Below are 185,830 nucleotides of genomic sequence, written 5' to 3'. Positions count from 1 at the left end.
ACATCAGCTGCGAATGCTTCCAACTCGCCACGGATGGCTGCGATTTCTTCCGGCGTCACACACCTTCAACGCATGCAGCGGCCGAAGGACACGCACCGCCAAGATCAACATGACCAAGCCCTACTAGCAGCCCAGCAAGCCGCAAAGGGGGCTGCAGAAACGACACCACCAGCCTCATCAAGCTCACCGTGGCAGAAATCCGGCGACTGCTGGCGCTATGCCTTCCCCACCGAAGACAACACCAGAATCCCACCATCCACGCACTGACCTGGTCCCACTGGCGACGACGCCACCAAGCCACCGCCCAACGCAGCCACTACCGAAGAAGACACAGCTCAGGACACGAACCGCTGCTGGAGTACTAAACGTCCTCTCGAGGCGCCGCCGAAGCGATGTCCGCCGCGATCGCCCCTATCGCTGCCAGCAGCTCCGGTGGCTCAGCTGCCAGTGGAACCGCGTGCTGGATCAGCTCAATGCCAGCGTTGCGGATGACATGCCGAATCGCGGGAGTTTCTCCGGCAGCGTAGACGAGGTGCCCTCGGTCGAGTCCGAGTCCGAGACAGTACGAGCTCATCTGGTACAGGTCGACGTTCGGGTAGCCGCTGACCTTCTCCAGCTTGTACTTGGCGTCGGCGACCCCGGCTGGGCGCCCATCGTTGCGGCACCAGACGACGTCTGGCAGGAGCTGGATCCTGTTCCTCTGGTCGAGGAAGTGGCGCCGGTCTTGGATGTGCGTCGTTCCGCCGAAAGGACGTAGAGCCTCAGTGAGGGCTCCCGCGACGAAGTCCTCGAAGACCTTCTCCATGTTCAGCAGTAGTCCGTCCACACGCATGGGCCCCCTGCTGTCCAGGTCGTAGGAGGCACCACGCAGCACCAGCTCCCCCAGTCGAACAGCACTGTGGAACTGCACATTGTGAACACCGGGAACCCATGGCGGCGGGGTGGCTCCGATGTCTGCCTCTGTCACGTCCGCGAGGGTGGTCACAATCCGGCGCAATCCGCGACGGCAGGCGACGGGCACGTCCGGCAAAGCGAGGAGCCCCCGGGCCGCCGCCAATAGGATCCGGTTCTCGGGGATGTCCTCGGTGAACTCTTCAAAGCTGACCTCGACCGGGAAGGTCTGTCCGAAGTGCCGCCGCACCTGGTCGGATGGCCTGATCCGGCCGCGTATCAGCGGAAGAGTGTCCTCCACCGAGCGGTAGCCCTGCAGTGGGCCATACCGCATGGCGCGCTCCGTCGCTCGGACGAAGGCGTAGGCGACGGCCGCCAGCAGTCCTTCCCTCTCGGCCGCGTCCACAGCCTCGGGCCACCACCGACCCGGGGCGGCAGCGTAGCCCAACAAGAACAGCAGTCGGGAGATAGGGGTCTTCGGCGCGATTCGAACTTCCATACCGTGGATGCGAGCGGCCCCGACCAGGCGTCGTCCGCTGACCCTCCACAGTCCGGCGCGACGTCCCTGCTCGACCCGAACCACCTGCGACGAAGTGAGCGCCGCGGCCTGCTCTGGACTGAGCTCCGCCAGGACCGCGCCCCCGCTCTCTGCTAGATCTAGGCGGGTCACGCGCTGGTCTCATCCACGACAGGCGGTTCCCTGAGCAGCGCCGACTCGTCGAGCCCCAGCTCGGCGAGCAGCGCCGGAAGTCCGAACCGCTCAGCCGCATCGCCCTCGTCCTGGTGCTGGTCCTCCAGGAGGGGGAGGATCGAGGTGCGCCAGGCGCGGGCGAGCGCCCCGGGCTGCTCATAGAGGCCGAGGCGCATGAGGTAGGAGGGACCGAGGCGGAAGTCCCGGTCGAGGATTCGGCTGTTCAGTTCGTCCAGTAGTTCCGCGGCTGCCTCGGGCAGTTGGTGACTGTGCAACCAGGCGCGAAGCATGGAGGCGGTGGGCTCCGCCGAGGGGTGGAGTTCGATGAAGGAGAATCGGCGTCGCATGGCCGCGTCCACACGGGCGACCGAGCGGTCAACCGTGTTCATCGTGCCGAGAATGACGACATTGCGTGGGAGAGTGAAGCCGTTGCCCTCGTCCGTGCCGTACTGAAGGTGCACGGTCTCGCCACGGTACTCCAGCAGAAAGTACAACTCGCCGAAAACTCGGGCCAGGTTGGCACGGTTGATCTCGTCGATGATCAGGACGTACGGGCTGGAGGGGTCCTTGCGGGCGTTCTCCACCGTGCGCCGGAAGGGGCCAGGTACCAGTTCGAAGCCGGGCTGGCCGTCCTTCCCCTGGCGAGGACGGAACCCCTCGAAGAAGTCCTCGTAGGCGTAGGAGGGGTGAAACTGGACGAGCGTCACCCGGTCACGTCGGCCTGCAGTCAAATGCAGCGCCAGTTGCCGGGCCAAATAGGTCTTTCCGGTCCCTGGCGGCCCATAGAAAACGATCTGAGGCCGGTCTCGGAGCAGATGTAGCCAATCATCCAGGTCTTCGAAGCGGACGAAGAGCTCCTCGCTGAGCTTCTGGGTGGCGTCCGGCAGGTGCAGGGTTCGCAGCGGAGGGGGTGGCGGGGCTCCGGCAACTGCGGGCAGCAGCGCCCCGAGGTCCTCCACGAGGTCGGTGAGGTCGACAACCCTGAGCTGAACCCCGAGCTTGCCGCTCAGGCCGTCGGGGGTCTCGTCGTCGAAGGGGTCAACCGGTTGCTCGGTGTTGAGCCAGCGGACGCTCCGGCGCAGGGAGGTGGTGCGGTCCGTCGTGAAGCGGGGAGCGGAGATCACCTCACCGAGGTAGAGCTGGTCGCCCTCCTTGCTCAAGGAGGCGACAAGATCCCCCGGGGATACGCGGTTGAGGAACAAGTGGACTTCGACAGTCTTGTCCTTGATCGCGACCTGCGCGAGGTGACCGTAGTCCTCCCCCACGGCACGACGAACCTCTTCCTCACTGATTCCCGAATCGAGCTGGCGCAGCCGTGCAGCCTCGACTCCGCAGTAGCCGCCGCTGAGCCAGTCATCAAGGAGGTCGGCTGCCTCGGTGTCGGGCGCTCGAATCAACCAGGCTCGACGGGGCGGACTGGCATCACCGGGGCGGATCGGCTGCCGGGAGATCGGTTCACGGGTCCCGGCAGTGGTGCGGTCGGATGCCTGCACATCGTTCCTTTGTATCTGGCGGACGGGGGAGGCGGGCCGCTCGGTGCTACTCGCCCAGCACCTGCCGGAAACGGTCAAAGGCAGTCTTGGCATGGTCGTGCATCGTCTGGGCGTAGACGGTCTGGGCGAAGTCCTTGCGGGCGTCACTGAACGCCTTCGCCCGGTCGTAGTCGCCGGCGTCGCCCTGGGCGGCCCGGCGGCTCAGTACTGGGGACAGCTTGGTGACGTACGGCAGGATTGGCTCCAGTACCCGTTCCCAGTGCCTGACCGTGGTGGCGATCTGTGGCCTCCGCGGGAATTCCAAGGCGAAAGGGTCGGCGACGCTGCGGTCGAGTATGATCTCCATGCAGTCTGCGACCGCGGATATCACCAGCGGGATAGACCCTCTGGTCTGGAAGAAGTCGTGCACGTTCCGGACCGGACCGGAAAGCTTGGGGTCCTTGGCGCATTTGCCTGCGAAGTCCGCCTTGGCGTGCTCGACGGCCCGCTGCAAGCTGTAGCAGAAGAGGATGTGCCTGGCTGTGGTGTGCTCTCCGAAGAGCCGTGCGTAGAGCGGCTGTTCCGAAGACCAGATCCGCCCAGCGTCACTGTGCGCCACGAAAGGCTCGCCGTGGAAAGCCGCCAGCGCCTTGGCGGCGGTGACAGCGAAGACCCGATTGGTAGGCGTCGCCTTGGTTATCTCACTCGGGGCCGTTCGCCGCCCCCCGTCGTAGATCATCCCGCCCAGTTCTTCGCGGAAATCACGGACCAGGCGCAGCTGCGTACGGTCGTTGCTACGGAAGTCGGCTGGCTGGGTGGCCAACTGGCGGTTCGTCGTGCGGATGACTTCCTCAACGAGAGAGGGCTCGTCGCATACCACGAAGCGAATCATGACCTGAGCGGACTCGGTCTGCCCACGCAGGGTCTCGTCACTCACCGCGCCCGTGGTCTGCGCGCCGTTGACGATACAGAGACCCTCCAACTTGATCCGGCGTCGGCCATCGGAGTCGGGCTCCTCGGCCACCTCCACATTGCGGGTGAGCGCGGTGATGCCGTTGTTCAGTACGAAGAGGTTGTCCGGCTGCTCTTGGACCGTCTTCCTGATGGCACTGTTGATCGCACCCTTGCGACCCTTGACGCCGACGAATCCTCGGATATTCGCGGAGAAGAGGCGGTTCTCGCCGTCTTTGTTGTGCTCCCAATAGAGACCCTGAATCCAGGCAGCGTCCACAGCCGTACACAGGGCGTGCCACTTGCCGTTCGATATCTCGAAGTAGTCGTCGACAATAAGGTGGATGTCCTCAGTGATCAGGATCGGGCTACGGGAGCCCTCGTACCAGCGATAGAGGGTATGGACACCGACCTCGACGCCCAGGACCCGCTCGGGCGCGTGATCCTTGTAGGTCTGCCGGAGGCGGTCGGCGGCCATTCGGGCTGTAGCGGCGAGCTCCGCCTGCGCGTGAGCCGACTCGGGGAGGTTGTGGACGTACCAGAACTGCACTTCTTTGACAGTGCCGTCCTCGAATGCTTGGTGCACAGCCCGGCCGACCGGTTGGAGGCGAGCGGGCAGCAACTCCGGCTTTCCGGCGAGCAGCCAGGCGATCGAGGTGTTGAGGTCCCTGACTTTCTGCTCGCCAGCGCTCTTCTCCGACGTGACCGTCCGCTTCGTAGTGTATCCCTGCGCGATGATCATCAGACCCGACTTTAGGTCGATGTGCACCAGGTCAACCGTTTTGTCGTCTCCGCCGTCAGTGAGCGACTCTGCCGCTACCGAGTGGATGTCGTCGATGCCTTGATGAAGCTGAAGGGCGAAGAGCAGACGCTTGTTGTTGCCATACGCCTTCCGATCAAGATCGGGTCGACGACTAAGCACCTCGTCGAGCAGCCGCGCTTCCCCCTCAAGGCCCACCACGCTCACTATCGCGCCCTTCTGACACCACGACACCGCCACCGCCCTTGGAGAGATCATAGGCTCACGGTGCGTCAGGTGTACGCGGGACACCTCAAGCACCATGCCGCATTCCTTGGCCGGGCGGCGGAGTGAGCGGAGAAACGTACGGCTCGCCAGACTTGGCTGCCTTGGCCAGGGCTGCGTAGGCCTCCATGATCAGCCGCTTGGTGCGGTACTCGCCGAAGGCGACGATGTCCTTGCCTCGAACGATGAGGAAGGTGTCCATGACGTAGTCGGCCTCGGCCTCGGTGAGACCGTAGAGATGGAACATGGCGGCGTCGAGCTCCGCGCGGATTTGAGCACGGCGTGGCTCGTCCCAACGGAAGGGCGGGCCGTCGTCTCCGAGGTCGCGGGCGAAGGGGGCGATGTCGTCGGCCGTGTACGTGAGTTCGAGGACACGATCTCTGAACCACGAACGTCCGCGAATGTGCGGAGCCCATGGCAAGGAGTCAAATGACTCTGGCCTCACCAACGCGACCTGCTTCATAACGAAATAAGTGAGCGAGACGCCACTCATTTTCTGGCGCACCAAATAATCCATGGCGAACGAGGACATCGAGGCAACCAGCGCTTCGGTCGGCCCATGCTGAACAAACGCCAGTGGGAACTTGTGATTCACCGCGACGCGCGGGATCACGTCAGCGATCAAGGTGCGCTCATTCGTGGGATTAGTGACGTCACGCCATCCCAGCAGCCAACCCTTCCCCCAACTCCCCTGCAATCGGGTGTCCACGTCGCATTCGGACATCCAGTACCGCGGGATTGGCCCCCGATGCGGGTCATTTTTCTCGTCCACCGTCAGACGCGGCAACTCCGTGTCCTGACTGCCCTCAGCCCGCTTGCTGTAGCAGGACAGCCGATGGTCGTAGTGGTGGATGAACTTTGCCTCGTACAGGGGCAGTAGCCTGTGCACACCGTCGGTGAAGACGTTGCCCTCTAGGTGCATCCCGCCGGCCTCCAGTTCCGGCTGCTCCCAAAACATGTCCGAGTCGTTCGCCATGTGAAACATGGTCACAAAAGACAGTCCCCAGGGGTTCGACTCCCCCTTGCCGTTCTCATCGGGACCCCGCCACAGCACCGGAAGACGCCGGTAGACACCAAGGGTGATGTCCGCATCCTGCTGGGTACGGAACATCGGCATTGTCCCGGTGTTGGGGTTCACGAGCAGCAGGTCTTGCGGGTTCACCTGAATTCGCTGGCCGCGCGGTGGTAGTTCGTCCGGGTGCTTGGCGAGAGTCCAAGACTCGGCCCGTTCGATCTCGATGCCTCGCCCAGTAACAGTCAACAGGGAAAAACGGTATCGGCGGTTGCCGACATCGGTCCAGATCCTCGGGTTGGTGACGAAGTCCAGGAGCGAGTCCAGCCGACGCTGTTTCAGAATGTCACGGAAGAAAGGCGCGGTAGTGGAGTCCACCGCAATGCCGGTCGGGACGATTACGCCCATCCTGCCCGTCTCCGCCGTCAGCTGCCTTGCCGTCTCGGCGAACACCGAATAGGTGTTGACGTCGCCCTGTCCGGTGAGCGGGAATCGGCCGGAGTCCCGCAACAGGTGAAGTTCCCCTTCCGAGCGACGCCGGGCCCTGCGGAACGCTTCGAAATGATGCTGTTGGTCCTTGTCTTTGGCGAGCTTCGCGATCAGGCGATCCCGTGCCGCCTTGCTCGCCGCCGCCGCGATCTCCGGAACGAGGGGAGCGAAGAACTCCTTGTCTTGGAGCTTGACCCGGTCCCACGGCGGGTTGCCGAGCACGCAGGAGAAGCCGCCGCTCCACCCCAGCTTCGGGTCGAACCCGGCTGCCTCATCGTCCGAGGTCTGGAAAATGTGCGGGAACTCCAGGTACCAGTGGAAGAAGCCGTAGTCGGCCGCGATGCTGTCGACGGTGTCGTCGGTTACCGAACCCATGCTTCCGCTTTTAGCGAGCCTGCGCCAGGTGTCAGCGGTCATGCCTTCCGGTCCGCCGACGTACGTGGGCCACACGAAGGCCGCGCACCAGGCATCAGCCGTGCGTCGGTCCTTCACCTTCGGCTTGGAACGCTGCCATTTGCGGTACTGCGACACCTGCCGGTGAACATCGGCGAGGGTGCGACCAGGGCGCTTGTGGATCTCGGCGAGGGCTTGGGCGTGATGGGCATTTCCTGTTGCGATCCCGAAGTCACCTGTGGAGAAGAGAGCATCCTGCCTGGCCTCGCGTTCCATCCGGTTGCGGCTGCGCAGCAGGGTCACCTGCTTCTTGTCATCGAGTTCCAACGCCAGGTACGCGGCATCGGGGATGCCTTGTTTCATCAGCGCCGGCGTTGTTCCCAACAACGCGTTGCCGTGCCTCATGTGTGCGTCCAGGAAGGACATCGGTCGTGGCTTGCCGGGCTCCAGGGCCTGCATCCACAAGGCGAATTTGGCCAGGTCCACGGCCATCGGGTTGAGGTCGACACCATGGATGCAGCGGGCTACCACTTCCGGCAGCCAGCGTTCCACCGCCTCGACTGGCGGTTCTGCCTCCTGTGTGTGAACAACAGCGATGCGCTTGGCGATCCTGCGGGCGGCCGCGACGAGGAAGTGCCCCGATCCGCAGGCCGGATCGCAGACCGTGACCGCAAGCAATGCCTTAACCGGGTCGGCTTGCCGAGCCGCTTCATCGAGCACTGGGTCGAGCGCGGAGTCGAGCAGCATGTCGACGAGGGCGGTCGGGGTGTAATAGGAGCCGGAGGTCTTGCGCGAGTGCCCGGCGGAGTTGCGGAACTGGTAGGTCCTACGGGTGGGATCTGGGTCCGGGTCGAGGGCCAGCAGCCACTCGTATACGCCGCCGAGCTCCTCGGCGCCCAAGTGACGGTAGTCGACTGGCAACCACCGCGCTCCATCCTCGCTGCGTACCCGCGCGAGACTCCGAATCGCCGCCAACAGCCGATCGTTTGGCAGGTCCAGCGACGCCAGGCTTAGTTCCTCTGTCAACTGGTCCTGCTGGCCAACGTCGTACACGCCGCCGAGTCCGGGCAGCGCGAGTCGCGAATCGCCTTCCTCGTCGCCAAGAGCACGCAACACCAAGGTGAAGGACTGCCACAGGTCGTCCCTGCGGTCGCCCTTCATCGTCAGTGAGAGCTGCCGCAGTCGGGCACTGGAGAAGTACTTCTCGTAGCGTTCCCGCGCCGTGGGATCAGCCCCTGGAGCGAACAGTGCCTGCCGATCCTCGGCGACGAACAGGAAGATCATGCGGTAGACAAGCCGCAGCAGGGCGTCGTTGAGGCGCTTCTTCGTGATCGTGCCGTCCCGCAGGCCGCGGCGCAGCCTCTCGTTGGGTGAGACTGGTTGTTCGCCAGCAGGCGTGCCCGGTACGGCAAGTGGGGTTCGTCCGTCATGGCTCAGAAAGCCGGTGCCGAGTTCCTCCACGGCCTGCTGGAGTCCATCACTCAGGCCCCGCAGGAATCGGGAGCCGCTCTCAATGGCCTCGGCACGCCACCGCTCCAGCCAGCAGTCAGCAACGGTGAGCCGCGTCTCGTCCTCGCACGGTAGCAAGTCGATGCGCGAAGCGTGTAGCAGGGCGAACAGCAGGAAGAAGTCGGGGTAGAGGTCGCCGTCGAAGATGGACTCAAGGTCGAACTCAACGTAGGCAGAACCGACCAGCGATGTTGAGTCGCGGACGAGCCGCAGGATCCTGCCGTTGGACAACGCCCCCCACAAGAGGGCGCCTCCGGTGTTGAGGCAGTCCTGGAGCATGGCCTGGGGGACCCGGCCGCCGCCGGCTGGCCGGTGGTCAAGCTGGGTGTGCCACGACACCATGTGCACCGGGAAGTGTTCGCGATGCAGGTGACTGACTGGGAAGGTCCTTCCGCCCGCGGTAAGGCCTCTGCTGGTGGGTAGCTGTCCGTAGCCAAGTTCAGCGAAGAGAGGCAGCAGCCACTTCTTGCGCGTGAGCGTAGTACCGCGGTCGGTGGAAGGCAGGGCCGCCAGCTGGTCCCGGTAGGCACGGTAGACGCCTTGCAGGTAGGCCCAGGAGCGACTGACAGCGTCACCGAGGCGGCCGACCGGTAGCCCATACTCCCCGGAGGTGGTGCCAGGGAGGCTCCGGTCGCCGCCTGCGATCCTGGCGAGGATCTCCGGGGAGAGCACTCCGCCTTCGATCCGGACTGCCGTGAAACCGTCGGTGGCCGGCAGAATCGATGCGGGGGAGCTCACTCGTTGCCTCCGTGGGCGGTCGGAGCCGAGGAACCTGTGACGGCTGGAACGTAGACGTAGACGCCGAGGACGTCAGCCGAGGGCTGGAATTTCACCTTCAACCCTTCACGTGCGGCGGAGGCCGACTTGCGCACCCGCCGGTGGGCGGAGAGCAGCTCATCAGCCGCTTCGACCCCTTGTGCGTCCAGTGCATCCTGGACTCGGTCGAGTGCCCTGATCGCCCTGTGCGAATACTGCTCAACGTGCTCGGGGAGTGCGTTGGCAGTGGGAACTGCAGCCAACACCTCGCGTACCTTTGCTTGGTCCAGCCATCGCGGCTCGCTCGCCGGGCCCTGGTACGCGAGGACACGCGCCTCCTCGGCAACAGTGGGTGTCCGCCCCCGGCCGGGCAGCGTCACGTGGTGACGGAACCGAACGAGCAGCAGCGTGGTGGTGGCAGTGACCGCGTCAGTGCGGATGACGCCGCACCGTCGTGCTGGGCGCCGCGGTCCAGCTAGCGAGCCATCGAGCGAGGTGTCAAGGACCCACTGGGCGAGAGCCAGCACCCTCCGGTCGGAACGGTTCAGCGCTGACTCATCACTACGTCCCCCCGGCTCCTCGCGGAAGGTGACCTCGGTCAGTGCTCTGCCGTCTGAGGATTGGAGCTCGCGGAGCAGTGTCGCGGGAAGGCCCGTCAAATCCGCGGTGAAGTCCGCCGGCCTTCTGTCAGGCAGCTCCCCCAGCAATGTCTGCGCGGGTGAGTCACTACTGACATCGGCCTTCCTGCCCGCCTTCCCCGGCCCTTGCCTTGAGGGAAGAGCTGGCCGCAAGGCAGCCCCGAGCTTCTCCAGGGTGGTTCGTACGAACGCGGACACCTCTTCGCGGCTGCCGATGGCCTCGGTGACCGCGTTGAGTTCCTGCTGCATCTCCTCGGTGTGGATGGTGCGCTGCGCGTAGCGGGTGACGGCCTTGGACTCGCGTTCGGCCGCGTCCCGCCACTTGCGGTCCAGGTCCTTGGCTCGTTCCTCCACGTCCACGTCGAAGGTGAGCTGGCGGTCCTCCCTGCCGCGCAGCAGCAGTCCCTGCACCAGCGCCTGCACCAGGCTCTCACCGGCATCTGGCACGGGGACGGCTACTCCGGTGGCCTTCTGGATCGCTCGGTGCTTGCGAAGCAGAACCTCAAGGACCACGCCGTCGATGCCGTTGTCCTCGCCGTACAGGGTGACGGCGCGGACGTAGGTGGACCGCTGGCCGAAGCGGTCGACTCGGCCCTCCCGCTGTTCCAGGCGCGTCGGATTCCAGGGCAGGTCGTAGTGGACGACGGCCTGGAACCCGTGCTGGAGGTTGATGCCCTCGGACAGGCAGTCGGTGGCGACGAGCACCCGTCGTGCTTCGGCGTTCTGGGTGAACACCCGGATCCGGTCCTCGCGCTCTTTCGGCGGCTGCTTCCCAGTGACGTACTCGACCTCAATCTTGCCTAGTACGGACTTCAGGTGCGTGGCGACATACTCCGCCGTGGGGATGTAGCGGCAGAAGACAATGGGGTTGTAACCCGCGCTGCTGAGCGACCGGACCTGCTTGGCCACCTCGAAGAGCTTGCGGTCCCGCTCGGGTCCGGCCAGCTCACGGGCTCTGTCCGCGAACCGCTTCAGCCGCCGCCGCTCGTCCGCCAGCAGCGCCTTCTCCCGGTCGCTGAGCGGGCGCCCCGCCTCCGCTGCGGCGAGCGCGGCCACCGGGATCAGCGCCTCGGCGGAATCTCCGGCCGGGGCAGCGTCGGCGCCCTCATCGGTGTCGTCCTCGGTGCCGTCGAGCACGGCGGCCCGTCCGAGCTTCTCGATCTCCTCCTCGGAGAGGCCCTCGATCGCGGCCCGGGTCTCCAGCGTGGCGGCAGCTGCCATCGGGGAGGAGGCGAGTGAACGCAGGAGAGCGAGGGCCGACCACCATCGAATGCGGTCCCGGGTGGCGCCGCTCCTGGTGCGTACCGTCTCGCGGGCGTAGGCGAGCACGTCCTGGGTGAGGTCCGCGTAGTCGTCGTGCATCCGGAACGGGACGTCGCGGATCTGCCGTTGGTCCGGGAAGTGGGTCTCCTCCTTGAGGAAGGTCTTGATGTCGCGCCGACGGCGCTGCACAAAGTACTTAGCGAGCCGGGCGCGATCCTCGGACTGGGCAGGATCAAAGGAACCCGTCTCAGGGTCGAACTGCGACTCGAGCAGGCCGATAAGGCAACGGAAGGTCTGCTCCTTGCCACTGTGCGGTGTCGCGGTGACGAGAAGGAGATGGCGCTGCTTCGAGGCCGCGAGCTCCTTCAGAAGTTCGTAGCGCAGCTGACGTTGCCGACCCGCGCGGTCCGCAGCGTCGGGCACGCAGGTGTGCGCCTCGTCGACGATGATCAGATCTGGTGCCGCGCGCAGGAACTGGCTGCGCCTGTCCTCCCGCTTAATGAAATCCGTCGAGACGATCGTGTAGGGGTAGCGCTCGAACAGACTCTGTGTACCCATCAGGTCGCGTTCGAGCTTCTTGACCGTGCTGGGCAGCACCTGGGCCGCCTCGATTCCGAACTTGTCCCGCAGCTCGTCCTGCCACTGCTGGGCAAGCGCCGGCGGGCAGAGCACGGCGAAGCCGTCGACCTGTCCCTGGGCCAGCAGCTCCTTTGCGATGAGGCCGGACTCCACGGTCTTGCCGATGCCGACGTCGTCGGCGATCAGCAACCTGGTCAGGTCCATGCCCAGGGACATGAGCAGCGGGACGAGCTGGTAGCGACGGGGTTCGAAGTTAAGCTGCGCCAGCGACCGGAATGGACCGGCGCTGACCCGAAACCCGATCTGGAGGGCAGTCCGCAGCAGGGCGGCACTGCTGTGGTCGCCGACCTCGCCTGGCAAGCTGCTCGGTCGGGGGAAGCGGGCGTCAGTGACCTCGTCGGCGAACAGGCCGGCGGTGAAGGCAGCGTCGCCGCCGAGAGGTCGGGCGACCACGAAGTCCTTGGTGAACTCCTGGACGACCCAGTCCCGGCCGCGGGCCGCCACCAGACTGCCGATCTTGTAGTCGGTCACCGAGCTCCTCCGGACCCAAACACGTTGGGGTAGCGATCGACGATTCCCTGCCAGTGATCAGTGTGCCCGAAACGGATGACCAGCCAGCCGGAGTCCATCAGTCTGTCCTCCGTATCCTCGTCCCGCTGGTGCTGCGTGGGAATGTCGTGGTGGGAACCGTCGATGAAGACGGCGACTTCCGCACCCGGCAACCGGTAGACGAAGTCGGGCCGCGCACCCAGCTGCGGGAGCGGAACCTGGGCCTCGTCAGGCAACCGGAGTTCACGCTGGGCGAGGAACTCCAGAAAGCTCCGCTCCAACTCGCTACCGCTCTCTTCCCTGAGCGCGTCGAGTCGCTCGGCGGGGGTGGCGGCCAAGCCGATTCCTCTGACAGTGGAAGCAGCTATCTGCTGGAGCAGCCCGATCACCGAGGTCCGGTCGATAAGACGGTGCTCGCTCTGGTTGCTATAGGACAGCAAACAGTCGTAACAGCCAAGTTCGCAGGGCTCCGGCAGGCCGTTTCCAGCAGGGATGTCCTGCCCAGTGTCCGCGTTCACGTGCAGGATCGACAACGCCACAGAGGCGGCCTTTGCCAGGGCCTTCGGCTCCGACTGCAGTCGGCGCAGAACACCCGCTCCGCCTTCCGCGCTCTCCGTAAGGAGCATCCTCGCTCGGTCCTCGTGGTCGGGGAGCGGGAGAGAAGTCAGTTCGGAGTCCTCCAACTGGAAGGCCGCTTCAATACCGCGTTCCAAGGCGTAGCGCAGGGTGGTCGCGGCAGTCTCGCTGACAGGACTGGTCAGGCGGAGCAGCAGGATGTTCCGGCGGTCCTCTACGAAGGGGACCACAGGACGGGAGATGTCGACGTCGCCGTAGTTGGCGTCTCCGTCCCGGCCTTCGGGATCGGCGGTCAGCGGATCGGGGAGCCACTTGCCGGTGGAGGTGTCGATGCGGTACCCGATACGTGCCTTGTCCTTGCGGCGCCGGCGCCCCTTGTTGATAACGCGCAGGCTGGCAGTGTCGCCGTACGAGAGTTCAGCCAAGGTCTCGCCGTTCACCAGTACATGTGCGTCGAGGCTCGCGGGTCGATCTCCATGGGAGTTGAATCGGTAGACGGTCTCCAACTCGAAGCCTGATCTACGGCGTTCCTCCTCGTCGGAGGAGATTCGTTCCCGGCGCTCCGTGAACACGGTGGTGAGACGCATCAGATTAGGGATGTGGCCCGTCAGGACTTCGCCGCAGCCGTCGCAGACGTCGGTACCCGCCTGCTGCTGATGGAAGTAGCCGCAGTTGCGGCATACCCGGGCGGTCTCAGTATCGATCTCGCCCGGCTCGGCCACCGGCAACTGAACACGTTTCACCTCGTAGCGGGCACCCTCGTGGTAGATCAGTGCACCCGGGCCAAACTCACTGATCGCCAGGAATCGGGGCCGCTGAAGGTAGTCCCCTTCCAGGCTAGTCCCACGCGAGTGCCGGGAACCGGGAATGTAGGCGACCAGCGGTAGGCGCGGAAACGAGTAACCTGGCAGGAAGCCCTCGGAGGCGAAGTAGCGGTACGTGTAGAAGTCGCTGAAACTCTGCCCGAGCTTCTTGCTGTCCTCGTTGCGGAGCAACTTGAGTTGGTTCTCCGCCTCGCGCCGACGGCGGGCGGCACGCTCCCGGCTCTGCGGGTTCAGGGACTGGTCCAGGACCCGCCGATTCTGCTCCTCCTGCTCCGCCAGCGCACCCCGGTACAGGTTCCGCCAACGGTCACAAGCCTGGTTGAACCGCTGCGCGGCGCTGCGGACCACGTCCGCCAACCAACGCGGACTCCACCACAGCGACTCGTCCAGGTCGGGCACGGACGCTAGGACATGTCGGGCTCGGTCCTCCGCCCGCCGGGCGGCGGCTGGGGAGAGCATCTGCGTCCAGATCTCCTCCCTGACCGGGTATCCACGCAGGGGGTCGCCCAGGTCGAGTACCTCGGGAAAGCTGGAGTGGAGGTCGGCTCCGGTCTCGGCCAGCCAGATCGCTTGGACGTGGCTGCGCACCAGGTCCTCGTTGGCCAGGTCGAGGCGGGGTGCCGCCACTCGCCCCTGCACCATGAACTGGGAACGGCGGAAGTAGTACTGATCGTGGGCGTTGCCCGTGGCGCAATAGGTCGTGACGAGGGCTGGCTCGCCCGAGCGGCCTGCCCGACCGGACCGCTGCGCGTAGTTCGCCGGGGTCGGTGGAACGTTACGCATGGCCACGGTGTTGAGGCTTTTGATGTCGACGCCCAACTCCATGGTCGGGGAGCAGTAGAGCAGTTGCAATGTCCCGGCGCTGAACTGCGTCTCACGCTCCTCCCGGATGCGAGTGGGCACCTGAGCGGTGTGCTCGGCCGCCTGCAACCCCGCCAGAGTGTGTGCGAGGTCGGTGTAGAGCTCGCGGAAGAAAGCGTTCACTCGGGGGGCCGCCACGTCGTGCCGACGGCGCAGCAGGTCTCGCATGCCCCCGGCTCCATCCGAGGGCAACCAGACGAGCGAGGACGCCTTGACCCGGTAGCCCGGCGTGCCCATCTCCTTACGATTCACTGCTTCCGTGACCAGATCGGCCTCACACAGCACACGGAGGAGATGGCTGATGATCCGCTGCGCATCGTCCACGGAGAGCCGGTCCGGGAGGTGTGGAAATCTGCCGGGGGCACGGAGGTAGCGGCCGAGCATCGAGCGACCGGTGAAGTGGACGTCCGAGCGGTAGCCGCCAGGACGCGCGGGCGCGGGGTAGACGACTGCTGGTCGCGGCTCCGGATGGTTCTCGGCCAGTGCCCAGGGGCCGGCCAGCCATTGGTCCGAGCGGGAGCGCATGCGCTCGAAACCGGTCCGCGAGAGCACCTCCGCATCGACAGCGAGACTGCGGCGCATCTCGTCCAGGATCAGGCGTAGCAGCATCACGCGGTGCGCGGGATCGTCCGACTCCAGGGCGGGGTGTCCGATCTCCCACAAGTCCTCAGCTCGGGCAATCTCGTCCAGGGCCGGGTAGTCGAAGCGGAGTAGCCCGGTCTGTTCAAGGCCTGGCATGGTTACCCGCCAGGAGCCCTGCAGATCCTGGTAGAGAAGTAGTTCGACCACGCCCCGAAGGGCCGCGAGTGCACTCTCCCGCTGGTGGCTGAACCGGACCTCGGCTTTTCCGGTGAAGGTCTCGATGGGGAGTGCCAGGGCGTCAGTGACCTGCTGTGCGAGTTCGTCGTACCGGAGCCCGTGGTCGCCCGCCGCACGCAAGGCGTGGACCAACGCCGCTCTCAGGTGTGCGACCTGGACGAAGTCGTTGAAGTGTCCGGCCTGCAGGCTGGCGTCCTGCCGGTTGTCGACGAAGGTGAGCAGCTTCTGAGCCTCTTCGTCGAGTTCCTCTCCTGGGGGCTGGGTCCTCAGGCTGCGTACGATGCTGGCGCTGACCACGGTCATAGCGGAGCTGCGGCCCTCGACGTCAAGGCTGGCGAGTTTGGCGAAGTCCCTGCCGCGAACCTGCTCGTAGGAGACCCTGCATTCAGGGTTGAGGCAGAACAGGAACGGCGCAGGCACGAAGGCGGCAGCCAGTCCCTCGGCGGCACCGTCCTCCTCCTGATGCTCTGATCCGTCCGAACCGAGCTCCGTGCCGTCAAGCGCCACACGGACGCGGAGTGGCAGATATCGTCGGCGGTTGTCCGCCACGGATACGCCCTCCGCCTCGCTTATCAGCCAGGACTCGGGGAGCCTTCCTGACTGGGCAGGGTTCGTGGGCCAAGGAGAATTGGAATTCACATACAAATAACCGTTAGACGCCTGGTCGTCGTTGGCTTCGTAGTCACGTCGCGGCTCGTAAACAATGTGTCCTGCGCGCTCAGTTCGGTAGACAGCCAGGTACTCCTGTCCACACTCGCGGCAGAACGAGAGAGGCAGTAGGAGTTTGCCCCGCTCTCCCTTCACAACCCGCTGGTAGCGCCGGGTAATGTGGCGTTCGGCTTCCGCTTCCAAGCTGACGTGAACGGTGTCGCCCTTGGAGAGGAACTGGTGGAGGCGGAATGCGAAGAGTGGCCTGCCGGTGTGCGGATCCTTCACCCTCGACCCTGCCCGCAGTACCGTTTCGATCGCGGTCCGGCAGGTCTCCTCGTCAGTGTCAGTGACCCCACCCAACCGTTGTGCTGCCTCCCGGATCGTCGTGGGATGCTGCCGTTCCAGGCTTCCGCCCTCGTCGGTCAGCCCGAAAGTCCGCTCGATCCAAACAGAGAGCGGGTCTGCAGCGAGGTCCTCGTAGGCTCGCCCACTTGTGGACATGGCGATGCGCACGGCCGCCGCGAGGGCTTCCGAGGTCGGGGCCGGACCCAGGGTGGCTCGACGCAGAGTTTCGCCGATGACGAGGTCGGCGTGCACCGGTTCGTCCCCACCGAAGAGGCGAGTCGCCACCTCCGCGACATCAATGCGTCGCTCTTTCTCGCCGCCTTCGTTCGACATGGTCGCCGAGGTGCCGATGCACTGGAGGCTCGTCGCTTCGCAAGCGTCCCGAACCCTGCGGACCAAGAGGGCGACATCCGCCCCTTGGCGGCCTCGGTATGTGTGCAGTTCGTCAAGCACCAAGAAGCGGAGGTCCTGGGTGGCCTTGAGGAAGCTTTCCCGCTCCTTGTCTCTCGTGAGCAGGAGGTCGAGCATGACGTAGTTGGTGAGGATGATGTCTGGCTTATCCCGTAGGATCCGGTGTCGTTCAGCGTCGCTGTCCTGCCCCGTGTAGCGGGCGAACGTGACAGGGGACTCGCCCTCGCCGTAGCCGGCTTGAAGGAACTTCTTGAGTTCCTTCAGCTGACTGTTGGCCAGCGCGTTCATGGGGTACACGATCACCGCACGGGTACGTCGCTCAGTGTCTCCGTGCTCGTGGGCACGAAGAACGTCGTCGACGATTGGCACGATGTACCCGAGGCTCTTGCCCGATCCGGTGCCGGTGGTGAGGACGTAGCTCTTGCCAGTCCTGGCGGCTTTGATCGCTTCCAGCTGGTGTCGGTGCAAGGTGATCAGAGTTCGGGTCCCAGTTTTGGAGTCCTTGTCGCCCCTGAAGATCCGCGCGCACTCGCGGTGAAGGAGGCCGTCCGCGACCAGTTCCTCGATGGTCCCCCCGCGCTCGAACATCGGGTTTATCGACAGCCAGGCATCCGGCCATTGGCCACCACTTGCCAGATCCTGCGCAACCGCCCGTTGGATGTGGGGATCGCGGATGCCAACGAAGGACTCGGTGAACCGCCGGTAGTCATCAATGAGCCGCCGGTGCACCTCGAAGACATCCACAGTCGCCAAACCCCTCTCGCTACTGGACCGGCCTACATCATCGCGTATCCCTGTGACAATCGACGGAGGTCAGGCAAGGCCAAATACTCATCATCCCGCATAGCTTGGCCGCAGGCGCGAGTCCTGGGCGGGAGCCACAAACGTCGGCCACTGCCATCCGGCTCCTGGCTCCCGGCCGACGGGATCGGCCCCCAGCTAGACCGACCCCGGCTGACCTGCGGGTTTGTGAATCGTGGACGCCGATGCTATGGCGGCCGCTACACGTTTGAACCTGAACTCCACCACGACCGCTTACTCCCCTGTCCCGCTCGAAAATACGATTCGCGCCTGTGGCCTGCAGGTTTGCTGATCCTGGCGGCGCGGCCTCGATCGGCCTGCGACGATCTGCGGATGTCGCTGTCGGTCGTCGCCACGCTGGTCCGGAATCTGATCACAGTGCCCGCTGTCGTACTGCGCAGTCGCGCGGCCAAAGATGCTGAAGTGCTGGTGCTACGGCATGAGAATGCGACTGCACCGTCAGATCGCCCGGGTCCGGTACGAGCCGGCTGACCGCGTCTGGCTCGCCGCGCTCTCCCGGCTGATCCCTCGAGAGCGCTGACGCCAGGCCTTCGGGGCCACCCCCACCACTTTGCCGGCCTGGCACCGTCAACCCCTCGCCCGCAAGTGGACGTTCACCCAGCGCCGCCCTGGCCGACCTTGTACCGCACCCATTGTCAAGCAGCTTATCCTGCGCTTGGCCCGGGAGAACAGCACCTGGGGCCACCGGCGGATACAGGGCGAACTCTCCCGCCTGGGCTACCCGATCGCCCCGTCCACGGCCTGGGCGACCCTGCATGCCGCTGGCATCGATCCCGCCCCGCAGCGCTCAGGGCCGACCTGGCGCCAGTTCCTCACCGCACACGCCCACGGCACCATCGCCGCCGACTTCCCGCACCTCGACACGGTCTCGCTCAGACGGCTGTACGTCCTGGTCTTCATCGAACACAGCACCCGGCGCCTGCACCCCGCTGGCGTTACCGCGCACCCCACGGCTCAGTGGACCGTTCACCAGGCCAGGAATCTCGCCATGACACTGGGGTGCCGCATGGACTCACTGCGCTTCCTCATCCGCGACCGGGACAGCAAGTACACATGCTACTTCGACGGCATCTTCGAGGCCGACCGCGTGCAGGTCCTGCTCAGCCCGCCACAGGCACCGAGAGCGAACGCGATCTGCGAGACAGTCGTGGGCACCCTCCGCCGCAAAATCCTGGACCGCATGCTGATCTACAACCAAGCCCATGCCATGGCAGCACTGACCGAATACATCCGCCACTACAACAGGCACCGCCCCCACCAATCCCGGCAACAACTACCCCCGGACAGCGACCAACCGCCCACCCCGGCCGCCGTCACCGACTCCCAGGGCCACCGGATCCGACGACGGCCCGTCCTCGACAGCCTGGCCAACGAGTGCCAACGCGCCGCCTGACCCAACGACATCAGCACAGGTCACAGCACGAATCGTATTTTCGAGCGGCACAAGATACCTTGGATCCTTCCAGCGGGCGACGGTAATTGGACCTCTAGTCTGTGAACTGAGAGCACGCAGCCCTCGTGTCGAAGCGCCGTGACCTTGCTCTTGCCGAATACCTCATCCACACATCGCTCCTGCTGCCACGTCCAGTCTGGGTCGCGACGGTTGAACTCAGTCACGGCCAGCTCGAAGAACTGGCCCGACGGCTTCTTGCTCTGCCCGGCTTCTTGCTCTGCCCGTTGACCACGATGGCCGAGAGCACCGGCCCGTTGTTGTCCTTGCCGCAGACATCCGCCAGCAGGAGCGCCAACATCCCGCCGTGATACTGCACCCGGTGATCTGGCGCCAGGACCTCACTCAGCGCCTTGTAGGTGTCCACGCGCCCCTCCTGGGCCCAGCCCCCGCAGGATCTCCGCCAGCGCGTCTCTGGCCGCCATGTAGGTAGCATCCCCGTACTTCACGAGCCCCTCCCTCAATCTCGCCTGCACGGCAACGCTACCGAGTCGAGCCGTGGCGGTCACTCGTCATGACCGGGCACACTGGCCCCAGGCTCACAGCCGTGCTTCGTCGGCCTCCAGGAATCCGAAACCGTGAACCATCCGTGCCAGGGCCCGGCGCAGCAGTTGGCGTTGGTCAGCCTCTGCTTTCCAGGGCACCGTAGTGATGGTCACGGACATCTCCGGCAACGTGGTCCGGTCGGTCGGCCCCAACGGGGTGAGGTCGATCAGGTCGGGGAGCATCAGATGAGGGCCGGACTGGTCGTATCCGTGCTCGGCTGACAGGCAGAGCTCAACGGTGGGGTTGCCAGACCAGCGGTGGTTGGACGGCCGAGGGGTAGCTGCTTGCGGCAGCAGGTGAGCGGCAGTTGTCCAGGCGGCGAACAGGACCTCCTGAACTTCCTCCAGGGTCAGCTTCGTCGCGTCTGCGGCCACAGCGGCGGCCCCAAGCGCTGCCTGCCAGGCGGTGGTATCCGCGACGCGGACCTCGGCGCAGGTGACCACGCCCCAGCTGGCGAGGGCCATCATCACCTCGCCGACCAGCGCTGGAGAGCCGTCGGGTGCGGTGACGGTGCTGGAGTAGCTGACCTGGTTAAGTGAGTTGGAGTGCGGTCCGGGCATCCACGCGTCCGCCGGCAGGTGCGCCCCGCGGCGCGTGGAGAGCACCGCCACCGCCCTGGCCAATGAGCTGGTGGGCAGGGCGGCCTTGAGCTGTCGGTGCTTGTCGGTGGAGACCTCGAGCGTGCCGGCGTCGGCCCAGAGAAGCCGGACCAAGGCGCGTAGCCGCAGCTGCGGCGGATTCCGGTCGCCGGTCCAGCTTCGGGCCGACGGCGAGAGGTCGAAGCCCATTCGGGGCACCGGTTCCCAGCGCCACTGCCCGTCTGCCCCGCGCACCAGCCGCCCCCTTCCCCAACGGCCCGCCTCCAGCTCCAGGACCGGGGTGTCCGCGTCGAAGATCGCCGGCTCACTCGGGTCGGCGACCGGATAGCCGAGCGCCCCCGTCGGGTCGCCGCCTTGTGCCGCGCCGCCGGCCGCGAGAAGCTCCAGCCACAGCGGCTCGGCCACTGCGACCGGCCGCCGCTGCGGCAAGGCACACAGCACCCAGCCGTGCCCGGAAGGCGTGGCGGGCGCGAAGTGCTGCACGACGCCCACGCCCTCGTACAAGACCTCGCTCGAGGGCGCGCCGATGGGGACCGTGCCGCGCAGTGCCTCGTAGACCTGGGCGAATTCCTGCTCACGCGCCGGCAGACCCTGCCCCGGCCGATAGACGGGACCTGCATTCTGGGTCCGGTCGTGCGCCTCGGAGACCGCCTTCTCAACCACGCTGGCCAGGAACTGCGGGCTTGGGCCACTGCGGGAGGCCCATCCGGCGGCCAGCAGGCGCTGGACCTCGCTCCTCGGCAGCCAGTGCGTGCCATCCGCCTCTCGGAGCGGGACGACCACTGTGTGCTGGTTGACCTGGCCGTGCTTGCCGACGGGTGCTGCCAGAACGTACGGAAGACTGGACGACGGCTGCGGCGGCACGTCGACGGCGACGATCCCGCGGCCCTCGTCGCACGGGATCCAGTCCACGTCCACGCCACGGGGCGGCGGGGTGATGCGCTCCCGGATGAGTTTGCGCACCTGGTCGAGGTTGACCGCATCGCGTTCGAACGGACACAGCTCGCACAGAACTTCACTGTCACCCTCGCGTCGAGTACTGATGCCCAGGAGCAGCAGCCCGCCCGACGGGGCGTTGGCGAACGCTGCGACATCCTTGGTGAGTTCTTCGATCTGCGCCGGGCTGGACAGGTGGTAAGGGTCGCGCTTCGCGTCCAGCCACACACATTCGCGTAGGCCCAGCAGCTTGTCCGGGGCCTGCGCAACTACGGCCTCACGAGCACGGTCCAACAGCAGTTCTGACACCACGCCATTCTCCCAGTCCACACCTCACTGGTCACACGCGAGAACGGAATCAGCAGCTGCGAGGCGCGAACAGCGTGTACGTCACCTCGATCGAGACCAGCGCACCAGAAGATTGCGGTTCGCGCCTGTTCACAAGTCTGTTACGCCCCCTGAGGGCTCGAACCTGCGGCGCGACAGACGAACCCTCCGCCAGCGTTGCTGATGCCCGATCACTTCTCATCCACAGCTGCGACACTCAATCATTGGTAGGCCAACATGCCGGAGGGGTGGGGGCTACTTGCTCATCCCTCGGGCAGTCAAGACCACGGGCAGGTCGAACCGAGCGTGATCCCCGACGAGGGACTTCTCACGAAGTAAACGTGTAGGCCCCTTTGCCACGGACAGAGACCCCATGCCCCTGAGGTGCGTTCCGGAGACGTGTCCAATTAGACGTCCCATGGCCAACCGAAGGACCCCGTACCGCGCGCAGCGGTGCCGTACTGCCCGGTCGCCCTGGGAGTGCCCCGTCTGCGGAGCGGCACCAAGGGGCATTGCCCGGGCTTTACGGGACGGCGAGCGCTGCAACGCACAAAAGCAAGGCGCCCTGACCTGCGGGCATAGAGGACCTCAGCCATTCCGGCTACCCCGCCACCCCCGTCCCATGGGGAGCATCGCACTCCGCTCCCTTGGCCAAAGGTCGGCCAGAACCCGCCAAGGGGCATTTTGGCCTCTCGATGGCCGCTACATCAACATCATCCCGGGTGACCTCGCCACCCAACGGTTGACGACGGCGCGCAACGTCCCCGTACCGAGCCCCACATCGACCCGATCGGATGACGGACAAATCGCCCCCGATTGACACCACTTGAGGCTGGGAGCAAGAGCGCTCCCAGAGGGCTCCCCGTTCGCTCCCACCGCAAACACGACAAAGGCCGCTTCCGTTACTCACGGAAACGGCCTTCGACCTGCGGTTTCGCAAGTCGGGACGACAGGATTTGAACCTGCGACCCCTTGACCCCCAGTCAAGTGCGCTACCAAGCTGCGCCACGTCCCGGTGCTTGGCCCGCGTTGGGGTTTCCCCCGGCTGACCGCGCACGAGAACAATACCGCACTTCGCGCGGTGGCCGCTCACGGCCCGAACGTGAATGCGCCACGTCACGCGGCAAACACTTTACGTAACCGTCGCTCAACGTTGCGGTTTCGGGGCTGGGCCGTCCAGGAGGTAGCGCGCACCGGCGCCCGCGGCGGCGGCGGTGTCGGCGGGGTTGTACAGGCGGCACTTGGTCAGTGACAGGCAGCCGCAGCCGATGCAGCCGGTGAAGCGGCCGCGGAGGCGTTCCAGGGCGGCGATCTGGTCGTCGATGCGGCGTTGCCAGGAGCGGGTGACATGGGCCCATTCGGTGGCGTTGGGGGTGCGGCCGGAGGGGAGTTCCGCCAGGGCGGAGCGGGCCTCGTCGAGGGTGAGGCCGACCTGCTGGGCGGCGCGGACGAAGCCGACACGGCGCAGCGTGGCCCGCTTGTATCGGCGCTGGCCGCCCGCGGTGCGTTCGGAGTGGATCAGGCCGAGTTCCTCGTAGTACCGCAGGGCGGAGGTGGCCAGGCCGATGCGGGCGGCGAGTTCGCCGATGGTGAGGCGGTCGCGTGCGTGGCGACGCCCCCATGGCCTGGACAACCGGTGAACGTCGGGATGGGACACGACGATCGGTTCGGATGCCGTCAGAGCGGGGAGGCTTCACCAGGGGGATGGGATGAACGCAGACACCGTCACCGCGATCTGCGCGGTCGTGATCGCTGTCGCATCGCTGATCGTCTCGGTCTACCAGGCGCACGCCATGCGGCAACACAACCGCCATTCGGTGCGCCCGATACTCCAACTACACCGCGGCTGGCCGACGGGAGGCAGAGCTGGGATCCGGCTCATCAACTCCGGACTTGGGCCGGCGGTCATCGTCGAGAGCACGCTCACCGTCGATGACGAAGTGATTGGCGCCTGGGACAGACGCAGTGCTGATCGTGTCCGAGACCGCCTGTCGGTGCGCCCATCCGCTGTGACCTTCAGCCAAGGAGAGGTCATCGCCATCGACTACGAACAGTACTTGTTGAGTGTCGCGAGCTACGACCCGCAGAACCACGCCGAAGTCAAGGACCTGATCAACCGGCGGCTCACACTCAAGATCCGCTACGAGTCCTTGTACGGCGGAGAGGACTACGCAGCCGTCCTACGCCCTATGCGTTGAACGGGTTACTCCGCGTCATGCCGGCGATCATTCTATTAGGGCTTGTTAACCACACGGCCTTGGCCTTTAGGCGAGTGACTGCGTGGCATCCGGCCACAGCGCCTCCGCAAAAAACCGTTTGGCGGACCACGGCGACCACTGCTACCTTCCTGGAGGCCGTGCGAAAGAACGAGGAGGTGGTACCCGTGAACGCAGTATCGACATGGGTGCTCCCCTCCGGGGTCACGGTCGGGCGATAGGTCGTCCGGGAGCGCCGTTCAAGAGCACTCCCGAAAGGCACGACCATGCACTTCACTTCTGAACAGCGCCTCGACGACGGTGTCCTCGAGCGCGAATTCACCCTCGGCGAGATCCCCGGCACCCTGTGGACGCCTGGATCCGCCACACCGGCCCCGCTGATCCTGATGGCCCACAACAACGGCCTGCCCAAGGGGGAATCCCGGCTGGTGGCCCGGGCCCGGCAATCCGCGGCGTACGGCTACGCGGTGGCCACCATCGACGCCCCCGGGTGCGGTGACCGGCCCCGTTCCGCCGCCGACGAGCAGGCCCGCGCCGACCTCCGCCGGGCGATGCAGGCCGGCGAGCCGGTCGATGAGATCTTCGAGTCCTTCATCGGCCCGCTGGTCGAAAAGGCGGTCCCGGAATGGCGGACCACCCTGGACGCCCTCCTTTCGCTGCCCGAGATCGGCGGCCCGGTCGGGTACTCGGGGTGGACCGCCGTCGGCATTCGGCTGGCGGTGGTCGAGCCGCGCATCGCGGCCGCCGGCTTCTTCGCCGGGGGTTACGTGCCCCGCGCCCAACGCGAGGAGGCCCGGCAGGTCACCATTCCGCTGCTGTTCCTGCTGCAGTGGGACGACGAAGGGAACCCCCGCCAGCGGGCCCTGGACCTGTTCGACGCCTTCGGCACCAAGGAGAAGACGATGCACGCCAATCTGGGCGGGCACACCGGCACCCCGTGGTTCGAGGTGGAAGACGGGGGCCGGTTCTTCGGCCGGCACCTGAAGTGAGGCCGGGCCGCCAGGCCGGCAGCAGCCGGTAGGCACTGTCGGCCAGGGTGCCGCTCATCGAGGACGGGTCCCGGCCCTCCTCGATGAGCGGTGGCCGGCAGATGCACAACCGCCCCGATCGCGGCGGTACCAGCCATCGGCGGTACCAGCCGGTCGGGGCGGCGCGAGGGCGTGGACGCCTAGGTTCGGTGTCAAACGCCTCGATTGAATGACAGGGCGGCTGGCTTCACTGTCCAGGGACAGTTCGCCGGGGGCAGACAGAAGTGCTCCCGAAAGGACTCGCGAGCAGCGGCAGGAGCATGCCAATGTAGGCGTTTCCCGGAACACCCCATGTCAGAGAGGTGATTACCCGTGGGCGTAGAGGCTGCTCGGCCCGGATTCTCCACGACCGTCGAGGCCCTTCGGCTGCGCTCTTGGCGACTCGGTCCGGGCCAACCAAACACGGTCATCGGTCAGTTCGACGCCGAGGACTTCACCTTGATCGTGGACGGCCGAGCAGATGTCCACATAAGTTCCAAGGACTCCCGTTTCTCTCTCGGATGGTTTCCGCTGGGACGCCCCGGAACCGAAGAAGAGGGTTGGAAGCTCGCAGTCACCGGCACCAACACGGTGCCCGGCTACAGCATCTCCTTTGACACCGAGACCCCAGCAGAGATCGTCGCCACCACCGTGGCCAAGGTGCTGGCCACCTCCCAACCCTTGCCGACGAACACCGTGCGTCGCCAATCGCATCACCGGTGATTCGCAATACCGGGAGCTAGCCGTAATTTCTTCCACCTCCTATACGGGGGAAGGGCTTACGTCGGGGCCACACACCACATCTCTTCGGCCTGACCAAAACCCGGACCATCCAGACCATGGCCCCGCACGTTGCGGCGCCAGGCCAGCATCGGCAGCACTGGTGAGTCCGGTGTGGGATGGCCACTTGCCATCGGCGGGGGTTTTCGACCAGGTGCAGCGGGGTGTCGGGGTGCAGGTCGAAGTGGTCCCGCAGCGTGTCCAGGTCGTAGGTCGGGGCTTCGGGGGAGGTGTTGATGGCCACTGCGTGCTGCTGCTCCGCTTCCTCGACGAAGTCCATTACTTCGAAGGACCCTTCCAGGCGGCGGGTGTCGACCATGGCCAGGGCGCCGAGTGCTCCCTGAGCGATGTCCTCCCATAACAGGTGGAACCGTCGCTGTCCCGGGGTTCCGAACAGGTACAGCACGAGATCGTTGGCACGGGTGAGGCGTCTGAAGTGGATGGCCACCGTGGTAGTGGTCTTGTCTTCACTTCGCCGGGTTGTCGACCAAGGCACCGACCTGCGTCATCACTTCCTCGGTGCACAGGGGCGCGATCCGGTCCAGGAAGCGGTGTGCCTGTGCAGGAGTGTCTCGATCGTGCGCTATGGCGTGTTCGGCAGCCTCTACCACGTCCGCCGCGCGTCCACGGACGGGTCAGCCGACAAGCCGTCAGGAAATTCAGCAGGGGGTCAGCATTGGTCCGAGTAAACCCTGCTACAGCCGAGCAGGCCTGAGAATCTCGCTCAGGCTCCGCAGAGCCCTCGCCCAAAAGCTCGACCGACCCTCCCAGTACCAGTCAGCGGCTCCGGCGTCACTTCCTAAGCGATCGGCTGCCGGGTGCGAATAGCCAGGTCAGCGCACACGACCGCGCGGTTTCAGCGGCCCTGGCGGGAGTGTGGGCGCGGTGAGTCGGGGGGCGTCGTAGCCGTGGACCTCGCCGAAGCGAGTGCCTTCCATCCACTCCGAGCGGGCCTGTACGATCTCCTCGCTGGTCCGCCCGATGAAGTTCCACCACATGACGATCTTCTCCTCGAACGGCTCGCCGCCGAGCAGTACGAGATCGGTCGCGGTGTCGGCGCGCAGTGGCAGTCCGGTCCGGCCGCAGCCCAGGTAGAGCAGCGAGCCGGGGGCAAGTGGCACATCGTCGACGATCGCGCCGCCCGACATGGTGAGCGCCGCGTACTCGAAGGACGGATCGAGCGGTAGCGTCACATCGGCGCCCGAGTCGAGCATCACGTCGGCGCCGACCAGCGGGGAGAAGGTCCTGCCCGGCGAGACGGCGCCGTCCAGCCCACCCAGGATGACGGTGGCCCGCAGGCCCGGAGCGGTGACCACCGGCAGTGCGGTGTGGTGGTCGAAGGCGGGAGCTGTGGCGCGGTGGGCGTCGGGGAGCGCGACCCACAGCTGTGCGCCGTGCAGGAGGCGGGCGTGTTCGCACGGGGACTGCTCGGAGTGCGCGATGCCGCGCCCCGACGTCATCAGGCCGAGCTCACCGGGACGTACGGTTTGCAGGCTGCCGAGGCTGTCGCGGTGCAGCACCTCGCCCTCGCGCAGCCAACTGACCGTCTGCAGGCCGATGTGCGGATGCGGTGGCACCTGCATACCGGGTTCTTCCGCGATGTCGTCCGGGCCATAGTGGTCGACGAAGCACCATGCGCCGATCATGCGCCTGCCCATGCTCGGCAGCAGGCGCCGCACTTCGGTGCTCTCGCCCAGCAACACCGGCCGTCCGGTGATGAGTTCGCGCACCGGCTCGGCCGCCACCGCGGCGCGGCCGCCACACGTCGACAGTTGGGGCTTGAGATCGAGATTGCTCATGGTGCCCACCGTAGGGTGATTCACGACGGCTGCTACGGAACGACGGTGACCGGCCAGCGGGCCGCCTTCACCAGGCGGACCGCGAGCGAGCCGATGATGCGGTGCCCCGCCTGCTCCGAGGCGCCGACGATGACGGCGTCGGCACGCAGCTGGTCGGCGGCCTGGGACAGGCCGGTGAACGGTTCCCCCGCGAAGGTGTGGAACTCCCAGCGCAGCGTGGACACCTCCCCCATCCGCTCGATCGCCTCGCGTACCTGGGCGACGATCTCCTCCGCGATCTGCGAGGTTGCCTCGGCCATCGGCACTCCGAGGCCGGCCGAGCCGACCATGGCCATCGGCTGCACGTACACCATGGCGAGCAGCGACCGCTGCCGCCGGGCCAGCCCGGCAGCGTAGGCGGCCGCCCGCCAGGACGAGTCGGAGCCGTCCACCCCGACGACGATCACCTTCGGGCCGTCGGTGCCGAGCTCGAAAACCGACTCGCCCTTGTTGTCAGTCACACCTTGAGCGTAGTCGGGCCAGAACGTTTCTCCCGACCGGGGCGCCAGGTCACGGTGCCGGGACGGGTGCCATCCGAACGCCTGGACCGGCACGGCGCGGGCCGCACAGCGACGCGGGCCCACGCCCCCTCCGCGAATTGGTGAACCCTTGGCCAACGCGCCGCTTGGCAACCCATTGCCGTTCGCCTCACCGTACTCACCAGTCGCTACCGTGCGCCTGCCTTTCCGCGGCCCCACGGACCTGGCGGGGCACGCAACCGTCTCCGGGTCCGTGCCACCGGTCGGGCATCCACCTCACCCAGCAGGAGGCACTTGTGATCGCTCGTCGATCGACTGCGGCGGCCATGGTCGCGGCAACGGCTCTGTTCCTCGGGGGACTGGCGCAGCCCGCCGTGGCGCAGCCGGTACAGAGCGCGGCCGGCGGATCGGGCGGTTCGCTCTCCGTCTTCGCGTGGAACGTCGACCTCGCGACGGCCGCGGTCGACACGCTGGAGAGCGAGAAGGCCGCTCAGCGCACCCCCGTGGTCGAGTCGGTGGTACGCCAGCGCAACGCCGATGTCGTCGTGCTGGACGAACTGTTCAACCATTCCTCGACCGAAGACATCACGGCGAAGCTCTCCGACCTGTACCCCTACCGGACGCCGGTGGTCGGCCAGGCGTGCTCCGGCGGGGGCTGGAACGGCATCAGCGGCAACTGCTCCAACTCCCCCTTCGTGATCAACGGCGGGACGATGATCCTGTCCAAGTACCCGATCACCGCCCAGTACGCGCATGTCTTCACCAACTCCACTTCGGGGACGTGGGACTACAACGCCAACAAGGGCGCCGCGCTCGTCCAGGTCGACAAGAACGGCAGCAAGACCTGGGTGGTGGGCACACATCTGCAGGCCGACCAGTCGAACACCTCAACCGACACCACGCAGGCCACCCGTCTCGCCCAGCTCGGCGAGATCCGCGACTGGGTGGACGGCATCGTCGGTGCCAGCGCCCCGGTGCTCATCGGTGGCGATCTGAACGTCGAGTACTTCAACGGCCAGACGCGCGGCGACTACGCCAACGCCCAAGCCGCGGTGGGCGGTGTACTCGGCACTCCGGCCAGCGACCCGTCGCAGACGCTGACCACCATCGACTGCAAGGTGTCGGCCTGGTGCCAGTACATGGCGGGTGTGGAGAGCTTCCCCACCGACTACGCCGATGATGTGGACTACATCGGCTACCTCGACGCGCCGGGGCGGCCGACGCCGACCGCGCTGCCGAACGTCGCCCTCGACTTCGACCCGCAGAGCGGTTGGACGTCGGGGCAGACCGACACCAACGCGCCCAGCGACCACTACCCGGTCGAGGCCACGTTCCAGCTGGGCTGACGGCCCAACAAGCTGACGGTCAACTCAGCATCCGCCTCGTACGAGTCACGCGTCCTCGTACGAGGCGGCCAGCTGCCGTGGCGCGGCCTGCCGCCAGGAGTCGAGCAGGATGGCCCGCAGCTCGTCGAGGTCCTCCACGGCGGCGAGCCTGACCCGCACCCAGGCGAAGTTGTCATCGTGACCGCGCCGTATGAAGAACTTCTCCGGTTCCGCGGCGATCAGCTCGTCCCGGTCGGACATCGGGCACTTGACGCTGATGGAGGCGTCGTCCTCGGCGAGCCACGCGAAGGACTTCCCGTGCACCCGAAAGGACGGCATGCCCCAGGCCAGCTTCTCCACGGCCTCCGGCAGGCAGAGCGCGATTCTACGGACATCGTCGGCGTCGGCCATCTCGGTCCTCCGTTCCCACCATTCACCACCGTTCACCACCGACGGTAGTGCCCGCCACTGACAACGGCCTCTGACAGCGCTTCCGTGCGCCGTCGACGCGTCCGGAACCACCCCTCGTACTCCCGGCGCAGTACGGCGCGACCACGGCGCGCTCCCGTCGGCTGACGTCCCGACGATCGCGAAGGGGCAAACTGGACCGCGCCCTTGTTCGTTTCCAGACCCCCGCCCGAGACTTCGCACTCCCGAGGACCCCCCGCATGTACCTGGCCCTTCGCCGGCTCTGGCGGTCCGGCCGCCGACTGCTGGCGGGCGCCGCCGCCCTCGCCGTACTGGTCGGGGGCGGTGCCGTGTCCCTCGCCGTCGCCGACGGTCCCACGCCCGTCCACCGCGAGGACCGGATCCTGTCCATGCCCGAGAGGCCGGGCAGCCCGACGGACGTACGGATCGACACCTCGTTCTTCACCTCCGGCGGTGGCGGACGCCGTCCCGCCATCCTGCTCGCGCACGGCTTCGGCGGCAGCAAGGACGATGTACGGGGGCAGGCCGAGCAGCTCGCGCGCTCCGGGTACGCGGTGCTGACCTGGTCCGCGCGTGGTTTCGGCCGGTCGACCGGTGCGATCGGTCTTGACTCACCCGACCGTGAAGTCGCCGACGTACGGCGGCTGATCGACTGGCTGGGGCATCGGCCCGATGTGGAACAGGACGGTCCGGACGACCCGCGTGTCGGTGTCACCGGCGCCTCCTACGGTGGGGCGATCGCCCTGCTCGCCGCCGGGTACGACAAGCGCGTCGACGCCATCGCCCCGCAGATCACCTGGTGGGACCTGGCCGATGCGCTCTTCCCGCAGAACGCCGCCGGGCAGGCCGCGGACTCCGGGGTCTTCAAGAAACTGTGGGCCGGCATCTTCTTCACAACGGGTTCCACCAGTTCCGCGCGGGGATCGGCTGCGCGCAGTGGCCCCGGGCGCTGCCGTTTCACCGCCGATCTGTGCGCGCTGTACGAGCGAGCCGCCGTCTCCGGACGTGCCGACGCCGCGGGCGTGACGCTGCTGCGACGGTCCAGCCCGTCTTCCGTCGGCGACCGGATCAAGGTGCCCACGCTGGTGCTCCAAGGCCAGAACGACTCCCTCTTCCCGCTGGACCAGAGCGATGCGATGGCCCGTACCATCGCCGCCAACGGGGCACCCATCGCGGTGGACTGGACCTCGGGCGGCCACGACGGCGGCAACCAGGAGTCCGACCGCGTCGACACCCGGATCACCGCCTGGTTCGACCGGTACCTCAAGCACGACGCGAAGGCGGGCACCGGCCCGGCGTTCCGGGTCACCCGCTCCGGCGGGATCGACACCACGACCGGGCAGCCGGTCCTGCGCGGCGCGACGGACGGACGGTACCCGGGACTGAACGGCACCACCGACCGCACTCTGCGGTTGACCGGCCACCAGCAGGAGGTCGCCAATCCGGCCGGAGGCTCACCGCCCGCCGTCTCGGCCGTTCCCGGACTCGGCGGGGCGGCCTCCCAACTGGGCAGCCTTGGCCAGGGCCTGGCGCTGGACTTCCCCGGCCAACGCGCGGTGTTCGACTCAGCGGTGCTGACCTCACCGCTGACGGTGACCGGATCGCCTCGGGTACGACTCACCGTGTCGTCGAACGCGGATGCCGGTGACGCGGTGCTCTTCGCCAAGGTGTACGACGTGAGCGCGGGCGGCCAGCAGCTCCTACCGAGCCAACTGGTCGCACCGCTGCGGGTGACCGGCGCGGGCGGTGGACGCACCGTGACGGTCAGCCTGCCCGCCATAGATCACGAGTTCCCGGCCGGGCACCGGTTGCGCCTCGCCCTGGCGTCCACCGATCTCGGCTACGCCTCCCCCGCCGCCCCCGCCGTCTACCGGGTCTCCCTCGCGTCCGGGAGCGGCGGCCCCGGGCTGAGCGTGCCTACGGTGCCGTCGCTCACCACCGGCCAGCCCGGGCTGCCGGTCTGGACCTGGGTGGTGCCCGCCGTCGCGGTCGCCGCGGCCGCCGCGCTGCTGCTCAGCGGACGCCGCGGGCTCGGCCGTAGGACCGGACCGGCCGCTGCGCGCCAGCCCGAACCCGCCCTGCTGGACGTGCCATTGGAGATCTCCGGGCTGTCCAAGCGGTATCACGGCAGCACGGAGCGCTATGCCGTGCGGGAGCTGTCCTTCCGGGTGGAGCGCGGGCAGGTGCTGGGGCTGCTCGGTCCCAACGGCGCGGGCAAGACCACCACCATGCGCATGATGATGGGCCTGATCCGGCCCGACGCAGGAGACATCCGGATCTTCGGGCGATCGGTTCGCGCCGGGGCGTCGGTCCTCTCACGGGTGGGCGCGTTCGTGGAGGGCGCGGGATTCCTGCCGCATCTGACCGGTCGGGCCAACCTCGACCTGTACTGGCGCGCCACCGGCAGGCCCGCGGAAGACGCGCACCTCACCGAGGCGTTGGAGATCGCCGACCTCGGTGACGCCCTTGATCGGCCGGTACGGACGTACTCGCAGGGCATGCGGCAGCGCCTCGCCATCGCGCAGGCCATGCTCGGCCTGCCCGACCTGCTGATCCTGGACGAGCCGACCAACGGACTCGACCCGCCGCAGATCCGCCAGATGCGGTCGGTGATCACCCGCTATGCGGCGACGGGCAGGACGGTCATCGTCTCCAGTCACCTCCTCTCCGAGGTGGAACAAAGCTGTACGCATCTCGTCGTCATGGACAAGGGACAACTCATCGCGGCCGGACCGGTCGCCGAGATCACCGGTGGCGGTGACCTGATGTCCGTCGGGGTGGAGCCGATGGCGGACACCGAGTTGGCGGCGACGGCCGGGAAACTGGCCGGGTTGCCGGGCGTCGGCGCGGTTCAGACCGTGGCGGACGGACTGCTGGTGCGGCTGGACAGGATGACCGTGCCGGAGCTGTTGGCCGAACTGCTGCGGCTGGGCGTGCCGGTGACCCGGGTCGGCCCGCACCGCCGCCTGGAGGACGCGTTCTTGACCCTGATCGGAGGCCCGGCGTGACCAGCACCCGTGGCGCGAGCAGCGCCGCCGGTACGGCCCGTACGCCTGACGAGACCGGCGCCGGCACGGCTGACACGACCGCGAACACCCCACGCACCGGCGGCGCGCCGGGCGCGGCCCCCGGTTACCGGCCCGGCCGCACGCTGCCGCTGCGGGTGGAGGCGGTACGCCAACTGCTGCGCCGTAGAACCCTGGTGGCGTTCGCGGTGGTGCTGCTGCTGCCCGCCGTGGTGTGGGCGGCCTTCGCTATCGGCGGCACCCCGCATGGCCGCGACAACATTCCCTCGCTCATCGATGTGGCCACCTCCTCGGGGCTCAACTTCGCGCTTGCGGTGCTCTTCGTCTCCAGCGGCTTCCTGCTCACCCTGCCGGTGGCGCTGTTCTTCGGTGACACGGTGGCGTCCGAAGCAGGCTGGTCGTCGCTGCGCTATCTGCTGGCGGCGCCGGTCCCCCGCGCACGGCTGCTGACCAGCAAGGCGCTGGTCGCCTTCGGCTTCAGCGCGGCGGCGGTCCTGGCGCTGCCCGCCGTCGCGCTCGCGGTCGGCACGGCCGCGTACGGATGGGGAGATCTCCAACTGCCCGCCGGTGGCACGCTGCCCGCCGGAACGGCCGCGCTGCGCTTCGCGGCGATCGCGGGTTATGTCTTCGTCAGCCAACTCGCCGTGGCAGGGCTCGCGTTCTGGCTGTCGACGGTGACCGATGCTCCGCTGGGCGCCGTCGGCGGAGCCGTGGGCATGGCGATCCTCTCCAACATCCTCGACGCGATCACGGCACTGGGCTCGCTGCGGAACATCCTGCCCACGCACTGGCAGTACGCCTGGGCCGATGCCCTGCAGCCCGACCTGGAGTGGACGGGCATGGTGAAGGGCGCCTCCGTAGCGCTGTCCTATGCCGTGGTCTGCGCCGCCCTCGCGTTCCGCGGCTTCCAGCGCAAGGACATCGTGTCGTGACCGCGCGGCTGGAGCTCCCGCCCGCCGACGCAACGCTCTCGCCGCTGACCGGTTGGACCCGTGCGCACTGGGAGGCGGTGGCCGACCGGCTGCTGGACGGCCTCGTCCCGTACGCGACGCCGGGCTGGGCGCAGTACCGCCTTCCCGGGCGGGCCAGTTGCTCGGGGGACGACTCGGACGGGCTCGAAGGATACGCGCGGTCATTTCTGCTGGCCTCCTTCCGCATCGCGGGCGCCGACGGCCAGGTGGACCAGCGCCTGACAGAACGCTACGCGCGGGGTCTGACAACGGGCACCGACCGCACCAGCGACGAGGCGTGGCCGCAACTCGCCGCCTGCTCACAGCCCATGGTGGAAGCGGCCTCGATCGCCATCGGGCTGCACGAGACCCGCCGCTGGATCTGGGACCGGCTGGAGGCTGCCGTGCAGCAGCGGGCCGTCGACTGGTTCTCCGGCTTCCTGGGAAACCGGACGCATGACAACAACTGGCGGCTCTTCCAGGTGGTGTGCGAGCAGTTCCTGGCTTCGGTCGGCGCTCCGTACCGCCAGGCGGACATCGACGGCGGTCTGGAGCGGATCGAGGACTGGTACGTCGGCGACGGCTGGTACACCGACGGCGACGGCCGCAATTTCGACTACTACAACGGCTGGGCGATGCACCTGTACCCACTGATGTGGGCACGCATCGCCGGGGAGCACGCCGACCCCGCCCGGGTGGCCGCCTACCGCGACCGCCTCCGCCGGTTCCTGGACGGATACCAGCACTTCTTCGGCTCCGACGGCGCCCCCGTGCACCAGGGCCGGTCGCTCACCTACCGCTTCGCGACCGTGGCGCCGGTGTGGCTGGGCGAACTCGCCGACGCCACACCGCTCGCCCCCGGCCGCACCCGCCGCCTCGCCTCCGGTGTGCTGCGGCACTTCACCGAACGGGGGGTGCCCGACGAGCGCGGGTTGCTGAGCCTCGGCTGGTACGCGCCGTTTCTCCCGGTCACCCAGGACTACTCGGGACCCGCGTCGCCGTACTGGGCGAGCAAAGGCTTCCTCGGGCTGCTGCTGCCCGCGCGGCACCCGGTGTGGACCGCGCCCGAACTCCCCTTGCCCGTCGAGGAGTCGGACCAGTACGTGGCGCTGCCCGCGCCCGGCTGGCTGCTGCACGGGACCCGCGGCGACGGGATCGTACGACTGCTCAACCACGGCAGCGACCGTGCCGACCCGGATACCGCGGACCCGTCCGACGACCCGCACTACGCGAAGCTCGGCTACTCCTCGCGCACCGCGCCGGAGACCGCGCCGCACGCCCGGGCCTCCCGGCTCGACGGCCATCTGGCGCTGGTGGCCGCCGACGGCACGGCCTCCCGCCGTACCGCCATCCACCCGCTGACCGTCTCACCCTCCCGCGCCGCGTCCTGGTACGCGGCCCGCCTCCCGGGAGACCAGAGCGAGTACCGCGTCGAGACCACCGCCCTGCCGCACGGCGGTTGGGAGATCCGCGTCCACCGGGTCGAGGCGCCCGCGGGAGCCACGGTCCGCGACGGCGGCTACGCGCTCGCCGGACCGGAACCGCCGGTGGCCGAGGCTGGTGACCACTGGGCGCTGGCGCGTCGCGGTGACGGTCTGACCAGCGCCGTCGTCGGCCTGTACGGCTGGTGTGGTGGGCATGTCGCCCGTCACACCAACGCCAACGCCCTCGGCCGGTGTTCGGCCGTTCCGTACCTCACCTCGGCTCCGCACCCGGGCGGTCGCAGCGTCCATGTGACGCTTGTCGCGCTGACCGGCGCCCCGCTGGACGTGGCCTCGCTGTGCGAGGGCATCACAGCCGAGGTGGTGGACGGTGCGGCCGTCATCCGTTTCGCCGACGGCCCCGAGCTGCGCGCCTGACGAGCTGTCAATTCCATTCATCTCCAAACGCGACATGAACCTGTAGTCCGGCCGTTCCGGTCCCAACAACCAGTCGACGCGGGGTACCTGATGGCTGATGTACCAGCCGTTCCGCTGGCGCTTGACCAGCACTGGTCATGCGGCAGCCGCCCCGTCATGTCTTCACGGTACGCCGACGCGGTCGATCGTGAACGCGCTGCCGATGTGCGAGCGCCGCAGCGGCTCGGCCGGGAAGCGCGGGAGCTCGCGGAGCCGCGGTGCTCGGCGGCGCGACCGGCGGTAACTGCGATCGGGGCCCGGTTTGGGCTGAGCGCTGTGGAGGGCGGGTTCCGCCGTCCACAGCGCTCAGGGAGTCGGCCGGTTCCCGGGTTGCCGAGGCGGACGAGAGCGCCGAGGGTGCATCAAAGCTCCTATATTCAGGCCGACTTGCCGCAGGTCACCCGTAGCGGGGGCCGCCAAACCCCGCTCCGGGTCCTCATCGGTCAGCCGCCAGGTCCAGTTCCGCTTGAGCCGCCGCCGCGGGTGGCCACGCGGGCCAGCCGGCTGCCGGAGGCACGGCCACAGCCCTCCACCATGACTCGGCGGGCGGTTGGCCGCTGGGCTCGAACGGCTGGCCCGGCTTCGGTGCGGCGGCAGCCACACCGGCCCTGTGGGCGGCGTACATGGTCTGTTCGATCGGCTCGGCCCACGGGTGGAAGGCCAGGTTGAACGTGCCCCAGTGGATGGGCAGCAACACGCCCTGTGCCGGGTCGTCCCGCTGCAGATCGAGGTGTGTACGTATCCCCTCACCAGGGGTCATGTGTATGTCCGGCCAGTAGTCGCTGTAGGCGCCGATCTGGATCATCGTGGCATCGAAGGGGCCGTGCTTGGCGCCTATGTCGGCGAAGCCCGGGAAGTATCCGGTGTCGCCGCTGTGGTAGATCCGGTGCTCGGGTCCGCGTACTGCCCAGGAGGCCCACAGCGTGTGCTGGGTGTTGCGGATGCCGCGCCCGCAGAAGTGCCGGGCCGGCGTGGCCGTGAAGGTGAGTCCGGCGATCGTCGAGGACTCCTGCCAGTCGAGCTCGGTCATCTGCCGGGTGGGCACACCCCACCGTTCCAGATGTGAACCGACGCCCAGCGGCACGACGAACTGCGTTCCGGTGCCGACCAGTTGCCGGATCGTCGGCAGATCCAGGTGGTCGTAGTGGTCGTGCGAGATGACCACGGCGTCCAGCGGTCCCAGTTCGGTCAGCGGTACGGGCACGGGATGGACCCGCCGCGGTCCGACGAAGCCGAACGGGGAACAGCGCTCGCCCCACACCGGATCGAACAGCACCCGCCGCCCGTCGATCTCGGCGAGCACACTGGAGTGCCCCATCCACGTCAGGCGCAGTCCCGACGACGGTGGGGTGGCCAGTTCGGCAAGGGTGTACGGATACACCGGCACCGGGGCCGCGGGTCGCCTGGGGATCCGGTCGGCCTTGCGCAGCTGGGACTTGAGCATGCCCCAGGCGGACCCGCGCGGCGGGCCCGACGGACCGGTCGGGTTGACGAACACGCCGTCCTCGAAGTTCGGGGAGCTCTGGATGCGGGCCATCCGCTCCCGGGTCGGGTCGGCGCCGAAGGAGAGGGGACGCCAGCCGCTCATGCGCGCCGTCCCGGCTGCCCGTAGGCGCGCTCCACGCGCAGCCGCATGACCACCCGCCGGTCGGCCACCATCGCCGCCCGGTACTCGTCCCAGTCGGGGTGCTCACCGCGGACCGCGCGGTAGAGGTCGACGAGTTCTTCCACCGCGTCGTCGTGCGGGTCGGCGGCGACCTCGGACAGCTCGGCGGTTCCGTCCGCGACGGTCCAGCTCCAGCGGTCGGCACTGGTGACGTGGTAGCTGGCGCGCGGGTCGCGGCGCAGATTGCGGGTCTTGGCGCGGTCGTCGGTGATGGACACCCGGACGATCCGCTCCTTGGGGTCGTAGTGGTGGTTGACGTTGGACAGCTGGGGCCGTCCGTCACGCTTGAGGGTGACCAGGACCCCGCCGTCCACTTCAGTGAGCAGCTGCAGCAGTGCTTCCTGGTGCTCGTCGCGCCGGTCGACGCCCGAATCGATTCCCGTCATGTCGGCCTCAACGCACGGCCGCGACGTGGTGTTCCACTTGACCACCGCGGTCACCCGTCAAGGCCACTGGCCCGGAGGGTGATGTTCAGCCGACCGGTCAGGCCGAGCGCCATTGGGGACGTGCCGGGGAGCGTGCGGGGCACTCCGTGGTAGGCGAGGCGGGACGCACCGCCGAAGACGAACAGGTCGCCGCTGCGTAGTTCCACATCGGCCCACGGGCGGGTCCTGGTCCGGGTGTTGCCGAAACGGAAGACACAGGTGTCGCCAAGGCTGAGCGAGACGACCGGCGCGTCGCAGCGCTCGTCGCTGTCCCGGTGCAGGCCCATCGAGGCGCCCGCCGTATAGAAGTTGACGAGCGCGGTGTCGTACGGGTCGGTGCACGGATATCCGTACGCCTCGGCGACGGCGGCAGCGGCCAGCTCGCCAAGCCGGTCGGGGAACGGTTTCACCGGCGCGCGATCGCCGTCGACCACGGTCCGCGCGTAGCCGTAGGGGAACCAGTGCCAGCCGAGGCAGACCGTGCGGACCGACATCTGGCCACCGCGCGGCATCGTCACGGTCCGCAGCCCGGCGGGTGGCCGGGCCCACTCGCGGCAGGATGCGAGCAGCCGCCGCTGGGCATCCAGGTCGAGCCAGCCGGGTATATGGACGGCGCCTGGTGCGATATGCGCGCGCGGCCGTGCGAACAGCTCGTCGGTCACGTTCTCACTGTACGTACGGGGTACGAAGGGCCGTCCCGCAACGAGGGCGAGCGGCCGCACGCTGCGGGGCGCGCGAGCCGCAACCCACGGCGCACCGGCTCCGCCGGACAGGCCCTATGCCCGGACCGACCCCACCGGCCTGCGCGATGCGCAGACGTGGGCGGCCGTGACCGCGTCGTGTTCGCGCAGCGGGCCGACCTGAAGGCCCCGCCGCTCGCAGGTGTCGAGGAGGAGGGGCAGGGCGCCGAGCGCGGACCGCCAGGCGCCGGGAGCCGATGTGCAGTCGGAGTCATGGAGCAGGATGGTGCCGCCGCCGCGCAGATCGGCGGTGACGGTGCGGTACACCGAGCGCGGGGTGGCCCGCCGGGTCCAGTCCTCGCCCCAGCAGGTCCACAGCACGGGGGTCAGGCCGAGCCGCCGGACCGCCAGATGCGCGGACGTGGACATCACGCCGTACGGGGGCCGGAACAGCCGGGGTGCCCGCCCGGTGATCTCGGCCACCCGGTCGTGGGCACGGGCGAAGTCGTCGTACGTGGCGCGCGGGCCGCGCAGCAGCAGGGGCCGGTGCTGCCAGCCGTGGATGCCGATCTCGTGTCCGGCCGCGGCCATTTCCTTCAGGAGTTCCGGGGAGCGGTTGGCCATCGAGCCGAGGACGAAGAACGTGGCCCGGATCCGGTACTCGTCGAGCACCCGCAGGAAGAACGGAGTGGACAGCGGATCGGGGCCGTCGTCGAAGGTCAACGCCACGTGGTCGGCCCGCCCCTGGCCGGACAGCCCCGGCATCAGACGGTTGCGCAGCGGCCCGAGGGTGGAGACGACGGGAGCGGCGTGGACGGCGGCGAGTGTCGGCAGCACAACGCATCCGGCCTTGAGGACCGTACGGGCCAGGCCGGGCTTCCGGGAGGCGGGCATCGGCACTCCTTCTTACGGGACTTACGGGGCTTACCAGTGGGGGGACGGTCGGCCCGCGGGCGGTTGGTGCGTTAGACGGCCGGTGGGCCGGATCGGTTCGCGTCCGATCGGCGGTTACGTCAGCGGCCGAGGTCGTGCAGCAGATGGAAGCTGCCGCGGGCCACCGCGGCCTCGGTGGTCTCGGGACTGGCGAGCATCGTGGTGGCCAGGGCGGCGGCGAGCACGATGGCGGTTCTTCGACCGGCCGGACGGCGCCCCCCGGCCGGGGCGGCCACCGCGTCGGGAGCCGGTCCGGCGACGGCGGACCCGGCGGCAGCCAGGATCTCGGCGACCGGTCCGGCGACCGGGTCCTCGCTGAACAGCGCGAGCCCGGCGGCGCGTTGGGCCTGGCCCAGGGGGCCTTCGAGGAGTTCGGTCAGGACCGGCTTGAGCTCGTCCTGGGAGCGGACCCAGACGGCGAGGCCGGCTTCCGCGAGGGCGGCGGCGTTGGTCCGGCCGTGGCCCGGGATGCAGCCGTAGGAGGCGACCGGCAGTCCGCTGGCGAAGGCCTCCAGCGAGGTGAGTCCCCCGGCGTTCTGCACGAGGACGTCGGAAGCGTGCATCAGGCCTGGCATGTCCTCGACCCAGCCGAAGGCGTGCTCGACGCCCGAGGCGCGCAGGCGGTCGGCGAGCGCCTGGTTGCGGCCGCAGACCACGACCGGCACGGCCGCGCCGCTGTCGCGGATCTCGGTGGCGGCCTGCTCCACCGGGCCGACTCCCCAGGAACCCGCGACCAGCAGCGCCAGCGGCGCCCGCTCGGGGAGGCCGAAGCGGGCGCGGGCGGCGTCCCGCTCGGCCGCGGTCGCCGGGGCGAACCGCGGGTTGACGACCGGGCCGCTGGCGGTGACGTTCTCGGCCCCCGCCGCGACGGCCTGCTCGGCCGGTACCGGGTGGGCGGCGAGATGGGTGTCCACTCCGTCGGCCACCCACATCGGGTGAACGGAGAAGTCGGTGAGATAGGTGAGCACCGGGACGTTCAGCCGCCCTGCGCGGCGCAGCGCGCCGAGCACCTGGCTGGCCAGCGGGTAGGTGGAGACCACGGCGCGGGTGTCCGGCGGCAGGATGCGCAGCGTGGCGTGTTCGGCCCGGCGCAGTACCGCACGGGTCAGCCGTCCGCTGTCGCCGCCGCGCTCGGTGGCGGCGTAGATGCGCTGGTAGGCCCAGGGGGCGTAGTTGAGCAGCTGGTGGTAGCTGCCGCAGATCAGCGGTCCGAGCCGGGCGGGCAGCAGATCGAGGAAGTCACAACGGTCGACGGTGGCACCGGCGGCGGTGAGCCGCCGGGCGAGTTCGGCGGCGGCGCCGTCGTGCCCCGCGCCGACGCTCGCGGAGACGACCACGATCCGGCCCGGGCCGCTGACCGCTGGGCTGTGGGGGTACGACACGACCGACCTTGCCTCCGTACGTCGGGGAACGCTCCGCACGGACGACCTGGGGCGCCCCGGAGCCGAACGCCGGTGCGGCGCGGCGCGATGGGGTGCGGGCATGCGGCACTCTACAACGTGTAGTAGTTGACTTCCGACCCACCAGACCCGGGAAAAGCCCAGATCCACGAGCGAGATGCAAGTGGCCGACCCGGCGTCACCGAGGTTTTACGAGAAGTAGTAGATTGCGGGGTTGTATCGCGGGGGTGGATGTCATATGCGAGGAGGCCGGTCAGGTGGCAGGCGTTAAGCGGCGCGGGGCGGCGCACGGCAACGGCCGTAGGGCCGCCGGAGAGCTGGAGGCCGGTGTACTGGCCGCACTCTGGGCCGCGGGCGAGCCCCTGACGGCCGCGCAGGTCAACGAGCAGCTTCCCGGCGATCTCGCGTACACCACCGTGCTGACGATCCTGTCCCGGCTCTACGACAAGGGGGTGCTGACCCGGCACCGCGAGGGGCGCGGCTATGCGTACGCCCCCGTCGAGGACGAGGCCACGCACACCGCGGAGCGGATGCGCTCGCTGCTCGACCGCGGCCCGGACCGGGCCGCGGTGCTCTCCCGGTTCGTCTCCGAACTCTCCGCCCAGGACGAGCGGCTGCTCCACCGGCTCCTCGCCGAGCAGGGTCGCCTGGCGTCCGATCACGCCAGCCCCCTGGCATAGCACGGCAGTTGGGCAGCGGGTTCAGGGCCGGTGGCACGACCGCGCCCCGGCCCGGCCCCGGCCCGAGGTGAACGGCTGCCTAGCGGGGGATGAACAGCTCTCCCTGGCCGACGTCACATTTACGGCCTGTAGTACGTTCTCCACTGCCCGGGGCCTGTCCGGGTTCTGCCCCCTCGACCAAAGGTCGTCGATGTCCGTCCTGACCTACCCCGAAGCCATCGGCGTCGGCCTGTTGCAAGGCGTCACCGAGCTGTTTCCGGTTTCCAGCCTCGGCCACAGCATCCTGCTGCCCGCGCTGCTCGGCGGGCAGTGGAAGCATGACCTCGATGTGTCCGCCGAAGGCTCGCCCTACCTCAATGTGCTGATCGGGCTGCATCTGGCCACCGCGGTCGCGCTCGTCGTCTACTTCCGGCGGGACTGGGCCAAGGTGATGCGCGGGCTGTTCAGCTCGATACGCCAGCGCCGGATCCAGACCGTCGAGCAGCGGCTCGCCTGGCTGCTGATCGTGGCCACGATTCCGGTCGGCGTCGCCGGCCTCGCGCTGGACAAGGTCTTCCGCAGCACCCTCGGCAAACCCATCCCGACCGCCGCCTTCCTCGCACTCAACGGCATCGTGCTGTACGTCACCGAGCAGTTGCGGCGCGGTGGCACCGGACGGCGCCGGGCGGGCTCGTCGCTCGCGCCCGGCGAGGAGCACCTCGACCCCGACGATCTGTCCGATCAGCGGATCACCAAGCTCACCTTCGGCCAGGCCACCTGGATCGGTGCCGCGCAGATCCTCGCGCTGCTCCCCGGTATCAGCCGCTCTGGATCGACCATCAGCGCCGGGATCTTCCGGGGCATGAGCCACGAGGACTCCGCGAGGTTCGCCTTCCTGCTGGCGACACCTGTGATCGGCGCGGCGGCGCTGCTGAAGTTGCCCTCACTGCTCGGTCCAGCGGGTGACAACATCCGGGGCCAGCTGCTGGCGGGCAGCGTGGCGGCCTTCGTCGCGGGGTACGTGGCGGTGCGCTTCCTCACCAAGTACTTCGAAACGCGGACGCTGACGCCGTTCGCCATCTACTGCACGCTGGCCGGCCTCGGCAGCCTCGCCTACTTCACACTCGCCTGAGCATCCGGCCGCCGGATCAGCGGCCTATCTCCTTGCGGGTGACCCTCTTCAGCCTGGCCCGCTGTGAGGGGTCGAGCAGCAGATAGCCGCCGACCGGCACGCCGACGATGATCAGCAGTGCGGCCCACAGCGGCAGCACCCACAGCAGCACAAGCCCTACCGCCGCGCCCCCGACGGCATACGTAGCGCGCTTCGACATCGCTTCCTCGCCCTCCGTCCGCGGTACGGGCCGTGCCACCACGGTCCGTCTTCCGCCCCGTACGGTCAACGCCACCGTCGGCCGTCCGGTTCCCGCTCATCCTTCATACACCCGTACGGGTGTATGGCGGGGTCAGTCGAGCGTCGCCGTGAGGGTGATGGTGGTACCGGCGAGCGCCTGGCTGACCGGGCAGTGCTTCTTGGCGTCCGCGGCCGCCGCCGAGAAGGCGGCCGCGTCCACCCCTGACACCTCGCCGCGCACGGTCAGGTGAATCCCGGTGATGCCCTCAGTCGGCTGGAAGGCCACCTCGGCCCGCGTGTGCAGCGTGGTGGGCGGCGTACCGGCCCTGGTCAGGACGTCCGACAGCGCCATCGAGTAGCAGCTCGAATGGGCCGCCGCGATCAGCTCCTCGGGGCTGGTCCTTTCGTCGGGCTGCTCCGTTCGGGAGTCCCAGGTGAGCTCGGCTTCACCGATCCCCGAGGAGTCGAAGGTGACGGTGCCCCTCCCGTCGAGCAGGTTGCCCTCCCAGACGGTGTGCGCGATGCGCTTCGTGGCCACGGCGGTTCCTCCTGTGGGTAGGGCGCGTGCGGCGACGGCTACGGGATGCGAGTGGCCCGCACTGCCGGTGTTATGGAACCCATGCGGGTGGTACGGGTGAGGTGTACGTGGTGCGGTCTTCCCGATCATCCGTACCGCGGGCACCGTGCGGTCGCACGCCCCGTGGATTCGGGACGGCTCGCCCTTCCGGACCTATTCCGGGCGCCGTGCGGACCGCTCGGGGACATTCACGTGCCGCAGACACTTCACGGGAATCACTCGTCTCTGAGAGCCTTCACATCCGATTCTCATAGTTGTCGTCGATGATCTTCTCGCGAGGGCAACGAACGCCCTCATCGGCCTTTGGCAGAAGGGTCACCGCATGTTCAGGCAGCAGCGGATCCGGCGCAGCGAGTCACGCCGCGCCCTCTCCCGCCGCGTGTGCCGCAATGTGGCACTGGTCCTGGGCTGGCTGATCGTGGTCGCCATAGGGAGCACCGCCAGCGCGGCGGCGCTGTCCGCCTCGGCCACGGCGCAGGGCACCTCACACTCCGTGCACAACACCCAGGCCATCGCCACGGTCGGTGCCATCTTCCACGGCGAGGTGTCGACCGACGGGGACCACTTCTGCACGGCGAGCGTCGTCAAGAGCGCGAGCAAGGATCTACTGATGACCGCCGCGCACTGCGTCAGCAACGGCACCGACGACCTGTACTTCGTACCCGGTTACCACGACGGGAAGGCCCCGTACGGCGTCTGGAGGCTCGACAAGGCGACGCTGGACCCGCGCTGGAGCAATGACGAGGACCAGGATCTCGACGTCGCCTTCGTCAGCGTCCAGCCGCTCGGCGGCCGCCACGTCCAGGACGTGGTCGGCGGCTACACGCTGGGCATCAACAAGAGCTACACCAGCACCGTGCGGCTGACCGGCTACCCGTCCGACGAAGACGCCCCGATCACCTGCGTGAACCGCGTTTCCGCCTACAGCTCCACCCAGTTGCGGATCGCCTGCACCGCCTACAGCGGCGGCACCAGCGGCAGCCCCTGGCTCACCGGCGGCAACACCGTGATGGGCGTCATCGGCGGCTTCCAGCAGGGCGGCAACACCGATGACGTGTCGTACAGCGCCTACTTCGACAACGACATCGCCGCGCTCTACCAGCGGGCCACCGCCACCCCCGCATGACCGAGCGGGCTCACCAGCCCGCCGCGACCGCCGTCAGCTCGCCGTACACGGCCGTGATCTGCGGCAGCGCGACCGCCCCCGTACGCGTGGCCGGGAAGATCGTGTTGATCGGCGCAATCTCCGGCTCCAACGAGGCGACCACAGCGCCCGAGGCCAACTCGCGACGGCACAGACAGCGCGGCAGCACGCTCACCCCGGCGCCCGCCACGACGGCGGCGAGCACGCTGCGCAGGACGGGGACGACGACCGCCGCCGAGCCCTTCGCCCGGGCACCGAACACCGTGCGCCAGTAGCGGCGGACGATCGCCGGCACGCGGCGCACTGGCCGTCATCACCGCCGTCGAACAGGACGACCCGCCGCTGCGGCTGCCGATCGGCGCCGAGCCCTTCGCCCGGATCCGCTCCACCCGGCAGGCTCGCCTGCTGGGTGGGACGCGGTGGAAGCGCTGGGCTCGGACACCGCCTTCGCGTGACGGACACATGAGACGGACACATGACAGGGGTGCCACGGAATCCGCGGCACCCCTGTCGTTTCCGTAGCGCGGACGCCTTTTGCCTCTCAGGCAAAAAATTTGCCTGAGAGGCACGGCCGGTGTGCACTGAACACATGACCGACAGCGTGCCCTCCGGAGCCGAGCCCGGACTGTCCCCGACCCGCGAGATCAGCGGACTCGGGTTGCGGCTGCGTGACCGGCGGCGGCGCAGCGGACTGACGCTGGAAGCGGCGGCCTCGCGGGTCGGCCTGTCCCCCGCGTATCTGTCGCGCCTGGAGTCCGAGCAGCGACAGCCCTCGCTCCCGGTGCTGCTGGGCCTCTCCCGAGTCTACGGGACGACGGTGGCCGAGTTGCTGGGCGAAGAGGCGGCCGCACACGACCCGATCATCCGCGCGGGACGGATGGAACCGGCCCGAGCGGGAGGTTGGAGCTACCGGCGCGCGGGCGGGCCCGACCGGGCCATGCAGGCGCTCAAGGTGCACGTCCCGCCCGCGGTGCAGGACGCCGTCGTCCGGGTGCACCCCGGCGAGGAGTGGCTGTACGTGGCTTCCGGACGGCTGCGGCTGACACTCGGCGATGTCGTCGACGTCCTCGGCCCAGGGGACTCGGCGCACTTCGACTCGCTGACCCCGCACCAGTTGGCCGCCGCGTCGGCCGAAGGGGTCGAGTTGCTCTTCGTCCACACACTGCTGCAGAGCCCGTTGGGCGGGTTGTGTATCGATCAGGGCAACCGCGTCCCCTGATCCGTCCGCGAACCGGCCACGCCGTGAAGGAAGGTGTCTTCGCCATGCCCGAATCCAACCCCGCCCCCATCTCCGCGAACAACAAGATCAAGTCCCTCACACCGAAGTGGCTGAGCCGGGGTCTGGCCATCCGCGTCTTCATCTACCTCGTCGGGGCTCATCTGTTCGCGGCCTTCCTCTATCTCCTGTTCTGGCTCGGCGCCAACGCCTCGCACTCCCACTGATCGCGGGCCGACTCGGCGCCGGGGCCGGGCAGTCACTCCGGTGACGCCCGCCCGGCATGAGCCGACGGCCGTGGAGCACAATCGCTCATATGACCGCCCTTGAGCGCCCCGCTGACCGGCTCTGGAGCATCGCCCCGGAACCGGTGGACGGAACCACCGCCACCGCGCTGCTGCGCGAGTACTACACGGACATCGTGCACCGGTACTACCGGGTCCACCGCGGACGCGACGCAGGCCAGGCCGAGATCGACGTGGCGCTCGCCGACGAGCCGAGTGGTCATCTGGCCCCGCCCACCGGCGAGTTCCTGATCGCCCGGCACGACGGCGAGGTGGCCGGATGCGCCGGAGTGCACCTGCTCGCGCCGGGCACCGCGGAACTCAGCCGGGTGTTCATACGGCCCGGATCCCGCCGCCACGGCGGCGGGATCCTACTGATCACGGCTGCCGAGCGGGTGGCCCGGCAGACCCTGGGCGCCGCGCTGCTACGGCTGGACACCCGGCACGATCTGGTCGAGGCCCGTGCGCTGTACGCGAGGCTGGGCTACGCCGAGATCCCCGCGTACAACAACTCCCCTTACGCGCAGCACTGGTTCGAGAAGCCGCTGGGCTGAGCCAGCGACTCACTCCTTGACGCCGACCCCGCCGTAGAAGGCGATCCGGCGCAGATCCGCGGCGCTCGGCAGCGCACCGTCCGGACGCCACAGCGGCACCTGGACGACGCCGGGATCGAGCAGTTCGAAACCGTCGAAGAGCGGGAGGAACTCGTCGTAGCCGCGGAGCGTCAACTGGGCCGTGGCGTTCTTGTAGACCTCCCGGGCATCGCCGTCGCTGTCCTGGTGGAAATCGGCGGTGCCATGGGTGAGGACAAGATGGCTGCCGTCGGGCAGGTGCCCGGTGAGCGCGGCGAGGATTCCGGCCGGGTCCTCCTCGTCCTTGACGAAGTGCAGTACGGCGACGAGCAGCACGGCCACCGGCTGGTCGAAGTCGATCAGCTCCCGGACCACCGGATGCCCGAGGATCGCCTTCGGCTCACGGACGTCGCCGAGGACGAACCCGGCGTTGCCCGTGTTGGTGAGCTTGGCCCCGGCGTGCGCCGCCACGATGGGGTCGTTGTCGACGTAGGCGACGCGCACATCGGGTGCGATCTCCCCTGCCACCTCATGGGTGTTGGGCGAGGTGGGAATGCCGGTGCCGATGTCGATGATCTGGCGGACGCCGCTGTTGACGACGGTGCGCACCGCCCTGCGCATGAAGGCGCGGTTGGCGCGGGCGCTCGCGGGCGCCTCCGGGGCGATGGCGATGACGCGTTCCGCGGCCTCGCGGTCGACCTCGTAGTTGTCCCGGCCGCCCAGGTAGTAGTCGTACATCCGGGCCGGATGGGGTCTGCTGGTGTCTATCTCTTCTGCGGGGAAGCCTGGCTCGATCACGCCATCCTCCTTTTCTCGGCTGGGTAGCTCGGGTCAGGCGAGGAGGAAGTCGGCTTCGCCGGACTTCGCACCCTGAATGAACGTTTCGATCTCGTGCAGCGTGTAGATCAGCGCCGGTCCGTCCGGATCGGTGGACTGGCGCAGCGCGACACGGCCGTCACGCAACTTCATCGCCTCGACGCAGCTCCCGCCGTTGCCGCCGCTCCACGGCTTGCGCCAGCCGTCGGCGCCCAGGTCCTTGGCGGGCATGCCGTTGTATATGCGTTCCCCGCTTGCACGGTCCCCGTAATGCGTGCGATGCATGTGGTCAGATCTCCTTGCGAATGGCACCAAGGAAGGCCTCGGTGCTCTGTGCCGGCGCGGCTTGCGCGCACAACCGGTCCAGCGCTTCCTGGAAACCCGACACGTCATCGCGTTGGTCGAAGTAGACAGCCCCTATCAGGCTCTCTGCGCAGACGATGTCGGGCAGTTCCGGAACCTGGAACCGGAAGATGTGGAACGGCCCGTACATCGCGGGATGCGGGCCCGCTGCGAACGGGATGACCTGGAGCCGGACGTGGGGCAGCGAACAGGCCTCGATCAGCCGGTCCACCTGCCCCCGCATGACACTCCGGCCGCCGATCGGACGACGCAGAACCGTTTCGTCCACCACCACCCACAGCAGCGGCGGATCATCACGGTTGAGCACCGCCTGGCGCTCCATCCGCAGCGCGAGGAGGCGGTCGATCTCCTCGGTGGCGGCCTGCGGCATTCCGGCGCGGAACACGGCGGTCGCGTACTCCTGGGTCTGCAGCAGTCCCGGCGCGTAGTGCGGTTCGTAGGCGCGGATCAGGCCCGCCTCACCCTCCAGGCTGACGAAGGCGCTGAACCACTCGGGCAGTACGTCGCGGTAACGGTGCCACCAGCCGGGGCGGTTGGCCTCCCGGGCCAGCGCGAGGAAGCCCTCGACCTCCACCGGGTCGGTCACCCCGTAGGTGCGCAGCAGCTTCTCGACGTACGGGATCTTCAGGCCGACCTCGGCCTTCTCCATTCTGCGGACAGTGGCATGCGTGACATCAAGCGTCGCGGCGGCCTGTTCATAGTTGAGCGCCGCCTTCTCCCGGAGGTCCGCGAGCCGCTTGCCGAGGATCACCCGAAGGACCGTCGGCGCGCCTCCGGCGCGAGCATCCGTCACCGCCCACCCCTTCCAACTACCCATGCGGACAAGCAGTGTGTCACGCCGTCAGAGAACCGGAACAGACTGTCATGCTGATTCTGCAAATTACAGAACGCATCTTGCCATCTGTCGCGCGCTACGCGCATAGTGGCCTGGTGGCTTCCTCCCATGACGCTCTTGGACTGGAGCGCCCGGCGGGCTTCACCGCCCAGCGGCAGTTGAGCGCGTCCCGCATGGACGTGTTCCACCTGCCCGCGCTCGGCGCCTGTGTTGCCGAGGCCAGGAGGCGCCTCCGAACGCTGCTGGCGGAGCGCGGTGTCGACGACGACGTCCGCGACGACGCCGGTCTGGTGCTCTCCGAATTGTTCACCAACGCGATCCGCTACAGCGACAGCGAGCGGATAGCTTGCGCCCTGCGGGTCACTTCGAGCTTGTTGCGGCTCGAAGTGGCGGATGAGGGACGCGGGTTGACGCAGCCTCAGCCCCGCGAGGCGGGGGTGGACGAGGAAAGCGGCCGGGGGTTGCTTCTTGTGAACGCTCTCGCTGCGGCGTGGGGGGTTCACCCCTGCGCGGATGGGCGGGGGCGCGTCGTCTGGGCCGTCCTCCGGCGCGACTAGCGTCTTTCGCGGCTTTCCCCTCCCTCCCCCCGTTGCCGCGGTCCGCAGCCTTGCCGTTGCGCACGGCCGCCGGCAGGTCGGGGGCGGGAGGGCAAAAACGCCGAACCCCGAGCTCAGCGGACCGGAAGCAGATCCGGCCGCTTCGCGGAGACCCGGTCCCCGCTGGACTCCCCCCGCAGCCGGCGCCCGATCCACGGCACCAGATGCTCCCGCGCCCAGTGGATGTTGTCCCGCCGAACGTCGGCGGAGGTACGGAACTCCTGCGGAGGCCACGGCTCGTCGGGATCGCCGGAGACGGTAACCCCGAGGACCCGGGCCGCCCGCAGGGCAACCCGCCGATGGCCGTCTGCGGACAGATGCAGACGGTCCTCGCTCCAGGCCCGCCGGTCCTGCACCGACCGCAGCGACCACAGATCAAGCACCGGGCATCCGTACCGGTCGGCCACGGCCCGCAGATGCGCGTTGTACGTGGCGATCTTGCCGCGCAGATGACGCAGCACCGGCACGCCACGGGTGTCGAAACCCGTGGCGACCAGCACCGTCCCGCTGGCGCGGGTCAGCGCGGCGACCGCCGCCTCGAAACGCTGGGCGACATCGTCGGGGTCGGTTCCGGGGCGCAGGATGTCATTGCCGCCAGCGCAGAACGTGACCAGGTCGGGGGCGAGTTCAACGGCGCGCGGCACCTGCTCCGCGACGATCCGGTCGAGCAGTCGCCCGCGTACCGCGAGGTTCGCGTAGCGCAGCTCACCGTCCGGGCGGTGGTCCGCGAGCATGACGGCGAGCCGGTCCGCCCAGCCGACGTATGTACCGTCCGCGCCCGGGTCACCGACGCCTTCGGTGAAACTGTCGCCAATCGCCGCGTATGACGCGATGGCAGCCCCCGGCGTGGACAAGGTGTCAGGATTCTTCACTTCAGCCACTCGCAACATCCTTCACCCGGACACGTGACCTACGCCACCGTAACCAGGGGTTGACGAAACGTGATTCATCCCACTCAACTTTTCCTCCTGGTGCGGAATAGGGCCGGGTGCCGCGGGGTGCATGGCAAGCCAGGGCGCGAGAAGAATCATTGAGCGCCCACATACCACCTGGTACGCCCTAAGTCAGACTGTCGTATGGTCAGCTGTGGCAGTCACGGCGGTGATCCGCACCGTCGGCCCCGTCCAGAAGGAGTCACGGTGACCCAGCAGACGCCGCAGGCCCCGACACCGCAGACGCAAGCCGAGCCCGAGCTGACCGGAGTGCGCAACTTTCGCGATGTCGGCGGACTGGCCACCGGCGACGGCCGCCGGGTCCGGCACGGACGCCTCTTCCGCAGCGGTCACCTCGCCCACGCCACCGACGAGGACGCCACCTACCTCGCCTCCCTCGGCCTGCACACGATCTTCGACTTCCGCAACGCCTCCGACATCAAGCTGGAGGGCCCGGACGTCGCTCTTCCAGGGGTGCGGAACGTGAACATGCCGCTGAGCGACCCGGCCGCCGGTGCGGAGTTCTGGGGCACGGTACGGGAGGGCAACCTCGACGAGCTGCGGGCCGTGCTGGGCGACGGCAGGGGCGCGGCGCGGATGAAGCAGGCGTACCGCTCCCTGATCCTGGAGCGCACCGAGGACCACGCCCGGCTGCTGGACCTCCTCGTCGCGGAGCCGTCCGTACCGGCGCTGCTGCACTGCGCGGCGGGCAAGGACCGGGCGGGCACCTCGATCGCGGTGGTGCTGCTCGCGCTCGGCGTGCGGCGGTCCGAGATCGAGGCGGACTACATGCTCAGCAACGACGCCCACCGCCGCTACCGCATCCAGCGCGGTCGGAACGGCGCCGACATCGCCACCGCTGAGGTGATGGAGCTGCTCAATCCGCTGTTCGACGCCCGTCCCGAGTATCTGGCGACCGCCTTCGAGGCCATCGACGAGCGGTGGGGCTCGACCGACCGCTATCTGTCCGAGGGCCTGGGGCTGACCGACAAGCGCAGGGAGCTGCTGGGTACCCTCCTGCTGGAGGACGACAACCGCTAGGGTCGGCCGGGTGAGTGAGAACCCGTTCCTCGACGGGAGCACCCTCCCGTACCAACTGCCGCCCTTCGCCGAGCTGCGCATCACGCACCATGCCCCGGCCCTCGACCGGGGCATGGCCGAGCAGCTGGCCGAAGTCGCGGCGATCACCGGCTGCGAGCAGCCGCCCACCTTCGAGAACACGGTGGTCGCGCTGGAGCGCGGCGGCGGCCTGCTGCGCCGGGTGGAGAACGTGTTCCACCTCTTGGTGGCGGCGGACACCACCCCCGAACTCGACGCGCTCAACGCCGAGTACAGCCCGAGGCTCGCCGCGCATCGCGACGCCATCCAGCTGGATTCCGCACTGTTCCGGCGGATCGACGCGCTGTACGTCAGGCGCGACCAGCTTGGTCTCGACGCGGAGTCGCTACGGCTGCTGGAGCGGTACCACACCGACTTCGTACGGGCCGGGGCGCGGCTGAGCGCCGCCGACCAGGAGCGGCTGCGGGCGCTCAACACCGAGCTGGCGCGACTGGCCACGGCCTTCCAGCAGAACCTGTCGGCGGACACCACGGCCGCCGCGCTCGTCCTCGACAGCGCGGACCAGCTCGCCGGGCTCTCTCCCGACGCCATCGCCGCGGCCGCGGCGAACGGCACCACCCTCGGCCATGACGGCCGCTATGTGCTCAGCCTCAAGCTGTTCTCCCACCAGAGCGAGCTGGCCTGGCTGCATGATCGTGCGGTACGTGAGCGGCTGCTGACCGCTTCGGTCAACCGCGGCCGGGAGTCCAACCGGCAACTCGTCGTTCGTATGGCGACGTTGCGTGCCGAGCGCGCCGCGCTGCTCGGCCATGCCAGCCACGCCGCCTATGTCGTCGGCGACATGACGGCGGGCACCACCGAAGCCGTGGAGGACATGCTGACCCGGCTGATCCCGCCCGCCGTCGCCAACGCCCGCGCGGAGGCCGAGGCGCTGCGCGCCGCGATGGGCGACGGCGCCCAACTGGAACCGTGGGACTGGACGTACTACGCGGAGCGGGTCCGCAGGTCCGACCATGACATCGACGCCGCCGCGCTGCTTCCGTACTTCGAGCTGGAACGGGTGCTGACCGACGGCGTCTTCCACGCGGCCGGGCTGGTGTACGGGCTGCGCTTCACCGAACGCCCCGATCTCGTCGGGTACCACCCGGACGTCAGGGTCTTCGAGGTGTTCGACGAGAACGGCCCGCTCGGCCTCCTCCTCGCGGACTTCTACGCCCGCGCCTCCAAGCGCGGCGGCGCCTGGATGAACCAACTCGTCGGCCAGTCACGCCTGTTGGGCCAGCGTCCGGTGGTGGTGAACAACCTCAACGTGGCCAAGCCGCCGGCGGGCGAGCCGACGCTGCTCACCTTCGACGAGGTCCGCACGCTGTTCCACGAGTTCGGGCACGCACTGCACGGGCTGTTGTCCGATGTGCGGTATCCGGCCTTCTCCGGCACCACGGTGCCGCGCGACGTTGTCGAATTCCCCTCGCAGGTCAACGAGATGTGGATGCTGTGGCCCGAGGTGCTGGCCAACTACGCCCGGCACCACGAGACCGGCGAGCCGCTGCCGGCGGCCTGGCTGGACCGGCTGTCCGCGGCGCAGCGGTTCGGCGAGGGCTTCCGTACGGTGGAGTACCTGGCCGCGGCGGTGCTCGACTGGAAGTGGCACACCCTGGGCGCCCAGGACGACCCGGGAGACACCGAGGACTTCGAGGCCGCGGCGCTGGAGAGCGCCGGGATCGCCGTACCGCAGATCCCGCCGCGCTACCGCAGCACGTACTTCGCGCATGTCTTCGCCAACGAGTACAGCGCGGGCTACTACTCGTACATCTGGAGCGAGGTGCTGGACGCCGACACCGTCGAGTGGTTCCGGGAGAACGGCAGGACGTTGCGGGAGAGCGGCGAGGCGTTCCGGCGCGGGCTGCTGGCGAAGGGCGGCAGCGCCGACATGATGGACTCGTTCCGCGCCGTGTGCGGCCGGGGGCCGCGGATCGAGCCGTTGCTGGCCCGCCGCGGGCTCGCCCGCGGCGGCTGTTGACCACAGACGTCCCGCTGAGGTGGTCGCATGACCACCGGCCCGCGTCGTCGTGGTTGCTCGCCGTTGCGGCGGATGGTTCTCTTCGCCGCGACGGCGAGCAGATCGCTCGGGCGTCAGCCCACCATCGCCTGCTTGACCAGAGTGCGGCCGAAGTCCCACATCAGGCCGCTGCCCTTGTGCGCGTCGTCCATGACGTCGGTGAAAGCGGCGACGAACCGGTCGACCTCCCGCTCACCGATGATCAACGGCGGGATCAGCTTGATGACTTCGAGGTGGTCGCCGGAGACCTGGGTGAGGATCCGGTGCCGCTGCAGCAGCGGGACCACCACCATCTGCGCGAACAGCCCCTTACGTGCGGCCTGCAGCATCGCCCAACCGCCGCGCAGCTTCAGCGACTTGGGGCGGCCGAACTCGATGCCGATCATCAGGCCCCGGCCGCGCACCCCGTGCAGCAGCTCGTAGCGGTCGACGAGGGCGGCCAGCCGTGAGCGCAGCAGGTCCCCGGTGACCCTGGCATTCTGCACGATCTTCTCGTCGTCCATCACCGCCAGCGTGGCCAGCCCGGCCGCCATGGCCTGGGCGTTGGCGCCGAAGCTGGCCGAGTGGACCAGCACCCGGTCCATGGACGAGAACACCTTCTTGAAGATCCACTCCTTGCCGAGCGTGGCGCCGACCGGCACATAGCCACCGGACAGGGCCTTCGCCACGCACACCAGGTCCGGTTCGACGCCCTGCTCATGCTGGTACGCGAAGAAGTCACCGGTGCGGCCGACACCGGTCTGCACCTCGTCGGCGATCAGCAGTGCCTTGTGCCGGTGCAGCAACTCCTGGGCGGCACGCAGGAATCCGGGCGGAGTCTCGTGGACCCCCTTGCCCTGGATCGGCTCGACCACGAACGCCGCCACGTCACCGCGCCGCAGCTCCCGCTCCAGCACGGCCAGATCACCCATCTCGATCGCGGTGTCAGGCAGCAGCGGGGCGAAGCCGTCCCGGAACCCGCTCTCCCCGTTGACCGACAGCGACCCGGTGGTCAGTCCGTGGAAGGCATGAGTGCAGTACAGGACACGCGGTCTGCCGGTGGCATAGCGGGCGAACTTCAGCGCCGTCTCCACCGCTTCGGTACCGCTGTTGCCGAAGAACACCCGGTCCAGATGGGGTGCGTAGGACAGCAGCCGCTCGGCGAGCAGGCCCGGCAGCGGCGGGCAGTCGAACCGGGTGAGGTCGGCGAGCCCGGCGTCCAGCACGTCGTGCAGCGCCTTGCGGACCACGGGATGGTGCCGTCCCAGGCCCATCACGCCGAATCCGGCGAGCATGTCGAGATAGTCGTCGCCGTCCGCGTCCCAGAAGTAGGCGCCCTCGGCCCGTTCGTACACCTTGTCGAAGCCGATGGTGTGCAGCATGCGCGGCAGTTGGTGGTTCAGATGCCTGGTGTGCAGCTCGTACCGCTCGGCGCCCCGCTCGGCCAGCAGCCTGCCCAGGTCAAAACCCTTTGCCGGGGCGGCGTCAGGCTCGGCCATCGGCTTCCTCCTTCTCGATCACGCCTTGTTCCCCGGCGGCCCGGGTGTCGATACGGGCCAGGGCCGCGCCTATGCGTCCGGCGATCTCGGCCGGGGTGAGCCCCAGATCGGCCAGCACCTCGCCACGCTTGGCGTGGGCCAGGAACTGCGCGGGAATCCCGAAGTCCCGGACCGGAACATCCACATCGGCGTCGCGCAGGGCCTGGGCCACCGCCGAACCGACGCCTGCGGCCCGCCCGTTGTCCTCCACCACGGCGACCAGCCGGTGGTCGGCGGCGAGCGGCGGCAGCGCGGCGTCCACGGGCTTGACCCAGCGCGGGTCGACCACGCTGACGCCGATCCCCCGGTCCCGTAGCAGCGCGGCGGCGGACAGGCAGGTGTCGGCCAGCGCGCCGACCGACACCAGCAGCACATCGGTGCGCTCTCCGCGGTGCAGTACGTCCATGCCGCCGATCCGGTCGAGGGCGGGCATGGGCTCGCCGACCGACGCCTTGGGGAAGCGGATGACGGTAGGCGCGTCGTCGACGTCCGCCGCCTCCCGCAGCTGTGCGCGCAGTTGGTCTGCGTCGCGCGGGGCGGCGATCCGCAGGCCGGGCACGACCTGGAGGATCGACATGTCCCACATGCCGTTGTGCGAGGCGCCGTCGGGGCCGGTCACTCCGGCCCGGTCCAGGACGAAGGTGACCCCGCACCTGTGCAGTGCGACATCCATCAGCACCTGGTCGAACGCCCGGTTGAGGAAGGTGGCGTAGACGGCGACCACCGGATGCAGGCCGCCGGTGGCCAGGCCCGCCGCCGAGGCCGCCGCGTGCTGCTCGGCGATCCCGACGTCGTAGACCCGGTCCGGGAACGCCGCCGCGAACTCCGCCAGGCCGACCGGCTGGAGCATGGCGGCGGTGATGGCGACGATGTCCTCGCGCTCTCGGCCGAGTTCGACCATCGCCGCGCCGAAGACCGAGGTCCAGGACTGCCCGGCGGACGGGGTCAGCGGCGCGCAGGTCAACGGGTCCATGGCGGCGACGGAGTGGAAGCGGTCGGCCTCGTCCTGTTCGGCGGCGGCGTATCCGCGGCCCTTCTCCGTCAGGCAGTGGATGACCACCGGGCCGCGGAAGCGTTTGGCCCGGCGCAGTGCCGACTCCACGGCCGGGATGTCATGCCCGTCGATCGGGCCGACGTACTTCAGTCCGAGGTCCTCGAACATGCCCTGCGGGGCGATGGCGTCCTTGAAGCCCTTCTTCGCGCCGTGCAGCGACCCGTACAGCGCCCGGCCCACCACCGGGGTGGCCTGCAGCAGCTGCTTGCCCAAGTTGAGCGCCCACTCGTACTCGTTGGTGGTGCGCAGCGCGGCGAGGTGGTTGGCGAGGCCGCCGATGGTGGGGGCGTAGGAGCGTTCGTTGTCGTTGACCACGATGACCAGCGGGCGGTCCTTGGCGGCGGCGATGTTGTTGAGTGCCTCCCAGGCCATGCCGCCGGTCAGCGCGCCGTCGCCGATCACCGCGACGACGTGGTCGCTGCAGTGCCGTACCTCGTTGGCCTTGGCCAGGCCGTCGGCCCAGCCGAGCACGGTGGAGGCGTGCGAGTTCTCGATGACGTCGTGCTCGGACTCGGCGCGCGACGGGTAGCCGGACAGTCCGCCCTTGCCGCGGAGCTTGGAGAAGTCCTGCCGTCCGGTCAGCAGCTTGTGGACGTAGGACTGGTGTCCGGTGTCCCACAGGATGCGGTCGGCGGGCGAGTTGAAGACCCGGTGCAGCGCGATGGTCAGCTCCACCACGCCGAGGTTCGGCCCGAGATGTCCCCCGGTCCTGGCCACCGCCTGCACCAGGAACTGCCGGATCTCCTGGGCGAGTTCATCCAATTGATCGGCCTCGAGCGCCTTGAGATCCCGCGGACCTCGGATGCTCTCCAACAGCGACACGACGGGGGCCTCCTTCCCTGGTTCTCCCCTGACCGGGCTGGTGTGCGGGTGTAAGGGGGTCACGCGACGGTGACGGCGGGCTCGCCGGACAGACTGCGCCCATCCTTTTCGGCGTCGGCCTCCATCTGCTCGGCGATCTTCATCGCCTCCTCGATCAGGGTCTCGACGATCTTCGACTCCGGAACCGTCTTGATCACCTCACCCTTCACAAAGATCTGCCCCTTGCCATTACCCGAGGCCACCCCGAGATCCGCCTCACGCGCCTCACCCGGACCATTGACCACACACCCCATCACCGCGACCCGCAACGGCACCTCCATGCCCTCAAGACCCGCCGTGACCTGGTCCGCCAACTTGTACACATCCACCTGCGCCCGACCACACGACGGACACGACACGATCTCCAACCGCCGCTGCCGCAGATTCAACGACTCCAGAATCTGAATGCCGACCTTGACCTCCTCCGCCGGAGGCGCCGACAACGACACCCGGATCGTGTCCCCGATCCCCTCCGCCAGCAACGCACCAAACGCCACCGCCGACTTGATCGTCCCCTGGAACGCCGGACCCGCCTCCGTCACACCCAGATGCAACGGATAGTCACACCTGGCCGCCAGCAACCGGTACGCGTTGACCATCACCACCGGATCGTTGTGCTTCACCGAGATCTTGATGTCCCGGAACCCGTGCTCCTCGAACAACGAGCACTCCCACAACGCCGACTCCACCAACGCCTCCGGAGTCGCCCTGCCGTACTTCTCCAGCAACCGCCGATCCAACGACCCCGCGTTCACCCCGATACGGATCGGCACCCCCGCACCCGACGCCGCCTTCGCGATCTCCTTGACCTTGTCATCGAACTGCCGGATGTTCCCCGGATTCACCCGCACCGCGGCACACCCGGCATCAATCGCCGCGAACACATACTTCGGCTGGAAATGAATATCCGCGATCACCGGAATCTGCGACTTCTTCGCGATCACCGGCAACGCATCCGCGTCATCCTGCGACGGACAGGCCACCCGCACGATCTGACAACCCGCCGCCGTCAACTCGGCGATCTGTCGCAGCGTGGCATTGACGTCCGCCGTCACGGTCGTCGTCATCGATTGCACCGACACCGGCGCGTCGCCACCCACCGCCACCGACCCCACCTGGATCTGGCGGCTCCTGCGCCGTTCGGCGAGCAAAGACGGAACCGACGGCATACCGAGCGAAACCGCGGGCATTGCTCAGCCCCGGTTTCCGGCGACGGTGTCACGCGCGGCGCGCAGCGACTCCTTGAGCGAACCCATGGTGGCGAAGACGGCCGTGGGCTCGTAGCCGCAGTGCGCCATGCAGTTGTCGCACCGCGGATCCTTACCGCGGCCGTACTTGTCCCAGTCGGTCTCCTCGATCAGTTCCTTGTAGGTGGGAACATAGCCGTCGCTCATCAGATAGCAGGGGCGCTGCCAGCCGAACAGCGAGTAGTTGGGAATCGCCCAGGCCGTGCACGGGAAGTCCGCCCTGCCCTCCAGGAAGTCGAGGAACAGCGGGCTGTGGTTGAGCCGCCACCGCTTGCGGTTGCCGTTCGCGAAGGCCTTCCGGAACAGCTCCCGGGTCTGCTCGACGCCGAGGAAGTGGTCCTGGTCGGGCGCCTTCTCATAGGCATAGGCGGGCGAGATCATCATCTCGTCCACCTTCAGGTCGTCGTTGAGGAAATCGAGGACCTCGACGATGGTCTGCGGGGTGTCCGTGTTGAAGAACGTCGAGTTGGTGGTGGTCCGGAAGCCGCGCCGTTTCGCCTCCTTGATCGCCTCCACCGCCTCGTCGAACACCCCCTCCTTTGCCACCGACTCATCGTGCCGCTCACGCAGCCCGTCGATGTGCACGGCGAAGGCGAAGTACCGGGAAGGCGTGAACTGTTCCAACTTCTTACGGAGCAACATCGCATTGGTGCACAAGAAGACATATTTCTTTCTGGCCACCAACTGCCGTACGATCTCGTCGATCTGCGGATGCATCAGCGGCTCGCCACCGGCGATCGACACCATCGGCGCACCGGACTCAAGAACGGCGCCCACCGCCTGGGCGACCGGCATGCGCTGCTTGAGCACACCGGCCGGGTGCTGGATCTTGCCGCAGCCCTCGCACTTGAGGTTGCACGCAAAGAGCGGTTCAAGTTCCACGATCAAGGGGAACTTCTCGCGCCTGCGGAGCATTTTCTGTTCAAAGAGGTACGTCCCGACCCGGACGGTCTGACGGAGCGGCATGGCCATCTGGCTCACCTCCAAGGGAGCTCGGTAGAGCGGTGCCAATCAAGAAAGGCGGGAAGAATAGACCTCAGCACGCGAAACGCGTTGATTCCTGTGCGAAGCGTTGCGACACGCAGGAGTTCGTACTCAGGGGTGTCCACAACGACACGGACGGCGGTCACCGGGCGCGGCCCCACGGCAAGGGCCGCGCGCTGTACGGCGGCCGACTCCATGTCGACCGCCGACGCCCCCGCCGCGCGCAGCGCGGATCGCTCCGCGCCGCGTACGACATGGTCCGATTCGGCGATCCGCCCGGTGTGGACGGCGATCCCGCGACGGGCGATGGCGGCGGCCAGCGGGCCGCCGTCGGCGTTGCGGTCGTCGATGACGACGTCGCCGGGTTCGACGCCGGGGGCCAGCCCGGCACAGAACCCGGTGGCGATCACCGCAGCGCCTCGCAGTACGGGGTCGCCGCACAGCGCCCGGGTGACGGCGCGCTCCGCGGCCTGCCGCCCCATGCCGGTACGCAGCAGGGCGACAGGACCGGCGGCGCGGTCGCGCTTACCGCGGCGCAGTGCGGCCGCCTCGATGCCGAGCGCACATACGATCAGCAGCGGCCCGAGGTCAAGGGCCGTACCGGCCGATCGTTTCTGTACGTCGGGTGGCATCGGTTCGGCCCGGGACCGGAACATCAAGCGGCCTTCCCCAGCGGGGCCGCGGCCTGCAAGGAGGGTTCGCCGTGCAGGTAGCGACCGAGCGCTGTGACCGGGAAGACCATCCGGTACAGGTGGTAGTTGATGGAGAAGTCCCACGGGAAGCCGGTACCGGTGAAGTACGGCTCGTCCCAGGACCCGTCGGGGGCTTGGGTGTCGGCCAGCCAGCGGATGCCCCGCTCGACCGCCTTGCCGTCCCGCTCGCCCGCGGCGAGCAGCGCCAGCAGCGCCCACGCGGTCTGCGACGCGGTCGAGGCGCCGCGCGCGATCCAGCCGGTGTCGGCGTACGAGCGCAGGTCCTCGCCCCAGCCTCCGTCCGCGTTCTGCACGCTCTCCAGCCAGCTTACGGCCCGGCGGACCGCCGTGTGCGAAGCGGGGATTCCGGCGGTGACCAGGGCGGGCACCACCGATCCGGTGCCGTAGACGTAGTTGACGCCCCAGCGGCCGAACCAGGAGCCGTTCGCCTCCTGTTCGGCGAGCAGCCACTCGACGCCGCGCCGGGTGCGCGGGTCGTCCGCCATGCCGACCGCGGCGAGCATCTCCACCACATGCGCCGTGACATCGGCCGACGGCGGGTCGATCACCTCGCCGAAGTCGCAGAACGGCAGCAGGTTGGGCAGTCGGCTGGTGTTGTCCACGTCGAAGGCGCCCCATGCGCCGTTCTTGGACTGCATGCCGAGGATCCAGCGCACCCCGCGGTCGATGGCGGACCTCATCCGGGGCTGCTCGGGGTGGGCGACGCGTTTGAGGGCGAGAACGACCTCGGCGCTGTCGTCGATGTCCGGGTAGTTGTCGTTGTGGAACTCGAACGCCCAGCCGCCGGCGGGCAGTTGGGGGCGGCGCACCGACCAGTCTCCGCGACGGATGATCTGCTCGTCCAGCATCCATCCCGCTGCCTTGACCAGCGCCGGATGGTCGGCGGGCAGCCCGGCGTCGGCGAGCGCGACGGCGGCCAGGCAGGTGTCCCAGACCGGGGACTGGCAGGCCTCGATCATACGGCTGCCGTCTTCGTGCCACACGGCGAAGCGGTCCAGGGACTCAAGGCCCGCCCGCATCACCGGGTGGTCGAGGTCGTAGCCGAGCAGACGCAGGGCGATCAGCGAGTAGACGGCGGGCGGTTGGATACCGCCCCAGCAGCCGTCGTTCTCCTGGCGCTCGATGATCCAGCGGGAACAGGCGCCCAGCGCGGTACGGCGCAGCGTACGGCTGCTGACCTTGCGGTAGACGTGCAGCGCCTTGTCGAGGCGCTGGAAGAGGCCCTCCCAACTGGTGAGCGGGACGCCGGGGCGCGGTGGGTTCGGCCGCGCGGGATCGGTGTGCAGTTCGTCCAGTGGGAAGGGCGCGGGCCGCACCGGGCGGTGGGCGCAGACGACGGTGAGCGGCACGATGGTCTGCCGGGCCCACTGGCCGAAGGAGTAGATGTTGAGCGGGAACCACTTGGGGAGGTAGATGATCTCCGGCGGCATCTCCGGCAGGTCTTCCCACTTCCACCAGCCGAACAGGGCCAGCCAGATACGGGTGAAGACGCGGGAGCTCGCGATTCCGCCCTGTGCGCGCACCCATTCGGCGGCCTTCGCCATGTGCGGTGCGTCGGGCTGGTCACCGGCGAGCCTCAGGGCCGTGTAGGCCTCCACGGTGGTGGACAGTTCGCCGGGGCCGCCGTAGAAGGTGGCCCAGGTGCCGTCGTCACGCTGCTGGGAGCGGATCCAGCGGGCGCCCGCCTGAAGGGTCTTCTCGTCCTGGATGCCGAGGAACTGACGGAGCAGCAGATCCTCGGCGTCCATGGTGACGTTGGTCTCCAGGGCGCCCTTCCACCATCCGTCGGGATGCTGGGCGGCCAGCAGACAGGAGGTGGCGCGCTGCGCGGTGCGGGCTGCCGCCTCCTCCAACTCCTGGACCGGATCGGCTGCGGACGTCGGGGTCGATGTTTTGTTGGCCGAGGTGACACGGGGTGGTAGAGGTCCCGCGCTGCCGTCGGTCGTCGCTGTCATGGCTTCCCCTTCTGCACAGTGCGCTGGTGGGGCTTCCACCGCACGCCGGCGTCGGCGTGCGGTCGGCGACTGGGATAAGTCGTCGGACTTGGATAAGTCGTCGGTTGCCTTGGTCATCTTTCTCGTACCACAACAAAGTCGGCCAGGGCGAAGAGGTTTTGCCGGGTTTCCTCGGGCATGGCGACTCCAGCCAGGGCGTCCAACGCTGTCGCGTGTTGACGGCGGGCTTCCTGCGACGTCCACTCGCGGCCGCCCGCCTCTTCGATCAACGCGGCGCGGTTGGCGAACTCTTCCTCGCTGAAGTCGCCGATTTCCGGGTTCTTGGCGTCGGCGGCCAGGAGTTCGGCGAGCCGTTCGGCCGCGGCGCCCTCGGCGGCCAGTGCGGCGACGACCGGCAGGGACTTCTTGCGCTGCCGCAGGTCGCTCCACGTCTGCTTGCCGGTGACGGCGGGCTCACCCCAGATGCCCAGCAGGTCGTCCACCGCCTGGAAGGCCAGGCCCAGGTGGTAGCCGTAGGCCTCCAGGGCGTCGGCGGTCGCGTCATCGGCACCGCCCAGCACCGCGCCGATGGAGGAGGCACAGGCCAGCAGCGCGCCGGTCTTGTTGCCCTCCATCTCCAGGCACTCCTCGACGGTGACCCGCTCGCGGTGCTCGAAGGAGATGTCCTGCGCCTGACCGTCGATCAGCTTCCGGGTGGCGGTGGTGAGCCGCTTGGTGGCCCGCCTGGCATCGCTGGTGCCGACCTCCAGCAGGATCTCGTTGGCGAGCGCGAACAGCGCGTCGCCGACGAGGATGGCCTGCGCCGGTCCGTGCACCTTCCATACGGTGTCGCGGTGCCGGCGCTGCTCGTCGCCGTCCATCAGGTCGTCGTGCAGCAGCGAGAAGTTGTGCACCAGTTCGACGGCGACCGCTCCGGGGATGCCGACCTCGGGTGCGACGCCTGCGGCCTCCGCGGACATCAGGGCCAGGGCGGGGCGTACCGCCTTGCCGCTGTCGCCGTCGGTGGGACGGCCGGCGGCGTCGATCCATCCGAAGTGGTAGGCGGCGACGGTGTTCATGGGTGGCGCGAGCCGGTCCACCGCCGCGCGCAGCACGGGGGTGGACATCGTCCGCCCGCGCTCCAGCAGCGCGGTGACGCCGTCGTGCGCCTCGGGCGCTGCGACCTGGTCGTGGGCCGGGGTCACGTGTTCTCCTCTGATCCTGTGGATGTCGTGGTGGCTCATGCGGCCGTCAGCTCCCCGTCGGGGGCGGGCCTGCCGAGTTCCGTGAGCGCTTCCCTGGCGGCCCGCAGCCCGCTGCGCACGGCGCCCTCCATGGTCGCGGGCCAGCCGGTGGCCGTCCACGCGCCGGCCAGGTACAGGCCGGGCGCCTGGGTGCGGGCCTGGGGGCGCAGCCTGCCGACGCCGGGGGTGGGGGCGAAGGTGGCGGTGCGCTCCCGGGTGACGAAGAAGTCCCGCACGGTGGCGCCGCGCGCGGCGGGGAGCAGCCGTTCCAGCGCGGGCAGATACCGGTCCCGCAGCTCGCTGACGGGACGGTCGATGTCGTCGTGGGCGGCCGACTGCGACAGCGCCAGATACTGCCAGTGCTCTGTTCCGGGGGAACCCGTCATCCCGGAGGTGCCGCTCCGGTCGAAGACCCACTGGACGGGGCTGTCGAGAGCGGCGAAGAAGGGCTGCCGCGTCACGGTGCGGTCGTACACGACATGGATGTTGAGGATCGGTGCGGTGCCGATGCGCAGCAGCGCGTCCGGGTCCCGCAGCGCGCCGTCCGGCAGCAGGCCGTGGGCCTCCCGCTGCGGTACGGCGAGCACCACGCTGCCTGCGGTCAGCCGCTCGTCGCGTCCGGGTCCGGTGGCCACGTCGACCTGCCAGCCGCCGTCCGGCCCCGGGCGCAGCGCGCTCACCCGGCCGCGCAGCACGGTGCGTACGCCCGCCGCGTCGAGGGCGGCGCGGGCCCGGCCGTGGTGCAGGTCTCCCAGTGGGGCGTTGGCCCAGCCGATGTCGGCGGCGCCGGGGTGGGACAGCAGCCCGGTCTTGAACACCATGGCGGCCAGCGCCAGCGAGGACTGCTCGGCGGTGGCGTTGAGGGTGGCCACGCCGACCAGGTCCCACAGCGCCTGCACGGTGCGCGGCGACTGGCCGCGGTCCCGCAGCCAGCTGCCGAAGTCGGTGTCGTCCAGCGTCGGGTCGTCGAGGTCGAGCCCGCGTAGCGCCATCGCGGCCCGCCCGACCTTGGCCCGCTCGGTGAGCGAGAGATGCGGATACCCGGCGAGCGACGCGGCGAGGTGCAGCGGTACCGGCAGCGATGCCCTGCGCAGCCGCCCGAGCCGGGCGCGTCGCGCGTCCAGCACCGGTACGTCGAGCCGGTCCTGGAGCGTGACCAGGTCCTGGGCGGCGATGCGGTCCAGGAACCACTGGTAGGCCGTGCAGCAGCGCAGGAAGACATGTTGGCCGTTGTCGACGGTCAACTCCCCTGCGGGCGTGTCCCGTTGGAAGGAGAAGGCGAGTCCGCCGAGCCGGGGGCGGCCCTCGACCAGGGTGACCCGCACTCCGGCGTCGGCCAGGGTGAGGGCCGCCGTCGTACCCGCGAGGCCGCCGCCGACGACGACCGCCGCCGCCGGTTCCGGCGCGGCACGGCGTGCCGTGCGCTCACTCATACCTGCCCCCGTTCACCACCGCCGTGCGGCGGCACAGTCAGGGACGCGCGGCGGGTCGGCAGGGTTGAGTCGCCGTGCCGCGGCCGGTCCATGTCGTTCGCTGGTACGACGTCCATCAGGCGCGCCCCCTGCCGACCTGCCGGGCGTCGAGCCCGGCGAGTCCGCGCAGCGCCACGTAGGCCTTCTCGCGGCCCGGCAGTGAGACCCGGCCGCGCAGCACGGCCTCGGGGTCGGCGGCGATCCGCTCCAGCAGCCGACGGTAGATCCCGGCCATGGCAGCCACGCAGGCACCGCTGCGCCGGTCGAGCATGGGCAGCAGTCGGAACCCCTCGTCGAACAGCGCCCGGGCGCGCCGGACTTCGTAGTGCACAAGACCGGTGAAGTCGGAGCCCTCCGGTGGAGCTGATGTGTGGAACCCGGCGGAACAACCGAACTTGGCGAGGTCCTCCGCGGGCAGGTAGCTGCGCCCGTTGCCCGCGTCCTCCCGTACGTCCCGCAGGACGTTGGTGAGTTGCAGTGCGAGACCGAGCGTATTGGCGTACTCCGCGGCGCGCTCGGCGTCCCGCGCGCCGGGCACCGTGCCGAACACGCCGAGCGAGAGCCGACCGATGGCCCCGGCGACGCACCGGCAGTAGTCCTTCAGGTCGTCCCAGGTCTCGTAGGTCTCACCGCGTACGTCCATCAGAACGCCGTCGATGAGCTCGTCCAGGCCGCCGAGCGGCAGCGGGAAGCGGCGTGCGGCGTCGGCGAGCGCGACCGCCACCGGGTCGGTGTCGTCCAGCTCGATCTCGCCGTCCCGGATCCGGGTCAGCAGCGCACGGGTCTCCTCCAGCCGCACCTGCTTCACCGCCGGGTCGAGGTCGCCGTCGCCGATGTCGTCGACCCGGCGCGAGAACGCGTAGAGGGCCGACATGGCCTGGCGTTTGTCCCCGGGCAGGAGCCTGATGCCGTACGCGAAGTTACGGGCCTGCTGCCCCGTCACGGTCTCGCAGTACCGGTACGCAGCGAGCACCGGCGCGGACGTGTGCGCGGTACCGTCCACGGTCCGGCTCACCCCTCTCGTCGCAATGTGGAGCCCACCTCGCGCAGCAGTCCGAGCTTGGTGGCCTTCGGCGGCCCCGGAAGGACGTCGTACCGTGCGGCCGCGACCGCCGCGAGCGCGGCCCGGCCCCCGGCGACAAACCCGGCGAGCAGCAGCTTCAGCCTGCCGTGGACGCTACCCACCAGCGGGGTGCCTTCATTCAACAGATCGTCGGCGCGTTCCGCTTCGAATTTCACCAGCGCACGCACCTTCGCGCCGCCGGTGGGGGCGGCGAGATCGGTCTCGGACACGCCGAACCGCTCCATGTCCTCGGCGGGCAGGTAGACGCGGTCGCGGCGGAGGTCCTCGGCGACGTCCTGAAGGTGCTCGACGATCTGCAGGGCGGTGCACACGGCGTCGGAGCGGCGGATCCGCTCCGGGGTGGCGGTTCCGGTGACGGCGAGGACCAGTCGGCCGACGGGGTTGGCGGACAGCTCGCAGTAGCTCAGCAGGTCCTCGTACCGGGCATAGCGGCTGACCCGCTGGTCCTGGCGGTTGGCCTCGATCAGGCCGAGGAACGGCTCGGGGGTGAGCCGGTGGCGGCGTACGGTCGGTTGGAGCGCCCGCAGGATGGGGTGGCCGGGTGTGGCGTCGAAGACCTTGCGCAGATCGGCCTCGAAGGCGTCGAGCATGGCGAGCCGGTCGCCGGACGCCTCGCGCGGCAGGCCCAGCCACACCGCGTCGTCCCGGCCGGGCGGCAGGTCGCCGTCGCCGATGTCGTCGACCAGCCGGGCATAGCCGTAGATCGCCATCAGGTCAGCGCGCCAGGCGCGCGGCAGGAAGAACGGCGCGACGGGGAAGTTCTCACGGGCGGCCTTGTCCAGCACGGCCTGCGACTGCACTGCCTGGGACCGGACGGCCGCATCGGCCTGCCCGTCACCCACCCGCGCGGTCACCACCGGACACCTCGGGTGCGAGCGGCGGACGCGCCTCGGAGCTGGATGGTTTCCGTCGTCATGGCCGCCACATCCCCCGTTCTACACTGATCCCTAGGATCTTCCCATTTCGGACACGCCGCTCCCAATACCACCCCTCCATTCCGGCTCTCACCGCCCTCTGGATCCGCCCTCCCCCATGAGGGGACGGACCACCGCCAATACGGCGCGGAGCACCGCTCCAGCGTACGCCGTACAGTGGGGCGCCGTACGCGGGGGTGGCCCGGGAGAACCACCCCGCCACAGAACAACACGTTGGGTTGTGAATCTTCCCTTCCACCCCACGAGTTGCCGCTCATCACGCTATCGGCCTCCGCCGATGTTGTCGGCGGAGGCCGGGAAAAAGTCCGTGTGGTATGCCGCGGTGCGGCTATTTGCCGGTGTGCCGCTCGTACGCCTCAAGCACCTGCTCGGTCGGGCCGTCCATCCACAGCTCGCCCTTCTCCAACCACAACACCCGGTCACAGGTGTCCCGGATCGACTTGTTGTTGTGGCTCACCAGGAACACCGTCCCGGCCTCCGCCCGCAACTCCCGGATCCGCTCCTCCGACCGCCTCTGAAACGCCCGGTCACCCGTCGCCAACGCCTCATCGATCATCAACACATCGTGCTGCTTCGCCGCCGCGATCGAAAACCGCAACCGCGCCGCCATACCCGACGAATACGTCCGCATCGGCAACGAGATGAAATCACCCTTCTCATTGATCCCCGAGAAGTCCACAATGTCCTGATACTTCTCCCGGACCTCGCTATTCCCCATCCCCATCGCCAACCCACCCAGGATCACGTTCCGCTCCCCTGTCAGGTCATTCATCAACGCCGCGTTCACCCCCAACAACGACGGCTGACCATCCGTATAGACCCGGCCCCGCTCCGGCGGCAACAACCCCGCGATCGCCCGCAACATCGTCGACTTACCCGAACCATTCGACCCGATAAGCCCCACCGCCTCACCCCGGTACGCGACAAAACTCACCCCGCGCACCGCATGCACCTCACGCACATTCGGCGACGTACGACGCCGCACGATCCGGCTCAACGCCGCCGTCGCGCTCCCCTTGCCACTGCCCGCACCGTGCACCCGGTACACGATGTGCAGATCATCCACGATCACCGTGGGCACACGCTCACCGGACTCGGACACCGCACCGGTTCCACTCTGCTCAGCCACGACCGTACTGCTCCTCAGCCTTCCAGAAGAACACAAAGCCCCCGATACCGGCGACAACCGCCCATGCCACGGCGGCGATCCACACGTGGTGCGGCAGTTGCGCGGAGGTGAAGCTGTCGATCAGCGCGAAGCGGATCAAGTCGATGTACACGGCGGCCGGGTTCAGATCGAGCAACACACCGACCGCGGACGGCAGATGCTTGACGACCTTGTCGATCGCGTAGAACACACCGGAGACGTACATCCAGGTGCGCAGCAGGAAGGGCATGAGCTGGGCGAGGTCGGTGACCTTGCTGCCGAGCCGGGCCACGTACAGCGCGACACCGATGTTGAAGACGGACTGCAGCACCAGCGTCGGAATCAGCAGGAACCACGAGAACTGCGGCACCTCGCCCGTCATCAGCACGATGGCGACCAGCACGATCATCGAGTACAGCAGCTGCTGGAGCTGGATGAGGGTGACCGAGATCGGCAGTGCGGCCCGTGGGAAGTGCAGCGCGCGGATCAGTCCGAGGTTGTCGGAGATGGCGCGGGTGCCGGCGAGCACCGTGGACTGCGTGAAGTTGAAGACGAAGACGCCGGTGACCAGATAGGCGATGAAGTTGTCGATGCCGTGGTTGGTCTGCAGCAGTACGCCGAAGATCAGGTAGTAGACGGCCGCGTTGAGCAGCGGCGTCATCACGTTCCAGATCTGGCCGAGCCGGGCCTTGGTGTACTGGGCGCTCAGCCGGGCGACGGAGTACGCCACGATGAAGTGCCGACGTCCCCACAACTGGCGTACGTACTCAGGCAGGCTCGGCCGGGCGCCGCTCACTGACAGCCCGTACTTGGCCGCCAGCTCGGCCGCGGAGAGGCCGTCGCCGGCAGACGGCGCCGGCGGGGTGCTCACGGCGACCGCGCCCTCGTGCGTGGTATCGCTCACAGTTGACACTTTCGTCCTCATGATGCGCCGACCGGGGCGGGATCCCGGTCGGCACCCGATGCGTTTCCATCCGAGCTTGTCAGATGATGGGTGGTCGTCCCAGTCGGGTCAGCCGCCAAACCGTACGCCACTTCATTGTGTGACGCGCGCCACAGGGGTTGGTCCAGCCCTCCTTGAATCCGCCCAGCCAGGCCCGCAGTGCCTTCCTGGACGGGCGCCGGGCGAGGGTCAGCAGGATCCAGGTTCCCAGATAGAGCGGCACCAGGGGAGCCGGAAGGTTCCGCCGGGCCAGCCACACCCGGTTGCGGGCCACCATCCGGTGGTACACGGCGTGCCTGCTCGGAGCGGTCGCGGGGTGTTCGAGCACCATGTCGGACCGGTAGTCGATCAGCCATCCGGCATCCAGCGCCCGCCAGGCCAGGTCGGTCTCCTCATGGGCGTAGAAGAACTCGTCGGGCAGCCCGCCGACCTGCTGGAAGACGGCGGTCCTGGCCGCGCTGGCGCCGCCGAGGAAGGTGGTGACCCGGGAGGAGCGCATCGGATCCGAAGCGCGCAGCCGCGGTACGTGGCGGCGCTGGGTGGTGCCGGTCTCCGGGTCGGTGATGCGAAAGCTGAGGATGCCGAGCCCCGGGTCGGCGGTGAACGCCTCGCGCACCAGTTCCGCGGTGTCGTCGTTGGGCAGGAAGCCGTCGTCGTCCAGGAAGAGGATCGCGTCGACCTCGCGGCCGCCCGGGCCGAACGCCTCGATGCCCACGTTGCGTCCGGCCGGGATGCCCAGGTTCTCCGGCAGCTCCACGGTCCGTACGCCGTCGGGGAGTTCGGGCAGCGGTGAGCCGTTGCCGACCACCACCACCTCGACGGCGTCGCCGCGCTGCTTGGCGACGGAGTCCAGCAGCGCGCGCAGCTCGGCGGGGCGGTTGCCCATGGTGAGCACCACCGCGCCGAGCTTCGTGACCGCGGCCGTCACCGCAGCCTGCTCGAAGCGAGGATGGACACCAGGTGCAGCAGGGTCTGCAGCACGGCGATCGCGGCCAGCACGGCGACGCCCAGCCGCGAGAAGAACAGGTCGCCCCTGATCGAGTCCGCGATCGCCAGGACCAGGATCACCAGGGACGCCTCGATCCCCAGCACGAGCCGGTGGAACTTCAGGGCCGCAGCGGCCTTACGGGCCAGCGCCATACCGGACGAACGCGGCTCGGACGCCGCCTCCTTGACCGGCGGCAACCCGCCCTGGTGACGGGCGACGGCGACGAGGTCGGTCTCGGCCTTGATCAGGATCGCGCCGAGCGCGGCGAGGGTACCGAGAAAGGCCCACAGCCAGTCGATCCGCCCGGAGCCCCACGGGTCAGCGGCGCGCAGGCCGAAGCCGACCAGGACCGCGGCGTCGCAAAGGTAGGCGCCGACTCGGTCCAGGTACACGCCGCCGAGCGAGAACTGCTTCTTCCAACGGGCGATCTCGCCGTCGACGCAGTCGAGCAGCAGGTAGAGCTGGACCATCAGCACGCCGAGCACGGCGCCCGGAATGCCCGGCACCAGCAGGGCGGGGCAGGCGAGGACGCCGAAGACGGTCATCAGATAGGTCAGCTGGTTGGGCGTGACCCGCGTGTTCACCAGGTGCCGGTCCACCCGCAGGGAGATCTCCCGCATGTAGGCGCGCCCGGCCCAGTGCTCACCGCTGCGCCGGTCCTTCACCCCGGCGGGGTGAACGACCGGCCGCAGTTCAGCTACCGATGGCTTTGACATAGTCCGCGTACGCATCCCTGATCGCGTCGGTGTCGAGGTCCAGGTGTTCCAGGATCGTGTACCGCCCGGGGCGGGTCTGCGGCGCGTACTCCACGGCTGAGACGAACTCGGCGTCGGAGAAGCCGATTTCGCCCGGTAGCACCGGCAGGCTGTGCCGCCGCAGGACGTCGGCGATGTGCTGGGCCTCCGCCGTGGCGCCGCGCAGGTACATCGCGAACGCCGCACCGATGCCCACCTGTTCGCCGTGCGAGGCGGCCCGCTGCGGGTACAGCAGGTCGAAGGCATGGCTGATCTCATGGCAGGCGCCGGACGACGGGCGGGTGTCCCCGCTGATCGCCATGGCGATGCCGGAGAGCACCAAGCCCTCGGCGAGCGTGGTCAGGAAGTCGTCGTCGGCGATGGTGCCGGGGTGCCGGAGCACCGACTCGCCCGCGCTGCGGGCCATCGCGGCGGCCAGGCCGTCGACGGGTTCACCGGTCTCGCGGTGGGACAGCTCCCAGTCCGCGATGGCGGAGAGGTTGGAGACCGCGTCACCGATGCCGGAGCGCACGAAGCGGGCCGGGGTGTCGCGGATCACGTCGAGGTCGATGACCAGCGCGATCGGCTGCGGGACACCGTAGGAACCGCGGCCGTTGTCGTTGTCCAGGGTGGAGACCGGCGAGCAGATGCCGTCGTGCGACAGGTTGGTCGCCACGGCCACCATGGGCAGCCCGACCCGCGCGGCCGCGTACTTGGCCACGTCGATGACCTTGCCGCCGCCGAGCCCGACCACCGCGTCGTACCGCTTGCCGCGCATCGCGTCGGCCAGCTTGACGGCGGAGTCCAGCGAGCCGCCCGCCACCGAGTACCAGTCGGCGCCCGGCAACTCGGGAGCGAGCCGGTCACGCAGCTTCTGGCCGGAGCCTCCGCTGATGGCGACCGCGAGCTTGCCCGAGCTGGAGACCCGCTGGTCGGCGAGGAGGCCGGCCAGGTCGTCCAGCGCACCGCCGTTGATGTCGACGACGACCGGCGAGGGGATCAGCCGGGTCAGTACTGGCACGCGATCTCCCGGGCGCGGTTGAGGTCGTCGTGGTTGTCGATCTCGACCCAGGAGACCTCGCCGATGGCGGCGGTGTCGACCTGGAAGCCGCGGTTGACCAGCTCCTGGTAGCCGTCCTCGTAGTACAGCTGCGGGTCGCGCTCGTAGGTGGCCTTCAGGGCGTCCGCGAGCGCCTCGGCGGCCTCGGACTCGATGAGGGTCACACCGATGTACTCACCGGTGGCGTCGGCGGGGTCCATCAGCTTGGTGATGCGCCGCACGCCCTGGCCGTCGGCGGTGACGACCTTCATCTCCTCGTCGGCGAGCTTCTTCACCGTGTCGAGGGCGAGGATGATCTGCTGCCCGTTGCCCCGGGCGTCGAGCAGGGTGCGCTCGACGGAGACCGGGTGCACGGTGTCGCCGTTGGCGAGGATCACGCCTTCCTTGATGACGTCACGGGCGCACCACAGGGAGTAGGCGTTGTTCCACTCCTCGGCCTTGTCGTTGTGGACCAGGTGCAGCTTGACGCCGTACTTGCGCTCCAGCGCGGCCTGGCGCTCGACGACGGCCTCGCCGCGGTAGCCGATGACGACGGCCGCGTCGGTCAGACCGACCTCGGCGAAGTTGCCCAAGGTCAGGTCGAGGACGGTGGTGGTGCCCTCTCCCGCAGGGTCCACGGGGACCAGGGCCTTCGGCAGGGTGTCGGTGTAGGGGCGAAGACGCCGTCCGGCGCCGGCCGCCAGCACGAGGCCGATCATGTGGGTTCTCCTGTTTCGTCGTGTACCGCGGGTGCTCCGGCCGAGACCCAGAAATGAATGGACTCGGTGAGCACCACGAGCGCCAGATAGCCGGCCAGAGCCGCGAGCGCCGTTGTCAAAGCTGTGCTGTGCGCGAGCAGGGCGGCCGCCACTGTGGCCACCAGCAGCCTGCCCTCATGGCCGCCGGTCGCATGGACCAAGGCCCTGGGAGGCGCACCGGTGCCGCCGCGGATGCGGTACACCGTGTCGTAGTGATGGTAGGCGACGGCCGCGATCAGCCCGAACGCCGCCGGAAGCGCGCCGGACACGCCGGAGCGTGCGGCGAGCGCCAGTACGACCACGTACTCAGTGGCGCGGAAGACCGGCGGAACCAGCCAGTCGAGCGCCCCCTTCAGCCGACCCGTGACCGCCGCCGCCGAGGTCAGGCAGTAGACGCCCGCCCCGAGCACCGGCCACCAGGTGCCGTACGGGGTGAACAGGGCGGTGCCGATCGCGGCGGCGCCGCCGGCCACCGCGACCGCGGGCGCCGCGAAGGACGGCAGCACCCGGGCCGCGAGCTCGGCGAGCGGGCCGGAGTCGGCCAGGTCGGCCAGCGCGTGTGCCGCCCGGTCGGTGCGCCGGGCCTTGCGGGTGATCGAGCGCAGCACCCGGCCCGCGGTGGTGTAGCAGGCCGCGAGCGAGCAGCCGACCAGCAGCGCGTAGAAGACCACCCGCGGGGTGGTGGCCGCGGTCAGTACCGCGATCAGCGCCCAGCGCTCGCCGATCGGCAGCACGATCATCCGGCGCACCCAGACCGTCCAGCCGACGCTGTCCAGCCGGTCGGAGAGGGCGGCGGTGGGGCTGGTGTTGGCGGTGGCCCCGTCTTCGAAGTGGGCGGCCTCGTTGAAGGAGAAGTCCACGACATGGCGGCAGGTCTGCAGCACCATCGCGCCGAGCGCCAGCGCCCAGACGTCGTCGCCCGCCCTGGCCGCGCCGAGCGCGAGGCCCGCGTAGTACGCGTACTCCTTGGCCCGGTCGAAGGTGGCGTCCAGCCAGGCGCCGAGCGTGGAGTACTGCAGGGAGTACCGCGCCAGCTGCCCGTCAGTGCAGTCCAGGAAGAACGAGGCGAGCAGCAGGACGCCCGCCGCGATGAAACCGATCCTGGTCCCGGTGGCCGCGCAACCGGCGGCGATCAGCGCGACCAGCAGCGAGGCGGTGGTCACCTGGTTGGGGGTGAGTCCGCGCCGGGCGCACCAGCGGGCCAGGTAGCGGGAGTACGGGCTGACGCAGAAGGTCGTGAAGAAGCCGTCACGCGCCTTGACGGCGGTACGCAGCCGAACCTGCTCCTCGTCGACGGCCGCGACGGCGCCGCGGACCCGCGCGCGCTCCGCGTCGTCGGTGGGCACGGCGGCGGTCAGTACGCCCAGTTCCGGACGGTGTACGGGGACGCCCGCGGTGTCCAGCGCGGCGGCCAGCTCGTCGGGGGCGGCGAGGCCGTCGGCGGCGAGGCACAGCTGCCCGCGGACGGCCGCGCTGACGCCGAGGGCGCCGGGGATGGCGCCGGCCGCGAAGCGCGGATCGATCAGGGCCAGCCGCAGCGCGTGGCGGTGCCCGGTGAAGCGGCGGTCGACCACGGCGACCCTGGTCCCGGCGGGCGCGGCCTTGAGGTGGCCGGCCAGCTCCGCCGGGCTGTCCGCGGCGACCACGTCAAAGCCGAGGAGGCGCAGGTCGTCCTCCAGGGTTGAGTCCGCGACCGGCGGACCGGTGAGGATGGCGGTCGACAGACGAACTCACTCCCTGATGGGTCGAGGCGACGGCAATGGCCTGCGTTGGCTGCTGCATCCCGTGGCGCCCGGCTTCCAGACGCGCCTGCGTCCCGCCACGGCAGGTCGCTGGGGCGGGTTCGACGGCTGAGGCTATCGGATACCCGGAAGGCACCGTTCACCGCACGTTCACTACCGCCCGGTGGCGGCCGCGCCAGGGCCTGGACCGGGGCTGGTCGCCCGGGAGGGCGGCACAGCAGACACCCCAGCATGGGCGAGGGCCGGGCGTGGCGACAAACCGGCAGGGGTGCGGTGGCGTGCGGCAGACTTAGGGATCTCGTACGTCATGAGCGTCAAGAGCGAAGGATGGCCATGCCGATCAGTCCCGCCACCGGCCGGCCCGGCGACCCAGGGAGCACCGGTCCGTCGTCCGAGGGGCCGTCGTCCGACGGCAGCTGCGCACCGATCCTGCTGGAGCTGGTCGACGAGGGCGGTGTGACCATCGGCACGGCCGAGAAGCTGTCCGCGCACCTACCGCCGGGCAGACTGCACCGGGCGTTCTCCGTGTTCCTCTTCGACGAGGCGGGTCGGCTGCTGATGCAGCGGCGTGCGCTGGGCAAGTACCACTCGCCCGGTGTGTGGTCCAACACCTGCTGCGGCCACCCGTACCCGGGGGAGCAGCCCTTCGTCGCCGCCACCCGCCGTACCGCCGAGGAGCTGGGGGTCGCCCCGGCGCTGCTGCGTGAGGCGGGGACGGTCCGCTACAACCATCCGGATCCGGCCTCGGGCCTGGTGGAGCAGGAGTTCAACCACCTGTTCGTGGGTCTGGTCCGGGCCGAGGTGCGCCCCGATCCGAAGGAGGTCTGCGACACCGCGTTCGTGACGCCGGACGGGCTGGCGGGGCTGCGTGAGCGGACCACGCTGTCCGCGTGGTTCGACACCGTGCTGGAGGCCGCGCTGCCCGCGGCACGGGAGCTGACCGGCCCGTCAGCGGGCTGGTGACGAGCCGGTAGGGGCGCCCCGCTACAGCAGCGGCGCCGAGAACGGGAGGGCCGCCCAGACCACCTTGCCGCCCGCGGGGGTGTGTTCGACATCACAGGCGCCTCCTGCCTCGGCGGTGATCGCCTTCACCAGCAGCAGGCCGCGACCGCCGGTCTTCGCGTAGTCGGCCTCCAAGGCCTTGGGGCGGTACGGGTGGTTGTCGCCGACGCCGACCCTGACCCACTGCGGGCCCACCGTGATCTCCACCGTGATCTGCGGAGAGAGCACGGCGGCGTGCCGTACGGCGTTGGTGACCAGTTCCGAGACGATCAGCAGCAGCCCGTCCACGGTCTCGGCGGCGACCGGGACGCCCTGCCGGGCGAGCAGGTCGCGCACCGCGTGCCGTACCTGCGGTACCGAGGAGTCGACGGCCGGTGCGGTGAACCGCCAGGCGCCCTCGTAGGGGCAGGAAGCGACTCGCTCCGCACCCGGAGCCGCGCCGGCGGCCTCCGGGGGCATGGGTTCGGGCGGGGTTCTCCCGCAGACCGTCATGACAGCACCAGCCCTCGCGTGACGTTCCCCGCAGTCCCGCCCGGTCCCCACTTGCCGGGGCGGCGGGAACCGCCTCATATGTGAAGAGTGTTGGGGCCACAACGCCTTTGCCGTTGCGCTGACCACAAGTCAGCGTGTCTCGACGGCTCTTGACCGATTGAGACCGTCTACAGTGGGCGGGCAGAGCGGTCTTGCGGCTTTTGTTCGCTGATTTCAGGGGGTTGTCCGAGAGGCAGACAATAGGATCGCCCAGACCTGACAGCCGGACCGGACGGAAGGAACGCGCATGCCAGAGCCCGGCCTGCTGCTTGACCACGCCGACGGCGCTGCCACCGCGACCGTCACCATCAGCAATCCGGCCAAGCGGAACGCCATGACAGTGTCCATGTGGCGGGAGTTGCCGGAGTTGCTCGACCGGCTCGCCGCCGACCCCGCGGTGCGGGTACTGGTGCTCACCGGTGCGGACGGGACGTTCTGCGCGGGTGCCGACATCGCCGGACTGCGCGGACAGGAGGACCCCGGCGCGGCCGCGGCGGTCGCGGAGGAGGCACTGGCCGCGTTCCCCAAGCCGACGATCGCGGCGATCCGCGGCTTCTGCGTGGGCGGTGGATGCCAACTGGCGGCCGCCTGCGATCTGCGGTTCGCGGCGTACGGCGCACGGTTCGGGGTGACACCCGCCAGACTCGGCATCGTCTATCCGGCGTCGTCCACCCGCAGGCTGGTCGGCCTGGTCGGCCCTTCGACCGCCAAGTACCTGCTGTTCTCGGCCGAGTTGATCGACGACGAGCGGGCACTGCGCACCGGCCTGGTGGACGAACTGCTCCCCGAGGACGTACTGGACGGACGAGTGGCGGAGTTCGCCGGGATCCTCGCCAGCCGCTCCCAGCTCACCCAGGCCGCGGCGAAGGAGTTCACGGCGATGGCGCTGGGGGCGGACGGCGTCGCGGACCCCGGGCGGCTGGCGCACTGGGCGGACCAGGCCAGCGGCAGCGCGGACCGCGCCGAGGGGGTGGCCGCCTTCCTGGAGCGCCGGGCGCCGAGGTTCACCTGGACGGTCGAGGCGGCGGACACCGCCCGCCCCGCGCGGCGACGACATCTCGGCAACGGTTCTACCGGCGGGTAACGTGACGCCATGACGACTCTCACCCTGCGCGCGTCACGGCGTTGCTACAACGCCCTCAACCCGCTGCACTCGGCCTTCTACTTCGCGCCCGAGCACGATGACGAGCTTGCCGCGCTCGGACTCGAACGCGGGTCGATGGCGTACTTCGCCGGGCGAGCCGCGCCGCTCGGCGCCGTCGGTGCGGGCACGGTCACCGCGACCTTCTACAACTTCCACCCCGACCTGGTGGCCCGGCACATCCCGCGCGCCTGGCACGCCGCGTCTCCGCGTGCGGTGCTGGAGGCCCGGCTGCGCATCACCGACGCCTATCTGAGGCGGCTGCTCGGCCCGGAGGCGATCGCTTCACGGCAGTTGACCGAGGCCGCCGAACTGGCCCTGCGGGCCACCGAGGCCTGCGGGCGGCCCGGCCGCCCGCTGTACTCGGCCAATGCCGACCTGCCGGTGCCCGACGCCCCGCACCTGGCGCTGTGGCACGCCGCCACGCTGCTGCGCGAGCACCGCGGTGACGGCCATCTGATCGCGCTCGCCGAGGCCGAACTCGACGGTCTGGAAGCCCTGGTGACCCACACCGCCACCGGCAAGGGGTTCACCCGGTACTTCTCACAGGCCACCCGCGGCTGGTCGGCCCAGGAGTGGTCGGCGGCCGAGGACCGGCTGCGGGAACGCGGTCTACTGGACGCGGAGGGCGAACTCACCGACCACGGTGTGGAACTGCGGCGCACCATCGAGGCGGACACCGACCGCCTCGGCTTCGCCCCTTACCGTCATCTGGGCGCGGAGTACGCAGAGCGGCTCACCGAGCTCGTGTCCCCGTTCACCAAGGCGGTGCTGGCGGCCAACGCGCTGCCGGTCAAGCACATGGGCAAGTGAGGGCCGGGGCTCCGCCGCGCCGCCCGCCAGCATCCTCGCCGGTTGTGTGATGGGGTGGGTCAGCGAGAATGCAGCGAGCGCACCGACAGGAGATGCCGATGACACTCGCCGGAACAGCCGCGATACGCACCAGTACGGCCGCCCCAGCGGTCGCACGCGTCCGCCGCGATCCACGACTGGCGATCGTCGCCGCGCTCTACACCGCCGCTCAGCTGATACTCGCGGCCCCCGGTCGCTCGCTCGCCTGGGATGAGTCGATCTACTTCTCGCAGGTCGATCCGCGCTCTCCCGCCGCCTTCTTCAGCGCACCGCGCTCGCGGGGGGTCACCCTGCTCGGCGCGCCCGTGGCGGCGTTCACCTCCGACCCCCTGGTGCTGCGGACCTTCCTCGCGGTGCTCTCCGGGCTCGCGCTGTTCGGTGCGTTCGCCGTGTGGCACCGGATCATCGGGCGGGGCACCTCGGCGCTGGCCGCGCTGCTGTTCGCGGGGCTGTGGGTGACCGTCGAGTACGGGTCGCAGATGATGCCGAACCTGTGGGTGGCCTTCGGCGCGGTGGCGGCCACCGGGTTCTTCCTGCGCGCGGTACGGGAGGGGCCACGTCGGGGTCATCTGGTCGGGCTCGCGGTGGCGGTCGGCTGGCCCACGTTGGTCCGCGCCCCGGACGGTGTGTGGCTGGCGCTGCCGCTGCTCGCGGGGGTGCTGGTCCGGGCGTGGCGCGACTGGCGGATCGCCGCGGCGATCGCCGCGGGGCTGGCGGCCGGGATGGCGGAGTGGATAGCGGAGGCGTACGCCCGGTTCGGCGGGATCACCGAGCGGCTGGCGGACTCGGACGCGATAGAAGGCGGTCTGGGCTTCTCGTGGAACGTCGGCAACGCGCTGCGCAGCGCGGACGGCCCGCTGCTGTGCCGCCCGTGCGACGTCGGCTATCCGGCCGTGTCGCACATCGCCTGGTGGCCCGCGCTGCCGCTGCTCGCCGTGGTGGGGATCGTGGTGGCAGCGCGGGCGGGGCGGTTGGCGCCCGCGCTGCTGCCGGTGCTGTGTGCGGTGTCGCTGTCGGCCTCGTATCTCTTCCTGATCCCGTATGCGGCACCGCGTTTCCTGCTTCCCGCGTACGCGCTGCTGGCGCTGCCGGTCGCCGCGCTGCTGACCGCGGGGGCGCGGGCGGTACGCACCTCGCCGACGCCGCTGCGGATCACCGCCGCCGTGCTCGCCGGGGCGCTGCTCGCCGGGCACTGGTACGTGCAGGCGCAGATCCTGCACCGGCAGATCGGCTCGGCGCGGCGGAACGTCGGCGAGTACCGGGCGCTCGCCGACGCACTGCGCCGGATCGGCATCCGGCCGCCGTGCCTGGTCGCGGGTGACTCGCAGCCCATCGCCTACGACGCGGGCTGCGCCTCGTCGATCAACTCGAACCTGCGCAGCGACGCCTCGCAGGCCTCGGGACCGGTGGTGGTCCGCGCGGCGGAACACCGGGCGGTGGCGATCCTGGTCGCTCCCGGCGGCGGCGCTCCCTCCTACGCACCGGGTTGGCAGCGCCGCGAGCTCACCGGATCACCGCTGATCACCGGCTGGTCCGCATACGTACCGCCGAAGCGTTAGCGCTGCGGCGGGCCTTCGCCCCGGGGTGCGGTGGGCTTGGCTTCACCGGTTTACGGCATTGGGGTTACTCGCCGTCGCGGCGGTGAGGGTTGTGGATCTTCGGTGGGGCGTGCGGCGGGTACGAGACCGCCGGGCCGCGTCGTCGTCGCTCGCCGTCGCGGCGGAGAGGGGGCGGGGTCTTCGCCGGGCGTGCTGCCCCATCTCGGCGGAAGGAGAAGGAGGTGCGGAACTTCGCCCGGGGGCGTGGGGCGGAAAGAGTTGCCGTGAGTTCGGACCGGCCGGGCGGGCTACGGCTCGACCGACTCGCGGGCATGCTCGCGGGCCTGCTCGCGGGCATGGCGGTCGACCGTGTGAGGATCACGCAACGCACACGGTCCCTCCGGCATCGCCGGGTGGCTTCCCAGCAGCACGATGCCGATCACGATGGCCAGCAGTCCGGCGGCCTGCCAGGCGAGCGCGCCGGGCGTCACCCGCAGCTGGTCGCCCAGGAACCCCACCCCGCAGGCGATACCGGCGAGCGGCTGCGCGGCGGTCAGCGCGGGCAGCGAGGAGCGCAGCGGCGCGGTCTCGAAGGCGCTCTGCACCAGCAGCAGCGTGGTCAGCCCGAGCGCCACGATCACGTACGGCTGCCAGTGGACGAGCAGCACGGCGACTCCACCGCTCCTGACGAACTGGCCCGAGATACGGGTGAGGGCGTCCTGCAACCCGTAGAGCAGCCCCGCGGCCAGCGCCAGGACGGTCGCTTCCAAGGTGGGCCGCAGGCGCTTCGCCAGCGCGGTGAGCAGCATCGCGAGGCCGACGAAGGTGCCGAACAGCACCCAGTGCCGCAGTGGTCCGGCCAGCTCACCACCGCCGGACGGCTGCCCCGCGACGATGAACGACGTCACGCCGAGGGCCAGCATCGCCACCCCGGCCCAGCCGCTCCAGCCCAGCGGCTGTCCGGTGAGCCACCTCGACAGGCCCATGGCGAAAAGGAGGTTGGTGGCGGTGAGCGGCTCGACAAGGGAGATCTGGCCGTGCGCGAGCGCGAGCGCCCCGAGCACCATCCCGGCGACCATCGCCGCGATGCCGATCACCCACTCGGGCATCCGCAGCAGGTCGAGCAGCAGCCGGAAGGAGAGGAAGTCGCTGAGCGGAGCGCGTTGCGCTGCTCGCTGCTGGAGCACGAAACCGAAGCCGAGGCAGCAGGCGGCGCTGATCCCGAGTAGGAATACGACCACGACGTCACCCTCTCGACCCGGCTCGAACCGACCTCGGGCGCCGTCACGGCGCCTGCCTCGATATAACGGCTGTGCGGTCTCCGCAGTGCCGACGATAGCGCCCCCCGTCGGGGTCAGCGACCGTCTCCCGCCATCAGCTCCACTGGTCGTAGCCGAGCTTGGCGACCAGCAGCACGACGACGACCAGCAGCGCGTACCGGACGAACGAGGCGCCGTTCTTGAGCGCCATCCGAGCGCCGAGCGCGCCACCCGTCACATTGCCCACGGCCATCGTGGCGGCGAGCAGCCACAGCACATGACCCTGCACCACGAAGACGATGAGCGCACCGAGGTTGGTCCCGACGTTGACCACCTTGGCCATCGCCGAGCCGTGGACGAAGTCGGCACCGAGGACCAGCAGGAAGGTGATGATGAGGAAGGTGCCGGTGCCGGAGCCGATCACGCCGTCGTAGAAGCCGATGCCCGCGCCACTGAGCGCGGCGGCGGTCACCGCACGGGAGCGGCTGAGCCGCACCGGGGCATGGGTACGGCCGAAGTCCGGGCGCAGGGTGACGAACGCGCCGACGGTCAGCAGCGCCGCCATGATCACCGGGCGGAACACCTGGCTGGGCAGCGTGGTGGCCACCAGTGCGCCGCCAGAGGCCGCGGGCAGCGCGACCGCCGCGGCAAGCCCGACGAATCGCCAGTTGATGTCCGTCCTGCGCACATAGGTGATGGCCGCCGAGGTGGTACCGGTGATCGCCACCGCCTTGTTGGTGCCGAGCACGGTGGCGGTGGGCAGCCCGGGGAACGCCACCAGCATCGCGGGGAGTTGCAGCAGACCGCCGCCACCCACGACCGCGTCGATCCACCCGGCGGCGACGGCGACGGGTATCAGCTGTAAGGCGTCCAGCACGGTCATCGGTCCCCCACACTTCGCTCAGGGCACCGATCATGCCGGATGCGGCGGACAGCGGACGAGCCGCCCCCTGTTCGACCACGCCGTGTCACACCTGATCAGACCCGACAGCAATCGATCATTGTCGGCCACGATCGGTCGCGCTCGATCGGCTCTCCCACCGCACCCGCGATCAGGCCTCGACGGCCTTGCCGGCCGCCACCTCGATCCGCCGGTTGGTGCGGACCGCACCGAGCATCCGGCGGTCGTGGGTGACCAACAGCAGCGTGCCGTCGTACGAGGCCAGCGCGGACTCCAGCTGCTCGATCGCGGGCAGGTCAAGGTGGTTGGTGGGCTCGTCCAGTACCAGCAGGTTCACTCCACGCCCCTGGAGCAGCGCGAGCGCCGCCCGGGTCCGCTCTCCCGGCGACAGCGTGGCGGCCGGGCGCAGCACATGGTCGGACTTCAGCCCGAACTTGGCCAGGAGCGTACGGACTTCGGCCGTCGCCATGTCGGGTACGACCGCCTCGAACGCTTCGAGCAGCGCCTCATCTCCGTAGAAAAGCCGCCGCGCCTGGTCGACCTCGCCGACCACCACCCCCGGCCCGAGCGAGGCCGCCCCGGCCGCCAGCGGGATCCGCCCGAGCAGGGCGCCGAGCAGCGTGGACTTGCCGGAGCCGTTGGCCCCGGTGATGGCGATCCGGTCGGCCCAGTCGACCTGCAGATCCACCGGCCCCAACCGGAACTCGCCAAGCCGTACTTCGGCTCCGCGCAGCGTGGCCACCACCGCACCGGCGCGGGGTGCGGCGGCGATGCTCATCCGCAGCTCCCACTCCTTGCGGGGTTCCTCGACCACCTCCATCCGCTCGATGAGGCGCTCGGTCTGGCGAGCCTTGGCGGCCTGCTTCTCGGTGGTCTCCACCCGGGCATTGCGGCCGATCTTGTCGTTGTCGGTGGCCTTGCGCCGGGCGTTCTTCACGCCCTTCTCCATCCAGGCGCGCTGCATACGGGACCGGGCCAACAGGGCGGACCTGTTCTCCGCGTACTCCTCGTACTCCTCGCGGGCGTGCCTGCGGGCGACCTCGCGCTCCTCCAGGTAGGCCTCGTACCCTCCGCCGTAGACGTTCACCTGCTGCTGCGCGAGGTCGAGTTCGACGATGCGGTTCACGGTACGGGTCAGGAACTCGCGGTCATGGCTGACCACCACGGTTCCGGCGCGCAGGCCCTGGACGAAGGCCTCCAGCCGGTCGAGGCCGTCCAGGTCGAGGTCGTTGGTGGGCTCGTCCAGCAGGAAGACGTCGTACCGGCTGAGCAGCAGCGAGGCGAGCCCGGCGCGGGCGGCCTGGCCGCCGGACAGCGAGGTCATGGGCTGGTCGAGGTCCACGGTCAGGCCGAGGTCGGCGGCGACCGTCTCGGCCCGGTCCTCCAGATCGGCCGCGCCGAGCGAGAGCCAGCGCTCCAGGGCGATCGCGTACCCGTCATCGGCGCCCGGCGAGCCGTCGACCAGCGCCTCGGTCGCGGCGTCGAGGTCGCGCTGGGCAGCGGCCACACCGGTGCGTCGGGCGAGGAAGGCCCGTACCGTCTCACCCGCCCTGCGCTCCGGCTCCTGCGGCAGATGGCCTACCACTGCCGTGGGCGGGCTGAGCCGCAGCGTCCCGTCCTCGGGGGCGTCGATACCGGCCAGCAGCCGCAGTAGCGTGGACTTCCCGGCGCCGTTGGCACCGACCAGCCCGATGACATCGCCGGGTGCGACGACGAGTTCCAGACCGGAGAACAGGATGCGGTCGCCGTGTCCCGCGGCGAGGCCCTTGGCGACGAGAGTGGCACTCATAAGAGGGTAGATCCTAGCTGCCCGCGCCCGCCCGTTCGATGACATTTCCACCCGGCCAACCGCCTGGAGGTAGGTTCCGTGCCCAGTAAGAAGGCCCTGGTCCGCCACCCCAGCCCGCGTCTCGCGGAGGGACTGGTCACCCATACAGCGCGCTCACCGATCGACACCGCCCTCGCGTTGCGCCAGTGGGCGGGCTATGTCGAGACCCTGCGGTCGCACGGGTGGCAGACCGTCGAGGTCGACCCGGCCGACGACTGTCCGGACGGTGTGTTCGTCGAGGACACGATGGTCGTCTTCCGCAACGTCGCGCTGATCGCCCGTCCCGGAGCGGGATCCCGCAGGCCCGAGACCGCGGCGGCCGAGCGGGCCGCGGCCGATCTCGGCCTGTCCATCAACCGGGTCCGGGAACCGGGCACCCTGGACGGCGGCGATATCCTCAAGGTCGGCGACACCGTCTACGTAGGCCGTGGCGGCCGCACCAACGCGGCGGGTGTACGGCAGCTGCGCGCCGCCTTCGAACCACTGGGCGCCCGGGTGATCGCCGTTCCGGTGACCAGGGTCCTGCATCTGAAATCCGCCGTGACCGCGCTCCCGGACGGCACCGTGATCGGCCATCCACCCCTGGTCGACGACCCGTCGGTCTTCCCGCACTTCCTTCCGGTTCCGGAGGAGTCCGGCGCCCATGTGGTGCTGCTCGGCGGCGGCAGACTGCTGATGTCCGCGAGCGCCCCGAAGACCGCCGAACTCTTCGCCACTCTCGGCTACGCCCCGGTCCCGGTCGACATCACCGAGTTCGAAAAACTGGAAGGCTGCGTCACCTGCCTGTCGGTCCGCCTCCGCGACCTGTACGAGTAAGGGGCCATCCCCCCACAGCACCATGCGACAACCGCACGCGCCCTCGCCCCCGGCACCCTCCGCCCCAAAGCGAAGGGACCCTGGGCCCCAGCCCCCAGCCACCGCCCGGCAGCGAGAGGGCCCGAGGGACATCGCCCCCCGGCAGATCCCCCAGCCGGAGGGAACGGGGCCCCGGGGGACCTCCCCCCGCCGCGACGAAGGGGGCCCTACGCCCCGACCCCGCAGCCCCCACCCGCAGGCAAGGGAGCCCTGGGATTCCACCCCGTAACTGAGGACCTCACCCTCGCAACCCACCGACCCAAGCGAAGGGACCCTGGGCCCCCCACACACAGCCCCCGCCCGGGCGGCAAAGGGGGCCCGCGGTACGTCCCCCGCGGCGAACCCCGCCCGAAGGCGAAAGGTTCCCCAGAAATCCCACCCCCCGCAAGCCACCCACCCGCAGGCGAAAAGCCGTGGGCCCCAGCCCCGCAGATCCCCCCGCCCGCACGCGATAGAGCGCTCGCCCCCGCCCGGCGGCGAAACGGCCCGGGGAACCTCGCCCCCCGCAGCCCCCCGCCGAGAGGCGAAAGAGCCCAGGGCCCCCGCCGAGAGGCGAAAGAGCCCAGGGCCCCCGCCGAGAGGCGAAAGCGCCCAGGGCCCCCGGCCCCCCGCCCGGAGGGGAAAGCACCCTAGGCCCCCGCCCGCCGGGAGGCGAAAGGGGCCCGGGGGCCTGGCCCCCGGAAGCGGCCAACCCCAAGCGGGAGGCGAAAAAGCATGCAAGCACGCTTGATTGTTGTCCCCCGCAGTGCCAGCCTTCTCCGGTGACGGGGTCCATTGGATGTTGACGTGACGTCAACCAGGGGGCTGGTATGGCCGATTCACGCCTCGTGCGCGAAGTCCTGACGGACTTGGCGGCCGAGAGCGAGGAGCTCGACACGCTGGTCGCCGGTCTGTCCGAGGAGCGCTGGCGCGGGCCGACGCCCGCCCCGGGCTGGACCATCGCGCACCAGATCGCCCACCTGGCCTGGACCGACCGCGCCACCGTGCTCACCCTCACCGACCCGGCCGCCTTCGCCCGCGAGGCGGAGCGCGCGGCGCGAGCCATCAGCGACTACGTGGACGACTGCGCCGCCGAGGGCGCCGCACAACCGCTCGACGCCCTGCTGAGACGCTGGTGCCAAGGGCGCACCCAACTGCGCGAAACGCTTGCCGCCCAGCCGCCGGACGCCCGCTTCCCCTGGTTCGGGCCGCCGATGAGCACCGCGTCGATGGCCACCGCGCGGCTGATGGAGACCTGGGCGCACGGCCAGGACATCGCCGACGCGCTCGGTGTGCGCCGGACACCGACCAGCCGGTTGCGGCATGTGGCCCGGATCGGCGTACGGGCCAGGGACCACGCGTTCACGGTGCACGGACTGATCCCGCCGGAAACCGCGTTCCGGGTCGAACTGACCGCCCCCGACGGCCAGTTGTGGACGTACGGACCGGCCGACGCCGAACAGCGGGTGACCGGGCCCGCGTTGGACTTCTGTCTGCTGGCCACCCAACGCCGTCATCGCGCCGACCTCGCGGTCACCGCGCACGGCCCGGACGCCGACCGCTGGCTGGACATCGCCCAGGCGTTCGCCGGTCCGCCGGGCGCGGGCCGTACGCCCACCGCCGTCCCCCGAGGTGAGCGCGCCGGTACCGAAAGAGACGAGACCGAGTGAGCGGCGAAGGAGCGAGCGCAGTGCCAAGGACCGTCGACACCGGGCCACAACACCCAGCGCCGAGCCCACCCGAAACGCGCACCGCGGTCGACACCGCGAGCCCCGAGTACCTGGCGAACCGCGAAGCCGCGCTCGCCCGGCTCGCCGAACTCGACGCCGAACACGCCAAGGCGATCGGCGGCGGCGGACCGAAGTACGTCGACCGCCACCGGGGGCGCGGCAAACTGCTGGCGCGCGAGCGCATCGAGTTGCTGATCGACCCCGACACACCGTTCCTTGAGCTGTCGCCGCTCGCCGCATGGGGCAGCGACTATCCGGTGGGCGCCTCGATGGTCACCGGTATCGGGGTGATCGAGGGCACCGAGTGCCTGATCACCGCCAACGATCCGACGGTGCGCGGCGGCGCGAGCAACCCGTGGACGCTGAAGAAGGCACTGCGCGCCAACGAGATCGCGTTCGCCAACCGGCTTCCGGTGGTGAGCCTCGTCGAGTCCGGCGGCGCCGATCTGCCGAGCCAGAAGGAGATCTTCATCCCGGGCGGTGCGCTCTTCCGGGACCTGACCCGGCTGTCCGCCGCCGGAATCCCCACCGTCGCCGTGGTGTTCGGCAACTCCACCGCGGGCGGAGCGTACATACCCGGTATGTCCGACCACGTGGTCATGGTGCGGGAGCGTTCCAAGGTCTTCCTCGGCGGGCCGCCGCTGGTGAAGATGGCGACCGGTGAGGAGAGCGACGACGAGTCGCTCGGCGGCGCGCAGATGCATGCCCGCACCTCGGGTCTCGCCGACTACTTCGCGGTCGACGAACCGGACGCGCTGCGCACCGCCCGGCGGATCGTCGCCCGGCTGGGCTGGCGCAAGCAGGGTCCGGCCCCGCGCCAGAACCCGGTACCGCCGCGCTGTGCCGAGGAGGAACTGCTGGGTCTCGTCCCGGGCGATCTGCGCACCCCCTTCGACCCGCGCGAGGTGATCGCCCGGGTGGTGGACGGCTCGGTGTTCGACGAGTTCAAGCCGTTGTACGGACCGAGTCTGGCGACCGGTTGGGCCGAGCTGCACGGCTACCCGGTGGGGATCCTCGCCAACGCACAGGGCGTGCTGTTCAGCGCCGAGTCGCAGAAGGCCGCGCAGTTCATCCAACTGGCCAACCAGCGCGACATCCCGCTGCTCTTCCTGCACAACACCACCGGTTACATGGTGGGCAGGGAGTACGAACAGGGCGGCATCATCAAGCACGGCGCGATGATGATCAACGCGGTGGCCAACTCCCGTGTCCCGCACATCTCCGTGCTGCTGGGCGCGAGTTACGGTGCCGGGCACTACGGCATGTGCGGCCGGGCGTTCGAGCCCCGCTTCCTGTTCGCCTGGCCGAGCGCCAAGTCCGCGGTGATGGGCCCCGCTCAGCTGGCCGGGGTGCTGTCCATCGTCGCCCGCCAGTCGGCCGCCGCGCAGGGCAGGCCGTACGACGAGGAGGCGGACGCGGGACTGCGCGCGATGGTGGAGCAGCAGATCGAGTCCGAGTCGCTGCCGATGTTCCTGTCCGGGCGGCTCTACGACGACGGCGTGATCGACCCGCGTGACACCCGCACCGTACTCGGCCTGTGCCTGTCGGCGATCCACAGTGCGCCCGTCGAGGGAGCGCGTGGCGGTTTCGGCGTCTTCCGGATGTAGGGGGCTGTGCCATGATCTCTTCCCTGCTGGTGGCGAATCGCGGCGAGATCGCCCGGCGGGTCTTCCGGACCTGCCGTGGACTCGGCATCGCCACCGTCGCGGTGTACTCCGACGCGGACGCCGACGCCCCGCATGTGCGGGAGGCCGACGCCGCCGTGCGGCTGCCGGGCAACGCGCCCGGCGACACCTATCTGCGCGGCGACCTGATCGTGGCGGCCGCGCTCACGGCGGGCGCCGACGCGGTGCATCCGGGATACGGATTCCTCTCGGAGAACGCCGAGTTCGCGCGGGCCGTACTGGACGCCGGTCTGACGTGGATCGGTCCGCCGCCCGATGCGGTCGAGGCGATGGGGTCGAAGACCCGCGCCAAGAGCCTGATGGCGAAGGCCGGTGTGCCGCTGCTCGACCCGGTCGACCCGGCGACCGCCACATCGGAGCGGCTGCCGCTGCTGGTGAAGGCGGCGGCTGGCGGTGGCGGCCGGGGCATGCGGATCGTCCGCCGACTCGATCTGCTGGACGGCGAGTTGGCGGCGGCCCGGACCGAGGCGGCCGCCGCGTTCGGGGACGGTGAGGTCTTCGTCGAGCCATACGTCGAGGACGGCCGCCACATCGAGGTGCAGGTGCTGGCGGACGCCCATGGCACCGTGTGGACGCTCGGCGAGCGGGACTGCTCGGTGCAGCGGCGGCACCAGAAGGTCATCGAGGAGACCCCGGCGCCCGGCATCGGCGACGAACTGCGCGACACGCTGTATGAGGCGGCCCGCGAGGCCGCGAGGACGATCGGCTATGTCGGCGCGGGCACCATCGAGTTCCTGGTCTCCGCGGACAGTCGCCCGTACTTCCTGGAGATGAACACCCGCCTGCAGGTGGAGCATCCGGTCACCGAGTGCGTGACCGGGCTCGATCTGGTGTGCTGGCAGATCCGGGTGGCGGAGGGCGCCCGGCTGCCCGACGTACCCGCGCCGCCGCGCGGCCATGCGATCGAGGCCCGGCTGTACGCGGAGGACCCGGCCCGGCACTGGCAGCCGCAGACCGGCGCACTGCACCGCTTCTCGATCCGCGAGAGCGACGGCCTGCGGGTGGACTCCGGGGTCGAGGACGGCGGCACGATCGGAGTGCACTACGACCCGATGCTCGCCAAGGTCATCGCCCATGCGCCGACCCGCGACGAGGCCCTGCGCCTGCTCGCCCACGCGTTGCGGCGGGCCCGGATCCATGGTCCGGTCACCAACCGCGACCTGCTGGTGCGGGTACTGCGCCACCCGGACTTCGTCCGCGGCGGGGTGTCCACCGCCTTCCTCGAACAGCTGCCGCCGGACACCGGCGATCCCTCGGCGGTACGGCTCGCCGCGCTCGCCGCCGCGCTGTGCGACGCCGTGGGCCGCTCACCGTTCGGCGGCTGGCGCAACGTGCCGTCGCAGCCGCAGTCCAAGGGCTACCGCACCGCGTCCACCGGTGACGAGTACCGGGTCCGCTACCGCCTCACCCGAGCCGGCCTGGTGGCCGAGGGCCATCCGGACGTGCGGCTGCTGTCGTGCGTCGCGGACCGCGCGGTGCTCGAAGTAGCCGGTGTCCGGCGGGAGTTCGAGGTGGCGGTGTACGGGAACCAGGTGTACGTCGACTCGGCGCTCGGCGCGGTCGCGTTCACCACCCTGCCGCGCTTCCCGGCGCCGCGGGCGAGTACCGCGCCCGGTTCACTGCTGGCCCCGATGCCCGGCACGGTCGTACGGGTCGCCGAGATCGCCGTCGGCGACCGGGTGACGGCCGGGCAACCGCTGGTCTGGCTGGAGGCGATGAAGATGGAGCACCAGATCAGCGCCCCCGCCTCCGGCACCCTCAGCACGCTCCAGGCCGCCGTCGGCCATCAGGTCGAGGTCGGCACCGTACTGGCCGTCGTCACGCAGGAGGGCACCACACCATGAGCGTCACCCTCGACAACGCGTTGCTGGAGAGCGAGGAGCACCGCACGCTGCGCTCCTGCGTCGCCGCACTCGGCCGTCGCTACGGCCGGGAGTACTTCACCGCCGCCGTCCGCGCGGGGCGGCAGACCGATGAGCTGTGGCGGGAGGCGGCCAAGCTCGGATACCTGGGCGTCAACCTGCCGGAGCAATACGGCGGAGGCGGCGGTGGGATGACCGAACTGTCCATCGTGCTGGAGGAGTTGGGGGCGACCGGCTGTCCGCTGCTGCTGCTCGTGGTCTCCCCCGCGATCTGCGGAACGGTCATCGCCAGGTTCGGCACCGAAGCCCAGCGGGCGCACTGGCTGCCGGGGTTGGCTGACGGCTCGGTGCGGATGGCGTTCGGCATCACCGAGCCGGACGCGGGCTCGAACTCGCACCGGATCACCACCACCGCCCGCCGGGACGGCGACGACTGGCTGCTGTCCGGGCGCAAGGTCTTCATCTCCGGTGTGGACATCGCCGACGCGACCCTGATCGTCGGCAGGACCGAGGACGCCAGGACGGGCAAGCTCAAGCCCTGCCTGTTCATCGTCCCGCGGGAGACCGCCGGGTTCGAGTTCCGGCCGATACCCATGGAGTTGGCCGCACCCGAGAAGCAGTTCCAGCTGTTCCTCGACGATGTGCGGCTGCCCGCCGACGCACTCGTCGGCGACGAGGACGCGGGTCTGCTCCAGTTGTTCGCCGGGCTCAACCCCGAGCGGATCATGACGGCCGCCTTCTCACTCGGCATGGGGCGCTACGCGCTGGACACCGCGGTGGAGTACGCCCGTACCCGTCAGGTCTGGCAGGCGCCGATCGGTGCGCACCAGGCGATCGCGCACCCGCTGGCCCAGGTGCGGATCGAGCTGGAGCTGGCGCAGCTGATGATGCGCAAGGCGGCGTTCCTCTACGACAACGGTGACGACATGGGCGCCGGTGAGGCGGCCAACATGGCCAAGTACGCGGCCGCCGAGGCCGGGGCGCACGCCGTTGACCAGGCCGTGCACACCCTCGGCGGCAACGGGCTGACCACCGAGTACGGCCTGGCGTCACTGCTGACCGCCTCCCGGGTGGGCCGGATCGCCCCGGTCAGCCGGGAGATGATCCTCAACTTCGTCTCCCACCACACCCTGGGCCTGCCCAAGTCCTACTGAGGAGGCCCGTCATGACCTGTGTCCAACGCGACCACGACCGTGGCGTCCGGGTACTGACCCTGGACTCGCCGCACAACCGCAACGCCCTGTCCACCAAGCTCGTCACCGAGTTGCACGAGGAACTGGCGGCGGCGGCCGAGGATCCGCGGACCCGCGCCGTGCTCCTGGCCCACACCGGCAACACCTTCTGTGCGGGCGCCGACCTGACCGAGCGGACCCCGACGGGACCGACGGAGCTGGCCGGGCTGCTGCGGTGCATCGTGGAGCTGCCCAAGCCGGTGGTGGCCCGGGTCACCGGGCATGTCCGCGCCGGGGGCCTGGGACTGCTGGCCGCCTGCGATGTCGCGGTCGCCGGACCGGAGGCCACCTTCGCCTTCACCGAGGCGCGGTTGGGCCTGGCACCCGCGGTGATCTCACTGACGGTGCTGCCCCGAACGCAGCCGCGGGCCATCGCCCGCCACTACCTGACCGGTGAGCTGTTCGGCGCGGCGGAGGCCCAGCGGATGGGGCTGGTGAGCGCGGGTGCGGAGGCTCTCGACGGGATACTCGACGGGCTGCGGGCGGCCTCACCGCAGGGCCTCGCCGAGTCCAAGCGGCTGACCACCGCCGAGTTGCTGCGCGGATTCGACCGGGACACCGGCGCGTACGCTGAGCAGTCGGCCCGGCTGTTCGCCTCGGCGGAGGCGGCCGAGGGCATGCGCGCCTTCCTCGAACGCCGGGAGCCACCATGGGTGTTGTGACCGATCACTCCACCGCGACCGCGCGGTCCGTCAGGCCCGCCAAGCAGGACCGCAGCCGGGCGACCCGGCGACGGCTGCTGGAGGCCGCGGTGGCCTGCCTCGCCGAGCGCGGCTGGAGCGGCAGCACGGTCGCCGTCGTGGCCGAGCGCGCCGGTGTGTCCCGCGGCGCCGCCCAGCACCACTTCCGCACCCGCGAGGACCTGTTCACCGCCGCCATCGAGCATGTCGCGGAGGAATGGCTGGCGACGCTGCGCGAGCACGCCCGCACCCTCCCGGACAGCGGGGCGCCGCGCACCCGTGCCGTGGTGGAGATGCTGGTGGGCGTCTACACCGGAACACTGTTCCGGGCGGCGCTGCACCTGTGGGTGGCAGCGGCCGACGAGGCCCGACTGCGGCCGAGGGTTACGGCGTTGGAGAGCCGTATCGGCCGGGAGGCACACCGGCTCGCGGTGGAGTTCCTCGGCGCGGACGAGAACGTGCCGGGGGTGCGGGAGACGGTGCAGGCGACCTTGGACATGGCCCGCGGCCTCGGCCTCGCCACTCTTCTGCGGGACGACACCCCGCGGCGGACCGCGATCGTGCGGGAGTGGTCGCGGATCCTGGACTCCGCTCTGCGCCGGGACGGCTGACCCGGCACGGTCCGGTTGGGCCGCCGTAGGCTGGGGGCGGGCACACCTCGTAGGACCCACGAGAAACGGGTATGAGACCTGGTGGGAGATGTGCGGTGATGCGTACCGGAAGCGAACCGTCACAGGCCCGCAGCCCGCTGCGGCTGCGGGCAGGGCTGGCCGTGTTCGGGCTGGTCTGGTCGCTGGGGGCCATGGGGGGCTTCGTCGCCGCGCACCAGCCGGGGTGGGCGGGATTCTTCGGCGCGGTGGCGCTGCTGGCGGTGGTGGACCTGACCGTGATCATCCACCGCATCCACCAGGGCCCGCACTACCAGCCGGGCCGCAACATCCCGCCGTACTGGCCCGCGGGCAGCGATGACCGCCGTACGCCGTGGTGGCACCGCTTCTGGTCGTAGCGGGCAGCCCGGGGCTGAGCCTGCCTCCGACGGACCCTCCCGCCGAAAAGGAGTGCAGGGGGCGTGCCCCCGCGGGTCCTCCCGCCGCGGCGGCGGGCGACCCCCACGACGCCGACCGGCGGTGCCGAACCTTCCGCAACCCAGCTGCCGAGGATCCGCCGGAAGGGCTACCGCGTCACGAAGTCGGCCATCATCGCCATGTCCTCGTGCTCCAGGTTGTGGCAGTGCAGCAGGAAGCGTCCGGGGTAGTCGGTGAACCGGACGGCGAACTCGGCCGACTGCCCGGGCAGCACGTCCACGGTGTCCTTCCACCCCGCGTCATACGGCCCCGGTGCCTGGCCGTCGCGGGCGACCACCTGGAACGGGTTGAGGTGGACGTGGACCGGATGGTGGAAGTCGCTGACGATCCGCCATACCTCCGTGGTGCCCAGCTTCGGCGTCGCGATCGCCCGCCCCGGCTGGTACGCCATGCCGTTGATCGTCCAGCCGACGCCCTCCGACCGCTGGAAGTGGAACGTCCGCGTTACCGCGGCGCGCCGCGGGTCGAGCCGTTCGACGGTCGAAAGCCTGGCGGGCACCGCGGTCTCGTCGGCCGGGGTGCGGGCCGCGCCGGAGACGTCGAACCGCATCGCCTCCGCCGTCGTCCCGCTGCCCAGCCGGTTGACCAGCCGCACCTGTGTGCCCGGACGGTACCGGGCGAAGTCGACCACGAGGTCGAAGCGTTCGGCGGGCGCCAGGGCCAACGCGTCGTGCCGCACCGGCCGTTCCAGCAGCCCGCCGTCGGAACCTATCTGCACCAGCGCGTCACCGCCGGGCGGCTGCGGGTCCAACTCCAGCTTGTAGATACGGGAGTTGGAGGCGTTGAGCACCCGCAGTCGGTAGCGCAGCCGCTGTACGTCGAGTACCGGCCACGGCGCGCCGTTGACCAGGATCGTGTCGCCGAGCACCCCTTCCATCCAGTGGTGGGTCACCCCCGGAGTACCCCAGGCGGGGTCGAGCGCCGGATAGTGGAAGGATCCGTCGGCCGCGAAGGACCGGTCGGTGATCATCAGCGGGATGTCGCGCTCACCGCGGGGCAGCGGCAGCGCTTCCTCCTCGTCGTCGTGCACCAGGTGGAATCCGGCGAGCCCGCGATAGGCCGAGGGGCCGGTGAAGCCCATGCGGTGGTCGTGGTACCAGAGCGTGGCGGCCCGCTGGTCCAGCGGATAGGTGTACGTACGCTCCCCCAGCGTCGTCACACCCGTGCCGTTCATGTCGGACATGCCGTACGGGTGCCGCATCTCCCAGCCGACCGGAAGGATCAGATCCGTCGGATGACCGTCGCTCTCGTGCGGGGTGTGGCCGCCGTGCAGATGGACGGCGACCGGCTGCGGCAGCTCGTTGCGGTGGGTGACGACGGTGCGCCGCCCGGCCCGGGAGACCAGTGTCGGCCCGGGGTAGCTGCCGCCGTAGGTCCATGCCTCTGTCTCCAGCCCCGGCAGTATCCGCAGGCGCGCGAGCCGCTGGGTGATCGCGTAGGTGTCCGTGGTGGCGTCGGTGCGGACCGGCCGCAGCACCGCGGGCAGTGGCAGCGGCACCTGGTACGGGCGCGGTAGCGGGGCCGTGCTGCGCAGCGGCAGCGGCAGTCCGGGCCGACCGGGTACCAGGATCCGTCCGGCGAACGGGGTCCCAGCCACCAGGCCCGTACCGGCGGCCGCCGCCAGGAAACGCCGCCGCTTCATGGTGCCTCCTCGTGCGCGTCGGCACTGTCGGGCCACCGAGTGCGGCTCCGCGTGTGTCGCTCGCGCTGCTGTCTCCCCACGCTGCGTCCCGTCCGCATCGTCCGCCACGCGCATACCGCCATCGGGGCGACACGCACGGTGACCCCGGCGGGGCCGCGCCGCGCAATCCGGTGTTCACGGGACGCCATTGACAAGCGTTCGCTAAACGTTGTCATGAGCACACGCATGGGTATATGAGTGATCCCGCCCATCGTGGCCGGATTCCGGGCGAAGGGTGGGGACCGTGCGAGAACCGGCCCTCACCGGCCGCAAGGAGTTGCCTCCAGCTCAGCGCGGGGAACGGCCATCGGCAGGTCCCGGACGGGTCGGCGCACGCCGACCCGTCCCCCGGCGTCTCGATCTACTCGCAGGGCAGTTGGACCTCGGTGGGCGGCACCAGCGCCGCCGCACCCGAGTGGGCCGCCTTCGCCGCCCTGGTCAACCAGCAGGCCGCGGCCGCCGGCAAGCCGAACCTCGGCTTCGCCAACCGAAGCTCTACGCGGCGAAGGGCACCGGCTTCCACGACATCACCAGCGGCAGCAACGGCGCCTACAGCGCCACCAAGGGCTGGGACTTCGCAAGCGGTTGGGGCTCGTACAACGCGAGCACGCTGGCAGCGAAGCTACTCGGCTACTAAGGCTTGCCGTCCAGCGCGCGGCGCGGGCCCGGGGGTGCGCTCCCGGGCGCCGTGACGGGCCGCGCGGGAGCACAAAGCACGAGTGGTGCTGACCGAGACCCGGCCAGCACCACTCGCCCGCGCGGTCAGAAGGGACCGTGGAGCGCTCCGAGCCGGGCGGTCAGCCGCAGGTTCTCGGAGTAGTCGACGGGGCAGGCGATCACGGATACCGCGTCCTCGTCGAGCGCGCGGCGTAGCGTCGGCAGCAGCTCGTCGGCCGCTTTGATCCTGTGACCGCGGGCGCCGAAGCTCTCCGCGTAGGCGACCAGGTCGGGGTTGGTGAAGCGGGTGTGGCTGTGGCGGCCGAGCACCAGCTCCATCTTCCACGTGATCAGGCCGTACTCCTCATCCACCAGGACGAGCACGACGAGGGGCACGTGTTCGCGTACGGCGGTCTCCAGTTCCTGGGAGTTCATCAGGAACGAGCCGTCACCCATCATCGCCAGCACCCGCCGCTGCGGGCGGGCGAGCTTGGCGGCGATCGCGCCCGGCAGCGCGAACCCCATGGTGGACAGGCCGTTGGAGACCAGACAGGTGTCCGGCTCGTACGCCGGGTACAGCCGTGCCATCCACATCTTCCCCGCGCCGGTGTCGGCGAGCACGATGTCGCTGCGGTCCAGCGCGGTGCGCACATCGGCCACCACGCGCTGCGGCACCAGCGGGCACGCGTGGTTGCCGCGCCCGTACTCCAGTTCCTCGGCGAGCAGCGTCCGGATGCGCTCACCGGTACCGGCTTCGTACCCGAATCTGTTGGGCACGGCGGCCGCGAGCGCGTCCAACGCCTGGGAAAGGTCGCCCTCCACGCCGACCTTGACCGGGTAGTGGGCGTCCACCTCGGCGGGGAACCGGTGCAGGTGGACGATGCGCTTGTCACCGTCCGGATTGATCTTCACCGGGTCGAACTCCTGGACCTCGTACCCGACACAGACCAGGACATCAGCAGCGTCGAAGCCGAAGTTGCTGTAGTCGTGACGCATGAAGCCCACCGCGCCCAGCGCGTTCGGGTGGTCGTCCGGGAAGACGCCCTTGCCGTGGAAGGTGGTCGCCACCGGCACGTTCAGCCGCTCGGCGAAGCGCAGCAGAGCCGCTGACGCCTTGGCCCTGGCGGCACCATGACCGGCGAGCACGACCGGGCGGCGCGCCGCCGCCAGAACCTGCGCGGCCCGGGCGATCTGGGCGGGCGACGGCGCGTCGGCGCGTACCGTGTCGACCTGCAAGGGCGCGAGCGGCACCGTGGTGTGCGCCCCTTCGATGTCCTCGGGAACCGCCAGGAAGACGGCCCCGGGACGCTCGCTCTGCGCGGTCTTGAACGCCTTGCGCACCATCTCCGGCACCGCATCCGGGCTCTGGACCCGGGCCGCCCTCTGGGTGACCGGGCCGAACATCGACACCAGGTCGATCACCTGGTGGGACTCCTTGTGGACGCGACTCAACGAACCCTGCGCCGCCAGAGCCACCAGCGGTGTGCTGTTCGTCGTCGCGTCCGCGGTGCCCAGCAGCAGATTGATCGCACCCGGTCCCAAGGTCGCCGAGCACACCCCGGCCCGGCCGGTCAGCCGCCCGTACATCTCCGCCATGAACGAGGCGCCCTGCTCGTGCCGGACCAGAACGTACCGGATGCCCGAGCCGCTCAACGCGTCGACGAAGCGGATGTTCTCCTCACCCGGGATCCCGAAGACGTACTCCACACCCTCAGCCTGGAGACAACGCACCATCAAGTGCGCCACGTCCTCCGTCACGGGACTGTCGCTTCGGCGGTCGGGGGTGCGCTGGGTTTCCATGAGCAGAACGTAGGCGCAGTGCGCTGCACCAGCCAGCCATTGGACCCCAGCCGGGTTACCCAGGGCATGGCCGTGACCTGCCCGGGGGTTGTTCGGCCGTCGGGGTGGTCGCCGACAGTTGACTGTGCCGCAGCGACCACGACGGCCGCCGGGCCAGCACGATGTCAGCGTTGCGCCACCGTGAAGGGCACGGTGGCAGGATCCCCGGGAGGGCTCCTTGACCGCCCAGTCGCCGACCGCCGACGCACCGCCTGCCCGCTACGACGACCTGCGTGCCCTCGTCTTCAACTGCACGCTCAAGCGGTCGCCGGCACGCAGCAACACCCAGGGGCTCATCGACCGCAGCGTGGTCATCATGGAGGGGCAGGGCGTCCAGGTCGACGTCGTGCGAGCCATCGACCACGACATCGCCACCGGCGTCTGGCCGAACATGACCGAACACGGCTGGCAGACCGACGCCTGGCCGGGGCTGTACGAAAAGGTCCTGGCGGCCGACATCCTGGTACTGGCGGGTCCGATCTGGCTGGGCGACAACAGCTCGGTGACCAAGCGGGTGATCGAACGCCTCTACGCCTGCTCCAGCCTCCTCAACGACGCGGGACAGTACGCCTACTACGGCCGGGTCGGCGGCTGCCTGATCACCGGCAACGAGGACGGCGTCAAGCACTGCGCCATGAACGTCCTCTACAGCCTGCAGCATCTCGGCTACACCATCCCCCCGCAGGCCGACGCCGGCTGGATCGGCGAGGCCGGCCCCGGCCCTTCGTACCTCGACCCGGGGTCAGGCGGCCCGGAGAACGACTTCACCAACCGCAACACCACGTTCATGACCTGGAACCTGCTGCACCTGGCCCGGATGATGAAGGACGCCGGCGGCTTCCCCGCCTACGGCAACCAGCGCACGGCCTGGGACGCGGGTTGCCGCCACGACTACGAGAACCCCGAACACCGGTAACCGGCCGCGTCGCCACCTCACCCCTGGCAAAGCTCCAGGTCGGCGACTTGCGGCTGGCTTGCCGGGCCGCCGAGGTCTGGATACCGAAGGCGGCGACGGCGGCCGGGCGGTTCTGGGAGGTGTCATCGGGTGCGGCGGGTCCCCGGAATCGCCGCGCACGATCGCGCGCGGGCAGTGGCAGGTCCTCGCACTCGCGAGCACGCCTCCGCACGACCGGGTGCGAGGGGCGCGGGGCGCCCCCTCAGCCGTCGCCCCGCGCCCGCCACCTCGTTGCCTGCGCGGAAGCCCTCACTGGAGTGCGCCCGCCCGTCCCGGTGCACTCCGAGGTGAGCGCCTGACTGCGCCTCTGCGCACCTGTCTCAGGCGCTCTCCCCAAGGTGCCGGTACAAGGTGGCATGGCCGATGCCCAGGGCCTCAGCGATGGGTGTGACGCTCTCTCCCTTGGCATGCCGTGCACGCGCTACGGCTAGCCTTTCGTCGTCCATGACGGGCGGACGCCCACCGACGTTGCCCTTGCGGGCCGCAGCGTCCAGCCCCTCCACTCGCCGGGCTACACCATGGCGCGCTACGGCAGGCGTCGCGCCGAAGGAGCGAAGAAACCGGCCGCTTCCCCAGCCGTATCGGCCTCTCACCCCTGGTCTGACTTGGGGATTCGCTCGGCTGTTGGTCACGTGGTTGGTCACGCCACAGCCTAGAAATGACGAAAGCCCCTGGTGAGGGGCTATTCGATCTGGTGTCCGAGGGGGGACTTGAACCCCCACGCCCGATAAAGGGCACTAGCACCTCAAGCTAGCGCGTCTGCCATTCCGCCACCCGGACCGGGTGTGTGCCGCGGTTCCCCGCGGCGACATGGATAACGATACCAAGGATTCGGAGTGCGTTTCACCTGCGTATCCGCCCGCGGGCGCGGCCCGCGCTCGACTTATGGGTGATACGCGCGATACAGGCGTTACGGGTGATTCATCCACTCCGGATGGGAAGCCTGGCTGTGGCGCTGAGCTGAGCTACGACGGGTTTGCCACGGGCCCGGGACCGCCTGCTGGTCCTGGCGCCGCCGGAGCGGCGCCAGGAGGGCCGGGCGGCTACGGCATCAGGTGGTAGTCAGGGAAGTTGCCCGGCAGCCGCTCCCCCCGCGGGCCGTCCGTGACGGCCCGCACCAGCAACTCGCCGCCTACGAAGGCGCCGCGCCACGACGCGCCGAAGCCGCCGAACAGCTCGTCGCGGTCGCCGCGTGACCGCGGTGCGCCCAGGCCGACCTTGAACGCGCGGATCTGCGGGGCCAGGCGCGCCGCCGTCCGTTCGTCGTCGCAGGACAGGCTGGCGACCAGCGCGCCGTTGCTGGCGTTCATCGCGGCCAGCAGCTCCGCCTCGGTGTCGACCAGCACGACGGTGTCGACCGGACCGAACGGTTCGGCGTGGTGCAGCGGCGATGATCGCGGCGGAGCCAGCAAGGTGACCGGGGGCATATAGCCGGCGGTGTCCTGACCTGGGAGGAAGCGGCCCGCGGCGAGAGTGCCGCGGTGCAGCGGCACGGCGCCGCGGTCGATCGCGTCGTCCACCAGCTCGGCCAACTCCTTGGCTTTCGCGGCGTTGATCACCGGACCGAAGTCCAGCTCGGGCAGCGGGTCGTCCGGCGCCTCCACCGCGAGCGGGTGACCGAACACCACCGAGCGGACCGCCGGAAGGTAGGCGCCCAGGAACCGGTCGAAGAGCTGCCGTTGGACGACGAACCGGGGGTAGGCGGTGCAGCGCTGCTTGGCGTAGTCGAAGGTCTTGCGGATCTGGCCGGACAGCGTGTCCCAGCCGCTGTACTCCCACACTCCCCAGCAGTTGAGCCCCTCCTGCTCCAGGATGTGCCGTTTGCCGAGGTCGGCGACATCGGCGGCGACCCGTCCGCCCGCGTCGCGGCCGCCCACGAAGGAGACGCAGCCGATCTCCGGCGCCCGCACCAGCGCCTCGGACAGCTCCCCGCCGGAACCGCTGACCAAGGTGATCGGCAGCCCCTCGCGCACCGCCAGCGCGCTGGCGAGGGTGAGGCAGGCCAGTCCTCCGTCGGTCGGGGTCTTGGCGATCACCGCGTTGCCCGCCAGGATCTGCACCAGCATGGCGTGCACCAGCACGCTCATCGGGTAGTTCCAACTGGCGATGTTGCTGACCGGACCGGGCAGCGGGACACGGCCGTCGACCATGCGGTCGATCTCCTCGACGTACCAGCGGACGCCGTCGATGGCCCGGTCCACGTCGGCCTGGGCGAGGCGCCAGGGCTTGCCGATCTCCCAGACCAGCAGCAGCGAGAGCAGCTCCCGGTGTTCGGTGAGCGCGTCGAGGGCCGCGGTCACCCGCGCCTTGCGCTCGGGCAGCGGAACATCGCGCCAGGCGCGGTGCTGGTCGAGTGAGGCGCGTACCGCCTGGTGTGCGCCGTCCGGGTCAAGTCGCGGCAGGCCCGCGATGGGACTGCCGTCGACCGGCGACTGGCAGGGCAGCAGATGCCCGTCCGCATGCCAGCGGCCGTTCCACAGGTTGCGTACCCGGTCTTCGGTGAACGCCTCGGGCGCGGTGTCCAGACACCGCCGCCAGGCGTCCTGCCAGGCGGTTCCGGGCTTGAGTACGAGGATTGGTGCCATGTCGGTCTCCGCTCGGTAGTCGGGAGATCTCGGCCAACAGCAAAGCTCTACAACAGCAAAGGTCCGCACCGGCAACGGCCGGACGGTACTGCGAGGGCCTCAAGGTCTACCGGAACGAACGGGCACGCGAAACAGCGCGAGGTGTGACCCTGGTCAAGCGTGTCAACATCAGATCATGGAGTCGACCAACACGAACTTCGGGAAGCGGGACTGATCACCATGGGACGGGTTACCGAGCGCCGCCGCGTACTACGTGTCAGGGACGGGGCGGTCGGCCATCGCTCGGACACTCTGGTCGCCGAGGAGCCGCTGGAAATCCGGCTGAACGGCAAGCCGTTGGCGATCACCATGCGCACTCCCGGTGACGACTTCGCACTGGCCGCCGGTTTCCTGGTCAGCGAGGGAGTGCTCGGCTCGGCTGACGAGCTGGCCTCGATCGTCTACTGCGCGGGCGCGACGGATGACGGCGCGAACACCTACAACGTGGTCGACGTCACGCTCGCCGCGGGCGTTCCGGTCCCCGACATCACCTTGGAGCGCAACGTCTACACGACGTCCTCATGCGGGCTGTGCGGCAAGGCGAGCCTCGACGCCGTGACAACGACCGCCCGCTGGCAGCTCGCTGACACGCCCTCGGTGCGGCTGGACCCCGAGGTACTGGCGGCGCTCCCGGACCGGCTGCGGGCCGCGCAGCGGGTCTTCGACCGCACCGGGGGTCTGCACGCCGCCGCGCTGTTCACACCGGACGGCGAACTCCTCGACGTACGGGAGGACGTGGGCCGGCACAACGCGGTCGACAAGCTCGTGGGACGCGCCCTCCAGCAGAACCTGCTTCCCCTGTCCGGAAGTGTGCTGCTGGTCTCCGGGCGCGCTTCCTTCGAGCTCGCGCAGAAGGCGGTGATGGCCGGGATCCCGGTGCTCGCGGCCGTGTCGGCGCCGTCTTCGCTCGCCGTGGATCTGGCCGCCGAGGCCGACATGACGCTGGTCGGCTTCCTGCGCGGATCGTCGATGAACGTCTACGCGGGCGAACACCGCGTCATGCTCGGGGCGACGGCGGCCGGAGGCTGAACCGGGTCAGCGGGCCTGCGCCGACGCCTCGCTCTTCGCCTGCCGCTCGGCGGCCGGGCCGGCCGCGCCGTCGAGCACCTCGCCGGCCACCGTGCGCTGCTCGCCCGCCGGGGTCTCGTCCTTGAGCGCCTTGGTCTCCGCCTTCAGGATGCGCATCGACTTGCCGAGCTGACGGGCGGTGTCCGGCAGGCGCTTGGCGCCGAACAGGACGATCGCCACCACGGCGACGATCAGCAGATGCGTGGGGGTGAACAGGTCGCGGATCACGGATACTCCTCAAGCGTGGACAGGGCGGGCCTGGGCGTCGGGCGACGACCGTTCCGATGGCAGGCTACCTTCCCCGCCGCCGTCCGCGTCAGTTGAGTCATGAGACCACCGCTTGGCGATCACCGCACAAACCATGAGTTGCATCTGATGGAACAGCATCAGCGGCAGGATCATCAGCCCCGCGTGCGCGCCGAACAGCACGCCGGCCATCGGCAGTCCGTTCGCCAGGCTCTTCTTGGAGCCGCAGAAGACGATCGCGGTGCGGTCCGCCCGCCCGAAGCCGAGCCTGCGGGAGACCACCGACGTGAGGCACAGGACCAGGCCGAGCAGCACCGCCTCCACCCCGAGCAGCGCCAGCAGCCGGACCACCGTCACCTGGTGCCAGATGCCGTGCACCACGCCCTCGCTGAACGCCGTGTAGACGACGAACAGGATCGAGCCGCGGTCGACCAGTCCGAGCACCTTCTTGTGCCGGGTGACGAAGCCGCCGATCCAGCGGCGCAGCAGCTGCCCGGCGAGGAAGGGCGCCAGCAGTTGCAGCGCGATGTCGACGAGGCCGTGCGCGGAGAACCCGGCGCCGCTGGAGTTCAGCATCAGCCCGGCGAGCAGCGGGGTGACGACCATGCCGAGCAGGGCGGAGTACGTCCCGGCGCAGATGGCCGCCGACACGTTGCCGCGCGCGATCGAGGTGAACGCGATCGAGGACTGGATGGTCGACGGCAGGATGCACAGGTAGACGAAGCCGGTGTACAGCTGCGGGGTCAGCACGTACGGGACCAGGCCGCGCGCCGCCAGTGCGAGCAGCGGGAACAGCACGAAGGTGCTGAGTACGACGGTCAGGTGCAGCCGCCAGTGGCTGAGGCCCGCCAGTGCCTCGCGGCTGGAGAGCCGGACGCCGTACAGGAAGAACAGCAGCGCTATCGCGAAGGTGGAGGCTCCGTCGGCGACCGGCGCCGCCGCGCCCTTGGCGGGCAGCAGCGCCGCCAGGCCGACCGTGGCGACGAGCGCCACGATGAACGGTTCGATCGGCATCCAGGACGGCCAGGACGGCATCGTGACGCGGCGCATGTCTTCTCTCAGTCGGTACGGACCAGGGGACGCCTTCGTGGGGACGGGGGCGCTGACTCGATCAGCCTGCTCCGCACCAGGCTCATTGTGAACCCCGTTCACCGCACTGATAATCATCACACTTTGCGATAGCCGCGCTACCATCGACGGCGTGTTCGACCCCACACAGCTGCGGACCTTCCTCGCGGTGGCGCAGACGCTGAGCTTCACCCAGGCCGCGCACCGGTTGGAGCTGCGGCAGTCGACGGTGAGCCAGCACGTACGCAAGCTGGAGGAGACCGCCGGGCGGCAGCTGTTCCTGCGCGACACCCATGGCGTGGAGCTGACCGAGGACGGCGAGGCGATGCTCGGCTTCGCCCGGACGATCCTGGAGGCCAACGAGCGGGCGGCTGGCTTCTTCGCGGGCACCCGGCTGCGCGGCCGGCTGCGCTTCGGCGCTTCGGAGGACTTCGTACTGACCCGGCTGCCGGAGATCCTGGAGCGGTTCCGCCATGACCACCCCGAGGTGGACCTGGAGCTGACCGTCGAACTGTCCGGCACCCTGCACCAGCAACTGGCCGATGGGCGGCTGGACTTGGTGCTGGGCAAGCGGGCCGCCGGGGAGACCCACGGGCGGCTGGTGTGGCGGGACCGGCTGGTGTGGATCGGCGGCGAACGGCTGCGGATCGACCCGGACCGGCCGGTGCCGCTGATCCTCTACCCGCCGCCGAGCATCACCCGGGCCCGCGCCCTCGAGGTGCTGGAGCGGGCGGGCCGCACCTGGCACATCGCCTGCACCAGCGGCAGCCTCAGCGGGGTACGCGCGGCGGCGCTGGCCGGGCTGGGCGTCGTCCCGCACGCCCAGGGCCTGATCCCGCCGGGGCTGCGGATCCTGCCGACCCGCTCACCGGGCCTGCCGGAGCTCGGCGGCGTCGACTTCGTCCTGCTGCACGGCCGACAGCGTACGGCGGGCCAGGAGCCCGCCATGGCGCTGTCCCGGACCATCCTGGCGGCGGGCGACCGGCTGCACCGGCCGATGTGAGGACGGTCAGCGCGGCCCTTCGTAGGTGAGCCGCTTGACCTGCCGCAGCATCGGGGCCGTTTCGACCTGTGGAACGCCGTCCAGGGCGCCGATCCGCTCGCTCAGGTACCGGTACAGGGCCATGGTGTCGCGGCAGATGGCGACCGCGACGATGTTCGACGGCCCGGTGATCGCCGCAGCGAAGACGATCTCCCGATGGGCGGCGAGCGCGGCGCCGACCGACCCGAGGGCGGACGGGGTCACGGTCAGCCAGAGCGTGGCCCTCATCTCCTGGCCGATCAGTCCGGAGTCGAACTGGACGTCCATGAACAGCACACCGCTGCGCCGCAGTTGTTCGAGGCGCCGCCGCACCGCGGATTCCGACTGCTGCGCCACCTTCCGCAGCTCGGTCACCGGAGTGCGGCCGTCCCGTCCGAGCGCGGCGAGCAGCAGTTCGTCGGTGGCGTCGAGGACCACCGGGTCCGGCCCCGGCTCGGCCGGTGGCGGGGTGAGCGCCGCGATCTGCTCCGGGGGGAGGATCTCCGCCTTGCTGAACCAGCCGAGCGAACCCCCGTAGAAGGTGTGCAGCAGGCAGTGCGCGCTGACCGCGGTGACCCGAGGGGTGCGCTGGAGCTTGTCGAACAGCAGGGCGTCGCGCTCATCGCGGTTGCGCGCGGCCATCACGCACAGCACCTCGGTGCCGCCGGACGTCAGCCCGACCCAGGAGGTGTCGGGGCGCCGGGCGAGCGCGGTGGCCAGCGCCTCGGCGGCGTCCGGGGTACAGCTCAGTCGCAGGTACCAGCGGGTGCGACCGATCCGGGTCTCATCAGTGGCGCCGATGACCCGCAGCCCGCCACGGCTGCGCAGTTTGGCGTAACGACGGGCGACGGTCTGGTCCGAGACGCCGAGCACGCCCGCGATCTTGCTGAACGGAGCACGCCCGTCGAGCTGCAGCGCCTGCAGCAGCTGGAGATCCAGCTCGTCAGCAGCAATGGATTCCACCGTCAAACCCCCGTCCGATGTCGGTTTCCGGCGTGGCACAGGTACTGCCTGGCATGTATCGGCGCGCCCACTCATCGTACGTACCGCAACGACTCAACGAGACAAGGGGTTTTCCCATGCGCAAGTGGGCACCGCTGACAGCGGTCTGCCTCGGCACGTTCATGCTGCTGCTCGACGTCACGATCGTGACGGTGGCGCTGCCCGACATGGCGGGGGCACTGCGCGCCTCGCTGTCCAGCCTCCAGTGGGTGATCGACGGCTACGCGCTGGCACTCGCCGCTCTGCTGCTGGGCGCGGGTTCGACGGCGGACGTCATCGGCCGCCGACGGATGTACGTGGCGGGGACGGTGGTCTTCGCCGGGGCGTCGCTGGCCTGCGGGCTGAGTTCCAGTGCCGATGTGCTGGTGGCGATGCGCGGTGTCCAGGGGGTCGGAGGCGCGGCGATGTTCGCCACGACGCTCTCCCTGCTCGGCTCCGAGTACCAGGGGCGGGATCGCGGTGTGGCCTTCGGGGTGTGGGGCGCGGTCTCCGGTGCGGCGGCGGCACTTGGCCCGGTGCTCGGCGGTCTGCTGACCCAGAACCTGGACTGGCGGTGGATCTTCTACGTCAACCTGCCGGTCAGCGTGCTGGCGGTCGCGCTGACGTTGCGGGTGGTCGGCGAGTCGCGCGGGCGCGCCGGGCAGCGGGTCGACGTGGCCGGGACCGCGGCCTGGACGCTGTTCGCCGGGACGGCCGTCTACGCGGTGGTGCGCGCGGACTCGGTGGGCTGGGGTTCGGCGGCCACCCTGGGCGCGCTGGCGCTCGCCGCGGTGGCGCTGGTCGCGTTCTTGCTGGTCGAGCGGCGGGCCGCGGATCCACTGCTGGATCTGGGGCTGTTCCGGGGCGCGGCGTTCACCGGCGTGATGGCGGCGGCGTTCGCGCTGAACGCGGCGGCGTTCGGAGTGTTGCCGTACACCTCGATATGGCTGCAGACGGTGCTGGGCTTCAGGCCGCTGCAGGGCGGTCTGGTGCTGGTGCCGTTGGCTGCCGCGTCCTTCGTGGTGGCGGCGGTGTGCGGGCGGCTGACGCACGGGGTGTCCGCCCGGCTGACGGTGGGCTTCGGCATGCTGCTGATCGGCGCGGGGGCCCTGGCGCAGGCCGTGCTGGGCGCCGACTCCGGCTGGGCGGCGCTGGTTCCCGGCCTCATGGTGGCGGGCGTCGGTGTCGGGGTGGCGACGCCCGCGCTGTCCCAGGCCGCGCTGGCCTCGGTGCCTCCGCACCGGGCGGGGATGGCGGGCGGCGCGGTCAACACGTTCCGGCAGCTCGGCTATGCGCTGGGGGTGGCCCTCTTCGGCACCCTCGCCGCATCCCGGATGACCCACGGCCTGACCGGCCGGGTGCCCGACCCGCACGGCACCGCGCAGGCACTGGCCGGTGGCGCCGCCCGCGAACTGCTGGCCGCCCGGGTGACCACGCCCCACGTACTGCGGGCCGCCTTCACTTCGGGCCTCGACACCGCGGCGCTGGCCGCGGGAGCGGTGGGCCTGGCCGCCGGGGCGCTGGTGCTCGTACTGGTACGCACCCCCGCCGGCCCCAACCCGGCCCGCACCGCCCATCGGCAGGTGGCCGAACAGGTCCCCGCGGAGGTCAACGCGGGATGAATCCCGTGGGCGGCTGTAAGGCACGGGTGAGTGCGCCGGAAAGATGGCGGAGAGATTCGGTGCAGATCCACGAGCCGTTACATCGGTGAAACCGTACGGAAGTTCCCGCTGTTTCCGGCCTTTGCCCACAGAACGGGCGATCAGCTGGCCGACAAATCCGGTTTCGCGGGATCTGTGGACCTCTCCCCTAGCGCGACGGGATCAGGTAGCTTACGGGCCCGCCCGGCAACTTTGCCCAGCGGGTCCACTTACGATCCACTGGCCCCTCCCCGGGCGACAGCACCATCGTCGAAGCGCCGCGCGGGGCGCTCCCGAGGAGCAGAATTGCGCAGGTTCAGTGTCCCGCCACTGGCGACGGCGCCCCAGGTCGGAGGGCTGGCCGACGCCGTGTACAACAATGCCGCGCAGTCACCGGACCACGTAGTCCTCGGACGCAAGACGGACGGCGAATGGCGGGACGTGACCGCGGCGGCCTTCCGCGACGAGGTGCTGGCACTGGCCAAGGGGCTGCTCGCACACGGGATCCGGTTCGGTGACCGGGTCGGGATCATGGCGCGCACCCGCTACGAATGGACGCTGTTCGACTTCGCGTTGTGGTCGATCGGCGCCCAGCCGGTGCCGGTCTACCCCACCTCGTCGTCCGAGCAGGTCTACTGGATGCTGCACGACTCCGGAGCGGTGGCCTGCGTGGTCGAGCACGAGGACCACGCCATGACGATCGGCGCGGTGGTCGACCGGCTGCCGCAGCTCACCCGGCTGTGGCAGCTGGACGCCGGGGTGGTCGGGGAGCTGACCGCTTCGGGCACGCACATCGACGACGAGGTGGTCAGCAGGCACCGCTTCGCGGTGACGCCGGACGCGGTGGCCACCGTCATCTACACCTCCGGCACCACCGGCCGCCCCAAGGGCTGTGTGCTGACCCACGCCAACTTCATGGCGGAGGCCGACAACGTGGTGGCCCGCTGGGAGCCGGTGTTCCACTCCAAGCCCGGCGACGAGGCGGGCACCTTGCTGTTCCTGCCGCTGGCGCACGTCTTCGGCCGGATGGTGGAGGTCGCGGCGATCCGGGCCCGGGTGCGGCTCGGCCACCAACCGAGCCTGGCGGCAAAGGACTTGATCCCCGATCTTGCCGCCTTCAAGCCCACGTTCACGCTCGCGGTCCCGTACGTCTTCGAGAAGGTCTTCCACGCGGCGCGCCGCAAGGCGGAGGGGGACGGCAGGCTCGGCCCGTTCGACAAGGCCGTCGACGTGGCGGTGCGGTACGCGGAGGCGCTGGAGCACAAGGCGTTCGGCACCGGCCCCGGCCCCGGCCCCGGCCTGCGGATGCAGCACCAGGTGTACGAGAAGCTGGTGTACGCCAAGGTCCGGGCGGCGCTCGGCGGCCGGATGCGGCACGGGATGTCCGGCGGCTCGGGGATGGAGCGGCGGCTCGGGCTGTTCTTCGCCGGGGCGGGCGTGACGATCTACGAGGGGTACGGGCTGACCGAGTCGACGGCCGCCGCGACCGCCAACCCGCCGGAGCGGACCCGGTTCGGCACCGTGGGCCAGCCGGTACCGGGTACCACCGTGCACATCGCGGATGACGGCGAGGTGTGGCTGCGCGGCGGCCAGGTGTTCACCGGGTATCTGAACAACCCGAAGGCGACCGACGAGGTGCTGCACGACGGCTGGCTGGCCACCGGCGATCTGGGCGCGCTGGACGACGACGGCTATCTGACCATCACCGGCCGCAAGAAGGAGATCCTGGTCACCAGCGGCGGCAAGAGCGTCTCGCCGGTGCTGCTCGAAGAGCGGGTGCGGGCGCATCCGCTGGTCGCGCAGTGTGTGGTCATCGGCAACGACCGGCCGTTCATCGCCGCGCTGGTCACCCTCGACCCCGAGTCGGTCACCCACTGGCTGTCGATGCGCGGCAAGCCGCAGCTGCCGCCCGCGCAGCTGGTCCGCGACCCGGATCTGGAGACCGAGATCCGGCGTGCGGTGGTCGCCGCCAACACCCTGGTGTCCCAGGCCGAGTCCATCCGTACGTTCCGTATCCTCGCGGCGCAGTTCAGCGAGGAGAAGGGGCTGCTCACGCCCTCGCTGAAGTTGAAGAGGAAGGCGATCGAGAAGTCCTACTCGGCGGAGATCGAGGCGCTCTACCACGGCTGACCAGCGGTTCCCGCGCATCTTCGGCACCGCGCCCGCGCCGACGGCCGGAAACGCGCAGCGGGTGCGTCCTCGTCGGAGCTAAGGCAACGTTGGAGTCAGGCAACGCACGACAACAGGACAAGGAAACCACTGCTCGTGAGCAAGGTCCCTGCCATCACTCTGAACAACGGCGTCACGATGCCGCAGCTCGGCTACGGCGTCTGGCAGGTGCCGGACGCGCAGGCCGAGACCGCGGTGCGCACCGCGCTGGAAGCCGGCTACCGCAGCGTCGACACCGCCGCCGCCTACGGCAACGAAGCGGGCACCGGCCGGGCACTGGCCTCCTCCGGCATCCCGCGTGAAGAACTCTTCGCGACGACGAAGGTGTGGAACAACCACCACGGCTACGACAGCACACTGCGGGCCTTCGACACCTCGCTGGCCAAGCTGGGCCTGGAGCAGCTGGACCTCTACCTCATCCACTGGCCGGTTCCGTCGCGCGATCTGTACGTGGACACCTGGCGGGCGTTGGAGAAGCTCTACGCCGACGGCCTGACCCGGGCGATCGGCGTCTGCAACTTCCAGCCCGCGCACCTGCGGCGGCTGCTGGACGAGACCGACATCGTCCCCGCGGTCAACCAGATCGAACTGCATCCCCACTTCCAGCAGGCCGAGCTGCGCGCCTTCCACGCCGAGCACAACATCGCCACCGAGGCCTGGTCCCCACTGGGGCAGGGCAGGGGACTGCTGGACGACCCGACGATCGCCACGATCGCGGGAAGGCACGGCAGGACCCCGGCCCAGATCGTGCTGCGCTGGCACCTCCAGATCGGCGACGTGGCCATCCCGAAGTCGGTGACCCCCTCCCGGATCGTGGAGAACATCAACGTCTTCGACTTCGAGCTGGACGCCGACGACCTCGCGGCGCTGGCCGGTATGGACACCGGGACCCGGCTGGGTCCTGACCCGGACACCTTCGACATGATCTGAGCCGTTCCGCTCGGTGCCCGCCGTCCGACGACGGCGGGCACCCGAATATCCGGATGCGGCGCGCGGCTGCCGGCGGCCACCATGTGCCCATGGTTGCCATGGACCACGGACAGGTGGAGCGCTTCATCCGGGACGGCTTCGTCAAGATGGCGGGCGCGTTCCCCCGCGACACCGCGCAGGCCTGCGCCGACCTGCTGTGGCAGCAAACGGGCATGGACCGCGACGATCCGGCGACCTGGCGGCAACCGGTGTACTGGGTGGGCGACATGGCGCAGCCGCCGTTCACCGAGGCCGCCAACAGCCCGGCGCTGCGCGCCGCGTTCGACCGGCTGACCGGCAACGGCCGCTGGACGCCGCGCGGTTCACTCGGCGCGTTCCCGCTGCGCTTTCCGCACCCCGTGGAGCCGGACAACGCCGGGTGGCACATCGACGGCAGCTATCTGCCCGAGGGCGCCGACCCTCGCTGGCATTACGTCAATGTGCGCTCCAAGGGCCGCGCGCTGCTGATGCTCTTCCTGTTCTCCGAGGTGGGCGAGCGGGACGCGCCCACCAGGATCCGGGTCGGGTCGCATCTGGACGTCCCGCCCGTACTGCGGCGGTACGGCGAGACGGGGGTCTCGATGCCGGCGATCGCCGAGGAGGTGGCGCGGGCCTCGGCGCACCGGCCGATCGCCCACGCCACCGGCGCGCCGGGCGACGTGTACCTGTGCCATCCGTTCCTGGTGCACGCCGCCCAGCCGCACCACGGCAGCCGCCCGCGGTTCATGGCCCAGCCACCGCTGTGTCCCTCGGGCGACCATGAGCTGGAGCGCGCGGACGGCGCGTACTCCCCCGTTGAACTCGCCATCCGCGCGGGCCTGTCGGCCGGTGCTACTGCCGCTTCGCCGCCGGAAGCTGCTTCCCGGTAGCTCCGTCCAGCAGTTTGCGGCTGTCCAGCGGGGCCTTCAACGTGGTGCTCACCGTGGTGAGTTGAGCGATGTCCGGGCACATCTGACCGACCTTCTGGTGCTTTGTCACCTGGACGGTCAGCGTGACGTCCGACGCGGATTCCTTGGCCTGCAACGCGACGGTCTCGCAGCCACCTCGTACGGCTTCGGTGTGCAGCGTACGGCCGTCGGAGGCGACGGTGACCTGTTTGGTGATCGGCTGGTCCTTCGGCTGGCCGGTCGTGTCACCGCTGGGGGCGCTCGTCGAATGCTGGGAGCCGACCGGGCTGGAGGAGACGGAGCCGCTCGCCGGGGAGACGGTGGTGTGCCCGCAGCCGGTCAGGGCGGCGCTCGCGGCGATGGCGGCCGTGGCGGCCAGTGCAAGAAGTCGTCCGTTCATGTGGATGTGACGCATGAGGTGCGATCCGGGTTCCGTTTCCGCGCAACCCGGATTCACCGCGACGAGTTCAGCACGAGTTGGCCCACAGGCCATGGCTCATCCAAGGCGGTGGACGTACCCTCAGAGGCCGACTTGACGATGACCCGACAACCCGGGGTGCCTCTGACCAGGTCCGGGGGGAATCCATGACCAGGGGGAACCTTGACCACTCGTAACCGACGCGGCCTTCGTGCGCGCGCCGCCGCGCTACTGCTCGCCGCCGCGACCCTGACCACCGCGGGCACCGCCGGCGCCGCCGCCCCCACCTCGCCCGGTGGCTGGGTGGAGACCGGCAGCAGCACCGTCAACTCACTCACCGGCGGCCAGGGCCTGGCCAGCCGCGCCGACGGCTCACTGCTCTACCGGGGCCTCGGCTCGATACCGCTGGACCTTCGGATACAGGGCTGGAACCACATCGGCGACCCGGACATCGCCCGCGGCTACATCTTCGACGCCTACCAGGGCGGCGACAACGCGACCTCGAAGATGTTCGCCGTCACCACGCCGGGCGGACAACGCTACGAGTACACCCACCCGCTGGACTCCGGCGAGATGCTGAACAACTCGTTCGCCACCGTCTCGCCCGACGCGCAGTGGCTGGTCTCCGGCGAGTGGGGCGACGAGAACCGCCTCCAGGTCTTTCCCGCGCCGCTGCTCAACTCCTCGACCCCGCGCACCGGTGGCAGCCTGCCGCAGGCCGGTCAGATCAGCCTCGACCGGACCATCAGCAACATCCAGGGCTGCGACTTCGTCTCCGGAACCCGGCTGCTGTGCAGCTCCGACGATCCGGCCAAGGACGTGTTCCAGGTCGACCTGCCGCACCCGCTGGACGGTGCCCGGACCACCGGCCACGTGACCACCCTCTTCCAGCTGCCGCAGCGCAGCATCTGCACGGGCACCTTCGAGACCGAGGGCATCGACTACGACCCGAACGCCAAGGTGCTGCGCGTGGACGTCGTCTCACCGGGCATCTGCAAGGTCGCCACCCGCGTCTACGAGTACCGGCCCACCACCGGCTGACCGACGATCCCCCGCACGGGGGACCCGGATCACCGACACGCCGGACGCGGTACCGCGAACTGCGGCCGGACATCGTGCTGATGGACGTCCGGATGCCGGGTGTCGACGGCATCCGCGCCACCGAGGAGTTGATCCGGACGATGGCCGCCCCGCCCCGGATCATGGTCGTCACCACCTTCGGGAACGACTCCTACGTGTACGACGCACTGCGCGCGGGGGCAAGTGGCTTTCTGCTCAAGCGCGCGGAGGCGGAACAACTGCTCCGCGCGGTACGGCTGGTGGCCTCCGGCGACTGTCTGCTGTTTCCGGAGGCGGTACGGCAGCCGGCGGCGCGGCACGGCGCCGCCGAGCGCTCGTCGCGGCGGCGGGACGCCCTGCGGGAGCGGTTGACCGAGCGCGAGGCGGCCGTGCTGCGGCTGATGGCCACCGGGCTGTCCAACACCGGGATCGCGACCGAACTGGCGGTCGGGCCGGAGACGGTGAAGACGCATGTGGCCCGGGTGCTGGCCGAACTGGGAGCGCGGGACCGCACTCAGGCGGTGATCACCGCGTACGAGTGTGGCTTCATCACGCCGTCGTGTCCATGATTCGGGACGTGATTCCCGGATCGCGAGATGCGCTTTAGAGTGCTGCCGCGGGTCCGGTAAGGCTCCGCCGGGGTTGCGCTCGGTTCGGCTCGGCCGGTTGGAGTCGCTGTGCTCGCGGCGGGTTCGACACCGCCGGGTGGCGCCGTCGTGGGTCGCGGCGGGGTTCGACACCGCCGCCAACCGGCCGGTACCGAACCGGACACGCCCCGGCGAGCCCCCGCCGGGCAGGCGCAGGAGTAGGACGAGCCCCCGAAGGGAACCCCATGACCGCGTACACCCACGGACACCATGAGTCGGTGCTGCGCTCGCACCGCTGGCGCACCGCGCGGAACTCGGCGGTGTATCTGATCGGCCATCTGCGGCCCGGAATGCGGCTGTTGGACGTGGGCTGCGGCCCCGGCACGATCACCGCGGACCTGGCCGAGCTGGTCTCCCCCGGTGGCCATGTCACCGCCGTCGACGCGGCGGCGGACGTACTGGAGTCGGCGGCCGCGGTGGCCGCCGAACGCGGCCTGCGCAACGTCGAGTTCGGCACCGCCGATGTCCACGCGCTGGAGTTCCCCGATGACACCTTCGACGTGGTGCACGCCCACCAGGTGCTCCAGCACGTGGCCGACCCGGTGCGGTCGCTGCGCGAGATGCGCCGGGTGTGCAGGCCCGGCGGCATCGTGGCGGCCCGGGAATCCGACTACCACGGCTTCACCTGGTACCCGCAACTGCCCGCCCTGGACGAGTGGATGGCCCTCTACCAGCGGTGTGCCCGCGCCAACGGCGGTGAGCCGGACGCCGGGCGCCGTATGCCGGCCTGGGCCCGCGCCGCCGGTTTCACCGAGATCACGGCGAGCTCCAGCACCTGGTGCCATGCCGATGACGCGGACCGCGCCCACTGGGGCGGGATGTGGGCCGACCGGATCCTCCAGTCGGCCCTGGCCGAGCAGGCCCGCCGCGACGGCTACGCCACCGAGGACGATCTGCGCCGTATCTCCGACGCCTGGCGCACCTGGTCCGCCGACCCCGACGGCTGGCTGGCCGTGCTGCACGGCGAGGTCATCTGCCGGGCGTGATCACCGCTCGGCGCGGCGGCCCTTCATCCATACGTAGACCAGCACACCGGCGAACAGGAACAGCGTGCCCTGGTACACCGCCGCGTACCCGGCACCGGCGACCAGCCACATCGAGAAGCCGAAGGCCGCCAGCGCCATGACCACATCGCGGACGAAGCGGCCCGGCTGGACCTGGTGGCGGCGGCCGGACGCCAGCCAGTACAACTGGGCGGCGGCGGCCAGCAGATAGGGCACCGTGGCGGAGAACGTGGTGATCAGCACCAGGATGTTGAAGACCCCGGTGGCACCGGTCGTGTAGTTGACGATGGTCAGCAGCGAGGCGAGCACCACACCGACGAGCACGCCGAAGGTCGGCACCCCGCGCTGCTTCCTGGTGAACGCGGCCGGGAACAGCCCGTCCTGGGCGGCCGCGTACGGAGCCTGGGCACTCATCAGCGTCCAGCCGTTGAGCGCGCCGATGATGGAGATCACCGCGGCGGTGGCGATCAGCGTGCCGCCCCAATGGCCGCCGAACATGCTGTTGACCGCGTCGGAGAACGGCGCGGAGGACTTCACCAGCTTGTCGTGCGGGACGGTGCCGAACACCGACAGCGTGCCGAGCAGGTAGACCAGTGCGGCGCCGATGGTGCCCAGCACGCTGGCCCGGCCGACGTTGCGCGCGGGGTCGCACACCTCGCCCGCGCTCACGGCGGCGGACTCCACGCCCACGTAGGAGTAGAGCAGCAGCGCGGCCGAGGCGGAGATCCCGCCGACCAGGTTGCCGCCGCTGGTGTCGAACGGGCCGAGGTTGTGCGGGTCGAAGAAGAACAGCCCGACGACGGCGACGAACAGCAGAGGCAGGAACTTCAGCACGGTCGAGACGATCTGCACCGCGCCGACCCACCGGGTGCCCGCGAGGTTCGCCAGCGCGGGCAGCCAGAGGGCCAGCAGGGCCACCGCGAGATGGGTCCACTTCGAGACGTGGCCAGGGGCGATCACATCGATGTAGCCGACCGCGGCGACCGCGAGCGCCGCGTTGCTCACCCAGGTCATCACCCAGTACGACCAGGCGGACAGGAACCCGGCGAAGTCGCCGAAGGCCTCACGGGCGTAGACGTACGGGCCGCCGGTGCGCGGATCGCGCCCGGCGAGGCGGCCGAAGACCAGCGCGAGGGTGATCGCGCCGACCGTGAGCACCACGAAGGCGAGCAGGCTGAGCGTGCCGAAGGGGGCGACGGAGGCGGGCAGCAGGAAGATGCCGCCGCCGATGATGTTGCCCATCACCAGCGCCACAGCGGTGGGCAGACCGAATTTTCGCGAGTGCGTCCCGGTCGCGGCCTGGTCGGCCGCCGGGGCTCGGGTCTCGCTCGCGGTGTCGTGCATGGGTGATCGTGCCTCTCTGGTCCTGCCGCCGCACAGCACATCGCTGGACCCGGTGCGGTCGCACCGGGTCCAGCGATGACAAGGCGGAAGGGTTGGTCTCCTGTTTCGGAGCGCCACCATGGTGGCCCAGCCCGGCTCGTTACCCAAATCGATGACATTTGTTCCGGACAGTGACCCGCAAACGGAAAATGTTGCGGCGCGGACGGCGCTCGGCCGGAGAAAACGAAGGGGCGCACGGCTCGGCCTTCCGAGCCATGCGCCCTCTTCAGGCGTACCGGATCAGGCGGCGCTGCGGCGGCGGTGCACCGCTACCGCGATGGCCCCACCAGCGACGACGACCACGCCGGAGGCCAGCCCGACGGGCAGCGCCGGGAAGGACGCGCCGGTCTCGGCGAGCTGCTGCTGGGAGAGGTTGTCCGTGCTGGCGGCGTTGCCAGAGTTGTCGGAGTTGCCATAGTCACCAGAGTTGTCAGATCCGCCGTGTGACGGCGGAATCGGCTTCACCGAGGCGACCGAACCGTCCTGGTTCAGCAGCACCTGCTGGTTGTTGGGGTGCTTGAAGTCGAACAGCGCCCCGATCGAGGTGGCCCGCTGGTCGAAGGAGCCGTCCCCGATGCGGCGGGTGCCCCAGTTGTCCTCGATGAACTTGGTGATCGAGGTCTGCTCGGTCTGGGTGTGGTCGACCGAGTTCACCTTGCTGAACGGAGAGATCAGCAGCAGTGGCTGCCGGGTGCCCGGACCGCAGCGGTCGGCGTAGCCACCGGCCGCCGCGGGACCGGCCTGGCAGCCCGGGCTGTCCGTGGCCTTGCCGTCGGAGCCCTTGGCGGAGTCCTTCGAGCCGTTCAGCGGCGGGGCGTACACATGGTCGTACCAGCCGTCGGAGTCGTCGTAGGCGACGACGACCGCGGTGTCGCGCCACTGCGGCGACTTCTGGACCTCGTTGATCTCCTTGACGAGGAAGTGCTGCTCGTCGATCGGGTCGGAGTACCCGGCGTGGCCGTCCTGGTACTCGCCGGCCTTCAGGAAGCTGACCGAGGGCAGCTTGCCCGCCTTGACCACGGTGTCGAAGTCGCTGAGGTCGTAGTTGTGGTTGGCCCGGCCGCTGTGCCCGATCTCGCCCAGCGAGGCGGGCGCGACGTGGTGCGGGTTCGAGGTGGACTGGTAGTACGCGAAGGGGTTGTGGTGCGGACTGTAGTCCTCCACCGCGGCGCCGCCGACGTTGGTGTGCGTGGTGCCCTTGCACAGCGCGTACGAGCCCTGCCGGCCGTTCCACGGGGTGCTCGGCCGGAAGCCGCCCTGGAACCAACCCCAGCTGACGCCCTTGGCGTTGAGCCGGTCACCGATGTTCGGACCGGCCATCTTGGCCAGCGCGTTCTTGGCGGTGTGGTCCTTGTTCGCGCAGTCGTCGAAGGCCGGGTCCGGGTCGTTTATCACCGTGCCGACGCCCTTGGCGTTCGGCGACTGGACCGTGTACGGGTCGGGCTTCGCGGTCTGCTTGGGGTGCTCGGTGCCGGAGGCGGGGTCCACCGAGACGACGCCATGCGTCTGGCCGGAGATGAGCTCCAGCGCGCCGGGGGTCGACGGACCGTACCCCGAGCCGAACGACTTGTCGTTCAGCGTGTAGTGCTGGGCGTAGTTCCACAGCGCGGTGACGGTGTTGCCGTCGTAGTAGTCCATCGCCAGGCCGGGCTCGCCGAACAGGTTGCCCGAGCACTTGCCGGAGTCGGTGTTCTGGACGAACTGGTCGGCCTTGCCGCCGTTGTACGCGTACTGCTCGGCGGCGTACTCGTGGTTCTGGTCGCAGGTCATTGCCTGGGACGAACCGAGTCGCTGCGGCGCGTACTGGTTGGGGTTCTTCGTCAACAGCCCGGCGTTGGCCAGGTTGTTGGTGTCCTTCGGGGTCTTCGGGGACGCCGTGAACTTCGAACCGTCGGTGTTCGCCGCCTTCGGGTAGGTGGCGAAGTAGTGGTCGAAGGAGATGTTCTCGTCGAAGATCACGACGAGGTGCTTGACCGGCGTGGCGGTGCGCACCGGTCCACCGTGGTCGGGCGCGGCGATCGCGGGCGCGGTGCCGCTCGCCGCCGCCAACACGGCAGCTCCGGCCAGTGCTCCCCACCGTGCCGCCCGGCGCCGGGTCCCGGGTGGTCTCACTCTGACGGTCATGCCATGGCCTCCGTTAGATGCGGTAATGCCGCGATTCCGCCGGTGATGCTGCTGCCTGGTCGGGGCGGCACGACGGAACTGCGATGACATCGAAGTGAACAGTTCACGTCAAGAGGGCGCGCCCGAGCCAGTCGCTCGCGCCCCGCACACCGGGCAGCGCGAAGAAGTAGCCGCCGCCGAACGGCTTGATGTAGTCCACCAGCGGCTCGCCCGCCAACCGCTTTTGCACCGCGGTGAACTGACGGTCCAGATCCTGCTGGTAGCACAGGAACACCAACCCCATGTCGAGGTTGCCGTTCGCGTCCATCCCCTTGTCGTAGTTGTACGCGCGGCGCAGGATCCGCTGGTCGCCGGTGGCCGCGTTGCGCGGGTTGGCCAGCCGGATGTGGCTGTCCAGCGGGATCACATCGCCCTTGGGGTCCTGGGCGTACTGCGGTGTGTCGGTCTCCGCGTTGCCGTCCAGGGGCGCGCCGGTATCCCGGCGGCGGCCGAACATCCGCTCCTGCTCGCTGATCGAGACCCGGTCCCAGAACTCCACCAGCATCCGGATCAGCCGCACCACCTGGTAGCTGCCGCCCGCGGCCCACGCCGGTTCACCGGAGCCGCTGGGCGCCGTCCACACCAGACGGTCCATCTCCCGTGCGTTTGAGGTGTCGGGGTTGGCGGTTCCGTCCTTGAACCCCATGTGGTTGCGCGGGGTGCCGGACGGGCGCGGTGCGCTGACGAAACCGTCGATGCGCCAGCGCACCTGCGCCGCACCGCGGGTGTGCCGGGCGATGTCGCGGAGTGCGTGCAGCACGGTGTCGGGCGAGTCCGCGCACAGTTGGAGGCTCAGGTCGCCATGGCACCACGCCGGGTCGAGGTCGTCGTCGGGGAAGGTGTCCATGGCGCGCAGCTTGGCCGGCTTGCGGTCGCCCAGACCGAACCGGTCGTCGAACAGGGAGGCCCCGGCACCCAGGGTCACGGTCAGCCGGTCGGCGGGCAGTTGAGAGCCGAGGGTGCCGGAGTCCGGGGGCGGCGCGGTGATGCCGAGGGAGGGCGGAGTCCCGCCGGAGGTCAGGAAGCGCGCCCGCTCGGTGATGGTCCGCAGCAGATCGGTGAGTTCGGCGCGGCCGCCCGCGGTCACGTCCAACGCGGCCATGACGCAGTGGCGTTGGGCCGGCGTGATGATGCCCGCCTGGTGGGCGCCGTGGAAGGGTACGACCGCGGGCGCGTCCTCGGCCGCGGCCGGTGCGGCGTCGGCCCGTACCAGACCGGTGGCCGCGGCGCCCGTGATCCCCGCGGCGGCCGCGCCGCGCAGGAAGAAGCGTCGGTCCAGCGCCGTCATGACGTCCTCCGTACATCGCAGACCGCCGCGACCGAGGCGAGCTGCTCCACCGCCGCGCCGATGTCGGCGTTGGCCTTCTCCCGCTGCGGGCGGCTGAGGCTGCCCAGCGGGGTCCAGTGGCCGCCGGTGTCAAAGCCGTCCAGGGTGTGCTGCGCCCGGTCCAGCGCGCCGTCCAGCCGAGGGAGCTGCGGAAAGCGGGAACCGGTCAGCAGCGGCCGCAGATAGCCCAGTACGGCCCGGGTGCCGTCGAGGTTGGCGCGGGCGGTGGCCAGGTTGCTGCCGCTGCCGTAGTCGGTCCGGCCGGTGAGCTCGAACTGCACGGTGTTCTCCAGGATCTCGTGCGCCCGCAGCCCCAGCTGCGCCGGGTCCATCCGCGCCTGCGGCCAGCCGGCGCGCAGCTGGTCCACGTCCTTGGCCAACTGGTCGGCGGGGCCGCGCAGTCGGTCCGCGCTCTGCCCGTGCCACAGGCCGTACTCGATGCGGTGGAAGCCGGTGAACCGCGGGTCGGAGGTGCCCTGCGCCAGCCCGGCGGTCGTGCCGTTGATCGCCTTGTCCGCGTCGCCGAAGGTGCCGTACGCGGCGCCCATCCGCTCGTACACCAGGTGCGCGGGCAGCCAGGCGGTCCGCGCGGAGTCGAGGTCGCCACCGTCGACCGCGTCCCGCAACGCGCCCACCCGGTCGGCGAGTTCGCCCATCCGGTCGCCGATCCACTGCTGGTAGGCGAGGGTGGGCGGGATCAGATCGTGCTGGTTGACCGGTACGGCGGCGGGTCCGGCCGCGGCGTGACCGGAGATCCGGACGGTCGGGCCGGTGAACGCGTCGGAGTCGTCGGGCAGGCACTTGAAGGCGTAGGAGCCGCCCCCGAGGGTGACCTGCAGCGGACGGGACGTGCCCGGCGCCAGGCCTTCGACCTCACCGTAGACCGCTCCGGACCCGGGATCGAGCAGGTCGACCTCGGCGGGCCCGTTGGAGGCGTTGTACACATCGAACACCTGGCTGCCGCTGTGGCCCTGGGTCCAGCCCTGCCCGCACTCGCCGGCCGACATCCGCACCCGCGTGCGCGGCAGCCCGTCAGCGTTGCCGGGGCCGTGCTGCGCGGCGGGGCGCCCGTCGCCGCCCAGTGTTCCCACCAGCACCGCCGCCACCGCGGCGACGGCCGCCAGCGCTCCCCCCGCGGACAGCAGCCCGCGCCGACCGCGGGGTATTCGGGGGCGGATCACTCGGCGGCTCCAGCGAGTACAGGACATGAGCGGTACGGACACCAGTGCGATCGGCAGTGATGCCGCCGCTCATCGTAGGGAGCCGGAAGGCCTCGCACCTATCCGCGCGAGGCCTTGGAACCGGGAATTCGACGGGAGTTCACCTGTCCGGCACATGCGCCCGTACCACCAAAGGCGCACGGCGCAGTGCTATAGGAGAACCACGTTCTCCGCCTGCGGTCCCTTCGGCCCCTGGGTGACCTCGTACTCGACGCGTTGGTTCTCTTCCAGGGACTTGTAGCCGGTGCCCTGGATGGCCGAGAAGTGGACGAACACGTCCGGACCGCCCTCGTCCTGGGTGATGAAGCCGAAGCCCTTCTCGGCGTTGAACCACTTCACGGTGCCTGTTGCCATCAGTTATGGCCCTTCATCCGGTGCCACGGCGGCCTCGACATGCCGACCGCGATTTTCGCCAACAGCATTCCCGATCACGGGCCGTCCAGCACCCGCGAACCGCCGATTGGCAGATCCCAAAGGTCCTGTCGTTGCCGCCCGGCGGCGGCCCAGGCCGCCCGGCACCGGGTCAACGGCTCCAGCGGCGGCTCGGCGGAGAGCAGGAACGTCGCCCAGTGCATGGGGACCATCACCCGTGCGCCGACGTCGACGCAGGCCTGGACCGCCTCCTCCGGGTCGGTGTGCACCGAACGCAGCAGTCGGCGGGGCTGGTAGGCGCCGATGGGCAGCAGCGCGAGGTCGATCCCGGGGTGGCGGCGGCCGATCTCGGTGAACCAGTGCCCGTACCCGGTGTCCCCGGCGAAGTACAGCCGCTGCCCGGCCGGGTCGCTGATCACCCATCCGCCCCACAGCGAACGGCAGGTGTCGGTCAGGGTGCGCTTGCTCCAGTGGTGTGCGGGGACGAACTCGAAGCGCACGCAGCCGAGTTCGGCCGCCTCCCACCAGTCGAGCTCGGTGACCCGGGTGAAACCGCGGCGGCGGCACCAGCGGGCCAGGCCGGCGGGGACGAACAGCGCGGTGTCGCGCGGCAGCCGCTTCAGGGTGGGGGCGTCCAGATGGTCGTAGTGGTTGTGGCTGATCACCACCGCGTCCACCGGCGGAAGGTTCGCCCAGGGCACGCCGACCGGCGTGACGCGGGGCGGAGTGCCGAGGATCCTGCGGGACCAGACCGGGTCGGTCAGTACGGTCAGCCCGCCCACCCGCACCACCCAGCTCGCGTGTCCCACCCAGGTGACGGCGAGGGTCCCGGTGTCCACGGCGGGCAGCCGGGCGGGCCGGACGGGAAGTCTGGGCAGGTCGGCGAGGTCCTCGCGGCGCGGGCGGAAACCGCCCTGGCGGCCGACCTTGAGCATTTCCAGGAACCCCGGGAGCGGCTCGGTCATCCGGGCGGCGAAGGACCTCGGCCAGACCCGCCGCTCGCCGATCGGCCGCAGACCGCCGGCGGTGCCGGGGGTACCCGCCGGGACCGGTCCCCGCCCGGCGCCGGGGCCGAGCAGCGGCTGCCCGGCCTGATCAGGCCGGTCGCTCTGTTCGGTCTGATCGGTCATCAAGGCTCCAATCGGTGGGGAACCGGGCGGCGTCCCGGAGACACGGCGGGCGGACGCGACCGAAAGCGCGGCGCCGTAGACGGTAATTCAGGCGGCTGTCAGTTCGCAGAAGGCGGTGCCGAGCGCCGCCAACGCCTCGGCGACATGCGGCACCCGCAGCGGCTCGGCGGCGTGCAGCGCGGCCTCCCGCTCGGCGGGCGTGCCGCCGTACAGCACCGAGGTCGTGATCCGTATCCGCAACGCGGACGGGTCATCGCCGAACCGGGGGCCCGCGACGGCTCCGGGCAGCCGCTCGGCCAACGCGTCGGGTCCGGTGACACCGTGCCCGGCCAGCGCCGGGCGCAGCGGCCCGAAGTCCGGATACAGCTGGAACCCGGCCTGCGGCGGCAGGCAGAGCGCGCCCAGCCGGATGACGACGCGGTGCACGGCGGCGGCCACCGCGGCGTGCAGCCGTACGGCCGCGGCGGCGCGCTCCCGCAGCGCGGCGGGCTCGGCGAGGGCGAGCGCGGCGGCCCGGGCGACCGGGGCGGCCGGTACCCCCCGCTGCGCGTCGAGCACATCACGTACCGGGCCGAGCAGGCCGCCCGCCGGATCATCGGCCGGGAACCGCGCGACGGCCGCGGGCCAGGCCGGCGGCAGCAGCCCGCCCGCCAGGTCGGCGAGGACCACGGTGTGCCCGGGGAACGACTCCGCCGGGCTGAGCAGGACGGTGTGCGGATCGTGCAGCGCATCGCGGTATGTCTCGTCGGAGACCACCAGCATTCCGGCGCCCGCCGCCGCCTCGCACACCTCGTGCAGCAGCTCGGGCGGGGCGACCGTACCGGTGGGGTCGTCGGCGACGGAGACCACCAGCAGCCGCGGCTGCGCGCCGCCGTCCCGGGCCCGGCGGACCGTCTCCAGCAGCGCCACGGGATCCGGTACCCCACCGCATTCGGCCGGTGTCGCCACCAAATGGACGCGGCGGCCGAGGACATGCGCCTGGGCGGAGTACCAGGCGGCCGCCGGGCTGGCCACCACCAGATCGCCGCCGACGGCGGCCAGCAGGGCGAGCAGCAGCGGTGCGGGCCCGGGCGCGAGCAGCACCCGATCCGGCTCGGTGGCATGCCCCCGGCGCTCCCAGTAGCCGCAGGCGGCGGTACGGACCGCGGTGTCCCCGCCGACCGGCTGCGGCGGGGCGTCCCAGGCCTGGGCGAACCGCTCGGCGAGCTCGGGAGCCGCGGGCAGCCCGGGATCGGTGAGGGCGGGGGGAGAACCAGCCGCAGTGCGCTGCATCCGTACCTCCGTGCGGCAGGCCGTGCCTTCGCGGCCACCGGGCACCTGCGGCTCAGACGCAGGCGGCGCGGGCTCGGGCGCCTGCCCTGGTACGACCGGCGGCCGGGCGGCGCTGCGGGTGGCGGCGCAGGTACTCGCCCTCCAACGCGGCCATGCGCGAGCTGTGCGTACGCAACGCGTCCGACGATCCGTACAGCAGCGTCTCGTGCCGGGTGCGGTGGATAGCCTCCAGCTCCCTGATCAGCTGGCGCTCGTCCAGCCGCTCGGGTGGCACACCGTTGTTGTAGTCGGCCATGCGCACGTCCTTCCCGGACCGGTCAGTACCGGTCCCGCCACGGCGGTCGCCCGCGCGGTGCGCATTCCCCAGCGGAGAATCGCGGCCAGCCCCGTCGGGGCCAGTATCCCAACGGGTGCCGGGACCCGCATGTGCTGCTCGGCGCCGGGCTACTCGGCGGCTGGTGCGTCGCTCGCTTCCAGCTCCGCGAAGAACCGCTCCACCACCGCGCTGTCGCGAGCCGTCTCGTCGAGCGCCTCACCGATGATCCGTCCGGCGAGCTCCACGGCGAGCGTGCCGACGTCGTGCCGCAGCTCGGCCTCAGCGATGGCCCGGTCGGCGGCGATCTCCGCCTGTGCGGTCTCGACGGTCCGCTCGCGCTGCCGCAGGCCCTCCGCCCGGACCTGGGCGAGCAGCGCGGTGCCGTCCTCGATCTGGCGCTGCCGCTCTCGGGCCGCGTCACGGCGCGCCTCGGCGATGATCTCGCGCCCCTCGGCGGCTATGCGTTCGGCCTCGGCCGCCCGCTGCTCCGCCCGGGCCAGGCCACCGTTGATCACGTCCTCGCGGCGGGCGATGACCTTGGCGACGCGGGGTAGCAGCACACCGGCGAACACCCCGAAGACGATGAAGAACAGGACGAGCCCAAGAACGAGTTCAATGACATCCGGCTTCAACGGTCCCATGGCATAAGGATATTGGGGATCCGAACAGCCGTACGCGGCAGCGTGGCGCGGCGTCGGCCGGCGCACCGTCTCGGCGGTGATCGGCCGGCGCCGCGGCGCGGTCACGCCGCGGCCGGCGGATGGCGACACGGGTCGCCCCGGGCCCGGCGGTGGGCCGTCATCCGGAGCCGTTGCGGAGCGGCAGACCGGGCCGTCCGCGGAATTTCCGCATCGCGCGCCCTCGACCGCGCATCAGACGCGCGCGGGAGGTAAGACGGATAGCAAGACCAAACCGGGAGGAACACCATGCAACGAGGCAGCGACCGGCTCAGTGTCTACCGCGACGACGAGATGAAGCACGAGTTGCAGGGGCTGATCCGCTCCGGGCACTCCACGCGGGTTGCGGAGTGGTTCGATCCGGAGCCCCTGGCCGACGACGACCCGGCGGTGGCCGCCCATCCCGTACCGACCGGTATGCGGAGCGAGGACGCGCTGCGCTTCGAGCTTGCGCGCCATTTGGGGCGCAAGGTGTTCCCCGCCAAGCGGAGCGCGCTCGTCCGCGAAATGGTCGGCCAGCACGCGCCGGACGCCCTGATCGACCAGGTGCGCGCGTTGCCCGCCGACACCACGTTCCACACCGTGCAGGAGGTCGTCGACGCACTCCGCCGCCGGGCCGCCTGACCGCGAGAGTCATACAACGGAACGGGCGCACACCTCGCCGGCGGCGAAGTGGCGCCCGTACCAGACCAGTTGGCGTTCAGCCGCCGCCCGTCAGGGTGGCCAGCGCGCGGACGCCCTGGCCCTGGACGGTCACGGTGTCCGGAGAGCCCGCGTCGATGGACAGCGCGAGATCATCCGCAGGCCAGCCCTGGCCCAACAGGGAAAGCCGCACCGTGCGGTAGCTGCGGATCTGCGGCAGCGCGAGGGCGAGCCGCTCCTCAGAGGTGAAGACCGGCACCAGGCGGACGCCATCGCCCTGCTCGAACACCGGTAGCTGGATGCCGCCCGGGTCACCCTCCGGGGTGTCGGGGGTCTCCGGAACGGGCAGCAGCACCTCACTGGCGGCCAGGGTACCCAGCGCCACCACATCGTTGCTGTCGGTGGCCAGTTTGTGCAGCGCCTCCTGTGCGGCACGCGCGTCCGGCGAGATCGGTTGGTTCGGTACGTTGTCGGTCATCGGACCACTCCTCGGGTGCCGCGGCCGGACGCCTTGTGCGCCCGACGTCGGACGCTCCGCGTACCCGAGGAGGAGCAAGGCATGCGTCGTCCGCCGAAAAGAAACCCGCCGGGGAGGAAATCCGTACCGGAAAACCTCCGCAGGTCCCCGGTTCAGGACATCGTCAGCACGATCTTGCCGCGAGTGCGCCCCTCGGCACTGACCCGCCAGGCTTCGGCGGCCTCGGCGGCCTCGGCGAGGGGGAACTCCCGGTCGACGTGGACGGTCAGCCTGCCCTGGTCGGCGAGCTCGGCGAGTGCGGTGAGGTCAGCGGAGTCCGGCCGTACCCACACCGGGTGTCCGCCCACGTAGCCCCGGCCGATCTTCCGGTCCACCGGGTTGACCCCGGCTGCCTTGACCCGGACGAGAACAGCGCCGGGTCCCACTTTCGGTTCTGGTACCTCGGCGAGTTGCAGGTTCTCCGGACCGCCGTAGGCCTGCATCACGACTGCCTTCATGATCGCGGCAACGATGGTGGCGAGGGGGATGATCCCCCTCGCCACCCGTTCGGCCGCTGCCGACTGGCCGCAGCCTGTCATCCAGCCTGGCCGGTGATCAGAGCGCGGCGTTGAAGGCGGGCAGGTAGCCGCCGGACTGGCCGTCCGCCGTCGGGTGGTACGAGTCGGTGATCGGCCAGGTCACGGCGTGCAACCACGCCGAGCCGTCGCACAGCTCGTGCCCGGAGAAGTAGCCGCGCACATCGGCGAAGGTGAAGTCGGCGTACTTCGCGACCTCGGTGGCGATGACGCTGTCGAGGAGGTCGGCGGCGTTGTCCAGGGCGGTGCGCTTGGTTTTGTCGAGCCCGATGCAGCCACTGGAGCGGGACAGGTCGTAGAACTCGGGGTAACCGAGCACGACGACATGCGCGTTGGGCGCGTCGGAGCGGATGTCGGAGTACAGCGTGTCCAAGATGGCGGGGAGTTGGCTCCTGGCCTTGCTCTCGGCCGACGAGACCGCGCTGGTGCAGCTGCTGTCGCCGCCGAGCACACAGGTCTGCATGACACTGGCGAATCCGACATCGTTGCCACCGTCGGTGAGACTGACCAGTGTCGTCCCGGAGTTGAGGGCGGAGAGCTGGCTGCTCTCGATGCTGGAGGCGTTGGCGCCGGTGCACGCCTGGAAGCTGAACGAACTCGGCGAGCCGGCCTGCTGGTACAGGTACGGGTAGGCGGCCGTGCTCTGGTCGCAGCCGTTGAGGTAGTTGTCGGTGGACCCGACTCCGGAGGAGTACGAGTCCCCGAGGGCAACGAAGTTGCCCCCGCTGGCACTTGCGGAGGGGGCGCCGCCGATGGTCATGGCGGCGGCCGCGGTGAGGCTGACGGCGGCAGCGAGCAGGGATGATCTGCGCACGGGTTCCTCCACGGGATGATGCGGAAGAGTGGGGGCGGTACTCGTGGGTAATCGCGAGCCCTACCCAGCAGTAAGACGCAGACCGGACGCCCGGTACAGAGGCGTGCGCCATGATTCAACCGATATCGCCAAGTTTTCACTTGTCGTGCACACGCCCATCACGTAGCACCGCACCACCCAACCGGACCCAATGGAACGGCCGGTGCCGGATGCTCAATTCCGCATCCGGCACCGGCCGTTGACATCGGCGAGCGGGTCAGGTCCCGTAGCCGATGGCGAAGATGTGCGCCGAACCGCTGTCCATGACCGGCAGCGTGATCGAGGCGACCCTCTTGTCCGGGGCGATGGGCACCTTGGTGGCGAAGACATAGGTCTTCACGGTGTCCCTTCCTCCGTCACCGGTGTTCCGGTAGGGCGTGGTGACCACCGTCGTGTCCCCCGGTACCGGGGAGCTGCCACCGGCGTTGAGCGTCCAGTCCGAGAAGCCGACCGTGGCCTTGGACGTACTGCCATCGGTGTACGTGATGGTCAGCTCGCCCTTGCTGCCGGTCTTCGGTGCGTTGGTCGCCGCGCCCAGCAGCCCCAACGCCCCCGCACCGGCCGGCGATGCGGTCGGAATGGTCTGACCCGCCACGGTGATGTTGTCCAGCGTGCCCGGAGCCACCTCCGGCCAGATGTACGAGACACCGTCCACGCCGACATCCGAGCCACCCCTGACACCCGCGTCGTCCAGCGCGTTCTGGGAGTAGGCCGCGCCGTCTCCGTCGAAGCCGCCGGTGTAGGTGGCACCGTCCGAATAGACGCCCTCGTCCGTGTAGTACGGCCACGCCTCGTCGGGATAGGCCACCACCGCCCGCAGCACCGCCCTGCCCAGCGAGGAACCGGAGTTGGTGGAGAGCGCGAACGCCACCGGATACACGCCCTCCTTGTCCCCCGCCGTCACCTTCACCTGCTGTTCGGCCTTGCCGCCCGGTGGGAGGGTCACCGAACCGCACGGCACGTCGAGGGTCACCCCGGACGCCGCCTCGGCGGCCCACGCAACGGTGACGGCGCTGCTGCCGATGTTCACCAGGTTGAGGGTTCCGGTACCGCTGCTACCGGGCGCGACCACCAGACCCGCGCCCGAGGGGCCCGTCGACGCCAGCACCTCGTGCTCTCCGGTGGCGTCGGACGGCGGCGCCGCGGCGGGTGACGCCGCCCAGCCGGTGTTCGGCGCGGTGCCCAGGGCGTAGTCCAGGGCACCACCGCGGCTCAGCGCCCCGAAGCCGAGCCATGCCCTGTTCCATGCCCGGCCGTTGACCCGCAGTGCCTGCACATATGGCGCGTCAGGCGCCGCCTGAGGGGCGTTGATCCGCACGACCTTTCCGCTGCCCAGGGTGAGCTCGGTCTGCGGGAAGACCGGGCTGCCCAGCGCGAGGATGTCCGTACCGGGCGTCTCGGGATAGAAGCCCAGCTCGGACCAGACATACCAGGAGGCCATCTCCCCCAGGTCGTCATTGCCGAAGGAGCCCAGCGGAGCGTTGAACCAGAGCTTCTGCTGCGCCTGCCGCAGCGCGGCCTGCGTCTTCCAGGGCTGGCCGACGTAGTCGTACTCCCAAGGGATCTCGATACTGGGCTCGTTGCTCAGATCGGCGTTGATCCCCGTCGGAGCCGTGATGTTGCTGAGCAGACTGTCGAGGTACGAGCTGTACGCGGCCGTACCGCCGCGCGCCGCGATCAGCGCCCTGAGGTTGAACGGGACCATCGGCGTGTACTGCGCCGATGTGCCCTCGACGAATCCGTTGGAGGTGCCGGGGGTGAAACCTGAGGCGAACTCGCCATCCGCCTTCTTCGCCTGCAGATATCCGCTCTGCGGGTTGAAGACGTTCTGCCAGTCCTGGGCGCGGGCCGCGAACTTGGTGTAGATGTCCCGGTGGCCCAACGACTTGGCCAGCGTCGCGACGGCGTAGTCCGCGACGTCGTACTCCTGCTGCGTGGAGACCGGGCCGTAGAAGTTGCAGCAGCCCCAGTCCTTGCCGTCGATCGGCAGATATCCCTTGTCGTCCCTGACCGCCTCGCCGGGCCGGACGTTGTTGGGCTTGGTGGCCTCATGGACCAGTGCGTCCAGGGCGTGCGCGGTGTTGAAGTCGCGTGCCCCGAAGGCGTACGCGTCGGCGATGATGGCGGCCGCCGGGTCACCGACCATCACATAGGTCTCACCGTTGTTCTGCGCCCACTTCGGCAACAGCCCGGTCTGGTCATAGCCGTTGAGCATCGAGGTGACCACGTCGCTTTCGACCTTCGGGTCGACCATGGCCATCAGCTGCACCTGCGAGCGGTAGATGTCCCAGCCGGAGTAGTTGGCGTACTGCGCCAGTTGCCCCTTGGCGAGGTGGTGCACCTGGTCGTCCATGCCCATGTACTCGCCGTTGGCATCGGAGAACACATTGGGGTGCAGCAGCGAGTGGTACAGCGCGGTGTAGAACTGCACCTGCTGGTCGTGGCTTCCGCCACCGACGCGCACCCGGCTGAGCACGCGGTTCCACTCCTTGTGGTTCGCCTGGCGGAGTGCGTCGAAGTTCCAGCCGTGGATCTGCGCGGCGAGGTTCTTCCGCGCGTTGGTGTCGCTGGTGTACGAGATGCCGACGGCCGCGGTCACCGTCGGGGCGCCGGTGGTGTCGAACGTCAGGTACATCCCGTTGGCACCGGTCACCGGCGGACCGACCGCGCTGCGCTTGCGGGGCGCCGCGGGGCCGTGCATCGACGGCGAGGGCTTGCCGCGGAGGGTGAAGTCCGGGCCGTGGGTCGGGTTCGTCGCGTGGTTCGGGCCGAAGCCCTGCTGCGGGCGGCCCTGCTCGATCGACGTCGCGTTCTCGTTGATGGTGTCGCCGACCCAGGTGCCCGAGGTGGTGAACGGCTTGCTGAACTTGATGTCGAAGTGCAGGGTGTAGCCGTTGTTGGCGCCGCAGAAGTGACCGCTCTGCACCGCGCCGATGACCTCGTTGTTGTTGACGACCTCGGCGCGGGTGCCGTCGACCTGCGTGGCGCCGCCGCTGAGCTTGAGCAGCAGATGGGAGTCGGCGGAACCAGGAAAGGTGAACCGGCCGAGGCCCGCCCGGGTGGCGGTCGTGAGCTCGGACTTGATGCCGGAGGCATCGGTGACCCCGTAGTAGCCGATGCCGGTCTGCTCGTCCTCGTGCTGGAAGGTGGCGCTGGTGTCGCCGAGGTTCCCGGACAACTCACCGGTGATCGGCAGGATCGGCACGTCACCGGCCCCTGCGCAGCCGGGGCCGGACAGGTGGGTGAGGCTGAACCCGGAGATCTTGTTGTCCTTGTACTCGTAGCCACCGCCGTCCGGGCGGTGCGGTGTGGTGTCCGGCCCCCACTGCAGCATGCCGAACGGTGCGTCGGGGCCGGGGAAGGTGTCCACGCTGCCCGAGGTGCCGATGAGCGGGTTCACCAGCGACGCGGGGTCATTGACCAGGGTGGCGGCGGACGCGGGCCCGGCGCCCAGTGTCTGAAGCGGCAGCGCCGCCAGGGCCACGAGGGCCACGGCGGCGACGCGTCTACGGAATCCGGGCGCGCTTGCGCGCAGCGGTCTTGCCATCACGTGCCTCCACGGGCGGTTGGACCTTCACGGATGGACATGCGTTCGGTGGCATCGCACGCGACGCCACCGACAACGTTGTCCGGGGTGGGTGCGTTCGGGTGACAACGTTGCCAAGACGTACGGGTGAAAAGTGAAACGTTTTGCTGACGTGGTGTCAACACCGCTCGCTAGCGCCACCGGTTCCGGGTAAGGAATTTTCCCTGTCGCACCCCCCTCGCGCACCGTATGACCACCGGCCCGCAGCGCAGCGGACAACGTGGCCCCGCCCCGCAAACGACCCGGCGCAACGGCACCCGAACGGTCCCGGCAACGGGGGCGGAGGGAGGAAAATCGCCGTACCCGGAACCGCCAACGCGAGCCTAGAGGCCGAAGTTGTACGCGTCCGGAAGAGGGTGCTCCGCCCGAGCGCGGCGGCGAATCGATTCGGTGACGGGCCCGGCACCCGCAACCAACCGCTCAGCAATCGCGAACCACGTATCGCTCAACGTCTCCTCCCCCTCCCCCAGGTCATCCACCTCGAACCCGGCGTCGAACACCGCCCTAGCCTCCCTCACCTCCCCCTGCGCGAGCAGTACTTGGGCCCCCATCAGCCGGAACCGCCCCCGCTCCCGTACCGACACCGGCAGCGCCCCCAGCAGCGCCCCCGCATCCCCCGCCCGCGCTGCCGCAAGCAGCGCGGGCACCGCCTCGCGCGCCAAACCGGCCAACACCGCGTGCGCCTGCCCGGGGTCCTCCGCAGCCAGCTCGAAGGCCCGCAGATACCGCTCGGCCGCCCGCTTCGGATGCCCCGACTCGACATCGGCGACCGCCAGACAGCGCATCACCCAACACGACTCCGCCGTCTTCAGCGAGCGCTCCCAGCTACGCACAGCCTGGGCCCGGTCACCGGCATGCCACTGCGCCACCCCCAGGTGGTACTCGGCCAGCGCGTCCGCCGGTGCCGTCTCCAGCAGATCCCGCCAGTGCGGAGCGACGAGCGTGGGACCGGGCGGTGTGCTCAACGGGCCCTGCGGAAGACGGCCGTTGTGCAGCAGTTCCACCCAGGGGCGCTGCTCCTCCCCCAGCGTGGCCTCGTCGAAGGGGGTTCCGGGCAGGTCGAAGCGCCCGTGCAGCACTTCGAGGGCGCCCCAACCGGAACCCGTCGCCAGGATCTCCTTCGGCTCGGTGTCGGCGCAGCCCAGCCAGGCCTGGTAGGCCCGCTCGACGTCCGAGCGCGGAAGCGCGGCCTCCAGGCCGCGCGACACCGCGTCGCGCGCCGCCGTCCAGTCCGTGCCGTGCACCGCGGCGGGGTCCGCCGCCAGCGGGCCGTACGCCTCCAGCCAGCACAGTTCGCTGGTCGCCTCCAGCCGGATGTGCTCCAACTGGGTTCGGGCCAGACCCGCCTGGATCTCGATGTATCCGTCGGTGCCGGGTTCGGTGAGCCACCGCTGCCAGCGCTGACCGGCGGGCCCGTTGCCCCACAGGAAGAGTTTGCGGCCGCGCAGCAGGTCGGTCGAGGTCTGTACGAGGCCATGGCCCTCGCCGTCCAGCGCCGTGATCCACTTACGGGCGGCGTCCGGAACCTCGTAGAAGTAGTCGGCGGCGCGTTCACCGCGCAGTGGGTACGTGCGGTCGGCGCCCTGCCATTCGGGGACCGGGACGCGGCGCAGTGACCGTTCGTGTCCGAAGTGCCAGGCTTCGTCGGCGGGGGCGATGACGCGGGTGTCCGGGCTCTCCGGAACGGCGATGCCGGACCACCAGTAGACGGGCGCGGCGCGCTGGTGCGGATTGCGTATCCGGACGCCGACCAGCAGGAACTCGGCGGCCTCCGGCAGCCACAGGTCGACCTGGAACGGCAGGTCGCGCAATCGTTCCCACTCCCACAGCCGCAGCATCTCGCCACCGTCGGGTGCGGGTACCCGGGCGGCGTGTACGGGCGCGCAGGACAGCGTGGTGTGACCGGTGGCGCCGATGTTCCATTCGATGCCGCCGGAGAACCAGGCGTTGGCGAGACCGAAGTTCGCGGGCTGCACCACCGGGTTGCGGTAGAGCAGTTCCCGACCGGTGGACTTGTGCACAAGGGAGTACACCCGACCGCCGAGGCCGGGCAGCACGGTGGCACGCAGCCGGTCGTTCTCGATCACGATGGCTTCGAGGTCGGTGGGGGTGCGGTGGCGGTCGTACCCATCGAGGCGACGCACCGGCAGCAGGGAGCGCAGCGGCGCGTAGCCGATCCGGCGTGCCATGCCCGGCGGAAACCGTACGCGCTCGCGCTCATCGACCTGGTGCGGGTCGGCCGGTGTGCGCAGCGCGGGCAGCGGGTTCTCCGGGCCGAGGCGGGCGGCGGGGAGAGTGATGCTGGTACGTCGCACGGTGGTGGCCAAGGCTGCCCCTCTCTGACTGGCGGCGGTGCCGCAGGTCTGACTGGCGGCGGTGCCGCAGGTCTGACTGGCGGGCGGCGCCGCGGGTCCGGCCGGCGGGCGGAGCCGCGCGTATTCCATCGAACCCGGTGCAGTCCGGGGCCACCAGGTCTTTTCGCGGACTGGGAGACACCTTGACGTAATGCGGCGGTTACAACGGGCGGCAATTGGAGGGATCTTTACCGATCTCGCGTTTGGGTGTGTGCTGAATCCTTGAACTGACCCTGCGGGTCGCAGGATCCGCGGTGCTACGCAGAACAGGTGGCTGGGTGGGTCGTTCGGTACGCGACAGCCTGCCTTCCGGAAGACCGACGGAAGGACGGCTTACACCATGGGTACCGTGAATCAGCCCGACGGCTTCGGCTCCACGGCCGACTCCAACAGCCGGTACCCGGACCGGCTGGCCGAGCGGCTCGCCGCGTGGGGGCGGCCGCGTCCGGTGCTCAACTCGGGCATCGGCAGCAACTTGCTGCTGAGCGACTCGGCCTGGTTCGGCGACAGCGCGCTGGCGCGCTTCCAGCGCGATGTCCTCGGCAAGCCGGGCGTGGACACCGTCATCGTCCTGGCCGGTCTCAACGACATCGGCTTCAGCGAGGTCGATCTGCCGACCTATCGGCCCAACACCGATGTATCCGTCGGGGAGTTGGCCGCCGGATACCGACGCCTGGTCGAGCGGGCCCGTTCCGGGGGTGTCAGGGTGCTGGGCGCGACCCTGCTGCCGTTCGCGGGCCCGGAGTACCACACGCCACGTTCAGCGGCCGAGCGGACGGAACTCAACCAGTGGATCCGCGACTCCGGCACTTTTGACGCCGTTGTCGACTTCGGCAGCGCGCTGGCCGCGCCAGGCAACCCGGAAAGGCTCAACCCGCTTTGGGACAGCGGCGACCACAAGCACCCCCATGACGCGGGGTACCGCATCATGGCCGACCGGGCTGCGCTGGCGCTGGAGCGATTCCCTAGGACCGCCGCAAGCCCCGCAGGACCTTCCCCTCAGTGGACAGATACCCGTTCCGGTAGTCGAACCGCCGGGTCCCGGAAAACATCAGGTACACGTACTTGAAGTTCTCCGCGAACCAATACGCGGGCAGCAAATCCCCTTGCCCCATCGGCGCTGTGGTCACGTCCGTGGCGATCGTGTAGCCGCCCGGCACCCGCAGATGGTCCCGCATCGCGGTGAAATACCGGTACCCGGTCCGCTTGTAGTAGGCGTCATGCGTCAACCGCCACAGATCGAAGGACGAGTTCGCGTACTCGGGCCGCAGTTGGTTTCCCTTGTCGGTGGCGGTCAGCGTCCGGTAGTCGATTCCCTCCGGCAGTACCGGGTACCGGTCGAGCACGGCGGTCCACGACCGGTAGTACGCCGCGCCGTCCCGCAGGTCGCCGCCCTTGCCGAGCAGGCCCGCGTAGAAGGAGGCCAGCTCCGACTGGCTGGTGCCGACCTGCTTGCCGGTGGCCGGATCGACCTGGCAGAACCAGAGGTGGCCGGTGCTGGTGTCGGACTGGTGGCGCAGGACCGCGCGGGTCAGCGTCCGGTACCAGTCGCGCAGCCGGCTGTCGCCGAACAGCGCGTAACCGCCCCACAGGTACTCGTAGAAGGAGTCGACCGGCGGGTTCGGCTCGACGGAGGCGGTGTCGGTCCAGCGGCCGGTCTCCGCGTTGATCGAGGTACCGAGCAGGTCGAGCGAGCTGCGCTTGTCGATGACCGCGCGATAGGCGCGCATCGAGGCGTCGTAGTACCGCGAGTCACCGGTGAGCTTCGACAGCAGACCGAACTCCATGATGTTCGTTCCGACTTCGGCGAGCGGCACGTCGGGGCCGCTGACCGCCCCGGTACGCAGATTGACATGGCTGTACGGGATGCCGGTCGGCGAGGAGGTGAAGGCTGGCAGCAGGTGGTCCGTCAGCTCCCGGCAGAGGCTGAGCAGTTTGTGCCGCCCGGTGGCGAGGTAGCCCGCGAGCAGACCGCCGACCAGTCGGATGACGGCCTCGAAGACGTGGACGTCGGCGTCCTGGGCGGGGTCGAAGTGCTTCTCGATCCAGTCGCAGCCGCGCGCCAGCTCCCGGTCCTCGCCCATCAGGAAGAGCGTGTCGAGTGCCTCGACGATGGACAGCCCGAAGGTCCTGCCGGGGGCGAAGAAGTCGTTGTGGGTCCTGCTGACGGGGCGCAGTTCGTCGTAGCCCCACGCGGTGGAGGTGTATCCGTGCCAGCCGTGCAGGAACTCGGCGTGGACCTGCTGGGTGACATGGGCGTCGCTCGGCAGCGCGGTGGGCTCGGCGGCGCCCGCCGGGTCGCTGGTCATGGCTCTGGACCTCCCGGCGGCGAAGGCGTGCGGGGGCGCGAGCGTGGCACCGGCGAGTGCGGTGGCGGCCGCCGCGCCGAGCAGGGTGCGGCGGGCGGGGTGCCATGCGGCGGGCGGCTGGGGTGTGCGGGAGAGGGGTCGCATGGCCCCCGGACACTACTCGTGGGACAGCGCCCGCCCAAGGGGATCCGCGCGACCGATGCCGACCCGTGAGCTGATTGCGGCCACTTTCCCGGTTTGGGGTAACCGCCCCTTGACGAAAGCCTGTTGAATGTCCATCAGTGTGCTGAGCTGCGGGGTAGGGCGGTCGCGATGGCCGCGCCGTATCCGTCGTCGACGGTGACGTCCACGAGCGCCCAGCCGGTGACGTCCGCGGGCTCGGCGCCGGTGCCCACATAGGTGTGTTCCGGGCCGCCTGCCAGGCCCTCGCCGGTGCCCTTGAGGTAGGCCTCCTTCCTGGTCCAGCAGCGGGAGAAGGCGAGCGTGCGGTCGGCGGGGGGCAGTGCGGCCAGCTCCGCCCGCTCCCGCGGATGAAGGCTCCGCGCGACGTCGTCGGCCACCGAGACGGTCGGGATCTCCTCCACATCGGCGCCGACCGGAGAACCGGCGACGGCGATCAGGACCAGATCGCCGCTGTGCGAGAGCGAGAAGTGCGGTCCGTCATCGCTGACGGCGGGGCGGCCATGCGGACCGCCGCACAGCGGGCACGGTTCGCGCACCAGGACGATGTCGCCCGGCTCGGTGCCCAGATAGCCGCCGAGCAGCCGCCTCAACCCGACGTGCGCGACCGCGTAGCGATCGCGGTCGGCCGCCCGGATGAACGCCTGGTGGCGTTGGCGTTCCGTCGCGTCGAAGACGTCGAGTCCGCTCGGATCGGCGGACAACGCGGCGGCATGGCTGGAAATCCGCAGCAGCCAGACGTGTGCCGGAGCCCCGGGCCCGGGTCGCTCGAGGCCGTCGGGCAGCGGGCCGGTGCCGAGCACGCGGGGCGTGATCCGCGCTGGCGGGGTCGGTGCGGTCATCGGTCCAGTCCTTGAACGTGGCGGTCGGGACTGCCGATCTTCCCACCACCACGCAACCGGCGGCAGGGCCCGGTCCCTCCGCCCGGCCCCGACAACCGCGTGCGCCCCGCGCGTTGACCCCGGCAGGATGCGTCCATGGTGTCCGCGCTGATCCCTCCTCTTGTCGTCCCCCACCTTCCGGCCGGGGACTTCTCGCTGCGCGCGTGGTCCCTGCGGGATCTGGGGCTGGTGCGCGAGGCCTCGGCCGATCCTTACATCCCGCGCATCACCACCGTGCCGTCCGTATATTCGGAAGCGGCTGCCGTCAGCTTCGTCCAACGGCAGTGGCAACGGGCCGCCAGCGGCGAGGGCTTCACGTTCGTCATCGTCCGCAACCGCGATGACCGCGCGGTCGGCGCCGCCTCGTTCCGGCCGCTCGGGGAGGGGCGGGCGTCCCTCGGCTACTGGGTGGCGGCCTCCGCACGCGGTCAGGGAGCGGCACTCAGCGCAGTTCGGGCGATGAGCACATGGGGCCTGTCCACGCTGGGCCTGGACCGGCTTGAGCTCTACGTGGAACCGTGGAACACGGGATCGCTGCGCACCGCCGAGCGCGCGGGATTTCACCGGGAGGGGCTGCTGCGGGGGTGGCGGGAGATCGGCGGTGAGCGCCGGGACATGGTGATGTACGCGCTGCTTCCCGGTGACATCTGACCAGGTCACGCGTCACCTCTGCGCCCGGCGCGCAGCCGTACCGCCGCGCCGGTTGCCACGATCACGGCGGCCAGTCCGAACGGCCAGGCCTGGACCGGGATGCCCCGTAGCCCCTGCGCGGTCTCGATGTACAGGACCATGCCCGCGGCGGGCACCGCCAGCCACTCCCAGCGGCCGTCCAGCGCCACCAGGGCGACCACCAGCAGCGCGTACCAGTAGTAGCCGGGCGAGGTCACGAGCAGCGCGGTACCGGTGACCAACAGCGCGCCGCGCCAGGGCCGTTGGGGGTCTCCGCGGCGCAGCACGTACAGGGCGGCCAGCGCTATCGCCGCGATGGCGACCGGTCCCGCCCACGCGTCCGGCAGGACCAGCCGCAGCACCGCGAACCGGCCGACGCTGCCCGCGTCGTACCCCTCTTCGTGCAGATAGCCGGGAAGGTAGCCGATCACCCCGGTGCCCGAGACGAGTACGTACGGCAGGTAGGCGAGGGCGACCACCAGGACCGCGGGCACCAGCACTCTGGCGGCCTCGGCCAGCCGGTCTCGCAGGCGCCGGCCCGGGGCCAGCAGGCCGGACAGGGCACCGGGCAGCACCAGTCCCGGCAGCAGTTTGACGGCGATGCCCGCGCCGACCAGCGCCCCGCGGCGTACCCCGGGCCCGACCCCGAAGGCGAGCACCGTGAACAGCACGCCGAGGGTGTCGACATGCGCGTCGTTCACCGCGCCGATGGGTACGGCGGGACACCACGCCCACAGCGCGGCCTGCCAGGGATCGCCGCGCCGCCGCAGTACCAGGAGCAGTGCGCCGGTGGTCGCGACGGCGAGGACCGCGCCCGCGATCTGGAACGGCTTGTGGCGGCTGCCCGCCGGGGAGACGGCGTGCACGCCCAGGTACCAGCCCTCGGCGACGGGCGGGTAAATGGTGTGCACGGTCGGCCGGTTGATGTGGGTGCACACGCCCGTCGGAGCCTGGTGCAGATCCCAGCCCTGGCATCCGGTGCCGGACGGAAAGAGCCAGGGGTCACGCAGCCGGGCCAGTTGCGGCGCCGCGGGCGGATAGGCGTACGGAGAGATCCCCGCCGCCTGCACCCGGCCGTCCCATGCGTAGCGGTACATGTCGTCGCTGGTGCGCGGCGGTGCCGACAGGGCGGCGGCGGACAGCGCCACCCCGCCGATGAGGACGAGCGCCGCCGCCGCCCGGGGCGGCACCTTGCGTACCGTCCAGGCGGCTGCCGCGAACAGCGCCCAGCCGACGCCGTACCAGATCAGCAGGTGTCCGGGCGCGCCAAGATCACCGCCCACGCGCAGGGTGGCGGCGGTGACCGCGGTCAGGGCGGCGAGCAGGGCGGCGGTGATGACGGTACGTACTCCCACGACTGCCACGTTGGCAGCCGAGGCGGCCCAAAGCGATCTTCCCGGACGCGTTGTCCGCATTCCGTAAGGAGTGAAAGCCGCCGTGATCGGCTTTGAGGCTGTGGGATGGAAGCATGAGAGCGATCCGATTCCGGTCCCCGCTTCCCTCGTTCCGACCACCGCTGCCCGCCTTCAAGGGGCGGTTGCACGACGCGCGTACCGCGACGGTGGTCGGACGGGTGCTGGGCGCCGCCATCTTGACCTGCTTTGTGACCGGGGTGTTCAGCCACTACCTTCAGCAGCCGCCGAGTTGGGCTGTGGACGTGCTGCCGAGCCGTCCGGCATGGGGGTACCGGGTCACTCAGGGATTGCACGTGGCGAGCGGGATCGCCGCCATTCCGCTGTTGCTGGCGAAGTTGTGGACGGTGTATCCACGGCTGTTCGAATGGCCGCCGGTGAGGTCGGTACTGCACGCGCTGGAGCGGCTGTCGATCGCGGTGCTGGTCGCGAGTGTGCTGCTGGAGCTGTTCACCGGACTGCTGGACACGGTGCAGTGGTACCCGTGGCCGTTCCCGTTCCGCCAGGTGCACTTCGCGCTGGCCTGGGTGGCGGTCGGCTCACTGCTGCTGCACATCGCGGTCAAGGCACCGGTGATCGCGGAGAGTTGGCGGCGGGCGCGGCCTTCTTCGACCGATCCGCTGCCGGACCCGGACGGGCCTGACCGGCGGTCGTTCGTCGCCGCGGTGGGCGCGGCGGTGGGCGCGGTGACGCTGACGACGGTGGGGCAGGCCCTCGGCCCGCTCAAGGACCTCGATCTGCTGGGGGCGCGCCAACCGGATCACGGCCCGCAGCACCTGCCGGTCAACCGGACCGCCGCCGCGGCGGGCATCACCGCGTCTTCGGTGTCCGGCTGGCGGCTGCACGTCGCGGGTCCGCGACCCTATGAGCTGTCGCTTCCTCAACTGCGGGCAATGGCCCAGCGGACCGCCACCCTCCCGATCGCCTGTGTCGAAGGCTGGAGCAGGAACGGGCACTGGACCGGTGTCCCGGTACGGGACCTGCTCGACCACGCGGGCGCCTCCGCGCACGCCCGTGTCCGGGTGGTGTCGCTGGAGCGCGGCGGAAACTTCGGGGTGTCCGAGATGGGGGCCTCCTACGCCCGCGATCCGCTGACGCTGCTAGCGCTCTCGCTGAACGGCGAACCGCTCTCGTACGACCACGGTTTCCCGGCCCGGATCATCGCCCCGAACCGCCCGGGTGTGCTGCAGACCAAGTGGGTCACGCGACTGGAGGTGCTGTGATGAAGATCCGGCTGGCAGTCGGTGCGTTCGGGCTCACGGCCATGGGCATCGGCCTGACGATCCTGCTCACCGATCCCTATGTGCGTGACCCGATCGATGTGGCACAGTGGCTGGCCGGTGCGGTGCTGCTGCACGACGGTGCGCTGGTCCCGCTGGTGCTGGCGATCGGGGCCGCGCTGCGCGGGCCGCGCTGGCTACGCGGTCCGCTGCGCGGCGGCCTGATCGCGGCGGGGTGCCTGACGGCGGTGGCGCTGCCCGCGCTCGTGGGTCCCGGCACCCCGGCGGGCAACCCCACCGTGCTGCCACTGGACTACGGACGCAACTGGCTCATCGCGCTGGGCGCGGTGGCCGCCGCTACCGCGGTGGTTGCGGCCGTGTCCGCAGTGCGGGCGCGGCACACGTCACGGCGCGAAGCGGCGGGCCCCGGTGACTGACCACACCTCGGCGATGCGGTCGCCGGCCACGGCGAGCATGTCGATTCCGCTCTTGGTGGTGGTGGCACCCGCCGTGTCCGGGACGTCCACCGTCCAGCGGGCGACCACGTACCCGGTGACCGGGTCCACGACGGGCGCCCCGTCGACGGCGTAGCGCAGTCCGGGAGCGGGGTACCGGTCCCGGAACTCCCCGATGTAGGCCGCCAGTTGGGCGGGACCGCGGAAGGCATCGGTGTCGGCGGAGCTGACGCCGCCGAAGTGGATCCGGAAGCCGGGGGTGAGGGTCCGCGCGGCGAGCGTCAGTTCGCCGTTCCAGATCGCCGTCCACTGGTCGAACAGGGCGATGCCGTGGCCGCGGGTAAGGTTGGTCGCCTGGGTGTGCGTGGTCATGCCGGATGCCTTTCCTGTCAGGCTTGTCGGGCTGGTCGGGTACCAGCTTTCAGGGCTCCGGCGACACCGTCCTGTCGGTGTTTGCGGCCTGGTGGTGACGACTTCTGCTGGACGATCTCGCTCAACCGGGTCTTCTCACGGCCGAAGGTGTCCAGCTCGGCGAGGTCGATCTGACGCGGCGGCGCGATCTCGTCGAGTTGGTGCGCCTCCTGGATCCGGTCGAGGCGGAATCCGCGCACGGCGTCGCGCAATCGGCACCACGCGATCAGGTACCACTGCTCGCCGCCGAGGAACCCCAGGGGTTCGACCAGCCGCTCGGTCGTCTCGCCCCGCGCGTCGGCGTAGAGCAGCCGCAGCACATGCCGGGTGGAGAGCGCCTCACGCAGCACCAGTGGCACCTCGGGCGACGGCGACGGCGGCACCAGGAGCTGCACCCGCGCGGCGTACTCGCGCACCGCCGCCCGCTCTCGCTCCGGCATCACCGCGAGTACCTTGCGCAGGGCGTCCCGCGCGTCGGCGGCGAACGGCGTTCCGTCGAGCGTGTGCAGGCCGACGGCGAGTGCTGTGGCCTGCGCGGGGGTGATGTTCAGCGGTGGAAGGGTGCGTTCCTTGTCCAGGACGTAGCCTCCGGATCGTCCCTGCTCCGCGTAGACCGGCACGCCGGACTGCTGAAGGGCGCTCAGATCGCGCTCGATGGTGCGGGTGCTGACCTCGAAGCACTCGGCGAGCCAGCGGGCGCTTCGGGGGCGGGGTGAGGCGGCGCGCAGCTCTTCGACGAGGGCGTACAGCCGGTCCGTACGGTTCACGGCGACGACCCTAGTGGGGTTTCGCGCCGGCTCCCCTCCGGTGGCGCAGATCGACGAACGGACGGCCGTCGGCCTCCCAGTGTTCCGCCGGGGTCCAGCCGGTGTCGGCCGCCGCGGCGAGCAGTGCGCGTGTGCCCAGTCGGGCCCACGGGAAGTCGCTGCCGTGGCGGCCACGCGCGTCCTCCACCCGTACGGTCAGGCGCTCGTCCACGTCGTACGGGGCCGCCTCGACCAGCAACCGGCCGCCGGGGGCGACGAGTTCGCGTATGCGCAGCAGCAGCGCGTGCGGGTCGCCGCCGATGCCGATGTTGCCGTCGGCGAGCAGCGCGGTGGCCCAACCGCCCTCGGCGGGCAGCCGTTCGAAGACCGAACGGTGCAGTACGGCGCCGCCCGCCCCCCGGGTGCGGGCCACGGCCGCCGGGCTGACGTCGACACCGAGCGCGCAGTGTCCGTACGCCGTCAGTGCCGCCACCAGGCGCCCGGGCCCGCAGCCGATGTCGAGCACCGGGCCGCGGCATCGGCGCAGCAGCGCGGTGTCGGCGGCGTCCGGCGCGGCGCACCAGCGCTCCACGTCCAGCGGCAGCAGCCAGCCGTCGGACCGGCGCAGGAAGAGCGGTCCGCGGCCGCTGCGCAGGGCGCGGGAGTACGGGTCGTCCACCCATGGCTCGCTCTGCGTGCCCTGCCGCCTGCCTTCCTGGCGTGTCGTCAGTTCTGTTGTGCTCATGAGGCGGTGAACCCGGTGAGTAGGGCGGCGAAGCGGGAGCCGGGCGCCTCGGCGGCGACGGCGGCGGCGTCCGCCGCGGTGTCGACGTCCCGTAGTGGCGGCAGGTCGCACACCCGCAGCCCGGCATCGACGAGACGCTGCCGCTGCACCTGCCCGGTGCGGCTGGTGGACATCGGTACGCCACGGAGCAACGAGGGGTTGGGCGCGGCGAGTCCCAGCGCCCAGAACCCGCCGTCCGCGGCCGGGCCGAACCAGGCGTCGCACCGCTGCCATGACGCCGGATCCAGTGCGGGGGCCAGGAGTTCGGGGCTGAGCTGCGGAGTGTCCATACCGACCAGCAGTGCGGGCCCTTCCGAGCAGGCGGCGAAGGCCGCGGCAAGTCGCTCGTCCAGTCCGCCCGCCACCTGCGGCACCACCTCGAAGCCCGGCGGCAGCCAGCAGCCGGGCGCGCCGTCCAGCACCAGCACACGCCGCCGGGCGGGCGCCCGCCGCACCGCGTCCAGGGTGTCCGTCAGCGCGGCTTCCGCCAGCGCCGCCGCCTGTTGGGGGCTGAAGGGAGGGGTGAGCCGGGTCTTGACCCGGCCGGGCACCGGTTCCTTGGCGATCACCAGCAGTGTCGCCGGGCCGGACGGTCCGGCCGCCGAAAGAGGTGTCGCACTCATCGCGCCGCCCCTGCCGGGCGGCGCAGCACTGCCCTCATGTCATGCACCGCATGCCAGGTGCCCCGCCAGGTGCCGGTGACCTTGGAACGGCCCGCTCGCGGCGCGTACGGGACGTCCAGTTCCCGTACCCGCCAGCCCGCGTCGGCGGCCCGGACCACCATCTCCAGCGGATAGCCGGAGCGGCGGTCGGACAGGTCGAGCGCGAGCAGCCGCTCACGGCGCGCGGCGCGCATGGGGCCGAGGTCGCGCAGCCGCAGACCGGTGCGGCGGCGGATCAGCCGGGCCAGTTCGAGGTTGGCGAGCCGCGCGTGCACCGGCCAGGCGCGGCGCACGGTCGGCCTGCGGCGACCGAGTACGAGATCGGCGCTGCCGTCCAGTACCGGCTGCGCGACGGACGGCAGCAGTCCGGGGTCGAGCGAGGCATCGCAGTCGCAGAAGCAGACGACCTCGGCGGTGGCGGCCCGCAGCCCCGCGTGGCATGCGGCGCCGAAGCCGCGTACCGGCTCATGGACCACATGGGCGCCGAGCGAGGCGGCGAGTTCCGCCGAGCCGTCGGTCGAACCGTTGTCGACGACGATCGCGCGCCAACCGCGCGGGATCCGGTCCAGCACCCAGGGCAGCGCGGCCGCCTCGTCGAGGCAGGGCAGGACAACGTCGATCAGGGGGCTGCCGTCGTCTGGCGGCGAGGGGTTCTCGGTCACCCTCCTCACCCTACGAAGACAAAGTCCGCATTCCGGATTCCCGATCCTTACGAAACACGGACGTCGGGCCCGGGAGGCGGACGCGCCCCGGCATGCCGGCGGCCCCGGTGCGAGACTCGTTGCGTGACCACCGCAGCAGCTCAGAACGCCGCCCGCCGGGTCCTCGTCGTGGATGACGATCCGACCGTCGCCGAGATCGTCGCCGGGTACCTCGACCGTGCCGGGTTCGCCGTGGACCGGGCGGCCGACGGCCCCTCCGCCGTGGCCCGCGCCGCCGCCGCACGACCTGACCTGGTGGTGCTCGACCTGATGCTGCCCGGCCTCGACGGCCTTGAGGTGTGCCGCAGGATCCGCGAACAGGGACCGGTACCGGTGGTCATGCTGACCGCCCGCGGTGACGAGGACGACCGGATCCTCGGCTTGGAGGTCGGCGCGGACGACTACGTCACCAAACCGTTCAGCCCGCGTGAGCTGGTGCTGCGCGTGGAGTCCGTGCTGCGCCGCGCCGGAACCCCGGCGGCGCCCGGCCCCTGGCTGCGCTCCGGCCCGCTCGCCCTCGACCCGGCGGCCCGCCGGGCCACCCGCGACGGTGTCGAACTCGCGCTGACCATCCGCGAGTTCGACCTGCTCGCCTTCTTCCTGCGGCACCCGGGCCGGGTGGTGGGGCGCGAGGAGCTGATGCACCGCGTGTGGGGCTGGGAGTTCGGCGATCTGTCGACGGTGACGGTGCATGTGCGCCGCCTGCGCGAAAAGGTCGAGGAGGACCCGGCCCGCCCCAAGTTGATCAGCACCGTCTGGGGTGTCGGTTACCGGTTCGACCCGCCAGGGGAAGGCGCGGGCGCGGCGGGGGCTTCGGACGGGGCGGCGGATGCGGGCGGATACCCGGGCTCGGGTGGGGCTGCGATCTCGGGTGAGCCCGGCTCCCCGGGCGGCGCCTCGGCCGCGGGTGGGAGCGCGGCCTCGGGCGGATCGGCGGGCGAGGCGGTGGCTGATGCATGACTTGTTGCTGATCGCGGCGTACGCCGCGGCGGGCGCTGCCGTCGCGGGCCTGCTCGGCGCGTTCGCCCTACGGCTGCTGCGCAACCGGTCGGTCGCGCTGGCGCTGGCCGTCGTCCCCGCCGTGTCGGTGGCCGCGATGCTGGCCGGGACGCTGTCGGTGGCGTGGGCGATGTTCCTGTCCTCGCACGACCTGCGGGTCATCATCCTGGTCTGCGCCATGGCCGCCGTTGTCTCCCTCACGGTGGCCCTGCTGCTGGGGCGCCGGGTGGTGGCGGGCAGCAGGGCGCTGACCTCGGCCACCCGGGCACTGGGCGACGGCGCCGGATTCACCCCGTTCACGGCACCGGAAGGTGCGCCGACCGCCGAACTCGCCGAACTGGGCCGAGAACTGGCGGCCACCAGCGCCAAACTCGCCGCGTCGCGGGAGCGCGAGCGCGCGCTGGAAGCCTCGCGGCGCGAACTGGTGGCCTGGATCTCGCACGATCTACGGACCCCGCTGGCCGGGCTGCGCGCGATGGCGGAGGCCTTGGAGGACGGTATCGCCGAGGACCCCATGCGGTACCACGCGCAGATCCGCGCCGAGGTGGAACGGCTGAGCGCGATGGTGGGCGACCTGTTCGAACTCTCCCGCATCCAGGCGGGCGCACTGCCGCTGTCACCGTCCCGCATCTCGGTGTACGACCTGGTGGGCGATGCCATCGCGGGCGCGGACCCGCTGGCGCGCGAGCACGGTGTACGGCTGGTCGGCCACGGCGTCGAACCGGTGCCGGTGGAGGTCGACGGCCGCGAAATGACCCGTGTTCTGGCGAACCTGCTGGTCAACGCGATCCACCGGACCCCGGCCGACGGTACGGTCGCGGTGGCCGCGCGCCGGGAGGCCAACTCGGTGGTGCTGTCGGTCACCGACGGCTGCGGCGGTATCCCGCCGGAGGACCTGTCTCGGGTCTTCGACACCGGGTGGCGCGGCACGGGTGCCAGAACGCCTCCGGCCGGGGCCGGACTGGGACTCGCCATCGTCCGCGGCATCGTGGAAGCCCACCACGGCTACGCCGCCGTTCGCAATGTCCCCGGCGGCTGCCGCTTCGACGTCGTGCTACCGGCAGCGCCGAACTAGGGCCCTTCTGGTGGGCCTTGGCCACCCAAGACGTCATGGTGGCGGCTGCCGCCTGACCGCCGATCCGCGCAGTCGCGGTTGCTCGCCGTTGCCGCGGAATCCTGTTCCCGCCGCAATGGCGAGCATCCCCGCGGGGCGGACCGGCGGTCCGGCCAACCTCACGTGCCGGACCGGCGGTCCCGCGCGCCGTCAGGACGCGCCGCGCAGGGGCGCGCTCGCGAACTCCGCCATGCCCTCGGCGAAGCCGATCGTCGCCGACCAGCCCAGTTCGTCGCGGATCCGGCGCGAGGACGCGGTGATGTGCCGGACGTCGCCCAGGCGGTACTCGCCCGTCACCACGGGTGCCGGGCCGCCGTGCCGTGCGGCGAGCGCGGTGGCCATCTCCCCCACGGTGTGCGGTGTTCCGCTGCCGACGTTGTACGCCCGCAGAACGCCGGGCGCCGCCACGGATCCCAACGCGGCGACGTTCGCCGCGGCCACATCCCGTACATGGACGAAGTCGCGTCGCTGGCCGCCGTCTTCGAAGACCCGCGGGCTCTCGCCCCTCGCCAGTGCGGAGCGGAACAGTGCGGCCACCCCCGCATAAGGCGTGTCGCGCGGCATCCCGGGGCCGTACACGTTGTGGTAGCGCAGCGACACCGCCGTGCCGTCGGTCGCCCGGGCCCACGCCGCCGCCAGATGCTCTTGGGCGAGCTTCGTCGTCGCATAGACGTTGCGCGGATCGACCGGGGCGTCCTCGTCGACGTACCCGGGGTCCAACGGTTCGCCGCAGTGCGGGCACCGCGGCTCGAATCGCCCGGCGTCCAGGTCGGCTACGTGGCGCGGACCGGGCCGAACCGTACCGTGCCGCGCGCAGTCGTACCGTCCCTCGCCGTACACCACCATCGAGCCCGCCAGCACCAACCGGCGTACCGTGCCACGGGCCATGGCCGCCAGGAGCACCGCCGTACCGAGGTCGTTGCAGCTCACGTAGTCAGGTGCGTCGCCGAAGTCCTTGCCGAGTCCGACCATCGCCGCTTGATGGCAGACGGCGTCGACTCCGCGCAGCGCCTCCTCGACGGCGGCCGGGTCACGTACATCGGCGCGGACGAAGTCGACGTCGGGAGCGATGTCCGGCGGAACGGTGTGCGCGGCGGGCAGCAGCGCGTCGAGAACGCGCACGCCGTGCCCGTCCTTCGCGAGCGCGGTGGCGATGTGCGAGCCGATGAAGCCCGCGCCTCCGGTGACAAGTACCAGCATGGACCGACCGTACGGGCCGTCCGGCGCCGCTGGTGGCGGCGCGGCCGGTACGTCAGCGATTCGTAAGGTCGCCCGGCTCCGTTCGCCTGCTCAACTCATCGCAGGGCCCGTGCTTCCCGCTGCCGTCATACCCGCAGCTCCAGCGTCGGTACGGACGGCGGTATGAACCCGAAAGCCTGTCCGTACAGGGAGAGTTCGGCTTCCAGGCAGCTGACGATGGTCTCCTGGCGCCGGAATCCATGTCCCTCTCCCTCGAAGGTGAGGTACGCGTGCGGGATGCCGCGCCCCGCGAGCGCCGCCAGGAACCGTTCGCACTGCGCGGGCGGACAGATGACGTCGTCCAGCCCCTGCAGCAGTAGGAAGGGGGCTCGTATCCGATCGGCATGGCTGACCGGAGAGCGGTCCCGGTAGCGCTCAGGGACCTTGCCGATCGGGCCGACCAGCGATTCCAGGTACTGGGACTCGAAGTCATGCGTCTCACCCCCCGCAGACCATCCGGTCAGGTCCAGTACCGGAAAGCTGATCGCACCGCATGCGAAGGTGGAGCCCGCGGTGAGCGCGGCGGCGGCGGTCCACCCGCCCGCGCTGCCGCCGCGGATCGCCAGCCGTGCCGGATCCGCCGTACCCTCCGCGACCAGCGCCTCGGCGACCGCCGCGCAGTCCTCGACGTCGACCACACCCCACTGTTCACGCAACCGGTTGCGGTACGCGCGCCCGTATCCGGTGGATCCGCCGTAGTTGACCTCCGCGATGCCGATGCCCCGCGAGGTGAAGTAGGCGATCTCCAGGTCGAGTACGAGCGGAGCCCGGCTGGTGGGCCCGCCATGGACCCAGATCACGTACGGCGGCAGTTCGCCGTCCGGTGCGGCGAACCCGGGGTTGTGCGGCGGGTAGAGATGGGCGTGGATCTCCCGGCCGTCCGGTCCGGTGAAGGTGCGCTCGACAGGGGCGGGCAGGTGGCCTGGGTCCACGACGTCGATGTGCTGGGCGGCGACCGCACGGGCGCAGCCGGTGCGGGTGTCGAGTTCGACGATCTCGTATCCGGTCGTGGCGCCGGCCGCGATGCCGACAACCCGCGTGCCGCTCACGGCGAGGGCGGCGTCCCATTCGCTCCATCTTCCCGGGACGTCGGCGAGTTCCCCCGTGGTGGCGTCCAGGACACCGAGGCGCTGCGCTCCTCGGCCGTGGATGACGGCGATCAGTCCGTTGTCCAGCGGGGCGAACCATCGCTGACCGGTACGCCACACCGGGCCGGCGAACTCCTCCTGCCGAGCGCAGAGGTTGACCGCCTGGCCGGTGGCCGGGTCGACCCGGTGGATGTTCCACCAGCCAGTGCGGTCGGTGGCGGCCAGCAGCGTGTTGTCCTGCGCCCATTCGACCTGCGCGACCGACTCGTCGGGGCCGCCGAGGAGGGTGCGCGCCCCGGAGAACCCGCCGTCGGCCACCTCCGCGATCCGCACCTCCGTGCCGTCCCACGGCATCCGCGGGTGGTCCCAGGCGATCCAGGCGGCGCGCCGCCCGTCCGGCGACAGCCGGGGCCCGGTGACGAACCGGTGGGTGTCGTCGCAGAGTTCACGTATCCGACCCCGGTCCTCGGCCGCCGACCCGTCCAGCGGAACCGCGGCCACACACCTTCGGACATCCGTGGGACGCTCCCCGGTGAACTCCTCCAGCACGCACCAGACTTCACCGCGCTCGGGATGCACCTGCGGATCCGCCCAGCGCAGCCCACCACCGACCGGCGAGGCCGGTGTCAGGGGGCGCGGCCGGCTCCCGACCACATCGGGCTCGTAGCAGAACAGCCGCTGGTCCGCGAAGTGCACGAAGACGATCAACGGGCCCTGGCCGTGCGGCCCGCGGTCGGCTCCGGCCCAGGGGAGACCGCCGTACTCCATGACGCGGCTGCGGACGTTCCACGGGGCGGGCAGCACGGACCCCTCGGTGCCGTCCACGCGTCGGCGCATCAGCGTGCGGCGCCCGTCCTCGGCGGGGCGCGGCGCGGTCCACCACAGCTCGTCGCCGACGATGCCGACGAACTCGGGTCGGCCGTCGTGGGATGCGGCCGTCATCGCGTCGATCGGTGATTCCCAGGTGCCGTACGGGGCGGTGCGGACCGTCATGTCTGGCATCTCCTAACGGCTCAGGAAGCGGTCGAGGACACGGACACCGAAGCGCAGGGCCTCCACGGGTACCCGTTCGTCAACGCCGTGGAAGAGCGCCCCGTAGTCGAAGCCGGGCGGTAGCTTGAGGGGCGAGAATCCGTAGCCGGTGATGCCGAGTCGGGAGAACTGCTTGGCGTCCGTGCCACCGGTCATGCAGTACGGCACCACATACGCACCCGGGTCGAAGTGCAGCAGCGCCTCACGCATCGCGGCGAATGTCGGTGAGTCCACCGGTGCCTCCAGTGGCACCTGCCGGTGATAGAACTCCCATTCCACCGCGTCACCGGTGAGCCGGTCCAGGGTGTGGGTGAACTCCTCCTCGCCACCGGGCACTGTCCGGCCGTCCACATAAGCCGTCGCACTGCCCGGGATCACATTGACCTTGTAACCGGCCGACATCATGGTCGGGTTGGCGCTGTTGCGCAGTGTCGACTCCACAAGGCCGGCGGCCGGGCCGAGTTCGGACAGCAACTCCTCCACGTGGTGCGCGAGGTCGCCGGGCGATGTGGTGTCGAGATCGGTGTCAAGGCCGTGCAGAGCGGCGAGTTCGACCAGTGCCGCCCGTACGGTGGGGGTGAGCCGTAGCGGCCATTGGTGGTCGCCGATGCGGGCGACGGCCGCGGACAGTGTGCTGACGGCGTTGTTCGGATTGGCTTTGGAGCCGTGCCCGGCCGTGCCGTTCGCGGTGAGCTTGATCCACGCGGTGCCGCGCTCCCCCGCCGCGACCGGGTAGATCCTCAGGTCGCCCGCACCGTGGAAGGTGAACGCGCCGCATTCGCCGATGCCTTCGGTGCACCCGTCGAAGAGATCGGCGTGCTGCCGCGTGAGGTAGTCGGCGCCGTAGGCGGCGCTGTCCTCTTCGTCAGCGGTGAAGGCGAGCACGATGTCTCGTCGTGGCCGGCGTCCTTGGCGCGCCCAGGCCCGGACCGTGGCGAGCACCATCGCGTCCGTGTTCTTCATGTCGATGGCGCCACGGCCCCAGACGACGTCGTCCAGGACCTCGCCGGAGAACGGGTGTACGGTCCAGTCGGCGGGCTCCGCGGGCACCACGTCCAGGTGGCCGTGGACCAGTAGCGCCTCGGCGCCGGGGTCCGTGCCTTCGATGCGGGCCACCACGTTGGTCCGGCCAGGCGCGGATTCCAGGACCCGGGGTTCGATGCCCGCGTCGGCCAGCTTCTCGGCGACGTATTCGGCGGCGGGCCGTTCGGTGCAGTCGCCGCCGCCGCGGTTGGTGGTGTCGATTCTGATCAGGTCCGAGGTGAAGCGGACCACTTCGTCGAGGGAGACCGCGTCGTCCTGGGCCGTCTCCACCACGCTCGCGAGCGTTGTCTCAGCCATACTGCTCCTCCACCGCCGCCGAGACGAGTGTGGTCACGGCCTTGAAGCATCTGATGCCTTCGTACATGGTCGCCGCGGTGTACCGGACACGTCGCTCGCCACACCGTTCGACCGACGGCACGACGGACGCGGCCCCGACCAGGTGCGCGGCGTCGAACTCCACCTCCACGGTGAACGGACCGTCCTGCACCGGCTCGTGCCGCACCGCCAGCGCCGTCGCCTGTTTGGCCGCCGCTCTGATGTCCGCCGCGGTGCGCGCCGGTGGCCGGCACACAGCGGCGTACCGCGACACGTAATCCTTCACTCCGACGGTGTAGGCGTCCGGCGCGTAGGTGTGTGCGTCGAGGGCGGTGCGGTCGTCGCCGGTGACCAGGACGACGGGTACCCCGTATTCGGCGACGACCAGCGCGTTGAGCCGTCCCTCGCTGGCCGGTTGGCCGTTCACCCACACTCCGGTGATGGAGTTGGCGAGGTAGGTGTGTGCCAGGACTCCCTCGGTGCCCGCGCCGGTGTGGTAGCCGACGAACGCGATGCCGTCGGGTCTTTGGTGGCCGTCGTACTGCACGCCCTCGACCATCGACAGGTCCTTGTGACGCCCCGTGAGCATCTGAGCCCGCTCGTCGAGTTGCTCGAGAAGGAGATTGCGCATGGTCCAGTGGGCCTCGTTGACGAGGACCTCGTCGGCGCCGCCGTCATAGAAACCGGCGATCGCCGCGTTCACATCGGAGGTGAACATGTGGCGGCACCGCTGCCACTGCTCGGTGCCCGGCAGCACGTCGGCGGGCCAGGTGACGCCGGTGGCGCCTTCCATGTCCGCGGAGATCAGAATTCTCATGGCTCGGACGGTACGCGTCGCCCGGCACCACGCACCAGGCCCGTGGATAACTACAGAGGTCTAGACCTCTGTAGTTATCCACAGGCCTGGCGGCAATGCTTCAGCCGCCGGAGACTCGATGGCATGACATCACTCTCCGCGACCTACAACCAGCCATTGCGCAGGAAGATCGATGCGCGAACCGTCCGGGCGGTACTCCGTCATCACCAACTCGATCCGCCCCTGCGCAAGCACCGAAAGCCCGGCGCCGCACAGCAGTTCGGGTACGACGGCGTCATCGACCTCGCCCGGCGTCAGCCCGTGCGAGAAGACGCTGGCCAGCTTCGGCGGCGGCCCGCCCTCGGCGATCTCCCTCAGCACCGTCTTCGCCGCCGACAACAGCCCTACGACGAACGCCCGTCCCCGCTCACCGGTCAGCTTCGCCACGGCCTCGGCGACCGCCGGGCGCGCCGCCGCCTCGCACTGATGGATCACCCCGCGCATGTGCACGTTCGCGGTGCCCAATTCGGCGTGCAGCCGCTCGACGGCTGCCGTGTCGGAGGCGTCCAACTGCCGGAATTCCGCCATGCCGTCGGGATCGGCCCGACATGCGTAGTCGACCTCGGCCGCCGCGAAGTCAACGCCGTACGCGCGTCCGAAGTGCTTCGCGAGGTAGCGGGTCTGGGTGCCACTGCCGCAGCCGAGGTCCACTGCCGGGAGTGGAGCCGCGTCGAGGTACGGAGAGAGCAGTTCCAGATGCGGCTCGGCGCTCAGCGCGGAATCGCAGTCCCAGATCGCCGCTCCCGGAATGACGGGGGTGTCCCGCCAGAAGCCCTCCCACGCCTCCAAATAGCCGCTCGATACGCCCATATGAACTCACGGGGATCCGACGGACGGACAGTGAGCTGCTCCCGCTGGGGCGGCGTGCGGTGATCCATGGTCCGCGGGACTCCCTGCCGTTGCGGTCGCGGCCGCACGGCCGTCCTCCGCCACGGTGCAGGATCTGCGGAGCCGATGCGGCCGTACGGCCAGGGCGAGGCCGCGTGGGTGCGAAGCGAGAATCCGGCGCACGCCAGCGCAAGTCACCCGGTACCGCGGTCTGGGCGGAGTGCGTGTTAGCGTCCCGTACTTGGTACGGCATCTGGGGAAAGACCGGGAGCAAACACCCATGAGCACGCTCGAACCGGCCCCTCGCGCCGCGCTTGTGCCACGCCTGCCCACCGCGTCGTGGCTGAGGCATCCCGTGGTGGCGGCGGTGCTGCTGGCAGGCGTGCTCCATGCGGTGTGGGCGTTGTTCCTGGCCGCCGAGGGTGGCGACCTGGCCGCGCAGTACGCCTGGACCGAGTTCGCGCAGCGCAACCCCGACTCCGCGTACAACCTGTCGTGGTACGGCGGAATGCATCCCGTCTCGTACAGCGTGCTGACGCCCTACCTGATGGCGTTCGCGGGGGTCCGTACGACGGCCATGATCGTGGGCACCCTCTCCGCCGCGGTCCTCGCGCACCTGCTGATCCGCTCGGGGGTTCGGCGACCGCTGGTGCCCGCGTTGTGGGGCGCCTTCTCACTGTGGTGCGACACGGCCTCGGGACGGGTGACGTTCGCCGTCGGGGTGCTCTTCGGTCTGGCGGCCGCCTGGGTCTCCTACGAGACATGGGGCAACCGGACCGTGCGCGGCGGGACGGCGGCGGCGTTGGGCGCACTGGCGACACTTTCCAGTCCGGTGGCCGGGCTGTTCGTGGAAGTGGTGGCGGCGGCGCTGTTCCTGACCGGACGGCGTAGGGACGGCTGTGCCATAGCGGCCGGGCCGGTGCTGGTGGTCGCCACGACAACGCTGCTGTTCCCCTTCTACGGGGTGCAGCCGTTTTCGTGGGGTGGGGCACTGCTGCCCGTCCTGGTCGCCGGACCGCTGGCGCTGTTCGCTCCCCGGTCCTGGCGCCCGGTGCGGGTCGGCGCGGCGGTCTATGTGCTGGGGGTCGCGCTGACCCTGGCGATCCCGTCGCCGGTCGGCAGCAACGTGGTGCGCCTCGCGCTGCTGTTCGGCGGGCCACTGCTGCTGGCCGCCGTGGCGGCCACCGGCAAGGTGGACACCAAGAGGGCGCTCGCGTTGGGGCTCGCCTTCGCCGTCGCCATGGTCTGGCAGATCTTCAAGCCGGTGCAGGACCTGCTCGCCACCGCGCCCGCGGCGGGCTGGTCCGGCTACTCCCAACCGCTGATCACCGAGTTGGACCGGTTGGGCGCGGACCGTGGACGGGTTGAGGCGGTCGCGGCGCAGACCCACTGGGAGGCGGCGGGCCTGGCTCCGTACGTCAACCTCGCGCGCGGCTGGAACCGGCAGGTTGACGTGGAGCGGAACCCGCTCTTCTACCGCGGCACCCTCACGCCCGGGGCCTACCACGAATGGCTGCGGCACTGGGGCGTCAGCCTGGTGGTGCTGCCGAACGCCCAGCCGGACGGCGCCTCGGTCGCGGAGGCGCGCATTGTCGCCGCCGGGCAGCCGTGGCTGCGGCCGGTCTGGCGCGACGAGCACTGGCAGGTCTTCCGCGTCACCGATGCGTTGCCGCTGGCCGACGCCCCCGCGCAGGTGGTGCGGGCATCGGAGGGCGAGTTGTCGCTACAGGTCCCGAAGGCGGGCCCGGTCCTGGTGCGGGTGACCTGGTCGCCATGGCTCGGGGTACTGGGGGGTGGTCGTGGCTGCCTGGAACAGGACGGCGAGTGGACACGGCTGCGGGCGGCCGAGCCGGGGGTGTTCCGGATCGGCGCGCGCTATCAACTGCCGCGCGGGACAGCGTGCGGGACGGTCGCCGGGTCACACTGAGCGGGGGTCACACTGAGCGAGGGCAGGGGCGGGGCGTAACCGCCGCCTCCGCTCGACCCGCCTGCGGGCGATAGGCCGTTCAGTCCTCGTGGCCCAGTTGCAGATCGCGTTCCGTACGGCCGCCGCCCGCGACCTGGAGGACGGTGGCCACCGGCGGGTAGCCCGCGGCGATCACGGTGTACGAACCGGCCGCGAGGTCGACGAAGCGGAACACACCGTCGGTGCCGGTGGTGACCGAGTCGACGACGTTGCCCGCCGCGTCCAGCAGGGTGACCCGCGCTTCCTCCACCGGCCGGCCGCCGGGTGCGCGGACGGTGCCGCGCAGGACCGCGCCGCCCGCCAACTCCACGTCCTGGCGGGTCTCCCGGGCCGCCTGGACGGAGACCGGCAGTGCCGCGGGACGGAACGCGGGAGCGCTCGCGGCCAGCGTGTACTCGCCCGCGATGAGCTCGGTGAGGACGTAGCCGCCCTCGCGTCCGCTGCGGGTGCTGGCCACCACCTCCCCGCGTACGTCCGTCAACGTCACGATCGCGTCCCGCACCGGCGTGCCGTCGGCGGTCAGCACCGCGCCTGCCAGCCGCCCGGCGCCGCCGAGCACCACGTCGAGGTCGACCGGGCGCTCCCCTACCGTGACACTGACCGCCTGCGGCTGATGGCCGCCCGCCGCCGCGATGAGCACATAGCTGCCGTTGCCCGGTGTGCTGAGCGCGTACCGCCCGTCCTCACCGGTGGCGCCGCGGCCGATCTGCCGGCCGGAGGCGTCGATGAGGGTGAGGGCCGCGCGGGCCACCGTGGTGCCGTCGGAGTGCTGGACCGTGCCGCACACGGGTACGCCCGCGCCGATGCCGGACCGTGCCTCGGGGATGAGCGACTGCGCACCGGTTGCCGGGCCGTTCTGGGTCACCGGGGTTCTCTCCTTGAGCAGAAGGGCGAGCAGGAAACCGGAGACGAGCACCGGCACCAGGTACAGGTAGATCCGCGGCATGGCTTCCGCGTAGGCCCGCACATAGCCGTCCCGCAGCGGTGCGGGCAACGCGTGCACCAGCTGCGGGGTGATCGAGTCCGGGTCGGGCAGCCGCGCCGGGTGCGGCAGTCGGGCGGCGAGGCGGGCGGCGAGCCGGTGGGCGAAGAGCGTGCCGAAGACGGCCGCGCCCAGCGAACCGCCGATCTGCCGGAAGTAGTTGTTGGCGGAGGTTCCGGTACCCAGGTCGGCGGGCCGGACGGTGTTCTGCACGGCCAGTACGAGCACCGGCAGACACAGTCCGATGCCCACGCCCAGCAGGGCCATCCAACCGCTGTACACCGCGCGGGGCGTGCCGGCGTCAAGCCGGGACAGCAGCCATGTGCCGACCGCGGCGAGCGCGCAGCCGAGGACCGGGTACGGCTTGTAGTGGCCGGTGCGGCTGATGAGTTGACCGGAGATGATGGAGGCCACCACCACACCGCCCGTCATCGGCAGCGTCAGCAGCCCTGACCGGGTGGCGGATGCCCCGTCGACCATCTGCAGGAAGGTCGGCAGATAGGTGGCGGCGCCGAACAGCGCGACACCGACGACCGCGCCGACGAGTCCGCAGATGGTGAAGACCCGGTCCCGGAACAGCCACAGCGGGATGATGGGGTCGACCGCGAACCGCTCCACGACCAGGAGGAGAACGGTGGCGGCGAGCGCGCCCGCGCCGAGGCCGACGACCACGTCCGACCGCCACGCGTACCGGGTACCGCCCCAACTCGTCAGCAGTACAAGGCAGGTGGAGATGGCGACGAGCAGCAGTGCGCCGAGCACGTCCAGTCGCGGGCGCGCGGTGGGCTTCGGCAACTTGAGCACCGAGGCGATCACCAGGAGAGTGATCAGGCCGAAGGGCACGTTGACGTAGAAGCACCAGCGCCATGAGGTGTGGTCGGTGAAGCAGCCGCCGAGCGGCGGGCCCGCGACCGAGGCCAGTCCGAACGCGGCGCTGATCAGACCCATGTAGCGGCCGCGCCGTCGCGGCGGCACGATGTCCGCCATGATCGCCTGGACGCCGATCATGAGACCGCCGCCGCCGATTCCCTGCACCGCGCGGAAGACGATCAGCTCGTTCATCGAGTGCGACCAGCCCGCCAGAGCCGAGCCCATGACGAACGTGACGATCGCGAACTGGAAGACCGGCTTGCGGCCGAAGAGATCGCCGAGCTTGCCGTAGATCGGCAGTCCCACCGTGGAGGCCAGCAGATACGCGGTCACCACCCACGACATGTGGCCCAGGCCGTGCAACTCGCCGACGATCTTGGGGAGTGCGGTCGCCACGATGGTCTGGTCGAGGGCGGCGAGCAGCAGGGTGAGCATCAGCCCGAAGAAGACCGTCCGCACCCGGCCCGGGCTGAGTTCCACCGCTGGGGCGGGCGGCTCATCCGTACCGTGCGTGCGGCCCTCGTGGGCGGGCTCTGCGGGTTCGGCCCGGTGCGAGGGCTCGACCCCGTACATCTGGCGCGGAGCGGGGGCGCCCTGATGCGGCACGGGCGATGCCGTATCAGGGTCCGCCGCCACCCAACCCGCCGTCGCCGGCCACTCGGCACCCTGACCTGGCCCCGCGTTGTCGGCCCTGTCGACAGGCCCCGCGCCGTCGGCCGTCTCGGCCTGCCCGGCGCTTTCGGCCCGTCCGGCCTGCTTGGCCAGTGCGGTCCCGCCCACTGTTGCTCCCCTCGTCACCCTGCGCGGGCCATTTCTCGCATTACGCGACAGGAATGAGCAAGCGCGACCTTTCGCCGCTCAGTCCGAGGGAAGGGCGGTCAACTACCGCCGAAGTAAGCGCACTTGGCACCCCATCAGGGAATTTCCCACTAAGCGGCGCGCGCCGAGCACGCGCCCCCCTTGCCGTTAAATCCACTCGATTCAGTGAATACGGCCGGTGCCTAGTTTCGCCGTGTCCTACTTCTCGACGTGCGCGGCGAGATTGGCCAGGACCTGCTCGTGGATACGGTTGAGCCCCTTGGGCGCGAAGGTCCGCTCGAAGAAGCCTCCGACACCCGTGGCGCCGGTCCAGGTCGTCTGGACGACCACCTTGGCCTTGCCCTCCCCGGCCGGGGTCACGGTCCAGGTGGTGACCATGGTCGAGTTGCGGTCCTTCTCCACCAGCTGCCCGGGCGTCGGCTCGCTGACGTCGAGCAGGCAGTCCCGCACCCGCTTGGAGGTGGCCTGCAGCTTCCAGTGCACCAGGGTGCCCGCACCGGCGCCGCCCTCGCGCACCTCGTATTCGCTGAACTGCTCCGGCAGCAGTTGCTGCCGGGCGTGGGCGTAGTCCGCGAGGGTGCCGAACGCCGCCTCGGGCGTGGCGGCGACGACTCGCTCAGTGGTGGCCTCGACCTGTGCCATCTGTCCGTCCTCCGGTTTGTGTTCCGGGTGCGCTGCCCCGGAAATCCGCTCACTTGCTGACTTAGGGCAGAAGCCAACCACCGCAGGCCCACCGAACCGAAATCGGGGCCGCATCCAGCCCGCATCGACGGCGGTCGGATCCGGCTTCCGGATTCCGCTCGCACACATATTCGCTCACGTGTTCTATTCTGGGCATCGGGGGGACCGGCGACGCGAGGAGGCAGCAGCATGCGCTGGGACAACCTGGGCCTGAACGGGAGCACACCCGCGCTCTTCGGCTCCGAGGTCGTGTCGCGGACGTTCGACACTCCGGAGTTCCGCGGCATCACCTTCCACGAGATACGGGCCCGCACGATCATCAACCGGGTACCCGGCGCGTCCCGGATGCCGTTCGAGTGGACCGTCAACCCCTACCGCGGCTGCAGTCACGCCTGCGTCTACTGCTTCGCCCGCAACACCCACAGCTATCTCGACCTCGACACCGGTCATGACTTCGACTCGCAGATCGTGGTGAAGGTCAACGCCCCCGAGCTGCTGCGCCGCGAGCTGGCCGCACCCCGCTGGCGCGGCGAACACATCGCCATGGGCACCAACGTCGACTGTTACCAGCGGGCCGAGGGCCGCTACCGGCTGATGCCGGGCATCATCAGCGCGCTGCGTGACCGGGCCAACCCGTTCTCGATCCTCACCAAGGGCTCGCTGATCCTGCGCGATCTGGAACTTCTGGGGCAGGCGGCGCGGGTCACCGAGGTGGCCACCGCCGTCTCGGTCGGGTTCACCGACCGGCAGCTGTGGCGCGACGTGGAGCCGGGTACGCCGGCCCCGGACAAGCGCCTGGAGGTGTGCCGGACGCTCAATGAACACGGAATCCCGTGTGCCGTACTGATGGCCCCGGTCCTGCCGTTCCTCTCGGACTCCCCCGACCGGTTGCGCGAGACGGTGCGCGCCATCGCCGCCGCCGGGGCGACGTCCGTCACGCCACTGGTCCTGCATCTGCGGCCGGGCGCCCGCGAGTGGTACATGGCATGGCTCGCCGAACGCCATCCCCACCTGGTCCGGCGCTACACAACGATGTACGCGGAGGGCGCATACGCCCCGAAGTGGTACCAGCGCCGCATCACCCGCCAAGTCCAAGAGCTGGCCGACGAGTTCGGCATCGGCCCGTCCCGCGCGGGTGCGGCCCGACGCCTTCAGTCGGCGGCGGCCGAGGCGGCGGTTCCGGCCGGGCCGACACAGCTGACGCTGCTGTGAGCGGGCCGGGCGACCCTCCGAGCTCGCTCATCTGAACGCGGCGCAATTCACATGGGCAAGCCCCTGGCGCGTAGGTTACTGGCGAGTTACTCTCCACCCAACGAGATTCGTGCACCGCCGACCGCGGTGTCACGGCTCTCGCGCATGGCGGCCTGGTGACGCAGCCTCCGTGCGCACAGCACCACCGCACCATCGCGGTTCTCGTCGGTTCGGCATCGCGGCGCGGCCCCGGGACAGGGCCCGCCACCCGTTCCACGGATACCCCTGTGCCCGCTGCCTGGGCGCGTGGATGTCCGCGGGGCGCCTCAACTCCTCCGCGGTACACGTGTGTTCGCTGACACGGGCGCGGTCAACCCCTCAGTCGTCACGCCCCGCTTGCCTTGTGGGGCACATCCCCTGGAGTTTCGCGATGGACCGTCCGTCCACCCCGTCCCCCTCCGCCTTGCGCACCGTCGCCGTCGTCGGCCTCGGCACCATGGGCTCCGGTATCGCCGAGGTCCTGGTCCGCGCCGGACACGAGGTCATCGGCATCGAGCGGTGCGAGCAGGCCGCCGTTGCCGCGACCACGGCCCTTGAGCACTCCACCGAGCGGGCCGTCGAGCGCGGCAAGCTCACCCCGGCCGAACGCGGTGAGGCACTGGCCCGGTTCCGTACCTTCACCGACCTGCACGCCGCCGCCGACGCCGACCTGGTCATCGAGGTCGTGCCGGAGAACTACGACCTCAAGCGCGAGGTCTTCACCGCCCTCGACGCCATCGTCAAGCCGGAAGCGATCCTGACCACCGGCACCAACGCGCTGTCGGTGACCCGGCTGGCGGCCGAGACCTCGCGCCCCGAGCAGGTGTTGGGGCTGCACTTCTTCGCCCCCGCGCAGGCGATGAAGCTGGTCGAGGTGGTCTCCACGGTGCTCACCGCGCCCGAGGCGACGGCGCAGGTGACCGCACTCGTGCGCAGCCTCGGCAAGGAGGCGGTCCCGGTCGGCGACCGGCCCGGGTTCATCGCCGACGGACTGCTGTTCGGCTACCTCAACCAGGCCGCCGCCATGTACGAGGCACGGTATGCGACACGTGAGGACATCGACGCGGCGATGCGGCTGGGCTGCGGGCTGCCGATGGGTCCGCTGGCGCTGCTGGACCTGATCGGCATCGACACCGCGAAGACCGTGCTGGAGGCGATGTACTCGGCCTCGCGCGACCGGCTGCACGCACCGGCACCGATCCTGGGCCAGCTCGCCGCGGCGGGCCTCACCGGCCGCAAGGCCGGGCGCGGCTTCTACACCTACGCCTCGCCCGGCAGCCACGAGGTGGTCACCGACCCGCAGACCCCGGGCGACTCCAGCCAGCAGGTCGCCGGCCGTACGGTGCGCTCGGTCGGTGTGGCAGGGTCCGGCACCATGGCGACCGGCATCGCGGAGGTCTTCGCCAAGGCCGGGTACGAGGTCGTACTGGCCGCCCGCAGCCAGGAGAAGGCCGACGCCGCCGTCGCCCGTATCGCCAAGTCCCTTGCCCGCTCGGTGGATCGGGGCCGTCTGGCGGCCGCGGACCGGGACGCGGCGCTGGCCAGGATCACCCCGGCGGGGTCGCTTGACGCCTTCGCCGAGGTCGACCTGGCGGTGGAGGCCATCGCCGAGGAACTCGCCCTGAAGCGGCAGCTGTTCGAGACCTTCGACAAGGTCTGCCGACCGGGCGCGGTCCTGGCGACCACCACGTCCTCACTGCCGGTGGTGGAGATCGCGGCCGCCACCCGTCGCCCGCAGGACGTCATCGGGATGCACTTCTTCAACCCGGCCCCGGCGATGAAGCTCGTCGAGGTGGTGCGGACGGTGCTCACCGCCGACGACGTGCGGGCCACGGTGCACGAGGTGTGCGGCGTCATCCGCAAGCACCCGGTGGACTGCGGCGACCGGGCCGGGTTCATCGTCAACGCCCTGCTGTTCCCGTACCTGAACAACGCGGTGAAGATGGTTCAGGAGCACTACGCGAGTGTTGACGCCATCGACACCGCGATGAAGCTGGGCGGCGGGTACCCGATGGGGCCGTTCGAGCTGCTGGACGTCGTCGGCCTGGATGTGTCGCTGGCCATCGAGCGGGTGCTGCACCGGGAGTTCCGCGACCCGGGGCTCGCTCCGGCTCCGCTGCTGGAGAACCTGGTCTCCGCGGGCTGCCTCGGCCGGAAGACCGGCCGCGGCTTCCGCGAATATGCGAGGGCCTGACGACACGACGGGGTGGGCCGGGGTCTTCCCCGGCCTGGCCTCCGGCGCCGGCCGAGCTGGGGTGCCGGGCGCACCGCCTGCCGAAATGCAGTACGTTCCCCACATGTCCCAGCCGCGCTCAACTGCCCGAACCACCGCACAGCGGCACCGCGTGCGCCAGGAACTGGCCACGGCCGCGATGCACCTCTTCTCGACGAAGGGATACGAGGCCACCACGGTCGATGAGATCGCCGCGGCGGCGGGGGTGGCCCGGCGCACCTTCTTCCGCCACTTCCGCTCCAAGGAAGAGGCGATCTTCCCCGACCACGACGACACCCTGGTCCGCGTGCAGGCGGTACTCGACAGCGCCGAGCAGGGCGAGCATCCGCTGGACACGGTGTGCCGCGGCATTACCGAAGTACTGCGGATGTACGCCGAGTCGCCCGAGGTGTCCGTCGAGCGCTACCGGCTGACCCGGGAGGTCCCCGCGCTGCGCGAGCACGAGATCGCGTCGGTCGCCCGCTATGACCGGTTGTTCACCCGTTACCTGCTGGGCCACTTCGACGAGGCGGCGCACCGCGCGGGCGATGACGATCCGCTGCTGGCCGAGGTGGCCGCGTCGGCGGTGGTCGCCGCGCACAACCACGTGCTGCGGCGCTGGCTGCGGGCGGGCGGCAAGGGCGATGTGGAGGCACAGCTGAACCATGCCTTCGACGTGATCAGGGAGACCTTCGGCACCGGCATGGGGGTCGGCCGCACCGAGCCGGCGGCGAAGGCCGCGCCCGCGGTACGCGAGAGCCGGGCGGGCGGGGTGGTGGTGGCGGTGGCCCGTACCGACGCCTCCCCCGCCGAGGTGCTGCGGGCCATCGAAAAGGCCCTGGAAACCGACGAACCTCCCACCGGGGCCTGACCCGCACACCCGGCACGACCTGCGTCAACACGGCCGCACCCGGTTTCGGGTGCGGCCGTGTTGCGTTGGCGTGAAACTCGTCCGAAATTGTTGGCACGCAGTGTCTTTACGAGTGGCACCCCGTGCCATAACCTAGGCCCTGTCCGGGCGGGCGGCGTGCAGCGACCCTTCGCACGCCGCCTGTCCCCAAGCGCCCGGACGCCTGCGTCACAGGCTCCCCCGGACCCCGTCCGGGGCACTCCCAGCGCGCCACCGCGCGCTCGCCGTAGCACCGCCGAACCGACGGCACACCGAGACCCCAGCGTTCCCTCAAGCGTCCCCAAAACGCTTCGCCGGAGGCCCCAAGTGAACGACATCCTCGACGCGATCCTCGCGTCGACCGCATCCGACAGCGGCTCCCCCGCCGTCACCGCCGCCGATTTCGCGGCTCTGCCGTTGCCTGAGTCGTACCGTGCCGTCACCGTGCACAAGGACGAGGCCGAGATGTTCTCCGGCCTGACCACCCGCGAGAAGGACCCGCGCAAGTCCCTCCACCTCGACGAGGTGCCGGTGCCCGAACTCGGCCCCGGCGAGGCCCTGGTGGCCGTCATGGCCAGCTCGGTCAACTACAACTCGGTCTGGACCTCCATCTTCGAGCCGGTCTCGACCTTCGCCTTCCTCGAGCGGTACGGGAAGCTGTCACCGCTGACCGCGCGGCACGACCTGCCGTACCACATCATCGGCTCCGACCTGGCGGGCGTCGTGCTGCGCACCGGGCCCGGGGTCAACGCCTGGCGCCCGGGTGACGAGGTCGTCGCGCACTGCCTGTCCGTCGAGCTGGAGTCGGCCGACGGCCACAACGACACGATGCTCGACCCCGAGCAGCGCATCTGGGGCTTCGAGACCAACTTCGGCGGCCTGGCCGAGATCGCCCTGGTCAAGTCCAACCAGCTGATGCCCAAGCCGAAGCATCTGACGTGGGAGGAGGCCGCGTCCCCCGGACTGGTCAACTCCACCGCGTACCGCCAGCTCGTCTCGCGCAACGGCGCGGGCATGAAGCAGGGCGACAACGTGCTCATCTGGGGCGCCAGCGGCGGGCTCGGCAGCTACGCGACACAGTTCGCGCTGGCCGGCGGCGCAAACCCGATCTGCGTGGTCTCCTCACCGCAGAAGGCGGAGATCTGCCGCTCGATGGGCGCCGAGGCGATCATCGACCGCAACGCCGAGGGCTACAAGTTCTGGAAGGACGAGCACAACCAGGACCCGCGCGAGTGGAAGCGGCTCGGCAAGCGGATCCGCGAGCTGACCGGCGGCGAGGACGTGGACATCGTCTTCGAGCACCCGGGCCGGGAGACCTTCGGTGCGTCGGTCTACGTCACCCGCAAGGGCGGCACCATCGTCACCTGCGCCTCGACCTCCGGCTACCACCACGAGTACGACAACCGCTACCTGTGGATGTCGCTCAAGCGCATCGTCGGCTCCCACTTCGCCAACTACCGCGAGGCCTGGGAGGCCAACCGCCTGGTAGCCAAGGGCAAGATCCACCCGACGCTGTCCAAGACGTACAGCCTGGAGGAGACCGGTCAGGCCGCGTACGACGTGCACCGCAACCTCCACCAGGGCAAGGTCGGCGTGCTCGCGCTCGCTCCGCAGGAGGGCCTGGGCGTGCGCGACCCCGAGCTGCGCGCCGAGCACATCGACGCCATCAACCGCTTCCGGAACATCTGAGAGACGGCACAGATGACTGAGCGTCAGAAAGATCGTCCGTGGCTGATGCGGACCTACGCGGGGCACTCCTCCGCCGAGGAGTCCAACGCGCTGTACCGGCGCAACCTCGCCAAGGGCCAGACCGGGTTGTCGGTCGCGTTCGACCTTCCGACGCAGACCGGTTACGACCCCGACCACATCCTGGCCCGCGGCGAGGTCGGCCGGGTCGGGGTCCCGGTCGCTCATCTCGGCGACATGCGGCGGCTGTTCCAGGACATCCCGCTGGAACAGATGAACACCTCGATGACCATCAACGCCACCGCCATGTGGCTGCTGGCGCTCTACCAGGTGGTCGCAGAGGAGCAAGGTCTCGACAAGGAGGCCATCGGCAAGCTCCAGGGGACGACGCAGAACGACATCGTCAAGGAGTACCTCTCGCGCGGGACGCATGTCTTCCCGCCGGGCCCGTCACTGCGGCTGACCACGGACATGATCACCTACACGGTGAACCAGATCCCCAAGTGGAACCCGATCAACATCTGCAGCTACCACCTGCAGGAGGCGGGAGCCACTCCGGTCCAGGAGATCGCCTACGCGATGTGCACCGCGATCGCGGTGCTCGACGCGGTCCGCGACTCCGGCCAGGTACCGGCGGATCGTTTCGGCGATGTGGTCGCCCGTATCTCGTTCTTCGTCAACGCGGGCGTCCGGTTCATCGAGGAGATGTGCAAGATGCGGGCCTTCGCCCGCCTCTGGGACACCATCACCCGGGAGCGGTACGGGATCGAGAACCCCAAGCAGCGCCGCTTCCGCTACGGCGTCCAGGTCAACTCGCTGGGCCTGACCGAGGCCCAGCCGGAGAACAACGTCCAGCGCATCGTGCTGGAGATGCTCGCCGTCACCCTCGGCAAGGACGCCCGCGCCCGTGCCGTACAACTCCCCGCCTGGAACGAGGCGTTGGGCCTGCCGCGGCCCTGGGACCAGCAGTGGTCGCTGCGCATCCAGCAGGTCCTGGCGCACGAGAGCGATCTGCTGGAGTACGAGGACATCTTCCGCGGCAGCCATGTCATCGAGGCGAAGGTCGACGAGATAGCCGAGGCGGCCGCCGCCGAGATCGAGCGGGTCCAGGAGATGGGCGGGGCCGTCCCGGCGGTGGAGTCCGGCTATCTCAAGTCGCAACTGGTCGCCTCGCACGCGCTGCGCCGGGCCCGTATCGAGTCCGGCGAGGACAAGGTCGTCGGGGTCAACAGCTTCGAGACCACCGAACCCAATCCGCTCACCGCGGACCTGGACGCCGCCATCCAGACCGTCGACCCGGCCAATGAGGCGCTGGTGGTCAAGGCCCTCGCCACCTGGCGCGCCGAACGCGACGCGGCGCGCGCCCAGTCCGCCCTGGCGGCGCTGAAGGAGGCCGCGGCCACCGACGCCAACCTCATGGCGGCGACGTTGGAGTGCGCACGGGCCGGAGTCACCACGGGCGAGTGGTCCTTCGCGCTGCGCGACGTCTTCGGCGAGTTCCGCGCCCCCACCGGCGTGAGCAGCGCGCCCGTCGCGATCGCCCCGGAGGCGGGCACCCTGCTCGCCGAGGTGCGCCACAAGGTGGCGGTCACCGCCGAGGAGCTCGGCGTCGGCAAGCTGCGGCTGCTGGTCGGCAAGCCCGGCCTGGACGGCCACTCCAACGGTGCCGAGCAGATCGCGGTTCGCGCCCGTGATGCGGGTTTCGAAGTCGTGTACCAGGGAATCCGGCTCACCCCGGAGCAGATCGTCACGGCCGCGGTGGCCGAGGACGTGCACTGCGTGGGGCTGTCGATCCTGTCGGGCTCGCATCTGGAACTCGTCCCCGAGGTGCTGCGGCTGCTGCGCGCCGCGGGGGTGGAGGACACACCGGTGATCGTCGGCGGCATCATTCCGACGGCGGACGCCGAGGCCCTGCGCGCGAAGGGCGTCGCAGCGGTCTTCACGCCGAAGGACTTCGGCATCACCGAGATGATCGGCAGGATCGTGGACGAGATCCGCCGAGGACACGGTCTCGGGAGCCTGGGGGCTGGCCCCCTGACCAACTCCGCTTCGCACCAGGAGGCTTGACCCCATGCAATTCGGCCGCACCTACGAGGAGTTCACCGTCGGCGACGTCTACCGGCACTGGCCCGGGAAGACGGTCACCGAATACGACGACCACCTCTTCTGCCTGCTCACCATGAACCACCACCCGCTGCACATGGATGCCAACTACGCCGAGCAGACAACTGATTTCGGCAGGAACGTCGTGGTGGGCAACTACATCTACTCCCTGCTGCTCGGAATGTCGGTGCCGGACGTCTCCGGAAAGGCGATCGCCAACCTGGAGGTCGAGTCGCTGCGGCACGTTGCGCCGACCTTCCACGGCGACACCATCTACGGCGAGACCACCGTGCTCGACAAGTGGGAGTCGAAGTCGAAGAACGACCGCGGCATCGTCTATGTGGAGACCAAGGGCTACAAGCAGGACGGCACGCTGGTGTGCGTGTTCCGCCGCAAGGTCATGGTGCCCACGGCCACGTACATCAAGGAACGCGGCGGCGAGCAGCCCGGCCGCCCCGAGCTCGACGCCCAGGAGAAGTAGACCATGAGCCGCCTGCAGCAGACCGAGGGCCTGACCGACATCCAGCGGGAGATCCTCTCCACCGTCCGGGATTTCGTCGACAAGGAGATCCTGCCGGTCGCCACCGAACTCGAACACCGCGACGAGTACCCCACGCAGATCGTCGAGGGGCTCAAGGAGTTGGGCGTCTTCGGTCTGATGATCCCCGAGGAGTACGGGGGTCTCGGTGAGTCCCTGCTCACGTACGCGCTGTGCGTCGAGGAGATCTCCCGCGGGTGGATGAGCGTTTCCGGCATCATCAACACCCATTTCATCGTCGCCTACATGCTCAAGCAGCACGGTACACAGGAGCAGAAGGACCACTTCCTGCCGAAGATGGCGGCCGGTGATATCCGCGGTGCGTTCTCGATGTCCGAGCCGGGTCTCGGCTCCGATGTTTCCGCCATTCGCACCAAGGGCGTCCGCGACGGCGATGACTATGTCATCAACGGCCAGAAGATGTGGCTGACCAACGGTGGTTCCTCGAATCTCGTGGCGGTGCTGTGCCGCACCGACGAGGGCCATCCGGAGGGCGCCGCACCGCACAAGTCGATGACGACCTTCCTCATCGAGAAGGAGCCCGGCTTCGGCCCGAACGCCAAGGTCTCCGGGCTCACCGTGCCCGGCAAGATCGAGAAGATGGGCTACAAGGGCGTGGACACCACCGAGTTGGTGCTGGAGGACGTACACGTTCCGGCCGACCGGGTGCTCGGCGGTCAAAGTGGCCGCGGTTTCTACCAGATGATGGACGGTGTCGAGGTCGGCCGGGTCAACGTGGCGGCGCGCGGCTGCGGTGTGGCGCGGCGGGCCTTCGAGTTGGGGGTGGCCTACGCCCAACAGCGGCACACCTTCGGCAAGCCGATCGCACAGCACCAGGCGATCCAGTTCAAGCTCGCGGAGATGGCCACAAAGGTGGAGGCCGCCCATCAAATGATGATTAACGCGGCCCGTAAGAAGGATTCCGGGCAGCGCAACGACCTGGAAGCCGGCATGGCGAAGTACCTCGCCTCGGAGTACTGCAAAGAGGTGGTGGAGGACGCCTTCCGCATCCACGGCGGGTACGGCTTCTCCAAGGAGTACGAGATCGAGCGGCTGTACCGTGAGGCGCCGATGCTGCTGATCGGTGAGGGCACCGCCGAGATCCAGAAGATGATCATCGGTCGGCGCCTACTGGAGGAGTACCGAATCCAGGGCTAAATGTCCAGTTTTGTGACATTTATCCGCGAAAAAGATCACACCCGGTCATCGGTTTGCGGCCACCGACTCGCCCTTGAGCTTGCCGAGTTGCTGGTCGCAACCGATACCATCGGAAAAAGCCGCCGTCCCCATTTCTCTCCGCGGCAATCCTCCGCTACGAAGGTCATCCATGCCCCACAGCCCATCCTCTGCACAACGCGGCCGGGTCCGCCTCGCGCGTGGAGCGTCGCCGTGGCTCCTCCCGACCGTCGCCACAGCAGCGGTCAGCCTGACCCGCGCCCGACGTTCCGGCCGCTGGGCGGCTGTGGCCGTACCGACCACCGCCCTCGCGGCGGGCATGCTGTGGTTCTTCCGCGATCCCGAGCGTGAGATCGCTCACGGCCGCGTCATCTGCCCGGCAGACGGCGTGGTACAGAGCATCATGCCGTGGAAGGACGGCCGCACCCGCGTCGCGATCTTCATGAGTCCGTTGAACGTCCATGTGAACCGCGCCCCGCTGGCCGGCACGGTGACCTCCGTCGAGCACATCCCCGGCGGATTCGTCCCGGCGTTCAACAAGGAAAGCGAGAACAACGAGCGGGTCGTCTGGCACTTCGACACCGAACTCGGCGACATCGAGATGGTCCAGATCGCCGGTGCCGTCGCCCGGCGCATCGTGCCCTACGTCACACAGGGCACCAAGGTCGAGCAGGGTGAGCGGATCGGGCTGATCCGCTTCGGCTCACGGGTCGACGTCTACCTGCCGGAGGGGATCGAGCCGGCCGTCGAGGTCGGCCAGACCACGCAGGCTGGGGTGACTCGCCTTGACCGTGATTGATCCCGACACACAACCTCCCTGGGTGGCCGAGATCGACGAGGACGACACCGACGACATGCCGGTGTCCACCCGGCTGTCAATAGCGGACACCCTCACCCTCGGCAACGCGACCTGCGGCTTCATGGCGGTGTACTTCACCACCACCGGCGTGCTGGTCCCCCATCTGATGGGCCGGACCGACGGCGGCATGGCCCGGCACAGCGCCGCCACCGCCGTGATGCTGATGCTGCTCGCCTCGGTCTTCGATCTCTTCGACGGCCTGGTGGCGCGCAAGCTGCGCAGCTCGGCGATGGGCGCGGAGCTGGACAACCTCTCCGACCTGATCAGCTTCGGGCTCGCACCGGCGTACTTCGTGGTCGTCTGGGGCATGGTCGCCGACGACGGGCATCAGCACGTGTCCGCCGTCGCGGCGATCGTGGTGGTGCTGGCCGTGGTGCTGCGGCTGGCGAGGTTCTCCTGCACCACCATGAAGGACGGCATCTTCCAGGGCATGCCGAGCCCCATGGGAGCGCTGACGATCGTCTCCGCGACCCTGCTCCAGCTTCCGTTCCTGCCCACGCTGGCGATCATCGTCGGCGTGGCGTGGCTCATGGTGAGCCGGGTCGAGTACCCCAAGCCGCGCGGAAGGCTCGCGATCGCCACCCTGTGCTGGATCTTCATCAGCATGGGCTGCCTGGCGGCCTGGGCGGCCGACTCTCCGGCCGCGCAGGTACTGCTGCAGGCCGGTGCGGCGCTTCAGGTCGTGATGGCGGCGGTCATCCCGCTGTTCGCCGCGTTCCGGCGGGTGAACACGATCCGGGGCAACCGGCGCGACGCCCGCGCCGAGCGGGCTCGCCTGCCGCTGGGCTGACGGTCCGCTCGCGCTGATGCTCCACCGTTCCATACCGCCCGCCCACCCGTTGTCGCGGTACGGCTCCGCCCCACAGGGCAGCCGTGCACGACGGTGCCTGTCGGCACCGGCAACGGGCGGGCGGGCGGAACATTTTCTGAGCGGCAGGTCAGTGCGCTGACAACAGGAAGTCGTCAGCGATCCGCTCGGCCACCCGCTCCAGGAGCGGCCCCGCTTCCGCGATGCAACGCGAGACGTCCGGCTCCAGCTCGGTGAGCGCGTAGGCGCGGCGGATCCCGGCCGCCCCCAGCTCGGCGGGCGGCAGCGCCAGCCGTCCGCAGACCGCGACGACCTCCAGCCCTCGGGCGCGCGCCGCCTGCGCCACCCCGGCGGGCGCCTTGCCGTGCAGCGTCTGCGGGTCAAGCGACCCCTCGCCGGTGATCACGAAATCGGCCCGGCCCAGCGCCTCGGCGAAGCCGAGCAACTCGAAGAGCACCTCGACCCCGGGCCGGAACGCGGCCCCGAGGCCGACCAGCGCCCCGTAGCCGATGCCGCCCGCCGCGCCAGCGCCCGGCGCCTCGGCGGCCTCCACCGCGCGGTCGCCGATCGCCTCGCCCAACACCTCCACGTACCGCCCCAGTGCCGCGTCCAGCGTCGCCACATCGGCCGCCGAGGCGCCCTTCTGCGGGCCGTAGACGGCCGGGGCACCCTTCGGGCCGCGCAGCGGGTTGTCCACGTCGCTGGCCAGTACGATCTCCGCCTCGGCGAGCCGCGGGTCAAGACCGCTCAGGTCGGCCGTGGCGAGCGAGGCCAGCGCGGCGCCGCCCGGCGCGACCGGCCTGCCGTCCGCGTCGGTGAACGCCGCGCCGAGCGCGGCCAGCATTCCGGCCCCGCCGTCCGTCGTGGCGCTGCCGCCGACGCCGAGCACGACGGTGCGCGCTCCGGCGTCGAGTACCGCGCGCAGCAGTTCTCCGGTTCCGTAGGTCGTCGCGGTGAGCGGCGCGAAGACGCCTTCCGGCAGGTGCCGCAGACCGGATGCCTCGGCCATCTCGACTACGGCCGTCGTGTCGCGCAGCGCGTAGGCCGCCGTGACCGGATCGCCCAGCGGCCCGGTGACCCGCACGGTGCGGCGTTCGAATCCGGCGGCGACCGCCGCGTCCACCGTGCCGTCACCGCCGTCGGCGACCGGCAGGAGCTCGACGCGCAGGCTGGGCACGGCCCGGCGCAGACCAGTGGTGACGTGCTGGGCCACCTCAGCAGCCGTGAGCGACCCCTTGAACTTGTCCGCGGCGATCAGCACGCTGCGAATTTCTGCCACCTTGCACTCCCCAGGAGTTATGTCGCGCCGTTCGGACCATATCCGTCCGGTAGGCCCGCTGCCCATGGTCACCGTCGGCGAGCCGCCTTCCGTAGCACTTCATATGCAGACATAGCGGGGCAGCATGAGCCCTCTGGGTGGCTGTTCGTGATCGCCGCCGACGCCCTCCTCGCGCTGGCCGCGCTCCTCGCACATGCCGTGGCGATCGCCTTCAGCCGTTTCGGCCTGATTCGGCTCGGCCGGGAAGTCGTACGCGAACGGAAGCGCGACACCGGGGAGTTCGACAAGAAATCAGCGGCGACCGGCGCGTTCATCGGCACAATGGGTGCGTGCCGCAATACGCCGAGATACAACTCGACCAGAACACCTCCGTGCGCCTGGAACTGGCGCCGGTCGGGGTCCCACCGCAGCCCGCTCCGGCGGCCGATCCCGCGGACCCGGGCGCCGACCTGCCCGACGGCATCGCCGGCTCTGCCCCCGTCGGCCGGGCGAGCGCCGCCGCCTCCGCGCTGACCTCCGAGGCGTTGCGGCTCACCCTTCGGCCGCTGGGACCGCTGCTCCAGGAGGTGCATGACTCGGTCAGTGCCATCAAGAACCCACCGCAGGAGATCAGCGTCGAGTTCGGCGTCCAGATCGGCCAGGACCTCAAGCTCGGCATCGTCGGGGCGGGTGGACACGCGAGCCTGACGGTCTCGGCGAGCTGGCAGGTCTGCCCGGATTCGGAGTGAGCGCGCATGGCATGGTTCCGCGCCAACGGGCAGGCCGCCGCGGGGGTGCACGGCGCCTTCGTCTCGGTGTTACGTGACCGCGACCGGCTGGCCGCGGGTGGCGGTGTTCTGCTGACCGAGCGCCATCTGCTGACCTGCGCCCATGTGGTCAACGTGGCTTTGGGAAAGGAGCTGTTGGAGCCCGCCGATCCAGGGCCGGTGCGGATCGGGGCCGTCTTCCCCGGCAGTGGCTCCCGCGATCCGCACGAGGCCCGTGTCACCCACTGGGTGCCGCCCCGCAGGACCGGGGGCGGGCTGGACTGGAGCGGCGATCTGGCGGTGCTCGAACTCGACGGCCCCGCGCCCGTGGTGCCGCCGCGCTGGTCGGAGATGGTGCCGGGGCAGGGCGTCCGCGCCTGGCACGGCGGCGGGCACGCGGCCACGTTCGTCGAGGTCACGGTGAAGGAGTGCGACGGTTGGATCGGCTACGTCGACGGTGAGCTGTCCGGCGCGGCGATCGGCCCCGGCTACAGCGGTGGACCGCTGTGGTCGGAACGCGAGGGCGCGGTCGTCGGCCTGGTGGCGGCCCAACTCCAGGCGCCGGACGGGCCGTTGGCGGCGCACCATGTGGTGCGACGCGGTTGGGCGATCCCCTGGCAGGCGGTGCGCGCGGAGCTGGAGTCCGCGGGCGCGGGCCCGCTGCTGGCCTCGGCCGACGACGCCGAGGACGCCGATCGCGTTCCGCATCAGCTGCTTCCGCCGCTGGCCGCGCTGCTCAGCGACCCGGCGGAGCGCGCCGACAAGGCCCGGCGGCTGGCCGAGCAGTGCGGACTGCACGCCCTCGACGACGGATCGGCGCCCACGTACGAGGAGTTGGCGACGGTGCTCACCGAGCATCCGCGCGCCCTGGCCTCGCTTACCGAGGTGCTCGCGCCGACGGCGCACAGTGCCCGGGCCCGCGAAGCCATCGACATCCTGCACGCCACCGGTCCGCTCGTCGCGGGGGCCCGGCTGCTGTCGTACGCCGAACACCACCACCTGTTGGTCCAGTTGAAACAGCAGGCCAAACTCGACCCGGCGCTGCTGCCGGGCGCCGCACGGGGCGCCCTCGCCTACGCGGAACTGCCTGAGCCGGTGCGGGCTGCGAGAATCACACCGGAGGCGGTCGACGGCGCGGTGGGCGCGCTGGAGGAGCTCGGCGACAGCGGGCGGGTGCCGGACGGCACACCACGGGTCCCCGCGCTCTTGCGGGTGGCCGAGTACGTGGCGGCGGCGCTGCGCGGCGAAGCACTCGATGAGCTACGCGGTTGGAGCGATCAGGTCGCGACCCGGCTCGGCATCCACCCGGCCGCCCTGGCCGAGCGCCGCGCGGACGCCAAGGCATGGGCGTCCCGCCGCGACACCGACAGCGGCCGTACCGTCGTCCGGCTCACCCGCCGTCCCGGCGATCCGGCCGACGCGTTCCGGTGCACGGTCTGGCGGATGGCTCCGGACGGCACCGCCTCCCGCGCCTCGACGGGTGAGGACCGTCCGCTCGCCGGCCCGGAGATCGCCCGCCTGGTCCGGGACGCGGTCGCGCCGGACGGGACGCAGGCGCCGTTGGTCGAAGTGGTGGTGGACCGCGACGCGTTGCGGCTGCCGGTGGACGAGTGGCGCGAGGCCGAGCCGGACGACCTGGACCCGTACGGCATCTTCGCCCCGGCCGCGCTCGGCGCCGACTTCCGTGTCGTGCTGCGCTGCCCGGAGCTGCGCCGTAGGTCCCCGACCGGCACGGCCGACCTGCGCCGCCGCTGGGCGGGATCCCGTACCGAGGAGACGCTGGTCATCGATGAACTCACCGATGACGTACGGGCGTTGAAGGATATGCTCAACAAGACCCGGCAGCGTTCGACCGGCCGGGTGGTGCTGCACGGCTCCCCCGCCCGCCGGGCCCATCTGCTGCAGGTGTGCCTGTTCATGGGCGTGCCGGTGGTGCTCTGGGATCGGGCGACGGCCGGGCCGGAACAGGCGCACCACCTCCAGGAGATCGATTCTGCGGGCCCGCTGGACTCGCTGCCGGAGCGGGTCAGGGACTTCCGCGTCGATGTGTACGCCGACCCGGAGCGCACCGTGCGGCCCTCACTGGTCTGGGAGGATCCGGACCGACCGCTCCCTGGTGAACTGCGGCTCGCGGACCCGCTGGCAATGACGGAGGAGAAGTGAACGGCACAACCGATGACGGCGACTGGCGGCTGTTCCGCGGCGACGGCACGGCCCGCGACACCGTCTTCCCGGAACCGCCGCCATGGCGACGGTTCGGCGACGCGCCCCAGCCGCAGGCGCCGCGGCCCTACCTGATCGGCCGGGCGGAGTCCGATGTCGTCAACGCGGCACTGCATCTGCGCCGTCCCTTGCTGGTGACCGGTCACCCGGGCACCGGCAAGTCGTCGCTGGCCCGTGCCATCGCCCATGAGCTCAACCTGGGACGGGTGTTGACCTGGCCGGTCAACAGCCGTTCCGCCCTCCAGGACGCGCTGTACCGCTACGACGCGATCGGGCGGCTGCGCGAGACGGCGCTGCACCGCGACCGGGGTGAGCAGTCGCTGGAGCCCGGGATCGGTTCCTTCGTACGGCTCGGGCCGCTGGGCACCGCCCTGCTGCCGAACGCCAGGCCGCGGGTGCTGCTCATCGACGAGCTCGACAAGGGCGACGTGGATCTGCCCAACGATCTGCTGGCGGTCTTCGAGGACGGCTCGTTCGAGATCCCGGAGCTCGCCCGGCTGCCGCGCGAGCAGTCCGAGGTCCAGGTGTTCCCCGACGATCCGGACGGCGCTCCGGTGCCGGTGGTGCGCGGTCGGGTGTGCTGCACCCAGTTCCCCGTCGTGATCATCACCAGCAACGGCGAGCGGGACTTTCCGCCCGCCTTTCTGCGGCGCTGCGTACGGCTCGATCTGCCGGACCCGGACGAGCAGCGGCTGCGCGAGATCGTCATCGCACACCTCGGTGAGGACGCGCTCGACGCCGTCGACGGTCTGCTGCAGGACTTCCTGGCCCGCCGGGCGCCGGGCGAGCTGGCCACTGACCAGCTACTGAACGCGGTGTTCCTGCGCGCGGGCGGGGTCGATCTGGGCGCCGAGGGCCTGCTGGACGCCGTACTGCACCGGCTCGGCGGGGCGGTCTGACTGCCATGCCGGGGCGGGTTCAGCGGGTGCTTGCCGACTGCGGGGTGGACCTGTCGCCGGAGGAACTGCTGGACGCCTTGTGGCTGGCCCACCGGCTGCCCGCCGGTGCCTCGGCACCGCTGGCCCGGGCGCTGCGGGTAGCGGGACCGGCCGCGCCGGTCGAGCGTGCCGAAGTGGCCGGGAATACACCTTCCCTAGGGGAGGAGCGGGCCGCGGAAGCTGAGGCGCCGTCCGGTCAACTCGGCTCGCCGGGTGCGCTGCACGCGAGCGCCGCCGCGGTGCGGCCGGCCGAGGCGAAGGTGAAGGCACCGCTGTCCGCGCTGGCGGTACGCGCGCCGGAGGAGAAGGCGCTGGGGACGGCCGAGTTGCGGCTGGGCCGCGCACTGCGGCCACTGAAGCAGCGGCATCCCGGCGGGCGCCTGATGGAGCTGGACGAGCGGGCGACCGCCGACGCCATGGCGGAGACCGGTCTGCCGGACCTGGTGCTCCGCCCGACGGGCGAACGACGCCTGGATCTGGCACTGATCGTGGACGACGGTCTGTCGATGCTGCTGTGGCGCAGACTCGCCACCGAGTTGCGGTCGCTACTGGAGCGGCTCGGCGCGTTCCGTTCCGTACGGGTGCACGGGCTGGACACCCGGGGTGCGGGTGAACCGGCGCTGCGCGGGCGCCCGTTCGTGCCCGGGGCGGCCGCCCTGGCGCCGGGCTCGGTCGCCGATCCGACGGGGCGGACACTGGTGCTGGTGATCAGCGACGGGGTGGGCGCCGCCTGGCGGGACGGCCGGATGCGCGGGGTGCTGGAGCGCTGGGCGGACTGCGGGCCGACGGCGGTCATGCATGCGCTGCCCGCCCGGATGTGGGACACCTCCGGTATCCGGACGGAGGACTGGGAGGTGACGGTTCGCCGGACCTGGGCGGCCAACCGCGCCTGGCGGGTGGCCGATCCGGTACTGCCGCCGGAGTTGGCCCCGTTCGACGGCATGCCGATTCCGGTACTGGAACCGGAGCCCGCGTCGGTCGGGCGGTGGGCGCGACTGATCGCCTCCTCGGGGGGCAGCGAGATGCTGCCACTGCTGGCCGATTCGCTGGACGAGTCCCCGCGTCCCACGGGGCGGCCCCCCGCCAACGGCGATCCGGTGCTGCGGTTCCGCAGTGCGGCCTCCCCCGAGGCGTACCGGCTCGCCGCGCATCTGGCGGCGGTCGCGCCGGTCTCCGTCCCGGTGATGCGGCTGGTGCAGTCGGCGGTGCCGTGGCGGGCCGAAACGGCGCATCTGGCCGAGGTGTTCCTGGGCGGCCTGATGCGGCGTACCGACAGCGGAGGCAGCAGCACCGGACCACAGCATCAGAGCTTCGACTTCACCGACGACGCCCGCTCGATCCTGCTGGACACCGTTCCCGCCGCCGAACTGGCCCGCACCAACAGCGCGGTGGCGGATCGGCTGGGCGAACTCGTGGGTCGCTCACCCGACTTCCCCGCCTGGCTCGCACACCCCGGCGGGGCGGATGAGGTGGCCGGCGGCGCGCAGCCGTTCGCGGAGCTGGACGCGCGGCTCATGCGGCACCTGGGGGCGCCCGTCGCCCGCCCCGCACGACGGCAGAAGGGCTGGGGGGCGCTGAGTCCTCATGACCCGCGGGCCCTCGGCCCGTACGCCTTGCACGCGCGCAACGACAGCAGTGGCTTCGCCGTGCTCTATCTCGGCCGCGACGAAGCAGGGGGCGCGACTGTGCTGCGCGTGCCCAGGACCGCGGACCGGGAACAGGCCCGCCACCTCACACAGCGGACGGCCTTGGCGCTCGCGCGGATGGGCGGCAGGTACGCGCCCGCCCTGCGCGGTTACCAGGTGGACGACGCGCCGTACTGGACGGCCGAGGAGTACCTCACGACGTCGTCCGGCGAGCCCGCGCCCACCCTGCTGTCCTTCATGCGGGAGAGGGGCCTCGCACCCGGCTCGGGGCCCTGCTACGAGCTGAGCTGGAACCTGGCGCAGGCGGTGAGCCGCTGCCACCACAGCGGCATCGCCCACCGCGCGCTGACCCCCACAGCCGTCCTGGTCCCGGGGGTGTCATCGGTACGGCTCGTGAGTTGGCCGCGCGCCCTCGTCGACCCGCCGGGCGACGAGCTGCGGGAGGCCACCGCCTCCGACGTCTACTCGCTGGGCGCGCTGCTCATCGCGGTCAACTCCGGCCCGGGGCCGTGGACTCTGTCCGACGGTGAGCTCCGCGGATCCGAGTCCTGGCTGCCGCGGGTACCCGAATCCGGGCTACGGGAGATCCTGGGCCGTTGTCTCTCGCCGAACCCGGCGGCCCGGCCGACCGCCCGCGAGGTGTCGGACGCGTTCGCGGCCCGGATGCCGGGCGCAGCGGTGGAGTGGACGTCGCCGCTGGAGGCGCCCGGAGCACGTGACCGGTTCGCGCTCGCCGGGCCGGGGGCTGGACCGGCTCCGGCACCGGCACCGGCTCCGGCTCCGGCTGGCGGGATCCCCGCACCGATCGTCGAGGCGCCGCCGCCGTCAGCGCGGCTGTGGGTTCCGCAGCGCCGTACGTCCTGGGGCAGGCAGACCCAGCAGCGGCAACTCGAATTGATCCAGCGGCCGTTGGACCGCTGCCATCGGATCGTCGTCGTCAGTGCGCTGCGTTACGCGGGCGCCTCCACCACGGCCCATGCGCTCGGCGCGCTTCTGGCGTCCGTACGGCAGAACAGCAGGGTGGTCCTCATCACCAGCGATCGCAGATGGTTCGCCGGAAGCGATGCCTCGGGCCTGCGCATCCCGCGGATCGAGCGCAATCCCGACGGACCGCTGAGCACGCCCAGGAGTTATCGGGGGCTGGTCAACAGCCTGCGCGGCGAGTGCGATGTCCTGATCACCGACACGGACGGCGAGATGCCGCTGCCCAGCGGATATCTGACGGACTCGCTGGTGGACCAACTCGTCATCGTGGCGGCGCCGTCGAGCAGGCGGGCCACCGCCGTGGACGCCACGGACGCGCTGTTCGAGCGGGTCGCCGAACATGCCTCGGAGCGGCTCATCGCGCAGAGCATCGCGGTCATCTCCCAGCACCACGGCAGCGCCGGTGCGCAACGGGACCTGTCCGATCGGCTGCGCGGCCGTTGCCGGGGCTTTGTGACCATCCCGTCGGACGGCGGACTGGCCGGGGGCCGCTTCCCCGATCCCGCCCTGCTGCGCGGGGTGACCCGGGAGCGGTACCTGGATCTGGCCGCCCTGGTCGCGGAGGGCTTCCCGGGCTGACGGACGGTAACTCTGCCCTGTTCAGGCCCGGTTGTCAGACCGCCGTGCGAGGATCGGGGCAGTACTTCGCCAACGGACAGTGCGTGGAGATCGGAACACGAGCGGGAGACGACGAAGGGGGTTGACGATGTCCGAGTCCCTGTGGGGTGGCGCCGAGCTGGACCTCGACGCGTACCTGGGCCGTATCGGCTACGACGGATCACTGCGGCCGACACTCGACACCTTGCGGGCGCTGCACCGCAGACATCTGGACGCGATCCCGTTCGAGAACCTGGAGATCGTGCTCGGGCGTCCGGTGCCGTTGGACGTGGTGAGTACCCAGGCCAAGCTGGTCGGGCAGCGGCGCGGCGGCTACTGCTTCGAGCACAACCTTTTGTTCGCGGCGGTGCTGGACCGGCTTGGATACTCCTTCACCGGTCTGGCGTCACGGGTCCGGATGGGCGTCAGGCAACTGCGGGCCACCACTCACATGCTGCTGCGGGTGGACATCGCGGGTGAGGACTGGCTCGCCGATGTCGGCTTCGGTGGCGACGGCCCGCTGGAGCCCATCCCTTTGCGCACGGGCAGCGAACTCCGGCACGGCGGCTGGACGTTCGACCTGGTGGAGGAGGAGCCGGGAGTCTTCCTGCTGCGTACCCGGCACCAGGACGGCTGGTTCGATCTGCACGCCTTCACGCTGGAACCGCGCTACCCGGTCGACTACGGGCTGTTCAACTACTACACCTCAACCCATCCGCGCTCGCCGTTCACCCCGCGCATCATCGTGCAGCGCAACGGCCCGGATGTCCGGCGCACCCTGGTGGGCCAGGAGTTGCGGACGGAGCGCCCGGACGGCAGTGGGCAGCGGCACGACGTCCCGGCGGACGAGTTGCCCGATGTCCTGGCGAAGGTCTTCGGGATAGAACTCGGCGCCCAGGACGCCGAGTCCATACGCGACCGCCACCGCTGACGGTCACGAAGTCACCGGCCGACCGCGTACCCCTGCATTCCGCGTGGATTGGCGGCCGCGCTGAGGACACCGGTGGCCGGGTCGCGGGCCACGGCGCACAGCCTGCCCTCCGTCCAGGGGTCGCCGACCGTGACGTGGTGTCCGCGGGCGCGCAGTGCGGCGATCGCCCCCTCCCCCATCCGGGACTCGACGGTGACGCTGCCGGGCCGCATGGCCCGGGGGTGGAACGAACTGGGGAAGCTGTCGTTGTGCCAGTTCGGCGCGTCGATGGCGCCCTGTAGATCGAGTCCGGAGCGCACACCACGGCGCAGCGCCACCGCCAGGAAGAAGTGCAGGCTCCACTGGTCCTGCTGGTCGCCGCCGGGGGTGCCGAAGGCCAGCACGGGCTGGCCGTCGCGGAGCGCGAGAGACGGGGAGAGGGTGGTACGGGGGCGGCGGCCGGGGGTGAGGGAGTTCGGCAGCCCGGGCTCCAGCCAGGTCATCTGCAGCCGGGTGCCCAGGGGGAAGCCGAGTTCGGGGACGACCGGGTTGGACTGCAGCCAACCGCCGCTGGGGGTGGCGGCGATCATGTTGCCCCAGCGGTCGACGACATCGAGATGGCAGGTGTCGCCGTGGGTCGCGCCGTTCGACGCGACCGTGGGTTCGCCCGCCCCGGCGACGGCGAGCGGGTCCCAGGTGCGCTCGCCCTCCTCGCCGGTGGCGGCGCGGTGGACGTGTCGGGGCAGGCGGGGGGTACGGCCGCCGGGGCTTCCCGGGCGCAGTTCGCAGGATGCGGTGTCGCCGATGAGTCGTCGGCGGTCGGCCGTGTAGGAGTCCGAGAGGAGGTCGTCCAGGGGAACGGTGCCTGGTTCGGCGTCGCCGTACCAGGCCTCACGGTCGGCCATGGCGAGCTTGGCGCCCTCGATGAGCAGGTGCGGGTAGTCCTCGGCGCCGTACTCCAACGCGTCGGGCAGCAGTGCGAGTTGCTGGAGGAAGACCGGGCCCTGGCTCCATGGGCCGGGTTTGGCGATGGTCCAGCCGTTCCAGTCGTAGGTGGCCGGCGCCTCGTAGGAGGCGGACCAGTTCGCCAGGTCGTCGCCGGTGAGCACTCCGGCGTGCCGCTCCCCCGTGGTGTCGAGGGCGGGGCGGGCGGCGAAGGAGGCGAGCGCTTCGGCGATGAAGCCCTCGCGCCAGACCTGCCGGGCGGCGTCGATCCGGGTCTCCCGGCCGCCGGGCGCGGCTTCGGATTCGGCGATGAGGCGGCGCCATGTGCGGGCCAGAGCAGGGTTCTTGAGGAGTCGCCCGGGGGCCGGGGAGCGGCCGCCGGGCAGGTAGAGCTGGGCGGAGGTGGTCCATTCACGGGTGAACAGGTCACGTACCGCTTCCACCGTGCCGCCGAGGGCTTCGACGGCGGGGTGCCCGTGCTCGGCGTACCCGATGGCGTAGGCCAGTACGTCGGCGAGGGACTTGGTGCCGTGGTCGCGTAGCAGGCGCAGCCAGGCGTCGAAGGCACCGGGCACGGCGGCGGCCAACGGACCGGTACCGGGGACGAGTTCGAGGCCGAGTGCGGTGTAGTGGGCGATCGTGGCGCCCGCGGGCGCGGGTCCCTGACCGCACAGCACGCGTATCGCGCCGCCTGCCGGAGCGAGGATGATCGGGACCTCTCCGGCCGGGCCGTTGAGGTGCGGTTCGACGACGTGCAGCACGAAGGCCGCGGCGACGGCGGCGTCGAAGGCGTTGCCGCCGTCCTCAAGTACGGCCATGGCGGACTGCGAGGCCAGCCAGTGGGTGGACGACACCATGCCGAAGGTGCCCTGGAGGGTGGGGCGCGTGGTGAACACGCTCAGACCCTGGGGATGTCGAAGTAGGACAGCAGTCCTCCGGCCAGCCGCAGGTCGCCTTGCATCCTGAGCTTGCGGGTGAGGAACAGGGCCGGTCCCGAGGCGTTGCCGGAGGCGAGCCTGAGCAGTTCCGGTGCGGCCATGGTGAGCGTCAGCCGGGCCGGCCGGTCGGTGCCGTGTGGTGTGACCACGCACCGGCCGTCGGCGATGTACGTCTCGTAGGTGTCCAGGGTGTTCCCCGCCCCGGTGATCCGCCACCGCACCAGCGCCGTGCGGTCGCCCGCCTCAGCCGGTTTGAACAGCGTCTCCATACGGCGGAACAGTTCGTCGAGCACCCGCCTGCGGTGTGGCCCGGCCATCACTTCGGCGGTCCTTCTGGCGGGCGTGTTCCGCACGATGCGGGCGAACTCGCCGGGTTCGACCGAGCGCAGATCGAGGGTGCCGAAGTCGAGATCGAGGTCGTCGCTGGTTGCCATGGCGGGCACCTTTCTGACTTCCCGGAAGCCTACTGATCGGTAAGGCTAGGAGGCCCCTCTACCAGCCGCAAGACGGCCCCTACCAACCGTGGGACGCCCGGGCGGAGCCGCCCGCCCGGCCCCGCCACAGTGCTTTGAGGACCGCGCGCGCCGCGTAGAAGCCGGACATGCCGTGCACCCCGGGGCCCGGCGGCGTCGCGGAGGAGCACAGGAAGACCGCCGGGTCGCTCGTGGCGTACGGGACCCGGCGCAGGTTCGGGCGCAGCACGGCCCGCAGTCCGGCGGTGGAGCCGCACGCGTAGTCGCCGCCGACGTAGTTGGCGTTGCGACTGGCGAGTTCGGCCGGGCCGCTGATCGCGCGGGCCAGCACGCGGTCCCGGAACCCGGGTGCGAAGCGTTCGATCTGCCGCTCGATGGCCTCGGTGGCATCGCCCCGCCAGCCGTTGGGCACCCGCCCGTAGGTCCAGAAGACGTGCTTGCCCTCGGGTGCCCGGCTCGGGTCGATCAGGGTGGGCTGGGCGGCCAGCAGGTAGGGGGCGTCCGGCGCGCTGCCGTGCAGGGCGGGTTCCAGCCCCGCCTGGACCTCGCTGAGGGTGCCTCCGACATGGATCGTGCCCGCCCGTGCGGCCTGCGGGGACCGCCAGGGCACCGGCCCGTCCAGCGCATAGTCGATCTTGAACGCGGCGGCGCCGTAGCGGAAGCCTCGGTAGCCCTTCTTGAGCCCGGCGATCTTCACCAGCGCGGTGGGCGAGGTGTCGAAGACATAGGCCCGGGCGGGCGGCAGTTCCTTCAGCGAGGTCACCGTGGTCGCGGTGTGGATCGTCCCGCCGAGGTCGGTGAGGTACCCGGCCAGCGCGTCCGAGATGGCCTGGGAGCCACCGCGGGCCAACGGCCAGCCGACGGAGTGCCCCGCGAGCAGGAACATCAGCGCGGCGCCGCCCGTGGCCAAGCCGCTGAGCGGGGTGCTCAGATGGCAGGCCGCCCCGGCGATCAGGGCGCGCGCCGGAGCGTCGTGGAAGCGGCGGGCCAGCACCGCGGCCGGCAGCCCGCCCAGCGCGGCGAATCGAGCGAACCGCAGCGGACTGCGCGGTAGGCCGTCCCACTGGGTGCGCAGCACATCCCGTGCCAGTTCGTCCCAGTGGCCGAGGAACGGCGCGAGCATCCTGCGGTAGACGCCCGCGTCGCGCGGGCCGAGCGAGGCGGCCGTCTCACCGACGGCGCGGGAGAGCACCGCCGCGGAGCCGTCAAGGAACGGGTGTGCCATCGGCAGCTCGGGGTGGACCCACTCCAGGCCGTACTTGTCCAGCGGCATCGTCTTGAAGGCCGGGGAACCGATGCCGAAGGGATGCGCCGTCGAGCACGGGTCGTGCCGGAATCCGGGCAGCGTCAGTTCCTCGGTGCGGGCGCCGCCGCCCACCGTCTCCCCCGCCTCGAACACCTCGACCGCCAGCCCGGCCCGGGCCAGCTCGATCGCCGCGGTCAGCCCGTTGGGCCCGGCACCGATCACTACCGCTTCCGTCGTCGCCGAGTGCGTAGTCACAGCACCACGGTGCCAGACGGCCGGGCGGATCCGCAGGCCGGGCCTTGCCGCGGCTACTCCTCCGCCAGCAGGGCGATCAGTCGGCGAGCGGTGGTGTCGTCGCGGGCGGTGGCGAACGGCAGGGCGTTGCCGCCCGAGATCTGGAACGGCGCGCCGGTCGGCGTGGGGTTGGTCCCGCCTGCCTCGCCGACCAGCAGCACGCCCGCCGCGTGGTCCCAGGGCGCCTCCCAGGTGCAGACGAGCCCGTCGGGTTCGCCGCGCGCCAGTTGCGGGTAGGGCACTCCGACCGCGGTGCACGTCCGGGTGCGGATCCCGGCACGGGTGAGCCGGTCCAACTGCCGCCGTCGGGCTTCGCCGCCGGAGGTGAGCGAGGTCGTCACCCGCGGCGTGCCGGACGGGGCCATGGGCGCAAGGCGTACCCGCTCGCCGTTGACGTACGCGCCGTCGCCGCGGCGTGCGGTGGCCATCAGGCGAGCGCCGGAGCGTAGGTCCATGAGGCGCTCGGCTGACCGTCCTCGACGAGGGCGACCAGGGTGGCGAAGTGCGGATCGCCGCGGACGAAGTCGGCCGTGCCGTCGACGGGGTCGACGATCCAGACCGGCGTCCGGCCGTGCAGCCGGTCCAGCAGCGCCGGGTCGCTGTGCGCGGCCTGCTCACCGACGACCAGCGAATCGGGCAGCAGCACCGTCAGCGCCTCGGTGAGCCGTTCCTCCGCGCGGCGGTCGGCGGTGGTCACCAGGGGTTGCGGACCTGCCCTATCGACGATGTCCTCGGCCGCCAGCCGACGGAACCGGGACATGACCTCCTCGGCCGCGACGGCCCTGATCGTCTCGCCGACCGCGACGTCATCCATCTCCGTCCCCTCGTCCGCACCGACGTTCCGCTAGGCCAGTGCCGGGATCACACACTCACCATAGGCATCGATCACCCCTTCCCGGTCATCGTGCATCGCGTAGAGGGCGAACTGGTCGACGCCGAGCTCGCGTAGCCGCCGCAGCTTCTCCCGGTGCGCCTCGGGCGGGCCCAGCACGCAGAAGCGGTCGACGACGGTGTCGGGGACGAAGGCCGTGTCAGGATTGCCGACCCGACCGTGGTGGCCGTAGTCGTAGCCCTGGCGCTCACTGATGTAGGCGGTCAACTCCTCGGGCACCACGTCGGAGTGCTCGCCGTAGCGCGCCACCAGATCGGCGACATGGTTGCCGACCATGCCGCCGAACCACCTCGACTGCTCCCGGGCGTGCGTGAGTTGGGCCTCGGAACCGTCGGTGACATAGGCGGGCGCGGCCACGCAGATGGTGATGTCCGCCGGGGCGCGCCCGGCCTCGGCGGCGGCCGTGCGGACCGCCTTGATCATCCACTCGGCGAGGAAGGGGTCGGCGAGTTGCAGGATGAAGCCGTCCGCCTGGCGGCCCGCGAGGGCCAGTGCCTTGGGGCCGTAGGCGGCCATCCACACCGGCAGGCGGCCGCCCCTGGCCCAGGGCAGGCGCACTGGTGTGCCGTCCACGACCGTCTCCCGGCCTTCCGCCAGGTCCCGGATGACGCCCATCGCCTCGCTCAGCGTGGCCAGGGTGCTGGGCCTGCGGCCGGTGACCCGCATCGACGAGTCGCCGCGGCCGATCCCGCACACGGTGCGGTTGCCGTACATCTCGTTGAGCGTCGCGAAGGTGGCGGCGGTGACCTCCCAGGAGCGGGTGCCCGGGTTGGTGACCATGGGGCCGACGATCAGCCGCTCGGTGTGTTCCAGCACGCGGCTGTGGATGACGTAGGGCTCCTGCCACAGCACGGTGGAGTCGAAGGTCCAGCCGTAGCGGAAGCCGTTGCGCTCGGCGCGGCGCATCAGGCCGACCACCGCCGAGCCGGGCGGATCCGTCTGCAGGACCAGTCCGAAGTCCATCTCCCCGGCCTCCTACTGTCTCGTGAGGTACTGACAGATACCACGCGGCTGGTACTGGCCGTGGCCCGCGCGGCCGACGTAGGAGCGGGCGTCGATGACCAACTCGCCGCGCGACAGCACGGTTTCCACCTGCCCGGTCACCCGCCTGCCCTCGTATGCGGAGTAGTCGACGTTCATGTGGTGGGTCTCGGCGGAGATGACCTGCTCGGCATGCGGGTCGTAGACGACGACGTCGGCGTCGGCGCCCGGGGTCAGCGTCCCCTTGCGCGGATAGAGGCCGAACATCCTCGCCGGGGTGGCGCAGGCCAGCTCGATCCAGCGGCGGCGGGTCAACTTCCCTTCCACGACAGCCTGGTGGAGCAGATCCATCCGGTTCTCCACGCCCGGCAGGCCGTTGGGAATCCTGGAGAAGTCACCGCGGCCGAGCTCCTTCTGCCCGCTGAAGCAGAACGGGCAGTGGTCTGTGGAGACCACCGACAGGTCGTCGGTGCGCAGCGCCCGCCACAGCGCCGCCTGGTGCTCGCGCGGGCGCAGCGGTGTGGAGCAGACGTACTTGGCGCCCTCGAAGTCCGGCTTGGCCAGGTCGTCGGCGGACAGGAAGAGGTACTGCGGGCAGGTCTCACCGAAGACGTCCAGCCCCAGGTCACGGGCGTGCGCGAGCTCGGCGACCGCCTCGGCCGCGGAGACGTGGACGACATACAGCGGTGATCCGGCGACCCTGGCCAGTTGGATGGCGCGATGGGTGGCCTCGGCCTCCAACAGTGCCTTGCGCACCTCGCCGTGGTAGCGCGGATCGGTCCGCCCGGCGGCCAGTGCCTGCTCGACGAGGACATCGATGGCGATGCCGTTCTCCGCGTGCATCATGATCAGCCCGCCGTTGCCGGCGGCCCGCTGCATGGCGCGCAGGATCTTCCCGTCGTCGCTGTAGAACACCCCGGGATAGGCCATGAACAGCTTGAACGAGGTGCATCCCTCCTCGATGAGCAGATCCATCTCCTTCAGGGTGTGCTCGGTGACGTCGGCGAGGATCATGTGCAAGCCGTAGTCGATGGCGCACTGCGCATCGGCCTTGGCGTGCCAGGCGTCGAGCCCCTCGCGCAGTGAGTGGCCGACGGCCTGCACCGCGAAGTCGATGATGGTCGTGGTGCCGCCCCATGCGGCCGCGCGGGTCCCGGTCGCGAAGGAGTCCGACGCGAAGGTGCCGCCGAACGGCAGCTCCATGTGGGTGTGCGCGTCGACTCCGCCTGGAATGACGTACCTCCCGGTGGCGTCGATCGTACGGTCGGCGCTCCACCCGGCGGCCGCGTCACTGCCGTGCGCGGCCAGCGCCGCGATCCGGGAGCCCTCGATGAGGACGTCGGCATGGACCTCGTCGGCGGCGGTGATCACCAGTCCGCCGCGGATCGCGGTACGTGCGGTACGGGTCATGGTGTGGCCTCCCCCTCGCCGGGCCGCGGGCTGTGTCCTTGCAGTCCCTCCAGTGCCGCGCGAAGCGCCACCTCCAGGATCCCGGCACCCTCCTCCGCCTCGGCGACGGTGAGGGTGAGCGGCGGCGCGATGCGCAGCACATTGCCCTCACGACCGCCCTTGCCGATCAGCAGTCCGCCCTCCCGGGCGGCTTCCAGGACCGCGGCGGCTGCCTGTGGCGAGGGCTCGTCGGTGTCGGGCTCCACCAGTTCCACGCCGATCATCAGGCCGCGCCCGCGTACTTCGCGCACCAGGGGCGAGCTGGCGGCGATCGAGGTCAGCCGGGCGGTCAGCAGTCCGCCGACCCGGCGGGCGTTGCCCTGCAGGTCGTGCTCCAGCAGGTACGTGAGGTTGGCGAGCGCGCCCGCCGTGGTGACCGGGCTGCCGCCGAACGTCGAAATGGAGTTGGCGGTAAGGCAGTTCATGACGTCCTCGCGGGCCACGACGCCGCCCATGGACAGCCCGTTGCCGATGCCCTTGGCGAAGGTCAGGAGGTCCGGGGGCCCTGACTGGCCGTGCGCCTGCCAGCCCCAGAAGTGCTCTCCGGTGCGTCCCCAGCCGGTCTGCACCTCGTCCGTGATCCACAGGATGCCGCGCGGGGCGAGGACTTCCCGGAACGCGGCGAGCAGCCCGTCGGGCGGTCCGGTGAACCCGCCCACGCCCTGGATGGGTTCGGCGACCAGCGCGGCCACGGATCCGTTGGCCTGTCCGAGGATGTCCTCCAGGTCGCTGACGCAGGCCGCGATGAACTGGGCGTCCGTCAGCTGGGCGTAGGGGCCGCGACTGCGGACGCCGCCGTGGACGTAGAGGGTCTGCAGCGGTGACAGGCTCGTCGGCGACCAGCTGGAGTTCCCGGTGATGCCGACGGTGGAGAACGACCGGCCGTGGTAGCTGTTGCGCAGCGCCAGCACCTGGTTGGACCTGGTGTAGGTGGTGGCCAGCAGCAGCGCGGTGTCATTGGCCTCGGTGCCGGAGGTGGTGAAGAAGACCCTGGCGTCCGGGATACCGGACAACCGCGCGATGCGCTCGGCGAGTTCGACCGCGGTGCGGTTGAGGTAGAGCGTCGAGGAGTGCAGGATCCTCGCGGCCTGGTCGCTGACGGCCTTGGTGACCTCGGGCAGCGCATGGGCGGTCATCGTGGTGAGGATGCCGCCGAAGAAGTCGAGGTACCTGGTGCCTTCCGCGTCCCAGACGTGCCGCCCCTCGCCGTGGGTGATCTCGATGGGCTGCTGGTAGTACATGGCCAGCCAGTCGGGCATGACGGCGCGGTGGCGGGCGTGCAGGGTGGCGTGGACACCGCTGCCGGATGTGGAGGTTTCGGTCATGGCCGTCATAACGATCAGGCCTCCACAAGGTCGCCACAGGCGTCGGGACAGCGGTCCCGGTGGAACGCCCACTGCCGCCTGACCACGTCGATCATCCCGAAGTCGAGATCCAGGACCACGAGTTCCTCCTCCTTGTCGCCGGCGGTGTCGCCGAAGGACCGGCCGCGCGGATCGACGCAGTACGAGGCGCCGTGGAAGTCGACGCCCCCGTAACCCTCGCGTCCGACACGGTTGACGGCGGCGACGAAGTACTCGTTGGCGACCGCGGCGGCGGGCTGTTCCAGCCGCCACGGACAGGCGGACAGACCGGTTGCGCCCCGGCGAGCCCGAGTTGCCGCGCGGGTGTGGTGCTCATGGTTGGCGATCACCGATTCGGTGCCACCGGTCCAGTTCGCCTGGACGAGTGCGGCGCGTACAACCGTTGGCATCAACAGCTCCTCTGACGCGACGTCACGCCGCGTCTACGCCCGTAGATCGCGGCTGAGGGAAAGACCGTAAGAGCCCGCAACCCACTGTGGCAATACCACCGACAATCCTCAACGGAGCGAAAGGGGAGCCGGGGGCTCGCCCCGGGACTCCATCCGCCGATTCAACAGGCAAACTTGCAAGTTTGCCTGTTGATCGCCTACGGTACGGATATGGCGGAAAAAGCAGTGAGCCCCGAGGCCCGCGCCGCCGACACCGCGACGGAGCTGTCGGTCACCGTGGGGCAGCTGATGCGACGGCTGCGCGCGGAGTCCCCCGAAGGCGCCCTCACCCCGACCCAGCGCTCGGTCATGGGCCGTCTGGACCGCGACGGACCGGCCACCACCGCCGCACTGGCGCGCGCCGAACATGTCCGTCCGCAGTCCATGCGCCTCACCCTCGGCGCGCTGGAGGAGCAGGGCATGGTGACCCGCGCCCCGCACCCCACCGACGGGCGGCAGGTGGTCTTCTCCCTCACCCCGGACGGCCGCAACGGCGTGACCTCCGTGCGGCACGCCAAGCAGACCTGGCTCGCCGAGGCCATCGCGAACGCCCTCGACCCCAGGGAGCAGCGCACCCTGACCGAGGCCGTCGCGCTGCTGAAGCGACTGGCCGAATCGTGATCCGCACCGGAACACGCGCCACGGCAGCCCGGCCGCACACCGGTGACCAGGCTGGATTCGGGCCGAGATTCATCACCCCGCTGCTCCTCGGATCGGTACTGAACCCGATCAACTCCACGATGATCGCCACGGCGTTGGCGTCCATCGGCGCGGAGCTGGGGGTGGGCGCCTCGCAGACGGCCTGGCTGGTGGCCTGCCTCTACCTGGCGAGCGCGATAGGCCAGCCCGCGATGGGCCGACTCGCCGACCTCCTAGTAGTGCTTGGTCAGATTGGTATTGGGGTGGGTATGTCGCGGTGGCATGTGGGGCAGGCGCCGGTCCAGGTTGCGAGGAGTGTCTGTATCTCGCGGATGACTGAGTAGAGGCTCAGGCCGGC

Annotated in this window: 151 protein-coding genes, 2 tRNA genes and 5 pseudogenes; 64 read left to right on the top strand and 94 right to left on the bottom strand. The window is 70.2% G+C overall.

What is annotated here, in order from left to right:
• Positions 1-361: 361 nt before the first annotated feature.
• From P2L57_RS22050 to P2L57_RS22025, 6 genes are all read right to left on the bottom strand, one after another.
• Entirely contained in the window at positions 362-1,474 is a 1,113-nt protein-coding gene (locus P2L57_RS22050; RefSeq protein ID WP_275817191.1) for an McrC family protein, read from the bottom strand.
• Positions 1,475-1,557: 83 nt separating this feature from the next.
• Positions 1,558-2,979 carry an McrB family protein gene (locus P2L57_RS22045; RefSeq protein ID WP_275817171.1) on the bottom strand — a complete coding sequence of 474 codons (1,422 nt, stop codon included), beginning with the start codon at positions 2,977-2,979 and terminating at the stop codon, positions 1,558-1,560.
• Positions 2,980-3,121: 142 nt separating this feature from the next.
• Entirely contained in the window at positions 3,122-5,068 is a 1,947-nt protein-coding gene (locus P2L57_RS22040) for an AIPR family protein (protein WP_275817169.1), read from the bottom strand.
• Positions 5,058-9,170 carry an Eco57I restriction-modification methylase domain-containing protein gene (locus tag P2L57_RS22035; protein WP_275817167.1) on the bottom strand — a complete coding sequence of 1,371 codons (4,113 nt, stop codon included), beginning with the start codon at positions 9,168-9,170 and terminating at the stop codon, positions 5,058-5,060. The genes P2L57_RS22040 and P2L57_RS22035 overlap by 11 nt, the downstream gene beginning before the upstream one ends.
• Positions 9,167-12,199 (bottom strand): DUF8741 domain-containing protein, encoded by a 3,033-nt coding sequence (locus P2L57_RS22030; protein ID WP_275817165.1) that lies wholly within the window; start codon positions 12,197-12,199, stop codon positions 9,167-9,169. Before P2L57_RS22030 ends, P2L57_RS22035 begins: the two co-directional genes overlap by 4 nt.
• Positions 12,196-17,448 (bottom strand): DEAD/DEAH box helicase, encoded by a 5,253-nt coding sequence (locus P2L57_RS22025; protein ID WP_275817189.1) that lies wholly within the window; start codon positions 17,446-17,448, stop codon positions 12,196-12,198. Before P2L57_RS22025 ends, P2L57_RS22030 begins: the two co-directional genes overlap by 4 nt.
• A 390-nt stretch (positions 17,449-17,838) precedes the next feature.
• Here P2L57_RS22025 and P2L57_RS22020 point away from each other — a divergent pair.
• Positions 17,839-18,919, top strand: a pseudogene (locus tag P2L57_RS22020) (integrase core domain-containing protein).
• Between the two features lie 220 nt (positions 18,920-19,139).
• On the opposite strand, the gene P2L57_RS22015 reads toward P2L57_RS22020, so the two are convergent.
• The 4 genes from P2L57_RS22015 to soxR form a co-directional block, all read right to left on the bottom strand.
• A complete protein-coding gene (locus P2L57_RS22015; protein WP_275817163.1) occupies positions 19,140-19,343 on the bottom strand; it encodes a hypothetical protein in 204 nt (67 codons plus the stop codon).
• A gap of 172 nt (positions 19,344-19,515) precedes the next feature.
• Complete coding sequence (locus P2L57_RS22010; protein WP_275817161.1) at positions 19,516-21,369, bottom strand: RNA-binding domain-containing protein; 1,854 nt, start codon at positions 21,367-21,369, stop codon at positions 19,516-19,518.
• Between the two features lie 956 nt (positions 21,370-22,325).
• A tRNA-Pro gene (locus P2L57_RS22005) sits at positions 22,326-22,399 on the bottom strand.
• Positions 22,400-22,531: 132 nt separating this feature from the next.
• A complete protein-coding gene (gene soxR / locus P2L57_RS22000) occupies positions 22,532-23,017 on the bottom strand; it encodes a redox-sensitive transcriptional activator SoxR (RefSeq protein ID WP_275817159.1) in 486 nt (161 codons plus the stop codon).
• Positions 23,018-23,093: 76 nt separating this feature from the next.
• Between soxR and P2L57_RS21995 the strand changes: the two genes are divergently transcribed.
• From P2L57_RS21995 to P2L57_RS21985, 3 genes are all read left to right on the top strand, one after another.
• Entirely contained in the window at positions 23,094-23,582 is a 489-nt protein-coding gene (locus P2L57_RS21995) for a DUF8453 domain-containing protein (RefSeq protein ID WP_275817157.1), read from the top strand.
• Positions 23,583-23,866: 284 nt separating this feature from the next.
• Positions 23,867-24,589: a dienelactone hydrolase family protein gene (locus P2L57_RS21990; RefSeq protein ID WP_275817155.1), complete on the top strand. Its 723-nt coding sequence runs from the start codon at positions 23,867-23,869 to the stop codon at positions 24,587-24,589.
• Positions 24,590-24,940: 351 nt separating this feature from the next.
• On the top strand, positions 24,941-25,330 hold the full coding sequence (locus tag P2L57_RS21985; RefSeq protein ID WP_275817153.1) for an SPDY domain-containing protein: 390 nt from the start codon (positions 24,941-24,943) through the stop codon (positions 25,328-25,330).
• A gap of 214 nt (positions 25,331-25,544) precedes the next feature.
• Here the strand turns inward: P2L57_RS21985 and P2L57_RS21980 are convergent.
• The 3 genes and pseudogenes from P2L57_RS21980 to P2L57_RS21970 form a co-directional block, all read right to left on the bottom strand.
• A pseudogene (locus P2L57_RS21980) lies at positions 25,545-25,974 on the bottom strand (GTP-binding protein); the annotation flags it as partial.
• Positions 25,975-26,220: 246 nt separating this feature from the next.
• Complete coding sequence (locus P2L57_RS21975) at positions 26,221-27,186, bottom strand: pirin family protein (RefSeq protein ID WP_275817151.1); 966 nt, start codon at positions 27,184-27,186, stop codon at positions 26,221-26,223.
• Between the two features lie 32 nt (positions 27,187-27,218).
• Complete coding sequence (locus P2L57_RS21970; protein WP_275817150.1) at positions 27,219-27,686, bottom strand: universal stress protein; 468 nt, start codon at positions 27,684-27,686, stop codon at positions 27,219-27,221.
• A 314-nt stretch (positions 27,687-28,000) separates the two neighbouring features.
• Here P2L57_RS21970 and P2L57_RS21965 point away from each other — a divergent pair, with 314 nt between their 5' ends.
• Positions 28,001-29,050: a sphingomyelin phosphodiesterase gene (locus P2L57_RS21965; protein WP_275817149.1), complete on the top strand. Its 1,050-nt coding sequence runs from the start codon at positions 28,001-28,003 to the stop codon at positions 29,048-29,050.
• A 45-nt stretch (positions 29,051-29,095) separates the two neighbouring features.
• Here P2L57_RS21965 and P2L57_RS21960 read toward each other — a convergent pair whose 3' ends face one another.
• On the bottom strand, positions 29,096-29,440 hold the full coding sequence (locus P2L57_RS21960) for an MmcQ/YjbR family DNA-binding protein (RefSeq protein ID WP_275817147.1): 345 nt from the start codon (positions 29,438-29,440) through the stop codon (positions 29,096-29,098).
• 257 nt (positions 29,441-29,697) lie between these two features.
• On the opposite strand from P2L57_RS21960, the gene P2L57_RS21955 reads away from it, so the two are divergent.
• From P2L57_RS21955 to P2L57_RS21945, 3 genes are all read left to right on the top strand, one after another.
• Positions 29,698-32,466: a CocE/NonD family hydrolase gene (locus tag P2L57_RS21955; RefSeq protein WP_275817145.1), complete on the top strand. Its 2,769-nt coding sequence runs from the start codon at positions 29,698-29,700 to the stop codon at positions 32,464-32,466.
• A 143-nt stretch (positions 32,467-32,609) separates the two neighbouring features.
• Positions 32,610-33,416 carry an ABC transporter permease gene (locus P2L57_RS21950; protein ID WP_275817187.1) on the top strand — a complete coding sequence of 269 codons (807 nt, stop codon included), beginning with the start codon at positions 32,610-32,612 and terminating at the stop codon, positions 33,414-33,416.
• Positions 33,413-35,293 (top strand): DUF2264 domain-containing protein, encoded by a 1,881-nt coding sequence (locus P2L57_RS21945; protein ID WP_275817143.1) that lies wholly within the window; start codon positions 33,413-33,415, stop codon positions 35,291-35,293. Before P2L57_RS21950 ends, P2L57_RS21945 begins: the two co-directional genes overlap by 4 nt.
• 475 nt (positions 35,294-35,768) lie before the next feature.
• Here the strand turns inward: P2L57_RS21945 and P2L57_RS21940 are convergent, their stop codons facing one another.
• The 5 genes from P2L57_RS21940 to P2L57_RS21920 all read right to left on the bottom strand — a co-directional run bounded on the left by P2L57_RS21940 (position 35,769) and on the right by P2L57_RS21920 (position 40,418).
• The gene (locus tag P2L57_RS21940; protein WP_275817141.1) at positions 35,769-36,920 is read right to left on the bottom strand and encodes an MBL fold metallo-hydrolase; all 1,152 of its coding nucleotides are present in this window, start codon (positions 36,918-36,920) and stop codon (positions 35,769-35,771) included.
• Positions 36,917-37,384, bottom strand: a complete 468-nt coding sequence (locus P2L57_RS21935) for a PPOX class F420-dependent oxidoreductase (protein ID WP_275817139.1) — start codon at positions 37,382-37,384, stop codon at positions 36,917-36,919. Before P2L57_RS21935 ends, P2L57_RS21940 begins: the two co-directional genes overlap by 4 nt.
• A gap of 50 nt (positions 37,385-37,434) precedes the next feature.
• The gene (locus P2L57_RS21930) at positions 37,435-38,085 is read right to left on the bottom strand and encodes an alpha-ketoglutarate-dependent dioxygenase AlkB family protein (protein WP_275817137.1); all 651 of its coding nucleotides are present in this window, start codon (positions 38,083-38,085) and stop codon (positions 37,435-37,437) included.
• Positions 38,086-38,199: 114 nt separating this feature from the next.
• Entirely contained in the window at positions 38,200-38,997 is a 798-nt protein-coding gene (locus tag P2L57_RS21925) for a polysaccharide deacetylase family protein (RefSeq protein WP_275817135.1), read from the bottom strand.
• A 119-nt stretch (positions 38,998-39,116) separates the two neighbouring features.
• On the bottom strand, positions 39,117-40,418 hold the full coding sequence (locus tag P2L57_RS21920; protein WP_275817133.1) for an MGDG synthase family glycosyltransferase: 1,302 nt from the start codon (positions 40,416-40,418) through the stop codon (positions 39,117-39,119).
• 275 nt (positions 40,419-40,693) lie between these two features.
• Here P2L57_RS21920 and P2L57_RS21915 point away from each other — a divergent pair, with 275 nt between their 5' ends.
• Both P2L57_RS21915 and P2L57_RS21910 read left to right on the top strand, forming a co-directional pair.
• Entirely contained in the window at positions 40,694-41,116 is a 423-nt protein-coding gene (locus P2L57_RS21915) for a BlaI/MecI/CopY family transcriptional regulator (protein ID WP_275817131.1), read from the top strand.
• A 190-nt stretch (positions 41,117-41,306) separates the two neighbouring features.
• Positions 41,307-42,227, top strand: a complete 921-nt coding sequence (locus P2L57_RS21910; RefSeq protein WP_275817129.1) for an undecaprenyl-diphosphate phosphatase — start codon at positions 41,307-41,309, stop codon at positions 42,225-42,227.
• 16 nt (positions 42,228-42,243) lie between these two features.
• On the opposite strand, the gene P2L57_RS21905 is transcribed toward P2L57_RS21910, so the two are convergent.
• Together P2L57_RS21905 and P2L57_RS21900 are read right to left on the bottom strand one after the other, a co-directional pair.
• The gene (locus P2L57_RS21905) at positions 42,244-42,426 is read right to left on the bottom strand and encodes a tail-anchor membrane protein (protein ID WP_275817128.1); all 183 of its coding nucleotides are present in this window, start codon (positions 42,424-42,426) and stop codon (positions 42,244-42,246) included.
• A gap of 132 nt (positions 42,427-42,558) precedes the next feature.
• Entirely contained in the window at positions 42,559-42,984 is a 426-nt protein-coding gene (locus tag P2L57_RS21900; protein ID WP_275817127.1) for an OsmC family peroxiredoxin, read from the bottom strand.
• 361 nt (positions 42,985-43,345) lie between these two features.
• On the opposite strand from P2L57_RS21900, the gene P2L57_RS21895 reads away from it, so the two are divergent.
• Positions 43,346-44,149, top strand: a complete 804-nt coding sequence (locus tag P2L57_RS21895; RefSeq protein ID WP_275817126.1) for a trypsin-like serine peptidase — start codon at positions 43,346-43,348, stop codon at positions 44,147-44,149.
• Positions 44,150-44,159: 10 nt separating this feature from the next.
• On the opposite strand, the gene P2L57_RS21890 is transcribed toward P2L57_RS21895, so the two are convergent.
• Positions 44,160-44,462, bottom strand: a complete 303-nt coding sequence (locus P2L57_RS21890; protein ID WP_308292500.1) for a LysR substrate-binding domain-containing protein — start codon at positions 44,460-44,462, stop codon at positions 44,160-44,162.
• A gap of 294 nt (positions 44,463-44,756) precedes the next feature.
• Here P2L57_RS21890 and P2L57_RS21885 point away from each other — a divergent pair, with 294 nt between their 5' ends.
• The 3 genes from P2L57_RS21885 to P2L57_RS21875 all read left to right on the top strand — a co-directional run bounded on the left by P2L57_RS21885 (position 44,757) and on the right by P2L57_RS21875 (position 46,221).
• The gene (locus tag P2L57_RS21885; RefSeq protein WP_275817125.1) at positions 44,757-45,386 is read left to right on the top strand and encodes a helix-turn-helix domain-containing protein; all 630 of its coding nucleotides are present in this window, start codon (positions 44,757-44,759) and stop codon (positions 45,384-45,386) included.
• A gap of 44 nt (positions 45,387-45,430) precedes the next feature.
• Positions 45,431-45,610 carry a DUF6126 family protein gene (locus tag P2L57_RS21880; protein WP_275817123.1) on the top strand — a complete coding sequence of 60 codons (180 nt, stop codon included), beginning with the start codon at positions 45,431-45,433 and terminating at the stop codon, positions 45,608-45,610.
• A gap of 89 nt (positions 45,611-45,699) precedes the next feature.
• Positions 45,700-46,221 (top strand): GNAT family N-acetyltransferase, encoded by a 522-nt coding sequence (locus P2L57_RS21875; protein WP_275817121.1) that lies wholly within the window; start codon positions 45,700-45,702, stop codon positions 46,219-46,221.
• Positions 46,222-46,230: 9 nt separating this feature from the next.
• Here the strand turns inward: P2L57_RS21875 and P2L57_RS21870 are convergent, their stop codons facing one another.
• Genes P2L57_RS21870 through P2L57_RS21860 form a run of 3 tightly spaced genes read right to left on the bottom strand, consistent with a single transcriptional unit; the run spans position 46,231 to position 48,211 of the window.
• A complete protein-coding gene (locus P2L57_RS21870) occupies positions 46,231-47,037 on the bottom strand; it encodes an SAM-dependent methyltransferase (protein ID WP_275817119.1) in 807 nt (268 codons plus the stop codon).
• A 33-nt stretch (positions 47,038-47,070) separates the two neighbouring features.
• A complete protein-coding gene (locus tag P2L57_RS21865) occupies positions 47,071-47,340 on the bottom strand; it encodes a DUF397 domain-containing protein (protein ID WP_275817117.1) in 270 nt (89 codons plus the stop codon).
• Between the two features lie 4 nt (positions 47,341-47,344).
• Positions 47,345-48,211, bottom strand: a complete 867-nt coding sequence (locus tag P2L57_RS21860) for a Sco1979 family transcriptional regulator (RefSeq protein WP_275817115.1) — start codon at positions 48,209-48,211, stop codon at positions 47,345-47,347.
• 137 nt (positions 48,212-48,348) lie between these two features.
• Between P2L57_RS21860 and P2L57_RS21855 the strand changes: the two genes are divergently transcribed.
• Entirely contained in the window at positions 48,349-48,810 is a 462-nt protein-coding gene (locus P2L57_RS21855; RefSeq protein WP_275817113.1) for an ATP-binding protein, read from the top strand.
• 113 nt (positions 48,811-48,923) lie between these two features.
• Here the strand turns inward: P2L57_RS21855 and P2L57_RS21850 are convergent, their stop codons facing one another.
• Positions 48,924-49,730, bottom strand: a complete 807-nt coding sequence (locus P2L57_RS21850) for an SGNH/GDSL hydrolase family protein (RefSeq protein ID WP_372515843.1) — start codon at positions 49,728-49,730, stop codon at positions 48,924-48,926.
• 258 nt (positions 49,731-49,988) lie between these two features.
• On the opposite strand from P2L57_RS21850, the gene P2L57_RS21845 reads away from it, so the two are divergent.
• Entirely contained in the window at positions 49,989-50,822 is an 834-nt protein-coding gene (locus P2L57_RS21845) for a tyrosine-protein phosphatase (protein WP_275817109.1), read from the top strand.
• A 10-nt stretch (positions 50,823-50,832) separates the two neighbouring features.
• Positions 50,833-52,860, top strand: coding sequence for a M3 family metallopeptidase (locus tag P2L57_RS21840; protein WP_275817107.1), 2,028 nt, complete (start codon positions 50,833-50,835; stop codon positions 52,858-52,860).
• Positions 52,861-52,973: 113 nt separating this feature from the next.
• Here P2L57_RS21840 and P2L57_RS21835 read toward each other — a convergent pair whose 3' ends face one another.
• From P2L57_RS21835 to P2L57_RS21755, 17 genes are all read right to left on the bottom strand, one after another.
• The gene (locus P2L57_RS21835; RefSeq protein WP_275817105.1) at positions 52,974-54,377 is read right to left on the bottom strand and encodes an aspartate aminotransferase family protein; all 1,404 of its coding nucleotides are present in this window, start codon (positions 54,375-54,377) and stop codon (positions 52,974-52,976) included.
• The gene (dxs, locus tag P2L57_RS21830) at positions 54,364-56,292 is read right to left on the bottom strand and encodes a 1-deoxy-D-xylulose-5-phosphate synthase (protein ID WP_275817104.1); all 1,929 of its coding nucleotides are present in this window, start codon (positions 56,290-56,292) and stop codon (positions 54,364-54,366) included. Before dxs ends, P2L57_RS21835 begins: the two co-directional genes overlap by 14 nt.
• Positions 56,293-56,351: 59 nt before the next feature.
• The gene (gene ispG, locus P2L57_RS21825) at positions 56,352-57,521 is read right to left on the bottom strand and encodes a flavodoxin-dependent (E)-4-hydroxy-3-methylbut-2-enyl-diphosphate synthase (RefSeq protein ID WP_275817102.1); all 1,170 of its coding nucleotides are present in this window, start codon (positions 57,519-57,521) and stop codon (positions 56,352-56,354) included.
• A gap of 3 nt (positions 57,522-57,524) precedes the next feature.
• Positions 57,525-58,550: an adenosyl-hopene transferase HpnH gene (gene hpnH, locus P2L57_RS21820; RefSeq protein ID WP_275817100.1), complete on the bottom strand. Its 1,026-nt coding sequence runs from the start codon at positions 58,548-58,550 to the stop codon at positions 57,525-57,527.
• 5 nt (positions 58,551-58,555) lie between these two features.
• Positions 58,556-59,194, bottom strand: coding sequence for a phosphorylase family protein (locus P2L57_RS21815; protein WP_275817185.1), 639 nt, complete (start codon positions 59,192-59,194; stop codon positions 58,556-58,558).
• A gap of 23 nt (positions 59,195-59,217) precedes the next feature.
• Positions 59,218-61,230, bottom strand: coding sequence for a squalene--hopene cyclase (gene shc, locus P2L57_RS21810; protein ID WP_275817098.1), 2,013 nt, complete (start codon positions 61,228-61,230; stop codon positions 59,218-59,220).
• 113 nt (positions 61,231-61,343) lie between these two features.
• The gene (locus P2L57_RS21805) at positions 61,344-62,453 is read right to left on the bottom strand and encodes a polyprenyl synthetase family protein (RefSeq protein ID WP_303656532.1); all 1,110 of its coding nucleotides are present in this window, start codon (positions 62,451-62,453) and stop codon (positions 61,344-61,346) included.
• Positions 62,450-63,886: a hydroxysqualene dehydroxylase HpnE gene (gene hpnE / locus P2L57_RS21800; RefSeq protein ID WP_275817094.1), complete on the bottom strand. Its 1,437-nt coding sequence runs from the start codon at positions 63,884-63,886 to the stop codon at positions 62,450-62,452. Before hpnE ends, P2L57_RS21805 begins: the two co-directional genes overlap by 4 nt.
• Positions 63,887-64,001: 115 nt before the next feature.
• Complete coding sequence (gene hpnD / locus P2L57_RS21795; RefSeq protein WP_275817091.1) at positions 64,002-64,940, bottom strand: presqualene diphosphate synthase HpnD; 939 nt, start codon at positions 64,938-64,940, stop codon at positions 64,002-64,004.
• A complete protein-coding gene (hpnC, locus tag P2L57_RS21790) occupies positions 64,937-65,851 on the bottom strand; it encodes a squalene synthase HpnC (protein ID WP_372515850.1) in 915 nt (304 codons plus the stop codon). The genes hpnD and hpnC overlap by 4 nt, the downstream gene beginning before the upstream one ends.
• Before the next feature lie 421 nt (positions 65,852-66,272).
• Positions 66,273-67,073 carry an ABC transporter ATP-binding protein gene (locus P2L57_RS21785; protein ID WP_275817089.1) on the bottom strand — a complete coding sequence of 267 codons (801 nt, stop codon included), beginning with the start codon at positions 67,071-67,073 and terminating at the stop codon, positions 66,273-66,275.
• A complete protein-coding gene (locus tag P2L57_RS21780) occupies positions 67,066-67,995 on the bottom strand; it encodes an ABC transporter permease (RefSeq protein ID WP_275817087.1) in 930 nt (309 codons plus the stop codon). The genes P2L57_RS21785 and P2L57_RS21780 overlap by 8 nt, the downstream gene beginning before the upstream one ends.
• A 79-nt stretch (positions 67,996-68,074) precedes the next feature.
• Positions 68,075-68,920, bottom strand: coding sequence for a glycosyltransferase family 2 protein (locus tag P2L57_RS21775; RefSeq protein WP_275817181.1), 846 nt, complete (start codon positions 68,918-68,920; stop codon positions 68,075-68,077).
• Positions 68,921-68,958: 38 nt separating this feature from the next.
• Entirely contained in the window at positions 68,959-69,738 is a 780-nt protein-coding gene (locus P2L57_RS21770; protein ID WP_275817085.1) for a CDP-alcohol phosphatidyltransferase family protein, read from the bottom strand.
• Positions 69,716-70,777 carry an iron-containing alcohol dehydrogenase family protein gene (locus P2L57_RS21765; RefSeq protein ID WP_275817083.1) on the bottom strand — a complete coding sequence of 354 codons (1,062 nt, stop codon included), beginning with the start codon at positions 70,775-70,777 and terminating at the stop codon, positions 69,716-69,718. Before P2L57_RS21765 ends, P2L57_RS21770 begins: the two co-directional genes overlap by 23 nt.
• Entirely contained in the window at positions 70,765-71,514 is a 750-nt protein-coding gene (locus P2L57_RS21760) for a phosphocholine cytidylyltransferase family protein (RefSeq protein WP_275817081.1), read from the bottom strand. Before P2L57_RS21760 ends, P2L57_RS21765 begins: the two co-directional genes overlap by 13 nt.
• Positions 71,511-73,277, bottom strand: a complete 1,767-nt coding sequence (locus P2L57_RS21755; RefSeq protein ID WP_275817179.1) for a DUF5941 domain-containing protein — start codon at positions 73,275-73,277, stop codon at positions 71,511-71,513. The genes P2L57_RS21760 and P2L57_RS21755 overlap by 4 nt, the downstream gene beginning before the upstream one ends.
• A 351-nt stretch (positions 73,278-73,628) precedes the next feature.
• On the opposite strand from P2L57_RS21755, the gene idi reads away from it, so the two are divergent.
• Entirely contained in the window at positions 73,629-74,258 is a 630-nt protein-coding gene (gene idi, locus P2L57_RS21750) for an isopentenyl-diphosphate Delta-isomerase (protein ID WP_275817079.1), read from the top strand.
• Between the two features lie 21 nt (positions 74,259-74,279).
• Here the strand turns inward: idi and P2L57_RS21745 are convergent, their stop codons facing one another.
• A complete protein-coding gene (locus P2L57_RS21745) occupies positions 74,280-74,756 on the bottom strand; it encodes an ATP-binding protein (RefSeq protein ID WP_275817077.1) in 477 nt (158 codons plus the stop codon).
• A gap of 319 nt (positions 74,757-75,075) precedes the next feature.
• Here P2L57_RS21745 and P2L57_RS21740 point away from each other — a divergent pair, with 319 nt between their 5' ends.
• From P2L57_RS21740 to P2L57_RS21730, 3 genes are all read left to right on the top strand, one after another.
• A complete protein-coding gene (locus P2L57_RS21740; protein ID WP_275817074.1) occupies positions 75,076-75,912 on the top strand; it encodes an enoyl-CoA hydratase/isomerase family protein in 837 nt (278 codons plus the stop codon).
• 9 nt (positions 75,913-75,921) lie between these two features.
• Positions 75,922-76,782 carry an SCO6745 family protein gene (locus P2L57_RS21735; RefSeq protein WP_275817072.1) on the top strand — a complete coding sequence of 287 codons (861 nt, stop codon included), beginning with the start codon at positions 75,922-75,924 and terminating at the stop codon, positions 76,780-76,782.
• Between the two features lie 98 nt (positions 76,783-76,880).
• The gene (locus P2L57_RS21730) at positions 76,881-78,380 is read left to right on the top strand and encodes a hypothetical protein (protein ID WP_275817070.1); all 1,500 of its coding nucleotides are present in this window, start codon (positions 76,881-76,883) and stop codon (positions 78,378-78,380) included.
• Positions 78,381-78,667: 287 nt separating this feature from the next.
• Here P2L57_RS21730 and P2L57_RS21725 read toward each other — a convergent pair whose 3' ends face one another.
• From P2L57_RS21725 to P2L57_RS21715, 3 genes are all read right to left on the bottom strand, one after another.
• On the bottom strand, positions 78,668-79,600 hold the full coding sequence (locus P2L57_RS21725; RefSeq protein WP_275817068.1) for a DMT family transporter: 933 nt from the start codon (positions 79,598-79,600) through the stop codon (positions 78,668-78,670).
• 133 nt (positions 79,601-79,733) lie between these two features.
• Complete coding sequence (locus tag P2L57_RS21720; RefSeq protein ID WP_275817066.1) at positions 79,734-80,501, bottom strand: TSUP family transporter; 768 nt, start codon at positions 80,499-80,501, stop codon at positions 79,734-79,736.
• Between the two features lie 169 nt (positions 80,502-80,670).
• Complete coding sequence (locus tag P2L57_RS21715) at positions 80,671-82,308, bottom strand: ABC-F family ATP-binding cassette domain-containing protein (RefSeq protein WP_275817064.1); 1,638 nt, start codon at positions 82,306-82,308, stop codon at positions 80,671-80,673.
• 78 nt (positions 82,309-82,386) lie between these two features.
• On the opposite strand from P2L57_RS21715, the gene ddaH reads away from it, so the two are divergent.
• The 8 genes from ddaH to P2L57_RS21675 all read left to right on the top strand — a co-directional run bounded on the left by ddaH (position 82,387) and on the right by P2L57_RS21675 (position 91,376).
• Positions 82,387-83,163 carry a dimethylargininase gene (ddaH, locus tag P2L57_RS21710; protein ID WP_275817062.1) on the top strand — a complete coding sequence of 259 codons (777 nt, stop codon included), beginning with the start codon at positions 82,387-82,389 and terminating at the stop codon, positions 83,161-83,163.
• An 848-nt stretch (positions 83,164-84,011) separates the two neighbouring features.
• On the top strand, positions 84,012-84,851 hold the full coding sequence (locus P2L57_RS21705) for a TIGR03084 family metal-binding protein (protein WP_275817060.1): 840 nt from the start codon (positions 84,012-84,014) through the stop codon (positions 84,849-84,851).
• A gap of 20 nt (positions 84,852-84,871) precedes the next feature.
• Positions 84,872-86,518, top strand: coding sequence for an acyl-CoA carboxylase subunit beta (locus tag P2L57_RS21700; RefSeq protein WP_275817058.1), 1,647 nt, complete (start codon positions 84,872-84,874; stop codon positions 86,516-86,518).
• Positions 86,519-86,529: 11 nt separating this feature from the next.
• Positions 86,530-88,440 carry an acetyl/propionyl/methylcrotonyl-CoA carboxylase subunit alpha gene (locus P2L57_RS21695; RefSeq protein ID WP_275817056.1) on the top strand — a complete coding sequence of 637 codons (1,911 nt, stop codon included), beginning with the start codon at positions 86,530-86,532 and terminating at the stop codon, positions 88,438-88,440.
• Positions 88,437-89,612, top strand: a complete 1,176-nt coding sequence (locus P2L57_RS21690; protein ID WP_275817054.1) for an acyl-CoA dehydrogenase family protein — start codon at positions 88,437-88,439, stop codon at positions 89,610-89,612. The genes P2L57_RS21695 and P2L57_RS21690 overlap by 4 nt, the downstream gene beginning before the upstream one ends.
• An 11-nt stretch (positions 89,613-89,623) precedes the next feature.
• Entirely contained in the window at positions 89,624-90,352 is a 729-nt protein-coding gene (locus tag P2L57_RS21685; RefSeq protein WP_275817052.1) for an enoyl-CoA hydratase family protein, read from the top strand.
• Complete coding sequence (locus P2L57_RS21680; protein WP_275817050.1) at positions 90,340-90,981, top strand: TetR/AcrR family transcriptional regulator; 642 nt, start codon at positions 90,340-90,342, stop codon at positions 90,979-90,981. Before P2L57_RS21685 ends, P2L57_RS21680 begins: the two co-directional genes overlap by 13 nt.
• A 98-nt stretch (positions 90,982-91,079) precedes the next feature.
• Entirely contained in the window at positions 91,080-91,376 is a 297-nt protein-coding gene (locus P2L57_RS21675) for a DUF6343 family protein (RefSeq protein WP_275817048.1), read from the top strand.
• Positions 91,377-91,543: 167 nt separating this feature from the next.
• Here P2L57_RS21675 and P2L57_RS21670 read toward each other — a convergent pair whose 3' ends face one another.
• Entirely contained in the window at positions 91,544-93,097 is a 1,554-nt protein-coding gene (locus tag P2L57_RS21670) for a multicopper oxidase family protein (RefSeq protein ID WP_275817046.1), read from the bottom strand.
• 283 nt (positions 93,098-93,380) lie between these two features.
• Between P2L57_RS21670 and P2L57_RS21665 the strand changes: the two genes are divergently transcribed.
• Positions 93,381-93,773: a hypothetical protein gene (locus P2L57_RS21665; RefSeq protein WP_275817045.1), complete on the top strand. Its 393-nt coding sequence runs from the start codon at positions 93,381-93,383 to the stop codon at positions 93,771-93,773.
• A 125-nt stretch (positions 93,774-93,898) separates the two neighbouring features.
• Here the strand turns inward: P2L57_RS21665 and P2L57_RS21660 are convergent, their stop codons facing one another.
• Positions 93,899-95,593: an acetolactate synthase large subunit gene (locus tag P2L57_RS21660; RefSeq protein ID WP_275817043.1), complete on the bottom strand. Its 1,695-nt coding sequence runs from the start codon at positions 95,591-95,593 to the stop codon at positions 93,899-93,901.
• 217 nt (positions 95,594-95,810) lie between these two features.
• Between P2L57_RS21660 and P2L57_RS21655 the strand changes: the two genes are divergently transcribed.
• Complete coding sequence (locus P2L57_RS21655; RefSeq protein ID WP_275817041.1) at positions 95,811-96,548, top strand: flavodoxin family protein; 738 nt, start codon at positions 95,811-95,813, stop codon at positions 96,546-96,548.
• A 359-nt stretch (positions 96,549-96,907) separates the two neighbouring features.
• Here the strand turns inward: P2L57_RS21655 and P2L57_RS21650 are convergent, their stop codons facing one another.
• The 3 genes from P2L57_RS21650 to P2L57_RS21640 all read right to left on the bottom strand — a co-directional run bounded on the left by P2L57_RS21650 (position 96,908) and on the right by P2L57_RS21640 (position 99,172).
• Entirely contained in the window at positions 96,908-97,090 is a 183-nt protein-coding gene (locus P2L57_RS21650; protein ID WP_275817039.1) for a helix-turn-helix domain-containing protein, read from the bottom strand.
• A 189-nt stretch (positions 97,091-97,279) separates the two neighbouring features.
• Positions 97,280-97,367 (bottom strand) — tRNA-Leu (locus P2L57_RS21645).
• A 263-nt stretch (positions 97,368-97,630) separates the two neighbouring features.
• Entirely contained in the window at positions 97,631-99,172 is a 1,542-nt protein-coding gene (locus P2L57_RS21640; protein ID WP_275817037.1) for an aldehyde dehydrogenase family protein, read from the bottom strand.
• Between the two features lie 219 nt (positions 99,173-99,391).
• On the opposite strand from P2L57_RS21640, the gene fdhD reads away from it, so the two are divergent.
• Entirely contained in the window at positions 99,392-100,240 is an 849-nt protein-coding gene (gene fdhD / locus P2L57_RS21635) for a formate dehydrogenase accessory sulfurtransferase FdhD (RefSeq protein ID WP_275817035.1), read from the top strand.
• Positions 100,241-100,246: 6 nt separating this feature from the next.
• On the opposite strand, the gene tatA is transcribed toward fdhD, so the two are convergent.
• On the bottom strand, positions 100,247-100,507 hold the full coding sequence (gene tatA, locus P2L57_RS21630) for a Sec-independent protein translocase subunit TatA (RefSeq protein ID WP_275817033.1): 261 nt from the start codon (positions 100,505-100,507) through the stop codon (positions 100,247-100,249).
• A 9-nt stretch (positions 100,508-100,516) separates the two neighbouring features.
• Entirely contained in the window at positions 100,517-101,575 is a 1,059-nt protein-coding gene (locus P2L57_RS21625; RefSeq protein WP_275817031.1) for a bile acid:sodium symporter family protein, read from the bottom strand.
• Positions 101,576-101,726: 151 nt separating this feature from the next.
• On the opposite strand from P2L57_RS21625, the gene P2L57_RS21620 reads away from it, so the two are divergent.
• Positions 101,727-102,596: a LysR substrate-binding domain-containing protein gene (locus P2L57_RS21620; protein ID WP_275817029.1), complete on the top strand. Its 870-nt coding sequence runs from the start codon at positions 101,727-101,729 to the stop codon at positions 102,594-102,596.
• A 6-nt stretch (positions 102,597-102,602) separates the two neighbouring features.
• On the opposite strand, the gene P2L57_RS21615 is transcribed toward P2L57_RS21620, so the two are convergent.
• Positions 102,603-103,577: an Lrp/AsnC family transcriptional regulator gene (locus tag P2L57_RS21615; protein WP_372515838.1), complete on the bottom strand. Its 975-nt coding sequence runs from the start codon at positions 103,575-103,577 to the stop codon at positions 102,603-102,605.
• A gap of 116 nt (positions 103,578-103,693) precedes the next feature.
• On the opposite strand from P2L57_RS21615, the gene P2L57_RS21610 reads away from it, so the two are divergent.
• The 4 genes from P2L57_RS21610 (at position 103,694) to P2L57_RS21595 (ending at position 109,242) form a co-directional block, all read left to right on the top strand.
• Positions 103,694-105,217, top strand: coding sequence for an MFS transporter (locus tag P2L57_RS21610; protein WP_275817025.1), 1,524 nt, complete (start codon positions 103,694-103,696; stop codon positions 105,215-105,217).
• A 324-nt stretch (positions 105,218-105,541) separates the two neighbouring features.
• Positions 105,542-107,365, top strand: a complete 1,824-nt coding sequence (locus tag P2L57_RS21605; RefSeq protein WP_275817023.1) for an AMP-dependent synthetase/ligase — start codon at positions 105,542-105,544, stop codon at positions 107,363-107,365.
• Between the two features lie 135 nt (positions 107,366-107,500).
• Positions 107,501-108,334 (top strand): aldo/keto reductase, encoded by an 834-nt coding sequence (locus tag P2L57_RS21600; RefSeq protein ID WP_275817021.1) that lies wholly within the window; start codon positions 107,501-107,503, stop codon positions 108,332-108,334.
• Positions 108,335-108,432: 98 nt separating this feature from the next.
• Positions 108,433-109,242: a phytanoyl-CoA dioxygenase family protein gene (locus P2L57_RS21595; protein WP_372515848.1), complete on the top strand. Its 810-nt coding sequence runs from the start codon at positions 108,433-108,435 to the stop codon at positions 109,240-109,242.
• On the opposite strand, the gene P2L57_RS21590 is transcribed toward P2L57_RS21595, so the two are convergent.
• Positions 109,205-109,660 (bottom strand): hypothetical protein, encoded by a 456-nt coding sequence (locus P2L57_RS21590; RefSeq protein WP_275817017.1) that lies wholly within the window; start codon positions 109,658-109,660, stop codon positions 109,205-109,207. The two genes, P2L57_RS21595 and P2L57_RS21590, sit on opposite strands and share 38 nt — an antisense overlap.
• Before the next feature lie 201 nt (positions 109,661-109,861).
• On the opposite strand from P2L57_RS21590, the gene P2L57_RS21585 reads away from it, so the two are divergent.
• The 3 genes and pseudogenes from P2L57_RS21585 (at position 109,862) to P2L57_RS21575 (ending at position 112,370) form a co-directional block, all read left to right on the top strand.
• Positions 109,862-110,719, top strand: a complete 858-nt coding sequence (locus tag P2L57_RS21585; protein WP_275817015.1) for a hypothetical protein — start codon at positions 109,862-109,864, stop codon at positions 110,717-110,719.
• 53 nt (positions 110,720-110,772) lie between these two features.
• Positions 110,773-111,306: pseudogene (locus tag P2L57_RS21580) on the top strand (response regulator); the annotation flags it as partial.
• A gap of 263 nt (positions 111,307-111,569) precedes the next feature.
• The gene (locus tag P2L57_RS21575; RefSeq protein WP_275817013.1) at positions 111,570-112,370 is read left to right on the top strand and encodes a methyltransferase domain-containing protein; all 801 of its coding nucleotides are present in this window, start codon (positions 111,570-111,572) and stop codon (positions 112,368-112,370) included.
• On the opposite strand, the gene P2L57_RS21570 is transcribed toward P2L57_RS21575, so the two are convergent.
• From P2L57_RS21570 to atpF, 9 genes are all read right to left on the bottom strand, one after another.
• Positions 112,371-113,732, bottom strand: coding sequence for an amino acid permease (locus P2L57_RS21570; RefSeq protein WP_275817011.1), 1,362 nt, complete (start codon positions 113,730-113,732; stop codon positions 112,371-112,373). It lies immediately after the preceding gene.
• A gap of 279 nt (positions 113,733-114,011) precedes the next feature.
• A complete protein-coding gene (locus tag P2L57_RS21565; RefSeq protein ID WP_275817009.1) occupies positions 114,012-115,895 on the bottom strand; it encodes a phospholipase C in 1,884 nt (627 codons plus the stop codon).
• Between the two features lie 103 nt (positions 115,896-115,998).
• Positions 115,999-117,222 carry an iron uptake transporter deferrochelatase/peroxidase subunit gene (gene efeB, locus P2L57_RS21560; protein WP_275817007.1) on the bottom strand — a complete coding sequence of 408 codons (1,224 nt, stop codon included), beginning with the start codon at positions 117,220-117,222 and terminating at the stop codon, positions 115,999-116,001.
• Entirely contained in the window at positions 117,219-118,469 is a 1,251-nt protein-coding gene (locus tag P2L57_RS21555; protein WP_372515836.1) for an EfeM/EfeO family lipoprotein, read from the bottom strand. Before P2L57_RS21555 ends, efeB begins: the two co-directional genes overlap by 4 nt.
• Positions 118,470-118,631: 162 nt before the next feature.
• The gene (gene cspE, locus P2L57_RS21550) at positions 118,632-118,835 is read right to left on the bottom strand and encodes a transcription antiterminator/RNA stability regulator CspE (RefSeq protein WP_275817003.1); all 204 of its coding nucleotides are present in this window, start codon (positions 118,833-118,835) and stop codon (positions 118,632-118,634) included.
• Between the two features lie 74 nt (positions 118,836-118,909).
• Complete coding sequence (locus P2L57_RS21545; RefSeq protein ID WP_275817001.1) at positions 118,910-119,983, bottom strand: MBL fold metallo-hydrolase; 1,074 nt, start codon at positions 119,981-119,983, stop codon at positions 118,910-118,912.
• Positions 119,984-120,070: 87 nt separating this feature from the next.
• A complete protein-coding gene (locus P2L57_RS21540; protein WP_275816999.1) occupies positions 120,071-121,255 on the bottom strand; it encodes an aminotransferase class I/II-fold pyridoxal phosphate-dependent enzyme in 1,185 nt (394 codons plus the stop codon).
• A gap of 52 nt (positions 121,256-121,307) precedes the next feature.
• A complete protein-coding gene (locus P2L57_RS21535; RefSeq protein WP_275816997.1) occupies positions 121,308-121,550 on the bottom strand; it encodes a DUF6158 family protein in 243 nt (80 codons plus the stop codon).
• A 149-nt stretch (positions 121,551-121,699) separates the two neighbouring features.
• Positions 121,700-122,212, bottom strand: a complete 513-nt coding sequence (gene atpF / locus P2L57_RS21530) for a F0F1 ATP synthase subunit B (protein ID WP_275816995.1) — start codon at positions 122,210-122,212, stop codon at positions 121,700-121,702.
• Between the two features lie 285 nt (positions 122,213-122,497).
• On the opposite strand from atpF, the gene P2L57_RS21525 reads away from it, so the two are divergent.
• Positions 122,498-122,872, top strand: a complete 375-nt coding sequence (locus P2L57_RS21525; protein ID WP_275816993.1) for a DUF2795 domain-containing protein — start codon at positions 122,498-122,500, stop codon at positions 122,870-122,872.
• A 76-nt stretch (positions 122,873-122,948) separates the two neighbouring features.
• Here P2L57_RS21525 and P2L57_RS21520 read toward each other — a convergent pair whose 3' ends face one another.
• The 5 genes from P2L57_RS21520 to P2L57_RS21500 form a co-directional block, all read right to left on the bottom strand.
• Positions 122,949-123,368 carry an SseB family protein gene (locus P2L57_RS21520; RefSeq protein WP_275816991.1) on the bottom strand — a complete coding sequence of 140 codons (420 nt, stop codon included), beginning with the start codon at positions 123,366-123,368 and terminating at the stop codon, positions 122,949-122,951.
• A gap of 152 nt (positions 123,369-123,520) precedes the next feature.
• The gene (locus P2L57_RS21515; RefSeq protein WP_275817177.1) at positions 123,521-123,850 is read right to left on the bottom strand and encodes a zinc-binding dehydrogenase; all 330 of its coding nucleotides are present in this window, start codon (positions 123,848-123,850) and stop codon (positions 123,521-123,523) included.
• Between the two features lie 112 nt (positions 123,851-123,962).
• Positions 123,963-124,757 carry an SGNH/GDSL hydrolase family protein gene (locus tag P2L57_RS21510; RefSeq protein WP_275816989.1) on the bottom strand — a complete coding sequence of 265 codons (795 nt, stop codon included), beginning with the start codon at positions 124,755-124,757 and terminating at the stop codon, positions 123,963-123,965.
• 256 nt (positions 124,758-125,013) lie between these two features.
• A complete protein-coding gene (locus tag P2L57_RS21505) occupies positions 125,014-128,343 on the bottom strand; it encodes a lectin (RefSeq protein ID WP_275816987.1) in 3,330 nt (1,109 codons plus the stop codon).
• Positions 128,344-128,705: 362 nt separating this feature from the next.
• Positions 128,706-130,709: a DUF5107 domain-containing protein gene (locus P2L57_RS21500; protein WP_275816985.1), complete on the bottom strand. Its 2,004-nt coding sequence runs from the start codon at positions 130,707-130,709 to the stop codon at positions 128,706-128,708.
• A gap of 367 nt (positions 130,710-131,076) precedes the next feature.
• Here P2L57_RS21500 and P2L57_RS21495 point away from each other — a divergent pair, with 367 nt between their 5' ends.
• Positions 131,077-131,805 (top strand): SGNH/GDSL hydrolase family protein, encoded by a 729-nt coding sequence (locus P2L57_RS21495; protein ID WP_275816983.1) that lies wholly within the window; start codon positions 131,077-131,079, stop codon positions 131,803-131,805.
• Here P2L57_RS21495 and P2L57_RS21490 read toward each other — a convergent pair.
• Positions 131,702-133,189, bottom strand: a complete 1,488-nt coding sequence (locus P2L57_RS21490) for a glycoside hydrolase family 47 protein (protein WP_275816981.1) — start codon at positions 133,187-133,189, stop codon at positions 131,702-131,704. The genes P2L57_RS21495 and P2L57_RS21490 overlap by 104 nt on opposite strands.
• Positions 133,190-133,323: 134 nt before the next feature.
• Positions 133,324-134,067, bottom strand: a complete 744-nt coding sequence (locus tag P2L57_RS21485) for a 4'-phosphopantetheinyl transferase family protein (RefSeq protein ID WP_275816979.1) — start codon at positions 134,065-134,067, stop codon at positions 133,324-133,326.
• A 135-nt stretch (positions 134,068-134,202) separates the two neighbouring features.
• On the opposite strand from P2L57_RS21485, the gene P2L57_RS21480 reads away from it, so the two are divergent.
• Positions 134,203-134,757 (top strand): GNAT family N-acetyltransferase, encoded by a 555-nt coding sequence (locus P2L57_RS21480; protein ID WP_275816977.1) that lies wholly within the window; start codon positions 134,203-134,205, stop codon positions 134,755-134,757.
• 5 nt (positions 134,758-134,762) lie between these two features.
• On the opposite strand, the gene P2L57_RS21475 is transcribed toward P2L57_RS21480, so the two are convergent.
• Positions 134,763-136,130: a glycosyltransferase 87 family protein gene (locus P2L57_RS21475; RefSeq protein WP_372515833.1), complete on the bottom strand. Its 1,368-nt coding sequence runs from the start codon at positions 136,128-136,130 to the stop codon at positions 134,763-134,765.
• A 113-nt stretch (positions 136,131-136,243) separates the two neighbouring features.
• On the opposite strand from P2L57_RS21475, the gene P2L57_RS21470 reads away from it, so the two are divergent.
• Both P2L57_RS21470 and P2L57_RS21465 read left to right on the top strand, forming a co-directional pair.
• Positions 136,244-137,410, top strand: coding sequence for a molybdopterin-dependent oxidoreductase (locus P2L57_RS21470; protein ID WP_275816973.1), 1,167 nt, complete (start codon positions 136,244-136,246; stop codon positions 137,408-137,410).
• Positions 137,410-137,844, top strand: coding sequence for a hypothetical protein (locus tag P2L57_RS21465; RefSeq protein ID WP_275816971.1), 435 nt, complete (start codon positions 137,410-137,412; stop codon positions 137,842-137,844). The genes P2L57_RS21470 and P2L57_RS21465 overlap by 1 nt, the downstream gene beginning before the upstream one ends.
• On the opposite strand, the gene P2L57_RS21460 is transcribed toward P2L57_RS21465, so the two are convergent.
• The 5 genes from P2L57_RS21460 to P2L57_RS21440 are packed head-to-tail and all read right to left on the bottom strand — an operon-like array spanning position 137,812 to position 141,127.
• Positions 137,812-138,234: a nuclear transport factor 2 family protein gene (locus P2L57_RS21460; protein ID WP_275816969.1), complete on the bottom strand. Its 423-nt coding sequence runs from the start codon at positions 138,232-138,234 to the stop codon at positions 137,812-137,814. The two genes, P2L57_RS21465 and P2L57_RS21460, sit on opposite strands and share 33 nt — an antisense overlap.
• Before the next feature lie 17 nt (positions 138,235-138,251).
• Positions 138,252-139,040, bottom strand: coding sequence for a helix-turn-helix transcriptional regulator (locus P2L57_RS21455; protein ID WP_275816967.1), 789 nt, complete (start codon positions 139,038-139,040; stop codon positions 138,252-138,254).
• 10 nt (positions 139,041-139,050) lie between these two features.
• Complete coding sequence (locus tag P2L57_RS21450; protein WP_275816965.1) at positions 139,051-139,764, bottom strand: class I SAM-dependent methyltransferase; 714 nt, start codon at positions 139,762-139,764, stop codon at positions 139,051-139,053.
• Positions 139,761-140,426 (bottom strand): TIGR04282 family arsenosugar biosynthesis glycosyltransferase, encoded by a 666-nt coding sequence (locus P2L57_RS21445; protein ID WP_275816962.1) that lies wholly within the window; start codon positions 140,424-140,426, stop codon positions 139,761-139,763. Before P2L57_RS21445 ends, P2L57_RS21450 begins: the two co-directional genes overlap by 4 nt.
• Complete coding sequence (locus tag P2L57_RS21440) at positions 140,423-141,127, bottom strand: glycosyltransferase family 2 protein (RefSeq protein WP_275816960.1); 705 nt, start codon at positions 141,125-141,127, stop codon at positions 140,423-140,425. Before P2L57_RS21440 ends, P2L57_RS21445 begins: the two co-directional genes overlap by 4 nt.
• Before the next feature lie 123 nt (positions 141,128-141,250).
• Between P2L57_RS21440 and P2L57_RS21435 the strand changes: the two genes are divergently transcribed.
• Entirely contained in the window at positions 141,251-142,126 is an 876-nt protein-coding gene (locus P2L57_RS21435; protein WP_275816958.1) for a response regulator transcription factor, read from the top strand.
• On the top strand, positions 142,119-143,240 hold the full coding sequence (locus P2L57_RS21430) for a sensor histidine kinase (RefSeq protein WP_275816956.1): 1,122 nt from the start codon (positions 142,119-142,121) through the stop codon (positions 143,238-143,240). Before P2L57_RS21435 ends, P2L57_RS21430 begins: the two co-directional genes overlap by 8 nt.
• Positions 143,241-143,429: 189 nt before the next feature.
• On the opposite strand, the gene P2L57_RS21425 is transcribed toward P2L57_RS21430, so the two are convergent.
• The 5 genes from P2L57_RS21425 to P2L57_RS21405 all read right to left on the bottom strand — a co-directional run bounded on the left by P2L57_RS21425 (position 143,430) and on the right by P2L57_RS21405 (position 149,663).
• Entirely contained in the window at positions 143,430-144,479 is a 1,050-nt protein-coding gene (locus tag P2L57_RS21425; RefSeq protein WP_275816953.1) for an NAD-dependent epimerase/dehydratase family protein, read from the bottom strand.
• Positions 144,480-144,604: 125 nt separating this feature from the next.
• The gene (locus P2L57_RS21420) at positions 144,605-146,599 is read right to left on the bottom strand and encodes a prolyl oligopeptidase family serine peptidase (RefSeq protein ID WP_275816951.1); all 1,995 of its coding nucleotides are present in this window, start codon (positions 146,597-146,599) and stop codon (positions 144,605-144,607) included.
• A gap of 12 nt (positions 146,600-146,611) precedes the next feature.
• Positions 146,612-147,979 (bottom strand): M20/M25/M40 family metallo-hydrolase, encoded by a 1,368-nt coding sequence (locus P2L57_RS21415; RefSeq protein ID WP_275816949.1) that lies wholly within the window; start codon positions 147,977-147,979, stop codon positions 146,612-146,614.
• Positions 147,972-148,814 (bottom strand): M55 family metallopeptidase, encoded by an 843-nt coding sequence (locus P2L57_RS21410; protein ID WP_275816947.1) that lies wholly within the window; start codon positions 148,812-148,814, stop codon positions 147,972-147,974. The genes P2L57_RS21415 and P2L57_RS21410 overlap by 8 nt, the downstream gene beginning before the upstream one ends.
• A 129-nt stretch (positions 148,815-148,943) precedes the next feature.
• Positions 148,944-149,663, bottom strand: a complete 720-nt coding sequence (locus P2L57_RS21405) for a methyltransferase domain-containing protein (protein ID WP_275816945.1) — start codon at positions 149,661-149,663, stop codon at positions 148,944-148,946.
• Between the two features lie 298 nt (positions 149,664-149,961).
• On the opposite strand from P2L57_RS21405, the gene P2L57_RS21400 reads away from it, so the two are divergent.
• Positions 149,962-151,608, top strand: a complete 1,647-nt coding sequence (locus P2L57_RS21400; RefSeq protein ID WP_275816943.1) for a DUF8823 domain-containing protein — start codon at positions 149,962-149,964, stop codon at positions 151,606-151,608.
• Between the two features lie 79 nt (positions 151,609-151,687).
• Here P2L57_RS21400 and P2L57_RS21395 read toward each other — a convergent pair whose 3' ends face one another.
• Positions 151,688-154,072 (bottom strand): MFS transporter, encoded by a 2,385-nt coding sequence (locus P2L57_RS21395; protein WP_275817175.1) that lies wholly within the window; start codon positions 154,070-154,072, stop codon positions 151,688-151,690.
• Between the two features lie 444 nt (positions 154,073-154,516).
• Positions 154,517-154,960, bottom strand: coding sequence for an SRPBCC family protein (locus P2L57_RS21390; protein ID WP_275816941.1), 444 nt, complete (start codon positions 154,958-154,960; stop codon positions 154,517-154,519).
• Between the two features lie 228 nt (positions 154,961-155,188).
• On the opposite strand from P2L57_RS21390, the gene P2L57_RS21385 reads away from it, so the two are divergent.
• From P2L57_RS21385 to pssA, 9 genes are all read left to right on the top strand, one after another.
• Positions 155,189-156,211 (top strand): Rv2578c family radical SAM protein, encoded by a 1,023-nt coding sequence (locus tag P2L57_RS21385; RefSeq protein WP_275816939.1) that lies wholly within the window; start codon positions 155,189-155,191, stop codon positions 156,209-156,211.
• A gap of 409 nt (positions 156,212-156,620) precedes the next feature.
• Positions 156,621-158,423, top strand: coding sequence for a 3-hydroxyacyl-CoA dehydrogenase family protein (locus tag P2L57_RS21380; protein WP_275816937.1), 1,803 nt, complete (start codon positions 156,621-156,623; stop codon positions 158,421-158,423).
• A gap of 85 nt (positions 158,424-158,508) precedes the next feature.
• Complete coding sequence (locus tag P2L57_RS21375) at positions 158,509-159,312, top strand: TetR family transcriptional regulator (protein WP_372515831.1); 804 nt, start codon at positions 158,509-158,511, stop codon at positions 159,310-159,312.
• A gap of 345 nt (positions 159,313-159,657) precedes the next feature.
• Positions 159,658-161,019 carry a crotonyl-CoA carboxylase/reductase gene (gene ccrA, locus P2L57_RS21370; RefSeq protein ID WP_372515830.1) on the top strand — a complete coding sequence of 454 codons (1,362 nt, stop codon included), beginning with the start codon at positions 159,658-159,660 and terminating at the stop codon, positions 161,017-161,019.
• Positions 161,020-161,031: 12 nt separating this feature from the next.
• Positions 161,032-163,083, top strand: coding sequence for an ethylmalonyl-CoA mutase (locus P2L57_RS21365; protein ID WP_275816933.1), 2,052 nt, complete (start codon positions 161,032-161,034; stop codon positions 163,081-163,083).
• A gap of 4 nt (positions 163,084-163,087) precedes the next feature.
• On the top strand, positions 163,088-163,600 hold the full coding sequence (locus P2L57_RS21360) for a MaoC family dehydratase (protein ID WP_275816931.1): 513 nt from the start codon (positions 163,088-163,090) through the stop codon (positions 163,598-163,600).
• A gap of 3 nt (positions 163,601-163,603) precedes the next feature.
• Complete coding sequence (locus P2L57_RS21355) at positions 163,604-164,815, top strand: acyl-CoA dehydrogenase family protein (protein WP_275816929.1); 1,212 nt, start codon at positions 163,604-163,606, stop codon at positions 164,813-164,815.
• A gap of 169 nt (positions 164,816-164,984) precedes the next feature.
• The gene (locus P2L57_RS21350; RefSeq protein WP_275816927.1) at positions 164,985-165,632 is read left to right on the top strand and encodes a phosphatidylserine decarboxylase; all 648 of its coding nucleotides are present in this window, start codon (positions 164,985-164,987) and stop codon (positions 165,630-165,632) included.
• On the top strand, positions 165,619-166,482 hold the full coding sequence (gene pssA, locus P2L57_RS21345; RefSeq protein WP_275816925.1) for a CDP-diacylglycerol--serine O-phosphatidyltransferase: 864 nt from the start codon (positions 165,619-165,621) through the stop codon (positions 166,480-166,482). Before P2L57_RS21350 ends, pssA begins: the two co-directional genes overlap by 14 nt.
• 148 nt (positions 166,483-166,630) lie before the next feature.
• Here pssA and P2L57_RS21340 read toward each other — a convergent pair whose 3' ends face one another.
• Entirely contained in the window at positions 166,631-167,761 is a 1,131-nt protein-coding gene (locus P2L57_RS21340) for a glycerate kinase (protein ID WP_372515847.1), read from the bottom strand.
• 347 nt (positions 167,762-168,108) lie between these two features.
• On the opposite strand from P2L57_RS21340, the gene P2L57_RS21335 reads away from it, so the two are divergent.
• From P2L57_RS21335 to P2L57_RS21315, 5 genes are all read left to right on the top strand, one after another.
• The gene (locus tag P2L57_RS21335) at positions 168,109-168,507 is read left to right on the top strand and encodes a CU044_2847 family protein (protein WP_275816921.1); all 399 of its coding nucleotides are present in this window, start codon (positions 168,109-168,111) and stop codon (positions 168,505-168,507) included.
• A gap of 6 nt (positions 168,508-168,513) precedes the next feature.
• Positions 168,514-170,688, top strand: coding sequence for a VMAP-C domain-containing protein (locus P2L57_RS21330; protein ID WP_275816919.1), 2,175 nt, complete (start codon positions 168,514-168,516; stop codon positions 170,686-170,688).
• Entirely contained in the window at positions 170,685-171,647 is a 963-nt protein-coding gene (locus P2L57_RS21325) for an AAA family ATPase (protein ID WP_275816917.1), read from the top strand. Before P2L57_RS21330 ends, P2L57_RS21325 begins: the two co-directional genes overlap by 4 nt.
• 5 nt (positions 171,648-171,652) lie before the next feature.
• Entirely contained in the window at positions 171,653-174,895 is a 3,243-nt protein-coding gene (locus tag P2L57_RS21320) for an SAV_2336 N-terminal domain-related protein (RefSeq protein ID WP_275816915.1), read from the top strand.
• A gap of 127 nt (positions 174,896-175,022) precedes the next feature.
• Positions 175,023-175,844 carry an arylamine N-acetyltransferase family protein gene (locus P2L57_RS21315; RefSeq protein WP_275816913.1) on the top strand — a complete coding sequence of 274 codons (822 nt, stop codon included), beginning with the start codon at positions 175,023-175,025 and terminating at the stop codon, positions 175,842-175,844.
• An 11-nt stretch (positions 175,845-175,855) separates the two neighbouring features.
• On the opposite strand, the gene P2L57_RS21310 is transcribed toward P2L57_RS21315, so the two are convergent.
• The 8 genes and pseudogenes from P2L57_RS21310 to P2L57_RS21275 form a co-directional block, all read right to left on the bottom strand.
• The gene (locus P2L57_RS21310) at positions 175,856-177,664 is read right to left on the bottom strand and encodes a gamma-glutamyltransferase family protein (RefSeq protein ID WP_275816911.1); all 1,809 of its coding nucleotides are present in this window, start codon (positions 177,662-177,664) and stop codon (positions 175,856-175,858) included.
• A gap of 2 nt (positions 177,665-177,666) precedes the next feature.
• Positions 177,667-178,140: an SCP2 sterol-binding domain-containing protein gene (locus P2L57_RS21305; protein WP_275816909.1), complete on the bottom strand. Its 474-nt coding sequence runs from the start codon at positions 178,138-178,140 to the stop codon at positions 177,667-177,669.
• Between the two features lie 79 nt (positions 178,141-178,219).
• Entirely contained in the window at positions 178,220-179,680 is a 1,461-nt protein-coding gene (locus P2L57_RS21300; RefSeq protein ID WP_275816907.1) for a phytoene desaturase family protein, read from the bottom strand.
• Positions 179,681-179,733: 53 nt separating this feature from the next.
• Positions 179,734-180,533 (bottom strand): annotated as a pseudogene (locus P2L57_RS21295) (inositol monophosphatase family protein).
• A 30-nt stretch (positions 180,534-180,563) separates the two neighbouring features.
• Complete coding sequence (locus P2L57_RS21290; RefSeq protein WP_275816905.1) at positions 180,564-181,574, bottom strand: TIGR03842 family LLM class F420-dependent oxidoreductase; 1,011 nt, start codon at positions 181,572-181,574, stop codon at positions 180,564-180,566.
• A 12-nt stretch (positions 181,575-181,586) separates the two neighbouring features.
• Positions 181,587-183,002 carry a dihydropyrimidinase gene (gene hydA, locus P2L57_RS21285; RefSeq protein ID WP_275816903.1) on the bottom strand — a complete coding sequence of 472 codons (1,416 nt, stop codon included), beginning with the start codon at positions 183,000-183,002 and terminating at the stop codon, positions 181,587-181,589.
• Positions 182,999-184,366, bottom strand: coding sequence for an aspartate aminotransferase family protein (locus P2L57_RS21280; RefSeq protein WP_275816901.1), 1,368 nt, complete (start codon positions 184,364-184,366; stop codon positions 182,999-183,001). The genes hydA and P2L57_RS21280 overlap by 4 nt, the downstream gene beginning before the upstream one ends.
• Before the next feature lie 14 nt (positions 184,367-184,380).
• Positions 184,381-184,674: pseudogene (locus P2L57_RS21275) on the bottom strand (nitrilase-related carbon-nitrogen hydrolase); the annotation flags it as partial.
• 330 nt (positions 184,675-185,004) lie between these two features.
• Between P2L57_RS21275 and P2L57_RS21270 the strand changes: the two are divergent.
• Together P2L57_RS21270 and P2L57_RS21265 are read left to right on the top strand one after the other, a co-directional pair.
• Positions 185,005-185,454, top strand: coding sequence for a MarR family winged helix-turn-helix transcriptional regulator (locus P2L57_RS21270; protein WP_275816897.1), 450 nt, complete (start codon positions 185,005-185,007; stop codon positions 185,452-185,454).
• Positions 185,451-185,816: an MFS transporter gene (locus tag P2L57_RS21265; RefSeq protein ID WP_372515826.1), complete on the top strand. Its 366-nt coding sequence runs from the start codon at positions 185,451-185,453 to the stop codon at positions 185,814-185,816. The genes P2L57_RS21270 and P2L57_RS21265 overlap by 4 nt, the downstream gene beginning before the upstream one ends.
• Positions 185,817-185,830: the final 14 nt, after the last annotated feature.

It is taken from the genome of Streptantibioticus ferralitis, from assembly GCF_029223525.1.
GTDB lineage: Bacteria > Actinomycetota > Actinomycetes > Streptomycetales > Streptomycetaceae > Streptantibioticus_A > Streptantibioticus_A ferralitis.
This window is presented reverse-complemented; position numbering and strand designations above follow the sequence as displayed.

Coding starts and splice junctions, on each gene's coding strand:
- P2L57_RS22040 (WP_275817169.1), bottom strand. CDS start 5,068: ATGGTGCTTGAGGTGTCCCGCGTACACCTGACGCACCGTGAGCCTATG.
- P2L57_RS21995 (WP_275817157.1), top strand. CDS start 23,094: ATGAACGCAGACACCGTCACCGCGATCTGCGCGGTCGTGATCGCTGTC.
- P2L57_RS21990 (WP_275817155.1), top strand. CDS start 23,867: ATGCACTTCACTTCTGAACAGCGCCTCGACGACGGTGTCCTCGAGCGC.
- P2L57_RS21975 (WP_275817151.1), bottom strand. CDS start 27,186: ATGAGCAATCTCGATCTCAAGCCCCAACTGTCGACGTGTGGCGGCCGC.
- P2L57_RS21960 (WP_275817147.1), bottom strand. CDS start 29,440: ATGGCCGACGCCGACGATGTCCGTAGAATCGCGCTCTGCCTGCCGGAG.
- P2L57_RS21955 (WP_275817145.1), top strand. CDS start 29,698: ATGTACCTGGCCCTTCGCCGGCTCTGGCGGTCCGGCCGCCGACTGCTG.
- P2L57_RS21940 (WP_275817141.1), bottom strand. CDS start 36,920: ATGAGCGGCTGGCGTCCCCTCTCCTTCGGCGCCGACCCGACCCGGGAG.
- P2L57_RS21935 (WP_275817139.1), bottom strand. CDS start 37,384: ATGACGGGAATCGATTCGGGCGTCGACCGGCGCGACGAGCACCAGGAA.
- P2L57_RS21925 (WP_275817135.1), bottom strand. CDS start 38,997: ATGCCCGCCTCCCGGAAGCCCGGCCTGGCCCGTACGGTCCTCAAGGCC.
- P2L57_RS21910 (WP_275817129.1), top strand. CDS start 41,307: ATGTCCGTCCTGACCTACCCCGAAGCCATCGGCGTCGGCCTGTTGCAA.
- P2L57_RS21905 (WP_275817128.1), bottom strand. CDS start 42,426: ATGTCGAAGCGCGCTACGTATGCCGTCGGGGGCGCGGCGGTAGGGCTT.
- P2L57_RS21895 (WP_275817126.1), top strand. CDS start 43,346: ATGTTCAGGCAGCAGCGGATCCGGCGCAGCGAGTCACGCCGCGCCCTC.
- P2L57_RS21885 (WP_275817125.1), top strand. CDS start 44,757: ATGACCGACAGCGTGCCCTCCGGAGCCGAGCCCGGACTGTCCCCGACC.
- P2L57_RS21880 (WP_275817123.1), top strand. CDS start 45,431: ATGCCCGAATCCAACCCCGCCCCCATCTCCGCGAACAACAAGATCAAG.
- P2L57_RS21875 (WP_275817121.1), top strand. CDS start 45,700: ATGACCGCCCTTGAGCGCCCCGCTGACCGGCTCTGGAGCATCGCCCCG.
- P2L57_RS21865 (WP_275817117.1), bottom strand. CDS start 47,340: ATGCATCGCACGCATTACGGGGACCGTGCAAGCGGGGAACGCATATAC.
- P2L57_RS21835 (WP_275817105.1), bottom strand. CDS start 54,377: ATGGCCGAGCCTGACGCCGCCCCGGCAAAGGGTTTTGACCTGGGCAGG.
- ispG (WP_275817102.1), bottom strand. CDS start 57,521: ATGCCCGCGGTTTCGCTCGGTATGCCGTCGGTTCCGTCTTTGCTCGCC.
- hpnH (WP_275817100.1), bottom strand. CDS start 58,550: ATGGCCATGCCGCTCCGTCAGACCGTCCGGGTCGGGACGTACCTCTTT.
- P2L57_RS21815 (WP_275817185.1), bottom strand. CDS start 59,194: ATGCCACCCGACGTACAGAAACGATCGGCCGGTACGGCCCTTGACCTC.
- shc (WP_275817098.1), bottom strand. CDS start 61,230: ATGACAGCGACGACCGACGGCAGCGCGGGACCTCTACCACCCCGTGTC.
- P2L57_RS21805 (WP_303656532.1), bottom strand. CDS start 62,453: ATGAGCCACCACGACATCCACAGGATCAGAGGAGAACACGTGACCCCG.
- hpnE (WP_275817094.1), bottom strand. CDS start 63,886: ATGAGTGAGCGCACGGCACGCCGTGCCGCGCCGGAACCGGCGGCGGCG.
- P2L57_RS21775 (WP_275817181.1), bottom strand. CDS start 68,920: ATGGGCAACCGCCCCGCCGAGCTGCGCGCGCTGCTGGACTCCGTCGCC.
- P2L57_RS21770 (WP_275817085.1), bottom strand. CDS start 69,738: ATGTCAAAGCCATCGGTAGCTGAACTGCGGCCGGTCGTTCACCCCGCC.
- P2L57_RS21760 (WP_275817081.1), bottom strand. CDS start 71,514: ATGATCGGCCTCGTGCTGGCGGCCGGCGCCGGACGGCGTCTTCGCCCC.
- idi (WP_275817079.1), top strand. CDS start 73,629: ATGCCGATCAGTCCCGCCACCGGCCGGCCCGGCGACCCAGGGAGCACC.
- P2L57_RS21745 (WP_275817077.1), bottom strand. CDS start 74,756: ATGCCCCCGGAGGCCGCCGGCGCGGCTCCGGGTGCGGAGCGAGTCGCT.
- P2L57_RS21740 (WP_275817074.1), top strand. CDS start 75,076: ATGCCAGAGCCCGGCCTGCTGCTTGACCACGCCGACGGCGCTGCCACC.
- P2L57_RS21735 (WP_275817072.1), top strand. CDS start 75,922: ATGACGACTCTCACCCTGCGCGCGTCACGGCGTTGCTACAACGCCCTC.
- P2L57_RS21730 (WP_275817070.1), top strand. CDS start 76,881: ATGACACTCGCCGGAACAGCCGCGATACGCACCAGTACGGCCGCCCCA.
- P2L57_RS21720 (WP_275817066.1), bottom strand. CDS start 80,501: ATGACCGTGCTGGACGCCTTACAGCTGATACCCGTCGCCGTCGCCGCC.
- P2L57_RS21715 (WP_275817064.1), bottom strand. CDS start 82,308: ATGAGTGCCACTCTCGTCGCCAAGGGCCTCGCCGCGGGACACGGCGAC.
- P2L57_RS21705 (WP_275817060.1), top strand. CDS start 84,012: ATGGCCGATTCACGCCTCGTGCGCGAAGTCCTGACGGACTTGGCGGCC.
- P2L57_RS21695 (WP_275817056.1), top strand. CDS start 86,530: ATGATCTCTTCCCTGCTGGTGGCGAATCGCGGCGAGATCGCCCGGCGG.
- P2L57_RS21690 (WP_275817054.1), top strand. CDS start 88,437: ATGAGCGTCACCCTCGACAACGCGTTGCTGGAGAGCGAGGAGCACCGC.
- P2L57_RS21685 (WP_275817052.1), top strand. CDS start 89,624: ATGACCTGTGTCCAACGCGACCACGACCGTGGCGTCCGGGTACTGACC.
- P2L57_RS21680 (WP_275817050.1), top strand. CDS start 90,340: ATGGGTGTTGTGACCGATCACTCCACCGCGACCGCGCGGTCCGTCAGG.
- P2L57_RS21675 (WP_275817048.1), top strand. CDS start 91,080: ATGCGTACCGGAAGCGAACCGTCACAGGCCCGCAGCCCGCTGCGGCTG.
- P2L57_RS21670 (WP_275817046.1), bottom strand. CDS start 93,097: ATGAAGCGGCGGCGTTTCCTGGCGGCGGCCGCCGGTACGGGCCTGGTG.
- P2L57_RS21660 (WP_275817043.1), bottom strand. CDS start 95,593: ATGGAAACCCAGCGCACCCCCGACCGCCGAAGCGACAGTCCCGTGACG.
- P2L57_RS21640 (WP_275817037.1), bottom strand. CDS start 99,172: ATGGCACCAATCCTCGTACTCAAGCCCGGAACCGCCTGGCAGGACGCC.
- fdhD (WP_275817035.1), top strand. CDS start 99,392: ATGGGACGGGTTACCGAGCGCCGCCGCGTACTACGTGTCAGGGACGGG.
- P2L57_RS21625 (WP_275817031.1), bottom strand. CDS start 101,575: ATGCGCCGCGTCACGATGCCGTCCTGGCCGTCCTGGATGCCGATCGAA.
- P2L57_RS21610 (WP_275817025.1), top strand. CDS start 103,694: ATGCGCAAGTGGGCACCGCTGACAGCGGTCTGCCTCGGCACGTTCATG.
- P2L57_RS21595 (WP_372515848.1), top strand. CDS start 108,433: ATGGACCACGGACAGGTGGAGCGCTTCATCCGGGACGGCTTCGTCAAG.
- P2L57_RS21590 (WP_275817017.1), bottom strand. CDS start 109,660: ATGAACGGACGACTTCTTGCACTGGCCGCCACGGCCGCCATCGCCGCG.
- P2L57_RS21575 (WP_275817013.1), top strand. CDS start 111,570: ATGACCGCGTACACCCACGGACACCATGAGTCGGTGCTGCGCTCGCAC.
- P2L57_RS21570 (WP_275817011.1), bottom strand. CDS start 113,732: ATGCACGACACCGCGAGCGAGACCCGAGCCCCGGCGGCCGACCAGGCC.
- P2L57_RS21565 (WP_275817009.1), bottom strand. CDS start 115,895: ATGACCGTCAGAGTGAGACCACCCGGGACCCGGCGCCGGGCGGCACGG.
- efeB (WP_275817007.1), bottom strand. CDS start 117,222: ATGACGGCGCTGGACCGACGCTTCTTCCTGCGCGGCGCGGCCGCCGCG.
- P2L57_RS21555 (WP_372515836.1), bottom strand. CDS start 118,469: ATGTCCTGTACTCGCTGGAGCCGCCGAGTGATCCGCCCCCGAATACCC.
- cspE (WP_275817003.1), bottom strand. CDS start 118,835: ATGGCAACAGGCACCGTGAAGTGGTTCAACGCCGAGAAGGGCTTCGGC.
- P2L57_RS21545 (WP_275817001.1), bottom strand. CDS start 119,983: ATGACCGATCAGACCGAACAGAGCGACCGGCCTGATCAGGCCGGGCAG.
- P2L57_RS21540 (WP_275816999.1), bottom strand. CDS start 121,255: ATGCAGCGCACTGCGGCTGGTTCTCCCCCCGCCCTCACCGATCCCGGG.
- P2L57_RS21535 (WP_275816997.1), bottom strand. CDS start 121,550: ATGGCCGACTACAACAACGGTGTGCCACCCGAGCGGCTGGACGAGCGC.
- atpF (WP_275816995.1), bottom strand. CDS start 122,212: ATGGGACCGTTGAAGCCGGATGTCATTGAACTCGTTCTTGGGCTCGTC.
- P2L57_RS21525 (WP_275816993.1), top strand. CDS start 122,498: ATGCAACGAGGCAGCGACCGGCTCAGTGTCTACCGCGACGACGAGATG.
- P2L57_RS21520 (WP_275816991.1), bottom strand. CDS start 123,368: ATGACCGACAACGTACCGAACCAACCGATCTCGCCGGACGCGCGTGCC.
- P2L57_RS21515 (WP_275817177.1), bottom strand. CDS start 123,850: ATGCAGGCCTACGGCGGTCCGGAGAACCTGCAACTCGCCGAGGTACCA.
- P2L57_RS21505 (WP_275816987.1), bottom strand. CDS start 128,343: ATGGCAAGACCGCTGCGCGCAAGCGCGCCCGGATTCCGTAGACGCGTC.
- P2L57_RS21495 (WP_275816983.1), top strand. CDS start 131,077: ATGGGTACCGTGAATCAGCCCGACGGCTTCGGCTCCACGGCCGACTCC.
- P2L57_RS21490 (WP_275816981.1), bottom strand. CDS start 133,189: ATGCGACCCCTCTCCCGCACACCCCAGCCGCCCGCCGCATGGCACCCC.
- P2L57_RS21485 (WP_275816979.1), bottom strand. CDS start 134,067: ATGACCGCACCGACCCCGCCAGCGCGGATCACGCCCCGCGTGCTCGGC.
- P2L57_RS21480 (WP_275816977.1), top strand. CDS start 134,203: ATGGTGTCCGCGCTGATCCCTCCTCTTGTCGTCCCCCACCTTCCGGCC.
- P2L57_RS21470 (WP_275816973.1), top strand. CDS start 136,244: ATGAGAGCGATCCGATTCCGGTCCCCGCTTCCCTCGTTCCGACCACCG.
- P2L57_RS21465 (WP_275816971.1), top strand. CDS start 137,410: ATGAAGATCCGGCTGGCAGTCGGTGCGTTCGGGCTCACGGCCATGGGC.
- P2L57_RS21460 (WP_275816969.1), bottom strand. CDS start 138,234: ATGACCACGCACACCCAGGCGACCAACCTTACCCGCGGCCACGGCATC.
- P2L57_RS21450 (WP_275816965.1), bottom strand. CDS start 139,764: ATGAGCACAACAGAACTGACGACACGCCAGGAAGGCAGGCGGCAGGGC.
- P2L57_RS21445 (WP_275816962.1), bottom strand. CDS start 140,426: ATGAGTGCGACACCTCTTTCGGCGGCCGGACCGTCCGGCCCGGCGACA.
- P2L57_RS21430 (WP_275816956.1), top strand. CDS start 142,119: ATGCATGACTTGTTGCTGATCGCGGCGTACGCCGCGGCGGGCGCTGCC.
- P2L57_RS21425 (WP_275816953.1), bottom strand. CDS start 144,479: ATGCTGGTACTTGTCACCGGAGGCGCGGGCTTCATCGGCTCGCACATC.
- P2L57_RS21420 (WP_275816951.1), bottom strand. CDS start 146,599: ATGACGGTCCGCACCGCCCCGTACGGCACCTGGGAATCACCGATCGAC.
- P2L57_RS21415 (WP_275816949.1), bottom strand. CDS start 147,979: ATGGCTGAGACAACGCTCGCGAGCGTGGTGGAGACGGCCCAGGACGAC.
- P2L57_RS21410 (WP_275816947.1), bottom strand. CDS start 148,814: ATGAGAATTCTGATCTCCGCGGACATGGAAGGCGCCACCGGCGTCACC.
- P2L57_RS21405 (WP_275816945.1), bottom strand. CDS start 149,663: ATGGGCGTATCGAGCGGCTATTTGGAGGCGTGGGAGGGCTTCTGGCGG.
- P2L57_RS21400 (WP_275816943.1), top strand. CDS start 149,962: ATGAGCACGCTCGAACCGGCCCCTCGCGCCGCGCTTGTGCCACGCCTG.
- P2L57_RS21395 (WP_275817175.1), bottom strand. CDS start 154,072: ATGTACGGGGTCGAGCCCTCGCACCGGGCCGAACCCGCAGAGCCCGCC.
- P2L57_RS21390 (WP_275816941.1), bottom strand. CDS start 154,960: ATGGCACAGGTCGAGGCCACCACTGAGCGAGTCGTCGCCGCCACGCCC.
- P2L57_RS21385 (WP_275816939.1), top strand. CDS start 155,189: ATGCGCTGGGACAACCTGGGCCTGAACGGGAGCACACCCGCGCTCTTC.
- P2L57_RS21380 (WP_275816937.1), top strand. CDS start 156,621: ATGGACCGTCCGTCCACCCCGTCCCCCTCCGCCTTGCGCACCGTCGCC.
- P2L57_RS21375 (WP_372515831.1), top strand. CDS start 158,509: ATGCAGTACGTTCCCCACATGTCCCAGCCGCGCTCAACTGCCCGAACC.
- P2L57_RS21365 (WP_275816933.1), top strand. CDS start 161,032: ATGACTGAGCGTCAGAAAGATCGTCCGTGGCTGATGCGGACCTACGCG.
- P2L57_RS21360 (WP_275816931.1), top strand. CDS start 163,088: ATGCAATTCGGCCGCACCTACGAGGAGTTCACCGTCGGCGACGTCTAC.
- P2L57_RS21355 (WP_275816929.1), top strand. CDS start 163,604: ATGAGCCGCCTGCAGCAGACCGAGGGCCTGACCGACATCCAGCGGGAG.
- P2L57_RS21350 (WP_275816927.1), top strand. CDS start 164,985: ATGCCCCACAGCCCATCCTCTGCACAACGCGGCCGGGTCCGCCTCGCG.
- P2L57_RS21330 (WP_275816919.1), top strand. CDS start 168,514: ATGGCATGGTTCCGCGCCAACGGGCAGGCCGCCGCGGGGGTGCACGGC.
- P2L57_RS21320 (WP_275816915.1), top strand. CDS start 171,653: ATGCCGGGGCGGGTTCAGCGGGTGCTTGCCGACTGCGGGGTGGACCTG.
- P2L57_RS21315 (WP_275816913.1), top strand. CDS start 175,023: ATGTCCGAGTCCCTGTGGGGTGGCGCCGAGCTGGACCTCGACGCGTAC.
- P2L57_RS21305 (WP_275816909.1), bottom strand. CDS start 178,140: ATGGCAACCAGCGACGACCTCGATCTCGACTTCGGCACCCTCGATCTG.
- P2L57_RS21290 (WP_275816905.1), bottom strand. CDS start 181,574: ATGGACTTCGGACTGGTCCTGCAGACGGATCCGCCCGGCTCGGCGGTG.
- hydA (WP_275816903.1), bottom strand. CDS start 183,002: ATGACCCGTACCGCACGTACCGCGATCCGCGGCGGACTGGTGATCACC.
- P2L57_RS21280 (WP_275816901.1), bottom strand. CDS start 184,366: ATGACCGAAACCTCCACATCCGGCAGCGGTGTCCACGCCACCCTGCAC.
- P2L57_RS21270 (WP_275816897.1), top strand. CDS start 185,005: ATGGCGGAAAAAGCAGTGAGCCCCGAGGCCCGCGCCGCCGACACCGCG.